This window comes from Pseudarthrobacter sulfonivorans (genome assembly GCF_014712225.1).
Classification (GTDB): domain Bacteria; phylum Actinomycetota; class Actinomycetes; order Actinomycetales; family Micrococcaceae; genus Arthrobacter; species Arthrobacter sulfonivorans.
Map to the genome: position 1 here is coordinate 170,692 of NZ_JACXBW010000002.1, position 224,908 is coordinate 395,599.

General features: G+C 64.7%; 214 protein-coding genes and 5 pseudogenes (2 of these 219 running past the window's edge). 100 read left to right on the forward strand and 119 right to left on the reverse strand.

Annotation, left to right across the window (positions count from 1 at the left end):
* The 5 genes from pdxA (IAQ70_RS23135) to IAQ70_RS03120 form a co-directional block, all read left to right on the forward strand.
* On the forward strand, nt 1–173 hold the 3' portion of the coding sequence (pdxA, locus tag IAQ70_RS23135; protein WP_190987845.1) for a 4-hydroxythreonine-4-phosphate dehydrogenase PdxA. It extends 2,230 nt beyond the left edge of the window; the window shows 173 of its 2,403 coding nt (coding positions 2,231–2,403); its start codon lies beyond the left edge, outside the window; it ends in the stop codon at nt 171–173.
* 64 nt (nt 174–237) lie between these two features.
* On the forward strand, nt 238–1,017 hold the full coding sequence (locus IAQ70_RS03105; protein WP_190987846.1) for a DeoR/GlpR family DNA-binding transcription regulator: 780 nt from the start codon (nt 238–240) through the stop codon (nt 1,015–1,017).
* 256 nt (nt 1,018–1,273) lie between these two features.
* Entirely contained in the window at nt 1,274–1,684 is a 411-nt protein-coding gene (locus tag IAQ70_RS03110) for a cupin domain-containing protein (RefSeq protein ID WP_223858734.1), read from the forward strand.
* Between the two features lie 161 nt (nt 1,685–1,845).
* Nucleotides 1,846–2,205, forward strand: a complete 360-nt coding sequence (locus tag IAQ70_RS03115) for a cupin domain-containing protein (protein WP_190987847.1) — start codon at nt 1,846–1,848, stop codon at nt 2,203–2,205.
* Nucleotides 2,206–2,253: 48 nt separating this feature from the next.
* On the forward strand, nt 2,254–2,631 hold the full coding sequence (locus IAQ70_RS03120) for a cupin domain-containing protein (protein ID WP_190987848.1): 378 nt from the start codon (nt 2,254–2,256) through the stop codon (nt 2,629–2,631).
* 107 nt (nt 2,632–2,738) lie between these two features.
* Here IAQ70_RS03120 and IAQ70_RS03125 read toward each other — a convergent pair whose 3' ends face one another.
* From IAQ70_RS03125 to IAQ70_RS03135, 4 genes and pseudogenes are all read right to left on the reverse strand, one after another.
* Nucleotides 2,739–3,164, reverse strand: coding sequence for a TetR/AcrR family transcriptional regulator (locus IAQ70_RS03125; RefSeq protein ID WP_263406480.1), 426 nt, complete (start codon nt 3,162–3,164; stop codon nt 2,739–2,741).
* Nucleotides 3,165–3,170: 6 nt separating this feature from the next.
* Nucleotides 3,171–3,326, reverse strand: a pseudogene (locus IAQ70_RS23005) (TetR family transcriptional regulator); the annotation flags it as partial.
* Between the two features lie 111 nt (nt 3,327–3,437).
* Entirely contained in the window at nt 3,438–4,835 is a 1,398-nt protein-coding gene (locus IAQ70_RS03130; protein ID WP_190987850.1) for an NAD(P)-binding domain-containing protein, read from the reverse strand.
* Nucleotides 4,836–4,905: 70 nt separating this feature from the next.
* Nucleotides 4,906–5,286, reverse strand: coding sequence for a cupin domain-containing protein (locus IAQ70_RS03135; RefSeq protein ID WP_190987851.1), 381 nt, complete (start codon nt 5,284–5,286; stop codon nt 4,906–4,908).
* 496 nt (nt 5,287–5,782) lie between these two features.
* Here IAQ70_RS03135 and IAQ70_RS03140 point away from each other — a divergent pair, with 496 nt between their 5' ends.
* Together IAQ70_RS03140 and IAQ70_RS03145 are read left to right on the forward strand one after the other, a co-directional pair.
* Entirely contained in the window at nt 5,783–6,190 is a 408-nt protein-coding gene (locus tag IAQ70_RS03140; protein ID WP_223858735.1) for a cupin domain-containing protein, read from the forward strand.
* 443 nt (nt 6,191–6,633) lie between these two features.
* Nucleotides 6,634–8,130, forward strand: a complete 1,497-nt coding sequence (locus tag IAQ70_RS03145) for an APC family permease (protein ID WP_190987852.1) — start codon at nt 6,634–6,636, stop codon at nt 8,128–8,130.
* 148 nt (nt 8,131–8,278) lie between these two features.
* Here IAQ70_RS03145 and IAQ70_RS22580 read toward each other — a convergent pair whose 3' ends face one another.
* Nucleotides 8,279–8,590, reverse strand: coding sequence for an alpha/beta fold hydrolase (locus tag IAQ70_RS22580; RefSeq protein ID WP_223858737.1), 312 nt, complete (start codon nt 8,588–8,590; stop codon nt 8,279–8,281).
* Between the two features lie 299 nt (nt 8,591–8,889).
* Complete coding sequence (locus IAQ70_RS22585) at nt 8,890–9,033, reverse strand: alpha/beta fold hydrolase (protein WP_223858739.1); 144 nt, start codon at nt 9,031–9,033, stop codon at nt 8,890–8,892.
* A gap of 332 nt (nt 9,034–9,365) precedes the next feature.
* On the opposite strand from IAQ70_RS22585, the gene IAQ70_RS03155 reads away from it, so the two are divergent.
* Nucleotides 9,366–9,533 (forward strand): hypothetical protein, encoded by a 168-nt coding sequence (locus IAQ70_RS03155; protein ID WP_190987853.1) that lies wholly within the window; start codon nt 9,366–9,368, stop codon nt 9,531–9,533.
* Nucleotides 9,534–9,612: 79 nt separating this feature from the next.
* Here IAQ70_RS03155 and IAQ70_RS03160 read toward each other — a convergent pair whose 3' ends face one another.
* Entirely contained in the window at nt 9,613–9,750 is a 138-nt protein-coding gene (locus IAQ70_RS03160) for an SDR family oxidoreductase (RefSeq protein WP_190987854.1), read from the reverse strand.
* Between IAQ70_RS03160 and IAQ70_RS03165 the strand changes: the two genes are divergently transcribed.
* Both IAQ70_RS03165 and IAQ70_RS03170 read left to right on the forward strand, forming a co-directional pair.
* Nucleotides 9,749–9,919 (forward strand): hypothetical protein, encoded by a 171-nt coding sequence (locus IAQ70_RS03165; protein WP_223858889.1) that lies wholly within the window; start codon nt 9,749–9,751, stop codon nt 9,917–9,919. The two genes, IAQ70_RS03160 and IAQ70_RS03165, sit on opposite strands and share 2 nt — an antisense overlap.
* Before the next feature lie 189 nt (nt 9,920–10,108).
* Nucleotides 10,109–10,618, forward strand: a complete 510-nt coding sequence (locus tag IAQ70_RS03170; RefSeq protein WP_190987855.1) for a hypothetical protein — start codon at nt 10,109–10,111, stop codon at nt 10,616–10,618.
* A 339-nt stretch (nt 10,619–10,957) separates the two neighbouring features.
* Here the strand turns inward: IAQ70_RS03170 and IAQ70_RS03175 are convergent, their stop codons facing one another.
* The 4 genes from IAQ70_RS03175 to IAQ70_RS03190 form a co-directional block, all read right to left on the reverse strand.
* On the reverse strand, nt 10,958–11,422 hold the full coding sequence (locus tag IAQ70_RS03175; protein WP_190987856.1) for a DUF2087 domain-containing protein: 465 nt from the start codon (nt 11,420–11,422) through the stop codon (nt 10,958–10,960).
* Nucleotides 11,423–11,504: 82 nt separating this feature from the next.
* Complete coding sequence (locus tag IAQ70_RS03180) at nt 11,505–12,179, reverse strand: aspartate/glutamate racemase family protein (protein WP_190987857.1); 675 nt, start codon at nt 12,177–12,179, stop codon at nt 11,505–11,507.
* 77 nt (nt 12,180–12,256) lie between these two features.
* Nucleotides 12,257–13,495: a S8 family serine peptidase gene (locus tag IAQ70_RS03185; protein ID WP_190987858.1), complete on the reverse strand. Its 1,239-nt coding sequence runs from the start codon at nt 13,493–13,495 to the stop codon at nt 12,257–12,259.
* A gap of 118 nt (nt 13,496–13,613) precedes the next feature.
* On the reverse strand, nt 13,614–13,871 hold the full coding sequence (locus IAQ70_RS03190) for a metal-sensitive transcriptional regulator (protein ID WP_190987860.1): 258 nt from the start codon (nt 13,869–13,871) through the stop codon (nt 13,614–13,616).
* A 122-nt stretch (nt 13,872–13,993) separates the two neighbouring features.
* On the opposite strand from IAQ70_RS03190, the gene IAQ70_RS03195 reads away from it, so the two are divergent.
* From IAQ70_RS03195 to IAQ70_RS03205, 3 genes are read left to right on the forward strand one after another with little or no spacing between them, the layout of a single operon-like run.
* Entirely contained in the window at nt 13,994–14,614 is a 621-nt protein-coding gene (locus tag IAQ70_RS03195; RefSeq protein WP_190987861.1) for a rhodanese-like domain-containing protein, read from the forward strand.
* Complete coding sequence (locus tag IAQ70_RS03200; protein ID WP_190987862.1) at nt 14,611–15,510, forward strand: sulfite exporter TauE/SafE family protein; 900 nt, start codon at nt 14,611–14,613, stop codon at nt 15,508–15,510. Before IAQ70_RS03195 ends, IAQ70_RS03200 begins: the two co-directional genes overlap by 4 nt.
* Nucleotides 15,511–15,568: 58 nt before the next feature.
* Nucleotides 15,569–16,981, forward strand: a complete 1,413-nt coding sequence (locus IAQ70_RS03205) for an MBL fold metallo-hydrolase (protein ID WP_190987863.1) — start codon at nt 15,569–15,571, stop codon at nt 16,979–16,981.
* A gap of 92 nt (nt 16,982–17,073) precedes the next feature.
* On the opposite strand, the gene IAQ70_RS03210 is transcribed toward IAQ70_RS03205, so the two are convergent.
* Complete coding sequence (locus IAQ70_RS03210) at nt 17,074–18,864, reverse strand: NAD(P)/FAD-dependent oxidoreductase (protein WP_190987865.1); 1,791 nt, start codon at nt 18,862–18,864, stop codon at nt 17,074–17,076.
* 115 nt (nt 18,865–18,979) lie between these two features.
* Here IAQ70_RS03210 and IAQ70_RS03215 point away from each other — a divergent pair, with 115 nt between their 5' ends.
* On the forward strand, nt 18,980–20,326 hold the full coding sequence (locus IAQ70_RS03215) for a GAF domain-containing protein (protein WP_317983564.1): 1,347 nt from the start codon (nt 18,980–18,982) through the stop codon (nt 20,324–20,326).
* Between the two features lie 7 nt (nt 20,327–20,333).
* Here IAQ70_RS03215 and IAQ70_RS23010 read toward each other — a convergent pair whose 3' ends face one another.
* From IAQ70_RS23010 to IAQ70_RS23140, 3 genes are read right to left on the reverse strand one after another with little or no spacing between them, the layout of a single operon-like run.
* Nucleotides 20,334–20,456 (reverse strand): type II toxin-antitoxin system PemK/MazF family toxin, encoded by a 123-nt coding sequence (locus tag IAQ70_RS23010; protein ID WP_263406474.1) that lies wholly within the window; start codon nt 20,454–20,456, stop codon nt 20,334–20,336.
* A gap of 25 nt (nt 20,457–20,481) precedes the next feature.
* Nucleotides 20,482–20,592 (reverse strand): hypothetical protein, encoded by a 111-nt coding sequence (locus tag IAQ70_RS23015; protein WP_317983573.1) that lies wholly within the window; start codon nt 20,590–20,592, stop codon nt 20,482–20,484.
* Nucleotides 20,553–20,858 carry an antitoxin MazE-like protein gene (locus IAQ70_RS23140; RefSeq protein WP_190987866.1) on the reverse strand — a complete coding sequence of 102 codons (306 nt, stop codon included), beginning with the start codon at nt 20,856–20,858 and terminating at the stop codon, nt 20,553–20,555. The genes IAQ70_RS23015 and IAQ70_RS23140 overlap by 40 nt, the downstream gene beginning before the upstream one ends.
* 235 nt (nt 20,859–21,093) lie before the next feature.
* Here IAQ70_RS23140 and pdxA (IAQ70_RS03230) point away from each other — a divergent pair, with 235 nt between their 5' ends.
* Entirely contained in the window at nt 21,094–22,122 is a 1,029-nt protein-coding gene (pdxA, locus tag IAQ70_RS03230) for a 4-hydroxythreonine-4-phosphate dehydrogenase PdxA (RefSeq protein ID WP_223858743.1), read from the forward strand.
* A 144-nt stretch (nt 22,123–22,266) separates the two neighbouring features.
* Nucleotides 22,267–23,022, forward strand: a complete 756-nt coding sequence (locus IAQ70_RS03235; protein ID WP_190987867.1) for a hypothetical protein — start codon at nt 22,267–22,269, stop codon at nt 23,020–23,022.
* Nucleotides 23,023–23,462: 440 nt separating this feature from the next.
* Here IAQ70_RS03235 and IAQ70_RS03240 read toward each other — a convergent pair whose 3' ends face one another.
* The 3 genes from IAQ70_RS03240 to IAQ70_RS03250 all read right to left on the reverse strand — a co-directional run bounded on the left by IAQ70_RS03240 (nt 23,463) and on the right by IAQ70_RS03250 (nt 32,952).
* Nucleotides 23,463–25,319 (reverse strand): alpha/beta hydrolase family protein, encoded by a 1,857-nt coding sequence (locus IAQ70_RS03240; protein ID WP_190987868.1) that lies wholly within the window; start codon nt 25,317–25,319, stop codon nt 23,463–23,465.
* A gap of 199 nt (nt 25,320–25,518) precedes the next feature.
* A complete protein-coding gene (locus IAQ70_RS03245) occupies nt 25,519–31,971 on the reverse strand; it encodes a DUF3320 domain-containing protein (protein ID WP_190987869.1) in 6,453 nt (2,150 codons plus the stop codon).
* 291 nt (nt 31,972–32,262) lie between these two features.
* Nucleotides 32,263–32,952 carry a DUF6994 family protein gene (locus IAQ70_RS03250; protein ID WP_190987871.1) on the reverse strand — a complete coding sequence of 230 codons (690 nt, stop codon included), beginning with the start codon at nt 32,950–32,952 and terminating at the stop codon, nt 32,263–32,265.
* A gap of 359 nt (nt 32,953–33,311) precedes the next feature.
* On the opposite strand from IAQ70_RS03250, the gene IAQ70_RS22590 reads away from it, so the two are divergent.
* Nucleotides 33,312–33,947 (forward strand): GAF domain-containing protein, encoded by a 636-nt coding sequence (locus IAQ70_RS22590; protein ID WP_223858744.1) that lies wholly within the window; start codon nt 33,312–33,314, stop codon nt 33,945–33,947.
* Nucleotides 33,948–34,398: 451 nt separating this feature from the next.
* A pseudogene (locus IAQ70_RS03260) lies at nt 34,399–34,829 on the forward strand (alkaline phosphatase D family protein); the annotation flags it as partial.
* Between the two features lie 117 nt (nt 34,830–34,946).
* Here the strand turns inward: IAQ70_RS03260 and IAQ70_RS03265 are convergent.
* The gene (locus IAQ70_RS03265; RefSeq protein WP_190987873.1) at nt 34,947–37,220 is read right to left on the reverse strand and encodes a DUF262 domain-containing protein; all 2,274 of its coding nucleotides are present in this window, start codon (nt 37,218–37,220) and stop codon (nt 34,947–34,949) included.
* On the reverse strand, nt 37,217–38,917 hold the full coding sequence (locus tag IAQ70_RS03270) for a DUF262 domain-containing protein (protein ID WP_190987875.1): 1,701 nt from the start codon (nt 38,915–38,917) through the stop codon (nt 37,217–37,219). Before IAQ70_RS03270 ends, IAQ70_RS03265 begins: the two co-directional genes overlap by 4 nt.
* A 563-nt stretch (nt 38,918–39,480) precedes the next feature.
* Between IAQ70_RS03270 and IAQ70_RS22595 the strand changes: the two genes are divergently transcribed.
* Both IAQ70_RS22595 and IAQ70_RS22600 read left to right on the forward strand, forming a co-directional pair.
* Nucleotides 39,481–40,041 (forward strand): sigma-54-dependent transcriptional regulator family protein, encoded by a 561-nt coding sequence (locus IAQ70_RS22595; protein WP_223858746.1) that lies wholly within the window; start codon nt 39,481–39,483, stop codon nt 40,039–40,041.
* Nucleotides 40,042–40,192: 151 nt separating this feature from the next.
* On the forward strand, nt 40,193–40,534 hold the full coding sequence (locus IAQ70_RS22600) for a hypothetical protein (protein ID WP_223858748.1): 342 nt from the start codon (nt 40,193–40,195) through the stop codon (nt 40,532–40,534).
* A 41-nt stretch (nt 40,535–40,575) separates the two neighbouring features.
* Here the strand turns inward: IAQ70_RS22600 and IAQ70_RS03280 are convergent, their stop codons facing one another.
* Nucleotides 40,576–40,953 (reverse strand): VOC family protein, encoded by a 378-nt coding sequence (locus IAQ70_RS03280; RefSeq protein ID WP_190987876.1) that lies wholly within the window; start codon nt 40,951–40,953, stop codon nt 40,576–40,578.
* A gap of 22 nt (nt 40,954–40,975) precedes the next feature.
* Complete coding sequence (locus IAQ70_RS03285; RefSeq protein ID WP_190987877.1) at nt 40,976–41,455, reverse strand: nucleoside deaminase; 480 nt, start codon at nt 41,453–41,455, stop codon at nt 40,976–40,978.
* A 220-nt stretch (nt 41,456–41,675) separates the two neighbouring features.
* On the opposite strand from IAQ70_RS03285, the gene IAQ70_RS03290 reads away from it, so the two are divergent.
* Nucleotides 41,676–42,032 carry a hypothetical protein gene (locus tag IAQ70_RS03290; RefSeq protein ID WP_190987878.1) on the forward strand — a complete coding sequence of 119 codons (357 nt, stop codon included), beginning with the start codon at nt 41,676–41,678 and terminating at the stop codon, nt 42,030–42,032.
* 148 nt (nt 42,033–42,180) lie between these two features.
* On the opposite strand, the gene IAQ70_RS23260 is transcribed toward IAQ70_RS03290, so the two are convergent.
* Nucleotides 42,181–42,384 carry a hypothetical protein gene (locus tag IAQ70_RS23260; RefSeq protein ID WP_190987880.1) on the reverse strand — a complete coding sequence of 68 codons (204 nt, stop codon included), beginning with the start codon at nt 42,382–42,384 and terminating at the stop codon, nt 42,181–42,183.
* 312 nt (nt 42,385–42,696) lie between these two features.
* Between IAQ70_RS23260 and IAQ70_RS03300 the strand changes: the two genes are divergently transcribed.
* Nucleotides 42,697–43,308, forward strand: a complete 612-nt coding sequence (locus IAQ70_RS03300) for a hypothetical protein (protein ID WP_190987882.1) — start codon at nt 42,697–42,699, stop codon at nt 43,306–43,308.
* Between the two features lie 42 nt (nt 43,309–43,350).
* Here IAQ70_RS03300 and IAQ70_RS03305 read toward each other — a convergent pair whose 3' ends face one another.
* The 3 genes from IAQ70_RS03305 to IAQ70_RS03315 all read right to left on the reverse strand — a co-directional run bounded on the left by IAQ70_RS03305 (nt 43,351) and on the right by IAQ70_RS03315 (nt 44,995).
* Nucleotides 43,351–43,728: a VOC family protein gene (locus IAQ70_RS03305; RefSeq protein ID WP_190987884.1), complete on the reverse strand. Its 378-nt coding sequence runs from the start codon at nt 43,726–43,728 to the stop codon at nt 43,351–43,353.
* A 23-nt stretch (nt 43,729–43,751) separates the two neighbouring features.
* Nucleotides 43,752–44,231, reverse strand: coding sequence for a nucleoside deaminase (locus IAQ70_RS03310; RefSeq protein WP_190987886.1), 480 nt, complete (start codon nt 44,229–44,231; stop codon nt 43,752–43,754).
* Nucleotides 44,232–44,767: 536 nt separating this feature from the next.
* The gene (locus IAQ70_RS03315) at nt 44,768–44,995 is read right to left on the reverse strand and encodes a hypothetical protein (protein ID WP_190987887.1); all 228 of its coding nucleotides are present in this window, start codon (nt 44,993–44,995) and stop codon (nt 44,768–44,770) included.
* 62 nt (nt 44,996–45,057) lie between these two features.
* Between IAQ70_RS03315 and IAQ70_RS03320 the strand changes: the two genes are divergently transcribed.
* Nucleotides 45,058–46,329 (forward strand): neprosin family prolyl endopeptidase, encoded by a 1,272-nt coding sequence (locus IAQ70_RS03320; protein ID WP_190987889.1) that lies wholly within the window; start codon nt 45,058–45,060, stop codon nt 46,327–46,329.
* A gap of 486 nt (nt 46,330–46,815) precedes the next feature.
* On the opposite strand, the gene IAQ70_RS03325 is transcribed toward IAQ70_RS03320, so the two are convergent.
* Nucleotides 46,816–48,612, reverse strand: a complete 1,797-nt coding sequence (locus tag IAQ70_RS03325; protein WP_190987891.1) for an NAD(P)-binding domain-containing protein — start codon at nt 48,610–48,612, stop codon at nt 46,816–46,818.
* Nucleotides 48,613–48,694: 82 nt separating this feature from the next.
* Between IAQ70_RS03325 and IAQ70_RS03330 the strand changes: the two genes are divergently transcribed.
* Entirely contained in the window at nt 48,695–50,068 is a 1,374-nt protein-coding gene (locus IAQ70_RS03330) for a GAF domain-containing protein (RefSeq protein WP_317983565.1), read from the forward strand.
* A gap of 295 nt (nt 50,069–50,363) precedes the next feature.
* Here the strand turns inward: IAQ70_RS03330 and IAQ70_RS03335 are convergent.
* From IAQ70_RS03335 to IAQ70_RS03345, 4 genes and pseudogenes are all read right to left on the reverse strand, one after another.
* Nucleotides 50,364–50,797, reverse strand: a pseudogene (locus tag IAQ70_RS03335) (transposase); the annotation flags it as partial.
* Between the two features lie 43 nt (nt 50,798–50,840).
* Entirely contained in the window at nt 50,841–51,260 is a 420-nt protein-coding gene (locus tag IAQ70_RS23265) for a mismatch-specific DNA-glycosylase (RefSeq protein WP_407682554.1), read from the reverse strand.
* Nucleotides 51,247–51,732 (reverse strand): hypothetical protein, encoded by a 486-nt coding sequence (locus IAQ70_RS03340; RefSeq protein WP_190987893.1) that lies wholly within the window; start codon nt 51,730–51,732, stop codon nt 51,247–51,249. The genes IAQ70_RS23265 and IAQ70_RS03340 overlap by 14 nt, the downstream gene beginning before the upstream one ends.
* Before the next feature lie 208 nt (nt 51,733–51,940).
* Nucleotides 51,941–52,459 (reverse strand): hypothetical protein, encoded by a 519-nt coding sequence (locus tag IAQ70_RS03345; RefSeq protein ID WP_190987895.1) that lies wholly within the window; start codon nt 52,457–52,459, stop codon nt 51,941–51,943.
* Between the two features lie 284 nt (nt 52,460–52,743).
* Here IAQ70_RS03345 and IAQ70_RS03350 point away from each other — a divergent pair, with 284 nt between their 5' ends.
* Nucleotides 52,744–54,144: an HNH endonuclease family protein gene (locus tag IAQ70_RS03350; protein WP_317983574.1), complete on the forward strand. Its 1,401-nt coding sequence runs from the start codon at nt 52,744–52,746 to the stop codon at nt 54,142–54,144.
* Nucleotides 54,145–54,686: 542 nt separating this feature from the next.
* A pseudogene (locus IAQ70_RS22610) lies at nt 54,687–54,960 on the forward strand (Y-family DNA polymerase); the annotation flags it as partial.
* A gap of 115 nt (nt 54,961–55,075) precedes the next feature.
* On the opposite strand, the gene IAQ70_RS03360 reads toward IAQ70_RS22610, so the two are convergent.
* Nucleotides 55,076–55,606, reverse strand: a complete 531-nt coding sequence (locus IAQ70_RS03360; RefSeq protein ID WP_190987901.1) for a hypothetical protein — start codon at nt 55,604–55,606, stop codon at nt 55,076–55,078.
* Nucleotides 55,607–55,700: 94 nt separating this feature from the next.
* On the opposite strand from IAQ70_RS03360, the gene IAQ70_RS03365 reads away from it, so the two are divergent.
* The 5 genes from IAQ70_RS03365 to IAQ70_RS03385 all read left to right on the forward strand — a co-directional run bounded on the left by IAQ70_RS03365 (nt 55,701) and on the right by IAQ70_RS03385 (nt 62,152).
* Nucleotides 55,701–56,978 (forward strand): helix-turn-helix domain-containing protein, encoded by a 1,278-nt coding sequence (locus IAQ70_RS03365; RefSeq protein WP_190987903.1) that lies wholly within the window; start codon nt 55,701–55,703, stop codon nt 56,976–56,978.
* 715 nt (nt 56,979–57,693) lie between these two features.
* Nucleotides 57,694–58,074, forward strand: coding sequence for an alkaline phosphatase D family protein (locus IAQ70_RS03370; RefSeq protein WP_190987905.1), 381 nt, complete (start codon nt 57,694–57,696; stop codon nt 58,072–58,074).
* Between the two features lie 23 nt (nt 58,075–58,097).
* A complete protein-coding gene (locus IAQ70_RS03375) occupies nt 58,098–58,469 on the forward strand; it encodes a very short patch repair endonuclease (RefSeq protein WP_317983575.1) in 372 nt (123 codons plus the stop codon).
* Between the two features lie 1,118 nt (nt 58,470–59,587).
* A complete protein-coding gene (locus tag IAQ70_RS03380; protein ID WP_190987908.1) occupies nt 59,588–60,976 on the forward strand; it encodes a DNA cytosine methyltransferase in 1,389 nt (462 codons plus the stop codon).
* Nucleotides 60,977–60,997: 21 nt separating this feature from the next.
* Nucleotides 60,998–62,152 carry an MvaI/BcnI family restriction endonuclease gene (locus IAQ70_RS03385; protein ID WP_190987909.1) on the forward strand — a complete coding sequence of 385 codons (1,155 nt, stop codon included), beginning with the start codon at nt 60,998–61,000 and terminating at the stop codon, nt 62,150–62,152.
* A 238-nt stretch (nt 62,153–62,390) separates the two neighbouring features.
* On the opposite strand, the gene IAQ70_RS23025 is transcribed toward IAQ70_RS03385, so the two are convergent.
* From IAQ70_RS23025 to IAQ70_RS03395, 3 genes are all read right to left on the reverse strand, one after another.
* On the reverse strand, nt 62,391–62,522 hold the full coding sequence (locus tag IAQ70_RS23025) for a hypothetical protein (protein ID WP_263406476.1): 132 nt from the start codon (nt 62,520–62,522) through the stop codon (nt 62,391–62,393).
* 107 nt (nt 62,523–62,629) lie between these two features.
* Complete coding sequence (locus IAQ70_RS23270) at nt 62,630–62,746, reverse strand: transposase (RefSeq protein ID WP_190987910.1); 117 nt, start codon at nt 62,744–62,746, stop codon at nt 62,630–62,632.
* Nucleotides 62,747–62,761: 15 nt separating this feature from the next.
* Nucleotides 62,762–62,971, reverse strand: coding sequence for a hypothetical protein (locus IAQ70_RS03395; protein ID WP_190987911.1), 210 nt, complete (start codon nt 62,969–62,971; stop codon nt 62,762–62,764).
* Nucleotides 62,972–63,361: 390 nt separating this feature from the next.
* Here IAQ70_RS03395 and IAQ70_RS03400 point away from each other — a divergent pair, with 390 nt between their 5' ends.
* A complete protein-coding gene (locus IAQ70_RS03400; RefSeq protein WP_190987912.1) occupies nt 63,362–65,467 on the forward strand; it encodes a hypothetical protein in 2,106 nt (701 codons plus the stop codon).
* A 538-nt stretch (nt 65,468–66,005) separates the two neighbouring features.
* On the opposite strand, the gene IAQ70_RS03405 is transcribed toward IAQ70_RS03400, so the two are convergent.
* The gene (locus IAQ70_RS03405; protein ID WP_190987913.1) at nt 66,006–67,418 is read right to left on the reverse strand and encodes an amino acid permease; all 1,413 of its coding nucleotides are present in this window, start codon (nt 67,416–67,418) and stop codon (nt 66,006–66,008) included.
* Between the two features lie 54 nt (nt 67,419–67,472).
* Complete coding sequence (gene hisC, locus IAQ70_RS03410) at nt 67,473–68,570, reverse strand: histidinol-phosphate transaminase (RefSeq protein ID WP_190987914.1); 1,098 nt, start codon at nt 68,568–68,570, stop codon at nt 67,473–67,475.
* Nucleotides 68,571–68,663: 93 nt separating this feature from the next.
* On the opposite strand from hisC, the gene IAQ70_RS03415 reads away from it, so the two are divergent.
* From IAQ70_RS03415 to IAQ70_RS03435, 5 genes are all read left to right on the forward strand, one after another.
* Nucleotides 68,664–69,167 (forward strand): Lrp/AsnC family transcriptional regulator, encoded by a 504-nt coding sequence (locus IAQ70_RS03415; RefSeq protein WP_190987915.1) that lies wholly within the window; start codon nt 68,664–68,666, stop codon nt 69,165–69,167.
* Between the two features lie 120 nt (nt 69,168–69,287).
* The gene (locus IAQ70_RS03420; protein ID WP_190987916.1) at nt 69,288–70,937 is read left to right on the forward strand and encodes a thiamine pyrophosphate-binding protein; all 1,650 of its coding nucleotides are present in this window, start codon (nt 69,288–69,290) and stop codon (nt 70,935–70,937) included.
* A gap of 46 nt (nt 70,938–70,983) precedes the next feature.
* Nucleotides 70,984–71,232 (forward strand): type II toxin-antitoxin system Phd/YefM family antitoxin, encoded by a 249-nt coding sequence (locus IAQ70_RS03425; protein WP_190987917.1) that lies wholly within the window; start codon nt 70,984–70,986, stop codon nt 71,230–71,232.
* Nucleotides 71,229–71,498, forward strand: a complete 270-nt coding sequence (locus tag IAQ70_RS03430) for a Txe/YoeB family addiction module toxin (RefSeq protein ID WP_190987918.1) — start codon at nt 71,229–71,231, stop codon at nt 71,496–71,498. Before IAQ70_RS03425 ends, IAQ70_RS03430 begins: the two co-directional genes overlap by 4 nt.
* A gap of 200 nt (nt 71,499–71,698) precedes the next feature.
* Nucleotides 71,699–72,376, forward strand: a complete 678-nt coding sequence (locus tag IAQ70_RS03435) for a haloacid dehalogenase type II (RefSeq protein ID WP_190987919.1) — start codon at nt 71,699–71,701, stop codon at nt 72,374–72,376.
* Between the two features lie 136 nt (nt 72,377–72,512).
* Here IAQ70_RS03435 and IAQ70_RS03440 read toward each other — a convergent pair whose 3' ends face one another.
* From IAQ70_RS03440 to IAQ70_RS03475, 8 genes are all read right to left on the reverse strand, one after another.
* On the reverse strand, nt 72,513–72,776 hold the full coding sequence (locus IAQ70_RS03440; RefSeq protein WP_190987920.1) for a hypothetical protein: 264 nt from the start codon (nt 72,774–72,776) through the stop codon (nt 72,513–72,515).
* Between the two features lie 194 nt (nt 72,777–72,970).
* Nucleotides 72,971–74,074 carry an oxidoreductase gene (locus IAQ70_RS03445; protein WP_190987921.1) on the reverse strand — a complete coding sequence of 368 codons (1,104 nt, stop codon included), beginning with the start codon at nt 74,072–74,074 and terminating at the stop codon, nt 72,971–72,973.
* On the reverse strand, nt 74,067–74,459 hold the full coding sequence (locus IAQ70_RS03450) for a hypothetical protein (RefSeq protein ID WP_190987922.1): 393 nt from the start codon (nt 74,457–74,459) through the stop codon (nt 74,067–74,069). The genes IAQ70_RS03445 and IAQ70_RS03450 overlap by 8 nt, the downstream gene beginning before the upstream one ends.
* Before the next feature lie 14 nt (nt 74,460–74,473).
* Nucleotides 74,474–75,235: an SDR family NAD(P)-dependent oxidoreductase gene (locus IAQ70_RS03455; protein WP_223858749.1), complete on the reverse strand. Its 762-nt coding sequence runs from the start codon at nt 75,233–75,235 to the stop codon at nt 74,474–74,476.
* Nucleotides 75,236–75,262: 27 nt separating this feature from the next.
* Nucleotides 75,263–76,030 carry an SDR family NAD(P)-dependent oxidoreductase gene (locus tag IAQ70_RS03460; RefSeq protein ID WP_190987923.1) on the reverse strand — a complete coding sequence of 256 codons (768 nt, stop codon included), beginning with the start codon at nt 76,028–76,030 and terminating at the stop codon, nt 75,263–75,265.
* Nucleotides 76,017–77,408, reverse strand: coding sequence for an MFS transporter (locus IAQ70_RS03465; RefSeq protein WP_190987924.1), 1,392 nt, complete (start codon nt 77,406–77,408; stop codon nt 76,017–76,019). The genes IAQ70_RS03460 and IAQ70_RS03465 overlap by 14 nt, the downstream gene beginning before the upstream one ends.
* Nucleotides 77,405–78,295 carry a polysaccharide deacetylase family protein gene (locus IAQ70_RS03470; protein ID WP_190987925.1) on the reverse strand — a complete coding sequence of 297 codons (891 nt, stop codon included), beginning with the start codon at nt 78,293–78,295 and terminating at the stop codon, nt 77,405–77,407. Before IAQ70_RS03470 ends, IAQ70_RS03465 begins: the two co-directional genes overlap by 4 nt.
* Before the next feature lie 44 nt (nt 78,296–78,339).
* Nucleotides 78,340–79,359 carry an asparaginase gene (locus IAQ70_RS03475; RefSeq protein ID WP_190987926.1) on the reverse strand — a complete coding sequence of 340 codons (1,020 nt, stop codon included), beginning with the start codon at nt 79,357–79,359 and terminating at the stop codon, nt 78,340–78,342.
* Between the two features lie 204 nt (nt 79,360–79,563).
* On the opposite strand from IAQ70_RS03475, the gene IAQ70_RS03480 reads away from it, so the two are divergent.
* Nucleotides 79,564–80,685 carry a LacI family DNA-binding transcriptional regulator gene (locus IAQ70_RS03480; RefSeq protein WP_223858751.1) on the forward strand — a complete coding sequence of 374 codons (1,122 nt, stop codon included), beginning with the start codon at nt 79,564–79,566 and terminating at the stop codon, nt 80,683–80,685.
* Here the strand turns inward: IAQ70_RS03480 and IAQ70_RS03485 are convergent.
* Nucleotides 80,682–80,948: a PucR family transcriptional regulator gene (locus IAQ70_RS03485; protein ID WP_223858753.1), complete on the reverse strand. Its 267-nt coding sequence runs from the start codon at nt 80,946–80,948 to the stop codon at nt 80,682–80,684. The genes IAQ70_RS03480 and IAQ70_RS03485 overlap by 4 nt on opposite strands.
* On the opposite strand from IAQ70_RS03485, the gene IAQ70_RS22615 reads away from it, so the two are divergent.
* From IAQ70_RS22615 to IAQ70_RS23275, 4 genes and pseudogenes are all read left to right on the forward strand, one after another.
* On the forward strand, nt 80,855–81,277 hold the full coding sequence (locus tag IAQ70_RS22615) for a 5-oxoprolinase subunit C family protein (protein WP_223858754.1): 423 nt from the start codon (nt 80,855–80,857) through the stop codon (nt 81,275–81,277). The two genes, IAQ70_RS03485 and IAQ70_RS22615, sit on opposite strands and share 94 nt — an antisense overlap.
* A gap of 186 nt (nt 81,278–81,463) precedes the next feature.
* Complete coding sequence (locus IAQ70_RS03495) at nt 81,464–81,781, forward strand: hypothetical protein (protein ID WP_190987928.1); 318 nt, start codon at nt 81,464–81,466, stop codon at nt 81,779–81,781.
* Nucleotides 81,782–82,156: 375 nt separating this feature from the next.
* Complete coding sequence (locus tag IAQ70_RS03500; RefSeq protein WP_190987929.1) at nt 82,157–83,053, forward strand: ketopantoate reductase family protein; 897 nt, start codon at nt 82,157–82,159, stop codon at nt 83,051–83,053.
* A 129-nt stretch (nt 83,054–83,182) separates the two neighbouring features.
* Nucleotides 83,183–83,445, forward strand: a pseudogene (locus IAQ70_RS23275) (DUF6994 family protein); the annotation flags it as partial.
* 142 nt (nt 83,446–83,587) lie between these two features.
* Here the strand turns inward: IAQ70_RS23275 and IAQ70_RS03510 are convergent.
* Nucleotides 83,588–84,007 carry a hypothetical protein gene (locus IAQ70_RS03510; protein ID WP_407682559.1) on the reverse strand — a complete coding sequence of 140 codons (420 nt, stop codon included), beginning with the start codon at nt 84,005–84,007 and terminating at the stop codon, nt 83,588–83,590.
* Nucleotides 84,008–84,250: 243 nt separating this feature from the next.
* On the opposite strand from IAQ70_RS03510, the gene IAQ70_RS03515 reads away from it, so the two are divergent.
* The 9 genes from IAQ70_RS03515 to IAQ70_RS03555 all read left to right on the forward strand — a co-directional run bounded on the left by IAQ70_RS03515 (nt 84,251) and on the right by IAQ70_RS03555 (nt 95,530).
* Nucleotides 84,251–85,939, forward strand: a complete 1,689-nt coding sequence (locus IAQ70_RS03515; protein ID WP_190987931.1) for an HNH endonuclease signature motif containing protein — start codon at nt 84,251–84,253, stop codon at nt 85,937–85,939.
* Nucleotides 85,940–86,224: 285 nt separating this feature from the next.
* Nucleotides 86,225–87,181, forward strand: coding sequence for a lipid kinase (locus IAQ70_RS03520; protein WP_190987932.1), 957 nt, complete (start codon nt 86,225–86,227; stop codon nt 87,179–87,181).
* Nucleotides 87,182–87,388: 207 nt separating this feature from the next.
* A complete protein-coding gene (locus IAQ70_RS03525; protein WP_190987933.1) occupies nt 87,389–87,751 on the forward strand; it encodes a PadR family transcriptional regulator in 363 nt (120 codons plus the stop codon).
* Nucleotides 87,748–89,241, forward strand: a complete 1,494-nt coding sequence (locus IAQ70_RS03530) for a permease prefix domain 1-containing protein (RefSeq protein WP_223858756.1) — start codon at nt 87,748–87,750, stop codon at nt 89,239–89,241. The genes IAQ70_RS03525 and IAQ70_RS03530 overlap by 4 nt, the downstream gene beginning before the upstream one ends.
* A gap of 130 nt (nt 89,242–89,371) precedes the next feature.
* Nucleotides 89,372–90,373, forward strand: coding sequence for a LacI family DNA-binding transcriptional regulator (locus tag IAQ70_RS03535; protein WP_190987934.1), 1,002 nt, complete (start codon nt 89,372–89,374; stop codon nt 90,371–90,373).
* 121 nt (nt 90,374–90,494) lie between these two features.
* Nucleotides 90,495–91,808 carry an ABC transporter substrate-binding protein gene (locus IAQ70_RS03540; protein WP_190987935.1) on the forward strand — a complete coding sequence of 438 codons (1,314 nt, stop codon included), beginning with the start codon at nt 90,495–90,497 and terminating at the stop codon, nt 91,806–91,808.
* A gap of 82 nt (nt 91,809–91,890) precedes the next feature.
* Nucleotides 91,891–92,988 carry a carbohydrate ABC transporter permease gene (locus IAQ70_RS03545; RefSeq protein WP_223858758.1) on the forward strand — a complete coding sequence of 366 codons (1,098 nt, stop codon included), beginning with the start codon at nt 91,891–91,893 and terminating at the stop codon, nt 92,986–92,988.
* A complete protein-coding gene (locus IAQ70_RS03550; RefSeq protein WP_223858760.1) occupies nt 92,985–93,902 on the forward strand; it encodes a carbohydrate ABC transporter permease in 918 nt (305 codons plus the stop codon). The genes IAQ70_RS03545 and IAQ70_RS03550 overlap by 4 nt, the downstream gene beginning before the upstream one ends.
* Nucleotides 93,899–95,530 (forward strand): alpha-amylase family glycosyl hydrolase, encoded by a 1,632-nt coding sequence (locus IAQ70_RS03555; RefSeq protein WP_190987936.1) that lies wholly within the window; start codon nt 93,899–93,901, stop codon nt 95,528–95,530. The genes IAQ70_RS03550 and IAQ70_RS03555 overlap by 4 nt, the downstream gene beginning before the upstream one ends.
* A gap of 40 nt (nt 95,531–95,570) precedes the next feature.
* On the opposite strand, the gene IAQ70_RS23280 is transcribed toward IAQ70_RS03555, so the two are convergent.
* Together IAQ70_RS23280 and IAQ70_RS03565 are read right to left on the reverse strand one after the other, a co-directional pair.
* Nucleotides 95,571–96,287: an 8-oxoguanine DNA glycosylase OGG fold protein gene (locus IAQ70_RS23280; RefSeq protein WP_343998884.1), complete on the reverse strand. Its 717-nt coding sequence runs from the start codon at nt 96,285–96,287 to the stop codon at nt 95,571–95,573.
* 30 nt (nt 96,288–96,317) lie between these two features.
* Complete coding sequence (locus IAQ70_RS03565; RefSeq protein ID WP_190987938.1) at nt 96,318–96,647, reverse strand: DUF4234 domain-containing protein; 330 nt, start codon at nt 96,645–96,647, stop codon at nt 96,318–96,320.
* Nucleotides 96,648–96,974: 327 nt separating this feature from the next.
* Between IAQ70_RS03565 and IAQ70_RS03570 the strand changes: the two genes are divergently transcribed.
* Nucleotides 96,975–97,463: a hypothetical protein gene (locus IAQ70_RS03570; protein ID WP_190987939.1), complete on the forward strand. Its 489-nt coding sequence runs from the start codon at nt 96,975–96,977 to the stop codon at nt 97,461–97,463.
* 46 nt (nt 97,464–97,509) lie between these two features.
* Here the strand turns inward: IAQ70_RS03570 and IAQ70_RS23145 are convergent, their stop codons facing one another.
* The 10 genes from IAQ70_RS23145 to IAQ70_RS03620 form a co-directional block, all read right to left on the reverse strand.
* Nucleotides 97,510–98,145, reverse strand: a complete 636-nt coding sequence (locus IAQ70_RS23145; RefSeq protein ID WP_190987940.1) for a YbjQ family protein — start codon at nt 98,143–98,145, stop codon at nt 97,510–97,512.
* Between the two features lie 98 nt (nt 98,146–98,243).
* Nucleotides 98,244–99,023: a VWA domain-containing protein gene (locus IAQ70_RS03580; protein WP_190987941.1), complete on the reverse strand. Its 780-nt coding sequence runs from the start codon at nt 99,021–99,023 to the stop codon at nt 98,244–98,246.
* An 89-nt stretch (nt 99,024–99,112) separates the two neighbouring features.
* On the reverse strand, nt 99,113–100,276 hold the full coding sequence (locus IAQ70_RS03585) for a TRAFAC clade GTPase domain-containing protein (protein WP_190987942.1): 1,164 nt from the start codon (nt 100,274–100,276) through the stop codon (nt 99,113–99,115).
* Entirely contained in the window at nt 100,273–101,322 is a 1,050-nt protein-coding gene (locus IAQ70_RS03590) for a hypothetical protein (protein ID WP_190987943.1), read from the reverse strand. The genes IAQ70_RS03585 and IAQ70_RS03590 overlap by 4 nt, the downstream gene beginning before the upstream one ends.
* Nucleotides 101,322–104,090: a GAP1-N2 domain-containing protein gene (locus IAQ70_RS03595; protein WP_190987944.1), complete on the reverse strand. Its 2,769-nt coding sequence runs from the start codon at nt 104,088–104,090 to the stop codon at nt 101,322–101,324. The genes IAQ70_RS03590 and IAQ70_RS03595 overlap by 1 nt, the downstream gene beginning before the upstream one ends.
* Complete coding sequence (locus IAQ70_RS03600) at nt 104,080–106,530, reverse strand: hypothetical protein (protein ID WP_190987945.1); 2,451 nt, start codon at nt 106,528–106,530, stop codon at nt 104,080–104,082. Before IAQ70_RS03600 ends, IAQ70_RS03595 begins: the two co-directional genes overlap by 11 nt.
* Nucleotides 106,531–106,613: 83 nt before the next feature.
* Nucleotides 106,614–109,172, reverse strand: coding sequence for a hypothetical protein (locus IAQ70_RS03605; protein WP_190987946.1), 2,559 nt, complete (start codon nt 109,170–109,172; stop codon nt 106,614–106,616).
* A gap of 118 nt (nt 109,173–109,290) precedes the next feature.
* Nucleotides 109,291–112,845: a tubulin-like doman-containing protein gene (locus tag IAQ70_RS03610; protein ID WP_190987947.1), complete on the reverse strand. Its 3,555-nt coding sequence runs from the start codon at nt 112,843–112,845 to the stop codon at nt 109,291–109,293.
* A 58-nt stretch (nt 112,846–112,903) separates the two neighbouring features.
* The gene (locus IAQ70_RS03615) at nt 112,904–115,660 is read right to left on the reverse strand and encodes a vWA domain-containing protein (protein ID WP_190987948.1); all 2,757 of its coding nucleotides are present in this window, start codon (nt 115,658–115,660) and stop codon (nt 112,904–112,906) included.
* On the reverse strand, nt 115,660–116,082 hold the full coding sequence (locus tag IAQ70_RS03620; RefSeq protein WP_190987949.1) for a hypothetical protein: 423 nt from the start codon (nt 116,080–116,082) through the stop codon (nt 115,660–115,662). Before IAQ70_RS03620 ends, IAQ70_RS03615 begins: the two co-directional genes overlap by 1 nt.
* A gap of 997 nt (nt 116,083–117,079) precedes the next feature.
* On the opposite strand from IAQ70_RS03620, the gene IAQ70_RS03625 reads away from it, so the two are divergent.
* From IAQ70_RS03625 to IAQ70_RS03675, 11 genes are all read left to right on the forward strand, one after another.
* Nucleotides 117,080–118,195, forward strand: coding sequence for a DUF475 domain-containing protein (locus IAQ70_RS03625; RefSeq protein ID WP_190987950.1), 1,116 nt, complete (start codon nt 117,080–117,082; stop codon nt 118,193–118,195).
* 21 nt (nt 118,196–118,216) lie between these two features.
* Nucleotides 118,217–118,807 (forward strand): TerD family protein, encoded by a 591-nt coding sequence (locus IAQ70_RS03630; protein ID WP_190987951.1) that lies wholly within the window; start codon nt 118,217–118,219, stop codon nt 118,805–118,807.
* Between the two features lie 26 nt (nt 118,808–118,833).
* Nucleotides 118,834–119,415, forward strand: coding sequence for a TerD family protein (locus tag IAQ70_RS03635; RefSeq protein WP_190987952.1), 582 nt, complete (start codon nt 118,834–118,836; stop codon nt 119,413–119,415).
* 71 nt (nt 119,416–119,486) lie between these two features.
* The gene (locus tag IAQ70_RS03640) at nt 119,487–120,068 is read left to right on the forward strand and encodes a TerD family protein (protein ID WP_190987953.1); all 582 of its coding nucleotides are present in this window, start codon (nt 119,487–119,489) and stop codon (nt 120,066–120,068) included.
* A 25-nt stretch (nt 120,069–120,093) separates the two neighbouring features.
* Nucleotides 120,094–121,287, forward strand: coding sequence for a toxic anion resistance protein (locus IAQ70_RS03645; RefSeq protein WP_190987954.1), 1,194 nt, complete (start codon nt 120,094–120,096; stop codon nt 121,285–121,287).
* 30 nt (nt 121,288–121,317) lie between these two features.
* Nucleotides 121,318–121,833: a hypothetical protein gene (locus tag IAQ70_RS03650; RefSeq protein WP_190987955.1), complete on the forward strand. Its 516-nt coding sequence runs from the start codon at nt 121,318–121,320 to the stop codon at nt 121,831–121,833.
* Nucleotides 121,834–121,841: 8 nt separating this feature from the next.
* A complete protein-coding gene (locus tag IAQ70_RS03655; protein ID WP_190987956.1) occupies nt 121,842–122,384 on the forward strand; it encodes a TerD family protein in 543 nt (180 codons plus the stop codon).
* A gap of 1 nt (nt 122,385) precedes the next feature.
* A complete protein-coding gene (locus tag IAQ70_RS03660) occupies nt 122,386–123,174 on the forward strand; it encodes a hypothetical protein (protein WP_190987957.1) in 789 nt (262 codons plus the stop codon).
* Nucleotides 123,175–123,202: 28 nt separating this feature from the next.
* Nucleotides 123,203–124,390, forward strand: coding sequence for an HpcH/HpaI aldolase/citrate lyase family protein (locus IAQ70_RS03665; RefSeq protein ID WP_190987958.1), 1,188 nt, complete (start codon nt 123,203–123,205; stop codon nt 124,388–124,390).
* Nucleotides 124,387–126,957 carry a phosphoribosyltransferase domain-containing protein gene (locus tag IAQ70_RS03670; RefSeq protein ID WP_190987959.1) on the forward strand — a complete coding sequence of 857 codons (2,571 nt, stop codon included), beginning with the start codon at nt 124,387–124,389 and terminating at the stop codon, nt 126,955–126,957. Before IAQ70_RS03665 ends, IAQ70_RS03670 begins: the two co-directional genes overlap by 4 nt.
* A complete protein-coding gene (locus tag IAQ70_RS03675) occupies nt 126,954–127,835 on the forward strand; it encodes an HAD family hydrolase (RefSeq protein ID WP_190987960.1) in 882 nt (293 codons plus the stop codon). Before IAQ70_RS03670 ends, IAQ70_RS03675 begins: the two co-directional genes overlap by 4 nt.
* A 316-nt stretch (nt 127,836–128,151) precedes the next feature.
* On the opposite strand, the gene IAQ70_RS03680 is transcribed toward IAQ70_RS03675, so the two are convergent.
* Nucleotides 128,152–128,805: a hypothetical protein gene (locus IAQ70_RS03680; RefSeq protein WP_190987961.1), complete on the reverse strand. Its 654-nt coding sequence runs from the start codon at nt 128,803–128,805 to the stop codon at nt 128,152–128,154.
* Nucleotides 128,806–128,962: 157 nt separating this feature from the next.
* Nucleotides 128,963–129,784: an SDR family oxidoreductase gene (locus IAQ70_RS03685; RefSeq protein ID WP_190987962.1), complete on the reverse strand. Its 822-nt coding sequence runs from the start codon at nt 129,782–129,784 to the stop codon at nt 128,963–128,965.
* Nucleotides 129,785–130,091: 307 nt separating this feature from the next.
* On the opposite strand from IAQ70_RS03685, the gene IAQ70_RS03690 reads away from it, so the two are divergent.
* Both IAQ70_RS03690 and IAQ70_RS03695 read left to right on the forward strand, forming a co-directional pair.
* A complete protein-coding gene (locus IAQ70_RS03690; RefSeq protein ID WP_190987963.1) occupies nt 130,092–130,985 on the forward strand; it encodes a helix-turn-helix transcriptional regulator in 894 nt (297 codons plus the stop codon).
* A gap of 113 nt (nt 130,986–131,098) precedes the next feature.
* Nucleotides 131,099–131,452, forward strand: coding sequence for a hypothetical protein (locus tag IAQ70_RS03695; protein ID WP_190987964.1), 354 nt, complete (start codon nt 131,099–131,101; stop codon nt 131,450–131,452).
* Nucleotides 131,453–131,542: 90 nt separating this feature from the next.
* Here IAQ70_RS03695 and IAQ70_RS03700 read toward each other — a convergent pair whose 3' ends face one another.
* From IAQ70_RS03700 to IAQ70_RS03750, 11 genes are all read right to left on the reverse strand, one after another.
* The gene (locus IAQ70_RS03700; RefSeq protein WP_190987965.1) at nt 131,543–132,955 is read right to left on the reverse strand and encodes an FAD-binding oxidoreductase; all 1,413 of its coding nucleotides are present in this window, start codon (nt 132,953–132,955) and stop codon (nt 131,543–131,545) included.
* A gap of 39 nt (nt 132,956–132,994) precedes the next feature.
* Nucleotides 132,995–133,684, reverse strand: a complete 690-nt coding sequence (locus IAQ70_RS03705; protein WP_190987966.1) for a histidine phosphatase family protein — start codon at nt 133,682–133,684, stop codon at nt 132,995–132,997.
* Complete coding sequence (locus IAQ70_RS03710; protein WP_190987967.1) at nt 133,684–133,950, reverse strand: HPr family phosphocarrier protein; 267 nt, start codon at nt 133,948–133,950, stop codon at nt 133,684–133,686. Before IAQ70_RS03710 ends, IAQ70_RS03705 begins: the two co-directional genes overlap by 1 nt.
* A gap of 39 nt (nt 133,951–133,989) precedes the next feature.
* Nucleotides 133,990–134,820 (reverse strand): PRD domain-containing protein, encoded by an 831-nt coding sequence (locus tag IAQ70_RS03715; protein WP_190987968.1) that lies wholly within the window; start codon nt 134,818–134,820, stop codon nt 133,990–133,992.
* A 35-nt stretch (nt 134,821–134,855) separates the two neighbouring features.
* Nucleotides 134,856–136,307: a glycoside hydrolase family 1 protein gene (locus IAQ70_RS03720; RefSeq protein ID WP_190987969.1), complete on the reverse strand. Its 1,452-nt coding sequence runs from the start codon at nt 136,305–136,307 to the stop codon at nt 134,856–134,858.
* Nucleotides 136,307–138,187 carry a beta-glucoside-specific PTS transporter subunit IIABC gene (locus IAQ70_RS03725; RefSeq protein ID WP_190987970.1) on the reverse strand — a complete coding sequence of 627 codons (1,881 nt, stop codon included), beginning with the start codon at nt 138,185–138,187 and terminating at the stop codon, nt 136,307–136,309. The genes IAQ70_RS03720 and IAQ70_RS03725 overlap by 1 nt, the downstream gene beginning before the upstream one ends.
* 240 nt (nt 138,188–138,427) lie before the next feature.
* On the reverse strand, nt 138,428–138,571 hold the full coding sequence (locus tag IAQ70_RS03730; protein ID WP_190987971.1) for an MFS transporter small subunit: 144 nt from the start codon (nt 138,569–138,571) through the stop codon (nt 138,428–138,430).
* A gap of 1 nt (nt 138,572) precedes the next feature.
* The gene (locus tag IAQ70_RS03735) at nt 138,573–139,964 is read right to left on the reverse strand and encodes an OFA family MFS transporter (protein WP_190987972.1); all 1,392 of its coding nucleotides are present in this window, start codon (nt 139,962–139,964) and stop codon (nt 138,573–138,575) included.
* A gap of 138 nt (nt 139,965–140,102) precedes the next feature.
* Nucleotides 140,103–141,098, reverse strand: a complete 996-nt coding sequence (locus tag IAQ70_RS03740; protein WP_190987973.1) for a prenyltransferase/squalene oxidase repeat-containing protein — start codon at nt 141,096–141,098, stop codon at nt 140,103–140,105.
* 60 nt (nt 141,099–141,158) lie between these two features.
* Nucleotides 141,159–141,665 (reverse strand): GNAT family N-acetyltransferase, encoded by a 507-nt coding sequence (locus IAQ70_RS03745; RefSeq protein WP_190987974.1) that lies wholly within the window; start codon nt 141,663–141,665, stop codon nt 141,159–141,161.
* Between the two features lie 27 nt (nt 141,666–141,692).
* A complete protein-coding gene (locus IAQ70_RS03750) occupies nt 141,693–142,307 on the reverse strand; it encodes an SOUL family heme-binding protein (protein WP_190987975.1) in 615 nt (204 codons plus the stop codon).
* A 106-nt stretch (nt 142,308–142,413) separates the two neighbouring features.
* Here IAQ70_RS03750 and IAQ70_RS03755 point away from each other — a divergent pair, with 106 nt between their 5' ends.
* Nucleotides 142,414–143,166 carry an ArsR/SmtB family transcription factor gene (locus IAQ70_RS03755; protein WP_190987976.1) on the forward strand — a complete coding sequence of 251 codons (753 nt, stop codon included), beginning with the start codon at nt 142,414–142,416 and terminating at the stop codon, nt 143,164–143,166.
* A gap of 93 nt (nt 143,167–143,259) precedes the next feature.
* Here IAQ70_RS03755 and IAQ70_RS03760 read toward each other — a convergent pair whose 3' ends face one another.
* Both IAQ70_RS03760 and IAQ70_RS03765 read right to left on the reverse strand, forming a co-directional pair.
* Nucleotides 143,260–144,333 carry a methyltransferase gene (locus tag IAQ70_RS03760; RefSeq protein WP_190988093.1) on the reverse strand — a complete coding sequence of 358 codons (1,074 nt, stop codon included), beginning with the start codon at nt 144,331–144,333 and terminating at the stop codon, nt 143,260–143,262.
* A 316-nt stretch (nt 144,334–144,649) separates the two neighbouring features.
* Nucleotides 144,650–145,102 carry an OsmC family protein gene (locus tag IAQ70_RS03765; protein WP_190987977.1) on the reverse strand — a complete coding sequence of 151 codons (453 nt, stop codon included), beginning with the start codon at nt 145,100–145,102 and terminating at the stop codon, nt 144,650–144,652.
* Between the two features lie 71 nt (nt 145,103–145,173).
* On the opposite strand from IAQ70_RS03765, the gene IAQ70_RS03770 reads away from it, so the two are divergent.
* The 5 genes from IAQ70_RS03770 to IAQ70_RS03790 all read left to right on the forward strand — a co-directional run bounded on the left by IAQ70_RS03770 (nt 145,174) and on the right by IAQ70_RS03790 (nt 149,807).
* A complete protein-coding gene (locus IAQ70_RS03770; RefSeq protein ID WP_190987978.1) occupies nt 145,174–146,541 on the forward strand; it encodes an APC family permease in 1,368 nt (455 codons plus the stop codon).
* Between the two features lie 243 nt (nt 146,542–146,784).
* Nucleotides 146,785–147,351 (forward strand): NADPH-dependent FMN reductase, encoded by a 567-nt coding sequence (locus tag IAQ70_RS03775; protein ID WP_407682558.1) that lies wholly within the window; start codon nt 146,785–146,787, stop codon nt 147,349–147,351.
* A gap of 104 nt (nt 147,352–147,455) precedes the next feature.
* Entirely contained in the window at nt 147,456–147,923 is a 468-nt protein-coding gene (locus IAQ70_RS03780; protein ID WP_317983567.1) for a MarR family winged helix-turn-helix transcriptional regulator, read from the forward strand.
* Nucleotides 147,924–147,939: 16 nt separating this feature from the next.
* The gene (locus IAQ70_RS03785; protein WP_190987980.1) at nt 147,940–148,962 is read left to right on the forward strand and encodes an LLM class flavin-dependent oxidoreductase; all 1,023 of its coding nucleotides are present in this window, start codon (nt 147,940–147,942) and stop codon (nt 148,960–148,962) included.
* A gap of 83 nt (nt 148,963–149,045) precedes the next feature.
* Nucleotides 149,046–149,807: a short-chain dehydrogenase/reductase gene (locus IAQ70_RS03790; RefSeq protein ID WP_190987981.1), complete on the forward strand. Its 762-nt coding sequence runs from the start codon at nt 149,046–149,048 to the stop codon at nt 149,805–149,807.
* A 135-nt stretch (nt 149,808–149,942) separates the two neighbouring features.
* Here the strand turns inward: IAQ70_RS03790 and IAQ70_RS03795 are convergent, their stop codons facing one another.
* From IAQ70_RS03795 to IAQ70_RS03815, 5 genes are all read right to left on the reverse strand, one after another.
* On the reverse strand, nt 149,943–151,457 hold the full coding sequence (locus IAQ70_RS03795) for an MFS transporter (RefSeq protein WP_190987982.1): 1,515 nt from the start codon (nt 151,455–151,457) through the stop codon (nt 149,943–149,945).
* 188 nt (nt 151,458–151,645) lie between these two features.
* Nucleotides 151,646–152,317, reverse strand: a complete 672-nt coding sequence (locus tag IAQ70_RS03800) for a hypothetical protein (protein ID WP_190987983.1) — start codon at nt 152,315–152,317, stop codon at nt 151,646–151,648.
* An 88-nt stretch (nt 152,318–152,405) separates the two neighbouring features.
* Nucleotides 152,406–153,659 (reverse strand): RNA polymerase sigma factor, encoded by a 1,254-nt coding sequence (locus tag IAQ70_RS03805; RefSeq protein ID WP_190987984.1) that lies wholly within the window; start codon nt 153,657–153,659, stop codon nt 152,406–152,408.
* Nucleotides 153,659–153,991, reverse strand: a complete 333-nt coding sequence (locus IAQ70_RS03810) for a YciI family protein (protein WP_190987985.1) — start codon at nt 153,989–153,991, stop codon at nt 153,659–153,661. Before IAQ70_RS03810 ends, IAQ70_RS03805 begins: the two co-directional genes overlap by 1 nt.
* Before the next feature lie 215 nt (nt 153,992–154,206).
* Nucleotides 154,207–155,079: a pentapeptide repeat-containing protein gene (locus tag IAQ70_RS03815; protein ID WP_190987986.1), complete on the reverse strand. Its 873-nt coding sequence runs from the start codon at nt 155,077–155,079 to the stop codon at nt 154,207–154,209.
* A gap of 436 nt (nt 155,080–155,515) precedes the next feature.
* Here IAQ70_RS03815 and IAQ70_RS03820 point away from each other — a divergent pair, with 436 nt between their 5' ends.
* A complete protein-coding gene (locus tag IAQ70_RS03820; protein WP_190987987.1) occupies nt 155,516–156,190 on the forward strand; it encodes a DUF6308 family protein in 675 nt (224 codons plus the stop codon).
* A gap of 13 nt (nt 156,191–156,203) precedes the next feature.
* Here IAQ70_RS03820 and IAQ70_RS03825 read toward each other — a convergent pair whose 3' ends face one another.
* The 3 genes from IAQ70_RS03825 to IAQ70_RS03835 all read right to left on the reverse strand — a co-directional run bounded on the left by IAQ70_RS03825 (nt 156,204) and on the right by IAQ70_RS03835 (nt 158,988).
* A complete protein-coding gene (locus IAQ70_RS03825; RefSeq protein WP_190987988.1) occupies nt 156,204–157,448 on the reverse strand; it encodes a macrolide family glycosyltransferase in 1,245 nt (414 codons plus the stop codon).
* A 157-nt stretch (nt 157,449–157,605) separates the two neighbouring features.
* Nucleotides 157,606–157,926, reverse strand: coding sequence for a GYD domain-containing protein (locus tag IAQ70_RS03830; protein WP_190987989.1), 321 nt, complete (start codon nt 157,924–157,926; stop codon nt 157,606–157,608).
* A 183-nt stretch (nt 157,927–158,109) separates the two neighbouring features.
* The gene (locus tag IAQ70_RS03835) at nt 158,110–158,988 is read right to left on the reverse strand and encodes a MurR/RpiR family transcriptional regulator (RefSeq protein ID WP_190987990.1); all 879 of its coding nucleotides are present in this window, start codon (nt 158,986–158,988) and stop codon (nt 158,110–158,112) included.
* Nucleotides 158,989–159,096: 108 nt separating this feature from the next.
* Here IAQ70_RS03835 and IAQ70_RS03840 point away from each other — a divergent pair, with 108 nt between their 5' ends.
* The 3 genes from IAQ70_RS03840 to IAQ70_RS03850 are packed head-to-tail and all read left to right on the forward strand — an operon-like array spanning nt 159,097 to nt 162,250.
* Complete coding sequence (locus IAQ70_RS03840; protein ID WP_190987991.1) at nt 159,097–160,491, forward strand: MFS transporter; 1,395 nt, start codon at nt 159,097–159,099, stop codon at nt 160,489–160,491.
* 32 nt (nt 160,492–160,523) lie between these two features.
* The gene (locus IAQ70_RS03845) at nt 160,524–160,985 is read left to right on the forward strand and encodes a GAF domain-containing protein (protein WP_317983568.1); all 462 of its coding nucleotides are present in this window, start codon (nt 160,524–160,526) and stop codon (nt 160,983–160,985) included.
* On the forward strand, nt 160,985–162,250 hold the full coding sequence (locus IAQ70_RS03850; protein WP_190987993.1) for a metal-dependent hydrolase family protein: 1,266 nt from the start codon (nt 160,985–160,987) through the stop codon (nt 162,248–162,250). The genes IAQ70_RS03845 and IAQ70_RS03850 overlap by 1 nt, the downstream gene beginning before the upstream one ends.
* A 98-nt stretch (nt 162,251–162,348) precedes the next feature.
* On the opposite strand, the gene IAQ70_RS03855 is transcribed toward IAQ70_RS03850, so the two are convergent.
* Nucleotides 162,349–163,023 carry an excalibur calcium-binding domain-containing protein gene (locus tag IAQ70_RS03855; RefSeq protein WP_190987994.1) on the reverse strand — a complete coding sequence of 225 codons (675 nt, stop codon included), beginning with the start codon at nt 163,021–163,023 and terminating at the stop codon, nt 162,349–162,351.
* A 45-nt stretch (nt 163,024–163,068) separates the two neighbouring features.
* Nucleotides 163,069–164,439: a GmrSD restriction endonuclease domain-containing protein gene (locus tag IAQ70_RS03860; protein WP_190987995.1), complete on the reverse strand. Its 1,371-nt coding sequence runs from the start codon at nt 164,437–164,439 to the stop codon at nt 163,069–163,071.
* 433 nt (nt 164,440–164,872) lie between these two features.
* Here IAQ70_RS03860 and IAQ70_RS03865 point away from each other — a divergent pair, with 433 nt between their 5' ends.
* Both IAQ70_RS03865 and IAQ70_RS03870 read left to right on the forward strand, forming a co-directional pair.
* The gene (locus tag IAQ70_RS03865) at nt 164,873–166,108 is read left to right on the forward strand and encodes an MFS transporter (protein ID WP_190987996.1); all 1,236 of its coding nucleotides are present in this window, start codon (nt 164,873–164,875) and stop codon (nt 166,106–166,108) included.
* A 78-nt stretch (nt 166,109–166,186) separates the two neighbouring features.
* Nucleotides 166,187–167,083 (forward strand): SAM-dependent methyltransferase, encoded by an 897-nt coding sequence (locus IAQ70_RS03870; protein ID WP_190987997.1) that lies wholly within the window; start codon nt 166,187–166,189, stop codon nt 167,081–167,083.
* Between the two features lie 62 nt (nt 167,084–167,145).
* Here IAQ70_RS03870 and IAQ70_RS03875 read toward each other — a convergent pair whose 3' ends face one another.
* Nucleotides 167,146–167,289, reverse strand: a complete 144-nt coding sequence (locus tag IAQ70_RS03875) for a hypothetical protein (RefSeq protein WP_190987998.1) — start codon at nt 167,287–167,289, stop codon at nt 167,146–167,148.
* Between the two features lie 151 nt (nt 167,290–167,440).
* Here IAQ70_RS03875 and IAQ70_RS03880 point away from each other — a divergent pair, with 151 nt between their 5' ends.
* On the forward strand, nt 167,441–168,256 hold the full coding sequence (locus IAQ70_RS03880; RefSeq protein ID WP_190987999.1) for an alpha/beta fold hydrolase: 816 nt from the start codon (nt 167,441–167,443) through the stop codon (nt 168,254–168,256).
* A 39-nt stretch (nt 168,257–168,295) separates the two neighbouring features.
* Here the strand turns inward: IAQ70_RS03880 and IAQ70_RS03885 are convergent, their stop codons facing one another.
* Nucleotides 168,296–169,753 carry an FAD-dependent monooxygenase gene (locus IAQ70_RS03885; RefSeq protein ID WP_190988000.1) on the reverse strand — a complete coding sequence of 486 codons (1,458 nt, stop codon included), beginning with the start codon at nt 169,751–169,753 and terminating at the stop codon, nt 168,296–168,298.
* Nucleotides 169,754–169,986: 233 nt separating this feature from the next.
* On the opposite strand from IAQ70_RS03885, the gene IAQ70_RS03890 reads away from it, so the two are divergent.
* Both IAQ70_RS03890 and IAQ70_RS03895 read left to right on the forward strand, forming a co-directional pair.
* The gene (locus tag IAQ70_RS03890; protein ID WP_190988001.1) at nt 169,987–170,721 is read left to right on the forward strand and encodes an SDR family NAD(P)-dependent oxidoreductase; all 735 of its coding nucleotides are present in this window, start codon (nt 169,987–169,989) and stop codon (nt 170,719–170,721) included.
* Nucleotides 170,718–171,152, forward strand: coding sequence for a YkvA family protein (locus IAQ70_RS03895; protein ID WP_317983569.1), 435 nt, complete (start codon nt 170,718–170,720; stop codon nt 171,150–171,152). The genes IAQ70_RS03890 and IAQ70_RS03895 overlap by 4 nt, the downstream gene beginning before the upstream one ends.
* A 49-nt stretch (nt 171,153–171,201) precedes the next feature.
* On the opposite strand, the gene IAQ70_RS03900 is transcribed toward IAQ70_RS03895, so the two are convergent.
* From IAQ70_RS03900 to IAQ70_RS03940, 9 genes are all read right to left on the reverse strand, one after another.
* Nucleotides 171,202–171,966: an SGNH/GDSL hydrolase family protein gene (locus IAQ70_RS03900; protein WP_190988002.1), complete on the reverse strand. Its 765-nt coding sequence runs from the start codon at nt 171,964–171,966 to the stop codon at nt 171,202–171,204.
* Between the two features lie 176 nt (nt 171,967–172,142).
* The gene (locus IAQ70_RS03905; protein WP_190988003.1) at nt 172,143–173,132 is read right to left on the reverse strand and encodes a cyclase family protein; all 990 of its coding nucleotides are present in this window, start codon (nt 173,130–173,132) and stop codon (nt 172,143–172,145) included.
* A complete protein-coding gene (locus IAQ70_RS03910) occupies nt 173,129–173,383 on the reverse strand; it encodes a hypothetical protein (RefSeq protein WP_190988004.1) in 255 nt (84 codons plus the stop codon). The genes IAQ70_RS03905 and IAQ70_RS03910 overlap by 4 nt, the downstream gene beginning before the upstream one ends.
* A gap of 10 nt (nt 173,384–173,393) precedes the next feature.
* Nucleotides 173,394–174,731, reverse strand: coding sequence for a TRAP transporter large permease subunit (locus IAQ70_RS03915; protein ID WP_190988005.1), 1,338 nt, complete (start codon nt 174,729–174,731; stop codon nt 173,394–173,396).
* Between the two features lie 79 nt (nt 174,732–174,810).
* Nucleotides 174,811–175,590 carry an NAD(P)-dependent oxidoreductase gene (locus IAQ70_RS03920; RefSeq protein ID WP_190988006.1) on the reverse strand — a complete coding sequence of 260 codons (780 nt, stop codon included), beginning with the start codon at nt 175,588–175,590 and terminating at the stop codon, nt 174,811–174,813.
* A 21-nt stretch (nt 175,591–175,611) separates the two neighbouring features.
* Nucleotides 175,612–176,241, reverse strand: a complete 630-nt coding sequence (locus tag IAQ70_RS03925; RefSeq protein WP_190988007.1) for an RraA family protein — start codon at nt 176,239–176,241, stop codon at nt 175,612–175,614.
* A 30-nt stretch (nt 176,242–176,271) separates the two neighbouring features.
* A complete protein-coding gene (locus IAQ70_RS03930; protein ID WP_190988008.1) occupies nt 176,272–177,276 on the reverse strand; it encodes a tripartite tricarboxylate transporter substrate binding protein in 1,005 nt (334 codons plus the stop codon).
* Between the two features lie 60 nt (nt 177,277–177,336).
* The gene (locus IAQ70_RS03935) at nt 177,337–178,839 is read right to left on the reverse strand and encodes a tripartite tricarboxylate transporter permease (protein WP_190988009.1); all 1,503 of its coding nucleotides are present in this window, start codon (nt 178,837–178,839) and stop codon (nt 177,337–177,339) included.
* 2 nt (nt 178,840–178,841) lie between these two features.
* Nucleotides 178,842–179,345 carry a tripartite tricarboxylate transporter TctB family protein gene (locus tag IAQ70_RS03940; protein WP_190988010.1) on the reverse strand — a complete coding sequence of 168 codons (504 nt, stop codon included), beginning with the start codon at nt 179,343–179,345 and terminating at the stop codon, nt 178,842–178,844.
* Between the two features lie 118 nt (nt 179,346–179,463).
* Between IAQ70_RS03940 and IAQ70_RS03945 the strand changes: the two genes are divergently transcribed.
* Nucleotides 179,464–180,267, forward strand: coding sequence for an IclR family transcriptional regulator (locus tag IAQ70_RS03945; RefSeq protein ID WP_407682555.1), 804 nt, complete (start codon nt 179,464–179,466; stop codon nt 180,265–180,267).
* Nucleotides 180,268–180,375: 108 nt separating this feature from the next.
* Here IAQ70_RS03945 and IAQ70_RS03950 read toward each other — a convergent pair whose 3' ends face one another.
* Nucleotides 180,376–180,474 (reverse strand): SHOCT domain-containing protein, encoded by a 99-nt coding sequence (locus tag IAQ70_RS03950; protein ID WP_190988011.1) that lies wholly within the window; start codon nt 180,472–180,474, stop codon nt 180,376–180,378.
* Nucleotides 180,475–180,901: 427 nt separating this feature from the next.
* Nucleotides 180,902–181,576: a DUF1345 domain-containing protein gene (locus IAQ70_RS03955; RefSeq protein WP_190988012.1), complete on the reverse strand. Its 675-nt coding sequence runs from the start codon at nt 181,574–181,576 to the stop codon at nt 180,902–180,904.
* A 268-nt stretch (nt 181,577–181,844) separates the two neighbouring features.
* Here IAQ70_RS03955 and IAQ70_RS03960 point away from each other — a divergent pair, with 268 nt between their 5' ends.
* Nucleotides 181,845–182,378, forward strand: coding sequence for a hypothetical protein (locus IAQ70_RS03960; protein ID WP_190988013.1), 534 nt, complete (start codon nt 181,845–181,847; stop codon nt 182,376–182,378).
* Nucleotides 182,379–182,383: 5 nt separating this feature from the next.
* Here IAQ70_RS03960 and IAQ70_RS03965 read toward each other — a convergent pair whose 3' ends face one another.
* A complete protein-coding gene (locus tag IAQ70_RS03965) occupies nt 182,384–183,892 on the reverse strand; it encodes an MFS transporter (protein WP_223858764.1) in 1,509 nt (502 codons plus the stop codon).
* A gap of 192 nt (nt 183,893–184,084) precedes the next feature.
* Here IAQ70_RS03965 and IAQ70_RS03970 point away from each other — a divergent pair, with 192 nt between their 5' ends.
* Genes IAQ70_RS03970 through IAQ70_RS03980 form a run of 3 tightly spaced genes read left to right on the forward strand, consistent with a single transcriptional unit; the run spans nt 184,085 to nt 186,861 of the window.
* Nucleotides 184,085–184,966: a helix-turn-helix transcriptional regulator gene (locus IAQ70_RS03970; RefSeq protein WP_190988015.1), complete on the forward strand. Its 882-nt coding sequence runs from the start codon at nt 184,085–184,087 to the stop codon at nt 184,964–184,966.
* A gap of 21 nt (nt 184,967–184,987) precedes the next feature.
* A complete protein-coding gene (locus IAQ70_RS03975) occupies nt 184,988–185,788 on the forward strand; it encodes an SDR family oxidoreductase (protein WP_190988016.1) in 801 nt (266 codons plus the stop codon).
* A gap of 56 nt (nt 185,789–185,844) precedes the next feature.
* Complete coding sequence (locus IAQ70_RS03980; protein ID WP_190988017.1) at nt 185,845–186,861, forward strand: aldo/keto reductase; 1,017 nt, start codon at nt 185,845–185,847, stop codon at nt 186,859–186,861.
* A 41-nt stretch (nt 186,862–186,902) separates the two neighbouring features.
* On the opposite strand, the gene IAQ70_RS03985 is transcribed toward IAQ70_RS03980, so the two are convergent.
* From IAQ70_RS03985 to IAQ70_RS03995, 3 genes are all read right to left on the reverse strand, one after another.
* Nucleotides 186,903–187,241, reverse strand: coding sequence for a cupin domain-containing protein (locus IAQ70_RS03985; RefSeq protein ID WP_190988018.1), 339 nt, complete (start codon nt 187,239–187,241; stop codon nt 186,903–186,905).
* 177 nt (nt 187,242–187,418) lie between these two features.
* The gene (gene fdhA / locus IAQ70_RS03990; protein WP_190988019.1) at nt 187,419–188,630 is read right to left on the reverse strand and encodes a formaldehyde dehydrogenase, glutathione-independent; all 1,212 of its coding nucleotides are present in this window, start codon (nt 188,628–188,630) and stop codon (nt 187,419–187,421) included.
* A gap of 266 nt (nt 188,631–188,896) precedes the next feature.
* Nucleotides 188,897–189,844 (reverse strand): 2-hydroxyacid dehydrogenase, encoded by a 948-nt coding sequence (locus IAQ70_RS03995; protein WP_190988020.1) that lies wholly within the window; start codon nt 189,842–189,844, stop codon nt 188,897–188,899.
* Between the two features lie 219 nt (nt 189,845–190,063).
* Here IAQ70_RS03995 and IAQ70_RS04000 point away from each other — a divergent pair, with 219 nt between their 5' ends.
* Entirely contained in the window at nt 190,064–190,513 is a 450-nt protein-coding gene (locus IAQ70_RS04000; protein ID WP_190988021.1) for an ester cyclase, read from the forward strand.
* Between the two features lie 66 nt (nt 190,514–190,579).
* Here IAQ70_RS04000 and IAQ70_RS04005 read toward each other — a convergent pair whose 3' ends face one another.
* Nucleotides 190,580–191,497 carry an alpha/beta fold hydrolase gene (locus IAQ70_RS04005; protein ID WP_190988022.1) on the reverse strand — a complete coding sequence of 306 codons (918 nt, stop codon included), beginning with the start codon at nt 191,495–191,497 and terminating at the stop codon, nt 190,580–190,582.
* A 13-nt stretch (nt 191,498–191,510) separates the two neighbouring features.
* On the reverse strand, nt 191,511–192,011 hold the full coding sequence (locus IAQ70_RS04010; RefSeq protein WP_190988023.1) for a mycothiol transferase: 501 nt from the start codon (nt 192,009–192,011) through the stop codon (nt 191,511–191,513).
* A gap of 188 nt (nt 192,012–192,199) precedes the next feature.
* On the opposite strand from IAQ70_RS04010, the gene IAQ70_RS04015 reads away from it, so the two are divergent.
* On the forward strand, nt 192,200–192,781 hold the full coding sequence (locus IAQ70_RS04015; RefSeq protein WP_190988024.1) for a dihydrofolate reductase family protein: 582 nt from the start codon (nt 192,200–192,202) through the stop codon (nt 192,779–192,781).
* 191 nt (nt 192,782–192,972) lie between these two features.
* Here IAQ70_RS04015 and IAQ70_RS04020 read toward each other — a convergent pair whose 3' ends face one another.
* Nucleotides 192,973–193,356 (reverse strand): VOC family protein, encoded by a 384-nt coding sequence (locus IAQ70_RS04020; RefSeq protein WP_190988025.1) that lies wholly within the window; start codon nt 193,354–193,356, stop codon nt 192,973–192,975.
* Between the two features lie 274 nt (nt 193,357–193,630).
* Here IAQ70_RS04020 and IAQ70_RS04025 point away from each other — a divergent pair, with 274 nt between their 5' ends.
* Nucleotides 193,631–193,948: a hypothetical protein gene (locus tag IAQ70_RS04025; RefSeq protein ID WP_190988026.1), complete on the forward strand. Its 318-nt coding sequence runs from the start codon at nt 193,631–193,633 to the stop codon at nt 193,946–193,948.
* Here IAQ70_RS04025 and IAQ70_RS04030 read toward each other — a convergent pair.
* From IAQ70_RS04030 to IAQ70_RS04045, 4 genes are all read right to left on the reverse strand, one after another.
* Nucleotides 193,945–194,274 carry a hypothetical protein gene (locus IAQ70_RS04030; protein WP_190988027.1) on the reverse strand — a complete coding sequence of 110 codons (330 nt, stop codon included), beginning with the start codon at nt 194,272–194,274 and terminating at the stop codon, nt 193,945–193,947. The two genes, IAQ70_RS04025 and IAQ70_RS04030, sit on opposite strands and share 4 nt — an antisense overlap.
* A gap of 88 nt (nt 194,275–194,362) precedes the next feature.
* On the reverse strand, nt 194,363–194,830 hold the full coding sequence (locus IAQ70_RS04035; RefSeq protein ID WP_190988028.1) for an SRPBCC family protein: 468 nt from the start codon (nt 194,828–194,830) through the stop codon (nt 194,363–194,365).
* A gap of 104 nt (nt 194,831–194,934) precedes the next feature.
* Entirely contained in the window at nt 194,935–196,314 is a 1,380-nt protein-coding gene (locus IAQ70_RS04040; protein ID WP_190988029.1) for an MFS transporter, read from the reverse strand.
* Nucleotides 196,315–196,390: 76 nt separating this feature from the next.
* Nucleotides 196,391–196,738, reverse strand: a complete 348-nt coding sequence (locus IAQ70_RS04045) for a GNAT family N-acetyltransferase (protein WP_190988030.1) — start codon at nt 196,736–196,738, stop codon at nt 196,391–196,393.
* A 157-nt stretch (nt 196,739–196,895) separates the two neighbouring features.
* Between IAQ70_RS04045 and IAQ70_RS04050 the strand changes: the two genes are divergently transcribed.
* Both IAQ70_RS04050 and IAQ70_RS04055 read left to right on the forward strand, forming a co-directional pair.
* A complete protein-coding gene (locus tag IAQ70_RS04050; protein WP_190988031.1) occupies nt 196,896–197,870 on the forward strand; it encodes an aldo/keto reductase in 975 nt (324 codons plus the stop codon).
* 68 nt (nt 197,871–197,938) lie between these two features.
* Nucleotides 197,939–198,283, forward strand: a complete 345-nt coding sequence (locus IAQ70_RS04055) for a DUF6457 domain-containing protein (protein WP_223858765.1) — start codon at nt 197,939–197,941, stop codon at nt 198,281–198,283.
* Nucleotides 198,284–198,296: 13 nt separating this feature from the next.
* Here IAQ70_RS04055 and IAQ70_RS04060 read toward each other — a convergent pair whose 3' ends face one another.
* The gene (locus IAQ70_RS04060; RefSeq protein ID WP_190988032.1) at nt 198,297–200,624 is read right to left on the reverse strand and encodes an FdhF/YdeP family oxidoreductase; all 2,328 of its coding nucleotides are present in this window, start codon (nt 200,622–200,624) and stop codon (nt 198,297–198,299) included.
* A 232-nt stretch (nt 200,625–200,856) separates the two neighbouring features.
* On the opposite strand from IAQ70_RS04060, the gene IAQ70_RS04065 reads away from it, so the two are divergent.
* The 4 genes from IAQ70_RS04065 to IAQ70_RS04080 all read left to right on the forward strand — a co-directional run bounded on the left by IAQ70_RS04065 (nt 200,857) and on the right by IAQ70_RS04080 (nt 209,078).
* Nucleotides 200,857–202,548 (forward strand): RecQ family ATP-dependent DNA helicase, encoded by a 1,692-nt coding sequence (locus IAQ70_RS04065; protein ID WP_190988033.1) that lies wholly within the window; start codon nt 200,857–200,859, stop codon nt 202,546–202,548.
* 36 nt (nt 202,549–202,584) lie between these two features.
* Nucleotides 202,585–203,781: a TerC family protein gene (locus IAQ70_RS04070; RefSeq protein ID WP_190988034.1), complete on the forward strand. Its 1,197-nt coding sequence runs from the start codon at nt 202,585–202,587 to the stop codon at nt 203,779–203,781.
* Nucleotides 203,782–204,089: 308 nt separating this feature from the next.
* Nucleotides 204,090–207,800, forward strand: a complete 3,711-nt coding sequence (locus IAQ70_RS04075; RefSeq protein WP_317983576.1) for a TM0106 family RecB-like putative nuclease — start codon at nt 204,090–204,092, stop codon at nt 207,798–207,800.
* Between the two features lie 42 nt (nt 207,801–207,842).
* Nucleotides 207,843–209,078 (forward strand): MFS transporter, encoded by a 1,236-nt coding sequence (locus IAQ70_RS04080; RefSeq protein ID WP_317983570.1) that lies wholly within the window; start codon nt 207,843–207,845, stop codon nt 209,076–209,078.
* Here IAQ70_RS04080 and IAQ70_RS04085 read toward each other — a convergent pair.
* The 4 genes from IAQ70_RS04085 to IAQ70_RS04100 form a co-directional block, all read right to left on the reverse strand.
* A complete protein-coding gene (locus IAQ70_RS04085) occupies nt 209,065–209,364 on the reverse strand; it encodes an acylphosphatase (protein ID WP_190988035.1) in 300 nt (99 codons plus the stop codon). The two genes, IAQ70_RS04080 and IAQ70_RS04085, sit on opposite strands and share 14 nt — an antisense overlap.
* Before the next feature lie 5 nt (nt 209,365–209,369).
* Nucleotides 209,370–209,915, reverse strand: a complete 546-nt coding sequence (locus tag IAQ70_RS04090; protein ID WP_190988036.1) for a YceI family protein — start codon at nt 209,913–209,915, stop codon at nt 209,370–209,372.
* Nucleotides 209,916–210,045: 130 nt separating this feature from the next.
* Nucleotides 210,046–210,987, reverse strand: coding sequence for a pullulanase X25 domain-containing protein (locus IAQ70_RS04095; RefSeq protein WP_190988037.1), 942 nt, complete (start codon nt 210,985–210,987; stop codon nt 210,046–210,048).
* A 238-nt stretch (nt 210,988–211,225) separates the two neighbouring features.
* Entirely contained in the window at nt 211,226–212,242 is a 1,017-nt protein-coding gene (locus tag IAQ70_RS04100) for an adenosine deaminase (RefSeq protein WP_223858872.1), read from the reverse strand.
* An 81-nt stretch (nt 212,243–212,323) separates the two neighbouring features.
* Between IAQ70_RS04100 and IAQ70_RS04105 the strand changes: the two genes are divergently transcribed.
* Complete coding sequence (locus IAQ70_RS04105) at nt 212,324–214,885, forward strand: excinuclease ABC subunit UvrA (RefSeq protein WP_190988039.1); 2,562 nt, start codon at nt 212,324–212,326, stop codon at nt 214,883–214,885.
* Between the two features lie 213 nt (nt 214,886–215,098).
* Entirely contained in the window at nt 215,099–215,761 is a 663-nt protein-coding gene (locus IAQ70_RS23150) for a transglycosylase family protein (protein WP_190988040.1), read from the forward strand.
* 130 nt (nt 215,762–215,891) lie between these two features.
* Here IAQ70_RS23150 and IAQ70_RS04115 read toward each other — a convergent pair whose 3' ends face one another.
* A complete protein-coding gene (locus tag IAQ70_RS04115; RefSeq protein ID WP_190988041.1) occupies nt 215,892–216,482 on the reverse strand; it encodes a hypothetical protein in 591 nt (196 codons plus the stop codon).
* A 166-nt stretch (nt 216,483–216,648) separates the two neighbouring features.
* On the opposite strand from IAQ70_RS04115, the gene IAQ70_RS04120 reads away from it, so the two are divergent.
* The 3 genes from IAQ70_RS04120 to IAQ70_RS04130 are packed head-to-tail and all read left to right on the forward strand — an operon-like array spanning nt 216,649 to nt 218,884.
* Entirely contained in the window at nt 216,649–217,575 is a 927-nt protein-coding gene (locus IAQ70_RS04120; protein WP_190988042.1) for an MSMEG_6728 family protein, read from the forward strand.
* Between the two features lie 4 nt (nt 217,576–217,579).
* Nucleotides 217,580–218,440, forward strand: coding sequence for an SDR family oxidoreductase (locus tag IAQ70_RS04125; protein ID WP_190988043.1), 861 nt, complete (start codon nt 217,580–217,582; stop codon nt 218,438–218,440).
* A gap of 60 nt (nt 218,441–218,500) precedes the next feature.
* On the forward strand, nt 218,501–218,884 hold the full coding sequence (locus IAQ70_RS04130; RefSeq protein ID WP_190988044.1) for a DUF1622 domain-containing protein: 384 nt from the start codon (nt 218,501–218,503) through the stop codon (nt 218,882–218,884).
* Between the two features lie 4 nt (nt 218,885–218,888).
* Here IAQ70_RS04130 and IAQ70_RS04135 read toward each other — a convergent pair whose 3' ends face one another.
* Together IAQ70_RS04135 and IAQ70_RS04140 are read right to left on the reverse strand one after the other, a co-directional pair.
* Nucleotides 218,889–219,209 carry a hypothetical protein gene (locus IAQ70_RS04135; RefSeq protein ID WP_190988045.1) on the reverse strand — a complete coding sequence of 107 codons (321 nt, stop codon included), beginning with the start codon at nt 219,207–219,209 and terminating at the stop codon, nt 218,889–218,891.
* A gap of 79 nt (nt 219,210–219,288) precedes the next feature.
* The gene (locus tag IAQ70_RS04140) at nt 219,289–221,739 is read right to left on the reverse strand and encodes a Tex family protein (protein ID WP_190988099.1); all 2,451 of its coding nucleotides are present in this window, start codon (nt 221,737–221,739) and stop codon (nt 219,289–219,291) included.
* Between the two features lie 102 nt (nt 221,740–221,841).
* On the opposite strand from IAQ70_RS04140, the gene IAQ70_RS04145 reads away from it, so the two are divergent.
* Entirely contained in the window at nt 221,842–222,138 is a 297-nt protein-coding gene (locus tag IAQ70_RS04145; protein ID WP_190988100.1) for a hypothetical protein, read from the forward strand.
* A gap of 221 nt (nt 222,139–222,359) precedes the next feature.
* On the opposite strand, the gene IAQ70_RS04150 is transcribed toward IAQ70_RS04145, so the two are convergent.
* The 3 genes from IAQ70_RS04150 to IAQ70_RS04160 all read right to left on the reverse strand — a co-directional run.
* Nucleotides 222,360–223,430: an alkene reductase gene (locus IAQ70_RS04150; protein ID WP_190988046.1), complete on the reverse strand. Its 1,071-nt coding sequence runs from the start codon at nt 223,428–223,430 to the stop codon at nt 222,360–222,362.
* 101 nt (nt 223,431–223,531) lie between these two features.
* A complete protein-coding gene (locus IAQ70_RS22640) occupies nt 223,532–224,317 on the reverse strand; it encodes a PKD domain-containing protein (protein ID WP_317983571.1) in 786 nt (261 codons plus the stop codon).
* A gap of 149 nt (nt 224,318–224,466) precedes the next feature.
* Nucleotides 224,467–224,908: the 3' portion of a DUF6318 family protein gene (locus tag IAQ70_RS04160; protein ID WP_190988047.1), read on the reverse strand. It continues 209 nt past the right edge of the window; 442 of the gene's 651 nt are visible here — the last part of the coding sequence; its start codon lies off the right edge, out of view; the stop codon is at nt 224,467–224,469.

Sequence of the window (224,908 nt, forward strand, 5' to 3'; positions counted from 1 at the left end):
TAGGCATCGAGGCCGGCGTGAACATCACGGTGGGCCTGCCGGTGATCCGCACATCCGTGGACCACGGCACCGCCTTCGACATCGCGGGCAAGGCAATCGCCGATTCGCGGTCCATGGTGGAGGCGCTGCACCAGGCGGCGGAGATGGCCACCCGGCCCGCCGTGGCCGTGTAGCGGCACTGTTTTACCGGGGGCCGGAACTAGCATGGTAACCACGCCCACGCGAAGGAGACCGGGAATGCTGAGCGCAAACGCGCGGCGCGAGGAGATCTACCACCTTGCCGTGACCACCGGCCTGGCCTCCGTGGAGGAACTGTCCGCCCGGTTCGAGGTGACGGCCTCCACCATCCGCCGCGACCTGGCGCTGCTGAACGGGCAGGGCCGGCTGGCCCGCACCTACGGCGGCGCCATGGCCCTGGGCGCGCACCCGGAGGCCTCGCTGCGGCAGCGCACCGGCGAGGCGTTTGAGCAGAAGCATGCGATCGCCCGCTGGGCGGCGTCCGTGATCGTGCCCGGGGAGAACATCCTGCTCGACGCCGGCTCCACCGTCGGTGCCTTGGCCCACGAGCTGCGCGGGTTCGATCGGTTGTCGGTGACCACGCCGGGCATCAACACCATGCAGGAACTGGCCGAGTCCGAGGGCATCGAGGTGGACTGCCTGGGCGGCCGGCTGCGGAGCGTTTCGCAGAGTTTTGTGGGGCCGCTGGCCGAGGCGGCGCTGGAGCGGATGAGCTTTGACCGGGTGTTCCTGGGCGCCGACGCCGTCACCGCCGAGGACGGCATCTGCGAGGCCGACCACGCCCAGACCCGGCTCAAGGAGCTGATGGCCCGGCGCGGGACGGCTGTTTATGTCCTGGCTGACTCGTCGAAGCTCGGGCTGCGGCCTTTTCATGCCTGGGCCCGTTTGGCTTTGCCGTGGACCTTGGTGACGGACGACGGCGCCGATCCCGAGCAGGTGCAGAAGTTCAGGGATGCGGGGGTTGAGGTTGAGGTGGCTGCGGTTTCGTCCGTCGGCTGAGTCCGGCCTGGACAAAGGCGGACACTCCCGCCGAAATAATCACTGAAAACGCACGGCTAACGCGGCCCGCCTCCCGGGCTTTCCAAGGCGGTTTTGAGGGCAACCAAAATCTTCAACACGAACGGTTGACTTGAACATGCGTCCATGTAATTCTTGTCACAGCAAGTGATCCACCTCACGATGAAGCGAAGTGGCTGTACCCATCGGAGCGTGTGTCTTGACGATGATTTCCGGACTCAGAGGAAACGGTGTAGCCATGGGTGCAGTCATAGAGCAGACCCCGGCAGTGACGACGGGCAACGCAATCGATTTTTGTGCGGCGCAGCCCCTGAAGGCCCTGGGCGGCGAATGGGGGCGGCTGCAGTGCCGGTTCATCAATGCCCATCCGGTGGGCGCCTGGGATGACTTTATCCTCTCGGAATGGACGCTGGATTCCCGTGCCTGGGAGGACTTCCACCCGCACAGCGAGACCGCGTTCGTGCTGGAAGGCGAGCTCCACATTGAGAGCCAGGGCAAGACGGTCATCCTGCGGCCGGGCGACTCGGCCCGGGTCAATCCCGGCGGGGTGGGCCGGTACTGGGCACCCGTCTACGCCCGGATGGTCACCATCTACGGACCCAACCCCGAAGGCCTGGAATCCCACTCCTTCCGCTACTCCGAACTCTGAGCACTTAGCTCCGAGCACTGAGCACTGAGCTCTGGGCTCTGAACTCTGGGCTCTGGGCTCTGGGCTCTGGGCTCTGGGCTCTGGGCTCTGGGCTCTGGGCTCCACCAAACCCCGCACAGACCTGCCGGTCCAAACGGCAACCCCTCACGAAAGGCACCACCATGACCGCAACAGCTTCCATCACCGCCAGCCTCATCCGCGACGCGGCCAACATCACGGACCTCGATGACTGGGGCCCCTGCCCCGAAGCCACCGGACCGCAGATGGACACCCGCGGCAACTACCTCTGGAAAGAGGACAACGGAACCGAATCCGGCATCTGGGAATGCACCGCAGGACCTTCCCGCTGGGTTCTGGAAACCAACGAGTTCGTCCACGTGCTCTCAGGCTCCATGACCATCACTGCCGATGGCGGCGAGCCCCAGTTCATCGGCCCCGGCGACACCATCTTTATCCCCCGCGGCTGGAGCGGCAACTGGGAAATCCACGAGACCCTGCGCAAGCTCTACGTCATCTTCTAAGCCACCCGTCAGACCATCACCACATCACCCTCACCCAAAGGAGAAACCATGGAAGCCCTCACAGTAGGAACACTCAGCAAGGCCGGCGCGATCTACAAAGTAGAAAACGGCTACCTCGGACTGCCGTCCATGAACGTCCCCGGCTGCGACGCCGCAATCGCCGACTCCCTCACCCACCCCGAGGGTTCCGTCATGAGCTCCGGGTTCTTCGAGCTCAAAGCCTCCGAACCCTTGGTCTACACCTACAGCTGCGATGAAATGAAAGTCGTGGTCAAGGGCGAGTTCATCCTCACCGACCGTAAAACCGGCGAAGTGACCCGCGCCAAGGAACGCGACGTGCTGTTCTTCCCCAAGGGATCAGAAATCACCTTCGAAACCCCCGACTACGGCCTGGGCTTCTTCACCGCCCACGGCTCCATGTCCTAGGCAAGCCCACAGCAGCCTTGGTTCGTAGCCGCCGCACCAAGGCGGCGGCTACCAACCAAGGGCAACCACGGCAACCAGGGCAGCCGTGGGAAAAAGTCCCCGAGCGCCTAAACGCCGGCTTTGGCCAGGAGGGCATCAACCATCATGAAGAACTGCGTGCTGTAGTCCGCAGCGTTCGGGTCGGTCATGTACTGGAGGGCGGCGCCGTCGTAAATCATCAGGAAGGCCCTCACCAGTCTCGGGAAGCTAATGAGGCACTGCTCCCCGTTGCCCTGGGCGGCGGAGGAAAAAATGCGGCCCAGCTCCACTTCGTAGGCGGGGTAGATCTTCCCGGCCAGCGGGCTGGCGGCGGCGTTGCGTGTGGCCCAGAGGATGAGTTCGATCTCGGCAAGAATGCTGGCCGGTTCCTCCTCCAGTGCGCGCCAGTACCCTTCGGCAAGCTGCTCCACGGCCTTGCGCAGACCCAGGTGAACCGGGACGTCACTGGAGAAGCGGCTCAGGTTCTTCAGCCAGGCCTCGGCGGCCTTGTCCATGAGTTCGTCTTTATCACTAAAGCAATAGTGGGCCGTGGCCAATGGAGCGCGGGCTTCCTTGGCAATGGCCCGCATGGTCACCGATTGAATGCCCTCTCGGCGCATTAGTTCAACGGTGGCAGCAATCAGCTGTTCTTTTCTTTCCCCGGAGGATATCCGCATAACCACTCCCCCTTTCAACGGTTACCGGCGGACCGCCCCAATGGTCCAACGGGTTGTTGGACCATTGGGGCGGCTCGCATCGGGACGGCCGGCGGCCGTTTTGGTTTGCAGTTAGACCGCGGCTGCGGTCTCGGTGAGGATGTCGGGCGTAGTGTCGAGGTCCTGGGAGGGGCCGTTAAGGTACCGCTCCATGGAGTCGTCCATGGCGTTGATCCACCGCGTATGGTGCTTGGTGGCCATGGTGCCGGTGACTACTGAGCGGTGCAGCATGTCGCGGTAGCCCAGGATGTCATCGTGCTTGTGGCGCATCCAGTCCTTGAACAGCTGGCAGACTGCGTCCAGGTCGAAGGGCGGGTAGTCAGTGGAGTCAATGAGTTCCCGCAGGTAGTCGGTCTGGAAGTCCGCTTCGGCGTCGTGGTCAGGCAGCGCGGCCTGGCGTTCGAGCCACAGCTGGATGTCCGCCTCGCGTTCGGCGAGGGACGGGAGCGTGATCTTGCCGGTCATGACGTCGCGGGCGAACCAGGCCTGGGCGTCGAACATGTTGAAGGTGTAGTACTGGTCCTGCGCGCCAAGATAGAAGAGGTTGGTGTTCTGCTGCCAAACCACGCCCTTGTAGAGGTTGCCCGGGTAGAGGACGTTCGGGGATTTCAGGGACAGTTCGCTGGGCAGGTACGGGTACTTGTGCTGGTATCCGGTGCAGAGCACGACGGCGTCAAAGTCGTCATGGGTGCCGTCACTGAAGTAGGCGGTGCTGCCTTCGAAGCGGGTCACCAGCGGGCGTTCGGTGGTGTTTTCCGGCCAGTGGTAGGCCATGGGGGTGCTGCGGAAGCTGAGGGTGATGGATGCCGCGCCCATCTTGTGGGACTGCATGCCGATGTCCTCGGCGGAGTAGCTGCTGCCGATCATGAGCAGCTTCTTGCCGTAGAAGCGCTCGGCCCCGCGGAAATCGTGGGCGTGCATCACTTCGCCGGGGAAGGTTTTGATGCCCTTGAATTCCGGCACGGCAGGGACGTGGAAGTGGCCGGTGGCCACCACCAGTTTGTCGAACACGTGGGTTTCCGTCAGGCCCGTCTTGAGGTCCTCCACCGTCACCGTGAATTCCTGGGTGTCCTGGTTGTAGCTGGTGTGGCGGGCAACGGTGTTGAACCTGACGTACTGGCGGACGTCGGACTTTTCCACGCGGCCCTTGATGTAGTCGAAGAGGACTTCCCGGGGCGGGAAGGAGGAAATCGGGCGGCCGAAGTGCTCATCGAAGGAGTAGTCGGAGAATTCCAGGCACTCCTTGGGCCCGTTGGACCATAGGTGGCGATACATGCTGGAGTGGACCGGCTCACCGTATCCGTCCAGCCCGATCCGCCAGCTGTTGTTCCACTGGCCGCCCCAGTCGTCCTGCTTTTCAAAGCACAGGATCTCGGGGATTTCCGCGCCTTTCTGGCGTGCCGATTCAAAAGCCCGCAGTTGTGCCAGGCCGCTGGGTCCCGCACCGATGATTCCGACTCGTAAAGTCATGCTGCTCTCCTTTTCAAAAATTATGGTTCACCTTGAAAGGCGTAGTGGTTGGGGTTGCGCCGCTGGGTGCTTAGGGTGCGAAGGTGCGGTCGCCGGCGAAGAAGCCCAGGCCGTATTCGGGGGTCTCGAATTTGACGGTGGTGCCCTTCGGGAAGAACAGCACATCGCGTTCCTTGGCGTGTGTTACTTCGCCCGTGGTCTGGTCCGTGAGGATGAATTCACCGGCGATGACCACTTTCATTTCGTCGTACGTGTAGGTGTAAACCAGCGGCTCGGAGGCCTTCAGTTCGAAAAAGCCGGAGCACATGACGGAACCGGCGGGGTTGTGGAGGGAGTCGCCGATTGCGGCTGCCGTGCCGGGCTCGTTCATCGACGGCAGTCCGATGTAGCCGTTTTCCACCTTGTGGATGGAGCCGGCTTTGGTGAGTGTTCCTACGAGGGTGGTTTCCATGGTTTCTCCTTGAATTGGGCACGGATTTTGAAAGGGTAAAAATCTCTTGGGGACTGTTCATGAAGGCATGTACAGGCAGGGGTAATTGCCCTTTTGGCGCGGTAGGGAATGCATTGAAGGGTGGCCTCTGCAACCGGGTTATGGGTCGGGGAGGGATTGCGGTAGAACCGATATTCGTGATTTACAACGGACCAGCTGAGCTCCTCTTTGAGCTCTGCGGTGTGAAGTGAATCACGTTTGCCTGTTCACCGACTTTTACATGAACGGCCGTGCAAGTCAATCGTTCAGAACAATATTTTTGGGATTACTTTTGAGACCGGACGCTCAGGCCCGGAAGGTAAGGGACCTTCTAGATTCCTTGTCATAGACCCTTGACTGGGACGGCCGTCAATGTCAAAGTTTTCAAATCCGTGATTCACATCACGTCGATGTAAGTGATTCTGATTCACCGACATGTTCCGCAAGCAGCTTTTCGACTGAAGAACGGTGAAAGACAATGTCCACAGCCATCCAGGCCCCGTCACTGACGACGGGGGCAGCTCTCGACTTCTGGTCAGCGAAGTCCATGACGGTCATGAAGGACGAATGGCCGCGCCTCCGCTGCCGTTTTATCAACGCAAATCCCGTAGGCCCATGGGAGGATTTCCGGCTCTCCGAATGGGAATTGGAGGCCTGCGGCTGGGAAGATTTCCACCCTCACAGCGAGACGAACTTCGTGGTGGAAGGCGAGCTTTACATCGAGTCCGAGGGCAAGACCGTCACCCTCAGGCCAGGTGACTCCGCACGCGTCAACCCCGGACAACTGGGCCGGTACTGGGCCCCCGTCTATGCCCGGATGGTCACCGTCTACGGCCCCAACCCGGAGGGCGCGGAGTCGCATTCCTTCCGGTACTACGAACTCTAGGTCTCACGCCCCCCTCCCCCGCGTTCGCTGCGAGGCAAGGCGAGTCGTAGAAGATTCGCCGGCATCCCCAGGATTTATCGCCGGCTCAAGCACGCCATCAGAGCTTCCGCATTTCGGCACATCGCGTTCATTCCGGGCGCCAGGCACGATCCCATTCGCCCCTCCATGCTCCGGAATTCCGGTCCAGGCTGAGATCACTGCCCAGATATAAACGCGCCTCAATTCCTATTTTCGGGCAGTAATTCAATGCAATTGCAGACCGCAGTTGCAGGTTTGGCTGAGCCGAAAAACTCTGCTTATACCAACGTTTGACCTGCCCCTCCGCACGCACGGATTGGACGAATTTCGTGTCCGCAGGAGTTTTTCCAAACGTCATAGATATTCAAACTGAGTTATTCAAATTAAATGACCTGACGACACTGAAGTCGTCTAAGGAGAGTGTTATGAGTAAAAATCTTTCGGAGGGTGTTGGCCACCTGGAAAGGTCGATCAACTGGAAACAGGGCTTGGCCATCGCACTGGGCGTCCCCCTGTTGATTCTGCCGTCCCTGGGCTATCTGCCCATGTACATGGCTGCCGCCGCAATCCTGATCTGGGGGCTGTCGGTGATTCAGGGGTTCATCCAGAACGCTGCCTACGCTGAACTGGCCACCACCTTTCCCAAGGCCTCCGGCCTGCCGGGCTTCGCCCAGCATGTGTTCCGCACGGAGAACTACAAAGGGAAGTATGACAAGGGCAAGCTGATCGGCGGCTTCTCCGCCTGGAGCTACTGGTTTGCCTGGAACCCGGTCCTGGCGATCTTCGCCATCCTGGTGGGCGGCTACCTGCATGGATTGTTCCCCGCCCTTGCCGAGACCTTCACCGAGTATCAGCTCTCACTGATTTCGGGCCTGGTGATCTTCGCGGGACTCTTCCTGGTCAACTGGTTCGGCCTGAAGGACGGCGCCATCCTGGGCTACATCCTGGCGGCGGTTTCGCTGATCCCGCTGGTCATCCTGACGGTGGCGCCGTTTGCCACCGGACATGTGGACTTCGCCAACATCACCGGCAACTGGTGGCCCGCCGACTGGACCTGGGACATGCACCACGTCCTGATTCTCTTCGGCATCTTTGCCATTGCGCAGTGGAGCGCCTGCGGCTGGGAAACCGCCGCCATCTACGCCCCCGAATACAAGAACCCGTCCAAGGATGTCCCGAAGGCACTGTTTGCCTGCGGCGCCATCTGCTTCCTCTCGTACGTGCTGGTGCAGGCCGCGGTGATCGGCGTGCTCGGTGTTGACGGTGTGATGGCAGAGCCCGTCTCGCCCCTGATTCCTGTGGCGCAGGCTGTCTTTGGCCAGGCCGGCTCCGTGATCACCATCATCATGCTGATCGCGGCCATGATCCTGATCATCCAGACGGCTTACCTGGGTTCATCCCGCGCCATGCACTCCATGACCACCGAAGGCAACCTGCCCAGGGTCTTCGGCAAAACGAACCGCCACGGGACTCCCTTTGTTGCACTGCTGGTCACCGCGGCGTTCAACATGGCACTGATTTCCATGGGGTCCCTCTCGGCAATTCTCGCGGCCGCCGCCATTGGCTACACCTGCGCCAACGGCATCAGCTTGTTCGCCTACGTCAAAGCCAAGAAGCACCCCGCCTTCGCCACCCTGGAACGGCCCTTCAAGGCCCCCAAGGGCTGGAAGCATGTGGCCCTGACGTTCGGCCTGTTCAATCTTCCGCTGTGCCTGATCGGCGTGGTCTACCTGAACAGCCAGGAAATCGGCTGGACCTCAACCTGGCTCGGCTTCCTCGTCCTCTCGCTCTACATCCCAATTTGGTTCTATTCGCAGCGCGAATCGAACCGTTCGGACACCGAAGTTGTCACTTCCGACTCTTGGGACGACGACCTGGATAACGATCCCCGGGACCTGGAAAGGGTTCCATCACCCAGCTGATCCCGGCTGCACAGGAGGAGCGCCGCCGTCGTAATTAATTACGACGGCGGCGCTCCCGTGCCGGGGCACGTCACCTGTGGCGGCGGGTGAGCAGAGCGGGTATGGGGGCTTCAGCAGCTGAGTCCTTGCCATTGCCGGATCCTGCCAACTATCCGCGCGCCGTCGTGCGCCCATGCTCTTCCTCGAAGAACCGCAGTGCCCTGGCTGCAGTCTGCCCGGGGCGGTGGTCCACGAAGTGCCCCGCACCGGGCAGGGTCTCCGTGGTGATGTTGCGGCCGCGGCCGGGGTGGTGCCCCATCCCCTGCAGCGTTCCGGACGGGTCCGCCGCCCCGACAATCACCAGAGTCCGGACGGAGAAATTCCGTTTGGCGTAGGCGCCGGTGATGATGGCCATAAACGCCGGAACGAGCATTGTGCGGTAGAGGGCCGGCGCCGGCGCTGCCCTTTCAGGCGGTGCCATCGCCGCACGGTAGAACCGATGTCCGCCTCGGTCACCCCGCCGGGTGGGTCGAAAGCCATAAAAAGGTGACGCATCAGCTTCCGGCTCTTGATGAGGCGGGCACCGATACCCGGTGCCGCCAGCCCGAAGACATGCCACAGCTTGGGGAACACCCGCAGCAGCTGGGTGTTTGGCTTGATGTGCACGTCCGGGGCGCCGGTGACAACCAGCGCCTCAACCAGATCGGGCCGTTCCATGGCCAGCAACTGGGCCACCACGGCGCCCCAGTCGTGTGTGAGGAAGCGCGCCCGCGGGATGTTCTATTCGACCATGAGCTGGACAATGTCCTCCACCAGGGTGTGGGCGTCGAAGCCACGCTTTGGTGCAGCGGTCCAGCCGAAGCCGCGCTGGTCCACGGCGATCACCCGGTAGTGCTTGGCCAGGCTGGGGATGGCGCGTGCCATTCCCACCAGTTCTGCGGAAATCCGTGGAGCAGGATCAGCGGCTCCCCGCGCCGGCCTCCGCAATGTGCATCCGCAACCCGCGGACATCGATCCACCGCTGGGTCACACACCCTCAAGGTGTGGCATGGCGGTTCCGTCGACAACGCTGTCTGTCTCGTCCCTGGGTTGGAACGGACGAAGCTTCAGCAATCGCCGCCACTCTGTGGGATCAGATCTCGCAGCCGGGCCAAACAGTTCTGCTTCACTTGATACAAGCGACCAGTGACAAGACTGAGCATTTCCGTCCAGAGGAGATCGCCGAGGCCATCTCGCACCCGAAAGGCACGTCGGGCGTGGCAGGCATACTCGGCGGGATGGGCAAGGCCATCCGTCGCGCAGGCCTTCCGATGTACACCACGCCAAGGGGTAATTCCTGGCACTACATCTGGGACTGGGACGGCGAGCGCTACTCCATGACCCCGGAGGTCGCCCGGCTCTTGCGCGCGGCCTCACGCCACTGACGGCAAGTCTCCCCGCACCTGGACCACGACGGCGGCACCCGGCCGAGGTGCCGCCGTCGCGGTCTTTGAGCGCGCGCCGCTAGGCAGCGGTGTATCCGCCGTCCACGTTGACGATGGATCCTGTCATGGCCGACGACCCGTCCCCCGCGAGGAACAGGAAAACATCGGCGATCTCCTCCGGCCGGAGCAACCGGCCGATGGGCTGCCTGGAGACCATGTGGGAGCGCGTCTCCTCCGGCAACTGCTCCAGCCTGCGGCCGTTCACTGCTTGGGCCTGCTTTGGCGCACCCCTGGACCTGGTGACGGACGACGGCGCAGACCCCGAGCAGGTGCAGAAGTTTAGGGATGCCGGGGTTGAGGTTGAGGTGGCTGCGACAGCGCCTTGACCTACCCTGCTGGCGAGTCCGTTTTCGACGGTTAGGGGCTTGGTACGCGCGTAACCCTAATCTCCGAATGTGGGTAGGGGCTACTCGTGTTGGCACGGCAGCCGCCGCATAAGCTCCAAGTCCTTGCAGTCAGGGACTTGTCCCGTTCCGGGGGAATTTCAGTCAGAAGCTACAACGGAGAGTACTTCAATGAAAAAATGGCCCACTCGCATCACTATGCCCGTTACCGTCGCAGCCGCAGCCGCATTCGCATTCGCCGGAGTGGCCGGCCCTGCCGCCGCCGCACCACCTGTTCCAAATCCCACAGGATCTTTCCTACTTCAGGATGCCTTCGGAAACGACTGTCCGGGCTTCGACGTGACCGCCACACTGACTGGAAAATTTAAGGAAATCCCCCTAAGCGGCAATCGGAAAATTCAAATCGCTCCCGCCACCACGATTACCCTGTCAGCCAACGGCAAGACCTTGAAGTACGTGATTACGGGGGCTACCCATATACAGCTTCTGCCCAACGGCACGGAAGAAGTGAAGTCGACGGGGAGGAACCTGCTAATTGTTCCCGACGTTCCGGGTCAACATGTAGAGGGGCTCTTCCTCACGACCGGCAACGTCAACTACGCCCGGACTACCACTGGAGGGGAAATAAGAACGTTCTCTGGCACAGGTCAAGTGGTGGACGTCTGCGCGTTACTCAAGTAGGGCTCCAACAGTCCGACAAGGCGCTTCCGGCAATACCCGGAAGCGCCTTGTCGCCGTTAAGGCCATGTTGGCCTTAGTCTCCGTGGCCCAACCACAGACTGTCCTCTTGGACCCGCGGTCTGGCATCTTATGCCCGCAGCCCTGAATTCCTGGCGTCTTCCTTCTGCACTAGGGAAACTTCGCTGTCCACACACATTCCGGTACCGCCCTGAAGACTTGGGTCGGCAGCACCCGTAACGGAGTTCCCTTGGTCTCGTCCATATGGACCGAGGACAGTCCGCCAGGCAGGAGCAGTTCAACGCCCTGAGCCAACACAGGTTGTAACCGTGAGCGGCGTTCTCATTCCGGCCGGGAATAGGAAGACCCCGATGCGGTCCTCTCCAGCAGCCCGAAGTCGACAAGGTAGCGGCGCAGCAGCACCACGTCGTCCGTGTAGCTCAGCAGCCGCTCGTTGACCTGCCTCTCGGTGAGGTCCTCCCCCGGCTGGATGGCTTGGTCCACGATCCAGGCCAGGAGCTCGCGCCGGTCCGCCGCACTGGCCGGGTACCTGTCGATCCGGCCCAGGCGCAGGAACCGGTCCACCCCGGTTTTCGGCTGGCGCTTTGGCTGCTGGGACAGGAGAGAGCGGAAGATCGTCTCCGAGGCCTGATAAGCGTTGCTTCCCGCCTTCTCCACCAGCCCGGCCTCCAACAGGATGGTGATTGCCCCGTGACGGCGCTGCTCCTTCGCATCGGACAGGACTCCCGCACCGAGCACAATCTGCGCGTAAGCGGTCCGCGCATCCCGGTTGGCGAGCGCTGCCATCACCCTGCGCCAGTGCGGTCCACTTTGGGCGGCCGGTCCGTTCACTTGCTTCCACCCCTAACTGCTGTTCGGAGCCGCCCCGTCAGCGGGACGGGACGACCGCTGCCACCGCCTCGACGGCGGACCGGGGGCTCGTCACGACGTGGATCGTGAGCCCGGCCAGCAGGGCGGCAGCGGGCTCCATGCTCGCCTGGGCGAGGACGACGACGTCGCAGCGGCTTGAGAGCGCGAGGGCCGCCTCCGCGATGCGGGAGCGGTAGTCCGCCGCATCTCCGCTGAGGAAGGCGTCCCATGCGCCGTCCACGACGCTCACCTCAACGGAAACGTCAGCTCCCGCGTCCGCAGCCTCCTCGGCAAGGACGCGTGCGGTCGGCTCGACGGTGCTGGCGAGCGCCGCGAGGACACCGATCCGCGGGCCGAGGGTGACGGCCCGGCGAAGCATCGGCCGGTCGATCCGGATCACCTTGAGACCCTCTCCTGACAGTTGTTCCGCGATCTCGCCGAGCGTTGAGCAGGTGCAGAGGATGACCTCGCATCCGGCTTCCCGGAGTTCCGAAAGGTGGCCGGCGACGACGGCGCGGACGCGCTCCCCTGTTCCGTCCTGTCTGGCAAGCTCCAGAGCTTCGGGATCCACCCGGTGGACCGTGCGGGCAGAGGACATGAGCTCCCGGGACAGGGCCTCGAACGTAGCCACGTGGACCTGTGCCGTGTGGAAGAAGCCGACCGTGCCGGGAACATCGGGACGGAGTTCGATCATGGGGCCTGACTGTAACAGAGTAGGCCGGCGAAGGCACCGACTTTGACCCGCGGCCGGTACTTCCGCCGTACGTGGAACTACTTGACCGCGTTGAACGCGTTGACGCGGCCATAGGCCCAGTAGGTCCCCTGGCCGGTCTTCTTCTCGGAGGTCGTTTCGACCTTAGCGCGCACTGAAGTGGCTGTGGCACCGGGAGTGGAACTCCAGACCAGCGCGGCCGTGGCAGCGACGATGGCCGAGGACATCGAGGTGCCGTTGCCGACGTCGTATCCCTGGGACCGGTTGTTCGGTTTCTCAAGGGCGAACGGGTGGTTCGGGAACGTGGAGTACACGTTCACTCCGGGCGCTGCGACGTCAACCCAGCTGGCTCCGTAGGTTGAGAATGCTGCTTTGGCGTCTTTGTTGTCTGTCGCGCCGACGGCAATGACTTTGGCATACGCGCCCGGGTAGATCTTGGCCTGGTTACCGCCGTTGCCTGCGGCGGCCACGAGGACCACCCCGTTACTCCATGCATTGTTGACGGCAGTTTCGAGGGTACGTGATGCCGGCACGCCGATGCTCATGTTGATCACCTTGGCCCCGTTGCTGACGGCCCAGTTGATGCCGTTCGCAACGCTCGAGGACGATCCGACTCCGCTGTCGTTGAGGACTTTGCCTGCCAGGATGGTGCAGCCCGGGCACACACCCGCCACGCCCTCCGTATTGTGGGTGGCGGCGATGATGCCTGCCACGTGGGTACCGTGGCCGTAAATGTCTTCATTGGTTGTCGCGCCGCTGAAATTGGCGCGGGCAACAACCTTCGGGTTGATGTCGGGGTTGTCGCTTGCGACACCTGAATCGAGAACAGCAACTTTGATGCCGCTGCCGGTGGTGACGCCCCAGGCCTCGACGGCGTCCACGTCAGCGTCCGGGGTGCCGGCGGCTATCTGTACATCGCCACGCGTGTTGGTAAACGGCTGGCCATCGTTCTGCAGGGAGTACTGGCGGCCGAAGTACGGGTCGGCTGTGGCGGAGGTAGCCGCCTGGTCCGGCTCGGCGTATTCAACCGCAGGGTTGCGGCTCAACGCCTCGATGAGCTGCAGCTCCTTGCCGGCTGGCACCGTGATGAGGTGCGCGCCGGTGTCCCCAACGTCCGTGCCCGCGCCGAGGCCATGCCGGCGCAGCACGCCGGCCGCAGCGCCGCCGTCCCGGAACTTGACCAGGATCTGCCCCGCCACCCGGGATGGATCGGTGGCCGCGTTGCTCACACCCGCCGAGTTGACGCCGCCGAACGCCAACAATGCCGCTGCGAAACCGGCCATCACGATTCGTTTCATGGAGGTCATCCTGCTCCAACGTGCACCAGCTGGAAAGTGCTGCCAGCTGGTTCGCCCTACCTAATCACGTTGGTGCCGGGTTGCAGGCACCAGGGATAACCACGAGCGCGGGGGTCGGTCAGGCGAGGGAAAGGAAGAGCTTTTCGAGTTCTTTTTTGTCCATCGTTGCGTCCTTCTGGACGATGCACTGCTCCAAGCCTGTGGCGATGATGGCGAATCCGGCTCGGTCCAGTGCTTTGGACACGGCCGCGAGCTGGGTGACCACGTCCTTGCAGTCCCTGCCTTCTTCCAGCATTCGGGTGACAGCGGCGAGCTGGCCCTGGGCACGCTTGAGCCGGTTGATCACGGGCGTGAGTTCTGCAGGATTGAGTTCCAAGGGTTTCTCCAACTGTCGGCGGCTTCCGCCCATCATATACCCCCTAGGGTGTTTTGCGTACCCCCGGGGGTATCTGTAATACTCGGTGGGGTATCCACCCCCGTCCCTTCGAGAGGCCAGCAATGACTCCCCTTTCCACAGCCACAGCCACCACCGCCCTCGCTCCCGAGACCCTTCACGACTGGATGGCCGAGCACCAGGACCTCATGGTCATCGATGTGCGCTCCGCCGCCGAGTTCGGGGCCATGCATATCCGGGGCTCCTACAACGTGCCGCTGCCGCTGCTGTCCGAGCACACCGATGAACTCGCTGCCCGTCTTGGCTCCCGCGTGGTCCTGGTCTGCCAGTCCGGCGCCCGCGCCGAGCAGGCACGCCAGCGCCTGGGCACATCCGGGATCGACGTCGGCTACGTCCTGACCGGCGGGGTGCCCGGGTTCGCGGCTGCCGGCGGCGACGTCGTCCGGGGCAAGCCCCGCTGGGACCTGGAGCGCCAGGTCCGCCTCGCCGCAGGCTCCCTGGTGGTCCTGGGCCTGGCCGGCGGCAAGTTCGTCTCCCCGAAGATCCGCATGCTCGCCGGCGCCATCGGCACCGGACTCACCTTCTCCGCAGCCACCAATACCTGCGCCATGGGCCAGGCCCTCTCCGCAATGCCCTGGAACAAGGCCGCCAAGGAACCCACGCGCGAAAGCGCCATCCTTAGCCTTCCGGTCTCGGACGCCAGGGATGAGGTCAGGGTCTCATGACCGCCGCCCTGCTCCTGGTCCTCGCCCTGTCGGTGGTCATCGGGCTCTCGCTCGGCGTCCTGGGCGGCGGCGGATCCATCCTGACCGTCCCCATCCTGGTCTACGTGGCCGGCTTCGAGGCCAAGGAAGCCATCGCCGCCTCGCTCTTCGTCGTCGGCGTCACCTCCGCGGTCAGCGTGCTCAGCCATGCCCGCGGCGGCAGGGTGATGTGGCGGACCGGCCTGATCTTCGGCGCGGCCGGCATGGCAGGCGCGTTCGTGGGCGGACTCCTGGGCGGGCACATCCCGGGCCAGATCCTGCTGATCGCCTTCGCGGTCATGATGGTGGCCACCTCCGTGGCCATGCTCCGCGGCCGCAAGAGGAAGAACGACGACGACGCCAGCCCCGTCATGCGCGAGCTTCCCCTGGGCAGGGTGCTGCTGGACGGCGCCGTCGTCGGGCTTGTCACCGGACTGGTTGGCGCGGGCGGCGGCTTCCTCGTGGTCCCGGCCCTGGCGCTCCTGGGCGGCCTGCCGATGTCCGTCGCGGTGGGCACCTCCCTGGTGGTCATCGCCATGAAGTCTTTCGCAGGGCTGGCCGGATACCTCACCACCGTCCAGCTCGACTGGGGCCTCACCCTCGGCGTGACGTCCGCAGCCATCGCGGGCTCACTCATCGGCGCCAAACTCGCCGGCCGCATCCCGGAAGCCGCCCTGCGCAAGGCCTTCGGCTGGTTCGTCCTGGGCATGGGGACCTTCGTCCTCATCCAGCAGGCCCCGGCAGAGCTGCGGTGGTTCATCGCCGCCAGCGTCGCAGCCCTCACGGCGGCCACGGCCGGAGTCTGCTGGTTCTTCATCAGCTCCTGCCCGCTGCGCACCCGGAGCAGCAACCGGAGCAGCGTCCCCTCACCCGCCTGAGCCGCCCGCCCGCACGCAATACAAAACTTATTCCCCCGCCTTACCGAAGGAGAGCACCATGCTTATTGAGCGCATTTACGATGAAGACCTTGCCCAGGCCAGCTACCTGATCGGCTGCCAGGCCAGGGGGGAAGCCATCGTGGTGGACGGCCGCCGCGACATTGCGGTCTACCAGGAGCTGGCCAGGCAGAACGGCATGAGGATCGTGGCTGTCACCGAAACCCACATCCATGCCGACTACCTCTCCGGCACCCGCGAACTGGCGGCCGCCACCGGGTCCACGATCTACGTCTCCGGCGAGGGCGGCCCGGACTGGCAGTACGAATTCGACGGCGAAAGGCTCTATGACGGCAGCACCATCACCCTGGGCAACATCACCATCACGGCGGTGCACACGCCCGGCCACACCCCGGAGCACCTGTCCTTCCTGGTGACCGACGGCGCGTTCAGCGACCAGCCCGGCTACCTGCTTTCCGGTGACTTCGTCTTCTCCGGCGACCTGGGCCGCCCGGACCTGCTGGACGAGGCAGCAGGCGGCGTCGACACCCGCTTTGAAGGCGCCAAGCAGCTCTTCGCCAGCCTGCGGGACAAGTTCCTGACGCTGCCGGATTACGTCCAGGTGCATCCGGGGCACGGCGCCGGCAGCGCCTGCGGCAAGGCCCTCGGGGCGATCCCGTCCTCCACGGTCGGCTACGAACGCCGCTACGCCTGGTGGGGACCCTACCTCGCCGCCAATGACGAGCAGGGCTTCGTCGCTGAACTCCTCGAGGGCCAGCCCGACGCCCATGCCTACTTCGGCCGGATGAAGCGCGAAAACCGCCAGGGCCCGGCCGTCATGGGCCGCCGTGCGCCCCTGGCGGAACTGGACACCGCGGACGTCGCCCATGATCTGGCGGCGGATAAGGTCACTTTCATCGACACCCGCTCCAACAGTGAAGTCCACCGGGGCACGGTAGCCCGGTCCCTGAACATCCCGGCCGGCAAGTCTGTGGCCAGCTACGGCGCCTGGGTGGTCAACCCGGAAACGGACAACAACCCGCTGGTGCTGCTGACCCGGGACCAGGAGCAGGCCCAGGACATGCGGGACCACCTGGTGCGTGTGGGCATCGATAACGTTGCCGGGTACCTCACCAGCATCGACGGGCTGCCGGCCACCACGCCGAAGCTGATCCGGCCGGAGGAGCTCGAGGGCTTCGACGCGGCCATGGTGCTGGATGTCCGCAACAGGACCGAGCACGCCGCCGGGCACATCCCGGGTTCGCACCAGCTCAGCGGCGGCCGGCTCATGTGGCACCTGGACGAACTTCCCGCCGGCGGCACCATCGTGACCTACTGCCAGTCCGGTGTCCGGAACTCCGTGGCGGCCAGCGCGCTGCGCCGCGCCGGGTACAGCGTCGTCGAACTCGACGGCAGCTACGCCGCCTGGACCGCCTCGCGGAGTGCGAGAGCGTCCGTGGAAAACGCACATTAAGTGAGAGAGCGTTTGGAAGGTGGACGACGGCGGACTGCCGGGGTTGGGTGCGTACCCAACCCCGGCAGTCCTAACCGCCTCACGGTTCAGCGTCAGCGGGTGTGGTGCGTCGGCTGCAGTTCGTAGACCGGCGTCTCCAGGCCCTCCATCCGGGCCTTGAGCTGCAGGGCCAGGTAGGACGAGTAGTGCCGGCTCTGGTGCAGGTTGCCGCCGTGGATCCAGAGGTTGGGCACGTTGGTGGGCTTCCACATGTTGCGCAGCTCCCCTTCCCAGGGGCCCGGGTCCTTCGGGGTGTCTGAGCCGTAGCCCCAGCACTTGCCCACGCGATCAGCCACTTCGGGAGAGACCAGGTCCGCCAGCCAGCCGTTCATGGAGCCGTAGCCGGTGGCGTACACGACCAGGTCAGCCTCCAGCTCGGTTCCGTCACCAAGGACCACGGCGTTTCCGGTGATCTTGGAGACCTCCCCCGAGCGGAGCTGCACCCGGCCGTCGATGATCAGCTGGGAGGCGCCGACGTCGATGTAGTAGCCGGAGCCGCGCCGCAGGTACTTCACGAACAATCCGGAGCCGTCCACGCCGAAGTCCAGGTCGAACCCCGCAGCTTCCAGCTGGGAGTAGAACTCGGCATCCCGCTCGGCCATCGCCTGGTACACCGGCACCTGCGCCTCGGGCAGGATCCGCATGGGCAGGGACGCGAACAGCAGGTCGGCCTTCTCGGTGGTGACGCCGTTGGCCAACGCCTTCTCCGAGTACAGGTCCCCCAGCGCCAGGTCCATCAGGGACTCGCTCCGGGCGATGTGGGTGGAGGATCGCTGCACCATGGTGACCTCGGCGCCGTGCTCCCACAGGTCCGCGCAGATATCGTGCGCGGAGTTGTTGGAGCCGATCACCACGGCCTTCTTCCCGGTCCAGTCCCCGCCGCCCGGGTGCTGCGAGGAATGGCGCTGCTCCCCCAGGAAGGAGCCCGCGCCGTCGAACGCGGGAATGTTCGGGTAGCCGGAGACGCCCAGGGCGAACACGAGCTGCTTGGGCCGCAGGGTCACGGGTGACCCGTCGCGGACTACACGGACCACCCATTCCTGGGTGCCGTCGTCGTACTCGGCGTCCACGCACTCGGTGCCGCCCCAGTAGTTCAGCTCCATGATCCGGGTGTAGTGCTCCAGCCAGTCGCCGATCTTGTCCTTGGCGGCGAAGACGGGCCAGTCGTCGGGGAACTTCAGGTAGGGCATGTGGTCGTACCAGACGGGGTCGTGCAGGTGCAGGGACTTGTAGCGGTTCCGCCAGGAGTCGCCCGGCTTCTGGTTCTTCTCGATGACGAGGGTGGGGACGCCCAGGCGCCGCAGCCGGGCCGCGAGGCCGATGCCGCCCTGCCCGCCGCCGATGATCACCGTGTAGGGCTGCTCCTCGTAGCCGAGCCGCGCCTCGCGTTCCTCCTTCTGTTCCAGCCAGGAGCGGCGGCCCTTGATGATCTGGTGCGCCACGCTCTTCTCGCGGCGGGTCCCCTTCTTCTCCTCGAAGCCCTTCAGCTCCTGCATGGTGGTGAGCAGGGTCCAGCATTTGCCGTTCCGCAGCCGGAGGTGGCCGTAGCCGCGGGCGGCGGCGGTTTCGAAGGTGATCCAGGCTTCTGTGGTGCCGGCGTCGCCGGTGGCGTCCTCGGCGAGCGTCCAGTTGGCGGGCTGCACGTGGTCCAGCGTGGCCTCGAGCATCTGCCGGATGTCCGCCTTGCCTTCGAGCGTTTTCAGGTTCCAGGTGAAGGCCACGAAGTCGCGCCAGTAACTGTCGTCCTCGAAAAGCCCGACGGCGGCGTCCACGTCGCGCCGCTGCAGCGCGGTATCCAATTCGGTCAGCCAGGCCTGCGCGGCTGCGGTGGGTGTTTCGGTCATGTCCACTCCTTTGTGTCTGATGGTCCGTGTGTCTTGTGGTCCCGGCGGCCCCGTCCCGCCGGAATCCCCTGCGCTAAGCCGGTACGGGCGTGAGCTGCATCACCATTGCAACGCAGTGGGGGTTTCAACCGCGTTACACGGCACTGCCGGCAAGGGCGCCGCCGGTGAGGAGGACACTGTTTTGGACTACGGCCTGAGGTTTTCGGACCCGGCAAAGTATTCGCGTGCCCTGCGCCGCGCCCACGAACTGGTCATCTCCGGTGTCCCGCGCCCGGAGATCCCCAACGACCTGGCGGATTTGTGGCGCCGTTCCATGGCCCTGGGCATCAGCCCGGACCAGCACAGCCCGCGGCACCTGCACGAGGCGTCCGACGTCCTGGAGCTCCGCCGGGAGCACCGGCTGCAGCAAGTCATGCCCGCGCTGAACGACCTGCTGGCCGACGATTCCAGTTCCGGCCGGCACCTGCTGGTGCTCACCGACGCCCGCGGCGAGATCCTCTGGCGGGTGGGCAGCCCGGACGTGCTGCGCCGGGCTGACCGGCTGGAGTTCTCCGAAGGGGCCGACTGGTCCGAGGCCGGCATCGGCACCAACGCCATCAGCGAGGCGCTGCTTACAGGTCGGCCGGTGCAGCTGTTCTCCGCCGAGCACCTGGTCCGCACCCACCACGAGTGGGCCTGCACGGCGGCGCCCATCACGGACCCTTTGACCGGTAAGTTGCTGGGCGTGCTGGATGTCTCGGGGCCGCTGGACACCCTCAGCGCGGACACCCTTCGCATGGTGCGGTGCGCGGTCCGCGTGGCGGAAACTCTTCTGGGACCGCCCGACGGCGGGACCTCCTTGGGCGCCTCTTCTCCGGTTCGTGCCTCGCGGGTGCCCGTTCAGCGGCCTTCTGTTGGTGTGGAGTCGCTGGAGCTGCTCGGCGACAAACCTGCCGCGGTGTTTGCTGACGGCAGCCGGGTGTCGCTGACGCTGCGCCGGGCAGAGATCCTGGCGCTGCTCGATTCCCGCGCCCAGGGGTGGAGCGCCGAGGAACTGGCGTATGAGCTTTATGGCGATGCGGGCACTTCGCAGGCCATCCGGACGGAGATGTTCCGGATCCGGTCGATGCTGGGCGGTGCGGTGGAGTCGAACCCCTACCGGCTTGCTGCCGGGCTGGCCGGGCGCTCCGATTCGGGACGGGTGCTGCGGCTGCTGAGAGAGGGGCGGGTGGCCGAGGCGCTGGATGTGTACACCGCTCCCCTGCTAATTAGGTCCGGTGTTCTCGCCGTGCAGTTGCTGCGGGACCCGCTTGATTTGGCTGTCGGTGCGTCCGTGCGGTCGAGTAGGGATGCCGGGCTGATGGTGCGGTGGTTGTCCACGGATATGGGTTCCGGGGATGTTGAGGCGGTGGAAACACTCGGCCGGCTAGTGGGTCGCGGGGACGCGCGCTACCTGTCGTTCCTGGCTTCCTGCGGTGACTGAGCTCGCGTCAGCGCGCCAAGCCGAGAAAGACGGCAAGTGACTGCTCCATAGAAACCATGGTTTCTGAATCGATCCGGCCGACCCGCCGCCCAAGATTGGCGCGGCGCACCGTAGTGAGCTTGTCCACCATGATCTGGCTGACTCGTTCCAACCCCTCAATGACTGGGATCCACTACCAGTCGGAGCAGTGGAGCGTCCGTCAGGGACGAGGTCAGCGGGAGGACCGTCACCGACTCTGACTCGGTAAACAGGTCATCTTGGATGATGAGTGCCGGCCGTGGTTTCTCGGCGTAAGTTCCGCCGGATACCGTCCACAACTCGCCACGGTTCGCTCCGGCCAGTCTTCCGATATCTGTTCGATGAAGTCCTGATCGTCGCCAGCACGGTCGGCAGCGGCCACGGCCTGCGCCTGACGCTGCGCCTCACGCTTGAACTCTTCAGTGCGGGCATCAGGAACCCACATCTGCATCTGCCGGAACCCCCGCTGGCGCATAGCAATGCGGTGGCGGGCGACACTGTCCCTAACACTCATAAGTCAACGTTGCATGTAACGACTGACACTGTCATGGGTGCACCCGTGACGAGGGGCCCTTCTACCGGTCCCATACGCCCTGACAAGAAATCAGGGCGCGGGAGGTTTGGCCGAAAGGTGCTAGACGCGAGAGAGCGTCCAGCTTTACGACGCAATCCGGGAGCGCCGCGGCCAGTCCGCGCAGGCTCCCGCCACCACCCTTCCCAGCAAGACTTCCGAACGATCTGGAGCAGACATGACCACCGAAGCAGCAAGCACAACCGACCAGAAGAGCCTCCCCTACGTGGCCGTCACCATGGGCGACGGCGCCGGGGTGGGGCCGGAGGTGGTGGTGGCCGCCGTGCTGGATCCGCAGAGCAACGCCGAGTGCCGGCCCGTGGTGATCGGGGACGCGCTGCGCCTGCGCCAGGCCGCGGACATCTTAGGTCTAGAGGCGGACATCCAGAGTATTGAGAACGTCGAGGATGCGGTGTTCACGCCGGGCCGGGTGAACGTGATCGACCTGGCGCTGCTGCCGGAGGACCTGGCGTGGGGGCAGCTCTCCCCCGTGGCCGGGCACGCCGCGTACGAGTACATCCGGGTGGCCAGCGAGCTGGCGATGGCCGGGAAGGTGCAGGCCATCTGCACCGCGCCGCTGAACAAGGAGGCGCTGCACTCGGCCGGGCACATCTTCCCCGGGCACACCGAGCTGCTGGCGCACCTGACGGGCACGGAGGAAGTGTCCATGATGCTGTCCACGCCCAAGATCCGGGTGATCCACGTGACCACGCACATCGGGCTGATGGACGCCATCCGCAAGATCAACCCGGACCTGGTGGAGCGCACCATCCGCCGCGGCCACGAGGCGCTGGTCCGGGCGGGCATCCCGAACCCGAAGATCGGCGTCTGCGCCATCAACCCGCACGCCGGCGAGAACGGCCTGTTCGGCCAGGGTGAGGAAGCCGAGAAGATCGAACCCGGCGTGAAGGCGACGAAGGCTGCCGGGATCAACGTTACGGGCCCACTGCCCGCGGACACGCTGTTTTTCCTGGCCGGCCGCGGCGATTACGACCTGGTGGTGGCCATGTACCACGACCAGGGGCACGGCCCGGTGAAGGTGCTGGGCATCGAGGCCGGCGTGAACATCACGGTGGGCCTGCCGGTGATCCGCACATCCGTGGACCACGGCACCGCCTTCGATATTGCCGGCAAGGCGATCGCGGATTCGCGGTCAATGGTGGAGGCGCTGCACCAGGCAGCGGAGATGGCCACGCTCTCTCGATGATCATCGACTAACTTCAACTTATTTTTCCGAATCCTCGTCGCGCAGCAGTCAGAACCGGACGTCCGCGCGTATAGTTCGTTTATCGCTCATGGAACGGTCGAGATTCCCTACCAATTGATTGTCGATTGCCTACAGGATGTTTTCATGGAAGCCACGGACGACCCTCAACCACCGGCAGGTCCCACCCCGCCGATAAGTTCCCTCGGAATCAAAGTCGGCGGAGTCGTTATTAGTGCACTGGCTTTTAATTGGCTTTCCGACCTTTGGTCTCCTACCGCCCCTGTTGTCATCCTGCTTGCGGTGGTCAGTTTGGGGCTCTTGGCCCTAAGTGATTTGAGTAAATTCGAGAACTCGCCCATTCTAAAAAGAATTGGGGCACTTAAACGTGATGGCTATATCGAGCTCACGCTGGCAGCATTAGTGCTGGGCTTTGTCATCGCTCTTATCATGCTCATACCCCTGTTTCCGACGACGCGGCATATGATTGTTTTGCCTGGTGACTTAGGAGACGGGTTTGGCAATTGGTCGGTTTTTTGGAACTACGAGGTCGGGGCCCTGGCAACTGTCGTTCTGATGGTCGCGGTAGCAGCCTACAGAGCCCCAAGCGTCAGCAGGCAGACCGTCTTTCTAACGTCGGCTGTTTACGGCACTACAGTAGCCTTCACTTACTTCCGTCCGGAAAATGACTTCATAGCTACTTTATTCGGCAGTTTATTGGTTGCAGGTATTGCCACAATACTTTTGGTTGCGCTGCCAACAATGTTCCATGTCCTAAAGTCCTTCTGGGCCCTTGATGCACACGGGCGCAATAAAAACCGGAAGGAAAAGGTGACCATTCCTGTTTATCGTGTTGATCGAAATCAGAATCCTTCGGGTGGCGGGAAAGCTTCAGAGGATTAGGGTCGGCAGCCGCACGGGCCGCCCGAAACAGGGAATGTCGTGGAGCCGGACCTGGCGGCGTCCGTGGCCGACCGCAACGACACCGCAGCCAGGGCAACCAGCAAGATCATCAGCGGTCTCGACGTGCAGAACCAGGCCTGACGCGGTTGTCGTGACGGCACTGACGTGGACACCCTCCACACCGAACAGCGCATCGGCGCGCGTGCACCACTGGCCATGGGAACAAGACATAGAGTTAGTCATGGCAGGGTCTCTTTTTGGTTTTGGTTGCTTGGTCGCTACCAATTCAAAGAGGCCCTGACCTCTTTCCCGCCGCACCACGCCGCACCGAAAACCCAGCCCGGCGGCGGTATCCTCAGACCGGCCTGACCACGCTCATCTTCGAAGGGCCCCTTTTGTCCGGCGACGGTCACCGATGATTCTCCCTAGCCCAGGAGTCCCTATTCAAGTTGCAGTTGGGGCTGGCGTGCAGCACTGGCTTGACTCTCCTCAGCGTCCAGGGCGCTTTCTGCAGGATCTTCGATCAGGTCCGGTTCCAGGCCATTCTCGGACAGGTACTTCATCGCCCTTTCAATGGTCTCGAGCTTCTTCTTCAGCTCTTTCAGGCCTTGGGCTGAATCGTCGGAGAACTCATCCAGCCGTTCGTATTCCCGGCGGAACGCAATCTCGTTCCCAGACAGGATGCTCCACAATGAGTAGTCGGGTTCAAGGTTCTGCCGCTGGCGCAGGATGGCGGCGGTCAAGCGGCGCTGTATCACTGCTTCGACGGTTTCGGCTGTAGTGCCCGGGCTCGCGAGGCTGAACGCGATGCCTCCGCCACCGGCCCCAACAAGCGTCCCGGCCGTCAACAATCCACCGATCATCCCGCCGGGGCCAAATCCGGCCAGGGCACTTGTGATGACTGCCGCGCCCGCCACCCCTGGCGCGGCAGCCAGGGCGAGACCGCCGGTGGCCACCACCAGGGCGACCGCGCCGGCGCCCAGCGTCCCCCATTTCTTCCAGTTGATCACCAGCGCTCCACTAAGGACGTCCTGGGCTCTTTTTGCTGCTTCAAAGACGTGGGTGCCATATTGGCTCCCTAGTCCCATCTCCGCGGTGAGTTCCTGCATGGCGCCGAGCCACTTATCGCGTTCAACGCTAATTTCAAATGGCCTGATCACATTTTCGGATGCAAGAACGGTGAGCAGGGTTACCGCGTCTTCTTTGGTCAGGTGGCGGCTCGGCAGCGGCTCGGGCACGAGGGCCTCTGGGTCCGATGGGTCGAAGGCCAACCTGGCAACCTGCGACGGCAGCGGCCTTCCAGCCTCCCTATTCCGCTGGCGGATCTCATTGATAGCACTGGCTTGCACCTGCCGCAAGGCTCCAGCAAACCGGGCTGCCTGCTCGCCTTCCAGCCGTGACTTCAGTAGATGGGCGTATCGCAATGCCACTAAGGCCGTGAGTTCGGATGCGTCCAATTGGATGTCCAGACCGTGATCCGCGCTGACGATCTCGGTCGACTTCGATCCGAAAAGCGCGAACCCTACGGCTTCGGCGACCGCGTCGTGGGAGAGGTATGACTCGGCGTCGTGTACGTGGTGGTTGAACCCGCTCACGATGCGGAAGTCCAGCATCCAGTTGTACATCGACGACAGGCCTCTGTGGGCAGCGACTGGATCGAGCACGTTCCAGAAGTTGGCCCACCAGGCTAAGTTGGCAGGAGGCTCCTGCATGCTCTCGCGCAGTTTTTCGACGTCGAACCGGCCGCTGGCGAGTGGGCTGCCGATGGTGACCATGCCAACTACTTCGAGCCCTGTTGGCAACCGCTGGAGGAGGTCCACAGCGATCAAGGACCCCAGGCTGTGGCCGATAATCACGATCTGACCGGATGGGGGCAGTTTCTTCAGAATTAGATGGAGAACCTGTGCCCGGACATCCGCGTCGCCGAGGTACTTGCGTACTTGCCCGAAGCCCGGGAGGCTGGCCGAGCCGTTGACGACGAATTCGGCGCCGCCCCAGCCATTCCCTCGGTTGTGTCTTCCCAGGCGGAATTCGAGCGCGGCGGTGCGTCGCTCAAAATCCCGGCGGTTCCGTCGAACGCTATCCCTAGCGGGCTGTTTGACGGTAGTTCGAGGGAGCGGCAAGGATTCGTCGCTGCCCCTCAGTGCATGAGCGTACTTTGGTGCGATCACGCGCGCTCGGTCAATTTCTGGGTATCCAAGGCGGGACAATGCGGCGGTGAGTCCGGTCAACCAAGCGCCGTTCCTGTTTCCGTCGCCGACGCCGTGCAGAAAGAGCAGGAAGGGTTCTTGGGACATTGGAGCTCCGATCAAAATTGAGATTGAGTTTGGTAAATCTGTCGCAGCATCTGGGAGGCCGCGTGGTGCGCATCCGTTTGCGGGACGGCATGCGCACCTGCATTCTGAAATTAATTGGCACCGGGCATCGAGGGTAGTACCCCGTAGTCCGAGGGAGTTGGCCCTGACATCTTGCAATGAAACAGCGAGTCCAGTCTGGCTATGTGGCTAGCCGCACCATGTCGCCGCGCAGTTCAAGATGGCCGGTGTCCACTCCATGCTGCAGCCCCTCATTCAGGCGGGCCGTGATGCCAGCAGTCCGGCGCTTCCCGCCGAACGTCTGAATCGTTTCCCGATGCAGCTCACTCACTCCGATGCCGCCTGTCGCACTCACAATATCCACCATCGCATTCCGCAGTTCCACAACGCTGATGTGCTCGGGCTTACGAACGATCTCCGCGTCATTAGACCGGAAGATGCTCCAAGTGCGCCTATCCACCGCGGCATCCCAAACAAATCCATCGTCATCAAAAACGTGGGTCGACGGTTCGACCAGACGAAGCACGGAGTCCGCACGGGGACCGTTGACCTTATTGAGTCCGAATGCAGCACAGACCAGTCTTGCCAATCGGTCCTGATGTACTGGCCCCTCAGCCGCGACAACAACCCCAATGGCATCTCGGACGGCAGCAATCGAACGTCGTGAGTGCAGGCTGTCAAGAACGTCCGTGGTTCCGAACGCCTGCACGGTCCACGGCTGGTAGGTAGCCACTTCGGAGGCAACAGGCACCGACGAGGACAGCCCAGCTGGCTTCCGAATCTCCTCAAACAGCGGCAGCGTTCCGATCGGGTCAGTGACAATTCCAGCGGGCTCCTCAACAGCCTCACCGCCATCAACTCCGGGAAGGTCAACCTCGCGCGGAGCCGGCTCAGCGACAGCCTCTTCCGAAACGTCGCCAGCAGCTTCCCGCAAGGACAGTTCCAGCCGATCGAGTACCGCCTCACTGTCCGCAAGCCATGCCGGCAACCACACCCGCTCCACTGAAGGCCACCGCATCATCCGCGTCAGGACATCCCGGGGCAGCCCGTCCCGGTCACCCGCGGTCCGGCGTGCAGCCCAGGCCGGACCGTCCAGCAGGATGGCCATCAGCTGGCGGGACGGGTCTTCCGCCAGCGCAACACTCAAATCCACCTTGAAATCGGACAATCCCACATCCGAAACAACCACGAACCCGCGGTCCCGCAACGCGTCGGCTATCTCTTCCCGGTGCAGGTCAATGCTGGCGGCGCGGCGCCCATCATAAGGCAAAGCAGCGGTCCCCTGCTCGGCCAGATCAAGGTAGGACCGCAGGTGCTTGATGCCGACGGAGCTGGTTTCCTCGGAGCGCAGGTCGGCCGGGTTGAAGCTGGAGAAAACAATAACTTGCCGGCGTGCACGGGTGACGGCAACGTTGAGGCGGCGTTCACCGCCAGATCGGTTTAGGGGACCAAAGTTCAGCGGCAGGTATCCCTTGTCATTCTTGCTGAACCCCGTCGAGAACAGGATGACGTCCCGCTCATCACCCTGGACGTTCTCGAGGTTCTTGACGAACAGCCCTTCTGCATCGTCGTCAAGAGCAGCGACGATACGCGGATCCTCGGTGTCACGCAGCAGACCTTCGATCAGTGCGCGTTGCTGCAGGTTGAAGGTCACCACTCCTACGGAGGGAGTCCCCGCCGGATCAGCACTGAATCTTTTGCGGATCTCGGCCACCACCGCCGCGGCCTCCACAGGATTGGTACGGAGGACTTTGGATGGTCCCGAGCGGTGGAACTGGCCGTCAACCCGGACAAAGTTCACCCCGTGCCCGCGGACACCCGCATTCGCGGCGCCGTGGGACGGACCCGGGAACGAGGAAAGCTTGCTGTCGTAGTACTGCTGGTTACTGAATGCAATCAGCGATTCGTCCTGGCTCCGGTAGTGCCAGGACAGCCACTGCCGCGGCACCCGCGCTTCCACGCATTCGGAAAGGATCGACTCCATATCCTCCACCACGGAGATCTCGGCGTCGCCGTCGCCGCCAGCGTCGGAGGAAATCTCCGCGAACGACGTCGGCGGCATCTGTTTGCTGTCACCCACCACCACCACTGAGGCACCACGTCCCATCGCACCCACCGCGTCGGCCACCCGGATCTGTGAGGCTTCGTCGAACACCACGATGTCGAACAGGCCGGCCTTGGCAGGGAAGAACCGGGCCACCGAATCCGGGCTGACCAGGGTGCAGGGCATGATCCCCGTGATGAGGTCTGAGTAGTGTTCCATCAGTTTGCGGACGGACATGCCACCCCGCTGCCTGGTCAGTTGCCGTTGCAGCTCGCCCATACGCCCGGAGGTCGACGACGACGAGACCGTCCGGGAACGTAGGACCCCGGCGGCCAGGTTGGTTTTGAGCAGCTCGCGTACCGTTTCCGCTCGGCTGGTGAACCTCTCGATGGTGCGCTCGTGCACGCTGGTGTCAAAGTCGCTCAACCCGGTAGCGATGCGCCGCTCGGACAGCGACCCTTCAGCCAAGCCTCGTTCAAAAGCGGCTGCGGCGTCATCGGCCTCCAGCTCACCGTCGAGGATGGCAATACGCGCGTCCACCAGCCCCGCAGCACGCAGCGGCTCGACATGGCGGACCAGCTCGAGCCACTGCCTCAGCGGCACCGACCCCGCCGTATCCAGCCGCCGCGGCACGGACGTTTCCCACCAGCGGGCCAGGAAGGCCCGCTCACCGGTCCACCTACGCAGGTCAGCGGTACCCACACCCTGGATCTGCAGGAATTCTTCCCAAGCCTGGGAAAGCTCCCGCAGCCAGCCGACAACGTTCTGGTGGACGTCCGGGGCGTCCTTCAGGAACGTGCGGAGCTCGCTCTGAAAGCTCACGACGGCGGGCTCCGGAGACGGCTGCACCGCTTGCGCGGCCCAGCGCAGCCAGGAAATGCGGTGTCGCAGGTCAGCTTGGGCATCGGGCGTCAGCGGGTTCCAGTGCTGGTCCGCAGGAAGCCCGGGCAACGAGCCCCGCGTTGCCCGCAGGCCGGAGACCTCGTGCTGGACAGCTACCAGCTTCTCCAGCAGCGGCACCAGCTCCTTGTGGCGGACTTCAGCTCCGGAAACAAGCACGGGGGACAGTTCGGCGACCACTGCCAGCAACCGCTTCTTGCGTCCCCAGAATCCGGAGGCCGCGGCCTGCTGCGCGCGGCCGAGAATTTCTGGCAGAGGAAGATCCATAGCCCCGGGCGCCACCTGCTCAAGGCCCGGATGCTGGACGGACGCAAAGGCCGTCACCAGCTTCTCCAACTGTTCAGCGTTTACCGACCAGTCGCCGGAGCGGACCACATCCAGGGTCCCCAAGGGAACGTTCCGGTCCTGCAGCAGCGCCGCGAGAGTTTCGAGGTCGGCCGGCGTCTGCGCTGCGTCCAGAACCGACGGAAGTCCGGGGGTTGGCCGCAAGGCGTTCAGCGCCTCGTTGAGGCGACGTCCCAGAGCCAGCAGCTGCTGCTCCTGCTGCTCATCGCCGGCAACGGTGGCAAACCGCCATGGGTGGTCAGGCCCAGGACGGACGGGGTCGGTGAACTCCGGAAGTTCCCGGAACACCTGCCGGATCGAGTTCAGGGTGGAGTCATATAAGGACGCTGTCAGCTCCGGGCTGAGCGGAACCGTCGCCTGATCAGGTTCATAGGTCAGAGCCTTGGTGCGCGCACTGTAGAGGGAAAGCTGCGCGCCGTTCTCTTCATGGACGTTGTTGGCATAGCGGACCAGCCCACGCCGGGCTGAGGCAAGATCGGTGGAGGCAGTCTCAAGCTGCTGCTTATTCGCAGACAGGCTCAGCTCCAGGGCGTGTTTGATCTGCGCCCTGACCACCGCCGGCTTGCTGCCCTTGTCATGCAGGTCAAGGGAGAACGGGCCCATCCCGACGTCGTCGAGCCGCCTCTGGACAACATCGAGTGCCGCCCGCTTCTCCGCGACGAACAGAACCCGTTTGCCGTCAGCAATGGCGCGGGTCAGGAGGTTGGTGATGGTCTGTGACTTTCCGGTGCCCGGAGGGCCTTCCAGGACAAACGTTTGGCCGGCCACTGCAGACGCGACTGCCTCCAACTGCGACGAGTCCGCTGGTATTGGACACTGCGCCGCAAGGGCGTCCAGGTCGACGTCGGGCATGACGGGAATGCTGTCTGAATAGAGTTCCGTGGGGGTGCTGATCAGGTGGTTGAGCAGGCTGTTGGCCGTGAATTCCTTCCAGCTCTCGTCAAGGTCCTTCCACAGCCGGAACTTGGCGAACTGCAACATGGACAGGTCCACGGTGTTTTCCACTCGGAAGGCAAGGCCCTTGGCCGATACGGCGGCCCGGACTGCGGCGAACGCAGCGTCCAGATCGATTCCGGATCCGTCTTCCTCCGGCTCGGCCAGGCCCGGAATCCGCAGGTCGTGGGACTGCGCCAGCTTCTCAAGGAGGCAATAGTTTGGCGTCGACTGGCCAGTTTCATCGAGTGCGACCCGATACAAACCGTTCTTCCCTGCGGAAGTCAGCTTGACGGGGACCAGAACCAGCGGGGACCGGAGAGCCCGGCCATCCAGCTCCCACATCAGGCTACCGAGGGCCAGGTAGAGGTTGTTGGCTCCAGTTTCCTCCAGCTGGGTCTTTGCCTTGTAGGCGAGCCCGCGCATCTTGGCGTTGTAGCCGTCTTCGCTGACCTCGGCAAACACGGACTTTTTGGAGCTAAGCAGGTCCGCAAGTTCGTCCTGGGGAAGGTCCTTGCCGAAGCGGACGCCGCGCTCCTGGTGGATGGCGCTGATCTGGTTGGACGGAAGCAGGCTGACGGCCGTGCCCTTGCTGATGAGGTCCTCGAACGCGCCCATCCATGCCGTAGGCACTGCCAGAGGGAACCTGGCCGTATCAGTGAAGTTGATGAGTCTGTTCCGCAGGCTCAGGTCCAACAGGGCGTTCTTCCACTGGACCACCCGGGGTGGAACATCGGTTGTGGTCCTGGCCGTTCCTCCTCTTGGGGCTGCCTTCTTCGGCAGCTCCGGCGCAGTCTTGGTTTCCGGGACGTAGTTGACCACCGAGTAGGTTCCGGCCTCGGACGCCGTCCGGGCCGGCAGCGGGTAGATGCCATCGAGGCGGGCGCGCCTGATGTCAGTCACGGCGTTGATCTCGTCATTGCCGCTTTCCACATAACGGTTCAGCGGGCTGCTGCGGAGTGCGGCCGCCGAGATCGGCTGACTGCCGGTGAGGAGTGTGGTTTCCACGAGGCCGATGAAGCCCCGCTGTACAAGGCTGACCAACTCGGGCACGTCGTCGGACGCGGCAGTGCTGAGACTGCCTTCTTCCCGCCAGTAGCCGAGGAAGGCGTGGCCATCCACCAGCCAGAGCAGAGGCCTGATGCCGCAGAATTCCAAAGCGGCGGCCAGGACCAGCGTGGTGTCGAGGCACGTGCCAAGACGGTCCTCAAGGACCTGCGCCGGCGTACGGACCTGCTGGCCTTCCAGACCCCAGCTGGCGGGTGGCATGCTGTAGCGGATGTCGCGGGCGCTCATTGCCTGGGCGATGGCGAACACGATCTGGTCAACCCGGTCCCCGTCTTCCAGGTACCCGTCGAAGCTGCCGCTGCCCGTTGTTTGCATGAGGATGTCGGCGGCCTCCGACATAAGCTTGGCAATGCTGGGGTGGTGCGGTTGCACGTACGCGGCCAGGAACTCGTAGGACACGAGTCCACGTCCGGCGATCCACAACTGGGCGGGCAGGAGCGTCAGGTCCGTCTCTGCGCGGCCCAGCTCCGTCACGTGTGCATCGGCGCCCGCCGATTGCACGGTCACCAGGACCTTTCCCATCTGCCGGTCAGCCAGTTCATACATGGTGGCAGCCTGAACTGGGACGTTGAGGTCATCCAGCGTGATGGTCTGCCCCGCGGCCAGGTCCACATACTGCTGGAAGTCGCCGGAGATCCGGCCCGACTGCGCGGAGGCCTCCACATGGACAACGGCACCACGGATTTCCGCCCCACCGTTGGTGATCTTGACCTGCCTGACGAAGCGGAAGCCGTTATGCGCCATCGCGTAGCTCAGTGCATCTGCAGTGGTCACCTCGACCACAACGTGAGGAGCGGATGCCGCCGGTTCACGGATGGCGGGTTCACCCGAAAAACTAGCCTCCGGGAGGTCGGACGGCCCGACGGCGGCCGGCAGAGCCTGCTGGTCTTCTTCCGGTTGTTCCCGGTTCGGAGAAGACCGGTTCTGGTACTCGGTGAGAAGCGCAGTCAACTCGTTGTGTGTGTCGGTCAGGCCGATAATCTTGGCCAGCCGCCCTGCAGTGTCCAGGGTACGAAACGTATCGGAGTCGTCGAAGGACTCGTTGTGTGCCCAAAGGTTGCGTGCCTGGCGCAGCTCGGAGGTGTGGCTGCGCGCATCATGCGGGAGGTTAAAGGGGTAGCCAAGTGACCCCATGGATTCCGTCATAATCCGCAGCTGCAGGCTGAGATCCGTGGGGGCGTAGGTCTGCGCAGTGCGTCCGGCGTTCTCGTCCTTGTGCCGAATGATCTTGGTCCAGGCCACGCCGGGGGCTACACCAGCGAGCACCCCTGTGATGTAAGGCTCAAGGCCAACCGCCAAGGCGTCAAGGGCCCGGCCCACATACTCGCGGTTGGACAGACTCATTAGATTCCCCCATCTACGGCACCGGCATCAGCACCGTCATTCAATCAATGCAACCAATCATGGCATCCGGCGCTGACAATACTGCGTGTTTGCTGGTTCTGGCGCCGCTCAATGATCGGGAAACCTGTAAGTTACGGCCCCGACCAATTGAACCCCGTCGTTTGAGGCCCTTTCGGCCCTTCCGAGGCCGCGGACAAGGAGAAAGAGCGGTGTGGCCGAGGCGGCGAGCTTGGACCGCGGGCGCTTCCGTTCCGCAGGGCCGGTGGGGCTGCGATTAAGCGGACTTCCGGCTTACCGTGCGATCCGCCCTTCAAGTTCTTCGTCGATCCTACGATTGCGTGCGGAGATGAAAGCGTTGCTAAGCCGTAGATACTCGAGGTATTCGTCACTGTCCTTCGGAACGGCCGGTGTGCTGAAGTCGGCGAACGGGTGGAAGAACCGGATGGTCTCGCCGTCATCCTCCACGAGGTCTTCCAACAAAAAGAATTTGACGTACCCGGCGAAATCCCCGAACAGGGCGAAGAATTCCGCATACCTGAGCAGTACTTCTGCGAGGGGGCTCGGCTCACGAAGATAGTGGCGGCGGATGCACTCCAAGGTCAGGTCGAAGCGATCGGCGATCCTGGGGTGGAGTCCGCGTGCACCATTGATCGTCGGTTTCCTGCCGATCCTGTTGCCTGGAAACACAAGAGCGCTTCCGGGGGTGTAGCCAAGGTACTCGGGTAAGTCGTCTTCCGGTATGTCACGGATGACGTTCCAAGCCTTCTTTCGCAGCCTGGTGGTGATGGCGTCGCTGGCGAGGAAGAAAACACCGGACGAGGAGCGGTGCACGAGGTACGCGCGGGGTTCCATTGCCAGGTCGAAGTGCGGGCCGGTGGGCAACTCCTTGCTCCACAGCAGCTGGTGGTACTTCCGCAGGGTGGGGCTGAAGGAGTCAGGGTCCTTGCCGGCCGGAGTGTCGGAGTGGAAATCGAAGGTCATCAGTGTCCCTCGTGCTCGACGCGTGTTTTTAGCGGTTGTGACATGTGCAAGTTCAGGCCGACGAGTGTGTCCATTGTTGAGACCCCCAAATTGTCGTTGAAGCGTAAGTTGCATGAATCCTTTCACGTGATCCCACGCGCGAAGACGGTCTTGATCCAATGCTGCGTCAAAGCTGAGATGAAGTCGCCGCGCTGCCGGCCAGGACGCCGCCGGTGGGGAGGACACTGTTTTGGACTACGGCCTGAGGTTTTCGAACCCGGCGAAGTACTCGTGCCCTGCGCCGCGCCCACGAACTGGTCATCTCCGGTATCCCGCGCCCGGAGATCCCCAACAGCCTGGCGGATTCGTGGCGCCGCTCTATGGCCCTGGGCATCAGCCCGGACCAGCACAGCCCGCGGCACCTGCTGGTGCTCACCGACGCCCGCTGCGAGATCCTGTGGCGGGTGGGCAGCTCGGACGTACTGCGCCGGGCTGACCGGCTGGAGTCCTCCGAAGGGGCCGACTGGTCCGAGGCCGGCATCGGCACCAACGCCATCAGCGAAGCATTGGTCACCGGCCGGCGCGTCCAGCTGTTCTCCGCCGAGCACCTGGTCCGCACCCACCACGAGTGGGCCTGCACTGCGGCGCCTATCACGGACCCTTCGACGGGTAAGTTGCTGGGTGTGCTCGACGTCTCCGGACCGCTGGACACCCTCAGCGCGGACTCGCTGAGGATGGTGCGGTACGCGGTCCGGGTGGCGGAAGCTCTTTTGGGAACGCCCGACGGCGGGACGTCCTTGGGTGCCTCCTCCACCGTTCGTGCGTCCCGGCAGGCCGTCCGCCAGCCCGGCGGTGCGGTTTCGTCGCTGGAGCTGCTAGGAGACAGGCCGGCGGCGGTGTTCCGGGACGGGGAGCAGGGTCCCGCTGACGCTGCGCCGGGCGGAGATCCTGGCGCTGCTGGATTCCCGGTCACAGGGGTGGAGCGCCGAGGAACTGGCCTACGAGCTCTACGGTGATGCAGGCACCCCGCAGGCCATCCGCACCGAGATGTTCCGGGTCCGCTCGATGCTGGGCGATGCCGTGGAGTCGAACCCGTACCGGTTCGTATCGGGTCTGGCGGGACGTTCCGATTCGGGCCGAGTACTGCGGCTGCTGCACGAAGGACGGATGGCCGAGGCGCGGGAGGCTTATCGGGCTCCCCTGCTGAGCCGGTCAGGCGCCTTGGCCGTGCAGCTGCTCCGGGATTAGCTGGGCCTGGCCCTCGGATCGGCGGTACGGTCCAGCGGTGACGCCGGGCTCCTGGTCCGCTGGCTGAGCAATGATCTGGGCTCCACCGATTTTGAGGCAGTGGAAGCACTGGGACGCCTGGTGGGTCGCAGGGATGCACGGTACGTGTCGTTCCGGGCGTCACTAATCGGCGTTTAAGCCTCTCTCCCCCGGTCGTTGCGGCTGTCGAAACCCCAGACTCCGACGACCGACGACGTCTCCAGGGACGGCTGGGACGGCTACGCCCTCCGCCGCCGCATCACCCAGGGCTGGGTGGACGCGGACGTGGGCAACGCCGTGGTCCTCACCGACGACGTGCACCGCAACTGGGCCAAAGACTCAAGGTCGATTACAAGGACCCGGCGTCCCCCGTGGTTGGCTCGGAACTGGTGTGCACCTCCATCACGTCAACCAGCAACGGCAGCGGCTCCGCCACCGACCCGACCATGGCCTGGAACCCGCCCCTGAAGTTCTACAATGACAACCGCGGCTACGTGAACACCCGCATCACGAAGGATGCGGTGACCGCCGACTTCCGCGTCCTGGACTACGTCAGGAAGCCGGGATCGCCCGTCAGCACGAAGGCCTCCTTCGCGATCCAGGACGGGGTTTCGGGGCTGCAGCAGGCCTAACGTTCCGCAAGGACCCTGATTGACAACGATGGGGCAGTCAGCATTTTCTGCTGGCCGCCCCGCCGCTGTTATCCGAACGCATCGAGTCGCGACTCAAGTTCAGCTATGACCTGGTGATCACAGTCCCGCGTCTAGAAGCTGCCGCACAATCTCAGTTCCGATCGCGATGCGGTCAACCGTGTCAATTCCGTCCATCTGCTTGATCTCGATGATGCCGCCCTGGGACACACCAAGCTCGCGCCGGATCGAATAGTACAACTCCGCGAAATCGTTCAGCGCCGGTCCTGACAGTTCGAACCCTGTCGGGACCGAGCGAATCCCGACGCCGCTGCGTGTGAGCCGTAACCGTCGGGGAATCGTCTCGTGTCCGGTGAACCAAGGGTCTTCGACGTTGAGTGGGTTACCGAGATTACGCCAAATGGCCAGGAGGTAGGGGTCCCGGTACCTGCTGTTGAGCGTGCTCGTACCACCGCGGAGCATGCATAGCGAGTAGCCGAGCGCTCCGCTTTCTGAGTAGTAGATTCCCGAGCCGCCCTCACGCATGGCCGAATATTTCACCATGTAGTAGCGCCAGTCGAAGTCGAGCTCCGATTCACGCTGGGCGAGCCATTCGGATTGCACTGCCACTAGGGCTGGCTTCAAATCGTCGCCGTCATCGATGGAATCGAGGAGCCTGGCAAGAGCGGAGCGCGTTGAAGACAGCGCCTCACGGTCTGCGCCGGTAAGCAGTTCGCGCCAAGCATTTTCGAAACGCTTAGAGCCTGTTCCGAATTGAAACTTCCTGTTGTTCGTTGTCCGTTGATACTCGCCAGCTGCCAGAAGCGCGCCAGTGGCCTCGAACCAGGACTCGGGCTCCGATGCTAGGCGATGGAACGCGTCGGACCGAGCATTGAACTTTTCCGGATCAAGCAAGAACGCACCGATCGACCCACGCAGAAGGTGATGATCTTCCAAGCGATGAAGTGCCTCAGTGAGCTCTGGGTGGACGGCCAGGAAGTCGCGCTTCAGCAGTTCATCCTCGACCTGCGCTTTGTTGAAGCTGTCAATTTCGCCGAGGGCGTCGCCGAGCACAACCCGTTCGACGTCCCGGAGCAACCTAGGCATACGGTCGACACGGAGCTCATTCGGGGAAGCCTCTATGAGATTACGCAGGGAGCGGATCCGGGCCGGAATAGCGTCTGTGTCGTTAATGAGATGGTGGAGTACGGCAAAGAGCAGAAGGCCCTGCCCGAACGTAAAGACCCTTGTTCTGCCGCTTGTATCTCCGAAGGTGCGGCAGCAGGCATCGAACAGGTTGATGCGCTGATCTCGGAAGAAGAGCGTAACGCGATCGGCCTCAGCCCCGTCCTGCCGCTCGGTGGTACCCCGGAAGAGCCCGCTGAATACTCCGGCAACGTCGCGGCCGCCCCAGACGTCGAACGCCTTGAACAGGAAGTCCAATGACTCTGCCCGCTTGGGATTTACGGCACCGAACACCCGCTCAGTGCGGTGGCTAAGACGTTCGGGACGCTCACTGACCTCCACGCCAGGATCAAGCCACTCGCACAACTCGGTGATGTAGCCGATGTAGCGCATGAATTCGTCGTCGACGAGGTCGTCGTCGACGACGAATCCCCAGAGTAGGTCTGACCATGTGCCGTCAACCTTTAGCGCAAACTCCTTGGCGCGGTCGGTGGACTCAATAGTTTCCTCAAAGTGGGCCTTGAAGTTCTCGAAGTCAGTCAGAGGCTTCCCGCGGGAGTTCATCTTGATGTAGAGGTCCGCGGTCGAGCCCATGTTAGGCGGTGCGAGCAAAAGGAAGGAAACCGCAGGCTCGATCGGGTCAACGAGCCGGTCCCAGGCCATCTTGGAGTCCACCGTCCGAAACTTCAGGTGGATTGCGTCGAGCATGACGAGCATGGACTGGATGGTCGGATCGTGCCGCCAGACGAAGAGGTACCACGGTTGGTCAATGACCCATGCTGACGGCTGCTCCACCGTGTCTGGCAGCGTGGTCATCACAAGCCGTTCGCAGAATAACCGGGCACTGGGCCGGGTGGCGTACGAGAACTTCGCCCACGCCTCGGTGGAACGAAGCTCCCCCGCTCGCGACGCGAGATACCAGTGCAGCAGAAACAACGTGGTGAGCCGCTGCTGACCGTCGAGAGGCTCCAACACACCTGACTTCACTTCGCCATAGACGAAGTCGAGGTCCACCGGAGCCGGTTTCTCCCCGGCGACGGCTGAGTGCAGAACGTCGATGAACTTCTTTCGGATCTCGTCGACCGCGGCACTTTCGCGGCCTTGCGCATAGTCCCGCTGAATCATCGGGATCTCGATCGCTTGAATCTCTTCCGTTTCGTTGGGCAGGAAGAGGCCGGTGAACGTCGTGGACCTGCTTTGGGCACTCATGCTTCGCTCACTTCTTCCGTCAGATACGCGCCGATTTCACCGCGGAATGCTTCAAGGTAGGCACGACGATCCGAAGCGCCCCAAAAGTGGACCTGCTGTGCACCCTCGTCTGTGTAGTACTTGAGGAACACATTTCGTGTGCATACGGGGATATATGAACCCACGCGGTCTCTTCGAAGTATTTCAAGCCGCTTTACTTCGAAGACCGAGTTACTCAGGGCGCTGTTATCTCGGCTGTCGAGAAGAGCAAGGTTGTCAATGACGTGCACATCGCCCTCAGCGGCCTCATCGCCGGAGGAAAAAATCTCATTGACATCACGCTCCAGCGTCCGAAACATTTCCCGGCTAATCGACGGGATCGCGTGATCGATCCGACGGATGAGGTCGCGACGACGGTCCTCATCGAGCGGCAAACTGACTAACGCGTCACGATGCAATCTGAGCCAGCTCGTCCATTGCTCGCCCGTATTCAGGGCTTCGGCATTCTGGGCGTGGATGTGCTCCAGAGACCATGTGCCGGCCGCGTGCGCACTGAATGAATAGCGCTCCGAGGAATGCTTCATCTTGCGAATTGTTTCGACGTTCATCAAAAGCAGTGCCTGCGACGCCTTTTCCCGTCCCCCCGCGCTCTCGTAGGAGAGCCCGGAAAGTGCTGTATCCGTCAGGGCCAATTTGGTCTTGATCCTGTCGTCGAGCGTGGCTTCGAAGCTGCTCCTGGACTTGCCCCCTGCGGCACCAACGAGTTCGTCAAACGGCGTCCCTGTTGCGACTAAATACCCGACCTTATGGAACACGTTTCGGTCCTCGAACCAGCCGAGGATCAGCGAGTGGAGGTCAATGACTCTGTTCCAGAAAGCCTTGTAGTCTGCATGGATCTCGGCTCGCAGGGCCCCAAACGTGTGGAAGGGCAGACGCTCGCGTCCCCTCGGCCCGCCTGCAAGGGTATCGAGCAGCAGACTTATGTGCGTGGCCTGACTGTTCGCATGACCCGTAACGAACGCCCAGACCTCGGGCGTGCGGAGATCGCGCTCGAATGTGTCCCACTGCGCGGCGATCTCCAGCGACTGATCGGGCTGGCCCGGCGACCCCTTGGCCCGGGTCAGCAGGAGCGCCTTGACCAGTTCAGCATCTGTCAGGGGGATGCGTCCGACATTCAACCTCGTGAACAACTCAGTCGAATTCGTTGCTTCGGGCGCCTCGTACCAGATCACTTTTACGCGACGCGACAGATCGGTGTAGAAATCGATCGCCGCCTGAATCTCGCCGGACCCCAGCGCCTCGAACCACGATCTGATCGTAGAAGCAGCCTTGTGGATGTGAAAGAAGTCGATGTTCTGCTTGCTTCCGGCCTCATCCGGGACCTGCAGGTAATCCTGGCTTCCGACTCGCGTCTCGTACTCAAGCTCGAACCTTGCCCTCGCCGACGGCAAGGACCCACGAATGTCCTGCAGAATCAGGAACAACGTGGTAAGACGCTGTTGGCCGTCTACGAGTTCCCAACGACCGTCGGCCATTCGTTTCACAACGATCGGCTGGAGGTAGTAGGACGACTGCCCCCGGCTCCCGGCAACATCGTCGAGGAGCTGGGTGACCTCGTCTACGCCCCACCGGTACCCGCGCTGGTAGGCCCGGATGAAGAACCTTCCTTCAATATCGCCGACGAACCGTTCTTCGAGCAAACCTGTTGTCTTCCCCATGAACGCAACTGTACTCACCGCCTCCGACATTGAATGCAAATTCCAATAGTGTTTCGGCCGGACTCGGTTTTGGAATTCCGGCGGCGCCGCGCCGCCGCGTTCCAGGCATACTACGAGAGATGCCGCTGAGGGCCTCGTCCGAGCCTGCCGGGCCCGACATGAAGACCTTGAAACGAAAGGCACCCAGAGCAGCGGTGGCTCGGTCATCGTCACGCGCAACGAGCTTGATCATGCCCGACAGCATCCGGGGCTGTGCGTGATAGGAGTATGGTCCGGAATTCGTCTCATCGACGGGATTCGTGGATCCAGAGGGAACGGGCTTCAGAGTTCTTGCCTTAGATCCCGACGACCGGCACCTTCGTCCGCGTGACTTCGATTGGGTGCTTCCCGGCTACCCGCCTTTGACGGCGAGGCGGTCCCCAAGCAGGCTGTGCCGTACTCCCCCCTGAGGTTTTCGGACCCGGCGAAGTACTCGCGAGCTCTGCGCCGCGCCCACGAACTGGTCATCTCCGGCGTCCCCCGCCGGAGATCCCAACAACCTGGCGGATTCGTGGCGCCGCTCCATGGCCCTGGGCATCAGCCCGGACCAACACAGTCCCCGCCACCTGCACGAGGCCGCCGACGTCATGGAGCTGCGGCGGGAGCACCGGCTGCAGCAGGTCATGCCCGCGCTGCACGACCTACTGGCCGACGATTCCAGTTCCGGCTGGCACCTGCTGGTGCTCACCGACGCCCGCGGCGAGATCCTGTGGCGGGTGGGCAGCCCGGACGTGCTGCGGCGCGCGGATCGGCTGGAGTTCTCCGAAGGGGCCGACTGGCCAGAGGCCGGAATCGGCACCAACGCCATCAGCGAAGCGCTGGTCACCGGCCGGCTGCTCGGCGTGCTGGACGTCTCCGGTCCGCTGGACACCATCAGCGCGGACACGCTGCGGATGGTGCGGTGCGCAGTCCGGGTGGCGGAAACGCTGCTGGGAATGAACGACGGCGGCGCCACTTCGGGTGCCTCGGCTCCCGTTCGCGGGTCACGGCGGGCGGTCCGCCGGCCTTCTGTTGGTGTGGTGTCGCTGGAGCTGCTCGGGACAGGCCTGCCGCGGTGTTTGCTGATGGGAGCCGGGTGCCGCTGACGCTGCGTCGGGCCGAGATCCTCGCCCTGCTGGATTCACGCGCCCAGGGCTGGAGCGCTGAGGAACTGGCGTAAGAGCTATACGGCGACGCGGGTACGCCGCAGGCCCTCCGCACGGAGATGTTCGGGTCCGGTCCATGCTGGGCGATGCCGTGGAGTCGAACCCATACCGGTTCGTCGCGGGCCTTTCGGGCTGCTCGGATTCGGGACAGGTGCTGGGGCTGCTGTGCCAGGGGAAGGTGGCCGAGGCGCTGGAGGCCTACGCAGTTCCCCTGCTGAGCAGGTCGGGTGCCTTGGCCGTCCAGTTGCTCCGGGATCAGCTCGACCTGGCCCTCGGATCTGCAGTGCGGTCGAGCGGCGACGCCGGGCTCCTGGTCCGCTGGCTTTCGACGGATATGGGCTCCGCGGATGCTGAAGCAGTCGAGGCGCTGGGCCGCCTCGTGGGACGCGGGGACGCGGGGACGCGCGGTATCTGCCGTTCCGGGCGGGCATGAGCGACACGGGAAGGGACTTGCTGGGTTAGCCCGGCGTCCGGTCAGGGGTCAAGCCGCCTGCGCAGGAGGCAGAACTCGTTGCCTTCAGGGTCGGCCAGGACGTGCCACTGCTCGCTGCCTGTCTGCCCGACGTCGGCCGGGCGGGCCCCAAGGGCAAGCAAGCGTTCCAGCTCCGCGTCCTGGTCCCGGTCCACCGGGTTGACGTCGATGTGCAGCGGCAGGCGTCCGGTCCGCGGGTTGCTGCTCGGGCTCAGGATGATGGTCGGCCTCAGGCCGCCGAACCCGGCGTCCGGCGGCCCGATCTCGATGGCACCGTCCTCGCGGCCCAGCTCGACATATCCGAGGACCCCGCTCCAGAACCCTGCGAGGAGTTCCGGATCCGAGCAGTTGAGGACCAGTTCGCTGATACGGGAGACCATGAACGCCAGTGTACTGCGGGGCCTACTCGGCGATGTCCTCGGCCCAGAGGTCCGGGTTGTCGGACTGGAACGTGCGCATCATGTCGACGGAACGCTGATCATCCAGGACCACCACCTCAACCCCGCGGGTCCGCAGGAACTCCAACTCGCCGTCGAAGGTGCGGGCTTCCCCCACCACCACGCGGGGAATCTTGAACTGGACAATGGTTCCGGCGCACATGGCACACGGGGCGAGGGTGGTGTAGAGCGTGGTGTCCCGGTAACTCTTCTGCCGGCCGGCGGCGCGGAGAGCCGACATCTCTCCGTGCGCAATCGGATCGGCGTTCTGGACCCGCTCGTTGTGCCCGCTGGCAATGACCACGCAGTCCCGGACGAGCGCTGCTCCGATGGGGATGCCGCCCTCCGCCAGGCTCTTCCGGGCGGCCTGATAGGCGGCTTCGAACGCCGGGTGGGCGGTGCGGTCCAGTTCCGGCGCGGCGGATGCGTGCAGCTCGTGGGTCATGGCGCCATTCTCGCACGGACTGCTTCCAGGACGTTGTCGATCGCCACCCCCGAAGGATGAACGGTCGACGGCGGCACTTGCCTCCCGCCGCTGCCTTCCGTCCGTGCCGGGGAACGGCGGATCGGTCCCAAGCCGGTGGTTTTGCCGCTCCCTAACTGGTCCCTACTGAACGTCTTTTGCTGGCCCTTTCAGTCGTACCAAACGGTCGATACGATGAGTCATGACCAGCCAGGACCCATTGGAATTCCTCCGTCAGACACACCAACGCCGCAGCAAGCAGCTACTCGAGCTTGTCGCAGAACGCAGCGACCAACAACTTGAGCTTGCGGCGGAGGTGCTCGATTCTTTTAATGCGATGCATGAGGCAGAGCAGGTCCTCTACCATGCCAGAAGGCGCTACATCGAGTCTTTCAAAAGGGCCACTGGCGGCCAATGGAAGGCGCAGGAACTTCGGGACGCAGGATTTCCGACTCCGAAGGTTTCTGTCCTCAAACGGAGGATGGATTACCGTTACCTCATGACGCCGCCAGCCGACCCCGCCCCTCATGGCGCAAATATGGAGACGCCGACGAACTGACCAGCTAAGGCTCCGAGCCAAGCCCATATGGGCGCACCAGCACCTTCACTGCCGTGTCTTGGCGGTTGATTAGGGTGTCGAAGCCCTGCTCCACTAGGTTCTCCTGTGGGCCGCTCCGGATGATGAACGGATTAAGGGCCACATGGCTCTACCGCACCCTTGTGATCACGGCGTGGTCCCGGATGTAAGCGATGGTGCCGCGCAGGTCGATCTCATTGAGCACCAGCTTCTGCATATCCAGGGTGGCGGGCAGGGCCGGCTGGCCCTCACCTATGCCGGCGCGATGGCGCTGGGCGCGCACCCGGAAGCGTCGCTGCGGCAGCGCACCGGCGAGGCGATTGAGCAGAAGCATGCGATCGCCCGCTGGGCGGCGTCGGTGATCGTGCCCGGGGAGAGCATCCTGTTCGACCAACGCCAGCAGCGAGGCGCTGGTCCCCGGCCGGCCCTGTGCAGCTGTTCTCCGCCGAGCACCTGGTCCGCACCCACCACGAGTGGGCCTGCACGGCGGCGCCCACCGCGGACCCGGCCACGGGCCGGCTGCTGGGCTTGCTCGACGTCTCCGGACCGCTGGACACCCTCAGCGCGGACACGCTGCGGATGGTGCGGTGCGCCGTCCGGGTCGCGGAGGCCCTTTCGGGAACGCCCGACGGCGGGACGTCCTTGAGTGCCTCTTCCCCTGCTCGTGCCTCCCGGCCATCAGTCCGCCGGCCGGTTGCTGCAGGTGGAATCGCTGGAGCTCCTTGGGGACAAGCCGGCCGTAGTGTTCCGGGACGGCAGCCGGGTGCCGCTGACACTGCGCCGGGCGGAAATCCTTGCACTGCTGGACTCACGCGCCCAGGGCTGGAGCGCCGACGAACTGGCGTACGAGCTCTACGGTGATGCGGGCAAGCCGCAGGCCATCCGAACCGAGATGTTCCGGGTCCGCTCCATGCTCGGAGACGCCGTGGAGTCGAACCCTTACCAGTTGGCTGAGGACCTGACCGGATGCTCCGACTCGGCGCGGGTGCTGCGGCTGCTGCGCAAGGCGCAGGTCACCGACGCGCTGGAGGCGTACCGCGCTCCCCTGCTCAGCCGCCCGGGCGCCTTGGCCGTCCAGCTGCTCCGGGACCAGCTGGACCTGGCCGTCGGATCGGCCGTCGCTGCTAGCGGTGACGCCGGGCTCATTATCCGGTGGCTGTCCACGGATGTGGGGTCTGCGGATTTTGAGGCAGTCGAGGCGCTGGGACGGCTGGTGGGACGCGGGGATGCCCGGTATCAGTCGTTCCGGCGGGCATGAGCGACACCGGAGGGGACTTGTTGGTTTAGCCCCTGCGTCCGGTCAGGGGTCAAGCCGCTTGCGCAGGAGGCAGAACTCGTTGCCTTCAGGGTCCGCCAGGACGTGCCACTGCTCGCTGCCTGCCTGCCCGACGTCGGCCGGGCGGGCCCCAAGGGCAAGCAAGCGTTCCAGCTCCGCGTCCTGGTCCCGGTCTACCGGGTTGACGTCGATGTGCAGAGGGAGGCGTCCGGTCTGCGGGTTGCTGCTCGGGCTCAGGATGATGGTCGGCTGCAGGCCGCCGAACCCGGCGTCCGGCGGCCCGATCTCGATGGCACCATCCTCCCGGCCGAGCTCGACATAGCCGAGGACCCCACTCCAGAACCCTGCGAGGAGTTCCGGATCGGAGCAGTTGAGGACCAGTTCGCTGATACGGGAGACCATGAACGCCAGTGTACGACCAGGCCCTACTCGGCGATGTCCTCTGCCCAGAGATCGGGGTTGTCGGACTGGAAGGTGCGCATCATGTCGACGGAACGCTGATCATCCAGGACCACCACCTCAACCCCGCGTGTCCGCAGGAGCTCCAGCTCGCCGTCGAAGGTGCGCGCTTCACCCACCACCACGCGCGGAATCTTGAACTGGACGATGGTTCCGGCGCACATGGCACACGGGGCGAGGGTGGTGTAGAGCGTGGTGTCCCGGTAACTCTTCTGCCGGCCGGCGGCCCGGAGCGCCGACATTTCCCCGTGGGCAATCGGATCGGCGTTCTGGACCCGTTCGTTGTGCCCGCTGGCAATGACCACGCCGTCCCGGGCGAGCGCCGCCCCGATGGGGATCCCGCCCTCGGCCAGGCTCTTCCGGGCGGCCTGATAGGCGGCTTCGAATGCCGGGTGGGCGGTGCGGTCCAGTTCCGGCGCGGCGGATGCGTGCTGCTCGTGGGTCATGGCGCCATTGTCCCACGGACTACTCCCCGGACCGTGTCGATCCGCAGCGCCGAAGGAGGGAAGGACGACGACGGTACTTGCCTCCCGCCGCCGCCTCCCGTACGTGCTGGGGAAGGGACGCTGCTCCCCGTATTTTGAGGGGCCCGGGTCCTATATGCCGCACGGGGTCGAACCCGAACATCCTCGTACCGGTTACGCCAGTCCGGTAAGGCCTTTTGGTATCACCTAGCCCCCTTCGGAACGGCTTCGAACATCCACGCTAACCCGTTGAGGCCAATGAGATGGGAGAGAGGCATGGAATAACGGCCCAGTAACGCCCACCGCCCTAAAGTTCGATTGGAACTCGTAAATGCATATATGCAAATTCGGGCGACCTTGCACTGCAACAAAAAAATTTTCTTCGGTGAGTTTTAGTGCACGGGAAAGCGAACGCGGGAACCGTGAATAACTTGGAGGTCATAGGGCCGTGCTGCAGAGCGACCAAACCCCAATGACCATCACCCAGACGTCAACTAAAGACGTTGCACTAAGGAATCTTATGGTTTTCCGCGAATCGTCCGAGTTCTGTCGATCGCCCCCGCGGCCGCAGAGACGCCAGCGCGTGCGGCCTCCTCCTCAGAGGAATACGTGATTTTCGGGTCTTCGACAAGAGGAGCCCTGCGCTGGGTGTCGGCTGTCTCCGCCGAGTACGACCATTCCCCCGCGGACGTCTGCCTAGTCGTCACGACGAATCGCCGCCCCATATACCTTTCTTCGTGTTCCATGTCGCAATCCTACGACTGGCCATTTCGAACGTGCTTAATCTCGTCAACTGTGAGGAACAAAAATGCCTGACCCGAAAGGAATCCCGTCTCTATCCAATTATCTCGATTCGCTCCAGGCCGCGAAGCACCGCGACTTCTCGCGGATGCCCGAGAGCCGAGTCGCCCACGAGGATGCGTTCGCTGAGATGAAGGCGCATGTCGTCGGGCTCTACGAGAACGTCGATGCGCAGCACAGCTTCGTGGACGAGTCCGGAGCGATCTACGACTGCGTTCCCGTGGAGCAGCAGCCCGCGCTGAGGGGTTCGTCCGAGGGCGTGCCCAAGCCCCCGGATCTGCCGCCGCTCGAGAGCGGCCCCAGAGCGGAGACGGCGGAAGGGGCCGACGAGCGTGTCGACTCCCCTGTGGCCTCACCGCTGGATGCGGCCCGGAAGGATTGGCACGGGAATGTCATGCACTGTCCTGAGGGCACCGTCCCCATTCAGCGCGTCACACTCGAAACACTGACCCGGTTCGAGACGTTGCAGGATTTTTTCGCAAAGGGTCCTCGGGGAGCGGGCCGCCGCCCTCCGCGGGCAGCTGAACCCGCAACCGTTCCGGTGACGCACCGTTGGGCCCATGCCTATCAGAACGTGAACAACGGCGGCGGCCACAGTTATCTGAATATGTGGCAACCGGCCATTGGTGCCAATCAGGTGTTCTCGCTCTCCCAGCACTGGTATGTCGCGGGCAGCGGCGCCAATCTTCAGACGATCGAGTGCGGCTGGCAGGTCTATCCCCAGATGTACGGCGACTCCCGGCCGCATCTGTTCACCTACTGGACGGCCGATAATTACGGGTCTACTGGTTGCTACAACCTGAGCTGCACTGCGTTCGTCCAGACGTCTTCGTCGTTCGCCCCCGCGATGGCCGTCGCTCCCATCAGCATCAAAGGCGGTTCCCAGTACAGCATGGAGCTGGCCTACTGGCACACCGGGGGACGGTGGTGGCTTTATTACAACGGCACGCAAGGGGCCAACGCCATCGGCTACTACCCGGACACCCTCTACCAGGGCGGCGCCCTGACGAATAACGCCACCGAGATCGATTACGGGGGCGAGACCACCGGGACGACAAGTTTCCCGACGATGGGAAGCGGCGACTTCGCCAACCAGAGGTTTCAGCACGCGGCCTACCAGCGGGGCATTGGCTACTGGCCGCCGCAGGGCGGCGCGATGCTGAACGCCAACCTGACTCCCTCGCAGGGCTGGCCTGCCTGCTATACGGCCGACGTTGTGATGTACGGCGCCCCGTGGAACGAGACGATCTGGTTCGGCGGCCCGGGCGGCAACTGCTGACGGCGGGCAGGGCTCTCGACCGGCCGCCATCGAGCCGAAGAAATAAACGAACGAGCAGGCGGCGGGCCGCCCAACTGAGAGAACGTCCGGTAAAAAGGCGCATTAAGTGAAAGAGCGTTGGAGAGGCGGCGGCGGCCTGCCGTGGTTGAGCCTGTCGGGTTTCGACCGGCTCAACCACCGGCAGTCCGGGTGTTAGCGGGTGTGGTGACTGGCCTGTAGCTCGTACACCGGCGTCTCCCAGCGCACCGGCGAAGCGTTCGAGCAGAAGCACGCCATTGCCCGCCGGGGTCAGTGATTGTGCCCGGGGATAATATCCTGCTCGACGCCGACTCCGCCGCCGGTGCCTGGCGCATGAACTGCGTGGCCAGCGGGCCAAAGTGAGAGAGCGTCCGAAGAAAACGTGCATTAAGTGAGAGAGCGTTGAAGGTAAGGGTGGTTGAGCCTGTCGAAACCGGGTTTCGACAGGCTCAACCACCGGGGCCGATGTCAGCGCACGTGATGCGTGGGCTGCAGTTCGTAGACCGGCGTCTCCAGGCCCTCCATCCGGGCCTTGAGCTGCAGGGCCAGGTACGACGAGTAGTGCCGGCTCTGGTGCAGGTTGCCGCCGTGGATCCAGAGGTTGGGGACGTTGGTGGGCTTCCACATGTTGCGCAGCTCCCCTTCCCAGCGGCCCGGGTCCTTCGGGGTGTCCGAGCCGTAGCCCCAGCACTTCCCCACACGGTCAGCCACCTCGGGTGAGACCAGGTCCGCCAGCCAGCCGTTCATGGAGCCGTAGCCGGTGGCGTAGACGATCAGGTCGGCCTCGAGCTCGGTCCCATCGCCAAGGACCACGGCGTTGCCGGTGATCTTGGAAACCTCCCCCGAGCGGAGCTCCACCCTGCCGTCGATGATCAGCTGGGAGGCACCGACGTCGATGTAGTAGCCGGAGCCGCGCCTCAGGTACTTCACGAACAGCCCGGATCCGTCCACGCCGAAGTCCAGGTCGAATCCGGCGGCCTCCAGCTGGGAGTAGAACTCGGCATCGCGCTCAGCCATCGCCTGGTACACCGGCACCTGCGCCTCGGGCAGGATCCGCAGCGGCAGCGAGGCGAACAGCAGGTCGGCCTTCTCGGTGGTCACGCCGGCCACCAAAGCCTTCTCGGAGTACAGGTCGCCCAGCGCCAGGTCCATCAGCGATTCGCTGCGGGCAATGTGGGTGGAGGACCGCTGCACCATGGTGACGTCGGCGCCGTGCTCCCACAGGTCCGCGCAGATATCGTGCGCTGAGTTGTTGGAGCCGATCACCACGGCCTTCTTGCCGCTCCAGTCCCCACCGCCCGGGTGCTCCGACGAATGGCGCTGCTCCCCCAGGAAGGACCCCGCGCCGTCGAACGCTGGAATGTTCGGGTATCCGGAGACGCCGAGGGCGAACACCAGCTGCTTGGGCCGCAGGGTCACCGGCGACCCGTCGCGGACCACACTGACCACCCATTCCTGGGCGCCGTCGTCGAACTCGGCGCCCACGCACTCGGTGCCGCCCCAGTAGTTCAGCTCCATGATCCGGGTGTAGTGCTCCAGCCAGTCGCCGATCTTGTCCTTGGCGGCGAAGACGGGCCAGTCGTCGGGGAACTTCAGGTAGGGCATGTGGTCGTACCAGACGGGGTCGTGCAGGTGCAGGGACTTGTAGCGGTTCCGCCAGGAGTCGCCCGGCTTCTCATTCTTCTCGATGACGAGGGTGGGGACGCCCAGACGCCGCAGCCGGGCCGCGAGGCCGATGCCGCCCTGCCCGCCGCCGATGATGACCGTGTAGGGCTGTTCCTCGTAGCCGAGCCGCGCCTCGCGCTCCTCCTTCTGTTCCAGCCAGGAGCGCCGGCCCTTGATGATTTCGTGCGCCACGCTCTTCTCGCGGCGGGTCCCCTTCTTCTCCTCGAAGCCCTTCAGCTCCTGCATGGTGGTGAGCAGCGTCCAGCATTTGCCGTTCCGCAGCCGGAGGTGGCCGTAGCCGCGGGCGGCAGCCGTTTCGAAGGTGATCCAGGCTTCCGTGCTGCCGTCAGCGCCGGTGGCGTCCTCGGCGAGCGTCCAGTTCGCGGGCCGCACGTGGTCCAGTGTGGCCTCGAGCATCTGCCGGATGTCCGCCTTGCCTTCGAGCGTTTTCAGGTTCCAGGTGAACGCCACGAAATCGCGCCAGTAGCTGTCCTCCTCGAAAAGTTCGACGACGGCGTCCACGTCGCGCCGCTGCAGAGCGGTATCCAGGTCCGTCAGCCAGGCCTGCGCGGCTGCGGTGGGTGTGTCTGTCCTGTCCACTCCTTTGTGTCGTATGGTCCGTGTCTCTGGTGGTCCGGCGGCCCCGTCCCGCCGGAATCCCCTGCGCTAAGCTGGTACGGGCGTGAGCTGCATCACTATTGCATCGCAGTGGGGGTTTCAACCGCGTTACACGGGCACTGCCGGCAAGGACGCCGCTGGTGAGGAGGACACCGTTTTGGACTACGGCCTGAGGTTTTCGGACCCGGCGAAGTACTCGCGTGCCCTGCGCCGCGCCCACGAACTGGTCATCTCCGGTGTCCCGCGCCCGGAGATCCCCAACGACCTGGCGGATTTGTGGCGCCGTTCCATGGCCCTGGGCATCAGCCCGGACCAGCACAGCCCACGGCACCTGCACGACGCCGCCGACGTCCTGGAGTTGCGGCGGGAGCACCGGCTGCAGCAGGTCATGCCGGCGCTTCAGGACCTGCTGGCCGACGACTCCAGTTCCGGCCGGCACCTGCTGGTGCTCACCGACGCCAGTGGCGAGGTCCTGTGGCGGGTCGGCAGCCCGGACGTGCTGCGGCGGGCCGACCGGCTGGAGTTCTCCGAAGGGGCCGACTGGTCCGAGGCCGGGATAGGCACCAACGCCATCAGCGAGGTGCTGGTCAGGGGCCGGCCGGTGCAGCTGTTCTCCGCCGAGCATCTGGTCCGCACCCACCACGAGTGGGCCTGCACGGCGGCGCCCATCACGGATCCTTTGACGGGTGAGTTGCTGGGTGTGCTGGACGTCTCGGGACCGCTGGACACCATCAGCGCCGACACACTGCGGATGGTGCGGTGCGCGGTCAGGGTGGCCGAGGCTCTTTTGGGAACGCCCGACGGCGGGAGGATACCGGGTGCCTCATCTCCCGTTCGGGCATCCCGGCAGCCCGTTCGCCGGCCGGTTGCGGCCGTTGAGTCGCTGCAGCTCCTTGGGGATAGGCCTTCCGCGGTGTTCCGGGGCGGGAGCCGGGTGCCGCTGACGCTGCGCCGGGCGGAGATCCTGGCACTGCTGGATTCACGTTCGCAGGGGTGGTCCGCCGAGGAGCTGGCCTTCGAGCTCTACGGCGACACGGGGACGACGGCTGCCATCCGCACCGAGATGTTCCGGATCCGGTCGATGCTGGGCGATGCCGTGGAGTCGAACCCCTACCGGTTCGTCGCAGGCCTGGCGGGCTGTTCGGATTCGGGGCGTGTGCTGCGGCTGCTGCACGAAGGACAGGTGGCTGATGCGCTGGAGGTTTACCGGGCTCCGCTGCTCAGCCGGTCCGGGGCCCTGGCCGTGCAGCTGCTCCGGGACCAGCTGGACCTGGCCCTCGGATCGGCCGTGCGGTCCAGCCGCGACGCCGGGCTCCTCATCCGCTGGCTGTCCACGGATATGGGCTCCGTGGATTCTGAGGCAGTTGAGGCATTAAAACGACTTGTGGGTCGCGCGGACGCGCGCTATCTGTCGTTCCGGGCTTCCGCCGGAGGTTGAGCCTGGCGCTGGTGCGTTGAGCCTGTCGAAACCCTAGGCGTGGGAGATTGACGACGTCTCCATGTGCGGCTGGGACGACTACCCGCTTCACACCGCCGGATCACGCCCGGCAGCGGCGTCATTGGCCCTCACCTCGGCTGACGGATGCAATCAAGCATGAACGTCCGGATCGAGACCCGCTTGTTGAGGCTGTGGGATGGTGCCGGTGGGTCAGCCGGGAACTAGAGCAAGTAAGACGGATGAAACGATAGCTGGAACGGCGGCATCGTTGGAGCCCAAACGAGATCTAGCTTCCCGCTCTCGTCAGTAGATGCGCATCCGCCCAGTCCCGTTCCGTCACTGGGCTGGCTCTCCACCGGTAATAGCCTTGCTTGCTGAATTTCAACACCCTGCAGGTCACCGCCACGGGAACACCGTCGGCGGCAAGATCTGTGACCAGCGGGTATGTCATTTTGGGTTGATGTCCCTTGCCAGATAGGCAGCAGCCCGGCGCAGAATTTCATTCTCTTGCTCCAACAGGCGGTTGCGCTTCTTCAGCTCCCGCATTTCGGCCGACTCCGCCGCTGCCGGACGGGCCCCCGAATCCTTACGTTCGGCGATGGCAATCCAGCGCTTCAGCGTCGTGACTGAAAGCCCGAAATCCTTTGCAATCTGAGCCAGCGGCGCCTCGCTCTTTCGGGCCACATCTATAACATCCTGGCGGAACTCCGCCCCATAAGCCGTCGGCATGGTCAACATCCTTCCACGAGCACAAGCTCGCTAGGTCAAGGAGTCAACAAAACCGGGGGGAGTCCCCCTCTAAGCTGGTGAACGCCACGAATCGAGGACCGTACTCACCAAGGACGCTGATAAGTCCGGGGACGTCGTACTTCGCATGAAGTCCCTGATCATTTGACTGGCTCATTCCCCGCACCAGATCAGTCACTCCCAGCCCACGCCAAATAAGTTCCCGGTCCCGCTTGGGAGTGAGCAATTCACTGGTGAGGCCACTCTGGTAGAGCAGATTCCAGAAGTCATTGCCCGGACCAGCGTAGTAGTGACCTCGACTCTCAGAATCTTCCGATGCTGCCGTTCCGCAGAGCACCACTGCCAGGCCAGGGGCAAGGATAGATGGAAGTCCACCCCCGCGCCTAGTCTCACTAGTATTCGGCACGTTGTTACGCGCGTCTTCGCGCTGGTCAGCGCACCACATATGAAAAGACCTTTTCGCGCTGCCGCGGTTTGTCGTCTTCGTACCAGCGGATTCGAAGTTGATAGCGGCCCATCTTGGCCAATGCGACGGCGTCGCTAGCTGGTTTCCCAATGTTAACTGGCGAAGCGACTACCGAGTTGAAAGGCATCTCGTCTATGAGGTTGATGTAGGTGTACAGGTTCTCTTTAGGAAGGTCGAGCTTTCCCTTTGGGGATGCCAGCTGTCGCCACTTGCCTGAAGGGCCTTGAACCGAGCACTCCACGCCTTGGACGGAAGCATTGCTGCCACGTACGGCCCATCGGAGGCTAACAACAGGGATCCGCGTATTCCCGATCTTTTCGGTTCCCCGTTTCCAAGTCGGAGGAGTCCAATGCGTGACACTACGTCGCCGCAGCAGCGGAGGTACGCCTAAGGCTGCGGTAATAGCGATGCCGGCAAGTGCCAGCAAGATACCGAGAGTAGTGGGGTCCATGGAACGGAGCCTAGCGCACGACAGCACCCCAGACGGGAGCATGTTAATCCCCACGCCCCGCAGATGCGCAGCAAAGGCTAATAGGCTTCCCGCACACAGATGGACGACGGGACCCAACTGACCGGCTGCACACAATCGCCAGGTCACCACCGATTCTGATCTCACCACCGGGCCCGGCGAATGTGCACAGCCTCCATTCGTTTGTCCCTCACTCCGAGGCTGCTCTTTCCCAGATAGAAACGACTTCGTCTCGGTACGCCTTGCCTTTGGTCACGAAGCGCCCACTTTGCGCCAGTTTGGCGGCGTAGGTGCGAAGCTGAGTAACCTCATCCCATTTGAAACCAGCCGCGAATGCGCCGGCCTCAAGCGTAGGTTCGTTCACGACATAGCCAGCTTCAAGGAGCTTCCGCAGTGCGTCGATGGCGAAATCCTTGCCGTAGCCGTGACTGATACCGTCCGATGAGTTCCAGGAGTTAGCGACGGATTTGAGCGCCTGCTGTACTACGGGATTAAGCGGAGCCGCTACCTCACTGGGGCAGAATCGAAGGCTGTCCTCCGCTGATAGCCAGCCTTCGAACGTTCGGTCCGCATTCCAGAGGATGACTAGTACGCGGTCAGCGTCCTGATAGATAACGCCATCGGCAATCTCCTGCATCTGGGACGGCTCCGGATGGACCAGGAACTTTTTGGGCTGTTCAGTCTCTGTGAAGCGAATGAGCTGGTGCAACTCGCGGGTTGCCTCAGCGTCTCCTTCACCTGTCTCCCGGTCGGGGAGAACTAGCTGAACCTCGCCGCCTCTGCCGAGGAAATCTGCAAAAAGTTTTGCTGAAGCGTCCTGGCCAATAGTCTTTGCTCAGTCAGTTCTGGTGATGTGTGCCCACCGTGTCATGAGAATAGCGTCGCATGCACCACAGACAAATAGCGGTCCAACGTGTGCTCACGAAACGCCGGCATCGGCGATTCGGCTACTGTGGGTGCAGCGAGATGTCGACGATGTGAAGGGTGGCAGCAGTGACGACTGGGGCGAGTGAAATCAGGGTTGACGCGTGGCAGGTTTCCGCATTTGAGCAGGCGCGGTCGTCAGGGACTCTAATCGTCTCACCTGAGTACCAGCGGCGCCCAGTATGGGCACCCAAGGACCAGATGCTGCTAATCGACTCGATCGCTCGGGGTGTCCCCATCGGTGCGATCACGCTGTACGTCGACTCCTCGCAGGGATACGACGTCTACGAAGTCATTGATGGAAAGCAGAGGCTGACTTCGCTCCTGAACTTCCTCGGTGACAAGCTCACGATCAAAACTTCGTACATCGAAAAGGCTGGTCTCGACGACGACGAATTCGACGTTGCGAACGATGAGGTTACGGTTAACTACCACGATCGGCTGTACTCCGACTTGGGGATCCAGTACAAAATGAGGCTGGGGCAGTACCAGATCCCGATTTTCCTTGTGCGGGGCGATCGATCGGCCGCTATTAGATCCTTTGCCCGCATGAACCGAAGCACTTACGCTTTGAAGCCCCAAGAGATCCGAAATGCCTTCTTCACGGGCACCGCTTTCCTCCAAACGGTCATCGACTACATCAACGACCTTGATTTAGCCGCCTTCGGTGAGAGCGGCACGTCGGCGTCTTCGCTTCTCGTCAAGATGGGCGGGATCTCGGCCGGATCGTGGGACCGCATGCAGGACCTACAGCTGATCTCTGAACTGCTGGTCCTGGTGCTCCACGACGTGCAGCACCGACGCGACTCGCTCGACGAGTTCTACGGCCTATACCGGGATCCGAAGGGTGACGCTGCGAAGAAGCTGGCCGAAGGGACCAAGCGGCTCCGCGCAATCCTCCTGCAGATCTGGCAACTGGCCCAAGAGACCAGTCTGCAGGCATACCACTTTCCTTCGTCCTGCGAGCACGACCTCTACGGGTTGGTGGGCGCACTACACGTGCGTGGGCCCCTGAGTAAGCCACAGATGGACAGACTGGGCAAGGAGTTGATTGACGTGGTGTCGGCATTTCGCTCCGAGACCGAAAAGTACGTGGATAAGGTCCGCAAGGGCGAGACTCCTTCGCCTGGGGAATTCGAACCCCTCGTGGAGCAGTACGGTCGTGGGTTCCTGGGCGGGCAGACCAACTCGAAGGCCCGCCGTCAGGAGCGCATAGATGTCTGGGTCGAAGTTATCAACGGCATGGTATCGACGCTCGACGGCAAGTCCGCCTTCACCGAAACACAACGCCGCCTAATCTGGGCGCATTCGGCCGACAAGATTTGTGCTAGGTGCGGCGAGGTTGTCGAATGGGACGAATTCCACGCCGGGCATAAATTGGCCTGGTCGCTGGGCGGGCGGACCGTGGTCGAGAACGGCCAAGCCGAACACGCGGCGTGCAACGTGTCTGCTGGTGCCACCGGCGCGTGACCTTCGGGGCTCGTGAGGCCGTGGGAGGTGCTCCACTCTATAGGGGGCTACGGGCATCAGGACCTTGCGGGGCCCTCCGATTTTTGTGGGCTCGAGGCCGGCCCAAGGTCAGGGTTCGGCGTGAAGCGCTTCTTGGAGGAGCGCGGATGTCGGTGGCGAAGTGGTCTGGGTCGGCCCGGGTCGTGGGGTCGGACAACGGATGTTCTGTTTCAGGATGGTTTGGGCGGAGGCTTGGAACTGGGTCAGGTCTACGAGGTCACGTCCCGAAGAGGGGTGCGCAGTGCACCCACTATCACTATGTGGTGCAACTTTTGATGAATCCGAGCGATCACATGCCCAAGGCCACGACAGAGACTCCTTCCACCGCTGAAGATCTTTGCGAATAATGCAGTAGCCGCTCCCTGCTACACGGACCCGCGCTTCGGCTGTACCTACCGCCTTAGCAGTATCAGAGCTGCCCTCTCCGCCGCGTCGCCCCTTACGGCCGTCCCGTCGCACCCTCAGACGTCGAATAGTGCACTTCCTGATATGCGCACCTACCAGTAGAGCTGCTGGGCCCCTACTCTGCCTGGCTGGAGGTGTACAGCATCGACGAGGCTTTCCTCGGCGTCAAAGGCACGTCGGCCGAACTCCTCGCGCTGGGCCGGGCGATGAAGAGCGGTCCGGCGGAACGTCGGAGTCCCGGTCTGCGTGGGGATCGCCGCCACGAAGACTCTGGCGAAACTGGCGAACAAGTGGGCGAAGAACAACCCCGGCTTCGGCGGGGTCTGCCACTGGGACTCCGTCCCCGCCACCGACCGGGAATCCCTGATGGGCCTCGGCCCGCCACTTGCATTCCGACATGTGAGATTGGTTGCAGCGGTCTCGGGCTCCCAACTGCCCAGCTGGACTCGTCAAGTTCACTGCCTCGTAGCTGCCGAAGTTGTCGCACCTACATGCCCATGTCGGGGTCTGTCTGCGCTGCCTTCTTACGCCTATACCACTGAACCCCCTTGTAGGCGCCATAGCTGGCGCCTACGATTACCACGATGCCGGCAATGACGAGCCACACCTTTTGCGGATCGATCTCGTGCTCGACCATGGCCGCTTCCTTGCTCTTCTGGAATGCTTGGAAGTGCGCCTCCGCCTGGGCCTGCGCGACCTTCCTTGCGGCGCTCAGCGCTTCCTTGCGCACCAAGATGTCCTCGCGCACCTCCGCGAGCCTTTCAGGCGCGGAGTCGAGAACTTCGGTGATGTTGGGAGCAAAGTGCGTCGTCTCCCAGAACCGGTGCGTGAATCCGCCGTATCCATTGTCGTGGACCTGTTGAACCCCGAACTCCTTGCCCTTTGGCGTAAGGCCGTACGCACCTGGTTCGCCGTAGAGGAACCCCTGGTTCTTCAGCAGACAATTGACTTCCACGGCGGTCGCACCGATTTGCTTGCCGATGCCTCGTGCGGATAATCCATGAGCATGGTTGTCCATGAGCTTGGTTCCTTCCTGATCTAGAATGCGTATATACGAGTACACATCTATGTATGAGTTGAACCTATACAAGTATCAGTAAGGTGTCAAAGCTATGGGCAATCGATCCGCAGGCGAAGTCCTTGCCGAGGCGCGCAAGAGCCTTGGCTGGAGTCAAGCAAAGCTCGCCGAAACTCTTGGCTTCAGCACCGTCCTGATTTCGAAGATCGAAAGCGGCGCGCGCGCCCCGTCTGAAGCGTTCATCCAGGCTCTGTCGTCTCATCTGCCCGAGAAGGCGAGGGCCGTCCAGGAAGCTGCAAGCTCCGAGGCGCATTCGGACAAGCGCAAAAGCGCGAGCCTGAAGGTCGTAGACGCGATGAAGCTTGCGAAGAAGAACGGCGAACGAGCCAACCGACTCAAGGCGCGGGCAGAGAACGATAAACACGTGGCCGATGAGATCGCGCAACTTCTCGTCGAGAATGTCAAAGAGTTTGACCGCGAAGTGGTCGATCCATTCTCTCGACTTCTGACACGCGTTGCCGACCTGCCGGAAGATGTGATCGTGCACGCGGACGTTCAGCCCTCGCACGCGAACCGGGAGTTCTCTGACGCACTCAACGACGCGCAGTTGAAGACCAGCAAGAGCATCTTCGCACTGCTGGGCGCCGGCGTTCTCGGGAGTGGCGCCGGTGCAGCGGTTGGAGCCGGAGCTGCAACTGCCACGTACATGACGGTCGCGAGCATCGCTACCGCGTCCACGGGTGCGGCGATCTCAAGCTTGTCTGGTGCTGCCGCCACATCGGCGACTCTCGCCGCAATCGGGGGAGGCAGCTTGGCCGCGGGCGGCTTGGGGATCGCGGGTGGAACCGCGCTGCTCACCGGGCTTGTGGCGTTGCCGGTGATCGCGGCGGTTGCGGGTGCTGTATTGGCGAGTGGCGGACGCATCCTGGAGAAGCAGAAGTTGGTCGAGCAGAAGATCCAACAAGCGGAGACTGACTTTAAGGCGAATGAGGTCATCGTGCGCAGGTTCGTGACTCGCGCGAGGAGGATCAACGAGATCTTGACGGTGGCACTACTCGCTGCGAGCAACCACCGACGCACCATAGAGCGCGCGTTGCCTGATCAAGGCGATGTTTCATGGTCTGAACTTGATCCTTCAAAGCAGGCTTCAGTGCGGCGCGTGGCGGAAATCGTCTTGGCGTGCCTGACGGTGCTCGCGCTGCCAATCGGCATGAACCTGAAGCAGGGCGCACCGAAAGATGCCATTTACGCCGAGATCGTCGATGAGAACTCCGTTCCTCAAATCGCGCCCGAACTGGAAGCGGGCCGCGAGCTTGAACACGAGTTCATCGACTTCGCAATTGAACAGTCCTTCAGCCAAGTCGCCCGATAAAACATTCGCTTGAGCACCGCCCGCTGAGCGTTCCGGCTGAGGGCGGCCGACTCCTTTCTCCTAGCCCGACTCGGTGTCTCGAAACCTCTGCGCCTCGAAACCCTTGGGGTTACGAGACCGGGCGTAGGAGGCTCAAGTTGGATAGCGTCTTTGAACGATATATCGGGCCGGGGTCCTTCGGCGCAGCAGAATGACAAGCCCACGTGGCCCCGAGTTCACTCCCCTGGTCTGGTTACGCGAGGCGACATAAGTCTTGAAGCAATGCCCGGCGCTAACTGAAAAAGTAAGATATTTGACGCCAAGGATTTGCTAGGTGTCGCAGACAGGACGTTACTTCCCAGAACCGGTCGGCATGGATACCAACGCAGCGACACCCTTGTCTAGACTCCCGTGTGCAATTATGGCCCCTAGTGCGCCGATCGGTGGGGGACGCCACCATTGGGGCTCCGGAAAGTTCAGCAACGCAAAGCGGTTCCTGTGTTCTTCGTAGTGCGACTGCCCCATGCATTCACTCCTCCTGCCGTGGAAAGGGTCCGCTCGCTCGCCCCGTCCCACAATAGAGCACGGGGAAACTCATGCTGCTTTGAGCGGAGCAGGTGCCTCCCTCTCAGCCATCGGAGGTGACCGACGCCGCCTTGGACGTTGATCTCGGACGACACCACGGAGCGGTTCCGACAGCGCCGGTCCCGCCGCGTTCCAGGCGTACTACGAGAACATGCCGCTGCGGGCCTGGTCCGCGCCGGCCAGGTTCGACATGAAGATCTACCGCACCATCCAGTGGGGCCAGCTGGCCAACTTCCACATGATGGACACCCGGCAGTACCGCGACGACCAGCTTGCCGGCAACGGCTGGAAGAAAATCGTGGCCGAAGGCCGAAGACCGCACCATCACCGGCGCCGAGCAGGAGAAGTGGCTGCTGGACGGCTTCCGCAACTCCACCAGCGTTGGGACATCCTGGGACAGCAGGTCTTCTTCCCCGAAAGGTCAGGAACCGGGCACCCGAGATCGACGAACTTTAACGCTGACAGTCCGGTGCCGTTCACTATTGGCTATCGACCGGGCGAACCTAAAATAGGAATATGGCTGACTTCATGAGCCCTGAGCGACGAAGCGCCCACATGGCAAAAATACGCTCCAAAGACACAAAACCAGAGCTGATGCTGCGGCGAATGCTACATCGCGCCGGGCTTCGGTACCGCCTCCACGATCGCCGATTGCCCGGAAAACCGGACTTAGTATTCGCCGGGCGCAGGAAGGTCATCTTTGTCAACGGGTGCTTTTGGCATGGCCATGATTGTCCAGTGGGGTCACGCTTACCGAAAAGCAACACGGAGTTCTGGGCAGACAAGCGACGGCGGAATCAGGAACGGGACGGCAGACAGCGCATCCAGTTAGTGGATCAGGGGTGGCGCTATCTCGACGTCTGGGAATGCGAAATCCTAACCGACGCTGACCTCCTCCGCGACGTCAGGCTCTTTTTAGGTCATTGAAGTACGAGCGGGCCGATTTTCGACCGGCCTAGCCACCGAGGATTTTGTGATTCAACTTCCGGCATGCAGGTTTCGAAAGCTATAAGCCGCGACGCTCCGTTCTGGATCGCGAGGGCGGGCGACGGCTGGCGGCTGGCGCACCCAGTCTCGTGACGTAGTTCAGTATCTGAAAGTCGGCGGTGAATGCATCCTTGCGGTGAATCAGTCGCGCACAACGATCACGTCCCCGGCCACGCTTCAGGTCAACGCTTGATCCGGTCATGCTTGAACGCGGGACTGATGACCTATAACGACAACCACGGATACCTGAACACGAAGGTCATCAGCGACGCACCCGGCGGTAGCTTCCGCGCTCTGGCCTACGCCACGGCGCCTGAATGCCCCGTCACCTAGGCACCCCCTTCGCAGTCAAGGACAAGGTTCCGGGCTGATCGATGGCTGGGGTAGAGCACCTTAGAACTTCGCCACCTCTATCGGAGTCTCAGGGAGCGGAGTCACGCCGCGGCCGAGGGCGGTGGGCTCGGCGCATCACTTTGGCTCCACTTTCTGTGGGCGGTAGCAACTTTGCAAGGGCAGGCAACCATTACTCGCGATGTCTTCAGCCGCCACCCTCTCCGGCCATCAGCTGATGGCATTGCAGGCGTCAGGGGGGAGGATGCCCTGTCCCACAGGACCGTTGCAGTCGTCTCTGTCGACGGACGGGACAACTACGCCGCCTTTAAAAGCGCCGTGCACACCGCCGCCCAAGGGGGTCAGCGGCCAAATTGTCATACCCGACCCCAATAATCAACAGTGTGAGGCGGCTACCGAGTCTTCAAAGACCAAAACCGGACTTCGTGGAGGATGGAGGCTAGTGACCTGAACGCGAATCTTTGGACATGTGTAAAATTCTCTTCTCGGGACCCGAGACCCTCTTTGGAGCCATCGGAAAAAGCCCGCGGGGCATTCCAGCGCTCTGGCGTACGCATCGTTGCGGCGAGATCGGCACGGTTGCCCCTTGATTCATGCGGCATGATTAGGTACCTGACTTTTCGCGTGACGACGCTGCCCAGACATCGGGGCTCGGGCCTGAAACAGGCCGCCTGGACATCAGAGTGATGTCCGTCCACAATGGAGGAATGATGAAGTACGTTGACCTGTTTTCCGGCTGTGGGGGTTTATCTCTTGGAATCGAGCGGGCCGGAGGTGAGCTCCTTCTGGCAGTGGAAAAATCCGATATGGCAGCGCGAACTTTTTACCATAACTTCCGTGAGCCTATGTCCGACATCCGGCGTTGGGAAGCCTATGTAGACCAACCACTCGAGCTGCAGGCCAAGCGCGGGGTGGCCGTTTCCGAGCTGAATGGCATATTGGAGAACGAAGGCCTTATGGAGTTCTTCGCCGCAGAAGAATTGGATCTGGTCGTTGGAGGACCTCCCTGCCAAGGCTTCTCGCTGGCAGGGCGCCGAAACCCAGAGGACATACGCAACAAACTCCCCTGGGAATACCTTTCGTTCGTTGAACGGACCCGACCCAAGGCCGTCGTTATCGAAAACGTCGTTGGCATGAGCCACCGTTTCTCGAGCGATGAAGACTCGGCGTTCAGTCAGCTTCAGCAGGCATTGAGAGAGACCACACCCGGTTACGAGGTTCAGGGCGTGGCGGTTAACGCCGTCCATTATGGGGCACCCCAGAATCGCCCACGATTGATGATTATTGGACTACGCCAGGATGTGGCTGACAGGATGTCGATACGGTCGACCGGATCACTCTGGCGATCTTCTTTCCTGTGTTCGCCTGAGGCAGCAACCAAGCCTCCGCTTGCACCGGCGCCCATTGTCGATAAATCGAATGCGCCGACCATTGCGGACGCCATCGCCGACCTGCAATCGGTCCTGCCTCAAGTGAACACCGAAAGGTCACGCATCTTCAGGGAACAGGTTCGGGCTAAGACGCTGTGGGGACTGCCCCCGGCTCCTCCCAGCCAGGACCATCCGGGCAACCAAAGCCCGCGAAAACATGCGGTACGCACGCAAGATCGATTCCGCCTATACCAGTGGATGCGCGACAACTCTGTACCTCCCCGGATACTGTCAGACATCGCACGCGGCCTTTCAACCGATGAAGTCATAAAAATAGTCCGAGGTAAGAACTACCCTGCGGTAGCACCGGACGGAACGGTAATAGCCAGAGACGAGGCCGGAATGTCACGAGAATTATCGCGTCTGTCCACGAAAAAACACTCCCAAAAAGCGCTTCATTGGGATGCTCAGGCTCCCACAGTCGTCACATTGCCGGACGACTACGTTCACCCGAGCGTCCCGAGAATCTTTACCGTCCGCGAGCTGGCACGGTTTCAGGGCTTCCCCGATGACTTCGAGTTTCAGGGTAAAGAAACGACTGGTTCCACCCGCAGGAGGTTCGAAGTACCGCAGTACTCACAAGTCGGAAATGCTGTCTCCCCGTTTTTGTCCCATGCCGTGGGTAAAATGATCGCGGGAATACTGGGAGCGGATGGGCGAAACTAGCAATTGGGGAATATGCAAGCGATGGAGCTCTATTCACAGCAGGAAATTCTCAACATGGGCTTACTGGAAAGAGCGGGAGTAGAGTTCGGCACCTTTCGACCGTCTCGGACGGGTTTGGAAAAGTTCATCTTGGACGCAACAATTCCGTTCCGGCTCTTCCTTCAGGAGGCCGGCGCCCATCAATTCGACCTCCAGCGACCTGGCAGCGAGAACAAGCAGAAGATTCCAGCCGTCCTAATCGACTGGACAGGCCATGCCGTGGAATCCACTGCATCCTTGTACCGTCCCCACACGAAACGAGGGGATCCACGCATGTGGTTCGGGGCCCTGCCAACGATTGCCGAACCGGGTGACCTCATCGTTTGCCTCTGGCATGCAGGGAAACTCTGGATTACCAACGGCTCGCGCGCGGATGCCAGGCTGATGCTGGCTCGCGCCGGAATCCCAGACGTCAAGGCGGAGGCACCCGAATCCGACCCCAGCGTTCTGGAGGATCTCCTCTCGCGGTTGCGGACAATCTCCGCAAAGGGATTTATTCCAGCGCCAGTCAACGGGCCAACAGCTGTCGGCAGACTCCTCGAGTCGGAGCTCGGCATCAAAATGAATTCATCAAAAGAAGCGGACTTTCGCGGCATAGAGCTAAAGTCCGCGAGGTCCGGTGGTCGAAGGGCAACGATGTTCGCCCAGATCCCGGACTGGAATCATAGCCTTTACTCCGGATCAGGGGAGCTACTCGATGCCTTCGGATACGACACGCCGGACGGTCGTGCTCTCTCGTGCACGGTAAGCGCCCGGAAAGCCAACCCGCAGGGCTTATACCTCCAGATAGACCGTGATGCGGATCTCCTTCGCGTCCGGGAGAACGAACTCGACCCCCACGAGGTGGTCCTGTGGAGGTTGGAAACGCTAAGGAACCGCATCGCCCATAAGCATGCCGAAACATTATGGATTGAGGCCGCCGTGCGCCAAGTGCAGGACAAAGAATACTTGTTTTTCCGGGCCGCTCGCCACACGCGAAACCCACATCCAGATGCGCTGACCCCCCTCCTGCGGAAGGGGGCCATAACCATGGATCTACTCATCCGAGAAGATGGCGACCACGGCTATCTGTTCAAGGTTGCACTTGGCGAGTTGGAGTCCCTGTTCGGCTACTCCAAACGCTACCTCCTGTCATGACACCGTCCTGGGCAGTTACGGCTGTGCAGAGACCTCGATTTTTTCCTTCCAGTGCCTGATCCCAACAGTCAGCGGAAGGTCCAGTTGCCTGACCTGAAAATGACGGGTAAGGATGCACCTGCTTGATTCGGTGACAGCAGTGATCGCACCGTCGTAGTACGGCGGTGGGCGTGGGTGATACCGTCTAGGTTCTCGGGGCGGTGGGTATGAGTTGAACGTCGTAGCCAAGTTGGTCGAGTTAGCTGACGGCGTGGCGCTCGGTTGTCCTGCGGTGGGTTCGCTGCACGTGGTCGGAAACTACGTCTTCGAGCACTGTGCCTGTACTGAGCATGTTCCAGATGGGGACGATCACGGAATGCTCGATTGCCAACAATGCCCTCATCGGCCCTCTGTGTGATGTCAGCCGCTTGTAAATTGATTACCACAACGTGCCGTTGGTTCTGACTGCTGCCATGGCGGCTATGCCAACTGCGCCTTTCAGGTGGGTGTTTCCAGGGCGTACCTGGCTGGATTTGAATTGCCGGCGGATTCATTGTGTCTGGGGCAAACTCCTGCCCACGATGCAAGGTGAGCAGCGGTCGGGAACTGGGCCATGTCGGCCCCGGTTCATCAATTGTCGTGAGCAGGTCGATACACCAGGCCAGAGGGGCCATCACGGAATCTGGCGTAGTCGCGGTGCCAACCGGTCAGCTCAACCAGCTCGTTCAGGATCCGGGTCTTCTCTGCACTATCCGCGCCCTTGTAAGCGAGGGCTTTCTTCTTTGTCACAGCCTGCCGCTGAATCATCGTGAGCTTCATAAAAACGAGCATGGCCCGCATCCGCTTCCACCATGTAGAGCCACGCCGCTACGCGGAGGTTTTCAAATGAGGCATCGTATCCGGCTACGCGGAGGTTTTCTATGAGTCAACGCCGAAGGTTGACGCGAGGAAATTCCACTGATAGGTTCCTAGATTACATGAATGGTACTTCGCGGAATGCGGGGATCGACCAGGTCAGTACTCGAAAGCGCACCCACTGATTTATTTGGGTGGCTCGTTGAGGTGACCGAACGCCGACCGCGACGTACTTCTTCCCATGTGCTCCATGACACTTATATGGGTGTCCGAGCCAATATGGGTTACTCGCCTCGGCGGGCTACCCAGAACCCGGAAACCAAAGGGTTTTCGGCGGGATCACAAATCCCGAGCTAGCCCAGAGAGGCTTTTTTCATGTCTGAGAAGAACCGCGCCGCGACAGTCGCACACCACCTCCAGCAGAGCAAGGAAGACACGCAGTTCGCGACGCCCTACCAGCTGGTGAGTTCCACCCTGCGGGCCCAGAACTCCAAAGCCCGGGCCACCGCCGTGGACCTCCTCATGAGCGAGTTTGGCCTCCAGACGTTCGATGCCGAAACGGTCGCCCGTTCGGTGGCGGACCTCAGCCAGCTCAAGGATGCTGCCCGGAACCCACAGAGTCGCCGCTACGGCCAGTTTGAAATTACCTTTATCGAAGTCGACGTGGTCACGTGGAGGATCCTTCCCTCGATCGAGAACATTCGGTTTGAAGGTGACCGCGCTTGGAAGGCCGGCAAGGCCCTCCGATACGTGACCCCTATGTCTGGCCAGCCTGTCCTCGGCCTCAAATCCGGGGACCCTGACTTCGTCGTTCGTTCTCTGCGCGACCAGACCAGGACGATCTGGGAAAAGAACCCCCACTCGCGGTCGATTCCCATGCGCGGAATCGAAACCCCGGGACTTCTCTCAATAACGAGGCTTGCCCTGGGGGACAACGACAAGATCGGTATCCTTGACGCAACCGACGGATTCAGCAGGACCGTAGGCGCACAACGCGGATCGGGGATCGACGTCGACGAGGTCCTATTCGATCTTCAGCGCGACGCCACCGAGAACAAGTTGCGGCTCGAGCTCATTGAGCTTAGGGACTCGGGCGAAGCCGACGTGGACAGCGAGGCCGGCGAGGTCGCGGCGGCGCGCCTCCGGTCAAGTGTCATGCCTCGGGCCCAGATCATTGTCGGATACCGCAAGATTGGTATCGGGCACGATGTCCAGCCGCCCTTCGACGAAGTCCGCCGGTCCCTCGTAGGCCACATCCACCTCGAGCCCCCCTTGACGTTTCTGGATACAACGACAAACGCGTTGAAATCCCGAATCGCCCTCGAAGCCGTGCACACCGAGAACATGCTGCCCGCCGTATCGGGCATTGGTGCGGACAAGCTGCTCAACATCCTTCGGGGTGAAGCCGAAACTGACGTCGCGGACGGACTCCTGCCCAATTCCCTCGGCGGCCTCCACCCTGACGAGATCCTCCTTCTGGCCACCGAAGCGCTTGTCGCGCCCGCGGACCCTAAGCGAGTCAGGGCCGTCAACGCAGCTATCCTTTCCCTTACCGGTAAGAAACCTCTCAAATCGGAACGAGCGGCCCTCGCGGCGGATACCGCAATGCGGGTGAGTCGGCTTTCTCTGAGTCTGGAGCTGGACACTGCCTTTAAAGGGCGTCGGTCGACCATCCAGAGGGTTCTGGCCGCTTCCACGCTCAAGACAGCACGCCTTACCCGCCGTCCGGTCTTGGAAATTCGGGATGAAGCCATCCGAAAATTGAGGGCGCAGAGTGCCAACCTCGAGGATGTCAGCACGGAGGTGTCGCCCGATGCGGCCGAGCTTGGCGTACTAGGATTGTATTGTCTGGTTGAGGGCGTCATGAGCCTCAAGGACGGCCAGGGACAGCCCCTGCTGATCAGGTCGAACTCACGGATCAACGGCGAGTACATGCCTGAACCACAGCAGATCATCGAAAAGATGGTCTCCACGGAACCGGGGTTGCAGCAGCTCGCCCAGGCGATCCTCGACGCCCGGGGCAATCGTGCCCCGCGCCGTCTTCTGGACGGCGAAATCGCCGGAACCAAGGCCGGCGAAGACTGGAAACTGCTGGAGACGGATGACCTGTACCGGTACAAGCTCACCAATTGGTCGGGGAAGATCGATCCCTCGTCAGATCCGTACGTGGCCAGGGACATCTACCGGCGACAGCTTGTCGAAGGGGTTGCCGCGCTGAGGAACATCGCAGACAACCTGAAGCGAATTGAGTCCCCCAACAGCCGTACACTCATCGACGTAGAGGGCCTTGCCCTGGACTCGGAATGGAAGGTCCTGGACGACCTCGCTTACGAGTTGCGCACTTGGAGCCGCACCGCCGCGCAGGCCGGACCAATCGTCCAACCAGCCGCCGAACCCGGTGAAGACGGGCCTGAACACGAGGACGACAGTTTCTCTGACGAGGACGATCTCCTCGACGAGGATGCCCTGTTCCGTTCCTAGCCAATCTCGAGTGGGTTCCCTGGTTCCGCGATCTGGGAACCCACTCTTTCCTCCTCGAGACACAAACGCCAAATCCGAACATGACATGAGCGAAGACAGCGAAGGCGTCTTGTTCCGGTCCCAAAAAAGCGTGTCCCATTCCGTGCAGATCCCTGACGGCCGGCACTGACGGCCGCGGTGTCTCCCCTGAGCGACCGGAGTCTGGCCATCGCCCCCTTCACCTCGTATCGAACAAGGCCACCGCACAAGAATCCTCAAGTTCTTCACCAGCGAGGAACAGGCCAAAAAGCGCCTCGAGCTCTGATCCCACTCACGCGGGCACGCCACCTCTTCAAGGATCCCGCCCTCGTCGCCAAGCGCCCGTTCTTCCCCAGTCTGCTCACCTCGCTGAACGAAGCCCAGCCGCGTCGAAGTCCTGATTTCCAGCTGTCCGCTGGCCAACCTCCGGCGCGGGGACAGCCGTGCGAAGGGAGCGTCCGGCCAGACCGGACGCGGCCTTCGTGGTTGTGAATCGGCAAACAGGTTCAAAGCACCCGATTCAGTCGATGAACACCGGCTCCTTGGCACCATCCGAAGACTCGATAACGGGCGCAACCTTCCCCGAACGGTGGTGAATCCAGTTCGCCACCGCCAGAAGCGCCACGAGTCCGAAGGTGCTCAGGAGCTGGGGACGGGAATCCTCGCCGATGAAGCCCACCGTGAAGATCGCCGCGAGGATGACAAGACCAAACACCGTTAGCCACGGGAAGCCGGGCATCCGCAGGGGTAGCTCCGTCCCGTCGCGGTCGGCGAGGAGGCGCAGCGCGAGCTGGGCGAGGAGTGCGGACGTCCATACCAACAGGCACGTCGAACCCACGATGTTGAGCAGGACGGGAAGGACCTTCTCGGGGAAGGCCAACTCCAGCACCACCGTGACAACGCCGAAGGCGACGCTGGCCAGGACCGCGACCACCGGAACCCGGGCCTTGGACACGGAAGCGAGCAGGCGCGGCGCTTCACCGCGCTCCGCCAAGGAGAACGCCATCCGCGAGGCGCCGTACAGGTTGGCGTTGAGGGCGGAGAGCAGTGCTGCGACGGCTACCAGGGTGATGGCGGTGGCTGCGCCGGGCATGCCGGCGGCGTCCAGCACCGCGGCGAACGGGCTCTTCAGTCCCGCCGAACCCACGGGAACCACGGCGGCGATCACGAAGATAGCGCCGATGTAGAAGACCAGGATGCGCCACAGCACGGTCCGGACTGCCTTCTTCACGCTGCGGGCCGGCTCTGCGGTCTCGGCTGCCGCCACGGAGACGATCTCGGTGCCGCCGAACGCGAACGCCACCACGAAGAGAGCCGTGGCAATGCCGGCGAAACCGCTGGGTGCGAAGCCGGCGCCGGTGAAGTTGGACAGGCCCGGCGACTGCACGCCCGGCAGCCAGCCGAACAGCAGGGCGGCACCCACCAGCAGGAAACCGACGATTGCGGCCACCTTGAGCAGCGCGAACCAGAACTCGAACTCGCCGAAGTTCTTCACACTGGTGAGGTTCACGGCGGTGAGCACCACGATGAACACAAAGGCCATCAGCCACACCGGCAGGGCCGGGAGGATGGTGGCCAGCAGGCCTGCCGCACCGAGGGCTTCGGCCGCGATGACCACCACGAGCTGCAGCCACCAGAGCCAGCCCACGGTGGCACCGGCCACCGGCCCGTAGGCCTTGGCGGTATAAACGGAGAAGGCGCCGCTGTCCGGATTGGCGGCGGCCATCTCGCCGAGGGCCCACATCACCAGGATGATGAGGGTGCCGGCCACGAGGTAGGAGATCAGCACCGCCGGGCCCGCGGCCTGGATGCCGGCGCCGGAGCCGATGAAGAGGCCCGCGCCGATGGCGCTTCCGAGCCCCATCATGGTGAGCTGGCGGGGTTTGAGTGCGGCGCCAAGTGGGCGGGCAGACGTCTTTGTCTGTTGTTCCATGAGGATTCCTCTGGTTGTAGGTGGAACGGATTGGGGTTGAGGGTCAGTCGGTTGTCAGGCTGCGTGGGCTTCCAAAACCCTGAGCACGCGGTCGTTGGAGGCGGGGCCGGCAACGGTTATCCGCACGCCGTCGCCCGGGTAAGCCCGGACCATGATGCCCGCGTGGTCAAAGGCATCCACCAGACTCGCCATGAGCTGGTCGTCGGCACGGATCCACAGGAAGTTGCCCTGACTCACCTGCAGTTTCCAGCCCTGGGCTTCCAGCTGCGCGGCCATCCGGGCACGCTCACGTTTGACGGCGGCGACGCGGGCTTCCATCTCCGCCCCGGCGTCCAGCGATGCGACGGCCGCCTTTTGGGCCAGCGCGCTCACGGAGAAGGGAAGGGCTGTCCGGCGCAATCCCTCAGCAATGTCCGGCGCCGCCACGGCGTATCCCACGCGCAGGCCGGCGAGCCCGTAGGCCTTCGAGAAGGTGCGCAGGATGCAGACGTTCGGGTACTGACGGTAGAGCGCCAGGGAATCGGGGCCGCTGCCCGCTTCAGCGTATTCCACGTAGGCCTCGTCGATCACCACGAGGATGTCGGAACGGACCGCACGCAGGAAGGCCTCGATGCGCTCATGGCTGATCGGCACGCCGGTGGGATTGTTGGGGGTGCAGAGCAGGATCACCTTCGTGCGGGCAGTGACGGCCGCGGCCATGGCCTCGAGGTCGTGGCCCTCAGCGTCGTCCAGCGGGATGCGGACCGGCCGGGCCCCTGCCAGCTCAACCAGGATGGGATAGGCCTCGAAGGAGCGCCACGCGAAGATCACCTCATCCCCGGCGTCGCACAGGCCGGTGATGATCTGCTGGAGGACGCCGACGCTGCCGGGTCCCAACGCCACCTCTCCGGCCGTGACGCCGAGGTGGCGGGCAAGCCGTTCACGGAGTTCGACGGCGGCACTGTCGGGGTAACGGTTCATGGAACCGGCCGCCGCGGCCACCGCAGCCGCAGCAGCGGGCAGGGGCTCGTAGTGGCTTTCGTTGCTGGCCAGGGCTGCGATGTCCAGGCCGGCGCTGCGCCGGCCCGGGACGTAGGGCGGAAGTCCGGCCACCGCGCCACGAAGGGTGGGAAGCGCAGCGTCCGGTGCGGTCAGGATCTGATCACGGGTCATGAGCAACGATCATGATTGTGACCCGGCCCACAATGCAAGATACCCTCAACCCATTGGGACTTCTGCTCAACCTCTACTGTCTATGGTGAAAATATGACCATCCCGAACCCCCGCACCCTGGATTCCCTCGACGGCAGGATCATTCTCGCCCTCGACAAGGATCCCGAAGCCAGCGCCCTGGCACTCTCCCGGACACTCGGCGTCGCACGGAACACGGTCCACGCCCGGCTGGCACGGCTCGAGCGCAGCGGCGCCCTCCGCTCCTTCAGCCGGAGGCTGGATCCTGCCGCGCTGGGCTATGACCTGATGGCCTTCCTCTCCCTGTCCATCAGCCAGACCCGGACAGGTGCGGTGGAAGACGGTCTCGCCGCGATTCCGGAGGTCATCGAGGTGCACGCCACCACCGGGGACGCGGACCTCATGGCCAAGGTGGTGGCTCGCAGCACGGCCGACCTCTACCGCATCACCAACGAGATCCTGGAAATCGAGGGAATCCAGCGGACCAGCACGGCCATTTCCGTGCTGGAACTCATGCCACCCCGCTACGACGGCCTCCTGGCCCGGCTCTCTGCCCAGGAATCCCGCTCCTCCAGCTAAGCACAGGTGACGCGCGCCACAGGTGGTCATATTTTCACTGATACCTGCATCCTCCTGCCAAATATCCCAATCAAACTCTCGCCTCTTGCTTATCTGTGAACCAGCCCACAAGATTCCTGCATGACTACTCTTACCGTCTCCGGCCGCGTGGCGCAGGTTCTCAGCAGCTACCTCAGCGATGTCTTCGGCGTCATGGGCAACGGGAACGTCTACTTCCTGGACGCCGCGGAGAAGCTGGGCCTCCGCTTCTCCGCCGTCCGCCACGAAGGTGCTGCCATCGCCGCGGCCGACGCCTACTACCGGACGTCGGGACGCCTCGCCGCGGGCACCACCACCTACGGCCCCGGCTACACCAATGCACTCACCGCCCTCGCCGAGGCGGTCCAGGCGCAGATTCCCGTCGTGCTGGTCACCGGGGACGCCCCGAGCAGCGGCGCCCGGCCCCAGGACGTGGACCAGACGGCCATCGCCGCGGGCCTCGGCGCGGCCACCTTCACCGTCACCCGCGACGCCGCGGGCTCCGTCACCCGGCAGGCGGTGGAGTACGCGCTCACTAAGCGCACCGCCGTCGTGCTTGCCATCCCCTACGACCTCGCGGCACTCGAGGCAGACGATGAAGAACTTCCGTCGCCGCTGGCACCTCAGGTAACGGACGACGTCGACGCCGGCCTTGGGCAGGTAGCCCGCCTGCTCGCCGGGGCGAAGCGGCCGCTGATCCTCGCCGGCCGCGGAGCGCACCTCGCCGGAGCCGGCCCGGAGCTCCGCGAGCTCGCCGACCGCCTCGGCGCACTGACCGCCGGAACCGCCCTGGCGCTCAACCTCCTCAAAGGCGAGGGGTACCTGGGCGTCGCGGGCGGTTTCGGCACCGACACCGCGGCCGGGCTCATGGGCGAGGCCGACGTGGTCCTCGTGGCCGGGGCGAGCCTGAGCCCCTTCACCATGCGGTTCGGGCACCTGCTCGGCCCGGACACCACCGTCATCCAGATCGATACCGCCCTGCAGCCGACCAACCCCCGGGTGGACACCTTCCTCAGCGCGGACGTGAAGTCCGCTGCGGGACAGATCCTGAGGATGCTGGACGGCGGACCGTCGGGCAACGCCTGGCGCGCGGAAGCCCGCAAACGCCTGGCCGAAGGACCGGCCCACCACCCAGGGTCCCACGAGACCCCGGACGGCCGGCTGGACCCGCGCGCCCTGGCCACAGCCCTGGACGCCGTGCTGCCGGAGCGCCGCACGGTGGTCCAGGACGGCGGGCACTTCCTCGGCTGGGCCCCGATGTACTGGCGGATCCCGCGGCCCCAGGACCTGGTGATGGTGGGGACGGCGTTCCAGAGCATCGGGCTGGGCCTCGCCAGCGCCGTCGGGGCAGCCCGTGCGGTGGAGGACGGCCGCACCCTGGTGCTGGCCTCGGGCGACGGCGGTTTCCTGATGGGCCTGTCCGACCTGGAATCGCTCATTGGCACGGCGAGGAGCGCCGTCGTCGTGATCTACAACGACGCCGCCTACGGAGCCGAAATCCACCAGTACGGCTCCCAGGGCCTGACCGAAAAGCCCATGCTGATCCCCGAGGTGGACTTCAGCGGCGTCGCCCGGGCATTGGGGGCTGAGTCCGCGATCATCCGTTCGCTGGCGGACCTTGCTGCGCTCACGGCGTGGATCGACGCAGGCGGCAAGGGAACGTTCGTGGCCGACTGCCGGATCACGTCGAGCGTGCGGGCCCCGTGGCTGAGCGAGTGGATGGAGGCCAAGCAGGCCAAACAACCAGCCTGACCACAGGTCCGACTGGTACCATATCCAGTACAACAAGGAGGAAGACATGGCAATCACTACCAGCGAGGCACGGCGGGATCTCTTCGGCCTCATCGAACGCGTCAACCTCGATCACACCGAAATCGAGATCACGTCTAAGCGCGGATCCGCAGTCCTCATGTCCAAGGAAGAGTACGACGCCCTGGTGGAGACCTCCCATCTGCTGCGGTCGCCCAAGAACGCCCAGCGATTGCTGTCATCCCTTGCTGCCGTCCGGGATGGCCAAGTCACCGAGCACGAGCTTACCGATCCGTGACCGCCGGCCGCAGGCTGGCATGGACCGCCGAAGGGTGGGAGGACTACCTCTACTGGCAGACCCAGGACCGCAAGACACTCAAGCGGATCAACACCCTCATCGAAGACACACTGCGCGATGATCCCTTCGACGGCATCGGAAAGCCGGAGGCCCTGAAGCACGCGCTGGCCGGAGCATGGTCCAGGCGCATCGGCCAGGAACACAGACTCGTCTACCTGGCGGATGACCCGTACGTGACCATCCTGCAGGCCCGCTACCACTACTAACGGCTGGTCCCCGAAGCGCCAGCGATGTGGGACCTCGCCTGGTCTTGATGGTGCGGGACGGCGAATGGATGCAGGCCAACCAGGCGGTGAAGGCTGCTGTGACGGGCTAGGATCCCGGAAGCAGTTGGCCCTGTCGCTTTGCACGTCGGTTCGGGCACAATGGCGGAGGCGGATCCCACCGCAAGCCCGGGAGAAAAACAATGGCTGGAAAACCTGCAGCAATCGTCTTTGACGTAAACGAGACGTTGTCCGACATGTCCCCGCTCGCGGGCCGGTTTGCCGAGGTGGGTGCTCCTCCCCTCCTGGCAAAGGTGTGGTTCGCGAGCCTGCTGCGCGACGGCTTCGCCCTCACTGCCGCCGGAGACAAACAGGCTTTTGCGCATATCGGGGCTGAGGTTCTGCGCGGGCTTCTTCCTGCACGTGATCTCAGCATGGAGGTGGAGGAAGCCGTGGAACACATCATGGCCGGCCTGGCCGGGCTGAAACTGCACCCGGACGTCCCCGGCGGCGTACGGGCGCTGAAGAACGCCGGCTACCGGCTGGCCACATTGACCAACGGCTCCACCGAAACCGCGGAGACGCTCTTCACGGACGGCGGGATCATGGACCACTTTGATGTGCTGCTATCCGTGGAGGACGCACCTGCCTGGAAACCAGCCCCGGCCTCCTACCACTACGCAAGCGGCGTCCTGGGAGTTCCGGCCGAACAGCTGCTGCTGGTGGCGGTACACCCTTGGGACATTCACGGTGCTGCACGGGCAGGCTTGCGTACCGCCTGGCTCAACCGCAGGGGAGGACTGTTCCCCGCGTATTTTTCGAAGCCTGATTACACCGCCGCCAGTCTCGAAGACCTGTCCGGCGTCCTGGCAGTTGGATAAGCAACAGCCTCAGCAGATTGCTGCCGCACCAATGCCTTCCGATGGCACGAAAAAGGAGGCCGACGGCGACACCAAGTGTCCGCCGTCGGCCTCCTTTAATGCCCTCGCGGTACTTTCCCCCGCAGGGCGCCGGACCCTAGGCCGCCGTTGGAAGCGTTACGTAGCTGCCCTCGATGACGCTGGCGGCAACAACAGGAGTGCCGCCTGCTGTGACATAGCTGCCACGCGTGGCTGCTCGCAGGTTTCGGGCGCCCGCGACCGTGACATAGCTGCCCTCGACGCCGACGGGCACGGTGCCGGCGGGGAAAGTCACGTAGCTGCCGCCGCGCACCGCCGCGTCAGCGTCAGTGGTATTACGGGCGGTTTCGGCGGTAGTTGGGCGATCGGTCAGCAAAGTCATGGTTCTCCTTGGAGTGTCAGGATGAGGGCCGTACGGTTTCTTGTGCCGCTCAAGCAGGAGGGCGGATGCGTTGTGTCGCGTGCCCCGCTGGCCCGGGTATGTTCACCGGTGCGGTACTCAAGGGCTACGGCGGCCTGTAACTAACTTTACAGGCTTATCCTGAGCTACTCAAAATAACGTGGGAAGGCTCACTTCTAGGTGGGATCCTCCAGTTCCCAGTCCTTGACATCCGCCAGAGGGGCGAAGACGGCAGGGTCGAGGTCCCCGAACTCCAGGTTGTTGCGGACAAGGTGCGGCCAGTTCCGGTTGGCCAGGGCGGCTTTGCCGAGCGCAATGACGTCCGCTGAGCCCTCTGCCAGCATGGACACGGCAGTGTCCGGATCGTCGAGCTTGCCGTTCGCGATCACGGGCACGCCCGAATACTGCCTGGCCAGCGCAGCGAGGGTTTCCTCTGCATCCGCGAACGCCGGCTCGGTGGCGCGGTATTCGGTGGTGTGGACAAAATCGATTCCCGTAGCGCCCAGCGTCGCGAAGATGACCTCGGCTTCTTCCACTCCTCCGCTCCACTTGTGGTCAGTGTCGCTGACCTTGGACTGGGAGATGCGGATCCCCACCGTCATGCCCGGCCCAACGGCGTCCCGGACGTCGCGGCAGATCTCAGCGGCGAAGCGCACCCTGTTTTTCGGTGAGCCGCCGTAGTGGTCGTCGCGCTGGTTCAGGTAGTCCGTGAGGAACTGGTCCAGCAGGTACCCGTTGGCACCGTGGATCTCCACGCCGTCGAAACCGGCCTGCTGTGCGTGCAGCGCGGCCGTGACGAAGCCATCCCGGACCTCTTTCATCTGGGCCGTGGAGATCTCCGAAGGAACGGGATACGGACCTTCCCCGCGGTAGAACCCCAGCTGCTCCCCCCTGGGCGCCACCGCCGATGGTCCCACTGAGGAGTCCACAAACCGGTTTCCCTGGCTCTGCGCGCCCGCATGCATCAGCTGGGCGAAGATCTTCGAGTCCGCCGCGTGGACGCCGTCGACGACTTTCGCCCAGGACCGGGCCTGCTCCTCGGTCGCGATGCCCGGCTGGTGGTGGTAGCCCTGGCTGTGGGCAGTGTCCGGATAGATGCCTTCCGTGATCAGCAATCCGAAGCCTCCACGCGCGAACGTCCGGTAGTAGGAAGCCATTCTTTCCGTGGCATGCCCGTCCTCGGTTGCACTGATCCTTGTCATGGGAGCCAGCGCAACCCGGTTGTCCAGCTCGGTGGAACCGATCCGGATGGGTGACCAGAGCGGGGTGTAATCAGTCATGAACATCTCCTTGTGAGTTATTGGGTGCAGCCGGGTCCGGCCACACTCCGTCCGGCAGCATCCCAGCCGCCCGCGCGGGCAGGCCCGCATTGGCTGGATCAGCGGCGTACGCCTGCCGGCGGCTGCGCAGGCGGTCGAGGACCGGCGCGTCAGTGAAGCAGCCGAGTACGGCGGACCACAGTTCTTCAAGGGTCTGGCACTGCATGGAGGCCCCGGAGGGACCTGTCATCATCCAGCCGTCCTTGAGTGCAGTCACCTTGGGGGCTCCCGGGATGCCCGTGCAGACCGCGTTAATCGTGGCGGCCACGATCAGGTGTTGCCGCATGGTCCGCACCGGTCCCAGGGCAGGGTCGGCAACGGTAATCCTGCCGCAGGCACCGCACATGTCGTTCCCTTTCCTTACGGCATGACATCGCCGGAATTGGGCCCCAGCGTCTGTCCCACAAACAGGTTTCCGCCCGGGTCGCTGGCCAGCAGCACGGCGGCAGGTGCCACTTCCGCCGGCGTCCCGAAGCGCCCCAGCGGCAGCTCGGCGCGTTTCGCGGCCTTCCAGGTTTCCGAGATGCCCTCCACCAGGGGCGTCTCAATGGGACCCGGGGCGATGCAGTTGACCAGGACATTGTCCGCCGCCGTTTCCAGGGCAAGTGCCTTGGAAAGCCCAACCACGCCGGCCTTGGCAGCACTGTAATGCGTCAGCCCCACGCCGCCCTTGATGGCCAGCTGGGAGGCGATGTTGATGATGCGGCCCCACTTCCGCTGCCGCATCTCCCCCACCACCTCCCGGCAGCACAGGAACACACCGGTCAGGTCCACCGTGAGGGTCTCGTTCCACATGGCCAGGGACATGTCCTCCAGCGGGGACTCCGTCAGCAGGCCCGCGCTGTTGACCAGGACGTCGATGGCGCCCAGCCTGTCCCGGGCCTCGGCGAAGGCGGCCCGCACGCTGGCTTCATCCGCAACGTCCACGCGGATGGTGGCGTCCCCTGCGGCCCGGTCCAGCACGGCCACCCGGTCCCCGTTGGCCAGGAAGGCCTCGGCGATGGCCTTGCCAATCCCACTGGAACCACCGGTGACGACCACCCCGCGGCCGTTCCCGGCCGGAGGGTTCCCGGCCGGAGCGTTCCCGGAGGCCTGGTCAGCCACATGAGTTGATGTGTTCATGGTGTCCTTTCCTTCTCGAGCGCGACGTCAGGCGCGCATCTTCACGGTGAGGCCGCCGTCAACCACCAGCGCCTGCCCCGTGATGTAGCGGGAGTCATCGGAGGTGAGGAACCCGATCACGCTGGCCACCTCGTCCGGTGTTCCCACCCGGCCCCAGGGAATATCCTTCCCGGCCCGCTGCAGCCCCTCCGGCCCCAGGGAATTCACCGGGTCCAGGGACTGCGGGGTCTCGATCAAGCCCGGAATCACCGCGTTGGCGCGGATCTGCCGCGGGCCGAGTTCCACGGCCACGCTGCGGACCAGGCCCAGGACGCCGGCCTTGGCGGCGGCATAGTGGGCGTGTTCCTCCCAGCCGTATACCCCGCCGGCGATGGACGAGACCGCAACCAATGCGCCGCCGTCGGTCATTCTCGCCGCGCCGGCACGCAGCGTGCGCAGCACGCCGGTGAGGTCCACGTTGAGCATGTCGTGCCAGCGCTCGTCCGTCATCTCCCCCAGCGGGGAGTTCCGGAGGATCCCGGCGTTGGCGATGGCGTAGTTCAGCCTGCCGTACTCGTCCACGGCACGTTGGGCGAGGGCGTCCACGGAAGCGGTGGTCCGGACGTCCACTTCGTGGATCACCCCCTCGCCGTTGGCTTCCTTGACCAAGCGGAGGGTTTCCTCCGGGTCGTGCGGGTCACCGGGAAACGTGCCGATCACCGACACCACTCCCCGCCGGGCGTAATGAACGGCGAGGGCGCGTCCGATGCCGCTGGCCGCGCCGGTGATGATGGCAACTTTGTTATGGGACGTCATGGGGGTGGTCCTCCAGGAGAGCTTCGACAGGCGGCTTGGCGGCGATCATCACGAGTCCGGACACCAGGGTGCCGAGGGCACCCACCCACAGGGCAGCGCTGCCGGTGCCGCTCCCAGCCGCGATGGCCGTGAAGATGGCGCCGCCGAGGATGGTCCCGGGCTGGCTCATGGCACCGATGAAGGCGGTTCCGGTAGCGCGGCAGCTCACCGGGTAGCACTCTGCCATGAAGTACTGGATCGCTGCGTACGGGCCCACCAGGAAGAACAGCCCGGCGCCGTAGGTGAGGATGATCATGAACGGGTCGGTGGCGATAGGGCTGAGCATGATCGCGAAGGAAATGCCGGAGAGGATCCAGCCGCCAATGATGGTGCGTTTGCGGCCGATCTTGTCACCGAGCCAGCCGTGGAAGACGTAGCCGAAGTACGCCAGCAGGTTGATGATGATCAGCATCCAGAAGGCATCGGAGAGTTCCACGCCCTTGGCGTTCTTGAGCACCGAGCTGCCCAGGACGCTGAAGATGGTGATGCCGAAGAAGTTCACGATCCACGCAAAAGAGAACACGATGGTGTTCCGGCGCAGATGCGGCTCCCAGATCCGCTTGAGCGGAGCTGCCGAGGAATGCTCGACGCCGTACGCGTGGGCCAGCGAATGTGCGTCCTCTGTTTTCCCGCCCTTTTCAAGCTCAGTCAGCTTGTGGTGCAGTTCGAACTGGGGTGTTTCCTTGAGCTTCCTGGCGATCACCCACACGATGACGGCGGCTGGAACGGTGGCCATCAGGTACAGGGCGCGCCAGCCCAGGGAGGGCAGGAAGGCCAGGGCCAGTGCGCTGGCCAGCAGGAACCCCAGCGGCCAGCCGCCCTGGATGAAGGAGTAGTGGAAGCCGGGGCGCTTGCGCTTGTCCGCCACTTCCGTGACCTGGTAGACCTCGTTCATGTAGGTGGCGTTCACGGCTTGTTCGGAGAAGCCGAGCCCGCCGAAGGAGCGGATCACCACCAGCACCGCGTTGCTGAAGAATGGGATACCCGTGGGAATCAGCGCGGTCAGGCCGGAGACGACGGCGGTTCCCCCGATGGTGGTCATCATCCCCTTGCGGCGCCCCAGCCGGTCGATGACAGGCCCGATGCCGAAACACACGATGGCGGTGCCGACGGCGATCCAGGTGTTGATGGCGTAGGCCTCGGGGGCTGTCCAGCCGAACTCCTCCTGCATGGCCGGCAGCAGGGTGCCGAACAGCCCGTAGTCGAAGACGGCCACGGTCCAGGCCAGCAGGGCAAGGACGGTGGCGGTGGTGGTGTGGCGCTTGGAAAAGACCGGGAAGCGGCGCTTCTCATCCGGGCGGGGCTGCGACAGGTCGACAGCCGGTTCTTGGATTGTCATGACTTGTTGTCCTTACGGGGGCTGCGGGAAAGGAAGGAGTCGGCGATCTGGTCGAAGGTCAGCCAGCTGACACCCTCATGGGAGTTGATGTGTTCGATCAGGCGCTCGAGCATGAGCAGCACCTGGGGTCGGCCGGAGACGTCCGGGTGGATGGTCATGGTGAAAACGGCCTGGTCCATTTCGCGGTAGACCCAGTCGAACTGGTCGCGCCACATCTGTTCGACGTCGCGGGGATTGACGAACCCGTGCGAGTTCGGCGCTGCCTTGATGAACATCATGGGAGGCAGGTCATCGAGGTACCAGTTGGCCGGGATTTCCACCAGGTCGGTTTCCTGCCCGCGCACCAGCGGTTCCATCCATGTTTCGGCGTCCTTCGTGTAGTCGATCTTTTTCCACGAGTCCCCGACGCGGACGTAGTACGGCTCGAAGTCGCGGTGCATCAGGGAGTGGTCGTACTTGATGCCCCGTTCAAGGAGGATTTCGTTGGTGACGGGCGAGAACTCCCACCACGGGGCCACGTAGCCGGTGGGCCGGCGCCCGGAAACCTTCTCGATCAGTTCGATCGAGCGGTCCAGGATGGCCGTCTCCTGTTCTCGGGTCATGGCGATCGGGTTTTCGTGTGAGTACCCGTGGACGCCGATCTCGTGTCCGGCATCCACAATCATCTGCGTCAGTTCGGGGAAGGTCTCGATCGAGTGGCCCGGTACGAACCAGGTTGCCGGGAGGTTGTATTTCTGGAACAGCCGGATCAGCCGGGGTCCCCCGACTTCGCCGCTGAACAGGCCCCGGGAGATGTCACACGGGGAGTCCTCGCCTCCATAGGAGCCGAGCATGCCCGCCACTGCGTCAACGTCCACGCCGAAGGCGACTTGAATGTCCTTTGCCATTAGATTTTCCTTTCAGTTCGTATCAACCGGGGTGTTCTTGGGTGTCAGGTGGAAGGTTCAGGAGGCCTCCCACGTTGGGCGAAGATCTCGGCGATCCGCTCCCGGTCGAGGTTGAGCCTGAGCAGGAGGCTGAGCAGAATCAGCGACTGTGATGGCCGCAGGTGACCCGATCCGATGGCCCCGGCCGCGCGGAGGTCCTCACCGCCACCGCCGGCCCCATAGATCGGGACCACGGGTCCGGCGTCCACGCGGGTGCTGGTGACCACCACGACGCCGGCTGCCACCGCGGCGGAGACCTCGGAGCAGAGGCTGGCGTTGGCGTTGCCGCTTCCGGTACCTTGCAGGACGATGCCCGCCGCTCCCGCTTCAAGGGCGGCGTGCATCAGGGTGGAGTCGGCGCCGGGATAGGCGGCAACGAGATCCACCCGCAGGGAGCCGCTGCCGGGCCGGGGCAAGGGCAGGGCGTCAAGCCTGCTGCCACTGCCCGCCATTGCAACTTCTCCTTGGGCTGATACTTGGCCAAGTACCCCGAAATCGGGGTTAGCAAAGGCATTGAGCCGAACAGTTTCGCTTTTCCGGACGCCGGCGGCAGGGAAGATGGTGCCCGCGAAGTGCACCATGACGCCTCTTCCTCTGCCTTCCTTCGATCCCGCTACGGCGATGGCGCGGGCCAGGTTGTCCGGCCCGTCGGGATCTTCGGAGTCGGCGGCGCGTTGCGAGCCGGTGAAAACAACCGGCCGCTGGTCGCTGTGGGTCAGGTCGGCGAGGTAGGCGGTCTCCTCCATGGTGTCCGTCCCGTGGGTCACCACCACGCCCAGGACGGTGGGGTCCTTGAGTACTTCCTTGATGGTGGTGCAGATCCTGAGCATGTCCTCGAAGGTCAGGAGGTAGGACCCCTTCTGGAACACGTCCAGCACCCGGACGGGATGGGAGACGCGCGAACCGAGGGCTTTGAACACCTGCTCGCCGGTATCGGAGGCAACTGCGCCACCGGCGACGGAAGAACGCGACGAAATGGTGCCTCCCGTGGCCAGCAGCACGATGTGGGAGTCGGTGACGGTCATTTCAGCTCCGGGGGTTCGCTCTGCGGTCCCAAACCCAATCGATTGGGTAAGGTGCCGCGGAAGGGGCGTCACATAGGAAAAAAGGGGTCCGGCGCCAGTGGTTGCTGGTGCCGGGAGGGGTTTCGGGCTCATCTACCCAAACGTTTGGGTAACGTTGAAGAATGACTATAGGATGTGAAGCGGGTCACGTCAAGGGTCGCCCGTATGGCCCTGAAGCAGAGTTGGGCGGCGGACCTGGGCTACAGTGACCCCGGTGGGCAGGAGATGGACATGAAAGAAAAGGCCGACGGCGGCCGAACGGTCACGCTGAAGGATTTGGCCCGGGAGCTGGGCGTCCATCCGTCGACCGTCTCCAGGGTCCTGCATTCCGGCTCTGACGTGGCCAAGGGAGCCGCCTCGGCTGCCACCGCCGAGCGCGTCCGTGAACTGGCCAGCAAGCTCGGGTACTCCCCCGATCCGCAGGCCGCCAGCCTTCGCACCCGGCGGACCAAACTGCTCGGCGTCATCGTCCCCCGGCTTTCGGACCTGGTCCTGGCCATCATGTACGAGGGCATCGACGAGGCCTCAGCCGAGGTGGGGTACTCCGCGTTTGTGATGAACTCGCGCGATGATCCCGAAGAACAGCGGCGGAAGATCGACCTCATGCTGGCGCGCCGGGTGGACGGCCTGATTATTGGCGACGCCCACCTTGACGGCGGCCTCCTGCAGGAACTGACGGACCGGAAGGTCCCGTTCGTGCTGATGAACCGCCGGGTGCCGGGCTACCCGTCCGCCACCTGCGACGACGTGGTCGGCGGCGAACTCGTAGCCAGCCACCTGTGGGAGATGGGCCACCGGCAGGTGGCGGTGATTGCCGGCGAGCCGTACGCAAGCACCGCCGTCGACCGCACTGCCGGCTTCCTGGACCGCTGGCGTTCCCTTGGCGGGACCATTTCCGACGATGACGTGGTGTGGTCCAGCTTCGATACGGCAGGCGGCCGGGAGGCGGGGGAAAAGATCCTCGCCAGCGGCAAACCGCGTCCCACCGCCATCTTCGCCGTCAACGATTTCGCCGCCATCGGAGCGATGGGAGCCTTGCGCTCCCACGGCCTCACCGTTGGACGGGACGTGGCCGTGGTGGGCTACAACGACACCTCCCTGGCGGCCGAACTTCCCATTCCGCTGACCTCGGTCCACTCCCCCATGGCGGACATTGGACGGACGGCAGTGCAGCTCATCCAGGCCGTGCTCCGGGGCGAAAAACCGGAACCTGCACGGTTGGAGCCCACCCTGTACGTGCGGGAAAGCAGCGCCGCCAGGGCCCCGGCGGAGGTGTCCGCCACCTAGGTCCCGGCGGCTACGATCCGCAACGCCAGCAGGCAGGTGGCGCGGACTTCGCCGTCGTCCAGGTCAAGCCGCAGAAGCTCCTCGATCTTGCGCAACCGGTACGTCAGGGTGTTGCGGTGGATGAAGAGCTCCCTGCAGGTCTCGCGGGTGTTTCCGCTGTGCCGCAGGTATGCCTCAAGCGTTTCGCGCATGCCCGTTCCGCCGTCGGACATCAACGGGGCCAGGAGGCGCCGCGCCATCGCCACCAGTCCGGGTCCGGGCAAGCCCTCCACCACGCCGGCAAGGTCTGCGACGGGCGCCTGATGGAGACCGTTGTGCCCCCTCCAACATTGTGGACGCAGGCTACGCCGTGGGGTCCATCCAGATCCCCGGCGGCACCCAGCCGATAATCCTGCACCGTGATGCCGTCTCGGGCGGCGGCTACGCGATGGTGGGCACGGTGATCAGCGCCGACATGGACCTGGTTGCCAGGGCGGCCCCCGGAACGGCAACCCGGTTTGTGGCTGTCAGCCTGGCCGATGCCCTGGATGCCCGCCGGGACCATGCTGAACGCCGGAACAAGGCGTGGGCGGCACTGGGCGCCAGCCGCTGACAGGTAGAGGCGGGTCCCAACATCCCGGACCCGCCCACCACCGCCAGGCCTCCAGCCGCCGCCGGAACATCGGGAGGACTCCCGCACCCGGTCCGCCGCCCGACTAGGGCATTTCTCCCCTGTACGCCGTCCGACGCCGGGACTAGTCTCAGCCGCATCAACGTCCACTGCTGTCGAGGAGCCGTCATGGCCGGGTTTGTGCAGATCATCGAATTCAAGACCTCCCGTATCAAGGAGATCGAAGAACTGGGCCGTCCCTCAAGAACCGAGGGGAGCGCTCCGGCCACGTTCCGCCGCATTGTTGCCACGGCGGACAGGGACCACCCCGGGACCTATTTCACCATCGTCGACTTCGAGTCCTTTGACTCGGCAATGGAGAACTCCGGCCGGCCGGAAACGTCCGAATTCGCTGCCAAGATGGCGGCACTGTGCGACGGACCCGTGATCTTCCGCAATCTGGATGTCATGTGGGAGGACACCGGAGACAGCGCGGACAACGGCTAGCCAGCTTCAGCAGGCCACCTGACGGGGGCGCCGCGTCCACCCCGCACCGCACCGCCACCGGGAAGGTCAGGATAATTATGCATCCGGTCGGCGCCCACCTGGAACCCGGGGAAATTCTGGTGGTCCCTTCCGCTGATCCGGGCTGGACGTCTCTTCTCATGACGGCAAGCGCGGTGCTCAGGAGCTGGGGCGAGAATACTCGCCGATGAAGCCCGTCCTAAAGATCGCCGCGAGGATGAGGAGTGGGCGCCACGGGTGTAAGGGTCCTGCTGAAACAGCCTAGCCTTGGTACATCGAACTCAAAGCCTCATCAGCTGTTTCCTGGGTCCTGCCCGCGGTAAACAATTTCGAAAACCACCCGAAAGGTATGCACCCATGCGGTTACTCGTCGTCGGAGCCGGAGCCACAGGCGGGGCGTTCGGTACGCTCCTGCAGGAGGCGGGGCGGGACGTCACGTATCTGGTGCGGCCGCGCAAGCAGGCGGCTCTTCGCCGCAACGGGTTGCGCTTCGTTTCCCCCACCGCTGACCGTACGAATGCGGTGCAGACCATCACCGCCCAGGACGGGTCAGAGGCCTTCGATCTGATCCTCGTCACGGTCAAAGCCACCGCGTTCGAGGGCGTCCTCGGCGAGATTGGCGCTTTCGTGGGGCCTGGCACCAGCATCATTCCCATCCTCAACGGCATGGCCCATGTGGACCGGCTTGAGCAGCAGTACCCGGGACAGGTGCTGGGCGGCCTGGCCCGGATCGTCGCCACTCTTGACGGCGATGTGGTCCGCCAGCAGGTGCCCCTCACTTCCTTCACGGTGGGCGGGCTGAACGGAAACCCCGTCCCTTCGGAGGTTTCTGAGGCTCTGGACGTGCCCGGCGTCGACTTCTCGGTGGTGGACGACATATTGGGCGCACTGTGGGATAAATGGGCCTTCATCGCTGCCGCGGGAATCGTCAATTGCCTGTTCCGTGCGCCGGTTGGACGGATCCTCGAGGCTGGCGGGGAGCCCAGGATTCTGGAGGCCATCAGCGAAACCGAAGCGGTGGCCGCCGCGGCAGGACATCCCGTTTCCGACGCCGCTCATGCACAAGCAGTCGGCATACTCACCGAACCGGGATCGGTATTCACTTCCTCCCTGTACCGGGACCTCACCGAAGGGCTCCCCTCGGAAGCCGAGCACATCCTTGGCGACCTCGAGCGCAGGGCCCGCAGCCTCAACGTCCCAATGCCACTGCTGGACCTCACCCTCATCCAGATCAGGGCCGGCCTCCCGGCCTGAACCCTTCGGCGCCATTGCCCGCTTCGTTCCTAGCGTCGCTCACGAAAGCGTAAGGGAGAGATCCGGAATCAGGCGGAAACTGGCCGTCAGGGCTATACGATCGGCGGGATGATGGTCTTCCCAGGAAACATGATCAACGGCAAGCAGACGATTAATCAGCGCAAGGGAACTCATCCACTCATCGCCGACCGGTTCGATCTGACACTCGAGTGCATCCGACGGCACTATCTCCGCCAAGACAGTCCACTCGGAGACACAATTGAGCTGTATTCCGACTTCTTCAACCTGTTTGTCGACTTCCGGGGCACGTTAACTTCTTTCTGCTTCAGGACCTCGTCACAAACGACTACGGCGCAGTCCGGTTCTTCCCTCCATTCACCGAAGTTCCGGCCTCGCTCCCTGAGTATGAGTTTTACACGCAGGCCAGCCTTGAATTGGTAGCTGCCCGGATGCGCGGATCGCTGCCTTCTGCGCTAGCCCGCACCAATGCTGACTCCGGCACTCACGCAAGTGCCGCCGTCGTACGTCCCTGCGTCACATCACCGTCGGATTCCCGGCCGGCCCTTGTGCTCCGCCCGCGCGATCTCGAAGCTGCTCGAACGGCATCGAGTCCACGTCCAGCAGCGGGTTGCTGTCCTGGGTCTCCACCAGCTTCCGGGCCGCTTCCTCCGACTCCACACTCGGCATGGACCCGGGCAGGTGCGGCCGGCCGATTCGGGAAGGAAGTAGAGGCCCACGGCGGCAATCGCGGCCACGGCCATGGGGTAGTACGCAATCATCATGTCGTCGCCGGTCAGCTCGATGAAGGACGATGATGAACGGGGCCGTACCGCCGAAGATGGCCACCGCCAGGTTGTAGGCGATCCCCATGGCGGTATAGCGGTGCTCGGTGGGAAACAGCGCCGGCAGCGCCGAGGCCAGGTTCGGGACCGAGAACGCCCACCGGGAGGGCAATGAGGGCCAGCCCCAGCAGCATTGCCGGGACGCTGCCCGCCGCTATCGCCAGGGACGCGGGAACCGCGAGCACCACCGTGCTGGCGGCCTGATGTCAGACCCCCAGCTCATGATGTTCTTATGGGCACTGACGGAACGGGCAGCGGGGTCGAGCGGGCGCTGCGTCCTGCCGAGTCTGCTGCTTTGGCCGGGCCGTCAATGGCTGCCGGCCAAATTGTCGTACCCCCGCTGGATGATGTTCGTATGGGAACCAGTGCGGGGACGGGGGCAGGTATGGAGGCTATTTATGCCACCGTTGCTGCTCTCGCCGCGCTCGATGCCGATGACGCTGCCCTCGCCTCCGCCGGCGCTTCGGCTGTGGCCGGGGACGGTGTGGATGTGCTGGCGCGGGCGTACGAAATTCGGCTGGAACGGATGGGGCTGGAAAAGAAGCTGGAGGCCCAGGCCGCAGCCCGGAAGGCCAGGTCCGTAGCCGAAGCCATGGACCTGCAACACGCGATGATCCCACCAGACGCAACCCTGCACGAGCGGACCTACACCGAGATGTCCACGGTTGAAGAAATCGGCGGGATCCTGACCATCGGTTCCGGGGCCGCGTCCTCGTTCGTGGATCAGTCCCGGCAGCTGTGTGCATTGCCGCCGGTCATGGACGCCCTCGCCACAGGCGGCCTCTCCTGGCAGCAGGCACGGATCTTCGCCGACGAGACCGAGGCTTTGGACCATCCCGCCGCGGCCGCTTTGGTGGAGCACTTCCTCGACCCAGACGCCCCTAACCAGGCGAGGGGTTGCCCCGCGCCGGAACTGGTGCCGGCCCGGTTGCGGGCCAGGCTACGGGGCTGGCGGGAACGACACCACCCGGAATCGATCGAAAAGCGCCACCGCAAGGGCGTGGCGGATCGGCGCGTGGAATTCACGCCGGACCGTGACGGGATGGCCTGGATTGCTGCCTACCTGCCCGCCGACCAAGCGCTGGCGATTTTGAACGACCTCACTGCCACCGCCAGAAGCCTCCAAGGCCCCAACGAACCCCGCACCCTCACCCAACTCAAGTCCGACGACTTCGCCAGACGCCTCCTCACCAACAGGACAGCCGCCGCCACCATCCCCGCCACCGTCTCCCTCCAAGGCGACGGCGATGCGCAGGAGAACCCGCTTGGCCTGGCCACTCTGGTCGGCTCCGATGAGCCCATGACAGGGTTCTACAGCTTCGATACCGTCGCAAACAGTGACCGCCCGGACCAGGCTGAACCGGTGTTGAGCGGAACCACCACGGATCCGGATGCAGGCAAGGTCCCCACGCCCCGCGCCGAGGTTCTCGTCACCGTCCCGTACTTCGCACTCCTGGGCCTCACCGACGAACCCGCAGAGCTAGACGGTTACGGGCCCATTCCCGCCTCCATGGCCCGTCAGCTCCTTGCCGGCGGCGCCGAATCCTTCCGCAGGGTCCTGCTCGACCCCAGCGACGGAACACCCCTGGAAATCGGTCGCACCAGTTATCGACTCACCAAGGCGATGAGAAAAGCGTTGCAGCTGCGGGACGGCAAGTGCGTCTTCCCCGGCTGCAACAACAACTCCTTCGACAACGACACCGACCACCTACAGGCGTGGCAACACGGCGGAACCACCGGAATCAGCAACCTCGCACAGCTCTGCCCAAAACATCACCGCCTGAAACACAACAGCGGATGGACACCAACTGCCTCAACCAGAGATGAACCGCCCGGCTGGACATCACCCACCGGCCGCCACTACCAAGCCGAACAACCCGACCGCGAACCACCCCAATGGCCGCCGGGAGTCCTCCCGCCCCAAATCAGTCCCTCGGAAATCGACCCGCCCAAATTCAGTGGGTCGGAAATAAGTCCACCGGAAAATGGTTCATCCCAGGTCAGTCCGCTGGAAGGGCTGCTGCTCCAGCTTTTGTCCGGATGATGGGCCACATCTTCAAGGTGCTCTAACCACGTACTGAGGCGCGGGTTTTGAGGACATGCGCGAGGGCGGTGGAGCACGCTTGCCTGCCGGATGAACGGTCACCCAAGGGAGAGGCGGGCATGTAACCACCCGTTCAGGCGGCGTTGGTCCTGGTCCGACGGCGGTTCGCCCGCCGTGGCCGGTGGCTCCCCGCCAGGTTCCTTCGGCTGGAACTCACGCGCCGCCGTCGTACGCTTTAGCCGGCGCCATAGGAAACCCACAGGTCCGCCGCCTACGATGGCCCACATGAAAGCTGCCCGGGACGCCCGCTCTGCCGCCGTGCTGATTAACGCCGGATCACGCCGCGGCGCGGCCCACGAACTAGCCGTGGACACGATGCGCAAGGCAGGCGTGCCCATCTCCGCCGTGCACCCCGTGCTGTCGGGTGCGGACCTGGCAGGGACGCTTGACCGGGTGCTTGCCGACGGGCACGACCTGGTGGTTGTCGGCGGCGGCGACGGGACGGTGTCCTACGCCGCCGGTCGGGTTGTCGGCACCAACATGGTGCTCGGCGTTCTGCCGCTGGGCACCGCCAACGACTTCGCCCGCACGCTGGAGATACCGAACAATCTTGCCAAGGCGTGCGCTGCCGTCGCGGAAGGCAAGGTGGTGGACATCGACCTCGGCCGGGCCAACGGTGAGCCATTCCTCAACGTCGCGTCCGTGGGCTTGTCGGTGGCTGTTACCGAGGCACTGAGCCCCCGCCTGAAGCGGTACATCGGGCCCTTGGCGTACAGCATCGCGACGCTGCGGGCCTACGCCCGGCACAAGCCGTTTCGGGCCCGTCTCGAGTTCCCGGACGGGGACCACGAGCCGCTGGAGCTCGGGGACCTGCTTCAGGTGGCCGTCGGCAACGGGCGGCACTACGGCGGCGGCAACACGGTCTCCCCCACCGCAGGGATCGATGACCATCTCCTTGACATCTACGCCATCCTGGCCGGCCCGCTCCGGGAGCATGTGAGCATCGCACGGCTGCTCAAGGACGGCAGCTTCATCGAGCACGACCGGGTGTACCACCTGACCAGCCGGCATGTCCGGCTGGTCACCGAGCCGCCGCTGCCGGTGAACCTCGACGGCGAGATCGCCACCACCACGCCGGCCGACTTCACCATCCAGCGCAACGCCGTCCACGTCGTGGTGCCCCAAAGCAGCACCAGCGCATTGTTCGACGGACCGGGCGCCGCGAACTGGCCGCCAATTTGAGAACTGTTTACACGTGCGTAAGGGCTTACACGTGCGTAACGGCGCTTTCGAAAGGGACATCTCACCGATCGTCATCTCCTCGCAATCGCTCGGGCGCAATGTTCGCCTTTCAGGTCAACAGCAACTTTTTCTGGATGTTCAATCGAGCATGCGATACCTAGATCTACTAGGGTTCAATACCTTACAGTTCTAGGTATAGGAGGCGCCATGCGCATCGATAAGGATCTGGTTGCCGCTTCGGCAACCCCGCTGGTGCTGGGGATACTGTCGGAGGGCGATCTGTACGGCTACGCGATCCTTAAGCGCGTGGGCGAGCTTTCGGGCGGTGGCATGCAATGGACCGACGGCATGCTCTACCCGCTGCTTCACCGGCTGGAACGGCTCGGCTACGTGTCGTCGTCGTGGGGCACCTCGGAGGCCGGGCGTCGGCGCAAGCATTACGCAATCACGCTGGCGGGCCGGGACGCACTCGCCGACCGGCAGGAGCAGTGGTCCGTCGTCGCCGCGGCACTGCGCCAGGTATGGCAGACGGCCCAGCAACCGCCCGCCCCGGCCGCGGGATGGGCATGATGCAACCGCACGCGGACCTGGAGGCCCAGATCGGCCAGTGGCGCGGGTATGTCCAGCGTCGCCAGGCGATCTCCGTCGCCGACATCGACGAACTGGAGGACCATCTGCGCGAGCAGATCGCGGACCGCAAGGCGACCGGGCTCGACGACGAGGAAGCCTTCCTCGTTGCGATCAAGCGACTGGGCAGCCTGGACGCCGTCTCGCGCGAGTTTGCCCGCGAGCACTCCGACCGGCTGTGGAAGCAACTCGTGCTCGTCCCGGAAGCTTCCGATCACGCCGATGCGCCACAGTGGCGCAAGCTGGCGGTGGTCCTAGCGTTCGCCGTCGGGGCTGGCATTGCGGTCAAGGCCGGGCTGTTCTTGCTCGACGACGGTGCGGCCCAGGCGCGCAACGTCGGCCTGCTGGTCTTCCCGTTCCTCGCCGGTTATCTCGGGTGGACCCGCAAGCTCACCCTGCGGGTGGTGGCGATGCTGGTGGTCCCCTTCGCCGCGCTGGCAACCGTAGTCAACCTCTACCCGTTCGCCTCCGGCGGTTCCACCGAGCTGCTCGCCATCCTGCACACCCCGGTGGTCCTGTGGCTGCTGGCCGGGGTGGCTTACGCCGGAGGGAGCTGGCGTTCCGACGGCCGGCGCATGGACTTCGCCCGGTTCACGGGTGAGCTAGCGATCTACTTCACACTCCTGGCCTTGGGCGGCGCCGTCCTGGTGGGGCTCACGTCCGCGGCCATGCAGGTGGTGGGCGTCGATCTTAAACCGATCCTGGCGGAGTGGATCCTGCCGGTCGCCATGCCGGGTGCCTTCGTCATCGCCGCGTGGCTCGTCGAGGCCAAGCAAAACGTCGTCGAGAACATCGCCCCCGTCCTCACCCGCCTGTTCACGCCCCTGACCATCGTCATGCTGCTAACCCTCCTGGGCGTGTTCGCGGCCGCCGGCGGAATCGTTGACGTCAGCCGGGACCTGCTCATCCTCATGGACGCGATCCTCGTGCTGGTGCTGTGCCTGCTCCTCTACTCGATTTCCGCCCGCGACCCGCTCGCTGCGCCCGGACTGGCTGATGCCCTGCAGTTAGTGCTCGTCGCCGCGGCCCTTACGGTGAACGCGGTCATGCTGACCGCGATGCTGAGCCGTATCGCCGAATTCGGCTTCAGTCCCAACAAAATCGCCGCCCTCGGCCTGAACCCCTGCTGCTGGTGCACCTGCTCAGGGCAGCCTGGCTCGGCGTCGGATTCCTGCGCCGGCGGCGTCCGTTCTTACAGCTTGAGCGCTGGCAGACGACGTACCTACCCGTCTACGGCGCATGGGCCGCCATCGTGGTTGTGGTCTTCCCGCCAGTCTTCGGCTTCTCCTGACAGCAGGGCGGAGTTACGGCATCATCCCCGGCTACCCCGCCTGGGCTCCCTCATGGTTTCCCGCTCCAGTCCTGATGTTCACCCGAAACCGGCCTCCACAGGACGTGGGGCCGGTTTCGTGCTCCCGCGCAACGCGTCCTGAAGGCGTTGTTTCCGAAACACGCACGCCTCCGGCACGACTCCCCTTACTGTTGACGAGGCAAGTCACGTAACCGTTTACGTAAACCGTTTGCGTACCTGCCGTCAGACCGCAGTAGAGCCAAGGAGAACCAGTGGTAACCATCAGGGACGTCGCCGTGCACGCCGGCGTATCCCCCGCCACCGTCTCCCGCGTGGTCAACGGGCTGGTGGGCTACTCGGACGAGACCCGCGAGCGCGTGGAGGAGGCGGTCCGGAAGCTCAGCTACGAAACCGACTCCCTGGCACGGGGCCTGAAGACCCGGCAGACCTCAGTCATCGGGCTCCTCGCGCCCATGGTGTCCGATGCACTCGCCTCGCAGGTGATGCAGGGCGTCGAGGAGGAGGCCCAGGAGCGCGGCTACGCCGTGATGCTGGGCCGCACCGGCGCCAAGTCCGCCTATATCGCCAGCTACCTGCGGACCCTGCGCACCTACCGGGCGGCAGGCGTCATCCTGGTCTCCGCGGTCATCAAACCCGAGATCCGGCAGCTGCTGGGACCCACCGTCCCGGTGATCTCCGTGGCCATCAGCGACAAGTCCGGCTCACCCAGCGTGGCCATCGACGACGAGAAAGCAGCCTACGACGCAACCCGTCATTTGCTGAAACTCGGCCACCGCCGCATCGGGCTCCTCACCGGCGACCCCGAGTCCATCTTCGTTGCCCAACCCCGGCAGCGCGGCTACCTCAAGGCCATGGCCGAGGACAGGTGTGAACCCGTCACCGCCACCGGCAACTTCTTCTACGAAAGCGGCGCCCCGGGCCTGGACCACCTGCTGCAGCAGGACCCTGGACTTACCGCCGTCTTCGCCGTCAGCGACGAGATGGCCGCCGCCGTGGTGAACGAACTGCAGAAACGCGGCCGCCGGGTCCCGGAAGACGTCTCCGTCCTCGGCTTCGACAACACCTCCACCGCGCTGCACGTCCACCCGGCCCTGAGCACCATGGCCCAGCCGCTGGAGGAAATGGGCCGGATGGCGGTCAAGAAACTCCTCCGCTCCCGCGACCTCGGGCCGCGGATCATGCCCCACAAGCTCATCGAACGGGGCTCCACCGCCCCGCCGCCCGCCGTCTCCCGGCCTGCCCAACAGACCTAACCCCAACACAGCCACCACCCCAAGGCAACGCCCGGCACTTCCTGGTGCCGCCGTCGTCGTGATCCCCTGCGCCCTAAACCAACCACCACACCTCGCAAGAACCCCACTGAAGGAGCAACACATGAGGCAGCGTCGCCACACCTGGCAGACACTTTTCACCACCACCGCACTGGTGACGGCAGCCGCCGTCGGCCTCACCGCGTGCGGCGGAACCGCCACCGAGCCGAAGGCCGCCCAGAGCGCGGCGGCGTTCGAAGGCAAAGGCCCCATCAACTACGTCTCCAACCGCGATGCCTCCGGCGCCGCGAACAAGACCATCGAGGAGTGGAATGCCGCGCACCCGGAGGAGAAGGTCACGTTCATCGAACTGCCCGACTCCGCGGACCAGCAGCGCCAGCAGCTCATCCAGAACGCCCAGATCAAGTCGGACACCTTCAGCGTGCTGAACCTGGACGTGGTGTGGACCTCCGAGTTCGCCGCCAACAAGTGGATCATGCCGCTGCCCAAGGACGCCGTCCCCACGGACAAGATGATCCCCGCCACCGTCAACGCCGCAACGTACCGCGACTCCCTGGTGGGCGCCCCCTACTACACCGACGGCGCCCTGTTCTACTTCCGCTCCGACCTGCTCACGGCCGCCGGCATCGCCGCCCCGCCCAAGACCTGGGACGAGATGAAGGCAGCCTGCACCAAGATCCTGGCCCTCCCCGAAGCCGCCGGCATGTCCTGCTACACCGGCCAGTTCGACAAGAACGAGGCCCTCACCGTCAACTTCTCCGAGGCCGTGGCCTCTGCCGGCGGCACGGTGGTGGATGCCGAAGGCAAGCCCACCGTCAACACCGCCGAAGCCAAGAAGGGACTGAACCTGCTGGTGGACGGCTTCAAGGACGGGCTCTTCCCGTCCGACGCCATCACCTACCTCGAAGAGCAGGGCCGCCGCGCGTTCCAGGACGGCAAACTCGTCTTTATGCGCAACTGGCCGTTCCTGCACGCCTCCCTGAGCGCCACGGACGGCTCCAGCAAGGTGGCCGGCAAGTTCGACATCACCTCCATCCCCGGCACCGACGGCCCCGGCGTCTCCACCCTGGGCGGCCGCAGCCTGGCCGTCTCCCCGTTCACCCCGAACAAGGCCACGGCGCTGGAGTTCGTCAAGTTCTTCACCAGCGAGGAGCAGGCCCAGAAGCGCCTCGCGCTCAGCTCCCGCGCCCCGGTCTACGCCTCCCTGTTCGCGGATCCCGCCGTCGTCGCCAAGCGCCCGTTCTTCCCCACCCTGCTGACTTCCCTGAACAACGCCCAGCCGCGCCCGAAGGTGGTCCAGTACGGCGCCACCACCAAGGCCATCCAGGAAGAGGCCTACGCCGCCATCACCGGCGCCAAGGACACGGACACCGCCCTGAACGACATGCAGGCCAAGCTCACCGAGCTGTCCAAGTAACCCGCAGTCCGGACCACTTGCCTGGCCGGCCGGTCCTACCACGGCCGGCCAGGCACACTGCAACTCCAGTTAGGTACCCAGCATGACCTCCACCGTCCCGTCCCCCGGCGCGCAGACCGGCACACTCCAGCGAACCACCCCGCCCCGGCCAGCCACGCCGCGCCAATCAACCACACGGCGCAAACGCGGCAACCGCTCCCCCGGCGAAGGCCGCATGGCCGCGATGCTGCTCTCCCCCACCATCCTGGTACTGGCCCTGGTCATCATGTACCCGCTGCTGTCCGCGGTGCACCAGTCCCTGTTCCGCGCCGAATCCGGCCTGGACGCGGACGGCTTCGTCTCCGAGGTGGAATCCTTCGTGGGCCTGGCCAACTACGCCGATCTCTTTGTGGGCGAATCCGGCCGGCGCTTCCTGAACGCGTTCGCGAACACCACCTTCTTCACGGTCACCACGGTGTTCCTCGAAACCGTCCTGGGCCTCTGCATGGCCCTGGCCATGAACCGCGCCTTCCGCGGCCGGTCCTTCCTGCGCGCCAGCATCCTGGTCCCCTGGGCCGTGCCCACCGCCGTCTCCGGCCTGCTGTGGCGCTGGATTTTCCAGTCCGACGGCATCGCCAACAACCTGCTCGGCAGCGAAGTCCTCTGGACCGCCGAAGGCAACGCCTCCAAGCTCGCCGTCATCATCGCCGAAGTCTGGAAGACCGCCCCGTTCATCGGGCTTCTTGTCCTCGCCGGCATGCAGATCATCCCCGCCGAAGTCTACGAAGCCGCCAAGATCGACGGCGCCGGCTGGTGGCGGCAGCTCGGCTCCATCACCCTGCCGCTGGTCAAGCCCACGCTCCTGGTGGCCGTGCTGTTCCGCATGCTCGACGCGCTGCGCATGTTCGACCTTCCCTTCGTCCTGGTGGGCCCCGGCAAGGAATCGGTGGAAACCCTCTCCATGCTGGCCTGGGACGAATCCAACCAGCTCCGCTACGGCTCCGCCTCCGCGTTCGCCGTGGTCCTCTTCCTGTACGTCGCCGTCGTCGCCATCGTGTTCGTGAAGGTGCTCGGGGCGGACGTCACCGGCGCCAAGGAACTGAAGCTGATGTCCAAGAAATCACGCACCAAGGCAACCCGCACGCGGGATATCGCTGACCGGGAAATCGCTGAACAGAAGAAGGCCGAGGCCACCCGATGACCATCTCCGACCTCCGCAACGCCGCCGCGGATTCCGGCGCACCGTCGGCTCCAACCGCCGCAGCCGCTGCGGCCGGCCAGCCGAAGGCCAAGCGCACCTGGCGCTCCTACTCCGTCTACGCCGGTCTGGCACTGATCTTCGCCTACTGCCTGGCGCCGTTCTACTGGATGATCGTCTCCAGCCTCCGCCGCACCGCCGACATTTTCGACAACACCCTCCTGCCCGCGCCGTTCTCCCTGGAGAACTACGTCAAGGTGTTCGACGGCTCCACCATGTTCGGCCAGGCGCTCCTCAACAGCCTGATCGTCGCCGGGACCACGACGGTGTTCGCCCTGGTCCTCGGCGTCTTCGCCGCGTACGCCATCTCCCGGCTGAACTTCCGCTTCAAGTCGGTGATCCTGGGCGTTATTATTGCCACGTCCATGTTCCCCGGCATCTCGGTGGTGGTGCCGCTGCTGCGCCTCTTCACGGACATCGGCTGGATCAACACCTACCAGGCGATGATCGTGCCCAACCTGTCCTTCGCCATCCCGCTGGCCGTCTGGAACCTCACCACGTTCATGAAGCAGCTCCCGTTCGACCTCGAGGAAGCCGCCATGATCGACGGCTGCACCAAGTGGCAGGCGTTCCGCAAGGTCCTGCTGCCGCTGGCCGCGCCCGGCGTGTTCACCACCGCGATCCTGACCTTCATCCACAGCTGGAACGAGTTCATCATCGCGCTGTCCATGATCAACAACCCCGCCGTCCAGACCGCCACCGTGGCCATCTCCAAGTTCACCGGCGCCACCGAATTCCAGGCACCCTTCGGTGAGCAGATGGCCGCCGGCGTGATCGTCACGGTCCCGCTGGTGATCATGGTGCTGGTCTTCCAGCGCCGCATCGTGGAAGGCCTCACCGCGGGAGCCGGCAAATGACGCACGACGGCGGCGCCCCCGCCGCGGGCACCGTCACCGGGCAGTGGTGGGACTCCGCCGTGATCTACCAGGTGTATCCGCGCTCCTTCGCGGACGGGAACGGCGACGGCGTGGGCGACCTCGCCGGGCTCGCCGCACGGCTGCCCTACATCGCCTCGCTTGGGGTGGACGGGATCTGGATGACCCCGTTCCAGCCCTCGCCGCAGGTGGACCAGGGCTACGACGTCAGCGACTACTGCGGCGTGGACCCGCTGTTCGGCACCATGGCGGAGTTCGACGCCCTCCTGGAGCTCGCCCACTCGCTGGGCCTGCGGATCCTGCTCGACGTGGTCCCCAACCACTGCTCCTCGGCCCACCCCCTCTTCCAGCAGGCCCTCGCTGCCGGGCCCGGCTCGCCGGAACGGGAGCTGTTCCACTTTGTTGAGGGCCGGAGCTCCGGCCCTGATTCGGTGAGCGACCTGCCGCCGAACAACTGGCAGAGCGTTTTCGGCGGCCGGGCCTGGTCCCGCGCCACCCCGGAATCCGACACGGACACCCAGTGGTACCTGCACCTCTTCTCCCCCGGGCAGCCGGACTGGAACTGGCGGAACCCTGCGGTGGGCGACTACTTCGAAGGCGTGCTCCGCTTCTGGTTCGACAAGGGCGTGGACGGCCTCCGGATCGACGTCGCGCATGCCCTCTTCAAGGCGGACGGCCTGCCGGACGCTCCGTCGGCCACCGCCGTAGTGGACGGCCTGCGGTCCAACCCGCTGGTCTCGGACCAGGAGGACGTGCACGAGGTGTACCGGCGCTGGCGGACCCTCGCCGAGAAATACCAGCCGCACCGCCTGCTGGTGGGCGAGGTCAACCTGGAACCGGCCCGCGCCGCCCGCTACACCCGCGCCGACGAAATGCACCAGGCGTTCGCCTTCGCGTTCGTAAAGCTCGGCTGGGACCCTGCGGCGTGGGCATCCGTGGGGACGGAATTGGAGGCCGCGCGGCAGCTCCATGGCGCGGCGCCCAGCTGGGCGCTGGAGAACCACGACATTGTCCGCTCCGTGACGCGGTTTGGCGGCGGGGATCTTGGCGCCCGCCGCGCGCGGGCCGCGGTTTTGGCGCTGCTCGGCCTGCCCGGCGCCGCCTACATCTACCAGGGCCAGGAGCTTGGCCTGCCCGAAGTGGATGTCCCGGTGGACGCCCGCGTGGATCCCATGTGGGCCCGCGGCGGCATCACCCGCGACGGCGCCCGCGTCCCGATCCCGTGGACCGCGTCTCCTCCGTTGCACCATGGATTCTCTTCGGTGCCGTCGGCGGCGGCCCCGTGGCTGCCGCAGCCTGCCGGCTGGGGTTCTTACGCGGTCGAAACCCAGCAGCAGGACCCCGGTTCCATGCTCGCGCTGGTGAGTGCCGCCGTCGGACTCCGCCGCCGGCTCTGGGATGAGGGCGTGTTCACCGCGGACGACGGCGGCAGTTGGCGTGTGGAGGACGGGAACCTGCTGGTCTGCCAACGCAGCCCCAGGTTCCTGGTTGCGGTGGCGATGGGAACCGAGCCGGTGCGGCTGCCCGCCGGGACCGTGCTGGCCACGGCTGCGCCGCTGGAAACGGAGGGCTGGCTGCAGCCGGATAACGCTGCGTGGGTGCTGCGGTGACGTAGCACGGAGGGGTCGGAGGCTTCCGGGTACGTAGGCCTCAGACCAACCGCCCGCTCGTCTCGAAGGCCCACCGCTCTACTTCATCAGCCCCGACTTTTCGACCGAGCTCATCAGACGCGACTGTTGCCCACGTCTGTAGGACGCCCACGGCAGCCTCGTAGGTCGCCACCGGGTAGCCGTACTTGTAGTAGAACCGCCTGTCATCGGTGCAGGACGTCGCCTTCAGTGTGGCTAGGACTCGTTCATCCACAATCAAGCACGGATGGTCGGGATTGCCAGCCCCGGCGAAGTACAGGAGCTTGGTGAAGAAAGCCGGGCCCACATACTTGAGCGCGTTCGTGTTGCGCGGACCACGCATGGACAAATATCCCTGGCGTGCTGATTCCGATGCCTCCCGAATTGCTATGCGGAGGATCTTTTCGGCACGCGCCCTGTCTTGGTAGACGGCCTGAATGCGGCGGAGATTTAGGCGGTGCCGCGTTCCAGTTCCCCATGCAATCACAGGCCATAGAAACTGCAACGGGTCGGCTTCAGGGCCAGGGGCGAGTCTGAAGAGCTCGCCTCGGCTGATTGATGCCTTCCCCCGCACCGCTAGCGAACCGTCATCGAGAGTACCCGTAACAGAATGACTCGCTGTTTCAGGTTGTCGATTCCACCAGTCCAAATTAACAAGGACTCGGTGGTTGTCTATCGTTTCGTTGCGGGTTCTTGTGCGGAGCCATTCGATGAGCTGCACTGGCACGCTAAATGTCATGCGAGGCTTTTCCCTTTTGTCCCGTTCAATTCAGACAGACACCGGCGTGGGGAGCGGAGCCGGGGAAACTTTCCGGTTGAACTCGTGCTGCACAATAGCCGAGCCGATGGAACCCAAGAGGAGCATCATCCAAAAGGCTGCGTGGCGTCCCAGCGCCCGGCCCGTGAAAACCTCGACGCCTACGGAGTACTTCCAGAGCCAGATGATATTAGCGATCGGCACAATCAGCAGCCATGCGGTGGGGATTGCGGTGCCGTTCTTATTCATCTCATTCTTTGTTTTTACGCTCCATACCAAGGAGTAGATGCCGAACGTGACGAGAGGCAAAAGTAGCGGTGCTGCAATGCTGCGGTATTTCATGATGCTCCTATTGAGTGAGTTCTTGGACCTCGGAGTATCACTTAGCGCGCCATTGGCGGTCGTCGATTATCCCCCAATGAAAATATCCCGGCCAACTGGCGTCTTGCTCAACTTGTGTAAATCTTGAGGGAATCCTCGGCGGGGCGTCACATTTCTGAGTTGCAACGACTTCCGGCGCAGACTGTGGAAGAGGCCAGTTCCACGGGGAACCCACAAGTGAAGAGCCTGCCCATTCTTTCCTTTTCAAGCTCGCTTTCCTTTTCAAGCTCGCTGGCCCTGAGCCCTTCTGCCCTCACAGATTGTCGGCGCCAGGTGGGATAATGCGGCATGGCAAGTAAACGTCGTCGCTCAAGAAGCGCAGGCGCCGGCGCCGCCGCCGCCGGGTGTGGCCCCTTCGGCTTCTTCCTCGCTCTCGTCGTGATCGGGCTCCTCATCAAGTTCTGGTGGGTTCTCCTGATCGTTCTCGGTGTGGTTGGGCTGACCGTGGCAATCGTCCGCTTCGCCAGGACCCCGAACCGTCCGGCCACGGCGCGCTCGCCCAAGTCGGCCCGTCCACTCGAGCACCCACCGGTCATGACCCCGCGCAACCCACCCCTCGTCAGTGAAGATCTCACTGTCCAGATACGCGCCGCCAAACAAGCCCGCCACATACGGGACATGCAGGAGTGGGACTACGAGTGGATCCGGCTGACCTATCCGGAGAAGAGCAGCCGGGTTGTCAGTGAAATCGCCAACGCCCATTTCGCGCGGGGGCGGTCGATCGGCGTCAACTATGACCTCACCGACCCCCGGCTCAGAGGCCCCAAACCTCACTAGCCTCCAGCGAAGCTACAGAGGAAAGTCCTCTACGCGAAACGGCCCGCTACACCAAAGCAGCGGGTTCGTTTTTCTCGATCACTACAGCGTTGCCGTTCGCGGTCACTGCAAACAAAAATGGCAGATACAGCGTCCCGCCCGAACTACTCGCAGTCTCGGGGTCCATGGTCAGGTAATCGAAATCCACTCCGATCACAGCGTTGCATCCGAGTGCGTAAGCTGCTTCTTTCAATTCCGCTAGAGCATTTCGCCTGATTTGCGATAGTCCCGACAGCAGGTCTGCGCCGACGTCCTTGCTCCCGCGCCCAAGCCAGCCATGCGTTGGGCGGTCCATCGATACTGCATCGTCGCCAGAGATATAGCCTGAGTACTTGGTGATGGTGTAGCCCTCAAAGTTGAAACCGGAGCTAATAAGCATGACCGCCATGGCCTGCTGTTTCGCTAGCTCAGCCTGTTTCGCCTTGATCTGCTCTACCGATCGGCGCTCCTGCTCCCCGGCGTTCCGTGCTTTCTCTTGGGCCAGGTGCTGTTTATAATTGCCAACCATCTCGTCCGCGTTGACGCCGTCGTCAACGCTAAGGCCAGTCATCCCGGACTTGTACTGCAAACCAGACTGTTTCAACCACTGGTCGAAAGCAGCGGCGTCAAGTTGGTAGTTCTTCGCGATTTCTCTGGTTTTCACGTAATTCTCTCTCGTAGATGCTTCTGGGTGTTCTGATTATCGGGTTCGACATCGTGATCAAGCTTCATAGTGACCGACCATCGCGCGCTGTGGAAGCGCTATTTGATAAGGCCCAAGGAGCGGACCTGCCTTATCCAGCCTGGGAATTCCTCCAGCAATTTCTCGAAGAGCGCCGAGTCGCCGATCGCGTCCACGTCACCGATGGGCTCGTAGTTGGCGTTATCCACAAAGCGCTCCTGGAGCGTGTCCAGCTGCTCAAGGAATTCCATCGGCTGCTCGCCGATGGACAGGAACTTCCAAAAAATGGGGGCAGTGGATACCTCGGTCAGGGCCTGAATGGCAGCCTTCTTGTTGTCCGGACTGCCATCAGTAAGGAACAGGGTGTAGACGGGCATGTCCGCAGGCTTGGACGCCGGTGCCCCGCTCTGCGCAGGCTGTGCCTTGCGGAGTCCGAAGAATCCCTTCTTGGGCGGGGCCGGCGGCGCCGGCGGCGCGAAGCCGAAATGGTTCCGAATGGTCAGGAAGGCATCGGAGTAGTTGGTGCTGCCCATCCGCCGTCCCCTGGTCAATCGGTCGACGGAACCGGCAAAGTCAGTAATGCTGATCTCGCCCAGGTAAGCGGCCGTGGAGTCAAAGACGAAGAAGTCGATGGACCCGTCGTCGTCGAACTGCGTCGCCAGGGCGAGCGTTTTTTCGACCAGCCGCTGCATGGCACCGGACCTGTAGACGTCGTACATGGACCCGGAGTAGTCCAGGGCTACGGCCACCTTGGCCTTCTGGCCGTTCAGCCCGGACAGGTCGACCACCTCGATGGCGGTCTTGGCCAGTGAAAGAAGCCCCGGCGCCTGGGCGCTGATCTTGTCGAGAGAAAGTCCCATTGCTACGTCCTTGTCGGTAAGTTGTGCTGTCGTGGGCTGACGATCGTCGGATGAAGCTGCCATAACTTTTTGGCGGCCCCTCAATGCACTCAGATTGCTCCCGTAAGGCTCAAGACCCATTTGGCGGGATCCAGGGAGCGGAACGGGGCTATCCCGCGCGGGTGGACGGATTCCCCGCGAGGGGCCTCCCCGAGCGCGGACACGGCGAAGAAACGGTAAGGGATCGGCTGCCCGCTGTGGGGATTCTCAAGGCTCAGAACGAGTCGGCCCGCGTTGAGCCTATGCAGCAGGCTCCGGACTTCCTCATGCAGGAGCTCGCCGTCGTCTTCCTGGTATTGGGCGCTCTCCAGGCTGGGGTCCCGGAGGAATGCAGCGCCGGAGTTGGACATGATGGACTGCCAGTCAATGTCCTCGACTTTCCGCAGCTCATGCATGGCATCGAATTTGGAGAGGATGACTGCCAACCGGGGTGTGGCACCGCCGATGATGTTCATCAGGTTGCCCAGCACTGCGTGCGGATCACCGCCCAATTGACTCTGGGTGGGAACCAGGTCCTGCAACTTGGCCCGGATCTCGGGAACCGCCATCGGGTCAAACATAAAAAAGACGGCGTCGGCGTTGGCCAGGAATTGCAGCGGCACTGTATCCGCAGGAGGTCTCTCCATGTCTTCGCCCGCCACATCACGGATCACAAGAAACCTCCGGACCCCGTTCAGGATGCCGAGACTGAAAATCAAAGGTTCGCGCTGGTAGGAGCTGTCCGTGATGGCACTCGGCGTCGGCGGCATCAGACCGCGCGACTCGTACAGGGGTTTCTCGTAAATCTCCGTGTAGTTCTCGCGCGTGCGGGCGTCCGCGAATTGAACGGTGCTGCCCAGCTTGGCCATTAGCTGGTCCAGCTGCTTCACCAGGACGGCAATGTAGAGGGATTTGCCGGTGGCACGGGACCCGTTCATTGCCACGCAGGTGGCGTGACCGTCGCGCCAGCCGGGCAGCAACCCGTGATGGCACCGTACACAGGCCTCCTGGACCGGTTGCTTACACTCGGGGCAGCCTGTGGGTACTTCGGGTGCCCAGCTCTTGCCGGCGTTGGCGGGGCGCAGCCGGTAGATCAGCTGTCCGCTTTCAACTTTCTTACCGGCATAGCGCCCAGCAACATCATCAGGCTGGGTGGGGCAGCGTCCGGACCGGCAGATCCACAGGTATCCATCATCGGGGAGGTGCTGGAAGCAACCAGGGCAACGGGTGGTCACGGCGTAACCCCTTCCAAGAGCTCCGAACGTGTGCTGAGGCAAGGCTGGAGCAATGATTTCACCAGACCACGCAGGGCGTGCGGTTCGCTCAGCAAGCGGCTTTCAAGGTCTTCGCCTGCACGGACAGGTTCCACGACGGTATGGGAAACCGATGTGCCGCCGAGGAGCTGCCAGGCCGATGGCGCCATCACCGAAATGATGTGCCGCACTTCGCCCGGCTCCGCCAACCTCTCCAGATCACGGATGTCTGCGGGCAAAGTGTCCGTCAGCAAATACACGATCGTGGCCGCCTCAGGCCGGAGGTTCTCAAGCCGGGGAAAGGTGGAACGGAAACTGCTGGACGGGACCAAAACCTGATGTGTGGCGACGATATCCGCGGGAAGGGACGCCAAGTCGCTCATCGGGACAGGGTTGACAGAACCGTTGACGACGGCGGCGCGCACCGGATTGCCGCCCGCTATCACCTGAGCGACTCCGGTCAGCACCTGCGCCATGGCGCTTACGGAACCTTCCTGCACAAGGTTCACCGCGGATCCTGATCCGTCCACTGCCAACAGCATGTTGAAGGCAGCGGCGTCATCCAACCACTGGAGCCCCAGGACTTCCCGCGTTGCCACGCGGGCGGCATTGCCAAGCTGGCCCAGATCCGCGTCCTCCTGGTGATGTGCCACCCGGAGACTCAGGCTCTCCCCGATGCGTTCCACGGAGATCAGGTCTTTCCGGTCCAGTCCGGAGACATCAATCGGCACCAGCACGGCCTGCTGCGGGTCCAAGGATGCCCTCTCCTCGACGGACACGGCTAAGTGCAGCACGGTGGGTGACGGAAACCGGGTGTGGCCCACTGGGACCACTGAAACCACGGTGAGCTGCTCAACCGCCGGCAGGATGATCCCGTCCGGCGGACGGACCACCGATTCCAGCGGGCGGCCTTTCTGCGCGACTTCAAGCCGTGCCTGGGCCGATTCGCCCTCAACACGCAAGGTCACCCGGAGCGGGCGGACGCGAAGCTGAACTTCACTCGTGCCTTCCAAGATGTAGGTGGGCATCATCGATCCTTTCTCATTGCGGACATAAACCCGCCGAAACGCGCGGGTTTGGCAGGGTCCGGCTCGGTGGGTCCGGCTTCCTGGCGGAGCTTTTTCCACCATTCCCGGGAAAATTTCTGGCGCTCCTCGTAAACCTTTTCCACAAGGCGTTCGGAGGCAGTATTGAAAGTCTGGTTCCAGTTTTTCGTCAGGATCGAGTCGCACATCGATTGCGGATCTGTCCGGCCCGTTCTGACGGCATGGCGGACGGGCACTTCGAGCAGCCGGAGTCGCTCGGTGCCTGCAAATACGGTCACGTCGGACAGGAAGTGGCCCTGCACGTCCTCGCGGCCCGGATAACCTGGCGTCGTCACGATCGCGAGGCGGGTCAATTCCTCGATTTCCGTTTGGCCCAGCACTCGGGAATCCACCGAGTCGTGAAGAAAATCGCAAACCCCGTCAGCCTGAACGGCAACATAAGAGGCGACCAGGTTCTGGACTTCACGGTGCAGCTCGACGCGGTGCCGCGGATTGGCGACGGCGATCACTGCAGCCTTGAGCACCAGGGCCGTCAGATCCACCTGTTCCAGGCGGCCCCGCACGGCGGTCACAGCCTGCACTGCCGTGCCCAGGATCCACTCTGCCTGAGCCTGCACCTCGCCCGGATGGTCCACTGCCCACAGTTGCGTGGCCATGAGCCGCAGTCTGGCAAATGGCACCTCCGGGGAGTCCGGGGCAGTGATTCCACGGTCCAGGACAGCGCCGATCAGCCCGGCCAGCGCGTCGGACCATTCCTCCGTCAACAACGCGTTGGAGAAGAATCCGGGGAACAATTCGCCGGGGAACCTTTGTTCGAGAAACAGCAGTTCCGACGCACGCCATGGCGGTTCGGGCACAAATATCTGGGTCAGAACAGAATCGGCTACGACCTCGATTTGTTCGGGTTCCATGACGCCGGCTGCGGCCACAGCCCGTGCTCCGTCAACCTGACCCCGGCCGTTCCGGCAGAGCCAGATTGCGTGCTCCACCGCTACAGGAGGTACTACGGAGCGCTCATCCGAGAGCACGTTGGGGATCGCCGAGGCCGGGAGTGCACCAAATAACCAGTCACAGAAGGCGGGAGGCATCCTGTTACCGGCCGGCGCGGACCGGAACCTCACACTGTTTTCGACGGCCGCCAGTACTTTCTGTCGCAGCGGGTCGGCCACAAGAGCCCCGGCGTCGGACACAAATGCTTGTGCCCTGTCGTCGTCATCGACAACCTGGAAGAGTGTTCGCTCGAGGATCTCGGCGATGGAATCGTCAAGGGATTCGCCGGAGCCGTCCTCCGCGTCAGCGAGTCCGGCGCGGTGGATGAAATCCAATGCCCTGATGGCCGTCGTGGGAAGGTCTGGGGACCCGTCATCGGTGAGCTTCCGCTGCAGCGTCAGGATCGCCGACCGCGCGGCCCGCCGCACTTCCGGTGTGCTGTACTCCGCGCGGTAATCCGGCGGTAGCGGAATCGCGCCCGGTTTCCCCAACCACTCACCGTCCTCAAGCGAGCGCTGCAGATAGGCCTGCATGAGAACCTGCCGCATCAGTTTGGACGCACCGCCCTGCTCAAGCTCTGCCCAGGCCTCGCCGGCGGAGGCGCCGCTGCTCCGCTTCATGGTGTCCCCGGCAAGCTGCATCAGCTCGTCATCCCCGGCCAATGAATCTGGCGAGTGGCGCACGATGACGGCCGCTGCTTCGGCCTCATAGTCGCCGAAGATGTCCGGCAGGCGCAGGGCTGCCATCGCCAGCGCCCAGCTGGGCTCCTGACCGGTAGCGCCTACCCGGTCCGCGACGTCATCCATCATGGACGTGGCGGCGGAAAAGGTTGTCCGATCCACCAACGCCGCTTGGGCGATGGCGGACCAGTGGGTCGGCACAATAAGGGAACCCGATTGGGTTTGATGTGGCCGGCCGCCCACTTCGCCAAGGTCCGGTACTTCGTGTTCGTCCAGAATGGTGAACACGGAATGCTGTGGGAGGGCGTCTGCGTCGGCACGTGGAACACCGACCAGATGCACGCCCCGTTCGAAAACGGCCTCGAGTCCTGCAGCCCGCTCGTAGACGGAAAAATTCATCCGCCGGACCCAGTCGGCGGGCGCCAGCCTGCTCACGGCCGCGATCCACAGGGCGGCTGTCTCCGCGGAGTCGGTAACCAACACCACACCTGGGCCGTCGTTCAGCGCGGCAGATACTGCGTCCAGCAGGGCACTGAGTAAGCCGACCCGCCATTCGCTTTGGTCGAAGAGGAAGTCGAGAACATCCTCCCTGCCCAAGGCTGCCCCGAACGATGGACTGGTGTCGTCGCTGACCACCGCCTCGCGCACTTGCTCCGGTCCAAAGGGACACAACAAACCAGGGGAACGCCAGATCTCGATCGGCCGGATGGCCGGGGCAGGCTGCGCCGTGGCCCGATCCAGGAGTACGTGGCTGAAGACGTTGCCGGGCCTTCCGGTGGAGTCCCGCCCCGCCATGGTGCTGTGCCAGTAGGCGCCCCGGCCGCGGCCATCGTTGATGTACGTTAGCCGGCGGGGCATGGCCTGAAGCTCCGCCGCATTGGGAAATGCACCCAGGTGAATGTCGGAGTCGAACCTTGTGACTATCCGCTGCCGCAGCGCCTCGATCTCGCCGTCGCTGAGGTCTCCGGCCGTGCTGGTTACCTGCCAGCCGCCGGCCCCGTTCTGCGGGTCGAAGGATGCATAGGTCAGTTGTCCCCACCGGGGCGTGGCATCTGGCGGACCTGTCCGGTTATCGGCCACCAAAGAACCTCTTACCCATACCCGGCGTACCGGAGAAGCGGAGGGACGCGACGGGCGGGTCAAGAAGCGCCACATGCCGCAAGACATCCACCGGAAGATCGGCGAACAGACGTAGGAAGCCACCCTCAGGATTGACCTCCGATGCCCAGGACCCGGCGTCGGTTTTCCACGGAACGGGCCCGTCGGGCCCGGAACCGCCGGGCGTGAACCGGCGCGCAGGAGTCGTGGCCACATCAATGGCCGGCACCATGTTCAGCGCCGTCCCGTCCCGGCTGGTCAGCGGCAGCCGGTCGGGGTGGTAGACGAGCACGAAGGCCGGCATGGACTGAACTGCTTCCGAGGTCTGCACAATGACGGAAACACCCGTCACCTTCCCCAGGAAGCTTTTCGCTTCCACGACCTGGTAGTTCAGCCGCAGAATATGCGGGTAGTTGACGGTTGTTATTGCCCCGGACACCCTCGCGCCAGCCTCGAAACTTACCGGCACCAGATGCAGGTCGCACCCAGTGGATGGCAGCGGCTGGGTGAATTGCAGTCCACCGCGGCGCCGGTAATCGGGTTGCGAAATTTCCATTGCCTGGCTGTTGAGCGACAGTTCCGGATCCTGGCCGGTGGGGCCCATGTAGACCATGACGGAATCCGCCCCGTCGGGCCACTCGAAGCTGAGGATCTGGCTGTTGACGCGCTCCACGATCCTCGGGTTGCGGACCTTCTCATTACGGGACTTGAAAATGGCAGTGCCCACATGCGCCATTCCCTCCAGCAGGGTCACCGGTGTGAAGTACGCGCGGGTCCAGCCGGAAGGCCACGGGATGCTGAGCATGGTGGCGGTGCCATCGACGACCTCCACGGGGTTGGAGAGCCGTGTTTCGGGCATCAGTCCGCTGATCCGCAGCGAATCCTCGGATAGTGGTTCCAGCTCCAGGCCGGCCTGCGGAGGCTGTTCGGTCCGGTAGACCACTACCGTGCCTCCGGCTGGACTGCTCCAGCGCAGGTCGAAGAGCGAGGATTCGTTGTCCCCTGTCATCGCAATGCACATGTCGGTGACCGGTTCCAGCACCGCGCTAAGGCGGATGGTGCAGGCCGTGGGGCTGGAAAGCCGGATGTCACCGCCCAGGGCAGCTTCTGCGCACACCTGGTAGAGGTAGGCCTTGCCCCGCTCCGCTTCGGCATCGACGAAGCCGCCGAGGTTTGTCGAGTCCTGCAGTATGCGGTATCGCTGATCGCCGCCGCCGGTGGCAGCGCGTTCGAGCGGGATCCGGAAGATTTGGACTTTCTGCGTTCCGGGCAGCGCAGTCCACCTGCCAACGACGCGCCCCTCATCCTCCCGGATTTCGACATTCCCGAGTTCCCCCACGTAACCGCCTCCGGCGTACAACGTTGGCTGGGCTGCCATGGCCTCGGCTATGCTCGGTCCCTCGTTCAGCCACACCTGCAAGTAGCGCGTCGCAGTGGTAAAGGGGCGTTCGTCCATGGCCTCCGCAGCGGTTGTGACCGCCACCAGGTCCGCCTGATCCGGCGCATAGGGCTCATGTTCGTCGCCGGCGACCAGCCGATAGATCGTCACCGGGCTGGTTGACTGCGCCGGCGTCCACGAGTACGTCCGGTGGCCTTGCGAATCCCTGCGCGCCTCCACGTGGACCTGAGCGGGTGTCTGGGGGCCATAGTCGTATGCCGCGAAGCCGGCCGGATCAAGGCCCACAGTGGACGGAGCCGTGGGGGTGGGGGCTTTGTCAGCAACCGGGGCTTTGGTTGGCGCCGGCGCGGCGGCGCGCATTGGAGCTGTTTGAGCAGCGGCGGGTTGGGGTGTGGCGGCTCTTGGGTGTGCGCTTGGGGCGGGATCACGGGGAGCGGGCTTCGGCCGACTTGCAGCTTCGACCGTCTCACCTGCGGAGTGAAGCCCGGTCAGGACACTGGCCATCTCCCCTGCATATTTCGCGACGGCGGGCGGGAACGCGGAGCGGATCTCCACCTCCGTCGTCTGCCCTGAGTTGACCAGCAAACGAAGCTGGGCTTCCTTGAGGTTGCTGGGAGACAGACGCTTCTCTGCGATGGCCTTGTTGCGCCAGGTTTTCAAGGCCAGGAAGGCGGGATCCGCTGCAGGAGACGCTGCCGGGAGCGCCGCACCGCCCGTCGCAGGCGCCGGCTTCGGGCTCCTTGCCGCCGCAACCCTGACGGCACCCGGTCCGGGTTCATCGAATTCCATGCCCAGCTGCAGATGGGGATCGGCAATATTGAAAGCAAGCTGCTTGAGAAGTTCCTTGAGGGCATCCCGCCATGGGCCCACCAAGGCCTGGTCGAGACCCGGGGTGTCGGTTTTCTTGTGCTCGGCGATGACGGACAGATCCTCCTCCGCCGGCGGAACATATCCCCTCGCGGACACCATGTCCGCCCACAGCTTCAGCGCCGAGAGCCGGGTCTGGTACTTCTGATCTCTCATCTTTGCCTCTTCGTTCACTGTCTTTGACTTACGATCCGACCTTGGCGTCCGGCCGAGGAAGGGTATGCAGCCTTGCCCTGGTATCAGAAGGTGGGACCCTCGGGCATCATGAAGCTGTCGGGGCTGTCATCTTCCGATGCAGCCCCGGGTTCGTGCCCCGGCCACGGATTCCGGTCGTCCTGGCGGGCAACCAGGAACTCGTGCTGCGGGATCCCGCCGCTGAGCTGGATCAGCCCGGCGTGCCGGGCCAATCCGGTTTGAGAGCCGAAGGGCACGCTGTGCTCGACGACGGCACGTCCTGCATTCCGGGCAACGTCGGTCAGCACCGCGCCATCAAAATGATCCAGCCGTCCGGTGTCCGGAGCGCGGTCCACACCGGACATAAAGGCGTCCAATGACGTTTGCACGACCGCCGAATCGCGAACTTCGCTCACAGTCGACACCAGGCCTGAGGAGATGGCGGACCGTGGGCCTGTGATGTCTTTGAGGACCCCTGCCCAGATGTCCCGGCCTGGGGAGGAATCGGTGCCGGCCGCGTCCAGCGCGCCAATCCAGAGGCGCAGCAGCGACAGCTCGCCATCCCCGGACTGGCGGTAGATTGCCTCGGGATGAGCTGTCAGCTCGTACCCCCGCGGCCCAATGAGGTCTCCGGCAGTGGCCTTTGCACGCTCCCACGGTTTGGTCAGCCATCCGACGGCGAAGATGTCGTGCCGCAGTTGGGCGGCAGCAGCCGCGACGGCCGGGGGCTGCACCAACGCCGCACCAACTTTGACGTTCAGTGGGAGGCCGTGGACAAACTTTGCCTTGGTCCGGGCTTCATCATCGCTCCGGCCGAACGGCTCAGCCAGGACGGTGCCGATGATGCGGGACCATGCCAGGAACTGGCTGTAGGCGCCGCTCAGCCTGTGCAAGTCGCGGAGCGCGTGCCTCAGGTTCCTGCGCGAAATCTCGTCATCACTGAGTAGCTGGCTTCGTGCATTCATCAGTTGGAAGAGTTCCCGCTGCCCGTTCATGAAAATCACCAGCGTGACAATCAACCAGACCACCGCGAGGCCTGCACAGATGCCAAGGCCGTCCCAAAGCTGCAAGTTCTCCCGGGCCACCAGCACTCCGGTGACAAGGAGCCCGAGCAGCAGCCCGCCCAACAGAATCTTCATCCACAAGGCCAATTTTTTCTGTCGCGTTAACACGCCAGCGAGCATGTCGTCGGCACTGGCCGCCCTTCGGATCTGGTTCAGCAGTTGCTGAACCTCGCTTCTGACGGAGTTCAGGCTCTGGCCGATCCTGGTTCCCACCCGGACCGCATAGCTTTCCTCCGAGACAAGCTTCCAGCGTCGCAATGCTTCCAGTGCCGTGCTTGCGGGGATCCCCAGGTTGGCATCCCCCGCTGCGCGCTGCAGGCGCTCCTCCATACTGAGGATGCCCAAAACATCGTATGGCTCTAGCGAATCAAGCTCGATGACGGCCGCAAGGTGCGACGGGATATCCGAGAACCCGGACCCGGGGCCGGGAACGGAAGCACTGGCGTGCCGGAGTACGGCACGCTGCGTCCCAACCTGAACCGGTGGCAAGGCAGTGACACGTTCACCGGCATCGACGAGCGTCAGCGCCCCGTCCGCAAAATCCTGCCAGAACGAGGCCAGATCGGCAGGGGCACGGTGCTCCCGAGCCATCCCGGCGTCGTCCAGTAGTTTGTCAAGAGTGGCGGCAGCGTCCCGGACATCCAACCAGGAGACCGGCAATCCATCCCTGCCGACGCCGTCCACAATTACGGCGTACTGCGAAGGCGCGGAGCCGAAAACGAGTCCATGCACAGCGGCCGCAGCTTCCGATTTCACCCGGGTGGCCACGCGCTGCGCCCAGCTACGGGGCGCGTTTTTCAATGCTGCCCAAATAAACCCGAACATCATCTTAAAGGCCGCCCAGGGACCGATAGCGGTGACCGGTTGCGGGGCGGCATGTTCCCGATCTCCGTGCAAAGAGCGTCCGTGCTTTTCCCACAACTGGTCCGCCATGACCCTTGCGGCCAGTCCGGAGTCCTCGACGTAAATGGCTGACGTGCCGAAGTACGTGGGCAGCGGCACGCCGTTATCAAGCGAGAGCACGTGGTGGCGAAGCTCGGCCCCGACCGCCGTTGTATCCAAGGTCCGGTAGAAGGCGCGGACTAGCCTGGCGCTCTCTCCGGGCAGCGGGGCCTCCCCGTCCAGCAGTGAGTCCGAGCTGCCGGCCCAGAGACCGAGGACGCCGGCGCAGGTGGCCGCAGCATGCACGCCCCAGTCAAAGGGGTCGTTCGTGGCGTAAAGCTGGTGGTGGCCCAGTCCCGGGCCGGCCGCTTCCTCGGGACTCAGCACGAGGTTGTGCCAGCCTCCTTGGGCCAGCCCGTCCAGAACCGCCGTTTCACCGCTTCGCGCCACGACGGCACGAACCCTGACCACTGGGCGGCCACCGAACGAGGACTCCAGCATTTCGGCAATGCGCTGGCTGACGGCAGAGTCGACCTGCTCGTGTCCGGCAATCCCGGGCACGAGCACGCACAGCCGGAGCAGGTCGTAGCTGCCGGTCCCCGCCAGGCTTTGCAGGCTGATGGCCTGCAGGTCTCCGTCAGCCACGAGGAGACCATTGACGCTGGTGCGAGAAACCATGTCCGGCTCAATCCAGATAAAGCTGTCAATCAGACCAAGCCCCGACCAGTCGGTGAGAGCTTCGCGAACCCCGGCGGTGATTCCGCGGGGGGCCACAAAAACTGTCAACGCCGCCATCTCAGAAGGCTCCCATTGCAGGGAGGGCCAAGGGGTCATCATCGTCAGCCGGTTCCGGCGCCAGGGCAGAATGTTTACCAGGTTGGAGTGCCCGCTGGTGGGCGGTCTCCAAGTGGGCCAGCAAGTCACCCAGCACCACATAAATGTCCTCCGCCACATCCCTGAAGAGGGGCGTCGCGCTCGCCGCCCGACGGGTATTGATCTGCGAAAAGGACCCGCCGCCCGCCGCCTTGAGGCGACCCGGCGGCATGAAGTGCTCGCTGGCAAGTGATCTGATGGTCTGGAGCCACTCCTTGGTGAGCTCATGGCGTTCAGTCATGGTGCTCTCCCTCACGACACCCGGGATGCGGCTGGGACTCCCGGACTCGGTCTGCCCGGAGCCGAGCCATCGCGTCAGGGTCTGAAGTGCCGTCACTTCGAACAGGCCTGCCGCAGGTTCCTCGGGGCTCGCATCGTACAGCTCCCGGAGGAGGCGGTATGGGCGGAGCGAAGAGAGTACGGGCGCCTGATGTGCCCGTGCCACTGCCAGCAGAATTGACTCCAGAACTGCCGGCAGCCAGTCGAAGGACTTGGCCAGGAACTGCCTTGGCGGCGTCAGCAACGGGTTGGGAAAAGGGATCCACCGGCCGTCCGTTTGATCCCAGATCTCCACGGCTTCGTCGTAGGGCAACTCCGGTAGGCGGAGCTGACCCGTTATTTGGCCAACGAACCAGCCTCCCACCATCGCCCGGCGCTCACTCTCGCCCATAGGCAGCGAGGCAGTTAGTGGGCGTGACCGCCGCTGGCTCCAAAAACCTTTGCGCTCCGGTAGCGACGTTCCATCCCACTGCTGCGCCACGGGTGACAGGACGGAATCGAAGACAAGGGGTGAGTAGTTTCGGTAGGACCCGAAGATGTCGATTCGCTGAACGCGGGTGTCCGCAGTGAGGGACCGCTGCAAAATGGCTGCCGTTTCAGCGGCGATGTTCGGATTTGCCTCAATTTCTGACAGGAGCGCCTGGCTCACGTCGTCGAGCTCGCCGAACGGGATGGAGGAGAACTTGAATCTGTAGGCCACCGAGGTTCCGTGCAGCTGCTGGACCACGTCGGGATTGACGCTGATCAGAGGAACAGCGCGGTTGACCGCTTCGGTGAATTTAGCGATGACATCCGCTTGCCGCTGCGGAATGTCGGACTGGTTGGCATCCACTCCGCGCACGTAATCGCGCAGCGACAGGGAGCAGAACTTGTCGAATGCCTCGCCTGGCCGTCCAACAAAGGCACGCGACCGCTTGAGCAGTTCCTTCGGCGAGGTGTGAAGCATGAAGCGTGCTCGCGACGGGGTCACCGGCGCCTGGCTGTATGGATCCCGGTTGAACTCGCCCGGCTGCCAGCTGGCGGTGACTTCCAAGAGACCTCCAGGCGCCTGGTGCCCACCTGCCACGGGCCACAGGCCGCTGATGACCTGGCCACCCAGAAGCTGCCGCGCATCGTTGAATCCCCTTACTCCTGCAGCTCCACCACCCGTCTGCGCCACGTCCGACTCGTATTGGACCGCAAAAGTCTTGGATTCGGTGATGAGGATTTCGTTGTCCGCAACATCAAAGCGCTGCGGAACCGAGAGGTTCTCATCGGAGGGCCAGGCTGAGTACTGGTCCGTGGCCACGTTGGCAAGGCCCACAGCAGTGGGCCGGGCCGCCGCCGCCTGATCGAGGATGCTAAGCCCTTCCGAGAGCGCTTCCCGCATCGGCCCCAGTACGTCCGAAATGAAAGCGGTCAGGACTGTAGCGGCAGTTCCCGCGGCCTGTGAGTACAGCAGGTCCGTTGTCTGGCCACGGAGTGTGCCCATCAGCCGGTCCACCACCGACGGCCCATTCTCAATGACCTTCATCCGGCCAAGCTCGCCCTCGATGTTCTGCGGAACAGCACCGACGTTGGGCTGGGCCAGACCGGCCATCCCCTTCAACGTCACGATGAGCTGTTCCCGCAGGAGGGTCTCGAGACGCTCCACAACGGCCCGGGCATAGGGCAATCCAAACTGCGCCACGGCGTTCTCAATCAACGCAGTAAAGCGCGTCAGCAGGACGCCTTTGTAGGAGTAGCCCCACTGGTAGGCCGATTCCACTGTCCCATTGGTCAGGGCGGGTTTGCGTTCCAGCAGCCTCTGGCGAAGGGTATCCAGCCACTGTGCCGCTTGAATTCCGGCGGCCGGAGGAACGAACGGGACGATCTGCTCGTCAGTGATGGCGGAGGCCAGCAGGCTCACGTCCGCACGGCTGAAAGCCGTCTCGGTGAACCATGCCATAACCTCCTGCCGCCTGAGCGGACCGTCGGCCGCTACCGGCAGGCCCATCGCCGTCGATATGTTGCTCCACTGGCTGGACACCAAGGCGGTGACCTGCGCCACCGATGAGGCGCTGTTGCCGGGTTGGATATGTCCTGTCCGCAGCCGGTCCACGGCAGTCCGGGCCAGGCGCTGCGCCGCGTATTCGCGGTACCTGTCACGGCCCATGCTCAGGCTGGCGAAGCCGAACGCGCCCCATGGGAGTTCGTTCGGTTCGACGCCCCAGCCGAAGTAGTCCCGCACCGCAGCCTTGTCTCCGGAATTGTTGCCCAGATCGAAGGACACGAATTCCGCAGCGGCCTTGCCGCTAAGCATCAGGGCGGCAAGCCCGCGTCCGAGGCCCCGGTACACAGCATCCTGTGTGCCGTCTCCGAACATGGTCCGGTTGACCCCGGCGAACCGTCCCACCGGGAATACCCGTGCAAAGGGCTTTTCACCCGTGACACCGTTCCCGTGTCCCAGCGCCGCGAGCGTGGCCAGGTCATGGTCCTGGGCGGCCTTGGTCTGCGCCGCTACGATTTCACCCAGCATTGCGAGCGCGTTGGCCCGGACTCCCCCGCGGGCGTCGGAAGGCAATCCATCAAAGACATCCGCGGCCAGCATGAAGACACCCACCAAGGAAGGCGAAACACCTGGCACCAAGGACAGCAGCCGGCACACATCAAGGGCCATGGATGCTCCCGCGCCGCCGGCCATCGATGAGACGACCAGGATGATGGGCGGTTCGGCGGCATTGAACTTACCCAGTCCCGGGACGGACAGCTGAGCCATTTCGCTGTTTGTTTCAACCATGTTGAGCCGCTGGAAAGCGCGCTCCAGGCCGTGCCGGACCTCACCCGCCTTGCTGAGCGTGATCATTCGCCCGACCGCCCGCATTTGACCAGCCCCGCTGTGAATGGGAACGGTGATCTGAGCCGGATCACGTGGGGCCCACGTGCCGATCTGGCCCAAGGCTTTGGCATTGCTCAGTGTCTGGGTCAGCGCATTGTCCATCACGGTGTAGCTTCCGCCTGACGGGCCCGTCGCAATGTATCCACCGCCCTGTTGGGAGACGTTGCCGACGCCGGCAATGCGTGTATCGGGTGCAACCGGTACGTCGATGTGGACAAACTGCCACCCCGCCGGGATGCCGGTGACCCCGTGGGCTGACAGCTCGGAACTGAGTTGATCCATCATGAAGGCAAGGGTGGAACCACCGGAACCACCGCAGCCCACTACTAGGAATTTCCGCATTGTTACTGCCTGCCTGTTCTGATCGTGGTGGCTGTCGTGGGCTTAGTGTTCGGCGATATCACGAGTGCGGAGTCCCCCAGGGGCTGAACCCGCTGGGTTCCCCGCCCGCGGCAGGGGTCCGCGTGGTGGCGCCCGGTTGCCCCGGTTGCATCCGCCCGTCGGCGGGCTCCCACGGCGAGGTAAAAGTGGGCGAGGGAGACGCTAAGGGCTGACCGGAGGCCGGGCGTCCACGTCGGTCATCTTCCAGCTTCGAGGCCTTGTCGTTCAAACGCGCCAGCAGATCGGGCAAGCGGCGATTTATATCACCTTCGAGATCCCTTTTCTGGGCAGCCTCCGCCGTTCCGTTAATCAGAACGAGGACGTGGCAGGTGGATGGGTCGGCTCCCACGTCGCGGAGAACTGCCCAGTGGTTATGCACGGCCAGCGGGAGCCGGGCGTTGACACCGCCGCTGTCAGTTCCGGGGGGTACTGATCCCGCCGCAAATCGGCCCGGTGCCAGGACGCTGACATAGCCGCTCCCGAACGGTGACCAACCGGAGCGCGCCTTCAGTTCCAGCCCCTTGATCATCAGCGATCGAGAGCCCGAGGTCTTCATGGGCACAAGCTCGGTGAGGTCTGTCGGACGGAGTGAAAAGGGCCGGCCGTCCCGCTGCACTTGCTGGTTCAGTACGGTGACCGGGATAAGTTCTGCGGACAGCGCGATTCCGGGGATCTTGGACACAAACCATTTGGCAGCATAGAGAAACAGGAGCGGGATTCCCGGTCCAAGGATCAGTGCCACCAAGAGCGCCAGCAGGAAATTGGTGCTGTTGAGCGGCTTGGCCATGCTGGCGGTGAAGTCGACGTTTACCGGCATTGCCTTGCCCGGCTCGCCGTCCGGCGCGATCATCAGCGCGACGCGACCGTTAACTGAGCCGTTCCCGGCCTGCTCGGCTTTGAACGTCAAGGGAAGTGAGGTGAGGTCCTTCACGTTCAGGCAGTTCTCGGCAGAGTTCGCCGAGCCCAAAGTGACCGCGATGGCACCCACATCCGCCGGTGCCGCGAGGATCTCGGGCCGCTGGTCCGCGACCTGCCAAACACAGCCAACACCAGAGACCGGCAGTGACGCGGAAAGCTCCTTGTTACCCTCGCTCTGACCGAAATCAACTTTGCTGGCCAGCACTGGGAACTCGGCTGGCGGCAACAGCGCCAACGGCACTGATACCAGTGCCGGCTCCAAAGGGGTGCCGGGCACGGGCGTGCCGTCCGCCGTCGTAGTCGCTGCGGTGGTGATGGAAAGCTCCAAGATCAATTCGGCGGCTCCCACCGGATATCCGGCAAGGTCCAGTGACACGGGGTTGGCAATCGCACCCTTGCCCAAGGCGGCAGCGACCACGGAAGACTTGCCCTGGCCACTAACGAGCGTCGCAGTCAGCTGCACGTCTCCGAGCAGGGAGGCTGCGTCAACATGCTTGCCGGCGGCATCCACGAGACCCAGGCGTACGTCCGGAATGGTCTCCCCCACATGCAGGGATGTTGCGGCGGGGTTCAGCCATGCCGGCTTGAGGCTCCCGGCAATGTGGATGCTGGACTTTGAGGTCCTCCCCCCGGACTGGCCACTGGGATCTGTGAAGGCGAGCTGCCAGAGTCCGCTCCAACCAGCCTTGGACGAACCTTCCGTCATCGAAACAGTCAGCGATTTATCGGACAGCCACGTGTACGTCAGCGTGTTGTCATCGGACATCAGCGATGCCGGGCTGCCGATGTTGCTCTTGGGCAGACTGATGACCTGCCCGGCTGGATTCAGCAGGGATGCCGCGAGATTGGTGCCGTCGGCGGTGGCCAGCACCCGGACGCCCGGCGTCGACTGATCCAGGACGAAACGGTGGGCCTTGTCGATGCAGACCGAAACCTGGCAGATGCCAGCGTCCTGCGTGATGGGACGGCTGCCCGGTGACGAGATACCGTCGAACGCGAGCAGAAGGCCATCAATGTCCGTGGCGAGATGGAATTCGCCGGGCACCGGATCAATCAACTTGCCGCAGGCTGCTGCGTCGCTGCCGGCTGCTCCTGTTGCCACGGATTCCATGAATAAGAAGTCGCCGGAACTCTCGGCGCTGCCCTGCAACCCGATGCCAAAGAGGGCCACCTGCGAGGAACGGAGCTGATCAGCCACGCCGCCGGGGCGGCAGATGTCCGTCATGGCTGCTGTTCGGACACTCTCCGCCGCCTCGGCGCTAGTTAGCTGGGTGTCGGGCGCGAACGGCTTGGCGGCACCATAGGCGTCCTTTTCGGCGTCGTTCGTCCGAATGGTGTAGTTGATGCCGCCATCGGTGAACCAGACAACGGCCTGGCAGCTCTCCTTTTCCGTCCGTGCCGCGGCCCTGGCCGCCAGGTCCTTGCGTGCGCCATCCAAGGCTGTCCAGTAGTCCGTCTCCATGCCGTTCACTCGGTCCTTGAGCGAACTTACCGTTGACTGCAGCAGCGGCAGTGTCCCGTCATTGAGCGGTGTCCAGGGCTGGATCTGCGTGTAGCTGTTGGCGAAGACGCTGATGGCAATGTTGACTTCGGCACTGGATTCGGAGGCGAAGCCGCCTAGCTGTGTCACGAGGTAGGACGCCGAAGTGACACGGGCGTAGTCCGGGTCGGTCCGGTTCAGGCTGGAGGACTCGTCGACCAGCAATAGCATGTCCGTCACACCGCCGCCGGCAATGCAGGCCCGGAAACCGTCCACTTGGGTCATTGGCTTTTCGGCTGCGGCGCCTACCCCAGCAGTCACGGCTGCGAGGGGGATGCTCAGTGCAAGGCCGGCGAGTACTGCCACTAAACGCCGCATCAGAGCCGCCCTACCCAGTTGGCAATGTTCAAGGCGCTTATCACGACGGCTGCGAGGCTCAAGACAAGTGCCAGCCGGTAAATCCACGGCACCATCGCGTCCGCGGAATACAGCGTGTGAGTCCGGGCACGGGTATCTCGAAGCGAGAAGAAGGCGATCAGCGCGATGGCGATCGGGCCGCCCACCAGCCATGCCGAGATTGCGAGTGCTGGTGTTGCACCGAAGCCAGCGGCCACTACCAGCGACACAACTGCGCAGGCAATGGCACCGGCGAGCCAGATCACGGGTGCCTTGGCCGGCGCACCTCGGTGGGGAGCCAGGTTCACTGCAGTCTCGTGACTACCGAAGGCGAAGGAGACATCTGCCGCGTTGCCTGCGGCCGGGGACAGCGGCTGCGTCTCCGTCAGGGAACGCGAAGACACAGGCTCCGGTCCGGACGAGTTGTATTTGCTGAAATCAAATGGATTACTGCCGTTAGACAAACTTCTTACACCCCAATAATCCATCGACGAAAACCCAGAAGCACTCCAACATGCCCGCGACTTTGCGGACAACGTCGATGCAGCAGGGGAAAGGTTTCGCCCGCTAGCGCTAATACTAGGGGCTCACATGCCAGTATCACAACGATGTCAAAATGTCGTCGGATGGGGCCTTTGCCAGGTATAGGAGACCGGGTGCCTGGGCGCTGATCCCGCTGGGCGAATGTGCCATTACTGGTCCTATTTGTTGGGTGTCACAAGCCATGTCATGAGGTCAAATTTGGGCGAATAAAGGCCGTCATTGAGCCTTCGGGCTATGGCTCTCTCGCCGGATGTGCGCGTATACGAGCGCAGCAGCCTCGCTATCCGCCCTCGAATAGCGGATAAGCGCCCGGATAGCGCCGTAGAGACCGAACGCTATCGCGCCCCAGAAAACAAAATAAGATCCGCCTGATCTAGTCGCGGCTGACAGTGTTCCAAGGGTAACTACCAGCCCTGCAGCGAAGATGGCACCGTTAATAAGCGCAGAATTACGTGCTTTCCGCCTCATCAGGTCACCCATATCTTGGACCATCCGTTCGAGTTCCGACATCTCATTCCCCCTGTTTGCGTTTGACGTTTTCAGCACTTGGGCGCAACTTCGGCATGCCGTCCGGGTCACGGTGTTGAGCGGCGTCGTGGCACGCTGTGGCATCCCAGATGGCGGGAGGCGGCGAAGGCCACGTCGACTGGTAACGAGTTAATGAGTCCCTCCTCAAGATTCCGTCAAGATGAGGCGAATTTCTGCGAAGTATGGCCGCAGCGCCTTTTGTGGACTGTTCAAGTGACGAGGTGCGGCTAAGATGATCGGACGAGTCAGGGGGAGACTTACTCCTGGTAGCACGTCGAGGTCATGCCGTTTGCTCACGGCAGGGCCCGCTTTACAGGAGTTGGATGCACAGTGTTCTTCAAAACTTTTGGGTGGTCCTTTGGGATAACTCTTGCCGCCTTGGTGATTGCCTTCCTATACGGCGGGCCTCAGGCCCTCATCCTGTGCCTCATACTCGGCATTCTGGAAATCAGCCTCAGCTTCGATAACGCCGTGGTCAACGCTCGCATTTTGGAGCGCATGAACGCCTTCTGGCAGAAAATGTTCCTGTCAGTGGGCATCATCATCGCGGTCTTCGGCATGCGCATCCTGTTCCCCCTTCTGATCGTGGGCGTGACCGCCAATCTGAATCCCGTCGAGGCAATTGACCTTGCCCTGCAAAAGGGTGATCCCAATACCCCGGGGACGTACGGTTACCTGCTGCACGAAGCCCACCCTCAGATCGCTGCGTTCGGCGGCCTGTTCCTTCTGATGCTTTTCCTTGACTTCATGTTCGAGGACCGGGACATCAAGTGGATCAAATTCCTTGAGATTCCCATGGCCAAAATTGGCAAGCTTGATGGTGCTTCGTTGGTGGTGGGACTTGTTGCTCTGGTACTCGCCGGAAGCATGTCAGGAGAACACCAGGGCATTGTCCTTCTCTCCGGGCTCTTGGGCATCATCACCTACCTCCTGGTCAACGGCCTGGGCAACCTCTTCGACGTGGACCACGACGGCGACATTGACTTCGACGACGCCGCAACCACCGTCCACGCCGGCCCGAGCGCCCCGGCCAAGCTGGCCGGCAAGGCCGCCTTTATGCTCTTCCTCTACCTTGAAGTCATCGATGCGTCCTTCTCCTTCGACGGCGTCATCGGCGCCTTCGCCATCACCTCGGACCCCATCATCATCGCCTTAGGCCTGGGCCTGATCGGTGCCATGTTCGTGCGGTCCCTGACCGTCTACCTCGTCCGGCAGGGCACCCTTGACGAGTACGAATACCTCGACCACGGCGCGCACTGGGCCATCGGCGCCCTCGCCGTCATCCTGCTCCTGACCATCTCGGTTTCCATCAACGAGGTCATCACCGGACTCATCGGCGTCGTCTTCATCGTTGCCGCCTTCACGGCGTCCATCCTGCGCAACAAGAAAAAGGCCAAGGCCGCCGAGGGAACCGAACCCGCCGAACTTTCCACAGTTGCCAAGTAACCACAGAACAGGAGCATGACAATGGGGTTAAGTCTGACCAAAGGCCAGTCGCTGTCGCTGACCAAGCAAAACGGTGAGTCGCTCACCAAAATCCGGCTGGGACTGGGCTGGGACTCCGCTGTCCCCGCCAAGCGCGGCTTCTTCGGCGGCACCAAGACCGTCGAGATCGACCTTGACGCGTCGGCCATCCTCTTTGATGCCAACAAGCAGCCGCTGGACTCGGTGTTCTTCAATAACCTGAAGAGCAAGGACGGATCCATCAAGCACACCGGTGACAACCTCACCGGCGCAGGCGACGGCGACGACGAATCCATCACGGTCGATCTGGGCTCCGTCGCGCCGAACGTGGCGCACATCGTCTTCGTCATTACCAGCTATAGCCAGCAGACCTTCGACATGGTGGAGAACGCCTTCTGCCGCGTCATCGACGAATCCGTCGCCTCCGCCCCTGAGGTCGCCAAATACCAGCTCACGGAATCCGGCCGCCATACTGCAATGATCATGGCGAAGCTCTCCCGGGGCGCTGGCGGCTGGAGCTTCCAGGCCATCGGTACGCCGGCGAACGGCAAGACCGCCCACGACGTTGTACGCCCCGCCGCTTCTGTCCTCTAGCAGAAATCAAACCCTAAGGAGATCAATTGGCAAGTCTTACCCTCAGCAAGGGAAGTAACCTCTCCCTAAGCAAAGCCGACCCCGGACTCCGCAAGGCCATGATCGGCCTCGGATGGGAGCCCCGGACGACGGCGGGACAACAGTTTGATCTGGATGCCTCCGCCCTGCTCCTCACCGCGGCCGGAAAAGTCCGCTCCAATGATGACTTCATCTTCTACAACCAGTTGGCTTCCAAAGACGGCGCCGTGGTCCACCAGGGCGATAACCGGACCGGCGAGGGCGAGGGCGACGACGAGCAGGTCCTGATCGACCTCGCATCGGTATCGCCGGAGATCGAGAAAATCGTCATCGTCGTTTCCATCGACCAGGCCGCCGCGCGCGGCCAGAACTTCGGCCAGGTGCGGGACGCCTTCTGCCGGGTGGTGAACGAGGACACCGATTCGGAGATCGTACGGTACGACCTCACCGAAGACGCGGCGTCCGAAACGTGCATGATTTTCGCCGAAATCTACCGCCACAACGGTGACTGGAAGTTCCGGGCCGTGGGCCAGGGCTACGCCACAGGCCTGCACGGCATCGCCTCCGACTTCGGCATCGTCCTCGACTAAACAGCCTGCCCGCCGCCGCCCCAACGCGGCGGCGGACAGCACCACCCCTACCAACTTGAAGGAGCAGGAGAATGGCCGGACTTACCCTGACCAAGGGCAGTAACCTCTCGCTGACGAAGTCAGCCCCGGGGCTGACGAAGGTGCACGTCGGACTGGGCTGGGACCCGCGCACCACCACGGGAGACGCCTTCGACCTCGACGCCTCGGCGCTGCTGCTGGGCGAAGACGGAAAGGTCCGCTCCTCCGCGGACTTCATCTTCTACAACCAGCCGTCCACGCCGGACGGCACTGTAGTGCACAAAGGCGACAACCGCTCAGGTGACGGCGACGGCGATGACGAAACTGTCGCCGTCGACCTCTCCACCCTGGCAGCGGACGTCTCCCGGATCGTCTTCGTTGTCTCGATCGACCAGGCCGATGAACGGCGCCAGAACTTCGGCCAGGTCCGCGCGGCCTACTGCCGGGTCGTGAATCAGGAAACCGACACCGAAATCGTCCGCTACGACCTCAGCGAAGACGCCGCCCCGGAAACCTGCATGATCTTCTCAGAGCTGTACCGCCACAATGGCGAGTGGAAGTTCAAGGCTGTGGGACAGGGGTACGCATCAGGCCTCGCCGGTGTTGCCGCTGACTACGGCGTTCAGCTCGGCTAGCACGCTCAACGACAAGGATCCCCACATGAGCATTCAACTGACACCGCCGGACGCTTCCGACTCAGCCTTGCTGTTGAAGGCGCCGGATGCCCCGGAAATCGTAAACGAAGATGCAGCTCCCGGCATGGTCCCGGTTCCACCCGAACGCCAGACCGAGATCAACGCCCAGGCCCGGGCGTTCATCGCGGAAGTCGCTCAGATGAACCCGCACAGCCCCGAATACACGTCCAAAATCGACGGCATCAACCGGCTCGCCGGCGAACAGCTGGTGGCATCCTCGAACACGTCCAGCCGCCTGCTCGAGCGATCCTCGACGTCCCTGGCCGGCGCCAAGAAATCCGGGAGCAACGCCCAGGTTCAGGTCGCTTCCACGTTGGGCGAGCTTCGATCAACTGTCGAGGACCTGACCCCCAACGGCGCGGACCTCAGTGTGGGACGCAAGATTCTGGGCATCATCCCGGGCGGCAACAAGCTCGCCAAGTACTTCCAAAAGTACGAATCGGCGCAGACACAGCTGGACAAGATCATCAAGTCCCTGATGTCCGGCCAGGACGAATTGCTCAAGGACAACGCCAGCCTCGCCCAGGAGAAGACCAATCTCTGGGAAACGATGCAGGGCCTGAGCGAGTACGCCGTCTTCGCCAAAGCCCTGGACGCGGCCACCGCCGACAAGATCAGCTCCATGAAGCTGTCCGGCCAGATCGAGGAAGCGAACAAGCTCGACTCCGACGTGCTGTTCCCCATCCGGCAGCGCCACCAGGACATCCTGACCCAGCTGGCCGTGTCGGTGCAGGGCTACCTGGCCATCGACATGATCCGCAAGAACAACACCGAGCTCATCAAGGGCGTGGAACGGGCCAGGACCACCACCATCTCCGCTCTGCGGACGGCCGTGATCGTGGCACAGGCCCTGGCCAACCAGAAGATGGTCTTGGACCAGATCGATGCGATCAACACCACCACCAACAACATGATCCTCAAGACCAGCGAAATGCTGAAGGATCAGACTGGCCGCATCCACCAGCAGGCTGCGAGCTCCGGGGTGAGCGTCGAGACGCTCCAGAAGGCCTTCGATAACGTCTTCCAGACGATGGATGCGATCGATACTTTCCGGTCCCAGGCCAACAAGAACATGGAGGGCACCGTCCGCGCCCTCGAAACCGGTCTCGAGCGCGCCAAGCCCTACCTGGAGCGCGTCCGCCAGCAAGAAGGCAACTAGTGCCGGCACCACGAAAGGCCCAGCCGCGGCATGGTCGGTAAGTTCCTGGGGTCCCTGTTCGGCGCCGCTGCTGCCCGCAGCTCCGACGCCGACCAGGGGCCCGCGCCCGTGCTCGACCAGAACACCGTGGACCTGGGTGCCAGTGGTGTGGCGCTCGACGCCCTCCGCCTCGAAATCCGGCAGGCAGGCAGCGGGGTGCCCACCCTGATCTACTCGCAGTTCCGGCAAATCGATGACCTCCTCGCGCCTTTGGTGGCCCACATGCAACAGACCGGCGCCTCCACTGAGCAGGTGGTCCTCGCCGGCGCGATCATCAGCGACTACCTGCCCACGTCCCTGAGGACCTACCTGATGCTGCCCAAATCCGCCCGCGTGCACGGTTCCCGCGAAACGACTAGCCTGCTGGCGCAACTGGCAACCCTGCATTCCACAGTCCTGAACCTGAACCAGCAGGTCCGCAGCGGCGCCGCGACCGAACTGGCCATTCACGGGAGGTTCCTCCAGGACAAGTTCGATCTGGGCAGCCTCCATTTGGAAGGACAGTAGTGGCGTCAATGATCCCTGGCAGCAACGCTGCCCTGACTGCCGAGAACCCCGGCCTTCGTAAAGTACTGGTGGCATTCGGATGGACCATCACCCAAAGCCTCGGACCCCAGGCCGAGCTTGTCCCGATGGCCATCATGTGCGGCCAGGACGGGCTGGCCCTCTCCGACGACCATCTGGTCTTCTTCAACCAGCTGGCGACCCCCGAGGGCAGCATGGAATTCGTCGGGGCGGACGACCAGGAGCAAATCGACGTCGACCTGGCCGCCGTGCCGGAGGATGTGCGGAAAATCGCCTTCGTTGTCTACGTGGATCCCGATCTGCGCGGGCCGGGGAACTTCGGCGCCGTCAAGAACGCCTACGTGCGGTTGGCGGACGAAACCCACCGCGAACTCCTTAGGTTCGATATTCCGTCGGGAAATCAGATGCAGGTCAAGGCCATGCTGTTCGGGGAACTCTACCGGCACAGCGGCGGCTGGAAGTTCCGGGCCATCGGCCAGGGCTACCAGAACGGGCTTGCCGGTGTGGCAGCCGACTACAAGCTGGCGCTCTGACATGGACCATCACGCGCGACGCCCGCGCCCCGACATCACCTACCTTTCCCGCCGCATCCGGCCGACAAGTACCCCCACCGGACCCGAACCCGGCCGCATCCCCGCAGCCCGCACGGACGTATCACTGAGCCCCGCGCCGTCGTCGGGCCTCAGCCTGGAGCGCCCGACAGCCAGTTCAGTGGGCCTCAGCCTGGAACGCCCCCGGGCGGGCACCGGCGGACCCGGCACCGGCGACAGAGGATCCCGCCCAACCCTGCTGGCACCCGTCCGTGACTCCGCACGGCTTTTCAGCGCACCGGGCTTCACGGACACTCGCCAGCTGTCGGAGGACGCGCCCATCGTGCGGCTCAATGCACGGCAGTCCGGCATCGGGACGCTGCTGGTCCACGGCGCGCGGTCGACAGCCTGGGAGGACATCGACCAGGTGACAGGCGCTGAAAACGTCCACGGTGAGACAGCCGGCGTTGCCAGCCCGACCGCCGGAAACAGAAAACTGGTGGCCTTCCACGACGGGTCCGCTGCCGTTACACTCAGACACGTCCAACGGTTCCGGCGCGCGATCTTCATCGCGCAGGACGAGCCGCTGGTTGTCAGTCTCTTTGGGGAAGCCGCACTGGCCGTTTCCCCCAAGACCCCGGACGGCAAGAGTGCGGTCCTGTATATCTCCCGCATCGACAGCCTCCTTGAGCTTCGGGCGGACTACGTCGAGGCCGCTGACGACCAAGCCATCTGGGCTGGCTTCGGCTTCACCATGACCACTCCGACACACGTGCACACTGGCCGCCGCTAGCATATTCTGCGCCACATTTTGGGGATAAATGCGACATTTTAAATCTTTGAGCCAGCCCGAACGTGACCGGCTCTTTCTCCTGCCGCCCGAAGAACTATCGCGGAACTCCCACCCTGGCCTGCTCGCCGTCGCCCTCGGCGCGACGCTCTACTCGCCGGCGAACCGGCCGGGCCTGGCGAAGGGGGTGCTCAAGCAGGCGGAACGCGGCTGCATCAGCTTCGTCCTGTGTTTGGAGGACTCCGTGGCGGACGATGACGTAGCGGGTGCCGAAACAAGCCTCCTCGAGGCGCTGGCTGAACTCGCTGCCCAGCCCGGTGGCGTGGCGCTCCCGCTCGTGTTCATCAGGTGCCGGACCGCCGAACAACTCCTCGACGTCGGCCGGCGGGCGGGGTCCGCACTCGACGTCGTGGCGGGCTTCGTGCTGCCCAAATTCGAGAACGAAACCGGCCGGGGACAGGCCTTTTTCGCGGCGCTGCGCCAGCTGAACCGTGAGGCCGGCCGGACTGAGCCTGGGCCCAACCCGCCGCCGCTCCTGGCGATGCCCATCATCGAGGACCCCGTGACGACGCATGTGGAGACCAGGACGGCCGCCTTGCACAACGCACTGGCCGTGGTCAACGCCAACCGGGACCTGGTCCTGTGCATCCGCATTGGTGCCACGGACATGTCCGGCGCCTTCGGGCTCCGCCGGTCACGGGACCTGACCATCTATCACGTCAATGTGGTGGCCAACGTGATTGGCGACGTTGTAAACGTCTTCGGCCGGACAGGCAGCAGCTGGGTCATCACCGGACCCGTCTGGGAGCACTTCTCCAACAAGGAGCGCGTCCTGCGCCCCCTCCTGCGGGCCACGCCGTTCAGCAACGTCAATGAGGATGCCCTGCGGCAGCGTTTGCTGCTGGAAAACCTCGACGGGCTGATCCGCGAAATCGAACTCGATCAGGCCAACGGCCTGCTGGGCAAAACCGTCATCCACCCGAGCCATGTCCCTGTGGTGCATTCGATGTCGGTTGTCAGCCACGAGGAGTACCTGGATGCCGCCGACATCGCCGCCGGCCTTTCCGGCGGAGTCCAGGCCTCGTCCTATGGAAACAAGATGAACGAGCACAAGCCGCACCGTTCGTGGGCTGAACGAACCCTGTTGCGGGCCCGGGCCTTCGGAGTGGCAAACCCCGGAATAAGTTTTGCAGAGCTCCTGGAAGCGAGTATGAAATGACCGTCGCCGAATCCCTCCATGCGGATCCCGCCGCAGAATTCGCTGAGTGGGGATTCACCGTCGCGCCCGGCGCCCTGCCCAGCCTCTTGCCGGTCACACAGCTGGTGGACCTGGCCCTGCGCCGAAACCCCAAGCGCGCGCATCTTCTGGTCTCACGGGTACTGGCAAAACACGTGCCCACCGAGCCGGGAATCGCGGAGGCGGCGGGCCTGTTGTTGGGGCTGCTGGTGCGCGGCGCCCTCGGCCCCCTGGACAGGGCACTCATCACCGACGCCGCGTCCCGGTTCGAGGCACTGCTGACCGGGGATCCGGCCGCATCGGGCCGGGCCGCATCCGACCGGGCCGCGGCGATCGCTGACCTCTGCAGGGATCTGCGCGGCCAACCAGCCTGTCCGGACGTCGCCACCATCGGCTATGCCGAAACCGCAACGGGGTTGGGCCAGCTCGTGGCCGATTCCCTGGGCTCCTATTACATCCACTCCACCCGCCACGCAGTGGCCGGCATGGATGCGGTACGCCCGTACGCGGCCTTCGAAGAGTCCCACTCCCATGCCACCTCGCACCAGCTGTTCCCCACCCGGCATTCATCCCTCCGCGGCGCCAACACCGTCGTCCTGGTTGACGATGAGCTCAGCACCGGCGCAACCATCATCAACACCATCACGGCCCTCCACCAGGCGTCCGCCCACCAGCATTACGTTGTTGCTTCACTGATTGACCTGCGGCCGGAGCCGGACAGAACAAAGCTGGACAACCTGGCGGCCGAGCTGGCCTGCAGGATCACCGTGGTCAGCCTTGCCACCGGCGCGATCGATTTGCCTGACGATCTGCCGGCCAAGGCAGCCTCACTTGTGGGCCAGTTCGCGTCCCCGGATGTCCTCACCCCCAAACGCGGAGAGGTGTCCGTCCTCGATCTCACCGTGCGCGTTTGCGCCATTCGAAGTGCCCGGTTCGGCAACGGCACCCGTCCCGGGCCGGGTGCCATTCCTGACCGCATTGCAGACGAACTGGCCGCGGTTGTGGCGCCCGCAGGCAGCCTGCTGATCCTGGCCACCGAGGAGTTCATGGCACTGCCGCTGGCAACGGCGTCCTCCCTGCAGGTAAGGCTGCCCGGGGTTACGGTCCGCTATTCCACCAGTACCCGCTCCCCCATCGCCGTCATTGACCGCGAGGGGTATCCGGTCCGGTCGGCAGTGACGTTCAACAGCCATGATGCAACCACCGATGGTCCCGGTCAGCGCTTTGCCTATAACTTCAACCACGCCGGGCAGCGGTTTGACCAGGTGGTGGTCATGGCCGAACCGGGCACGCCAGAAGCTGCCTTGACGGGCCCCGGAAGCATCGCCGAGGCGGTGTCCGAAACGGGTGCGAGCGTGCAGGTGGTGCTGCTGGGCGCGGAGCGGCCGTTCCCGACACCGGGTCAGGGGCCCTCCTTTGGTTCGTACCAGGCAGGCGAAGTGCAGTGGTTGATCAAGGACCTCAGCTTTGCTGAGCTGGAAGCCCCTACCGCTGAACGGGAGGCTGCGATCCAGTCGGGCCGGGCCAATTACGCAGAATCCCTGCCGGAGGAATATGAGCCCTCGCGTGAGTACCAGGACCTGTACAACGATGCTTTGTCCAGGTCGGCGGCACGGGTGGCTCACGCCGTCGGCACGGTAACCGAACAGGTGCTGGCACTCCGGGATGGCTCGCCGGTCCTCGTATCCCTGGCACGGGCGGGCACACCGGTCGGAATCCTGATGAAGCGCTGGGCCAAGCAGGTGCACGGCGTCGACCTCCCCCATTACACGGCGAGCATCGTGCGGGGCGTCGGCATCGACCAGACAGCCCTGAGCCACCTCGCCAGCCACTACGCACCGGAACGGATCATGTTCGTGGACGGCTGGACCGGCAAAGGCGCCATCGCCCGTGAACTGAGGACGGCGGTTGAGGACTTTGCGCGCACCGACGGGGCACGGTTCAGCCCGGAACTGGCAGTACTGGCCGACCCGGGGCACTGTACGGAAATATTCGGCACCAGGGACGATTTCCTGATTCCCTCGGCGTGCCTGAACTCGACTGTATCCGGGCTGGTGTCACGCACCGTCTTCAACCGGGACCTCATCTTCCCCGACGATTTCCATGGGGCAAAGTATTACCGGCACCTGGCGGCAGAGGACGTTTCTGCAGCCTTCCTTGACGCTGTGTCCCGGCGGTTCGTCGAGGTACAGGACAGCGTTCTTACGACGGCGGCAGGAGCCGTGCCGGACGATGCCGGCTCCCGCGTGGCGGACTGGTCAGGGTGGGCCGCCGTCGACCGGATCAGCCAGGAATACGGGATCAACAACACAAATCTCGTGAAACCCGGGGTGGGTGAAACGACACGGGTCCTGCTGCGCCGCGTCCCCTGGAAGATTCTGGTGCGGTCAACCTCCAAGGAAGACGTGCAGCACGTGCTCCTGTTGGCCAGGCTCCGCGGCGTGGAGGTGGTCTACGTGGAAGACCTCCCGTATACGTGTGTCGGCCTGATCCATCCCCTGCACCGTCCCGGGCCAACGGGCACTGAAAAGAAGGCGGCAGCACTATGACCACACTGGCCAGCGGAATTGACCTCCCTGAATCCCCGACCATCGGCAACGCCTCGGTGATGGTGGCATGCGATCTTGACCGGACACTCATCTACTCGGCCAATTCCATGGCCCTGCAGTGTGCCGACAGTTCTGCTCCCTCGCTGGTGGTGGCAGAGGTTTATGAGGGAGCGCCGTTGTCCTTCATGACACGCGCAGCCTGGAACGTCCTTGAACGGCTCGTGCACCATGCCGTCTTCGTTCCGGTCACCACACGCACGGTGCAGCAGTTCCGGCGCGTGAATATCCCCGGCCGGGACAGGGGCTACGCGGTAACAACGAACGGGGCAGTCCTCCTGCACGACGGAGTCCCTGATCCGGCGTGGTCGAAATTCATCCACGACTCTGTCGAGGCCAACTGCGCACCCTTGCAGGAAGTACACGAACGCCTCCTTGGCCCGGCCAGGCCGCCGGCAATTCTGCGGGGCCGCGTAGCTGAAGACACCTTCGTGTACAGCATCGTCAACCGTGAAGAACTATCCGCCGACTATCTGGAAGAACTGCGGGAGTGGTGCCAGGAGCGCGGCTGGACCACGTCGCTCCAGGGCAGGAAGCTGTATTGCGTCCCTTCACCTGTCACCAAGGAGGCGGCCTTGGCGGAGATCCGACGCCGGCAGCCCGTCGATGTCCTATTGGCGGCCGGCGATTCAAGGCTGGACGCCGGTATGTTGCGGCTTGCCGACGTCGCCACCAGGCCAGCCCATGGTGAGCTCCATCAGGACGGGTTCCAACGTGCAAATCTCAGCGTGACTTCCGCAACCGGAATCATGGCCGGCGAGGAGATCCTTCACTTCGCCGCAGCGCACCTCCCTGCGCTGCAGAGGGCTCTGGAAAACTGACCGGACGCTCTCTCACTTAATGCCCATTAATTCCAATCCCTCTCTCACTCTCTTTAGAAAAGTGAGAGAGCGCTGGTCAAAAACCCGCGTTAATTGATAGAGCGTCGGGCGCCGAACCGCCGCCGTGGATGCATCAGCCCCCGTGAACCGGACGCGCGGATCGGGTTGTCCCTCCCACAACAGCTGCTCACCTTGGCGGAGAAGGGGAAGAATGCGGCTTCGTGGGTCGCTCATGCCCGAAGTCTTGCAGAGCCCCTGCCCCACGGGAACGGGCAGCACTGCCGAAACATCGGGACCGGGATTCTCCATAAAGCTCTTATTCGAGTCTGGACAGGCTCAACAGGGCCCGCCGGACAGGCGGCACCAGCCAGGCAACAGTGGCAACCGCTATGACACCGCCGGCAATGAGTACCACCGGCACGGCGTCAAACGGTTCCGCGCCGCCCGTCTGGGTTGCAGCGGAGGTGACAACCGCTGATGGCGACGCCGCCGGCGACGGTACGGTGACCGCCGTCGGGCCCGCCGAAGCACTGGGAACTGCCGCTGCCCCCGGCACTCCCGCGGCCGCAGGCTCGGCGGGCATGACTTCCTCCGCAGCAGCGGGGGCCTCCGCGGCCGGGGCGTAGTATCCGTCCGTTTGCGGCGGGACGTAGGCGGGAGCCGGCACCGGTGCGGGCTGCGGGGCTGCCGGTACCGGTGCAGGCTGCACCGGCACGGGCTGGACCGAACCCGGCTGGACGGGAACAGGCTGGATCCAGGGCTGCTCCACGGTGGGGACCGGAGGAGTGGGAACATAGGTGGGTTCCACCGGCGCCGGTTCGGGTTCCACCGGGACCTTGCCGTCGTTCGGGTCGTAGCAGTACCGGATGCCGTCGGACATCCAGCACACATACTCGGCATATGCCGGGGCGGGTGCCAGAAGCATCGCGCCTCCGGCCATCAGCGCCACCGCGGCTGCGCGCCGCAACATCATCAATTCCACAATAGTTTCCCCCAAAACAGTGGCCGGCCAGCGGCGATGCTCCGATCCTACCGCCACAATCCGGGCAGGCTCAGCCGCGACTGAGAACGCCGTGGAGCAAACCTAGGACCTCGCTCAGCATGGGTAAGGGAAGTGTGGCCGTTCGTTAGAGCTGTCCGGCCCGCATGGCTGCGATGACGCCGCCATCCATGAGGAGGTCCGAGCCGGTGATGAAGGCGCCTTCGGGACCGAGGAGGAACGCCGCAGTGGTAGCCACTTCGGCTGGGGTGCCCATTCGCCCGGCGGCTGAGGTCCGGATCATAGAGCGGTAGCCTTCGGCGAACGGTCCGGACATCTCGTCCTGGGCGAGCGGGGTCGAGATGATGCCGGGGCTCAGGGAGTTGATGCGTGCCCCGCGCTCACCCCAGGTGGTGGCTGCCGCCTGGACCCGCAGGGCGTTGGCGCGCTTGGCGAGGGTGTAGGCGGCACCGGAGTCGCCTACTTTCTCGGCGGCGAGGAAGGGCAGGTTCAGAAGTTCTGCCGTCGGAGTGAACGCCAGTGCGTGTTCGACCTCCCGGGGGTAGCCGTCGCCCATGTGGCCGGCCATGCTGGAGATGACGATGCCCGAGCCGCCTGCGGCGATGACCCGCCCGAATTCTTCGAGGACGTACGCGGTGCCGAGAAGGTCAACGTTCAGCACCCGGTCTGTGGTTGCCTGGACCGGGGAAACCCCGGCGGCGAGGACGACGCGGGTGACGTCTCCCAGCGATGCGGCGGCCTGGGCCAAGGCGGTGACGGCGTCGTGGTTGGAGATGTCGATCGGGTGGGTGGAGACCTCGTAGCCTTCGCCGCGGAGCTGATCGGCGACGGTGTTCATGGTTTCCTCGCTGTAGTCAGCGAGGAGGACCTTTCGGCCGATGCCGGCCGCGCGGCCGATCGCTACTCCGATGCTGCCTGAGCCGACGATGACTGCTACTTCTGCTGCCATGGGGGTTTCCTTAACTTTCGTTTGGTTTTGGGTTGTCGTTAGAAGGTTCGTGCCGGGGAGTGGTTGGCTTTCCACACACCGCCGATGCGGACACATACCCGTGCACGGCGGCCTGATCCATTAGATAAGTCAGCCATTCAGGGTTCTCCAAGAAGTCTTGGTGGCGGGGAGGGACGGGATGAGAAAGCGCTTCTGCGTCCCTCCGTTATCCAGTCAACCGCCCTGCCCGAATCCGAGGTAGTGGCTGGTGTTCCATGTAATAGCAGTACCTCCCACCAGCCACTTGTTCGCGCGTACCGTGGAAAAGGTGAGCAACAACAGTGACGTGAGCGAATTCCTGAAATCGCGCCGTGCCCGGATCACCCCTGAAATGGCAGGACTGCCCGTGTACGGGGGCCTGCGCAGGGTGCCCGGGCTCCGCCGCGAGGAACTCGCAGCAGTGTCCGGGATGAGCATTGACTACTACAACAGGCTCGAGCGCGGAAACCTCACCGGCGTTTCCGACAGCATCCTCGAATCCCTCGCACGTGCCCTCAAACTCGACGACGCCGAACGCACCTACCTCTTCGACCTCGCCCGCGCATCAAACCTCAAGCGGCCCCGGCAACGCCGGCGCAGCCCGCAGAAACTCAACCCCGGCATCCAGCACCTTCTGGACGGCATGACCGGAATCCCGGCCTTCGTCCAGAACGGCCGGCTCGATGTCCTCGGCATGAACGACCTGGCCCGTGCGCTGTACCACCCCAACGGCGACGAGCCGGAGCGGCCCCGGAACTTCGCGCGCTTCGTCTTCCTGGACGCCGGTTCCCGTGAGCAGGTACCCGACTGGGAATCAACGGCCCAGGACGTCGTGGCCATCCTTCGGCAGGAGGCCGCCCGCGATCCCCACAACCGTGAGCTCACCGACCTTATCGGAGAGCTTTCCACCAGGAGCGAGGACTTCCGGACCATGTGGGCCGCGCAAAACGTCCGGCTCCACAGCACAGGGGTGAAGCCCTTCCACCACCCCGTCGTCGGCGACTTCGAACTGGCCTTTCAGGCCATGCAACTGCCCGGCGATGAAGGCCTCACGCTCATCGCCTACAGTGCCGAACCGGGCACCCCGGGCCACGACGCACTCAACCTGCTCGCCACCTGGAACGCCACGGTCCGCAGTGAAACGCGACTCAAGACGACGGACCGGTCTGCGCGCCGCGCCTGAAGAGCCCCTTGAACAGGATGGTCCGGCACAAGGAGGACCTGCACCCTGCCGTCGCTTCCTGGCTGGCTTATAGACTGCTGTGGCATGCGTCCCTCGATTATTAGGAGAAGCTCGTGAATTACAGCGGAAGCCCGTCCGAAAAGTCAGTAGCAGCCGGTGACCTTGACCGCAGCCATATCGGTCAGAGTGTGAGCTTTCAGGCGAACGACTTCACGGTTGTCTTTGGAACCATCGCCGGTATCGCCCGGACGGACGCCCAGGTGTACGTGTCCCTCCAAGGAGTCGGCGGCGGCACCCACCTGAAGGACGAGTACGACCTGCCTGTCGGTCACAACGTCTATCTGCAGATGGACCCGTTGAGCAGTGCAGGGAAGTCCCTTTCGGAAGTGGAACGGATGCTCAAGGAGAAGTTTGACGAGATCAAAAACAACCTCCGGGACCGGGATCAGAAGTCTGATTCCCAGTAATTAGCCCTTGCACAGGAGGAACTCCGCAGCGCTCCGCTGCGGAGTTCCTCTTTGCCAGAGCTTCTAGATCGCCGGCCGCGGCAGAAGAGCCTAGTGCCTCATCATGTGCGGAAATCCCTTGCCCGGGTTGAGCAGTCCCTGCGGGTCGAGCGCGTCTTTGACGGCCTGGTGCATGCCAATCACCCGCGGTTCCAGTTCGGCGGCGGCGCCCGGCAGCTTGAGCAGGCCCACACCGTGTTCCCCGGTGACGGTGCCGCCCAGGGCCCGGCAGTCCTCGACGATTTCGTCGAAGGCGGCCTTCGCCCGGGCCTTCGCCGGCAGGTCACCCTCGGGGGCAATGATGAGCGGATGCAGGTTTCCGTCACCGGCATGGGCAATATTGGCAATGACAAGATCATGCTTCGCGGCCGAGGCCTGAATCCGGGACAGCATCTCCGGAACAGCTGACCGCGGCACACACACGTCCTCGGTCAGGACCGGTCCGAGGCGTTCGAGTGCCGGGTAGGCCATGCGCCGGGCCAGGAACAGCCGGCCAACCTCTTCCGGGTCAACCGCCTGCTCAACGTTCACTCCCCCGGAGGCTGTGAAGATTGCTGCCACGCGGTCCGACGACTCGCGGCCCGCCTCCCCCGGTTCATCCACCTTGGCCAGCAGCAGGACGTGCGCGTCCCCCGGCAGGCCGAGCTTCAGCCAGTCGTCCACCGCCCGCAAACAGGTCCGGTCGATCAGTTCGAGGGCGGCCGGAATGATCCCCTCCGACGAGATGGCAGCGACGGCGGCACCCGCGGCTGTCAACGATGGGAAGTATCCGATGATGCCCTGCTCCACCCGGCCCGCCAGCGGCAGAAGCTTAACGATCACTTCGGTGATGATGCCCAGCGTTCCTTCAGACCCCACCATCAGCCCGGTCAGGTCATACCCTGTGACACCCTTCGCGGTCCGGCGGCCAAGGTGGACAATCTCCCCGTCGGCGAGGACCACGGTCAGGCCCAGCACGTAATCGCGGGTCACGCCATATTTCACGCAGCAGATGCCGCCGGCGTTGGTGGCGGCGTTACCGCCGATGGTGGAGATGCCCGAACTGGCCGGATCCGGCGGGTACCAGAGGCCGACGGCGGCCGCAGCCTCCCGCAGGGCATCGTTGATAACGCCGGCCTGTGCCACCGCGTAGCGCTCATCAACGTTGATCTCCACAACGTCTGTCATGAGCTCGAGTGAGAGGACGATGCAGTGGCGCACGGCGTTGGCTCCGCCGGAAAGCCCCGTCCCGGAGCCCCGGGGAACAATGCGGATCCCGTGCTCACGCGCATAATTCACGACGGCGGCGACTTCCGCCGTCGTGCTCGCCAGGACTACCGCGAGCGGTGCTTCAAAAGGTGCCCACTCGGCGTCGTCGTGGCTGTATTTCCGGAGGGAAGGGTCATCGGTGAGGACCTTCCCTCCAGGCGCCAACGCACCCAGGTCGCGGGAGAGGATGTCCGGCAGCACCGCGGGCTCAATCATGTGCAGTTCCTTTGCAGTTCGACTTTGCGTCTGTTCCTGTCAGCCTGTCGCCTGGGCACAGGAGTCGTCCGTCTCTCCGACCCTAACGGAACCGTCCTGCCACGTGACGGTGACCAGCCCGCAGTTGGGGAACCCGCCCGGCAGGATGTGGTCTGGCGCGATCCGGCGGAGCAGGGTTCCCAGGACCACACCATGCGTGACCACCAGGACGTCGCCGGCACCGGTTGCGGCGGCCTGTTCAGCTGCCGCCAGCAGGACCCCCAGTCCCCTCGTCAGCCGGACGCGCACCTGCTCGGCTGTTTCTGCCCGGCGGCTCGGATCATGCTTGTGGACCGAGTCGATAACGGTGTCATACCCTCTGGCCGTCATGCGGGGCCAGTCCGGAGAGGCCGGAACGTAGCTATAGCCGTGATCCCGGAAGACCGGCCCCCAGAGGGACGCGTTGGGCTGTCCCTCCCACCCGCCGAAATGCCACTCCCGCAGCTCCGGCATCTCCGTAACGGCCAGGTGCGGGTGTCCGGCGAGTGCTGCCGCGGCCGTGGTGCGGGTCCGGGTGAGATCGCTCGTAAAAGCCGCGGCCAGCGGAACATCCCGCAGCCGCTCTCCGAGGGCGGCGGCCTGGCGCTCGCCCCGCTCGGTGAGCGGGGAATCGCACCAGCCCTGCAATTGCCCGTTGACATTGAACAGTGTTTCCGCGTGACGGACTAAATGGATGCGGGCGTCCGGCATCAGACTTTGTCGAGGTCCGAGGCAAGCAGCGCGGTGATCTCGTCGGCCACGCGTTCGTCGTCGGACCCCTCCACGGTGATGACCACCTCGTCGCCGTGCCCAATTCCCAGGCTCAGCACGGACAGGAGGCTGTCCGCATCCACCGTGCGGCCCTTTGCCGTGAGGGTGACGTCGTGGCCGGAGCTGCTGGCGGCGTTTGCCAGGATCGAGGCCGGGCGGGCGTGCAGCCCAACGGAGGAAGCGATGGACGTGGTGCGTTGTGCCAAGGGAAGGCCTTTCAAATTGGTGATGTAAAGCAAGATGTCTTATTCGGGTGCAGCACGGGCGATGTGGAGGGCAAGGAACGCGACTTCCTCGTTGGGCAGCAGGACTCCGTGCTTGCCCTGGACGAAGTCCCGCACCCGCTCGGCCGAGGCGACGGCACGCGGGTAACGCTTGCTCAGGCTGTGGAACAGGAAATCATCCTCGCTGCGCAGGAGCCGGTCGGTGAAGAACCTCTCCACCAGATACTGCAGGTGTGCGATGAACCGCGCCGAGTGGAGGTCCTCGCGGTTGAGCTGGATGGCGGCGGTGTGGGAGACGATGGTGGTGATTTCCCGGATGAGCTGGACGACGCGCAGGGAATCGACACCTTCCCTGCCCACCTCGGCGTTGGCGAGATGGAAAGCGATGTTGGCTGCTTCGTCGTCCGGGAGGGTCACGCCCAGCCGTTCCTGCATCGCGGCGAGCGCCCTGAGACCGACCGCGTAGTGCTGGGGATAGACGGTCCGCATCTCCCACGCCAGGCGGTTGACGATCTTGAGGCCACGCCGCTGCCGGTCGACGGCGAAGTGCAGGTGGTCTGTCAGCGCCAGGTAGATGTGCGGGTCAAGATCCAGGCCCTCGGTCTTGGCGTCGTCCACAATGCTGCGGGTGAGGTCGACGAACTCGGCCGGAATCTGGGCCAGCAGCTCCACCAGGTTGCGTTGGTCCGCGTCGTCGAGGGCAACGAAAACCCGTTCACCCTCAGACGCCGCGATCTGAGCTCCGGCTTTTTGTCCGTAGCCGATGCCTTTTCCCAGCAGGACGCGTTCCACACCGCGGCTGTCCTCCACGAGCACAACGCTGGAGTTGAGCACCTTCTTAATGGTGTGCACTCGAAGGTCCTCCAGCGTCGTGCTTGACTCCGCAATCAGGCAAGGTCGGCGCCGTTGGACGCGATGACCTTCTGGTACCAGTAGAAGGAGTCTTTCCGCAGCCGTTCCTGGGTTCCATGCCCAAGGTCGTCCTGATCCACATAGATGAAACCGTACCGCTTGGAGATCTGGGAGCTGGAGGCGGAGATCAAATCGATCGGTGCCCAGCTCACGTAGCCCTTGAGGTCCACGCCCTCTTCCACGGCCTGGATCATCTGCTCGAAGTGCGCGCGGAAATAGTCGATGCGGTAAGGATCGTGGATCTTGCGGTCTTCGGTGAGCTCGTCGCGCATGCCGAGGCCGTTCTCCACGATGAACAGCGGTTTGCCGTACCGGTCGTAGAGGTCAATGAGCGCGATCCGCAATCCGACGGGGTCGATCTGCCAGCCCCACTCGCTGGAGGGCAGGAAGGGGTTTTTGACGCCGAGGACAGTGTTTCCGGGGGTCCGCTCGGCGTCGGGCCGCACCGACTCGGTCATGGACATGTAGTAGCTGAAGGAGATGAAGTCCACCGGGTGTTCCCGGAGCAGCTCCACGTCGCCTTCCTCGAACGGAATCTTCACGCCACGCTGCTCCAGCGCCCGGAGGGCCAGCCGCGGGTATTCGCCGGCGGCCTGCACGTCTGTGCACAGGTACAGCAGCCGTTCCTTGGCCTGGGTGGCCGCGACGTCGTCCGGGTGGCACGTATTCGGATACGTGGTGAGCATCGTGAGCATGCACCCCATCTGCGCATCCGGGGAGATCTCCCGCAGCATCCGGGTCACTGATGCGGAGGCCACGAACTGGTGATGCAGCGCTGTGTAGCACGCCTGCTCCAGGTCACCCTCAACGAGCTCTTCGATGATGCCGCCCGAGGTGAACGGGTGCCGGATGATTCCGTCGATCTCGTTGAAAGTCAGCCACATCTTAACGAGGTGGCCGAAGCGTTCGAAGCAGGTCTTCGCGAACCGTTCGAACAGTTCAATGGTGCGGCGCTCCACCCAGCCGTTGTGCTTAAGTGCCAGGGCCATGGGCGGGTCGTAGTGCGAGAGCGTCACGAGGGGCTCGATGTTCAGCCGGCGCATCTCCGTGAACAGTGCTTCGTAGTAGGCGATGCCTTCTTCGAGGGGCTCGAGTTCTTCGCCGGTGGGGTACAGCCTGGTCCACGCGATGGACACCCGCAGGGTGGTGAATCCCATCTCGGCGAACAGCGCAAGGTCTCCGGGGTAGCGGTGGTAGAAGTCGATGCCCCGGCGCTTGGGGTAGTACTCGACGTCGTCATCCTCCAGCGCCGCCTTGATGCCGGCAACGGTGTAGGCGTGGTGGAGCGCGTACTCCCGGGGGTCGGCGTTCGGCTTGTAGGAGGACACGTCCGAGACAGCCGGTCCGCGGCCGCCCTCGCGCCACGCGCCTTCGACCTGGTTGGCGGCAAGGGCGCCGCCCCATCGGAATCCTGTGGGAAGCGTCATCAGACGAGCTCCTTCTCTTTAGCCTTGGTTGTCAGGAGTTTCTGGCCGGCCTTCACGCGGCCTGAGTCCTCCACGGTGACGTTGTAGTCTTTCGAATTCACAATGAGGACCGGGGTGGTGGTGTCGTAGCCGGCGGTGGTGATTGCCTCCAGGTCGACATCGAGCAGCAGCGTCCCCACGTCCACGCGGTCCCCTACGGCGATGTGGGCGGTGAACGGTGCCCCGTCCAGCTGGACGGTGTCGATGCCAACGTGGATGAGGATTTCGACGCCGTCATCACCGCGGATGCCGATGGCGTGCTTGGAGTCCATCAGCACCGTCACGGTTCCGGCGATCGGGGAACGGACGGTGCCGTCGGTGGGACGGATCGCCACGCCCTCCCCGATGATGCCGGCCGAGAAAACGGAGTCATCAACGTCCGCGAGCGGCACGATGACGCCCGTCATGGGGCTGGCCAGGTGCCCGGAACCTTCAGCGGGTTCTTTGACGGCGTGGCTGTCGCCGAGCACACGGAGCGTTCCGGAATCGGAGTCGCGCCAGAGGATCGCGGCGAGGGTGAAGGACACGATCAGTGCGATACCCAGGCCGATCAAAGCATTGATGAAGTTCCAGGGGTTGGCAGCCTCAACGAACATCGAGATGCTGCCCACGCCCGGGCCGACCACCGCGAAGCCGGAGACCTGGGTGAGCCCGAGGTAGGCACCCGCTGACATGCTGCCGATGATGACGGAGATCAGGACCTTGCGGTTCTGCAGCGTGACACCGTAGAGCGCGGGCTCGGTGATGCCGAAGAGCGCGGAGACGCCGGCAGAAAGGGCCGTGGCGCGAAGCGTGGTGCTTTTCGTCCGGAGGGCAACTGCGAAGGTGGCGCCTGCCTCACTGAGGTTATGGGCCAAGGACGCGACCAGGTAGAAGGATTCCTTGCCGGCACTGGCCATTGTGGCGATGGTCGGCGGGATGAAGGCCTTGTGCATGCCGACGGAGATGATCAGCGGGAGGACGCCGGCGAGCAGCATCACGGCCACCCAGCCAAAGGTGCCGTACAAGGCGATCAGGGCAGCGGTCAGCAGGACGCCCAGCTGGTAGCCCAGGGGCCCCAGCAGGAAAATGGTGGCCGGAACCACGATGATGATGCACATCAGGGAAACGAAGAACACCCGGATGGGGCCCGGAGTGATCCGGGTGAAGAAGCGCTCCACGACGCTCAGCAGCAGGACCGCCAGGATGGACGGGAAGACCTGTGCGTTGTAGGGCACTGCCGGAACGGCGAGTCCAAAGAGGTCCACGCCACCTTCCCGCGTGGCAAGGGCCGTGAAGGCGGGAAAGACCAGGACGCCCACGATGCCGAGGGCGAGCGGCCGGTTCACATCGAGCTTTTTCGCTGTTGTGTATGCGACCAGCAGCGGGAGGAAACCGAAGATGGCGTCGGGGATGGCCGAGAGGACCTTGAAGTCATCGCTGGTTGGGCTCATCCAGCCCACGGCGGCGGCAAGGACCAGCAGGGATTTGAAGATGCCCGCACCGGCGATGGCCGGAATGATCGGAGTGAAGACGCTGACGATGAAGTCCATCACGGTGGATCCGGCGTGCTTCCACGACAGGGGACGGCGTTCCTGCGGAGCGCCTGTTCCCGTTTGGCCGCCGCGCAGCTTCTCGACGGCATCGAACACCTCAGCAACTTTGCTGCCGACGATGACCTGCGTCTGCGGCCCCTTGACGACGCCGATCACGCCGGGGATAGCTTTCAGGGCTGCCTCGTCCGCCTTGCTGTCGTCCGCCAGGGCGAACCTCAGCCGGGTCGAGCAATGCTGCAGCTTCGACACGTTACCGGCCCCGCCAACGTGTTCCAGGATCGCCTTCGCGTTCTCCTGAGTACTCATGGATCCTCCTTTGGATTCAAGGGACAAACACGCTCCGATGCGCTTCCGGGCACAAAAAAAGGACCCGACTCTGCTCTACGAGCTTTGAGTCGGATCCTGCCTGCACTACCAGTCACATGTCCTTCAGGAAGGGTAGCGGCATTGCTGCAACAGCGTCAAGCCGACGGCGAGACTCACCTAGATCGGCCGGCCGCCGTCGTGAATTACGACGGCGGCCGGCCGCACTTTGGGCCACGCGGCTCAGCCGAACAGCGCCACCACCCGCGTCAGGGTTTCGTAGACCCCGTAGGCCAGCGGCACGCCGACGAGGGCCCAGGCCACGGCCAGTCTTCCGGTGGACGCTTTCACAGGCGCGTGCGCGCCGGGGGTGTGTGCTGTGCTCATCTCAGGCCTCCATGGCAGGTTCGTACCGACCGCGTTCGGGGCGGGGTTCGTGGAATCGTGCCTCGACCGGCTTGACCAGCAGGTTGGCCACGAAGCCGACCACCAGCAGCCCCACCATAGTCAACAGCGCCGGCTGGTAGGACGCGGCGTCCAGCTGCCCGGGTTTGCCTTGGGCGTCCAGGAAGGCGTTGACGATCAGCGGCCCGGCGATACCGGCAGCAGACCAGGCGGTCAGGAGCCGGCCGTGGATGGCGCCCACCTGGAAGGTCCCGAAGAGGTCCCGCAGGTAGGCCGGGACCGTGGCGAAGCCGCCGCCGTAGAAGGAGATGATGATGAACGCCAGCGCCACGTACAGGAACGTTGTGGTGGAACCGGCCAGTGCCAGCACCGTATAGAGCACCGCGCCGACGCCGAGGTACACCATGTAGATACGCTTGCGGCCGGTGACGTCGGAGGTGGCGGACCAGGCGAAGCGGCCGGACATATTGCCGATCGAAAGCAGCCCCACGAAGCCGGAGGCGACGGCGGCACTGACCAGGGACACGCCGTCGGACTGGCGGAAGAAGTCCTGGATCATCGGCGCGGCCTGCTCCAGGATGCCGATGCCGGCGGTGACGTTGCAGAAGAGGGCGATCCAGACAAGCCAGAACTGCCTGGTTTTGATGGCGTTTTTGGCGGAGACGTTGTCCGTGGTGACCAGCGGGGCAGTCTTGACCTTGGCGGGATCGAACCCCGCGGGCTTCCAGCCCTCGGCCGGGACCCGGATGGTGAAGGCACCGAAGAGCATGTACACGAGGTAGACGACGGCGAGGGTCAGGAAGAGCTTCCCCACCGCATCGCCGCTGGCCACCCAGCCCTGGGCACCGGAGTTGGGATCGTACATCTTCAGCAGCGCGGTGGAGACGGGGCTGGCGATGAGCGCGCCGCCGCCGAAGCCCATGATGGCCATACCGGTGGCCAGGCCCGGCCGGTCCGGGAACCACTTGATCAGGGTGGACACCGGCGAGATGTAGCCGATGCCCAGGCCGATGCCACCCACAAAGCCGTAGCCGAGGTACACCAGCCACAGCTGGCTGGTGAAGATGCCGAGCGAGCCGATGAGGAAGCCGCTGGCCCAGAACACGGCAGAGGTGAACATTGCTTTGCGCGGGCCGTTCGTGTCCACCCAGGTGCCCATGATCGCGGCCGAGAGGCCCAGCATCACAATGGCGATGGAGAAGATCACACCAATCTCGGTCAGGCTGGCCCCAAAATGCTTGACCAGGGCCGTCTTGTAGACGCTCGTGGCGTAGGCCTGGCCGATGCAGAGGTGGACGGCGAGCGCCGCGGGCGGCACCAGCCAGCGATTGAATCCCGGCGGGGCAACAGTTCGTTCACGGTCCAGCCAGCCCATATTTGCTCCTCTTGCCTGTTCGAAGACATCGGTGTCCAGCGATCTGGAGGCGGAAAACCCTTGACGGGCGAACGCCTCCGGCAATCATGATGCAAATACTAAGCAAACGTACGATTCATGCGGTGAGCGGCGGCAGATTCACGGCAAACGGTCGCTTTGCGGCACGGCGCTGTCCCACCAGTCCAGCACCCGGGTCCCGTGGAAGGTGAGCCACCTGGACGGTTCACCGGGGGCAGCATCCACTTCGAACCAGACACGGCCGGGGTGGCGCCGCTCCTGCAGCCACCTCCCGTCCGCCTCCCGGCCGGACTGCACCACCGCGATAGCCGCTGCCAGCCGCGGATCCGGGGCGCCGCCGTCGTGCAGTGCCGCGGCCCGGAAGTAGTCCGCCGCGTTGAGCGCGCTGTAGAACCAGCGGAACGGGTACACAAACCGGGCCACCCACGGGCCCACGAGCTCCCCCGTCGACAGCGTGTACAGCAACTGGCGCCGCAGCAGGTACTCCTCGCCGGAGGTCCGGGCGGCACGCAGCTCACTGCTGCCACCGGTGGCGGCCTCGTAGTAGAGCAGTCCGTTCAGCACGTTGAGCGTGGAATGGAACGAAGAACGGCCGGACCCCTCCACCCACTCACAGTTCCAGCCGCCGTCGGCCAACTGATGGTCCAGGAACCACTGCGCGAGGCCGGTCACCTCCGCTCCCAGCCACACCCCGTTGGCCAGCGTGAAGGCGTTGATGCAGCAGTCCACCTCGCCGCCCCAGTAGGGCAGGTCCTCATACTCCCAGCGGCTGTTCGCGGCGAGGAGCCCGGCGGTCCCGGTGAGGGCGGCGGCGTCCAGTCCCCAGTCGCGGAGGGCATTTAGGGACCAGGTGGTGGCGGTGTACGGCTGGCCTGCGCCGTCCGCGACTTCCGGGCCCTCGAAATCGAAGTCCTTGGGGAAGTACGCCCCGCCTGCCCACTGGCCGTCGGGGTCCTGCAGTGCGAGCAACCGGGCTCCGAACCCCTCGGTGGCAACGCGGGCACGCGTCGCCTCCCAGACCTCCGGCGGCTCGCCGGCAAGGTCGCGCTGGACCTGCCAGCGCAGCGCGGGGTCGGAGTCAAGCATCCAGTCGAGAAGGGCGGGATCCACGGCCATAGCGGGGAGACTAGCACGGGGCTGGCCCCGAACCATCCTGACGATCGACGGCGGCCCCGCCTAGCGCGGGCTCCGGGCTGGCCGGACCATCCGGAGCTGCGGCAGTTCTTCCCACTCCGGCGGCAGCAGGCTCCTCGCCCCATCAGGGCGGAAGCCGTGCTTGCGGTAGAACGCCTGCGCCCGGGGATTGTCATGGAGCACCCACAGATAGGCGGGTGAATCGCCGACGGCGGCACTCATCAGTGCCGCGCCGAGTCCCGTTCCGTGGGTGTGCCGGAGCGTAAAGATCGAATAGAGTTCCAGCTCCTCGGGCCCGGGATCATCCCGGCCCGGGCCGGCGTCCGCCAATCCCACAATGTGGCTGTTGCCGTCCACGGCAATGATCCGCGGGTCGGCAGCTGCGAGGTGGGGACGCCGCCGTTCCACGCGTTCGGGGATGCTGGCCCTTCGGCCGCGGAAGAACTCCGGGGAGAGCAAGTGCCCGTAGCTCTCTTCGTGGGCGATTGTATGAAAGAGCACCACGGCCATCGCGTCCTCGGGCGTGGCCTGACGCAGCTGATAATCCATCCGGTCAGCCTAAGCTTTCGGTGCCACCTAGGCAGGTGTTGCGCCGGGCGTTTCCGGAACCTTGGATGGTTCCTCCACGTCCTGGATGACCTCGTTGTGCCGCAGGAACCACGGCTTGAACGGCGGGTCAAAACGGGCAAACCGTGGCGGCCCCACGGCCGTCAGCCCTACGATCTTGAGCGCCGCCTGGAGCCCTTCGTTTCGGCGTGCAAAGGCCGCCCCGGTGCCGCTGCCCGAGAAGCGGACGACGGCGGCAAGCGAACCCGGAACTGCCCGGATCCCGACGTCCGGGTTGGTCGGAACAGGAGCAGTTTCCGCCGTCGTGCCGGCGGGGAGCACAAAGGCGATCACAAACTCAGCCGGCGCATCGCTGCCCGGCAACGGGCCGCTCTGGACCACCGGCGCGGTCATCGCCAGCTTTTCTGAAGGTCCACTTTCCTGGATGACTGGAGCAGTCATCGCCAGCTTCTGCCGGGCGGTGTTGCTGCCGCTGATGTAGTTAAACAGATGCCGGAAGGCGGCGTAGCCGGCCCGGTTAAACATCGCATTGACGTGCACCTCGGCGACCACGTGCCCGGGATAACGGCGCAACTCGAAGTGCGGATAACTGTGAACCAACTCGTAGGGCTGCTGTTCCGTCATGGCTTCAGACCCTACGCCCGTCCGGCGCGGGCGGCCAGAGACCCGCACCTCTTTCGCTTCGAAAGACCCCTAGACATGTGACTAATTAGTCACCTATTCTGGAGGTGTGGACGCCGTATTCAAGGCCCTCGCAGACCCCACCCGCCGGGACCTGCTCGATGAGCTGTTCCGGGAGGACGGGCAGACCCTCCATGCACTCGAGGCCCGCTTCGAGATGACACGCTACGGGGTCATGAAGCACCTCAAGCTGCTCGAGGATGCCGGCCTGGTGGTGACCCGCCGTCGGGGCCGCGAGAAACTCCACTTCCTGAATCCGGTGCCCATCCGGCTGATCCACGACCGCTGGGTGAGCAAATACGCCGAACCATGGGCCGCTGGCCTCAGCGACCTCAAAACCAGATTGGAAAGTCCCATGGAAAAGATCTTCGAAATCTACATCAAGACCACCCCGGAACGGCTCTGGGAAGCCATCACCGACAGCGAGATCCGCAGCAAATACCAGTTCGGAAACTCCATCGAATCCGACTGGACCCCGGGCGGGCGGTTCGAGATGGGCAACCCCAAAGCCGGGGCGCTGCTGGGCGAAGGCGAAAACCTCGAAGTCGACCCTCCGCGCAAGCTCGTCCAGACCATGACCGCGCTCTGGGGCGAGGACGTCAAGGCTGAGGGCACCTCCCGCATTACCTGGGAGATTGAACCGGTGGGCGACTCCTGCCACCTCACCGTCACCCACGACCAGCTCCGCGAAGGCGCCAACGAACAGCTCTACGGCGGCTGGCCCATGATCCTCTCCGGCCTGAAGACCTGGCTGGAAACGGGCGAGAAGCTCACCACCCCCGGCTCCCTCATGTACACCTAGGGCGAGGTGCGGCACCCAACCCGAGTGCCGCCGTCGTACTGCCCTGCGCGGGTGCTCGTCAAGTGCCCTTCGGCCACGCCCTATTGCCCCGGACTACCGGGGAACCAGCCGCCACAGGGACGTGACCTCGGCCGCGCGCGCCCCGAACAGAGGATCGTTGCGGTCCGACGCCTTCGGATGCGTGGGCTTGGTGTCGAGCCGTTCCATTACCTTCAGCCCGGCCGCCTCGATGGCGGCCAGCAGATCCTCACGCGACCGCAGGCCAAGGTGCTCGGCCAGGTCGGAGAGGACAAGCCAGCCCTCACCGCCCGGCTCCAGATGGTCGGGGAGTTCGGTCAGGAAGCGGAACAGCATCCTGCTCCCGGGGTCGTAGACGGCGCTGTCCAGGCTGGAGTGCGGCGTGGCCGGAATCCAGGGCGGGTTGCACACGATAAGCGGTGCCCGTCCGGGCGGGAACATGTCGGTCAGGACGGCCTCGGCACGGTCCTGGACACCGAGGTTCCGGAAATTCTCCGCGGCGCAGGCGATGGCACGCGGTTCGTTGTCCGTCGCGACCACGCGGCGGACGCCACGGCGTGCCAGGACGGCAGCGAGCACCCCGGTGCCGGTCCCGACGTCGAACGCCAGCGTGTCAGAGGGCAGCGCAGCGGCGGCCACAAGATCCACATACTCGCTCCGGGTGGGGAAGAACGTGCCATAGTGCGGGTGGATGCGGGCCTGCAGGGCATCGACGTAGACGCCGTTCCGCCGCCACTCGTGGGCGCCAATGGCCCCGACAAGCTCATGCAGGGACACCACCGACGATTCGCCGATGTCACCGTATGCTTCAGCGGCGGCCTCCCGGATATCCGGTGCGCGGCGCAGCGGCACCACCGGGCCCGGATCAAGAGGAATCAGTACCAGGCCGAGGATGCGTGCACGGTGCGAGCGGGACTGGCGGTGCCGGTAGAACTGATCGGCCGGAGTTCCTGCGCTCTTCTTTCCGGCACCCAGCCGCCGGTCCAGGGCGTTGAGGATCTGCCGTGCGTTGTGGAAGTCACCGTGCCAGAGCATCGCGATCCCCTGTGACGCCATCCGGTTCGCATCATCAGCCGTGAGGGAGTCGTCGACCACCTCCACGCGCGTCGGCGCCGGCCTGCCGTTCGCCGAACGCCAGCGCGCGGCCATGCTCTCACCGGCCTGGACCCAGGTCACGACGGCGGGCCCGTCCACCGCAGCTGTGCGCGAGGGTTTGAGGACCGGCGTCGGGATTCCCGCGGGAACTGGCGTGTCAGTACTGATAAGGGATCCATTCCAAGAGATTGGGGGCCGATCGGAGACTGACGATTGCGGCGGCGATTCGACGACGGCCAAGGCTACGGCCCAGGATTCCAGCCCGTCATCCGGCGCGAACCGAGCTTGGTCGATGCCGCTGGAGCCCTTGAACCTACCTTGTCAGGATACAGGGGTAGGGATCCGATTCCGGAGTCCGTCCGGGGGCCCGTCAGCCCTCTGTGTCACCGACCGCGACGTGGACCTCGTGCGAGACGGCAGTGCCGTGCTCCACTGTCCGTGACACCGTGCAGTACTTCTCGTGGGAGAGGTCCACCAGCCGTTCCACGATGCCGGCGGCCTTCTGCCCCTCCGCCGTGTCGGGAAATGCCAGGTTGAAGGACAGATGCAGCCCGTCCAACCGGTTGGCGCCGTCCTCCACCACTTTGTGGCCGGTTGCCGAGACCTGGAACCGCGTGGGCTCGGCGCTCCGTGCCGTCACCGTGTCCACGTCGATGGCCGAACATCCGGCGATCGCCGCCAGCAGCAGCTCTACAGGGCTCAGCAGCCCTTCACCGTGGCCGAATTCAAGTTCTGCGCCGGCAGCATTGCGCACCACGTAACGGGCCGTGGCCGTCCGGGTCAGCTCGACGGAACGCAGCGTGGGGTTGTCGTTTTCACTCATTGGACCATGATGCCACCGGCAGGCACGGCGCTTCCGTGCGCTGTGTGCCGGCGGGGTGCAGAATGATCCCCATGGACGTGCAGGCATCGGCCCCGGGCACGGGAAAACTGCGGCGCAGCATCACACTGGGCCAGCTCATCTTCTTCGGGCTGGTCTTCATCGGGCCCGCCGCCGCTGTGGGGATCTTCGGCACCCTGGATGCCAAATCGTCGGGCGCCGTCGCAACGGTCTACGTCGTTGCCACCCTGGTCATGGCGTTCACCGCTCTCAGCTATATGCGCATGTCCCGGGAGGTGCCGCGGGCCGGTTCGGTATTTGCGTACGCGGGAAAGGGCATCGGCCCGCGGGCCGGCTACGTGTCCGGCTGGATGATCCTGCTGGACTACCTGCTCATTCCCTCCGTCGCCTACATGTTCACGGGGATCGCCCTCAACTCTTTGTTCCCGGCCGTCCCCATCTGGGCGTTCGTGGCGGCCGCGGTCCTGGCCACGACCGCCCTCAACCTCGCGGGGGTGCAGCTCGCGTCCAGGGTGATCACCGGCGTCGTCCTCTTGGAGGTGCTGGTCTTGTTGGTGGTGCTGGTTTGCGGCGCCTGGGTCCTGGCGACCCACGGCGCCACGCGGCCTTGGCCGAGCCCCTTCACGGGAGTGGGCGGATTCTCCACCACCGCCGTGCTGGCGGCCGTCTCCGTGGCCGTCCTGTCCTTCCTTGGCTTCGACGCGCTGGCCACCTTCGCGGAGGAGGCCAAGGGCAGCGTCCGGATGGTTGGCCGGGCAACGATGCTGTGCCTGGTCATCGCCGGCGTCCTGTTCGTGGCGCAAAGCTACGTTGGCGCGTTGCTCTCCCCCACCACCCCGGCGGAGCTTGCCGCCGACCCCGGGCTCGAAGGCGCCGCCTACTACAACGCCGTCGGGACCAGCATCGGGCCGTGGCTGCACTGGCTGCTGGCCCTGTCCAAGGCGGCCGGCGCCGCGTTCGCCGCCATGGTGGGGCAAGGCGCGGGCAGCCGAATCATCATGGACATGGCCCGCGAACGCCGGCTACCCGGCGGGCTGGCGAAAGTCTCGGTGCGGACCGGGGTGCCGGTGCGCAGCATCATGCTCACCGCGTCCGGAAACATCATTGTGGCTGTGTGGGCGGCAACCCGCGGCGACGGCCTGGACATCCTCAGCTCGGCCGTCAACGTCGGGGCCCTGACGGCGTTCATCCTGCTGCACGCGTCGGTGATCGGCTACTTCCTAATCAAGAAGCTCGGCGCCGGTCCTGGAAACTGGTTCCTTCATGGAGCAGTTCCCGCCGTCGGCGCAGCCTTGCTGGTAGTGGTACTGGCGTCCGCCACCCCCATTGCCCTGGCAGCGGGACTTGTTTGGTTTGTTCTGGGGCTCGGGGTGGCCGCGATCATGTACCGGCGGCGGACCGGCGCTGAATCCGGTGCCTAACGGACCGGAGGGCTGCTTCCTGAACGTCAGGGTGTTTTGTTGACACATCATCAAAAAACCTTCTAGAATCATTGAAACATCAACCATCCCGAACGGTGAGGCGCCATGTCCTGGTTCAAAATTTTTTCCCGCAAATCCAAGGCGAGTCACTCCGCTGCGTCGGTAGCCCCGAGCGTTAGTGCCGCAGCCACCAACGCTCCCTTGGTGGTTGCCCCTGAGGTTTCCGCGGCCGCCGATCCTCTGGTGGAGAATGCCCTTCCCAAGATTGCCATCATCACAGGCGCCAGCCGGCCGGGCAGCGTGAACAAGTCCGTCGCCGAGTGGGTTCTGGCCCAGGTTGCGGACCGCACGGATGCAGACGTCGAGCTTGTGGACATTGCCGACTTCAATCTTCCCCTGCTGGACGAGGCCTATCCCGCCGCGTACCAGAACTACCAGAACCCGGCCACCAAGGCCTGGTCGGCCCGGGTCAGCGAGTTCGACGGCTTTATTTTCGTGGTGCACGAGTACAACCACACTGCAGGCCCGGTGCTCACCAACGCCTTGTCGTACCTGAACGCTGAGTTCAACAACAAGGCCGCGGGCTTCGTGTCCTACGGCTCCGCGGGCGGCGCCCGCGCCGTCGAGCACTTGCGCGAGATCCTCTCTGAACTCCAGGTTGCCCACGTGCGCAACCAGGTGATGTTCTCCCTGTTCAATGACTTCGAGAACTTCTCCGAGTTCAAGCCGACCGAGCAGAACGCCGGCACCCTGGCCCCGATGGTTGACCAGTTGGTCTCGTGGGCCAAAGGCTTCGCTACCATCCGCTAAGACACCCCCGCACTGCTGCCAAGTTCACCTCGCTGTTGGGGTGTCACCGGATATGTTGACGCTCAACAATATGACGCCAACTTGAACTATCAACGGGAGAAGTTGTGACGGAGAACACGCAATGGCTGGATGAGCGCGAGGCCGGAGTCTGGCGCGGATTCCTTGAGGCGTCGCAGCAGCTGGTGGCCTCCATGGACCGCCAGCTGGTGCGGGAGTCGCAGCTCTCCGGGGCCGAATTTGCGGTACTTGTCCCACTCTCGGAGCACGCGGACGGCGTGGTTCGTGCCCGCGATCTGGGCAAGTCCCTCGGCTGGGACCGCAGCCGCCTGTCCCACCTGCTCAAGCGGATGGAAGCGAGGGGCCTGCTGGAACGGAAGAACTGTTCCTCCGATGCCCGGGGCCTGGACGTGGAGATTACCCCGGACGGCCGGACTGCCATAGAGCAGGCGGCCCCGGGTCATTTGGAGTTCGTCCGCACCCACTTCTTCGATCGGCTCACCCGCGACGAACAGGATGCCCTGGCTTCGGCGAGCCGGAAAATCATTGCCACGCTTAAGCCCGAATGCGACTAGTACTACAGTTTCCGGTGTGAAGAACATCGGATTCCTTTCCTTCGGCCATTGGACCGACCACCCGGAGTCTGGCACGCGCAACGCGTCTGACGCGCTGCTGCAGGCGATCGACCTCGCCGTCGCCGCCGAGGAGCTGGGTGCGGACGGTGCTTATTTCCGGGTCCACCACTTCGCGCAGCAATACGCCTCCCCGTTCCCGCTGCTCGCTGCGATCGGAGCACGCACAAGCCGCATTGAGATCGGTACCGGCGTGATCGACATGCGCTACGAGAACCCGCTCTACATGGCGGAGGACGCCGGCGCGGCCGACCTGATCTCGGGCGGCCGACTGCAGCTGGGCATCAGCAGGGGTTCACCCGAGCAGGTCATCGACGGGTGGCGCCACTTCGGCTTTGTCCCCGCCGAGGGCGAGTCGGACGCCGATATGGGCCGCAGGCACACCGAGCGTCTGCTTGAGGTGCTCACCGGCGAGGGTTTCGCGGCACCGAACCCCCGCCCGATGTTCCCGAACCCTCCGGGCCTGCTGCGCGTGGAGCCGCACTCAGAGGGCCTGCGCGATCGCATCTGGTGGGGTTCCGGTTCAAACGCCACGGCCATCTGGGCGGCGAAGCTTGGCATGAACCTGCAGAGCTCCACGCTCAAGGATGACGAGAGCGGTAAGCCGTTCCATGTCCAGCAGGCTGAGCAGATCGACCTGTACCGGCAGGCCTGGAAGGAGGCGGGGCACGAGCGGGAGCCGCGTGTCTCGGTCAGCCGCAGCATCTTCGCACTGACGGACGAGCGCGACTGGCAATACTTCGGCCGCGACCGCTACAGCTCCGACCAGGTGGGCAACATTGACGAGAAAACGCGCGCGGTTTTTGGCCGCTCCTACGCGGGTGCCCCGGACGAGCTGGCCGCGAAGCTGGCCGAGGACGAGGCGATCGCCACGGCAGACACCCTGCTGCTCACGGTCCCGAACCAGCTCGGCGTCGACTACAACGCCCACGTCATCGAGTCGATCCTGAAGCATGTGGCGCCACAGCTCGGCTGGCGCTGACCGCGGCCCGAGGCGCCGCGGCAGCCGCCGTCGTACTCCCCCGCCACAGGCGCCAACCACCAACCAGAGGAACCACGCACACGATGGATCTACACCTGCAGGGAAAGACAGCCCTGATCACCGGCGCTTCACAGGGGATCGGCCGGGAAACAGCCCTGGTGCTGGCGGAGGAGGGCTGCAACCTTGTCCTGGTCAGCCGCGACGCCCATCGCCTGAACGACCTCGCCGAGACCATCCGCTCACAGCACGGCGTCTCTGTCAGTGTCGTGGCTGCAGACCTGTCCTCGACTGTCGAAGTGGAACGTGTGGCCGCCAGCGTGGACGGCATCGACGTGCTCGTGAACAATGCCGGCGCCATTCCGCCCGGAACCCTGCAGGAGATTGACGACCGCCAGTGGCGGGACGCCTGGGACCTCAAGGTCTTCGGCTATATCAACCTGACCCGCTCCCTGTACGCAAACCTCAAGGCGCGGCAGGGCGTCGTCGTGAACATCATCGGCGCCGGCGGCGAGTCCTTCAACCCGGGCTACATCGCCGGGGCTGCGGGCAACGCGGGCCTCATGGCCTTCACCCGCGCCCTCGGAAAGTCAGCCGCCGGGGACCGGATGCGGGTGGTCGGCATCAATCCCGGGCCCGTGTCCACGGCCCGGAATGAAACGATGCTCCGGAACAGGGCCCAGGCGGACTTCGGTGACGAGAACCGGTGGGCGGAACTCAACGCGGCACTGCCCTACGGACGGTCCGCCACCCCTGGGGAAATCGCCAGCGCCGTCGCGTTCCTGGCATCCTCCCGGTCCGGCTACACCAACGGAACCATCCTGACCATCGACGGCGGCCCCGCCTAGCGAAAGCTCCGGACGGGCCGGACAAAAAAGCCGCCACAGAGATTGGGGGGTCGATCGGAGACTGACGATTTCAGCGGCGATTCGACGACGTCCAAGGCTACGGCAGAGGACATTGTCAGGCTACAGGTGCACGCCTCACCGCTCCCCCGCCCTGCGTTCGGGTTCCGAGTGCGCCGCCTTGGCGGCCTCATAGCCGGTGCCGAAGGGCAGCGTGGCCATGTCCAGCATGGGGTTATCGTCCTGGGTTGCCACGAGTTCGCGGGCGGCTTCCTCCGAGTCCACGCTGGGCATGGACCCGGGCAGGTGCTTCCGCGCGGATTCGGGCAGGAAGTAGATGGTGACGGCGGCGATCGCCGAGGTGGCCATGAGGTAGTACGCGGGCATCAGGTCGTTGCCCGTCAGCTGGATCAGGCTCGCAATAATGAACGGGGTGGTGCCGCCGAAAATGGCCACGGCGAAGTTGTAGGTGATGCCCATGGCACCGTAGCGGTGGGCCGTGGGGAACAGTGCCGGCAGCGCCGAGGCGAGATTGGCAACGTAGAACGTGACAGGGAAGGCCACCAGGGCCAGTCCGGTGATGGTGGCCGGGATGGTTCCGATGGAGATCAGAATGAACGCGGGGAGCGACAGAACCACCGTGCTGGTGGCACCGATCCACAGCACGGGGCGCCGGCCAATGCGGTCCGAGAGATGACCGGTCAGTGGAATGCACAGGGACATGACCACCAGGACCGGGATGGTCAGGAGGGTTCCGTGGATCTCGTCGTATCCCTTGTTGGTGGTCAGATAGGTGGGCATGTACGACGTGAGGGCGTAGCCCACAGTATTGGCCGCGGCCACGAGGATCATGGCCAGCACTATCCTCTGCCAGTAGGCCTTGAAAATAGCCACCGGGCCCATGGGGCCGAGCACCTCTCCCGTTTCGGGGTGCCTGGCGATTTGTGCCTCCGCCTCGAGTGTTGCCTGAAACGCGGGCGATTCCTCGATTTTCATCCGGAAATAGATGGCGATGATGCCGAGGGGCCCGGCGATCAGGAACGGAATGCGCCAGCCCCAGGCCTCCATCCCGGCCTGGCCCAGGGTCAACTGGAGGACCGACACCAGACCGGCACCCAGGGCAAAGCCCAGGTAGCTGCCCATGTCCAGGAAGCTGGCGAAAAAGCCGCGGCGGTGGTCCGGGGAGTGTTCACAGACGAAGGTCGTGGCGCCGGCGTACTCTCCGCCGGTGGAAAAGCCCTGCACCAGCTTGGTGACCACCAGCAGCACGGCGGCCCAGATGCCCAGCACCGTGTACCCCGGGAGCAGACCGACGGCGAAGGTCGCCGCGGCCATGAGCATCAGGGTCATGGCCAGGACCTTCTGGCGGCCGATCTTGTCGCCTAGCCAGCCGAAAAAGACACCGCCCAGGGGGCGGGCGATAAACGTTGCTCCGAAGGTTCCCAGCAGGAAGAGGTTCTGCACGGCTTTGTCTGCTTCGGGCAGGAACACGGGCCCCATGGTGGTGATCAGATAACCGAACACCCCCACGTCGTACCATTCCATGGTGTTGCCCACGATCGTCCCGCCGAGCGCTTTCCTGAGGGTCCGGTGGTTAACAACATTGACGTCTGAAACACGGAGCCGGCGTTTTTTGAGTGGTTGCTGGGTCATGCTTGCCCCACCGCCAAACGGAAGTGGCCCATCAGCTGGCACACAGACACTTTGGTTCCTCCGATGGAGGTCATTTGTGCTACTCCGACCATTTTGGCACCGGCGCCCGGGCACAGCAATGACGTCCGGTGATTCTCCGGGGAAAGTGCGACGGCGGCACCCATCCCGGGTGCCGCCGTCGTACTCCCCTACTCCGGGGAGTGCGGTGCGTTCAGTTCGCCGGCAATCTTCACTTCCAGCGCCGCTAGCGTGGCCTCGGGCAGGACGATGAGACCGTCCAGTTCCCGCCGGGCGCGCTTGTACGCGGTTTGCCGTTCGGCAGGAGTCGCGGCATTGTCGGCGGCGATGTTGAGCAGCTTCCTGGCCGTCGACAGGCGCTGGCGTTCCAGCTCCGTGAAGTTGTGGTCCTTGATCCGCATGGCTTCGCGCTCCGCGACGTCGAATGCCAGCTCAAAGCCGTGAACCGCTGTCCGGTACTCGGCCAGCCCGGCCGCCGTCGTAATGTCGGCGGGGGCGGCAGGCCGCAAACCGTCCGCCGCTTTCTTCGCCCGGAGAAACGCGACAGTGAGAGGTTCCCGAACATCCGTCATGACCGGGAAGTCGATCAGTTTCCCGACGTCGAGCTCGTAGTCCAGCCACCGCCGGTTCACGGCATCGTGTGCTGCCATCAGTGCGGCGACCTGGGCCTGGCTGGCGTGTTCCGCCTGCACTGCCTGGTTCTTGAGCTTGTACAGCTCCATGCGGCGGCGGTGCCGGCGTTCGCTGGCCTTGGACCACGACCTTGCCCACCCTCCGGCGATTCCGCTGAGGGGGAAGGCGAGCCACCAGTAGTGGCGAAGGAAGTCAAAGAATTGGTCCACGGACTCATCCTCCCACCGGCCCCGGCGGACCCCAAGGGGAGAGCCGCCGTCGTACTCCCCGCGACAGTGGCGGTTGATCCTGGCCGGCTCAACCTGCCAGTTCGTTCAGGCGGGTCCGGAGGTAGCGCCGTTCGGTTTCATTGTCGGTCAGGATCAGTGCCTCCTCGAAGGCGACCCGGGCTTCGCCCGGACGGCCCAGCCGGGTCAGGAAGTCGGCTCGTGCGGCGGCCAGATAAGGGTAGCGGGCCAGCTGGGGCTCGGCTCCGAGCGCGTCCAGCCCGGCCAGTCCTTCCGCCGGGCCCACGGCGAAGCCGAGTGCTATGGCCCGGTTGAGTTGAATAACGGGAGAGGGCCACGTCTCCATCAGCACGTCGTAGAGCCCCAGGATCTCCTGCCAGTCAGTGCCTGACCACGACTCGCTCTCGTCATGGACGGCCGCGATTGCCGCCATGACTGCGAAGCGGCCCGGCGGCCGCGCATGTAACGCCTCGCGCAGGAGCGCCACCCCCTCCCCGATGGCCTGCCGGTTCCATTTGGACCGGTCCTGGTCCTCCATCAGCACGAGTTCACGGTGCTCATCGAGCCGGGCTTCCCTTCGTGCGTCAGTGAGCACCACGAGCGCCAGGAGTCCGGCGACGTCGCGGTCGGCGGGAAGCAGGACCCGGAGCATCCTAGCCAGCTCAAGGCCGCGTTCCGCGAGATCACGGCGCATCAGGTCCGCTCCTGACGGGGCACTGTGCCCGGTGGTGTACACGAGGTAGACGACGGACAGCACGCCGTCGACGCGCTCGTGCAGCTCGGACGCCGACGGCACACGGTACGGGATGTGCGCGGCCGCTATCTTCTTCTTCGCCCGCGTGATCCGCGCCGCCATCGTGGCCTCGGGCAGCAGAAACGCCCGCGCCACATCCGCCGTGGACAGGCCACAGAGGAGCCGAAGCGTCAGGGCGACCTGGGCGTCCAACGCCAGGGCAGGATGGCAGCAGGTGAAGATCAGCCGGAGCCGGTCATCGGGAATGTCTTCCGGGTCCCGGTCCGGCTCATCGTCTATGTACACCTCCGGGTCGAGAAGCTTGGGGAGCGCGCGCTGCGCGGTCGCGGCCCGGCGACGCATGTCCAGGGCCCGCCGGCGCGCGGTCACGGTGAGCCACGCGCCAGGGTTCTTGGGAATGCCGCGCGGACCCCACGTGGACAATGCACTGGCGTACGCGTCCTGGACGGCTTCCTCGGCGGTGTCGATATCACCGCTGACACGGACGGTGGCCGCCAGCACGAAGGCCCACTCCCTGCGGTGCGCATCGGCAACCGCGGCAGCAACCTCCGAGCTGGCGGGCCGCGGCATCAGCTGACCATTCGCACGGGCCGGACCTCTACCCCGATGCCGGCGGGAACCTCCTTGGCGATCTCCAGCGCCTCATCAAGGTCTGAGGCCTCGATCAGGTAGTAGCCGCCCAGCGTTTCCTTCGACTCGGCGAAAGGACCGTCCGTCACCGAGAACCCGCCGGCTCCGTCGCGGCGGATGGACGTCGCCGTCGAGGGCGGCTGCAGTGCGGCACCGTTGAGCAGGAACGCGCCACGGCGCTGCTGGAACTCCTGGTAGGGGGCGCTCATGGACTCGCCCTCGGATTGTTTCGCCGCTTCATCCTGGAAGATCAGGACCAGGTACTTTGACATTTTCGTACTCCTTCGTGGTAACTCTGCTTTGGGCTTTCACTGCATCGACGCCGAAGACCTCGCCGTCACCAGGGCCGTTAATACTGGCCCTTACTCATACGACGCCCGCCGGAAGCTTAGATCGACAACTACGACCAGAATTCCAAAAAAGGCCACACCATGCCAAGGTTTTCTGCGGGACCCGCGGGAACGCAGCTGCCCGCCACCCCACGCGCTCATTCCCGGTGCCAGTGCGGGGGCATCACCAGATCCGCGGGCAGCCGGGTTGCGCGGCTGCCGGTGGCGGCGTTGAGCTGCGGCTGCGTCAGATACAGGGACGCCGACAGGTCGGCGCCCCCAAGCCGCGCGTCCCGGAGGTCCGCGCCGAGCAGGTCCGCACCCGAGAAGTCACTGTCGCGCAGATCAGCCGCAATCAGGTAAGCCCCTCTGAGGTCCGCCCCGCACAGCCGGCGGCCCCTGAGATTGACGCCCATGAGGTCCGCTCCGGGCCCCAGCCCGGCATCCAGGTGATCACCGCCCGCGGCAAAGTAGGACGCCCGGACTTCCGCGCTGACTTCCATCAGCGTTGACCTCACCTGGGCGTGAAGATCCTGGACGTCCAGCGCGAGCAGTTGCTGCAGCCCGCCGTCGACCGCCCGCCCGATGGTGGCGCCAAGTTCCATGGCACGGTGGGCGACGTCGGGATCGAACGTCCGACGCCGGGCCTCGGCCAGGTACCAGAGCATCTCGTGCAGCTGCCGCACGGCTTTGAACGCGGCAAACATCTGGTCTTTGGCGCCAGGGTCCTCCCGCCAGCTCGTCCCGCCGAAGAGCCCCTGGGACACTTTTTGGCCGGCGCCGAAGCAGTCAAAGACCGTGCAGCCGCGGAAGCCCCTCGGGCGCAGGCTGGTGTGGATGGTGCAGGAGAAGTCGGGGGCAAGGTTCTGGCAGGGCGCGCCTGCGGGTTTGTCGAGCGCAAAGTCCGCGGACCGTGAGAACCCGAAGGCTGTGCAGCAGAGGGCAAAGCAGTTGCCGCAGTCAGGGCGCAGGGACTGCCGGTCAAGGGCAGGCGACAAGGGTGCGGAGGGGTTGGCTGAATTCGTTTGCATGTGATCTTCCAGTGGTGAATTCGGGATGGAGGCCGGGGATCGGGGAACTCCAAAGGGAGCTCCCCTCGCGGGCCCACAGCATCACGGCCCTCGGCGGAGCGAATTGGAATCGCTGAAGGGTTCTGGGTCACAGAGAAGAATAAGAAGTCACTGGCCTCAGATTACTCTCCTATCCGTCGCGCCGTGGAAGCGGCCTGCGGCTGAGAGCACATCGGGGGGCGTAGGTTTCCGTTAATTACGACGGCGGCACTCGACTTCGTATTCTGTCCCACCGCTACCGGCGGCGGGGCGCGGAACTGAAGCCCCGCCGTCGTCATTCCCCGACCGCGCCCGCCGCATTCACTTTGTACGGATAGACTTCCGGAGATTTCCGGGTCCGCTGACGAGTTGCAGTCTGTATCACCGGCCCGGCGGCGGGCACAACTATGGGGGACAAATGGCAATTCCTGACATTCTGGATGAAGACCATATCGACACCGCGGCCAAACTGCTCGGCACCTACTACCGTCGAACAACTGCCGGCGTTCCCGCGTACACGGGCAGCATGTACAACTGCTGGGGCGGCGGTGGAGATGCGCCGCGTGACGTGAACCGGGTGACGTCCGACGACCTGATCGCCGTCTCCTTCCTTTCCGTTGACGTCCCCGGCGAAGCCGCCTTTGGCATCCTGGAAACTCAAGCAGCGCTGATTTCGGATCTCCTCGCGCAGATTCCGGCCGACCTCGACATGGCGGATGTGCAGGCAGACGAGTTCGACAAAGTACTCGGCGAGGCCAGCCCCGCGCGTCAGCTTTGGCACGTCCTCCGGGGACGGGACACCGGCCGCCGGGGCATGTGCGTGACGCGAACCAGCAAACTGATGGCCCGAAAACGCCCGCTGCTGGTCCCGGTCTATGATTCCGCCGTCGGGCACCTGATGAGCCTCGACCTGGGTTCGGTGGGTCAGTGGAAGCGCTGGCACACCGATCTCACCGACGGCACCGGCCTTCCCCAGCGGCTCCAGCAGATCCGCCGGGTCTCACGGATTACGGATCCGATCTCCGATCTCCGCGTCATGGACATCGTGCTCTGGATGTACGGGACGGGCACTGCGACCGGCGAACGGCAGTAGCGCGGGTCAGGGGTTACCCGGAGACGGGTTCCGGCGCGGACATGAAGTGTTCGATGGCGTCAACTGCCGCAGCGGCTCCCCCGGCCGACCGGACGCGCTGGCCCATGGTCTCCAGGTTGCGCCGGATCTCCTGGTCGTTGCTGACGTCGGCGATGACCGTGCGGATCAGCTCTGGTGAAAGCGCCTCGGCGGGGAGGCGGCGGCCCAGTCCCAGGTCCTGGACGCGGCGTGCGTTGGCTTCCTGTTCCGGCTGCAGCGGAAAGGCAACTATGGGAACCTCGAAGTACAGCGCCTCCATGGTGGAATTCATGCCCGTATGCGAGAGGAACACGTCGGCGTGGCGCAGGACATCGATCTGCGGGAAGGAGGGGCGGACTTCAACGTTGTCCGGTATCTCCCCCAGCTCGGAGACATTCATGCGGTCGCCGATGGCCATGGCCACCTGCCAGTCGGTGCCGGCGAATGCTTCCAGGCACATCCGGAAGAAGTCCGGGCGGTCGTTTAACGGGGTGGTTCCCAGCGAAATGAAGACCAGGGGCCTGTCCTGCGCGCGGGGCTGCCAAAGCTCCTCGGTGGTTCGTTGGCCGGGGCTGGGTCCAACAAAGTGAAAGCTGGCGTCAAAGGTTTCACCCGCGGGTTGGAATTCCCGTGGGATGAAGCAGATGCTCAATGAAGCCGGCGGTCCCTCCATGAAGGTGAAATCCTCCAGGCCCTGTTCGGCCGCGAAGTCAGTGATGAGCCGGCGCACCTGTTTCCAGGCCTTGAGCATTTCGGCCGGTGCCCGGGCCGGCATCAGCTCCCGCATCGAGAAGTGTTCGTTGGTGGCGTACGTCGGCTGCAGGGCGATGTCAGGCAGGGCAAGCTTCATGGCGGCCATCTTCCCGGCCAGGGTCATGGCGTCATAACACACCGCGTCCGGCGGGTCGGCGGTCAGCCGGGTGAGCAGGGCCGGGAATTCGATCCTCGCCCTCTCCAGCAGCCGCTCCAGCAGACCGGACATCATCCCTGCTCCGAGTCCCGCCAGCATCCCCATCCGGGGAGAGGCAGCCGGGTCAGCTGGCGTCTTGATGCGGGGAAGCATCGCCGCGAGGTCCTCCCCGCTCTCAAAGAAGACGGCGCCGGCGGACTCAACCGCCTTCGCGTACGGGGCGGACGTTGCATAGGTGACCCGGTGGCCCCGACGGACAAGCTCGGCCACGACCGGCAACGTCGGGTTCACGTGACCCGCGGCCGGCAGACACACAAAAGCAAAATGCATGACGCTGTCCCTCCAGAAATCTCGGTGGGCGGCATCCGGACGCCGGTTACCGCCAAACTCCACAGGCCCCGCCGCACCCGGAGCCACCGAACGGCGGTAACTGACGCGCCGCCGTCGTAATGTCCGACGGCGGCCGCTGACCGGAGCCCCGCTGCGCCTACTGCCCCGGCGCCCGGTAGGACGGCGTCTTCTTGGCCGCCTCGTCAATGTCCTCGGGTGTCATCAGCGGCTTCAGGCGCACGTCCACGGTGCCGGTGGAATTGATCATCAGCGAAAGGGCTGCCGCACCCGCCTGCTCCGGCACATCAAAAACGCCGAGGACGTCAATGTCCCCGAAGGCGTAGTAGAAACACTCCAGCGATCCCCCGACCGAGCTGAGCGCCTCCTCCAGCGCCTCACGCCGTTTGGTGCCGCCTTCGCGCATGAGTCCCGTGATTCCGTCGCCCACATAATTCGCTTCAAACAGATACTTGGTCATGGTTTTTCCTGTCCCGTGCTGTCCAGGACGCGGCATCCCAGCATGTGCCTGACCCCCGGTGAGGGCGGGTCCTGGCCGGTCCCCCGCGTGGGGCCGTGGCCATAGCGTAGGCCCACTTCCTGGCGGTGACAACAGCTTCCGCAAAGCGTCACAAGGCTGCCAGGACCAGCACGCCGCCTGCAATTAGGAGCTTGAACGGGGATGCATGATCCGCATCTGGTCCCAAGTCCGTTCGGACGCGGCGATGTTCCTGTTTGATCGCTCCCGGTCCAGGGAAGCGAGTTCGACGGCGATCGCCTGGACCGCGGCGACGGCACCCGTGAGCGAGGGGAAAAAGCCCGCGCCCTCGGTGGGAACGACTATCCGCTGCTCGGCGTGCTCGGCCACGGGAGAGCCGGCGCTGTCCGTGATCGAAGCGATGGTTGCGCCCACGTTGTGGGCGATCTCCATGGCGCGCACGGTGCTGTCGTAAACCCTCCACAGGCTGATCACGATCACCAGGTCCTCGGAGGTCACCCGCGCCAGGGTGTTCGTCAGGGCGGCGACATCAGCGTCGAGCAGCCGGACGTTGTAGCCTGCAATGACCGCATTGTGCTCCAATGCCTTGCCCGGGATCGCGTAGCTTCCGGCGGCAACAATCAGGGTCTGCCGTGCCCCGGCGATTGCTTCGGCGATGGAGCGGACAGTAGCTGGATCGAGTGTGCGCTCCAGATGGGCCAAGTTGGCCCGGTCCGTGGAAACGGCGGCCTGGGCAGGGCTGCTGACGTGGCCGTTGTGCTCAGCCGCGACTTCGAGGGCGCTCAGCGACGCCAGAAACCTTGAACGGAGCTCAAACTGGAAATCGGACCAGCCCTTGAATTCCAGTGCCTGCGCGGTTCTGGTCACGGTGGAAGCGTTCGACGACGCCGCTGCCGCGATGTCGCTGACTGAACCGTAGGAGGCGAGGCGGGGCTGTGACCGGAGGATGCCGATGACCTGCATCTGCCTGGCCGCCAGTTTCCGGCCCTGGACACGGCTGTCCAGCCATTCGGTCACCGAGGAGGAGTTAATTTCTTGTTTCACCTATTGACCTGCCTCACACTCTGGCCTTAACTTCGATACATCGCATCTGCACAGACTTGTGCATATTCCTCAAAATGTACAACTTGGCCCACTTCGGCAGGAAACACCATGTCCCTCACCGCACGCCTGGACCGCCTGGCTCTCAGTCGTCCACACTACAAGCTTCTCCTCATCGGAGGCCTCGGCTACTCGTTCGACGGCATGGACGGGGCAGTGGTCGCCTTCCTCCTCCCGCGGATCCAGGAACTGTGGGGCCTCAGCAACGCAAGCCTCGGCCTGGTGGGCTCCGCCGCCCCGTTCGGCTTCTTCTTCGGCGCCATCCTCTCCGGCTATTTGGGCGACCGCTTCGGCCGCAAGAAGGTCATGCTCTGGGCGCTTGCTTTCTACTGCCTCATGTCCGTGGTGGCGGCCATGGCCCCCAACTTTGAGATCTTCCTGATTGCACGGATCTTCGCAGGCCTGGGCGCCGGCGCCGAGAGCGTCATCATTGCGCCGTTCCTGTCCGAGTTCATTCCCCCCAAGCGCCGTGGCTGGTTCATTGGAACCCTGGCCGGCTTCTTCTCCTTCGGCTTCGTTGGCGCGGCACTGATCGGGCGCTTTATTGTTCCGATGGGTGAGGACGGCTGGCGCTGGGCCCAGGTTGTCACGGCCATCCCGATTCTCCTCCTGCTGTGGTGGCGTCGAAGCCTGCCTGAATCCCCCCGCTTCCTCATCAGCCGTGGCCGCATCGCTGAAGCAACGCAGGTGGTGGAGCGCTTTGAGGAGAGCGTGGTGAAGGCAACCGGCAAGCAACTCACTCCGCTCACCGTCGGGAACGAAGAGATCATCAAGCACGAGCAGAAGATCACCATCTGGAACGCCCTCAAGTTCATGTGGTCCCGGGCCATGCGCCGCCGGACTGCTGTCATCTGGCTGATCTGGTTCGTGATCACGTTCTCTTACTACGGCTTCTTCTCCTGGATCCCCACACTGCTGGTGGGCCGTGGCATTACCGTCACCAAGAGCTTCGAGTACTCGATCATCATTTACCTCGCGCAGATTCCCGGCTATTTCTCCGCAGCCTGGCTCAACGACCGGATCGATCGGAAGAACACCATCGCCCTGTACCTGGCCGGATCGGCGCTGAGTGCGTTTTGGTTGAGCCAGTCCAACGACTCCGGGATGATTCTGGTGGCCGCGGCAACGTTGTCCTTCTTCCTGAACGGCACCTACGCCGGTGTCTACGCGTACACGCCCGAACTGTTCCCCACCTGGATGCGCGCCACAGGCGTCGGTCTGGCCAGTGCCGTGGGCCGCATCGGCAGCATCCTGGCACCGTCCATCATCGGCATCTTCTCGGTGGCCCTTGGCTTCGGCGGCGTGTTCGTCATGACCACGGTGGTCCTGACCATCGGCGTCCTGGGTGTCGTCATCTTCGGCGCATCCACGGCGGGCAAATCCCTGGAGGACATCAATGCCCGTGCCGAGCATGATCCGGCACCTGCAGGATCGGGACAAAAATGAGCGGAATAAAGGATTCCATGAAGGCGGACTCAGTGTTTCAGCAGACTTTCGAGGAGATGCGGCGGGATCCCGGCGTCGTCCTCTTCACAGCCCTGCAGTGGATCCCCGAGCGGTCCAGTCTTCGGCGGCTCTTCACCAGCCACCCGGAAGAATACCCCGTGGGCGGCGAGAAGACCGTTGAGATCTCCCCCGGGTGGCTGGGAACAGTCATTGAAGACAAGAAACCGTTCCTGGCCCGAGACCTGAACGCGCTGCGTGAAGTCTTCGCCGATTCCGAACTGATCCAGCGGCTCGGCTGCGGTGCGGTCATCAACGTTCCCGTCCTCGACGACGGCCGCAACGTTGTCGGCGTCCTTGCCATGCTGGACGCCGAAGGCCGCTACACCCAACACAGTGTGGAAACCGCCGTCGACGTCGTCAACCGGAACCTGGCAGGCCTGACCGCAGCCTTTGCCGCCCACCCCACCGAAGTCCCCGGGAAGGACACAATTTGATGAACACCGCGTCCAACACCCAGGCCCCCACTGACGGGGTGGCCGGCAGCGCTCCCCTGGTGATCCGCAACGCCAGCGTCCTGGACGTCGAGGCGGGCACCTACTCAATTGCCGACGTCGTCAGTGTTGACGGAAAGATCAGCAGCATCGGTCCTGATGCCGAGGCGCCCTCCGGAGCCCGCGTGATCGATGGCACCGGCAAGTTCGTCATTCCGGGGCTCATCGATTGCCACGTTCATGTGGTCGCCTCCAGTGCCGACTTCCGGTCGCTGACCTGGACACCGGCCTCGTATGTCTACGCGCAGACGGCACGGATCATGGGCCAGATGCTGCGCCGCGGCTTCACCACTGTCCGGGACCTCTCCGGGGCTGACTTTGGCCTGGCGATGGCACAGCAGGAAGGTCTGCTGGAAGGGCCCAAGATCCACTTTTGCGGACACGCGCTCAGCCAGACCGGAGGCCATGGCGACATGCGGCTCCCGGGCGAGGACCATGAGCCCAACGGCCGTGGATGCTGTGGAATCGGCCGCGTGGCTGATGGCGTGGACGCTGTCCGGGCCGCCGCGCGGGATGAACTGCGCAAAGGCGCCCACCACATCAAGATCATGGCCTCCGGTGGAGTTTCCTCACCTACTGACCGGATCGACTCCACTCAGTATTCGATGGAAGAGATGCGTGCCGCCGTGGAGGAGGCCGGGGCCGCCAACCGCTACGTCGCCGCCCACGCCTACACTGCGCGTGCCATCAACCGTGCTCTGGAGGCCGGCGTCCGGTCAATCGAGCACGGCAACCTGCTCGACGACGAGAGCCTCCGGCTGTTCCTCGAAAAGGACGCCTTCCTGGTCCCCACACTTGTGACCTATTGGGCGCTCAAGGAGGAGGGCAGGAGCTTCGGCCTCACGGAGGAAATGTGGGCCAAGGTGGATTCAGTGCTCACCAGTGGCCTCGAAGCAATCGCCCGCGCGCACGAAGCCGGCGTCAAAATGGCCTTCGGCACTGACCTTCTGGGCGGCATGCACCGCCACCAGAACGAACAGTTCCGTCTTTTGGGGAAGGTCCAGCCGGCCATCGCCGCCATCCGCTCGGCAACCACGACGGCGGCCCTGCTCCTGGGGCGCGAAGGCGAGATCGGCGTCGTGGCACCGGGAGCTGACGCCGACATGCTGGTGCTGTCCGCGGACCCGCTTGCCGATATCGCGGTGCTGGCCGACATTGCCGACCATCTGGACGTTTTGATCCAGAACGGGCGGGTGGTCAGCCCCTGACGCGGATGCGCTGAAGTTCGCGGATGCGCTGAATGACGTCGCAAAGTAAAAGCCGTGGATACCTCCGAAAAGGTATCCACGGCTTTCACATCTGTGACCTATTTCTCGCAGGCGACGCCGTCGCGATCGCGGTCAAGGCTGGTGCTGTAGCCGGCCTGCCCTGCATACAGCGGCGCGGCACCAGCAGCTTTCACGGCAGCGCAATTGGCGTAGAAAACGGCGGCTGGCGCCTTGACGGCCGGCGCTGGTGCAGGTGCAGGTGCAGCTGGAGCCGGTGCAGGTGCAGGTGCAGGTGCAGGTGCTACCGGAGCTGGCTTCGCAGCCTGCGCCGCCGCCTGATCAGCTGCGGCCTTATCTGCCGCCGCCTTGTCTGCCGCAGCCTTTGCTGCAGCAGCTGCCTCTGCTGCAGCCTTGTCGGCGGCAGCTTTGTCGGTGGCAGCCTTCTCAGCCGCAATCTTCTCAAGGCTCTTGACGCCAAGCTTCACGGTGGAACCCTTTGCCGCGGACGCGCCTTCGGAGGGGTCCTGGGACATTACCTGCCAGTTCTTCTTGGACATGATCGTCTTGCCGTCGATGATGTCCACGGCCTCGACCTTGAACCCAAGATCTTCCAGTTGATCCGTGGCCTTGTCCAGAGTCAGGCCGACCACGCCTGGAACCGCGATAGCCTCAACCACTGCAGCAGCGGGAGTCGGCTGCACTGCCTTCTGCGCGCCACCGCATCCGGTCAGCATGAGGCCGGCGAGCACAACTAATGTCACAGTCTTTTTCATATTTCCCCCTTGGAAAGTTTGGAACATTGGAGTGATGGAACTGGTCTAGCTTTCGCAGGCCACGCCGTCGTTGTCGCGGTCCAACGCAGCCCGGTAGCCGGCCTGCCCGGCACGGATCGGTGCGGCGCCGGCGGCCTTGGCCGCCGCGCAGTTAGCGAAGTAAACGGCGGCCGGTGCCGGCGCGGGAATGGCCGGTGCTACCGGCGCGGGAGCAACCGGCGCCGCCGGAGCGGGGGCCGGAGCCGCGGGGGCTGGTGCCACCGGGGCCGCAGCGGGAGCCACCGGGGCCGGTACAGGCGCCGCCGCGGCCACAGGTGCCTGCTCGTTCGTTGGTGCCAGCTGGCCGGCGCAGTCAGCCAGGATCCTGGCCATCGCGTCGTGCTCCGCCTGGGTGACCCACAGGCTGTACGTTGCCTTCACCGAAATCTGCCGCGCCACGTATTCGCACCGGAAGCCCTTGTTCGGCGGCAACCAGGTGGCGGCGTCGCCGTCGCTCTTTTTCATGTTGGTAGGACCGTCCGTGGACTGCAGGTTCAGCGGGTCGTTGGCGAAGGCCGCCCGCTGCTCTGTGGTCAGCTGCTGCGCGCCTTTTTGCCAGGCGTCGCTGAGGGCCACAACGTGGTCGATCTGCACGGCGCTGCTGGTGGCACTCCCCCGCAGGAAGCTGATGGTGGTGCCTGTGTAAGGGTCCGCGAGCGTTCCGGACTGAACCTTGCAGGGCACGCTGTTGGTGTACGTGATCGCCGTCAGGTCGCGCTTGAGCATGTCGTTCCGGGTATCGCAGCCGTTCCGGTCCACGTCCAGCCACGCCTGCCCGAACAGAGCACGGTCATAACCGGTCTTCGGCGCCCGGCCCTTGATGGGAAGGGCGCCCAGCAGGTCGGTCGCTTTGGTGGCGAAGGCGGGCTGCGCCTTCGGAGCCGCTGCGCTGACGCCGTTCCCCAGGGCGTTTGGGGTGTCAGGATCGAGCGGGGTGTCCGCCGCCAGGGCGGTGGGAGCGGACGACGGCGTCGCCGACGTTTCCGAGGCGGCGCTCGCCGTGGCGGTTGCCGGTGAGGCATCCCAGTCCGAAGAGGCTGCCTGAAGGTCGTCCGCGTTGGTCCGCGGCAACGCCACGGCACCCGTGAAGAACAGCGCAAATGAAACCGCCAGGGCGATGGCCCCTGCCTTCCGCTTCGCCGGAAGCCACGCCCACGAACGGCGTCCCGTGACCATGACATAAAGGCTGGTCAGCCCCGCCGAGATACCCAGGAAAACCAGCGCACCGCCGAAACCTCCAACGAAGGCACCAATAATCACGAAGAGGGCTGTAATGCCGCCGACGATCAAGGTGGAAGCGCGCGGCCTGCGTGGCGGGTTTGGGCCGGGCCCGGGAGCAGACGGCGCTGACCCGAAAAGGGTCTGGTAGTTCGACAATTCTTATTCCCCAATAGTTAGGGCTCGACGTTGAGCCCGACCTTTTTCTCTTGAAACTTCACGTAAATGCTGAGCCTATTTCTTCGTGGGTCCGGGAAACCGAAATTGCGTCGAACCTCGGACAACCTTGATGGAGTCTTGAGCCGATCTTGATCGACACGCTGCCAGAACCGAGCGTTTCTGACGCATTAGCAATCCATGCGACTCATAGAGGGCGCTTTCCACCACGGGTCTGCTCCATCCCGGCCGAAAACGGAGAGCGGAGGACAACAGCGTTGCCAGGCCGCGCGCCGCCGTCCTAATTCACCACCGCGGCACCTGTTTGCGCAAAGGGGGCACTGGCTATACCCCTATAAGCGCAACCTTCCTCGCCGGCGGGCGAACGGGTGCAATGGATACAGGACATCTTCCACTGCACCCATAAGGAGTTCGCATGCGCGGGCAGACAACAATCGAGGACGGCGTGACGGCCGTCCATCCCAAGACCGGTAAGGACCGACGGCGGCCCCCGCTTCCGCTGGCGGTCTACGTGCTGGCGCTGGGCACGTTCCTGATGCTCACCAGCGAGTTCGTGGTGGCCGGCATCCTGCCGCTGATCGCGGGTGACATGCACGTGAGCGTCGCCCAGGCCGGATCGCTGATCACGGTCTTCGCGATCGGCATGGTGGTGGGCGCGCCGCTGATGGCGATGCTGACGATGCGCCTGTCCAAGCAGCTGACGCTGGTCCTGGCGCTCATCGTGTTCGTTGTCGCCCATGTTGTGGTGGCACTTGGCCAGGACTTCACGCTGCTGCTGGTGGCCCGGTTCGTCAGCGCGCTCGCCACCGGCGCGTTCTGGACCGTCTCGGCCGTGGTGGCCACCCGCGCCGCCGGCCCGTCCTCGGGTGCCCGGGCAGTGGGGGTAGTGGGCGCCGGCGGCGCCCTGGCCACCGTCCTCGGCGTGCCCCTTGGGGCGTTCGTCGCGCAGCTGGTCGGCTGGCGCGGAACTTTCTGGGCACTCGCGGCCGCCGCCGTGCTGGCCACCGTCCTCGTGGCCCGCCTCATTCCGCACGACGCCCCGGGCGCGCACCCCACGTCCATCCGTGCCGAACTGGCCGGCCTGCGCTCGGGCCGGCTGTGGCTGGCGCTGGCCGCCTGCGCCACCACGTGCGGCGGCGTGCTCGCCGCCTACTCCTACATCGCCCCGATCCTCATCGACCAAGCCGGCGTGACCGCGTCCCAGGTCCCGCTGGTGCTCACCGGATTCGGCATCGGCTCGGTCATCGGCACCCTCCTCGCCGGCCGCTTCGGCGACGCCCACCCCGGCCCGATCACCATCATCACCCCCGCCGTGACCACGGTCCTCCTGCTGGCCATCAGCCTGGTGTCCGGTTCGCCGTGGCTGACCAGCGCCTTGGTGGTCCTGCTGGGCGTGTTCGGCCTCAGCGCCAACAGCGTGCTGATTCACCTTGCCGTCCGCTTCGCCGGGAAAGCCGCAACCCTCGGCTCCGCCCTCAGCGTCTCAGCATTCAACGCCGGCACCGCCGTGGGCACCGCCCTCGCCGGCGCTGCCCTGGTCTCCCCGCTCGGGACCACCGGGCCCGGCCTGGTCGGCACCATGATTGCCGCGTTGACCCTGGTTCCCACCACTGCACTCGCCTTAGCCGGCCGCCGGCGGGCACGAGTCTGAGTCTTGGCCCGTCGTCGTCACCAAGTAAGGCATTAGGCTCCCCTGTGAGAAGAAGTACGACGGCGGGAGGAACCACGCGTGGATGACCTTGAGGATCAGGGGCTGCCGCTGACGGCGCTTGCCATCGCTGCGGGCCGGGCGGTGGAAACCTCCCGGCCGGACGGCCTCGTGGCGGATCCGTTTGCGCTGGCTCTGGTGGAAGCGGCCCGGTCCCACGTGGACTTTCCCACCTCCTGGCCGGCGGATCCCACAGCCGCATCCCCGCTGCAGCGGCCCCTCCTGCTGGCATCGATTTACATCGCGGTGCGGACCCGGTTCATCGACGACTTCCTCAGGTCAGGGCCGCCAACGCCGCAGACCGTGCTGCTGGGCGCAGGACTGGACACCCGCGCCTACCGGCTCCCCTGGGCCGGCGGCTCACGGGTCTTCGAAATCGACCACGCGAACGTTCTGGAGTTCAAAGCCGGCGTGCTGGGCCGGCTTTCCGCCGAGCCGCGGTGCGAGCTCAGCACGGTGGCCACGGACCTGTCCCGTCCCTGGCGCGAGCCGCTCCTATCGGCCGGTTTTGATCCGCACCAGCCCACCTCCTGGATCCTGGAGGGCCTGCTGCCCTACCTCGATGCCGCAGCCCAGCTGTCGGTGCTGAAGGAAGTGGCGGCCCTGTCCGCGCCGGGTTCCCGGGCCGTGATTGAGCGGGCCGTGCCGCTGCCCAAGACCGACGAGGTGGAAGCCAAGCTGCGGGACTTCAGCCTGCAGACGGGCCTGTCCATGAGTGAGGTCCTGGCGCGGGCTGATCCGCCGGATCCGGCGGACCTGCTCACGTCAGCGGGCTGGCTTTGCAGCGGGTATTCGGTTCAGGAGCTGTGCGCCGCCTACAACCGCGCACTGTCCCTAGACGCCCCGGGACTGCCCGCACCCTCGCAGGAGCCTGCGTCCGGGCAGTCCCGGGGCGGTTTCGTCACCGCCCTGCGCTGACGCGACCGCCGCCACCCGGCGCAAGCGCCGCCGTCGTACTTTCTGCGTCCCCGCCCGCGGTGTCAGGACACGCGGCGGAATTCCCCTGACGGGAGCTGGACATGGAAAGGCAGTACCAGCTGGATGTGGGTGTCGCCGATGGGTTCGTCGAGCAGCTCGTTGATGGAGGTCTGCCCCTCCAACTCGCTGCACCGGTCCTTGCCCATGAATCGACCCTATGCGGGCAGGGCCGGAGTGAATCGCAGGACACGGTGAGAGGCTGGGCTCTTCCTCCGGCGCCATGGCTTGCGGCCGCCGCTGGGTGGCATGATGGGCGCATGAGCCGAGTCACGTGCGGTCTGACCATAACCTGAAGCCATGTGCTCCGAAGTCAGGATTCTCCGGCTCCGCACAGGCATCTCGGTTCCGTGTCTGGTCCACGGTGACTCCGGCGCCAGCCCGGTGCTGCTGTTGCACGCCTGGGGCGAATCCCGCGGCAGCTTTGACCGCCTGATACCCGGCCTGAAGGGCTTCAGGATCTACGCGCCGGACCTCCGCGGGCAGGGCGAGGCGGACAAACCCCCGGGCGGCTATTCGCTGGCGGAACAGGCGGAGGACGCCGCGTCGATCCTCGACGCCCTCACCGTGCCGAGGGCCGCCGTCGTCGGTTCCTCCAGTGGCGGCTACGTTGCCCAGCAGCTCGCTGTTGACCATCCCGAAAAGGTGGCGGCGCTGGTGCTGGTGGGTGCTCCCCTGAGCCTTCACGGCCGGGCCGACTTCGCCGACGCGGTGGATCAGCTTACCGACCCTCTGGACGAGGCCTGGGTGCGTGATTCGCTGGCCTGGTTTCCGCTGCTGCACGAGGTTCCGTCATCGTTTATCGACGACCGCGTGCGGGACGGCCTCAGGATGCCCGCCCACGCGTGGCGAAACATCCTGAGCGGCCTGGCTGAAGCCACCCCGCCCACGGAATCGGGCACTATCCACGCACCCACTTTGCTCCTGTGGGGTGAACAGGACAGCTTGCTGCCACGAAGTGCCCAGGAAACGCTGGCGTCCCGCATCCGCGGCGGCGTGCTGAAGGTCTCTCCCGGGGTGGGGCACCTGGTGCTGTGGGAATGCCCGGACCAAGTGGCGGCGGATACGACGGCGTTCCTCGCGTCCCTGGCTGACGCCCGGACTACGATCGTGTGATGCCTGTGGAGGGTGGCACGGTTCCGGGTTCGCCGGCCATCAGTTCCGCGCCGGCCCGAACCAGTTGGCCAGCGCTTCCTCCAGCCCGGTAGGGGTCCCGTCTCCCGTCCACGCCACATGCCCGTCGGGCCGGATCAGCACGGCCGCAGGAGCGCTGACTGCACCGATCACCGGAAGCTCCCACCCGCCGTCGTACGTTGCATCCACCAACTGCACCCGGTCCGCCCAGGCCCCGGGATCGATGCTGCCCGGCTCTCCGAGGTTGAGCAGCACCGCACGGGCATGGTGCAGGAGGCTGAACACGCGCAACGGACCGTCGGCGGTGACGACGTCGAGATCGGGCATGCGGCGCCCGAGCAGCGGGTGCCCCTCGCCGAAGTCGTAGCGGACGTCCAGACCGGAAATGAGCCCGGCCACCTGCTTCCGGGCCTCATCGATGGTCAGCAGGCCGGCCACGGTGTCTGCCAATGCTCCGACGCGCGGGTCGGCCTTTTGCATGACCGCCTGCGCCATCGTGTGCTTCAGTGCGCGCGCCCCGGCGGGATGCCGCTCGGCGTGATAGCTGTCCAGCAGGCTGTCCGGGGCGGTGCCCTTGACCACCTGGGCGAGCTTCCAGCCGAGGTTCACGGCGTCCTGAATGCCGAGCCCGATCCCCTGCCCTCCCGACGGGGAATGGATGTGCGCGGCGTCCCCGGCCAGCAGCACCCGGCCGCTGCGGTAGGCCGCGGCCTGCCGCGTGGCGTCCGAGAAGCGCGAGATCCACGTCGGGGAGTGGACCCCGAAGTCGGTGTTGTAGATGTCGGTCAGCGCCTTGCTGAGGTCGGCCAGGGCGGGCTCGGTGGCCGGTCCCAGCTGCTTCTCGGTCACCACCACCCGCGTGGTCCGTCCGTCCTCCATCAGGTGCAGCCCGTGGACGCCGACCTCGTCGATGCGCATGCCCACAGGCGTCTCATCGGTCACCTCCACCTCGGCGATCAGGCTGCTCCTGGTCGCGTCCCAGCCGGGGAACCCGATGCCGGCAGCCTTGCGGACACCGCTCCGCCCGCCGTCGGCGCCCACCAGGTACTGTGCGCGCATGTGTTCCCCGTCGCTGAGGTGCACGTCCACGTCACTGCCGTCCTGGGAGAAGCCGGCCACCTCGAGCCCCCGGTGGACGGGCACGCCCAGCTCCTCGATCCAGCCGGCGAGGATCCGTTCAATATGGTTCTGCCACAGGCCGAGCGTGTACGGGTGCCGGGTGGGAAAGTCGCTCACGTCCAGCTTCGTGGTCCCGAAGAACGCTGCCTGGACGGGCGTCCCCTCGGCGAGGAACCGGTCCGCAATCCCGCGCTGATCCAGGATTTCGATGGTCCGCGAGTGGAACCCGCCCGCCCGCGAGCCCACCAGCTCCGGCGTCCGGCGGCGCTCCACGATCGCCGCCTCCACCCCCGCCAGCGCCAGCTCACCGGCCAGCATCATCCCGGTGGGACCGCCGCCGGCAACGATCACATCAACCATCGAAGAATCCGTCCAGCGAGACCGGCGTCAGGATGATCTTGCGCATTCGGGCACCTCCGGTGGCGGCGAAACGCGGCAGGGCCGCCGTCGTATCTCCCAGTGAAGCACCTCCGCATCAGGTGCGACAGTGCCCCTCCCCGACCCGCCCACGAAAACCCTGGTTGTGCCGGGCGCTCAGGTGCCTCGCGCAGAACGTACTGTGAGAGTATCTGGGCGCAGAAAAGGGAGGACTAATGGCGCGCATCTTCATCACCGGCTCCACCGACGGACTCGGACTGGCCACGGCGCAGTCCCTCCTGGACGGTGGCCACCATGTCATCGTGCATGCACGCAGCGCCGGACGGCTGGGCGCACTGCAGGAGCTCGCTGACCGCGGCGCGGCGACCGTGGTCGGCGACTTGTCGGACACTGCGCAAACCAGGGACATCGCGGACCAGGTGAACCGGAGCGGCCCTGTGGACGCCGTCATCCACAACGCTGGCGTGCTGAGCGGTCCCGATATTTTTCAGGTCAACGTCGCGGCGCCTTACCTTTTGACAGTCCTCATTCACCGCCCACGCCGGCTGATCTACCTCAGCAGCGGGATGCACCGCGGCGGCCACGCGGGCAGCTTCCGCGACGGAGCCGGCGCCGGCGGTGCGCCCCGGGTGTCCTATTCGGACAGCAAGCTTTACGTCACCGCCCTCGCGGCGGCAGTCGCCCGGTTATGGCCTGAGGTTCTCAGCAACGCCGTGGATCCGGGCTGGGTGCCGACCAAGATGGGCGGCCCCGGCGCTCCGGACGATCTCCGACTCGGGCACGTTACCCAGGAGTGGCTGGCCACCAGCGATGACCCCGAGGCACTGACCAGCGGCGGCTATTGGCACCACCAGCGCCGGGACAAGGCGCATCCTGCCGCTCTGGACCAACACCTGCAGGACGAGCTCCTCGACTATCTGGCCCGTCTCACGGGAGAACGACTGACGTGAACGCTCAGTGGTGGGAAATTATTCTGGGTGCCTTTGCCGGGCTGGGTGCCGTTTACGCCATGCTTCTGCTGGCTTTGTGGGCCTACGCTCGGCGTCACCCAGAGACAGTGGGGACGCGTGATGCGTTGCGGCTGCTGCCGGACGTGCTGCGCGTTCTCAGACGCCTGGCCGCGGATACATCCGTATCGCGCGGCGTGCGAATCAAGTTGTTCCTTCTGCTGGGATATTTGGCCTTCCCGATCGACCTGGTCCCGGACTTCCTGCCGCTGATCGGCTACGCCGATGACGTGATCATCATGGCCTTGGTTCTTCGCTCCGTGATTCGCTCCGCGGGTCCGGACGCCTTAAGGCGTCATTGGCCTGGAAGTCCCGCCGGGCTTACCGTCGTCGAACGCCTCGCGGGCCTTCCGGCACCCCGTCACTTGACGTAGCGGCCACAGGCCTGTTCCATCGTGGGCAGGCTTTTCGTGGTGCGGACGTTCAGTCCTGCACGGCAGCGGACAGAATTTGCTCCATCTTCTCTTGCAGGAACTCCTGCCCCTCAGCGCTCGGGTGTTCACCGTCCGGTCCCAGCAGGACGTCGGCGCGTCCGCTGAACCACTGCTCGGCTATGGGATCGACGAAATTCACGCCCATGGACTGCGCCGCCGAGGCCTCGACGTCTCGTACGTCGGCTAACCCCGGATCTGTCTCCTCGCTGCCGGACGGCGGGCCGACCGCCACCAGAACCGCGTCGGGGGCCAGGGACGAGGCGGCGGCGAAGGTCAGGACAGCAGCGTCCCGGAGTTCCTCCGGCCCGGCCCCCGTATCGTTGTCGGACCCGAAAAAAACAACCACGTCCGTGTGGGGGCTGACTGCTGCCTGGACTTCCATGGCGAACGTGTCCCCGTCATCACCGGCAACCAGGTAGCCGCTGCCGTTCTCTGCCGCATTGGTGACCTGCACCGTCTGCTGGTTGGACAGGTGTGCCGACTGAAGAAGCTCTGGCCACGCCTGCTCCGGCGAGGTTCCCAGCCCCGTGCTCAGGGAGTCCCCGATCACGACAACCCTGACCGTGGTGTCGGCGGGCCCTGAAGCCGGTCCGCTCGTTTCGACTGCGACCTGTGCGGTGCCCGTTGAGATTGGTTGAGCGGGCCCGGCCTGCCCCTGAGCGCTGGCAGTGGTGCATGCGCTGGTCACAAGAAGGAGCATCGCAGCACCGGATGCCTTCATCACGGCGAGGACGCGCGGCGACGACCCCTTCATCCACCCCTCCAAGATCCCGGCGGTCAGGAAAACTAACGCAATCCGTGAAATATCCATGTTAACCCGACTGCCTGAAGGTAGCCGATCCACGGTCGGAAATCCCTTGCATGCGGGATGCCGAAGTTCAGCCCGGGGTGGTCAGGACGAGTTGCTGTCCGCGAGGCCAAGGCGCCCGATCAAATCAGAGCCGTGGCATTCGCGGGTGACCCGGTGCCGCCGGTGATGTTCAGCGGTTTGACGGTGATGAAGGCATCCCACCGGCCGGCGCTGCGCATGTGGCGGGCAAGCGGGCCAAGCCGCCACAGCTCACCCAGGGGCATGCCGAGTTTGGCGAGCAGTTGCTGGTGCATCATGCCGTGGTCGTTGGGTGCGGAACCCAGGTAGGGGCTCGCGGGCACGGCGGGCAGGCACTCGAAGGCAAAGTTGTCGGCAGCAAGAAGGGCCAGGCGGTGGTCCCACGCCCAGGCAACAAAGCCCTCCGACTGGGCAATCCCAGTGGCCCGGCGGCTATCGCGGATCCTATGCTTTTCCTCCGGCCCCAGGCCCAGGAACCATTCGCACCAGCCGGTGTGAAGCATGAGGATGTCCCCGTGCCGGAGGCTGAGGGACTGCGCGGTGATTGCTGCTTCGATCAGGTCGAGGCCGAGGGGCTCACCTGCGGCATGGTCAATGGGGGCGCCCTGGCCGGTGCGGAATCCTTCAAGGTCCACCAGCACTCCTCTGCCAACAATGGGAAGGTCTGCCCATTCCTGGATGCCGAGATCCGGCGTGCCTTCGGTGATCCGTTCGTCAGGGGTGCCGTTGTAGAAGCCGACGTCGTCCGCCCGGCGGTGCCGCAGCCCGTCGATCTGGGTGGATCCCTGAAGGTAGTACCCGTCAAGGTAGTCGTCCCGGTGCGCCGGGTGCGAAGAGTAGATGGTGTGCCGCGGAGCTCCGCGCTTGAGCGACATTCCGGGGTCGAAAGCATCGGCCGGATAGTCCAGCCCAAGGGCCGTGCCGGTTCTGATGCAGTTCTTGGCTTCCAGCACCGCGCCCTCTGTGATGAACGACGGCGTTCCGCGGGTTGGTTCCGGAAACAAGCCCCAGGAGGTCCCCGCCAGAGCGCCCTCCCTTTCCAGCAGGGCTGCGAAGGATGGATATGTTGCGTCCCGGCCAAGAGAGGTCACCGCGCCCCTGCTTTCTGTGGCTGCTCCTGGTTCTGATGCCGCCTGTAGCTCAGCAGGAAACCCGCAACCGCGCAGGCGGAGGCGGCAATGCACATCGGCGTTTTGACCGCTTCGTTGAGGAGTTCCAGCCAGCCCCCCTGGCCTGCGATCAAAGCCACGGCCTGGCCGATGACGAACAGCACTCCGCCCAGGAGGAGTGCTGCCAGGGTCAGGACGAAGATGAATTCAATGGCCCTTCGGATCTTATGCATGTGGTGTTCCTTAGATGGGCAGGATGCCGAGAATGATCAGGACGCCGATGCCGAGCAGCGGCAACGCGTAGTGGGTAAGCAGCCGGGCGAACGTCTTAATCGGATCTACGTCCGCGATGCCGCAGGCGACGTACAACGGAGCCCCTCCCGGCGGGACTGCGGCCTCGCAGGATGAGAAGACCAGGACGGCCACGGCCGCGGTGGTTGCCGGTACTCCGGCGGCGACAAGCGTAGCGACACCCACGGTTCCGACGGCGGCCATGGTCGCGGTCGCGGACAGGGGCGCGGCCACCGCAATGACGATCAGGCCGATCAGGATCGCCAGGAGCCAGAGGGGCAGGTTCATCCCGTTCAACAGTGCGGTCATCTGCTTCGGCAAACCGGTTGCGGCCAGCGCGTTGGCTCCTGCAAAGGCGAAGACCACTGTGATGCCGACGATGCCGAAACGGGGTGCGGAACTCTGCAGGAGCGCCCACCAGGCCCGTCCGCCGCGGGGGAGCTTGCTTCGGCCCAGCAGGATGCCGGTGATGATCAGGACCACCGGGATCCAGATGATGACGCTGACGGATTTGGTGATGTCCCCGCCGGTCCAGTCCGACAGCGCCCTGGCGGTGGCGCCGGTGGTCATGACCAGCGGAATGGCCACCACGATGAACAGCAGCAGGGTGGCCCAGCCGCGGCCGAACGCTGAACCCACAGAGAGACGGTGTGCGGCGTCCAGCGGTGTCATCCCGCTTCTGCGGACCAGCAGCCAGGTAACGATGAGCCGGTGCAGGAAGCACCACAAACCACCGAACAGCAGCGGCAGGACGAGCGCATTGATGTCCAGCAGTGGCCCCACTGTGGCGGACCCGACGAGGACAAACATCGAAGCGCTGAACGGAAAAGTGATTCCCATGCCCGCATTGCCGGCCACAAGTGTTGCCGCAGAGGGCTTGTCCAGCCGGGACTTTTCCATCCAGGGGATGGTGACCGACCCGACCGTCGCCGCGATGGCGGCTTGGTTGTGGACTACCCCGCCCAGGCCCGCCGACGCCACGGTGGACACCCATGCCGGTCCGCCTTTGACTCCGCCGATAAGGGCGTTGAGGAGGTCGATCAGCCGGTCGAGCACGCCCGTCTTGTCCAGCAGGTATCCCATGAAAACGAACGCCATGGTTGCGTAGACGATTTCGTCGGTGATGGCCGAGTACAGTGCCGTCCACCCGATCTGGCCTGCTGCGGCACCGGTGAACGGGAGCACAACCAGGAATCCGAGGATCATGGCCTCCCCCACGCTGCGCTTGATCAGGGTGGTCCACAGCAGGATGACGGTCAGGTAGGCCCCAAGTGCCCAAATGCCGATCATGCTGCTGCTCCTGATGGCGGAGTGCCGGTGGTGTGGTTAGTCATGTGCTTCCTGTTCATGATTGTGCCCCAGTGTTGGGTCAGCGCAAGGCCGGCGCAGTTTCCTGCGCCATGCGGGCGAGGGCGGCGGCCGATGCGGTGGTCATCTCGGCCGGGACTCCGAGGTCGGAGAGGTAGCTCGCGGTGTCCTGCATTTCCTTGGAACGGCGGACTGCGTGCTTGGCCGTGCCGGTAAGGAACCTGTCGATGACTGCCTGGCCGTCGCCGGCCAGCTGGCCTGCGATCTGGGACCGGATCCACTCTTCGAGACCGGCCGCCTTACCCGCCGTGACGGCCTCGACGACGACGGAGGCGAGGCCCTTCATCAGGACGCTGCGCAGGAGCTTGTGTGCCATGGCCGCACCGGGTTCCCCCTCCGCAATCTCGACCTCCACACCCAACGGGGCCAGCAGATCGGCAACTGCCTGTGCCCCTGGCCCGCTCACCATCAGGGGAGTCTTCTCCCCCAGCGCGGAGACGGGGCCGAGGATCGCGACGTCGGCGAAGTCGGCTTTGGTGGGAAGCTGGCCGAGCTGGTTCATGACGCCCGGCGAGGAAGAGGTGAAGTCTGCATAGCAGCTGCCCTGCTCCAAGACCGGAAGGCATTCCTGCGCGACGCTCCGCGCTGCGGCGGCTCCTGTCATGACCAGGACGATGTCAGTCCCGGCGCAGGCCTCGGCTGCGGTGGCTGCACGGGTGACGCCGGCAGGAGTGGACGGGGCAACGGGGTCAAACCCGGTGACCTGGTGGCCGGCTTCGATGAGTGCCGAAGCGTAAGTGGCTCCGGCCTCGCCGAGGCCTATGACGGTGCACGCTGTCATGATTTTCTCTGTCTTTCTTGCTTAGTGGCGGGCAGCGACGATGGCTTGCCGGCGGCTGGTTTCGTCCGTGAACACTGCTTCCGCAGCGTCGGCTACGGCGGCCGCCTGTTCGCGGGGAATGACCACGACACCGTCCGAGTCGCCGATGATCACGTCGCCCGGAAGAACAGGCACGCCGCCGAAGGCGAGCGGCGTTCCCAGCCGGAAGGGTCCGTTCTTGTAAGGCCCCGCGGGTGTAGTAGCCCGGGCAAAGACGGGCATGCCGATTTCAGCCAGCGCCTCGGCGTCGCGCGCTGCCCCGTCCAATGCGAAACCGGCAATGCCGAGGTTGATGGCGCGCTCGCCGATGAGTTCCCCGAGAAGGGCGCGCGACTCATCCCCGCCGCCGGCGACAACAATGACGTCTCCGGGCCGGGCGTGCTCGAGCGCCTTATGGATGCCCTGGTTGTCCCCGGGACGTGTCCACACGGTGAAGGCGGGCCCGGCCAGCCGGGCTCCGGGCCAGATCGCCTGGATCGCGGAGTGCGCCACGCCGAGGCGGTCCACGGCATCGCCGATGTTGGCCGCGGGGAGCTTGGCGAGCCGCTCCACGACATCCCTGTCAGGGCGGGGAAAGTCGGCGTCGGTGGTGGCAAGTGCTGGGGTTGTCATGGTTTTTTCTTCCGTCGGGTAGCGGGATGGTTAGTCTTTTTTCTGGACCAGCGGGAGGACCTTCTTGAAGTCCTCTTCCTGTCCGGCCCAGAACTGCTTGTAGTCATCGCCGGAGAGGTAGCTGGTCTGCAGTCCAAGGGCGCTCATCTTTTCCTTGACCGTGGGGTCTTCGATGGCTTTCTGGATGGCGGCTTCGAGTTTCTTGGTGACGGCTTCGGGCAGCCCGGCCGGGGCGGAGTAGCCGCGGGCGGTGCCGGCTTCGAGGTCGTAGCCTGATTCCTTGAACGTGGGGACCTCCGGGAGTGAGGGTGCCCGCTCGGACGTCATGACGCCCAGGACGCGTGCCTTGCCCTGCTTGGTCAGGTCGGTCACGTCACTGACGTTGGCGACGAGGATATCCACGTGCTTGCCGAGGAACGCGGTGGTGGCCTGGGAAGCGCCTTCGGAGAAGTGGACCGGGGCGAATTCAGCGCCGGTGCCTTCCTGGATCTGCGCCAGGGCGAAGTGTTCGCCGGTCTGCAGCCCCGTGGTGCTGGCCGTCATGGACTTCGGGTTGGCTTTGGCCGCGTCCAGGAGGTCCTTCAGCGTCTTGTAGGGGCTGTCGGGCTGCACAGCGATGACAGTGGGGTCGATTACCTGGCGGCCGAGCGGCTGGAAGGTGTCGCGGGTGTACTTAGCGCCGCGGGCGGGATCCAGGGGTGAGACGACGACCGACGGCGAACCGGTAGCGCCGATGGTGTATCCATCGGGCTTGGCGCTGGTCAGCTGGGTGTAGCCGATTTGGCCGCCGGCGCCCGGCTTGTTGATGACTTCGACGTTGGTGCCGAGTTCCTTTTCCAGAATGGGCTGCATCAGCCGGGCAGCCGTGTCCACCGCGCCGCCCGAGGAGAAGGCGACGACCAGGTCGATGGATTTGCCCTTCTTCGGGAAATCGTCAGCGGAGGCGGTTTTGGCTCCGGCGTTGGCGCCACAGCCGGTAAGGGCGATCAGGGTTGCGGCTGCGAGGGCGGTGCCGATGCGTGAACGGGTTTTCATGGTTCTTCTCCTTTGAAGAGATACGTGGGGTGCGGTTGGTCGGGTGGGTGGGCAGGAGGGTCAGGCTTCGGGGTCCTCGGTGAGGGCCTTGGGTTTGCGGACCTTAAGCAGGGGGCTGCAGATGATCAGCACTCCCAGACCGATGAGGACTGCCGAGATGGGACGGCTGGTGAAAATGCTGAAGTCGCCCTGGGAAATCTCAAGCGACTCGCGCAATGAACGCTCCATCAGCGGCCCGAGTACCAGGGTGAGGACCATCGGTGCGAGCGGGATGTCCAGGTTCCTCAGGGCGAGACCAAGCAGACCAAAGCCGATCATCACGAAAACGTCGAAGACGTCGAAGTTGATGGTGTAGGCACCAATGACCATGAACAGCAGGATCAGGGCGGTCAGGATAGGGGTGGGGACGCGCAGGATGGAGGTCCAGAGGCCGACAAGGGGGACGTTGAGCAGCAGCAGAAGCACGTTGCCGATGAAGAGGCTGGCGATGATGGCCCAGGCGATGTCGGAATGCTCGGTGAACAGGGCGGGCCCGGGAGTAAGGCCCTGCTGGAGGAATGCGCCCATCAGCACTGCGATGGTGGGGGACGCCGGGATGCCGAGCGTGAACAGCGGAATCAGGGCCGCGTTGGCATGGGCGTTGTTTGCCGTTTCCGGACCTGCCACGCCTTCCACCGCGCCCTTGCCCAGTTCATTGCGGAAGCGGGAGAACTTCTTTTCCGCGGCGTAGGACAGCAGGGAGGATACCGATCCGGTCATGCCGGGGATGAGGCCCAAGCCGAAGCCGACACCGGTGCCGCGTGCCATGGCCGGGGCGCTGCGGCGCCATTCAGTACGTGACGGGAGCAGCGAGCGCATGCCGGGGGCGTGCACCAGGGGCGTCTTCGAGTTCTTGCGGTAGGAGAGGATCTCGGAGAGCCCGAACACACCGACGATGACGGCCACGAAACTGACGCCGTCCAGGAGCCGGTCCATCCCAAAGGTGAAGCGCGGTGCCCCGGCGACGGGGTCGATGCCGACCATGGAGATGAGCAGGCCCAGTGCTCCGGAGATGAGGGCTTTGACCATGGATTTTCCGGCCAGGGCAACAAGCAGGGAGATACCGACGACCATCAGGGCGAAGAACTCCGGCGGCCCGACGAGCAGTCCCAGTTCACCCAGCGGTTTGGCGGCCGCGACCAGGCCGATGGTGGCGACGGTTCCGCCAACGAAGGATCCGACGGCTGCCAGGGTCAGTGCGGCCCCGGCCCGGCCGAGCTTGGTCATCGCGTAGCCGTCGATGGTGGTGATGGCAGAGGATGCCTCCCCGGGGGTGTTCAACAGGACGCTGGTAATCGTTCCGCCGTACTGGGTGCCATAGAAGATGGCGCACAGCATGATGATTGAGCCGGTTGGATCCAGATTCAAGGTGAGCGGGATAAGCAGGGCGACGCCGGCTACAGGTCCGACGCCGGGAAGCACACCGATGATGGTGCCGAGGAGGCAGCCCAGGAAGGCAAAAATCAGGTTCTGCCAGGTCATAGCGGCGGCGAAGCCGCCGAGCAGTTCGTTGAGGGTGTCCACGTTCAGAATCCGATCAGGTTCAACGGTGTAAATGCCGAGACGGGAAGCGCAACGTTCAGGCCATAGTTGAAGGCATAGAACGCGCCGACGCTTCCGGCGAGGGCGATGATCAGCGAGGACAGCCAGGTGCGCTGCCCGCGCAGTTTCAGGTGGTACAGCAGGAACAGGAACATGCTCAGCTGGAAGCCCAGCAGGTCCATGAGCAACGCGAGGACAACTAGGCTGACCACCACGCTGATCACAACGCCCCTGTCGATGCCTTCGGCCGCCGCACTGGGCCGGCGCAGCTCCTGGACAAGCCAGAGTGCCGACATGCTCACCAGCACTCCGCCCATCGCAAAGGGGAAGAGTCCGGGGCCGGGACCGAGGCTGGTCCAGAGGCCCAGGGAGGCCGAGCTGACCAGCACATACAGGCCGACGGCGGTAAACGCGCCGATGCCCGTCAGCACGGAAGGAGCCACTCGTGCGGCACTTTCCGGTTTCGTCATGAGTGACTCCGTTGTCATCGGGTTCCTTACTGGGTTCCGTATTTCATTTCATAGAATGAAACTATGTTGCGTACAGAGAAATAGTGACAGCAGACACATCCACTGTCAAGCGCGTGGAGTTACATAGAATGAAAGGATGACGACGGTGACCTCCACACACTCGGGCAGTTCCGCGGAAGACGGCCCGAAGGCCTCGAACATGCGCTCGCTCTCGAGGGCCATGGAGGTATTCGCTGAGCTCCAACGCGCGGAGCGCCCCCAGCGGCTCAGCGATCTGGCCAGGACCTGCGGCATGAGCCTGCCGACGACGCTGAGGATCCTCCGCGTGCTCCAGGACTTCGGCATGGTCAGCCAGACGGACAAGTCCTACCGGATCGGACCGGCGGTCCTGCCCGCCGCCCGCAGCTTCCTGGAGAACGACCCCCTCGTCGTCTCCGCCCGTCCCGTCCTGCAGCAGGTCGCCTCGCAGACCGGGCTTACCGCGTCGCTGTATACCCGCCTTGGATTTGAGCGCATCCTGGTGGCCCGCGTCGACGGCGAAGCTCCGCTGCGCTACGACCTCCCGCTCGGCAAGCGGCTGCCCCTCACACTCGGCGCGGCGGGCAAGATCCTGCTTGCATCGGCGTCCGACGACGAGCTCCGGCAAGCGGTGTCCGCGGCGATCGCGGCCGGCCAGGAGGACGCCGGCTTAACCGCCGAAGTCCTGCGGTCCCGGCTGCCGGAGCCCGGCGCCGATTACGCCTACTCTGCGGATGAGCGGGCCACAGGAGTCTTGTCTGTGGCCGTCGCGGTGCCGAACAGGGCGGGGCGGCCGAGTGAGTCCATCTCCCTCACGAGCCCCGTGGAGGCAGCAAGCGAAGCCACGCTGAAAGCCGGGATCCCTGAGCTTCGACGCGCGGCCGGGCGGCTTTCAGAGCTCCTCGAAGGATCCGTCTACTAGCTCAGGGCTCGCCGCCGAATTCCACCGTGGGCAGCAGCGACAAGCCCGCCGCAGAAGGTTCTCCTGTCGGGACGAGGTTGATGGGCAATCGCAGGAACTGCTGAATTATCAGTATCCAAGAGTGCGGATCTTGGCGGCGCTGAATTCGTCGTCAGAGAGTGCGCCCTTCGCATGGAGCTCTGCGAGGAGAGCCAGTTCTGCCGCCACGGACCTTCTGCCCCGCATGTTGCCAAGCACTGCTCGATGGCCCGCGCGGGCCTCGGTCCGTGCTGGTTCCGGCATCCGCCCCGGCGGTGAGCTTTTGACGGCAATCGCGATGAGCAGGGTAATCGCAAGGACGCCTAACGCGATTCCCAAGGGGGCTCGAAATGGCTCTGTTGCATTTGCCAGGACTGAAATTACCGCTCCAGATGCAACTGCACCCGACCCAGCTACCCGAAGCCACCCCCGGGTGAAGCTGAACGCGAACAGGTATCCGCCGGGCTCTGTAGAAGCCGCATGCTGGTTCATCTGCCGAGGATAGCCCTGCGAACAGGCATTGAACATCCCTCGGAGGTTTGGCTGCCGTCGGCACGCGTAAGGCGGTCATTTCAGCCCCGGCGTCTGCCTGCGTAGTCCGTCCCGCATTCGCTGTCTAGTGGATCAGGCCGGCGACGAGGTTGATGGTGGTGGCCAGAACGATAGTTCCCAGCAGATAGGACAGCAGCGCCTGGCGCAGCACGGTGGCGCGTACCGCTTCTGTCTTAAGGTCTGTGTCCGAGACCTGGAAGGTCATGCCGACCGTGAAAGCCAGGTAAGCGAAGTCCAGGTAGCGCGGTAGCTTGTCCTCGTTGAAGTCCACACCGGCCCTGTCCCGGTAGTAGAGGGAGGCATAGCGAAGGGTGAAGAGCGTATGGACCAGGAACCAGGACAACGCCACACTCCCCAGAGCCATCGAGATGATGGCCGCCTTCGTGCCCCCTTCGGCATTGGAGGCGTCCAGCAGAATGAGGGCCACCCCGGCGAAACTCGCCACCGTGGCACTCAAAACGAGTGCATCGGAGGCGCCCCTTCCCGGATCTTCGCGCCGCGCGTGGGCCGCCGTGGCTTCCGCCTGCAGCCGCCCGACGACGGCCCACACCCAGATGAGATAGGTCAGTGACGCCGCCGCCCAGCCCATCGCTGGCGCGTACGCCCAGGAGTTCAACAAGGCCCCCACGACCAGAGCCGTACCCAGGCCCACAATGACCATCACCACGACCCGCAGGCGCGAACGATGGACCGGCCTGTTGAAACGCCACTCCGGGCCGGCCCTGTCAGGTGCATTCATAGGTCGATCATCCCATTCAGTCATAGAACAAACAGCGGCTGGCGGCCACGCCCCCTACTACCCGCCCGTAGCGTAGCGCCGCGTTTTGCCGGAGGAGCATACTGGAAACGCCGCTCAAGTCGATGGACGATTACCTGTCCGGGCGGCTCGTTCACCGGCAGTTCCCGGGGAAAACGGCCGGCATCTCAACGAAGGTGGAAGACTCTCTTTCCACGCTTCGTATCCTTTGGACAGAAAATATTGGTCTCAGAGGGGTAGAAGATCAACAATGAATCGCACCAAGACGAGGCTACTGTCGATGGCCGCCGCCACAGTCCTAGCCATGGGACTTGCTCCCGGAATTGCGGTCGCCCATGGCGGACCCGGGCACGGGGACTCGGACCACAGCGCCGACTGGCGGAACAATGACGATCAGCGCCGACTGGTCAGGATCCTGCGCCACGTGACCGACGACTATCGCTGGCTGGAGAACGCGGAGGCTGACGGCTACCAGAAAATTACCGAGTGCATCGAGCATCCCGGCGGGGCCATGGGCTTCCACTACGCGAAGCAGGAACTGATCGATGACAAGACCCGGGCCCGAAAGCCTGAAGTTCTCGTGTACATGCCGAATGAGGACGGGCGGTACAAGCTGGTAGCCGCTGAGTTCATATCGACCGCGGCCGAGCGGCCTTCGCTTGCCGGCCTCGACTTCGAGGACGGGCCGTTCCCCGGCTCCTACGCGCTCCATGCGTGGGTATGGCGGGACAACCCGGACGGCATGTTCGCGGCCTACAATCCGGACCTGAGCTGCCCGAAGTAGCACCACTAGCGGTGGTCGGGCCTGTCGAGACCCTCAACGCTAACCCGCACCCTGCAGTAAGCAGCCGGACGCTCCTGCAATTCGTGTTCAGGAGCGTCCTCGCGGGCCTCCCCTCGCCTTCTGGAGTCGCGGCGCGCCATGCGTTCCGCGGGGACGATCAGCACCAGTGCCGCGAGCAGGGCGGCGGCCAGCATGATCGATCCGCCGGCATAGGCGACGGCGACGCTCCCGGCGAGTGATCCCGCGTTGGCTGAGGCCGCCACCAGGACACCGACGCCCAGGGCACTGCCGAGCTGGTGCGAGGTGTTCACCAGACCGGAGGCGGCTCCGGCGTCGCGGGTGCTCACGCCTGCGATGCCCGCGGCGGTGAGCGGGGCGAATCCGAGGCCTTGACCGACGCCGATCAGCACCAGCGGCAGCGCGACCCCGGTGAGGTACGGGGTGGACGCCGTGATGGTGCTGAGCCAGGTCATGCCCGCCAGCGTCAGGGCGAGCCCGGCAGCCAAAAGGGATGCATTGCCGAATCGGTGCGTGAGCCGTGGGACAGCCAGTGCAACGAAGAAATTCACCACCGTCATGGGGAAGAAAGCAACGCCGGCCTGCAAGGGGTTGTAGCCGTAGACCCCTTGCAGGAACTGGGTGGTGAAGAAGAAGAAACCGATCATGGTGCCGGCAAACAGCAGCCGGGCCGCGTAGGCGCCGGCCCGTTCCCGGCTGGCGAACAGGTGCAGCGGCATGATGGGCTGCTCGACCCTCCGCTCGTTGAGCACCAGCAGGCTGAGGAGTACAAGGGCTGCGGCCAGGGCGGTGATCGTTTCAGGTGCCGCCCAGCCGGCCTCGACCGAGTGGACGATGGCGAAGACCAGGGCGCCCATGCCCAGAGTCGAGGCCACCGCACCGAACACGTCGAAGCGGCCGGACGAGCGCGGGGTCTCAGGGATGTATTTGACCGCGGCAAAGATCATGGCAACGCCGATGGGCACGTTGACGAAGAAGCCCGCCCGCCACGAAACCCATTCCGCGAGCGCGCCGCCGACCACCAGGCCCAGGCTGGCACCGATGCCGGCAACAGCGCCATAGGCGCCCACCGCGCGGGTGCGTTCCCGGCCGGCGGCGAACGTCGCCGTCAGCAACGACAGCGAGGAGGGCGCGACGACGGCGGCTCCGATTCCCTGAAGTGCCCGGGCAGCAACCAGCCACCAGTCGCTGGGGGCGACTCCGATCAGGAGGGACGCGAAGGCGAACAACGCCAGGCCCGCGATGAACACCCGGCGCCGGCCCAGGACGTCCCCGAGACGGGCGCCGAGCAGCAACAGCCCGCCGAACACCAGCGTGTACGCGTTCTGGACCCACGACAATCCGGTCGGTGACAGGCCGAGCTCGGCCTGAAGGCTGGGCAGGCCGGTGAAGATGATCGAGTTGTCCAGGATGATCATGAAGTAGCCCACGAGGATGATCGCCAGGATCGCCGTGGGGCGGACGTTGGTGGGCGGCGAGGCTGTGGTGGTGTTCAAGGTTGTCCTTCTCATTGGCGGATCGCCGGCAGTTGTCCACATGCCTGCGTATCCACTTCACCACTGAGGGAGAAACCGCGGGAGTGGCCCCTGTTCCAGGTACGGGCAGACCACCCTTCAGCAGGCGGCCGGCCTGAAGGGGTGTACTGTCAGGCCCTCCCACCCGCCGGGGGTCGGCCGTAGCCTGAGAGCATGGACAGCCGAAATGATGTGAGTGAATTCCTGCGATCCCGCCGGGCCAAGGTAACGCCTGAACAGGTGAACCTGATTGTCGGCAGCAACCGGCGGGTGCCGGGTCTCCGGCGGGAAGAAGTGGCCACCCTGGCGTCGGTCAGTGTGGACTACTATGCCCGCCTGGAACGCGGCAATCTCACCGGCGTCTCTGATGAAGTGCTCGAATCCATCGCGCACGCCCTCAGGCTTGACGAAGCCGAGACCGCGCACCTCTTTGCGCTCGCCCGCGCCGCCCGGCCCGGGCCGGCCCGCCGGAAGCGCGCAGCCAAAGAGCAGGAGCTGCGGCCCAGCCTGCAACGGTTCATGGATGCCATCACCGGCGCCCCCACCTGGGTGCGCAACGAACGCATGGACTTCGTCGCGGCCAATCCGCTGGGCCGCGCCCTCTACGCCCCCGTCCTTGCGGACCGCGTTCAGCCCGCGAACACCGCGCGTTTTCTGTTCCTCAACCCTGAAGCGCCCACGTTCTTCCCGGACTGGGAACAGAACGCCAACGACGTCGTCGCCACCCTGCGCGGCTACGCCGGCCGGCAGCCGCACGACCGCAGTCTCTCGGACCTGATCGGTGAGCTCGCAACCCGGAGCGAGGAATTCCGCACCCGCTGGGCCGCCCACAACGTCCGGTTCCACCGAACCGGTCTTAAGCGCATCCACCACCCCGTCGTCGGGGACCTCGAGCTCAGCTATGAGGCGATGGAACTGCCGGCCAATCCTGGCTGGACAATGTTCGCCTACACGGCCGAGCCCGGCTCAGCCAGCGACGAACGCCTGAGCCTGCTCGCCAGCTGGGCGGCAACCACCGCCAGCGAACTCCCCGCCACCGCCTCGACTGAGCGCTGACATCCTCCGAGAAAGAGCACCATGGCACAGAACTTGAAAAAACCCCGCACCGTGCTCGTTGTCGGTGCGACCGGAAGCGTCGGCCGCCACGTCGTGGCGGAGGCAGTACGTCAGGGTTACACGACGCGGGCCCTCGTGCGGGACGCCGCGCGCGCAGGCCGGCTCGACGCTGCCGCTGAGAAAGCAGTGGGCGACCTGACCCGGGCCGAGACGCTGGCCGACGCCGTCGCTGACGTTGATGCCGTCGTCTTCACCCAAGGCTCCGCGTACGGCGATGCCGCGGCAGCGGAAGCGGTGGACTATGGCGCCGTAAAAAACGTGCTCGAGGCACTCGGTGGCCGGCGCGTGCGCATTGCACTCATGACAGCCATCGGGGTGACCCGGCGCGGCGGGACCCACGACTGGAAGCGGCGCAGCGAACGCCTGGTCCGGGCCAGCGGCAATGCCTACATCATCGTCCGCCCCGGCTGGTTCGACTACAACGATGACGACCAGTTGGTGATCACACTGCTGCAGGGCGATACCCGCCACGCCGGAAGTCCGGCGGACGGCGCCATCGCCCGTCACCAGATCGCCCGGGTTCTGGTCGACAGCCTCGCCTCAGACGCATCCGATCACCTGACGTTCGAACTTGTCGCCGAGCACGGACCCGCTCAGGATGACCTGGACCCCGTCTTCGGTGCCTTGGACAAGGATCCGGTGGGTTCGCCCGACGGAGTACGGGACCAAGCGAACATGCCGGCCGAAGCTGAACCGGACCGCGTACGTAAAGATCTCCGAGCGGCGGGCGCAGATCACCGGGCAGCAAATCACCAGGCATAGCAACCGATACCCGGTTCAGCGCCCGCACGGACAGCACGCAACAGACAGGGAGAATCATGGAATACCGCCTCTTGGGACGGACCGGAGTCGAAGTCAGCCCGCTGTGCCTGGGCACGATGATGTTCGGCGCCTGGGGCAACAAGGACGTTGACGACTCGATCCGCATCATCCACCGTGCAATGGACGCCGGCATCAACTTCATCGACACGGCCGATGTCTACTCGGCAGGTGAATCGGAAGAGATCGTTGGAAAGGCCCTGAGGGGCCGGCGCGACGACGTCGTGCTCGCCACCAAGTTCTTCATGCCGATGGGAAAAGAACCCAACCGCAGCGGCGGCTCCCGGAAGTGGATCATGCAGGCGGTGGAGAACTCACTCCGGCGCCTCGGCACCGACTACATCGACCTGTACCAGGTACACCGTCCCAGCGCGGTGATGGACGTCGAGGAGACCCTGGGCGCCCTCACGGACCTGGTCCGCCAAGGCAAGGTCCGGTACATTGGATCCTCCTCGTACTCCGGCAGCCAAATCGTCGAAGCGCAGGTCGCCTCCCGTGAGCGCAACCTCGCCCGGTTCGTCACCGAACAGCCGCCGTACTCAATCCTTGTCCGCGGCATCGAACAGGACGTGCTGCCCACCACAGAACGCCATGGCATGGGCACCCTGACCTACAGCCCCCTGGCCGGCGGATGGCTCTCCGGCAAGTGGCGCAAGGACACCGCACCGACCCCCACCTCGGCGGCACGCCCGAAGGCCCGCTTCGACATGACGAGCGGCGCCAACCAGCAGAAGCTCGAGGTTGTCGATGCACTGGCGCGTGTCGCGGAGGAAGCTGGAATCAGCCTCATTGACCTCGCCCTCGGCTTTGTGATCAACCACCCGGGGGTCACCTCCGCGATCATCGGGCCCCGCACGATGGATCAGCTCGAGTCCCAGCTGCCCGCGGCCGACGTGAAGCTGTCAGTCGAGGTTCTCGACCGGATCGACGGCCTGGTTGCCCCCGGGCTGACGCTGAATCCCGACGACAACAGCTACGGCGCCAACGAACTGACTGCCGCGGCACGCCGCCGCTGACGCCGCGGCAGGGTCAGGTAGTTTGGGCCGGCAAACCCGAATCAGGGACGGTCGGTCTTGACCACCGTGAACAGCACCGCCGAGTCCTCGTCTGCCTCAAGGCTGTGCAGCCCGTCCGGCACGATCAGGAGATCCCCCGCCTTACCCTGCCAGGACTCGGCTCCGGCCCGGAGCCTGACCGACCCTTTGATGACGTAGACCGTGGCCTCGCCGGGGTTCTGGTGTTCGCTGAGCTGCGTGCCCGCGCGAAACGCCATGACCGTCTGCCGGAGCCTCTTTTCATGCCCGCCGTAAGCAGTGTCGGCGGCGCGTCCGCTCGAGGCCGCCACGGCGGCTGTGATCTGCTGGCGGGCCAGGGCCTCTATCGATATCTTCTGCATGAGGACACCGTACCCACAATGCACTCCCCCCGTCGCGGGGCCGCATAAAAAGTCAAGGAACCCAGCCCGGTTGTCGGCAGCAGCTCACTTGCCTGCCGACGTCGAAGAGCCGTGGGCACCTTCGAAAGAGAAGGTGCCCACGGCGTTCGTCATGACTTGATGCAGGGGCCTTTCGCCTTAGCTGAGATAGCCGTTCGGGTTGAGGACGTACTTCGTGGCTGCACCGGCGTCGAATTCGGCATAGCCCCTCGGAGCGTCTTCAAGGCTGATCGCCTTCGCGTTGACGTTCTTGGCGATGTTCACCTTGTCGTTCAGGATGGCCATCATCAGCTGGCGGTTGTACTTCATCACCGGGCACTGGCCGGTAGTGAAGCTGAGCGACTTCGCCCAGCCCGTGCCGAGGCTCAGGCTGAGGGAACCGGTCTTGGCAGCCTCGTCGATTCCGCCCGGATCGCCGGTGACGTACAGCCCCGGAATGCCCAGGGCGCCGCCGGCCGCGGTGATCTCCATCAGCGAGTTCAGCACCGTGGCGGGTGCTTCCTTCGCGTCGTGGCCGTGGCCGCGCGCCTCGAAGCCCACGGCATCGACGCCGCAGTCCACCTCCGGTACACCCAGGATCTGCTCGATCTGCTCCGCCGGGCCGCCCTTGGTGAGGTCGACCGTTTCGCAGCCAAAGCTGCGCGCCCTCGCCAGCCGGTCCTCGTTGAGGTCCCCCACAATCACGACGGCGGCACCGAGCAAATGCGCGCTCGTGGCCGCTGCGAGGCCAACCGGACCCGCGCCGGCCACATACACCGTGGAACCGACGCCCACCCCGGCGGAAACCGCCCCGTGGAAGCCGGTGGGGAAAATGTCCGACAGCATGGTCAGGTCCATCATCTTCTCCAGGGCCTGGTCCTTGTCCGGGAACTTCAGCAGGTTCCAGTCCGCGTAGGGAACCAGGACGTAGTTGGCCTGGCCACCGACCCAGCCGCCCATGTCCACGTATCCATAGGCACTGCCCGGCCGGTCCGGATTCACGTTCAGGCAGATGCCCGTTTTACGTTCCTTGCAGTTCCGGCACCGGCCGCAGGAGATGTTGAACGGCACCGAACAGATGTCCCCCACTTTGATGAACTCGACGCCGGGCCCCACTTCAACCACCTCGCCCGTGATCTCGTGCCCGAGCACCAGGTTGGCCGGCGCCGTGGTGCGCCCGCGGACCATGTGCTGGTCAGAACCGCAGATGTTAGTGGCCACGGTCCTCAGGATGACCCCGTGCGGTACGGCACGCCCGACGTTCGCCGGGTTGACGCCCGGACCGTCCTTGAGTTCGAAGGTTGGATAGTCGATGTCGATCACCTCGACCTTGCCGGGCTCCTTGTAGGCAACGGCTTTGTTCCCTGTCATCATGCTCTCCTCTTGTCAGCGCAGCGCTCCCGGTAGGGGCGCGGCGGATCATAAAGTGTTGCGATGGACCTCCGGGTGCAGGGGCTGCCCACGTCCTGAGCAGCTGGATGTCTTCCTGCCGTCGGAGGTCTGGCCAGTCTAGGCATGCCCCTCAGAAAGGGCCATAGCCCGCGCCCCCTTTCTCCTCCCCCGCTACGGGTGCGCCACCCTTGAGGGGTTCTTCGGTCTGGAGAAGCCGCCGGATGATCTGACCTCCGCAGCGCCCGTTAGCGCCCGGCGCCTCCGCCCAGCACCACGTTCACGGGTTCCTTGCCAGCCTGCAGCAGCCCGATCTGCTTGCGGATGAGCCGCGCCATCCGGGGCAGCATGGCCGTGCTGGCGCCGCCAACGTGAGGCGTGATCAGCACGCCCGGCACGGTCCACAAGGGATGGTCCTGCGGCAACGGTTCCGGGTCCGTTACGTCCAGGGCAGCCCGCAGCCGGCCCGTTGACGTCTCCCGGAGCAGGGCGTCCGTGTCCGCCACCGGACCGCGTGCGATGTTCACCAGCAGCGCACCGTCCGGCATTGCCGCCAGGAACTTGCCATCCACCAGGTGCCGGGTCTGCTCGTCCAGGGGAACGCTGACCACCACGATGTCGTGCAGCGGCAGTTGCTCGTACAGGGAATCAATCCCGTAAATTTTGCCGCCTTCATCGTCCCGGGCCCGGCTGGCAAGCCGCGTCACCTCAGTTTCGAACGGCAGCAGCCGGGCCTCAATGGCCTTCCCCACTCCTCCATAGCCCACCAGGAGCACCCGCCGGTCCGCCAGGCTGGGGCGCTGCCCGTGGTCCCAGGTTCCCGTCGCCGCATTCCGCGCAAACTCCGCGATCCCCCGCTGGCTGGCGATGATCATGCCCACCGCAAGTTCCGCCGTCGATGTCTCATGCACTCCCGCAGCGTTGGCAAAACGGCACCCGGCGGGAAGAACCGCCGCGACGCCGTCGTACCCAATCGCCTGGCTCTGCACCAGCCCCACTTCGATGCCGGCGAGCGCCGTGAGTGCGTCCGGCTTCCCCATGTAGGGCGGCACCACCAGGTCGAACTGGTCCGCCGGCGCATCGCCGGTCAGGTCCCACAGGAACAGTTCGACGGCGGCGGGCGGCTCCACCGCGTCCGCCAGCTCCTGGCTGGGCAGGCTCACCCGTAGGTTCCGTATCGCAATCAAACCGGACATGCGGGCTCCTTCTCTCGACTCCCTGACAGTTAACCAGCTTTGCCTCCGGCAGCGGCTGATTCTGCACCGTCATTCGGGCAACCCGCCGCGAGGGTAGACCCGTTCGTTGACACTCCCTGGCGGCGGGCATGTACTTGAATTGGCGCCTCATCCAGGAGCCAAAACCACGAAGCGGCCCACGCTTCCGTGCGGCCGCCCGAGTAGAAATGGAGGTCGAAAATGGGACAGGCACGCGAGGTCATGGACCGCGCAACAGATGCCATGAATGCACGCGACAAAGAGGCGCTGGCGGCGTGCTACGCCGACGACGCCGTGGCCTTTACCCCCGACGAGGGCGAGATCACCGGGCGCGACCGGGTCACCGGCTACCTTTTCCAGCTCTGGGACGCCATGCCGGACCTCAGCTATGAGTCCAGGGAAAAATACGAAACCGGCAACGTGGCGATCGATGAAGGCGTCGTCACCGGCACCAACACCGGGGCGATGAAGATGGCCACCGGAGAGACCTTGCAGCCCACGGGAAAGAAGGTGACGGTCCGAAGTTGCGACATCATCCATGTCGAAGCAGGAGTCATCAAAACCCACCACTTCTACTTCGACCAGCTGGATTTCATGGGGCAGCTCGGACTGCTTCCTGAATCAATGACAAGGCACATGTCCAGCCACTGAAGGACGCTGGAACCGGCTGGCGGGCACCGGCGGCGTTGCCCGCCAGCCGCCGCTCGTCGTCGAATATCACTCACGCGCGCCGGGGGTCACCCAGCCCGCCTTGGCCAGCCAGTCGGTCAGGATCGGCAGAACCACAGCGCTGTGCATCGCACCCATATGGTCAAAGCCCGGCAGGATCCGGACGTCCCACCCTGCCTCGGCGAGCGCACCCTGATGCCTTGCCAGCGGCTCCCCGATGGCCACCCGCACGCCTCCCCAAACCGGTTTGTAGTCGATGTGATCCTCGGCGCCGGCGAATGCGAGGCAATGCAGGTCTGCCGGGAGCCGGCGCGGCGCAGGCTCGTCCGCCCCCAGCCGGTCACTCCACAGCACAGCGCCGCCGTCGTCGAAGTCTTGCAGTGTTTCGTACAGGGTGACGAACTGCTGGGTCTGCGCCTCGGTGGTCTGTACCGACGCCGAGTCCCAGTCGCCCGGCTCCGGTTCCGGCAAGGGGCCTGCCGGTTCGGCGGCTGCCTGCATGGAGAAGGCGTGCGCTGCCCGCGTGACGGCGAGCATGCTCCGGTACGGACCTTCCACCGGTGGGAAGCCGCCCATGGCCAGCGCCCGGAGCCGGTCAGTGCGGAGTGCGAGCTGCAGGCCGCTGAGGGCCAGCCAGGAGTAGCCGTAGTAGGCAAAACGGTCCACGGCGGCGGCATCGGCAATGGCCAGGAAATCCTTCGTGAGGTTCTCCGGGGTGAGGGTCTGCGGCGCCGGATTGGCCATCCGGTGTGCTTCGTAATCGGCTGCAATCACGCGGTTGGCGCGGGCCAGCCCGTTGACGAGGTTTGGGCCGAGGTCCGGGTCTGCTCCCCACTGGCGCAGCGTCTCCGCCTCCGCCGCTGTGTGGGTCGCCAGGCTCACGGGCAGCAGGATGGCGGGACCGTCACCTTGGATGGTGACGGTGATGATGGAGCCGTCGTGGAGTACGGCTTCGGCATGAGCCATGGGCTCCCCTTCCCTAAGCCTTCAGACCCTTTGCATAGGCGGCCTGGCCTACGTGCTGGAGGCAGTCGGCAATGGTGCTGACCAACCGAACGCCGAGGGTGACCGGCGGGTCCCAGCGCTTGTCAACGATCCGATCCAGGTCCTGGTCGGTGAGCGTGTTTACAAACTCCACCGTCTGACGGTGGACGGCGTTGTAGTACTCCAGCAGCAGTTCAGGCGCCGCCTGCACGGCGTCGACCTGGTGGCTGGAGTGACCGTAACCCGTGTCGCGCTCTGTCAGGGGCAGACCGAAACGGCCGGCGAAGTCCTGCGACGTCCACACCTGGTCCAAGCCTGCGGCAGAGGCTACTTGCGCGTCCGCCACCCGGCCGAGGTGCCAGATCAGCCATGCGATCGAGTTCCCGGTTCCCGCCGGCCGCCGGGCCAGGGACCCGTCGTCGAGCCCTTCAAGCGTGGCCTCCACGTTTTCCCGGACCCGGCCGAAGGCGTCCAGCAGCACTTCGTTGGATTTCATCAGGTCTCCCTCAATCCGACATTCCCGCTAAGCCCCCATGCTTACACGCGCGCGCCACCTGCGGATAGACGGGGTGCGTCCCATGCCGGGACAGCCTTGACGCCGTGCACGCCGAAGGCCAGCATGTGAATCGCGGTGGCTCCCTCCCCGCTCCCCCAATCGGGCCGGCCAGCCTGAAAGGAATTGGCATGAGAAAAGTGACCGTCACCAACAACATCTCGCTGGACGGCGTGATGCAGGCACCAGGCCGTCCGGACGAGGATACCCGCGGAGGCTTCCAGCGCGGTGGCTGGGCGCTGCCCTACAACGACCCCGTCATGGGACGCGTGATGGGAGAGGGGATGGCGCACACTGGTGCCCTGTTGCTGGGACGGCGCACCTACGAGGACTTCGCTGGCTACTGGCCGCACCAAAAGGACAATCCCTTCACCGAGGTCCTGGACAACGTCCCAAAGTACGTTGCCTCGAGAACGTTGACCGAACCCCTGACCTGGCAGAACTCAACGCTGCTCCACGGGGACGCCGCCGAGGCAGTGGCCGCCCTCAAGAGCGAGCCAGGGCCCGACATCGCCATTCTGGGCAGCGGGGAGCTGATCCAGTCGCTGAGGCGCCGCAACCTGATCGACGAATACGTGTTGCTGATCCACCCGCTGCTCCTCGGTTCCGGGCGGCGCCTCTTCCCGGACGGCGGCCCATCGTCGGAGCTTCGGCTCACCAGCAGTGTGATCACCAGCACCGGCGTGGTCATCGCGACCTACCAGGCAGCCTGAGTGGCGCCGGCACTGGATCCCAGCCCGCCTCTTTCGGCCGGGGCGTTGGCGCCCACGGGTGCCCTAAGCCCTGCCGCCTGCCTTCGGTGTCTCGGCCGAACGGGCTAGGGCGGTTTCCCACCCGGCGCCGAACGGGCCGCCCCGTGCTAGCGGCAGGGGCGGCCCGTGGCTGGCGTTCTCAGGTCCGGCGGCTACTTCGCGCGCTGGGAGAGGACGAGAATGTTTCCTTCACTGTCCAGGAACCACGCGGCCTTCCCCCAGTCATTGGTGGCCACGCCGTTCTCCGTCTTCAACCCGGGCATGTCGTAGTCCTCAAAAACCACGCCGCGGCCGCGCAGTTCCTCCATCTCCCGCTCCAGATTGTCTGTTTCCCAGCCCATCTGGGTGTTCTTGGCTGACCCGGCATTCTCGGTCTCGTAGACGAGGAAGCTCGTTCCCTTTCCGCCGCTGAACAGCAAGCTGCCGTCCCCAGAGACGTCGGAGGACTCCAGTCCCAGCTTGTCCCGATAGAATTCCTTCGCCCTGTTGAGGTCCTTCGCGGGAAGGACAGCCATGATCTCTGAATCGTTGAGCATGATGAATTCCTTTGTGCATTGTTTCTGCATGATGGCGATGACCCCTGGGGTGCCGTCCCGGGACGTCTCTGTCCGGGGCCGCGTGGCCGCCCGTCCGCCAAGTGCTCAAACGGCCACCTGGGACTCTGCCACGCCCCGCCAGCCATCATTGGCGCGAGGGTCCCCGAAGGTTATGTGGCCATTATCGAACGAACCGGGACAGACCGAAATACCCTAGTTTGAGCCGCCCCCTTTGCAGGGGTGTAGCGGTAGAGCGGAGCGGGATAATGAAACCATGAGCAACCAGGACCCGGACCTCTGGGAGGAATTCGACAAGGTCAAGCCCGCCCGCCCGGACAGCGTGCCCGGCCGTCCAGGCGGCGAACCGGCGGGCTTCGGCTTCAGCACGGGCGTGCGCAGCGCGAAGGTCGCCCTCGGATTCGCCGTGTACGCGCTGGCGCTCGGAACCACGCTGGTGCTCACCGGCACGGTCGTTTTCATCGCCCAACGCCAGTGGCTGCTGCTGGGACTGATGGTCCTCATCGAAGCAGTGTTCGTCTACGGATTCATCCGGCTGGCGCGCCAGGCGCGCAACCGGCGTTCCGCCCGCTAGGACCTTGCTGCGCGGATCGCCCCACGGACCGCGGCGCCGAGGACGGCGATCACCGGGACCAGACAGACCAAGGTGACAACGGTGTTGGGCCGGAACTCCGCGCGGCCGCCGGCGTTCCCGTAGACACCAAGGGGCAGCACCACGCCACCGCCACCGCCGCCGCCGCCGGAGGCCCCGTCCCCGGCCTCGCCCCCGCCGCCGAACCCGAACGACACCAGGGCCACGGGGACGATTTCTTCCCCGCCGACATTGACGGGCTGGCCGTATGCCCTGGCTACGCCGACGTTCTTGAAGGTCTCCACAAAGGACGCAAAAGAATTGGACATGGCACCACCATAGGCGCGTGGTGCCCCGATCGCCACGGGTGAGCGCCCGAGCAGATCCTCGACAGCTAGAACCGGAAACGGCCCAGGGTCAGGCTTTGCCGGCTGTCGCGGCCGTGGACAGCGCCGCCAGCCCGCGCTCGAAATCGCCGCCCACCATCTTGTCCATGTTCACAACCAGGGCAAAAACCTTCGCCAGCCCTTTGTTCTCGCCGGTCATCCGCCACGTGACCCGGGTGCCGCCGTCGGCCGGTGCAAACGTGAACGAGGTGGGGTTCACTGCTTTGAACGGCTTCGTGAATTCGAGCCGCACCTTGATGCTCCCGGGAAAGTCCGACTCAACAATCTCCATGTTGCCGCTGCCGGCTTTGCGGTTGCCGCTCCAGGCGTAGCGGGCTCCGACGCCGGCATCGTTGCCCGCGTACGAACGGTCCATTTCCGGGTCGACGTTCTCCCAGGGCGACCATTTTGTCCACTCAAGAAAGCTGTTTACCAGCGGAAAAATCTCTTCCGGCGAGGCAGGAATGAAGGCGCTGCGGGTGACTTCGTAGGATGACATGCGGCCATCATAAGCGGGCAGGGGCGGGAATCCGCCAGACCCCGGCCGGACAATCCATGTTGTGTTCATTACCCGTTAACGCCGCCCGGGAGCTACTGCAATTGTTAGTCCGCGCGTTCCCGCCACATCAACGTCACGGCGAAGGCCGCCGCCGTGAGGATCAGCATGGTTACGGTCATCAGTCCCCAGCTTTGCTGGTCCACGCCGTCGGCTGCGAACACGCCGATCAGGACGGTGGCCGTGATGGCACCCAGGTAGCGGCACGTCTGGAAGATTCCGGCAGCAACGCCGCGTTCCTGCGGCCGGGTGGAGACGAACATGCCCTGGTTCGAAGCGATGCTCACGGCCCCGAACGGAACACCCATGAGGGCAGTAAGAACCAGGACCAACGGCATGGCCAGTGACTGGGTGAGGAGCCACATGAGGGCGGCCACCGCGGCAAGAAGTACGACGCCGGCAATCAGCACCCGCCGCACGCCGAACCTTCCCATCGCCCGGACTGCCCAGGGAGTGGCTACGACGGATGCGGCGGCCAGCGGCAGCATCAGCAGACCTACCAGGCCTGGTTCGTAGCCGCCTGACTCCTGCAGCAGCTGGGGCAGGCCGAAGAACGCAAAATAGTAGACGCTGTTGAACACGGCGAAGCCCACGTACACCAGCATCAGTGGCCGGTTCCTGCCGAGGAGCCGCAGGTCAAGGAACGGCGGGCTGAAACGCAGTTCACGCCAGGCAAACAGCGCCGCCGTCACGGCACCGGCGCCCAACAGCAGCCACCGGTACCCCGGCGCCACGTCGAGCAGAGCCATCATCACCAGCAGCAGGGAACTGACGAAGCCCAGGATTCCCGGGATATCCGAATCCCGCACCAGCGCGGCGAAGCTGCCGCGTTCCCGGGCCGCGTCGGCAGGAGCGGCCCGCCGTACGATCAGCAGCGCCGCCAACGCCAACGGCACGTTAATGAGGAACAGCGCCTCCCAGCCGACGAAGCCCACCAGCAGGCCACCGATGACCGGGCCCACGGCCGCCGCGGACGTGTTGGCCATCTGGATGTGCCCCAAGGGCCGGGAGGATCTGAGGCCGGCCGGCTGGGCGGTGCCGGACTGATGGACCATAACGCCCACCATCACCACCGCACTGGGGTAAGCCGCGGCGGTGCCCAACGCCATCACGGCCCGGGCCACACACAGCAGCGCGAAGTTCGGCGAAAAGGGCGCCAGGGCACAGGTCACGGCCACGAGTCCCATGCCGAGCGAAAACATCCGCCGCGGCCCGAACCTGTCCGCGAGCTTGCCCATCAGCGGCTGGCCGGCAGCGGAGCTGAGGTAGAAGGAGGTGATCACCCACGTGACCGTGGCGACGTCGAGCCCGAAGTCCGCGCGCAGCACCACCAGGGCGACAGCGATCATGGAGGAGTTCAGCGGGTTCAGCGCCGTGCCCAGGCTGAGGCCGGCGACAGCCAGCCGGGTCCGGGGTTGGTTGCTCACGGAAACAGTCTGCTCCACCAGCTGCTGGAAGCGCGATTTGATGACGGGCGCCGGACGGTCTCAGCCGGGAAGGACGTCAGGCCCGGGCAGCCAGTACTTTGTCCAGGAACTGCAGATGCGCGGGCGTGATGGCCACGGCACTTGCCTCATATTCCGGGTGCCTGGCGATGTAGCTCTTGATGAAAGGGCAGACCGGGACGATCCGCAGGCCCGCTGCCACTGTCTCATCCAGCGCCACTTGAGCCAGCCTGCCTGCCAGTCCCTGCCCCTCGTATTCCTCAGTGACCGTTGTGTGATAAAAAATCCGCTGCGACGGGACCTCGCCGTCGTACGCCTTGTACCAGGCCTTCCCAACCACTTTTCCGGTATCCCGGACCTCGAACCGCTCCCGGTCCGGATTGTTGCTGATGGTGATGTCGCTCAAGGGGATTCTCCTTCGCTGCTGGCTTTCCTCAACCCTAACGCCGCTGCGGGAACCTGTTGTGACCCCTGACGCAACGTGCCTATAGTGGCCTACGGTGCACCATCCGGCTTGCGGAAAGGCAGGCCGTTGAGCCAGTTCCGCCGCAAAGGAGAACCGCATGGAAAACCGCACGCTTGGATCGCTCACCGTTTCCGCCCTGGGTCTGGGCTGCATGGGCATGAGCGAGTTCTACGGAACCGGCGACGAGCAGGAATCGATCGCCACCATCCACGCCTTCCTTGACGCCGGCGGGACCCTGCTGGACACCGCGGACATGTACGGGCCCTTCACGAATGAAAAGCTGGTGGGCGGTGCCATCGCAGGCCGGCGGTCTGACGTCGTCCTGGCCACGAAGTTCGGCAACGAACGCCGTGAGGACGGCTCCTGGGTGGGCATCAACGGCCATCCTGACTACGTCCGCGCCGCCTGCGATGCCAGCCTCCGGCGCCTGGGCGTGGACCACATCGACCTGTACTACCAGCACCGCGTGGATAAAACCGTCCCCATCGAGGACACCGTGGGGGCCATGGCCGGGCTGGTCGAAGCAGGGAAGGTCCGCCATCTGGGCCTGTCCGAAGCGTCGGCGGAGACCATCCGACGAGCCCACGCCGTGCATCCGATCACCGCGCTGCAGACCGAGTACTCACTGTGGGAACGCGAACCTGAAACCAAAGTCTTTCCGGTGCTCGAGGAGCTGGGGATCGGTTTTGTGCCCTACAGCCCGCTGGGCCGCGGCTTCCTGACCGGCCAGATCCGCTCCGCTGACGACTTCGCCGCCGATGACTTCCGCCGGCACTCACCCCGGTTCCAGGGCGAAAACCTTGCCCGCAACCTGCAGCTCGTGGACCGGGTGAAAGAACTGGCCGGCCAGAAACAATGCACCCCCGCCCAGCTCGCCCTCGCCTGGCTGCTGGCCCAGGGCCGGCACATCGCCCCGATCCCCGGCACCAAAAGGCGCGAACGGCTCGCCGAGAACCTGGGCGCAGTGGGCGTCGAGCTCACCGCGGAGGACCTCCAGCTGCTCGATGAACTGGCGCCTGCCGGGGCCACCGCAGGGGCCCGCTACCCCAACATGGCCACCATCGACACCTGAGAGCCGCCGGCGCCCACGAACCCGTCCCACTACCCGCCCCACCTACCCGCCCCACGAAGGAGACCACCATGGCCCAGAACGACGACGAAGCCCGGATTTTGGAGCAGTGGACCCACAAGCTGACCCAGGCCTTGCAGATCCTGGACCTGAAGGTGGACCAGGAGCTGATCCTTGAGCTGGCCCGGAAATCCGCAGATTCCGTGACGCACGCAGCAGCCCCGATCACCGCGTTCCTGGTGGGCTACGCCGCCGCGCTCGAGGCCGGCACGGGAAGCGCCGGTTCCAAGGCAGCCTCGACGGCGTCCATCACCAAAGCGGCCGACGTCGCGTTCAGCCTCTGTGCGGACGCCCGCCAGCAGGCGAATCCCCAGCCGGAACCCGGCGCTCAAGGCTGGACGCACAGCGCGCAGTAGCTCCTTCGGTGGCTCAGCCTGCGGCCACGGCCTCCGGCGCGTGTGCCTTGGCTGGCTCCAGCCGAACGATCACGGCCTTGGACACGGGCGTCTGGCTGCCTTCAGCCACGCTGTCCAGCGGAACAAGGACGTTGGCTTCGGGGTAATACGCGGCCGCACAGCCCGCTGCGGTGGGGTACGAGACCACCCGGTAGTTGTGCAGCACCCGCTCCACGTTGTCCTGGTACACGCCGTGGATGTCCACGCGCTGCCCGTCGCTGAGCCCCAGCCCGGCCAGGTCCTCCGGGCTGACGAACACCACCTCGCGGCCCTTCCGGATACCGCGGTAGCGGTCGTTGTTGCCATAGATGGTGGTGTTGAACTGGTCGTGGGAACGCATGGTCTGCAGGATCAGCGTGCCGGCCGGCCGTTCAACGTGTTCGAGCTGGTTGACCGTCAGCATGGCCTTCCCCATCGGGGTTTCGAATGTGCGCGAGTCCCGGGGACCGTTCGGCAGCACGAAGCCGCCCTTCTGCCGGATCTTCCCGTTGTAGTCCTCGCACCCGGGGACCACGCGGGAAATGTGGTCGCGGATGAGGTCGTAGTTTTTCTCGAACCCGGCCCAGTCAGCGTTGACCCGGTCACCCACCACCTTCTGGGCGAGCCTGCTGATGATGGCCACCTCGGACAGCAGCCCGGGTGCCACCGGCGGGACGGCGCCGTGTGAGCCGTGGACAGCGCAGACGGTGTCCTCCACGGACACAAACTGCGGCCCCGATTCCTGCAGGTCAATCTCGGTGCGGCCCATAGTGGGCAGAATCAGCGCCTCGGCACCGGTCACGGTGTGCGAGCGGTTGAGCTTGGTGGAGATCTGAACGGACATCTCGGTGTTTTCCATCGCAGCTATGGCTGTCTGCGTGTCCGACATGGCCCCCACGAAGTTGCCGCCCATCCCGACGAAGACCTTGATCCCGCCGTCGCGCATTTGCCTGATGGTTTCAACGGCGTCTACACCGTGTTCACGCGGCGGATCGAAGCTGAATTCCTTGCCCAGCGCGTCCAGGAACGACGGCGGCATCTGCTCCCAGATGCCCATGGTCCGGTCACCCTGGACGTTGCTGTGCCCGCGGATGGGCGAGGCGCCGGCGCCCGGCTTGCCGATGTTGCCGCGGAGCAGCAGGAGGTTGATGATCTCCTTGATGGTGGGCACGGCCTTTTTGTGCTGCGTAATGCCCATGGCCCAGGTGATGATCACTTTCTCGGCCTTCAGGTAGCGCTCCGCCAGTTCATCGATTTCCTCGGTCCGCAGCCCGGTGGCCTCGAGGACGGCTGCCTCGTCCAGTTCGGCGAGGTGCGCCTTCAGCTCCTCCAGCCCGTGGCAGTGCTCCGCCAGGAAGGCATGGTCCAGCACGGTGCCGGGATTCCTGGCTTCGGCGTCGAGCACGCGCTTGGAGACAGCCTGGAGGAGTGCCATGTCGCCGCCGAGCCGGATCTGCAGGAACTGATCCGCAATCTGGGTTCCGTGGCCGATGATGCCCTTGACCTTTTGCGGATTCTTGTAGCGGCGCAGCCCGGCCTCCGGCAGCGGGTTGATCGCCACAATCTCGCCGCCGGCCTCCTTGGTCTCTTCCAGGGCGGTGAGCATCCGCGGGTGGTTGGTGCCCGGGTTCTGGCCCATGATGATGATCAGGTCCGCCTTGGCGTAGTCGTCGTAGGAGACGGTGGCTTTGCCGATCCCGATGGTCTGCCCCATGGCCCAGCCCGAGGATTCGTGGCACATGTTGGAGCAGTCCGGCAGGTTGTTGGTGCCGTACGCCCGGACGAACAACTGGTACAGGAAGGCGGCCTCGTTCGAGGTCCGGCCGCTGGTGTAGAAGGTGGCCTGGTCCGGGCTGGGCAGGGACTTCAGCTTGTCCGCGAGGATGGTGAACGCCCGGTCCCAACTGACTGGCCGGTAGTGGTCCTCACCCGCGGCCTTGTGGACCGGCGTGGTGAGGCGCCCCTGCATCCCCAGCCAATACTCGGAGCGTTCCCGGAGTTCGCTCACCGGGTGTTCGGTCCAGAATTCGGGGCCGACCAGCACCGGGGTGGCCTCCCAGGTGACCGCCTTGGCACCGTTTTCACAGAATTCAAAGGTCTTGCGGTGGTCCGGGTCGGGCCATGCGCAGCTCATGCAGTCGAAGCCGTCCTTCTGGTTCAACGCCAGCAGGGTCTTCCCGGCCCGGCCCGCGCCCATGTGCTTCAGGGCCGGCTCCATGGAGTGGTAGACGCCGGGGACGCCGGCGGCCCAGGACTTGGGGTGGCCGGTGACCTCGATATCAGCCTCGTTGACCTCTTCAACCTTCGGGTTTTTACGCGCCACGCTGCACTCTCCTTAGTCGAACTGACACCGTCAACACGAAAATACTCAGAATGGTACGGGTCTCTTCCACACTTGTTCAGGGCGTCCCGGAAGTCAAGGAAAGGAGCCGCCCGGCCGCGCGCAGGGAGGGGGTGTTTCAGACGGCGGACGACGGCGGGAGGCCACCTCGCGTAGGCTTGTCACCACGGCTGAAGCAAGCGGCCGCAGGACCCACCACCCCGGAGCTGCCTTCATGCCCGAGAAACCTGCGCTGAGCGCGCTTGCCTCCTCCGCTTTCTCCCTCCCTCAGCTCCGCGACGGCCAGCTCGCGGGCATGTCAGCCCTGGCGGACGGCCGTGATGTCCTTGCCGTGATGCCCACCGGCTACGGCAAGTCCGCGATCTACCAGGTGGCCGCGGTCCACCTCCACCGGGAGACCGGGCACCCCGCCGTCGTGGTTTCACCGTTGATCGCGCTCCAGGAGGACCAGATCGCAGGCCTCACCGAGGCACTGGGCGAGGGCGCCGCCGTCGCGATCAACTCCGCCCACAGCGACGCGGAAGTGGAGGACGCCTGGCAAAAAGTGGAGTCGGGCATGGCCGCTTTCCTCTTCCTGGCGCCGGAGCAGCTGGCGAAGAAGAGAACCGTGGAGCGCGTCGCCGCTGCCCGCCCGGCCCTGTTTGTGGTGGATGAAGCCCACTGTGTCTCCTCCTGGGGACACGATTTCCGCCCCGATTACCTCACCCTGGGCACCGTCAGGGAACAGCTCGGCAACCCGCCCGTGGCAGCGCTGACGGCCACAGCCTCCCCACCGGTGCGGGAGGAGATCGCGGAACGGCTGGGCATGAAGGACCCGCTCGTCCTGGTTCACGGCTTCGACCGGCCCAACATCATGCTCGATGTGGTCAGGCATCACGAGGAGAAGGAAAAACGCCGCGCCGTGGTGGAGCAGGTGTTTGCCTTCGTCGACAGTAACAGCACAGGCACCGGCACGCGCCAACACGGCCTGCTGTACACCGCCACCCGCAAGGACACCGAGAAGTACGCCGCGAAACTGGTCGGGCAGGGACTTCGCGCCGAGGCGTACCACGCAGGCCGCTCCGCCGCGGACCGCGAACGCGTCCTCGAACTGTTTATGGACGACCGGCTGGATGTGGTGGTGGCAACCACGGCGTTCGGGATGGGCATCGACAAGCCCAACGTTCGGTTTGTGATCCACGCCGACATTCCCGAATCACTGGACGCCTACTACCAGGAGCTGGGCCGGTCCGGGCGGGACGGGGAGCCTGCGTCTGCCGTTCTGCACTACCGGGCCGAGGACCTGGGACTTCGGAAGTTCTTCGGCACCCACCGTCCGGACCCGGAGGCCCTGCTTGCCGTACTCAAGGCCCTCCGCACGGCGGACGGACCTGTCTTCGCCTCGTCACTGGCCGAGCTGACCGGCTTCAGGCCGCGCCGCATGACGGGCCTCCTGAACCAGCTGCAGGAGGCGGGTGCGGTGAGCTCCGGCAAGCGCGGCGTCCGGCTCATCTCCACAGCCAAGCCGGCCGCACTGGTGCAGCGCGCCGTCGAACTGGCTGAAGCGCGGCAGCGCGTGGACGAATCGCGCCTCCAGATGATGCGCGGCTACGCCGAAACGGATGGTTGCCGGCGCCAGGTCCTGCTGGGGTATTTCGGCGAGGACCTCCCGGAGCCGTGCGGCAACTGCGATTCCTGCACCGAGGGGGCGTCGCAGCCGCAGGCTGGAAATAACGACGGCGGCGCTGCCCGCGATGTCGCAGATCTTCCCTTCCCGGTCCAGTCCTCCGTGACCCACAAGAAGTGGGGAGCCGGGCTGGTGATGCGTTATGAGGATGACGTGATCACTGTCCTGTTTGAGCGGGAAGGCTACAAAACGCTCTCCCGCGAGGCCGTCACGAAACGAAAACTCCTGAAGCCCGCTTAGGTACGCTGGAGGAAGACTCCGACGAAAGGCCCCAACGTGGAAGTTTCCTCCCTTGTCTGGACCCTGACCATCGCGGGAATCGTTGGCCTGCTGGCTTTCGATTTCTTTTTCCATGTGCGGAAGGCCCACACGCCCTCGCTGAAGGAGTCGGCCATCTGGTCCTCCATCTACGTGGGCATCGCCCTGATCTTCGGCCTCGGTGTGCTGATGTTTGGCGGTACCACCATGGGCACCGAATACTTCGCCGGCTACGTCACGGAGAAGGCCCTGTCCGTGGACAACCTGTTCGTCTTCCTGATCATCATGGCCAGCTTCAAGGTGCCCCGCGCGGACCAGCAAAAGGTGCTGCTGTTCGGCATTGTCTTCTCACTGATCGCCCGCACGGCCTTCATCTTCCTCGGCGCAGCCCTGATCAACAGCTTCGCCTGGGTGTTCTACATCTTCGGCCTGATCCTGCTCATCACCGCCGGGAACCTGCTCAAACCGGATAGCCACGACGATGACAGCGAAGGCCTGGTGGTCCGGCTCGCCAAACGTTTCCTCCCGGCGTCGGCACACTACGACGGCGACAAGCTGTTCACCATGGAGAACGGCAAGCGTGTCCTGACCCCGATGCTCCTGGTGATGGTGGCGATTGGCGGCACCGACCTCCTGTTTGCGTTGGACTCCATCCCGGCCATCTTCGGGCTGACGCAAAACGTTTTCATCGTCTTTACCGCCACCGCGTTCTCGCTGATGGGCCTGCGCCAGCTGTTCTTCCTGATTGACGGACTCCTGGACCGGCTCATCTTCCTGTCCTACGGCCTGGCGGCAATTCTGGGCTTCATCGGCGTCAAGCTCATCCTGCACGCCTTGCACGAAAACAACCTGCCCTTCATCAACGACGGTGAGCCGGTCAACGTGGTGGAAGTCAGCACCGGCGTCTCCCTGACGGTGATCCTGGGAGTCCTGGGGGTCACCATCCTGGCCTCCATCTTCAGCCCCAAGGGCAAGGCTAAGAACGCGGTGTCCGGCGCCAGGCGGCACGCTGTTGAGTACCTTGACCTGAACTACGAAACGGACATCCTGGAGCGGGACCGGATTTTCGCGAAGATGGTCCGTGAGGAAGACCAGATCCGGAAGTTGCCGGAGAAGTACAAGCGGCTGGTCCGCAACGAAACCGAGTTCATGGACCTCCTCCGCAGCGCCCACGCCGAGCATGACAAAGCCCAGGTCCGCGCCGCGGACTCCTAAATCAGCCCGCCTTAAGCAATGCGCTAAAGCAACGCGCCTTAAAGCAACGCGCCTTAAACGTGGGGTCACTCAATGCCCTTCGGGAGGCCTCGGAGGGGCATTGAGTGGACCCCGCGTTGTCAGTCCCTGTTGATAGATTCAAATCATGGCCGGTGGAGCTTTCCTCCGGACAGGGAAATCAATGGGGAGGCCCAGTGTTTCTGCTCGATCCTGCCAGTGCCGTTCCAGTCGTCAGCGGTCCAGGCGTCAGCGTTCCAGGCGTCAGCGTTCCAGGCGTCAGCGTTCATCGGGGCGCGGCGCAGGACCTGGTGTTCTCCGCCAGCGATCTTGTTGCCGCCAGCGAGTGCGAATACCGTACGCTCCGCATCCTGGATGAGAAGCTGGGCCGCTCCCCCAAAGCGCAGTTTCCCGAGGATGAGATGCAGCGCCGGGCCGGGAAACTCGGTGACCGGCACGAGGAAAAGGTGCTGGCCGGCCTCATCCAGCAGTACGGCACCTGGGATGCCGGCCGCGGTGCCGGGGTCTACTCCATTGACCGCGGCGACAACACACGCGCGGATCTTCTGGCCAAACAGGCCGAAACCGAGCTTGCCCTCCGGGCCGGGGCGGACGTCGTCTTCCAGGCCACCTTCTTCGACGGCGAGTTCCTGGGCTACGCGGACTTCATCGTCAATGAGGCCGCCGGCACCGGCAACCCCGGCCGCTACGAAGTGTGGGACACCAAGCTTGCCCGGCATGCCAAGGTGGGGGCACTTCTGCAACTGGCAGCGTACGGCGACCAACTCATCGGCATGGGCCTGGAACCCTCGCCCCGGGTAACCCTGGTCCTGGGTGCCGTGGTGGCCGGCGACTACGTCCGGAGCCACCACTCCCTGCCTGACCTGCTGCCCGTCTTCCGCGAGCGCCGCGACCGCTTCCGCGACCTGACCGCCGCCCACCGGGAGCAGGATTCGGCGGTGCAGTGGCAGCAAACCGGCATCAGCTACTGCGGCCGGTGCAACTACTGCGCCGAGCAGGTCCAGGCCCACCGCGACCTCCTCATGGTGGGCGGCATGACCACGGTTCGGCGCAAGAAGCTCATTGCCGAGGGCATCACCACGATCGACGCACTGGCCGACCTCCCTCCGGGAAAGGCCTCAGGTTCGGTGGTGCGGCTCCGCGACCAGGCACGGATGCAGCTGGGCCGGGACCTGCCGGACGGTTCCCGCACCTTCACCAAGGACGGCGAAGACCACACCGTCGCATTCAAGGTCCTCCCGGAGAATGCCTTGGCCGGCATTCCGGCGCCCAGCCCCGGCGACATCTTCTTCGACTTCGAGGGCGATCCGCTGTGGCAGGACCCCGCCACCAGCCAGTGGGGCCTGGAGTACCTCTTCGGCGTGGTCGAGGCACCCTCCGCTCCGGCAGGAGACAGCCCGGCAAATGACAGGCAGGAAGGCAGACCAGCTGCCAGGCGGGATGACGCCGCAGGCAACCCCGTGTTCCGGCCCTTCTGGGCGCATTCCCGTTCCGGGGAACGGCAGGCCTTCCTGGACTTCCTGGCGTACGTGGAAGAGCGCCGTGCGCGGTTTCCGGACATGCACGTCTACCACTACGCCGCCTACGAGAAATCGGCCCTCCGGAACCTGTCCGTGCGGCATCTGGCGGGCGAGGACATCGTGGACAACTGGCTCCGCGAAGGGGTGCTCGTGGATCTCTACGCCACGGCCCGGCATTCGCTCAGGATCTCCGAGCCGTCCTACTCCATCAAAAAGCTTGAGCCGTTGTACATGGGGGACAACCTTCGCTCCGGAGACGTGAAGGACGCAGGCGCTTCCGTGGTGGCCTACGCCGCCTACTGCGCGGCCCGGGACGGCGGCGACGCCGCGGAAGCTGCGAAGATCCTCGCCTCGATCTCCGACTACAACGAGTACGACTGCCTCTCCACTCTCCGCCTGCGGGACTGGCTGCTGGAACTGCGGGACTCTGCTCCTGCTCACGATCCGGGCCACACCGCCGCGGGCCCGGGAACAGGGCAAACGCACGACGGCGGCGCACCGGCCCCGCTCCGGCCCGAAGTTCAAGAACCGCAGCCCACACCCGGCGAGCTCAGGCTCCAGGAGTATTTGGCGGGCCTCCCGGACACCCGGCCCTGGACGAACGACGAACGCGCCATTGCGATGGTGGCCGCGGCCACCGGGTACCACCGGCGGGAAAGGAAGCAGTTCTGGTGGGAACACTTCGACCGCACCGAAGCCGAGATCGACCTCTGGTCCGATCACCGCAACGTGTTTGTGGTGGACACAGCGGAGGTGGTGGCCGAGTGGGCGCTGGCCAAGCCCACGGTGCGGATGCGCACGCGCACGCTCAGGCTGACCGGAACCATGAGCGAGGGCTCCGACTTCAAGCCGGGCAGCACCTGGTGCCGGCTCTATGATTCCCCGCTCCCCGACGGCTTGGAGGATACGTCCGGAACCAGCGGCCGGGGCTTCACCTTCGGCACCCTCGTGACAGCAGTGGAAGACCACCCCCGGATAGCCGGCCAGAGCATCATCACCATCGAGGAGAAGGAAACCGGCAAGGTCCCGGCGTACCCGCACATCCCGGTGGCCCTCACCGAGGACCAGCCGGTCCGCACCGCCAGCATCGAAGCCGCGCTGGCGGAACTCGCGGAGGAGGTGGGGGCCGCTGTTCCGTCGCTCCCCAAGCATCCTGGCGTGGACATCCTGCGCAAGCTTCCGCCGCGCTTCCGTTCACTCCCCGGCCCCGCCCCTGTCGGAGACGGCAGCCCCGAAGCCGACGGCGCCGGCGCGCCGGATTACGTCGGTGCGATCACTGCCTCGCTGCTGGATATCGATCATTCGTACCTCGCCGTGCAGGGCCCGCCCGGGACGGGCAAAACATATGTGGGCTCCCACGTCATTGCCAGGCTGGTGGCCCGGGGCTGGAAAATCGGTGTGGTGGGGCAGTCGCATGCGGTAGTGGAAAACATGCTGTGCACCGCCATCGAATCCGCCGGGGTGGATCCCGCCCGCGTGGCCAAGAAGATCGTCACCGAACACGCGGTGCCCTGGCGCCAGACGAAGGACGACGACGTCGCGGCCCTCCTCGCCTCCCCCGGCGGCGCGCTGATTGGCGGCACCGCCTGGACCCTCACCGGCAAATCAGTCCCCGCCGGATCGCTGGACCTGCTGGTGATTGACGAGGCCGGGCAGTTCTCGCTGGCCAACACCCTGGCCGTGGCCCGCTCCGCCAAACGCCTCCTGCTCCTGGGCGATCCGCAGCAGCTGCCGCAGGTCACCCAGGGCTCACACCCCGAGCCGGTGGACGAGTCGGCCCTGGGCTGGCTCGCCGCCGGTCATGCCACCCTGCCGGAAAATTTGGGCTACTTCCTGGCCGACAGCTGGCGCATGCATCCCGATCTGTGCCGCGCCGTGTCCGTGCTCAGCTATGACGGCAAGCTCGAAGCGGCGCCCGCTGCTTCGCTGCGGAGCCTGGCAGAGCTGCCGGCCGGCGTCGAAACCGCGTTCGTGGCGCACAGCGGGAACACCACGTCCTCCCCGGAAGAGGCAGCCGAAGTGGTCAGGCAGGCGCAGCGGCACATCGGGCTGAAGTGGATTCCGGGAGGGGACAAACCCGCCCGGCCGCTGACTGCCGAGGACATCCTGGTGGTGGCCGCCTACAACGCCCAGGTCCAGCTGATCCGGCACGAACTGCAGCTGGCGGGCCTGTCCGGCGTCCGGGTGGGCACGGTGGACAAGTTCCAGGGCCAGGAGGCGCCGGTTGTGGTGGTCTCCATGGCCTGCTCCGCGGTGGCTGAGGCACCGCGGGGGGCCGAGTTCCTGCTGAACCGGAACCGGATCAACGTGGCCGTGTCGCGGGGGCAATGGCGTGCGGTGATAGTGCGTTCGCCCGAGCTCACCAACTACATGCCGTCCAAACCCGCTGTACTCGAGGAGCTCGGCGCCTTCATTGGCCTCGGCCCGGGCCGCCGGCGCCCAGGCGGCCATCAACGCGCAGGACGCCACCAACGCGGGTAACCCTCAACGCTCAGGCAGCCGTCAACAGGGTAAATTCAGTGGGTGACATCCCAGACCAACAAACTGCCTGTCGGCGCCCTGACCGTCCTTGCTGCCATCGGCTTCACGGCCATCACCACCGAGCTCCTGCCGTCAGGCCTGCTGCCCCAGATCAGCGCTGACTTCAAGGTTTCGGAGGCAACGGCCGGCTACCTGACGGCGGGCTACGCGGCCATCATCGTCATCACCGTCATCCCGTTGTCCATGGCCCTGGCGCGGATTCCGCGGCACTTCCTGCTCATCGCCCTGATCCTGACCTTCGCCGCGAGCAACGCCCTGGTGGCGGTGGTCTCCGACTTCGGCGCCGCCATGGGTTCGCGGGTGGTGGGCGGCATCGCCCACGGCCTACTGTGGTCCGCGATGGCCCCGTTTGTGGCCCGGATTGTCCCCGCCCACCAAGTGGGCAAGGCCCTGGCCATCGTCTTCAGCGGCAACAGTTTGGGCCTGGCCATTGGCGCCCCGGTGGGTACCGCTCTCGGCAACCTCCTCGGCTGGCGCTCGGCTTTCGTGGTCCTGGCTGCCTCCGGCGTGCTGCTGGCCCTCCTGGCCGGGTGGCTGCTTCCACCGGTTCGGCGCATCCCTGATGCTCCGCGCCCGTCGCTCCGGAAGGCGATCGGCCAGCCCGGGGTGAAAACCATTGCCGTCGGGTGGCCGCTGATGCTGATGGCACACTTCGCGCTGTTCACCTACATTGCCCCGTTCCTGCGCGAGGTCCGGCTCCCCGATTTCAGCATTCCGCTGTCCATCAGCATCCTGGGCGTGGCCGGTCTGGTGGGCATCTGGATCGCCGGCATCACCGTGGATTCAAAGCCGCGGCGCTGGCACCTCATCACCGTTGCCGGCGTTGTGGCCGCGCTGCTGCTGCTGCCCCTGGTGGGAACCGCCCTGCCAGGTTTTGCGCTGGGCGGCGCGGCCGTCCAAGACCTCGCACTGCCGGCAGCCTTGCTCCTCATGTTCGTGTGGGGCATAGGCATCGGCGCCATGGGAATCTACAACCAGTCCGCCATCCTCCGGGCGGGCGGTGAATACCGGGACGCCGCCAACGGCCTGACCGTGCTGACCATCCAGGTGGGCATCACCATCGGAGCGATGTTCGGCGCCGCCGCCCTGACCGTGGCCGGACCTGTCCTGATCCCTGTCGCAGCGGCCATCCCTGCAGCCATCGCGTTTGTGCTGATCCTGGCCGGCAGGCGCCACGCCTACCCGCCGGGCCCGCGGGAACGCGTCAGCGGGCCCTGAAGTCCCGGAAGGACCCGTCGGCGGCCGAGATGGCCTCTTCCACCCGTTCCACGCGCCCGGGGGCGTTCTCGGACCTCAGCCAGTCCAGGAGCTGGTGCACCTGCTCCTGCGGCCCTTCGGCAACCACCGACACGGAACCGTCGTCGAGGTTCTTCACCACGCCCCTGAGCGCAAGCTCGTCAGCCTTGCCCATGGTCCAGAAACGGAATCCGACTCCCTGCACCACGCCGAAGACGCGGGCAGAGAGCCGGATATCACCGCCCCGCTGGGGGCTTCCAGTGGTCATGGCACTCAGGCCTGCTTGACCAGCGCAGCGTCGACGTTGATCTTGACTTTGTCGCTGACCAGCAGGCCGCCGGCTTCCAGCGCCGCGTTCCAGGTCAGGCCGAATTCCTTGCGGCTGATGTCTGTTTCAGCGGAGAAACCCGCGCGGGTGGCACCGAACGGGTCAACAGCAACCCCCGTGAATTCGACTTCCAACTCCACCGGCTTGGTGATGCCGCGGATGGTGAGATCGCCGGTGAGCGTGTAGTCCTCGCCGTCGCCTTCCACCGAGGTGGCGCGGAACGTCATCTCCGGGAATTCCTCCACGTCGAAGAAGTCCGGGCCCTTGACGTGCCCGTCGCGGTTGGCGTCGCCGGATTCGAAGCTGGCGGTTTTGACCGTGGCGTGAAGTGAAGAATCGGCCAGGGATTCGCCAACGCGGGCTTCCGCCGAGGCATCCGTGAAGCGGCCGCGGACCTTGCTGATGCCTGCGTGGCGGACCGTGAAGCCGATTTCGCTATGGGACATGTCCAGGTTCCAGACGCCTGGTGTCAGGCCTGAGGGAAGGGTCACTTTTGCATCTCCTTGTGCTGGGAAAAAGTGTGGGAACCGGCTGGTACAGCCGGTTCCCACACTGCTTCACTCAGGACATTTTGTCCAGAGAATGCGCCGCCCGGACCACCGCGGGCAGCAGTTACCGCTATCAGTTGTTGATGGTGATGTCCCGCGTGCGGTGGTTGTAGCGGATGGTGACAGTGCCGCCGTCGTGGTGCAGTTCGTGGTTGGGACCGTCGAACGTGCCGAACGCGCCGTAGTTCTCGTCCCATGAGCGGTTCAGCGCAATCTTGAACGTGTAGTGGCCGGCAGGCAGTTCGGTGCTCTTCGTCCATAGCTGCGAGCTGAAGTCGAAGTCCATCTGCGACTCGTCATACTGCGGCGCCCAGTTCTCCGGGGCACCCAGGAAGGTGTTGAAATCGCCGGCCACGGCCACGGCTTCGGGCTGCGGGAAGGTTTCCTCATCCGGGCCTTCAAGCGGCTCCGACGCAGCGCCGTCAGCCGTGGCCTTCGTGGCGGGCGCCTTGCGCGAACGCACGGCCTTGACCACCGGCTCCACGGCTTCCTCGATCAGCTTCGCGGCCTTGCCCACAGCCTCGGCAGCCTTCTTGGTTGGGGCCTTCCGGGCGGGCGCCTTCTTCGCGGGGGCCTCAGCGGCCACTGCCTTCGCGCCGGAGGTCTTGCTGGCGGCCGCCACCTTGGCGGGAGCCTTCTGGACGGCGGGAGCGGCGGGAACCGGGGTGTCGGCCGGGACGGGAGTCCCGGCGTCGAGCGCTGCCGCGAAGGCATCCGCATCCGCGAAGGCGACCGTGGCGCGCATGCCGTCCTCACTGATGGTCCAGCCGGAACGGCCCTTGACCAGCCAGCCGGCCTTGACCAGCTTGGCCGTGGCGGAGGTGAGGGTCTTGTGGCCGCGGGGAATGCCGCCGCTGAGCAGCGCGGCTTCATGTTCGGTGAAGGGCACGCGGGCGGTGGCTTCCGCCAGGACCTCACCGGCGTTGCGCGCCTCGCCGTTCCACGTGCCCTCCGTCAGGACATCCAGCACGGTCTTGAGTCGAAGGTAAGTGTTTTCTGCGGTGGACTTGGCCATGATTCCCCTTAGTGAAGCGATCTGTCTTAAGGCATCTTGCCAAGACCGTATTAAATCGCACGACTTGAAATGGTTAACTCTGCGTGTCGTGACCGACTATGACGTCGATTACAGCGGAACTGAGGCAAGAGTCTCGGCTAATGGGCTGTTTTCTCAACCCTTGACCGCTCTTCCGGGAACCGCCGCCCACTTCCCAGACGCGCGCGAATCCCAGTTTAGCGACCACTTCGGGCCATAGCTACCCGCCGTTCAACTCGTCAAGAAGCTCGGCCTTCCGCTCCTCGGAGGCGAACGACGAGTGGATGGAGTTGGCTGCGAGCCGGGACCTGTCGAACTCAGAGAGTTCAAACACTGCCTGCAGCTGGGCGAAGTTGTCATCCACGTAGCCGCCGAAATAGGCCGGATCGTCCGAGTTGACGGAAACATTGAGCCCGGCGGCGAGCATTGCCGGCAGTGGATGGTCCGCCAGAGTGTCCACGGCCCGGAGCCGGACGTTGGACAGCGGGCAGACCGTCAGCGGAATCCGCTCGTCCACGAGGCGTTCCACCAGGTCCTGATCCTCCATGCAGCGGATGCCGTGGTCGATGCGCTCCACGCCCAGGACGTCCAGCGCTTCGATGATGTACGACGCCGGTCCCTCCTCGCCCGCGTGCGCGGTGAGCCGCAGACCCGCTTCGCGGGCTTTCGTGAACAGCCGCTCAAATTTGGCTGGCGGGTTGCCCACTTCGGCCGAGTCCAGGCCGATGGCTGCGATGGGCGCGTTCATGGCCAGCAGGCCGTCCAGGACCTCCAGCGCCGATTCCTCGGAAAGGTCGCGGAGGAACGCTGCGATCAGCAGGGTGGAAATTCCGTAGTCCTCCACCGACGTGGCCAGGGCCGAGGCCACACCGTTAACGCAGGTTTCCAGGCTGACGCCGCGGGAGATGTGGGCCTGCGGGTCCATCATGATCTCGGCATGCCGGACGCCGGCAGCGGCGGCCCGGGCCAGGTAGGCGCGGGTCATGTCGGCGAAGTCCTGCTCAGTCCGCAGCACGGCCATGTTGGCGTAGTACAGGTTCAGGAACGACTGCAGGTCGCTGAATTCATACAGCGCCCGCAACTCTTCAAGGCCTGAATAGGGAAGTGCCATGCCGTTGCGCTCCGCCAGCTCAAAGATCAGCTCGGGCTGCAGCGTGCCCTCAATGTGCAGGTGCAGTTCCGCAAGAGGCAGGAGTTGCGGCGCTTCTTCGGTCTCGGGCACCTCAAATTCCGGCATCGGGTCGGCGGCAGCATCCGGGTAATTGTCCATCGGCTCAGGATATCGCCCGCCCGCCGCTTCACGGCTAGAGTCGAACCAATGCGGAACCTTCAGCAGGCTGACGATCCTATCCTTCACACTTCCGGCCACCTCGCCGACGGCTTCGTCCGGGTCCGGGGAGCCCGCGAGAATAACCTGCGGAACGTGGACGTGGATGTTCCCCGCGACTCCATCGTGGCCTTCACAGGCGTCTCCGGCTCAGGAAAGTCATCACTGGCATTCGGGACCATCTACGCCGAAGCCCAGCGCCGCTACTTCGAATCCGTAGCCCCCTACGCACGCCGCCTCATCCAACAGGGCCACAATCCCAAGGTGGAGATGATCTCCGGGCTCCCGCCCGCCGTCGCGCTTCAACAGCGCCGCGGCGCACCGAGCAGCCGTTCCACCGTGGGGACGGTGACCACGCTGTCCAATTCGCTGCGCATGCTGTTCTCGAGGGCGGGAACCTATCCGCAGGGGGCGGCCCAACTGGACTCCGACGCCTTCTCACCGAACACTGCGGCGGGCGCCTGCCAGGAATGCCACGGGCTGGGAGTGGCCCACACGGTCAGCGAGAATTCCCTGGTGCCGGACACCGGCCTGACCATCCGTGACGGTGCCATCGCCGCGTGGCCGGGCGCCTGGCAGGGCAAGAACCTTCGCGACATCCTCAGCCACCTCGGCTACGACGTGGATGTCCCCTGGCGGAAGCTGCCCAAGAAGCAGCGCGACTGGATCCTCTTCACGGAGGAGCAGCCCGTCGTCGAAGTCACGCCCGAACGGGACCGTGTTGCCAAGCCGTACAAGGGCCGGTTCTGGAGCGCCAAAAGCTACGTCCTTCACACCCTGGCGGACTCGCAGAGCGCTGCCATGCGCGAGCGCGTGCTGGCGTTCATGGAATCCGGGCCCTGCCCCCGCTGCGGCGGAACCGGGCTTCGGCCCGAGGCTCTCGCGGTGTCCTTCGCCGGCAGGAACATCGCCGAACTCAACGCCGCACCCATGGTGGAACTTGCCGAGATCATCCGCCCCACGGCCGGCCTCAAGGACGCCGGAACCGCGTCCCGCCGGCAGTCGTCCGGGGAGGAGAACGAGGTGGCCGTCGCCATCACCGCCGACCTCCTGCACCGCATCACGGTGCTGCTGGACCTGGGCCTCGGCTACCTCGCCCTGGGCCGCTCCACCCCCACCCTCTCCCCCGGCGAAATGCAGCGGCTGAGGATCGCCACCCAACTCCGGTCCGGACTGTTCGGTGTGATCTACGTGCTGGACGAACCCTCCGCAGGCCTTCACCCGGCCGACGCCGAGCCGCTGCTGGCCGTCCTTGACCAGCTCAAGGAGTCAGGCAACTCGGTCTTCGTGGTGGAACACAACATGGATGTGGTCCGCCGGGCCGACTGGCTGGTGGACGTTGGGCCGCGCGCCGGGGAAGGCGGCGGCGAGGTTCTCTACAGCGGGCCCGTCGCCGGCCTGGCTGCCGTTGCGGAGTCGGTCACCCGCCCGTTCCTGTTCGACGACGGCGCTTCCGGCGGCGCGTCCGGCGCACGTTTGCCGGCCGCGCGCGGGGACGCCCGCGAACCCGACGGCTGGCTGGAACTGACCGGAATCAGCCAGCACAACCTCAAGGACCTTGATGCCCGTTTCCCGGTGGGCGTCCTGACGGCAGTCACAGGCGTGTCCGGCTCGGGCAAGTCGACCCTGGTCAGCCGTGTCCTCGCCGACGTGGTGGGTTCCAGCATGCGGAACCATCCGGCGGCGGAGACCGAACCGGACGAGGCAGATCCCGCAGCACCGTTGACGGTGGGGACGGTCAGCGGGACGGACCGGATCGACAGGCTGGTTACCGTGGACCAGAAACCCATTGGACGGACGCCACGCTCCAACCTGGCCACCTACACCGGGCTGTTTGACGCCGTGCGCAAGGAGTTCGCCGCCACGGACCAGGCCCGGGCACGCGGATTCGGCGCCGGCCGGTTCTCCTTCAATGTGGCCGGCGGCCGCTGCGAGACGTGCCAGGGCGAGGGTTTCGTCGCGGTGGAACTGCTCTTCCTTCCCGGCAGCTACGGCCCGTGCCCTGAGTGCGGCGGTTCACGCTACAACCCGGAAACCCTTGAAGTGACGTACCGCGGCAAGAACGTGGCCGAGGTCCTGCGCCTGACGGTTGACGCCGCTGCCGGGTTCCTGGCCGACATTCCCGCGGCGGCCCGCAGCCTCAAGAGTCTCCGTGATGTGGGCCTGGGCTACCTCCGGCTCGGCCAGCCCGCCACCGAACTGTCCGGCGGCGAAGCCCAGCGCATCAAGCTCGCCACCGAACTCCAGCGGGCCCGGCGCGGACACACGCTCTACCTTCTGGACGAGCCGACCACCGGACTGCACCCCGCCGACGTCCAACTGCTGATGACCCAGCTCCATGGCCTGGTGGACAGCGGGAACACCGTGGTGGTGGTGGAACACGAGATGGACGTGGTGGCTGGCGCCGACTGGGTCATCGACCTTGGCCCCTCGGGTGGCGATGCGGGCGGAAGGATCGTCGCTGCCGGTACCGCGGCCGCCGTCGCACGTTCCAGCCAAGGCCGCACCGCGCCCTACTTGGCAGCAGCGCTCCGCCAGCAAGCCACCAGCTGATCACCAGAAATCATTTCGGTTTGATAACGGCCGCTGGATGTCCTAGCGTGAAATGCAAGCCCGACATGCGGGTGAAATGAATGCCCGGTGCTGCCTCCACCAGAACTGCCCGGCCGGCAGACACCGAAAATTGACCTCTATTTGTCAGGGGCGGGCAGTGGCGCGATAACCTCCGGGGACGGACCGAGCGCCGGTGGCCTTCAGGAGCATCACATGAAAAACACCACCATCCGTACTGCCGCGCGCCGCGGAGTCACCGTTGCCGCCATCTCAGCGGCCGGACTTGCACTGTCCGCCACAGGGGCCAACGCGGCCACCGACGGCGGAACCTGGGACGCCTTGGCCCAATGTGAGAGCGGCGGGAACTGGGCCACGAACACCGGCAACGGTTACTCCGGCGGCCTGCAGTTCACCGACAGCACCTGGGCGGCCCACGGCGGCACCGGGTCCGCGGCCGCCGCCAGCCGCGAGCAGCAGATCGCCGTGGCCGAACAGGTCCAGGCCTCGCAGGGCTGGGGAGCCTGGCCGGCCTGCGCTGCCCAGCTTGGCCTGAGCGGCGGGGGCGGGGCGACGGCGGCCGCACCGCAGAGCGTGCCGGTCCAGAGCGCACCAGTCACCCAGGCTCCGGTGACCCAGGCCCCCGTCACCCAGGGCGATGTTCAGGCTCCTGCAGATGATGTAACGGCACCGCAGCACGCCGCCCCTCCGGCACTGAGCGGCGAGACCTACACGCTGGAAGCGGGCGACACCCTCAGCATCGTTGCCAGCAAGCTTGGCATCGAGGGCGGTTGGGAGAAGCTGGCGGACGCCAACCTGGACACCATCGCGAACCCGAACCTTGTGTTCGCCGGGCAGGTCATCCAGCTCCCCGCTTAGCGGCCACCCGTTCCCGGGACCCCTTTCCCCCGCCCCGGGAACGGCCAAGCAGCAAAACAACGACGCCGGAGCGCCCCGCTTAGGGGAGCTCCGGCGTCGTCCGTTGTCCAGTTGTTTGGCTGCTTGGCGGCTAGGCGGCCGTCGGGATCTCCCGCACGATCCGCACTTTCCAGGCGCCGGCGTCGCTGGTGTCCAGCAGCGCCACCGTGCCGTGGGCTACGTTCAGTGCCACGCGCTTTGCAGCAAGCAGTTCGAGGTAGAGGTGCTCGTTCATGCGGCTGGGAGTGTCGATGATGTACTTCACGGCGTCGCGGACTTTGCGGTAGTTGGCGCTCTTCTCGCGGTGCAGGTGAAGTTCCAGCAGCTGGCGCTGGCGAACTTTGGGTTCGTGCTTGTTGAGCCAGGAAACGGCCAAGTGGACGGCGACCACGAGGGTGAGGGAGACGGCATAGATCCACATGCCGCTCGTCAGCAGGAACAGAGGCAAATTGCCGATGGCTACGAGCGCAATCACCACTCGCAGCGCAACGATGCGGCGAAGAGTCAGGGCTACGGAGGCTATGGCGGCGCGGAAGCCGTGCTGCTCTTTCCGCGCTTCGGCCGGGTCGAGGGTAAATTCATCAAGGATCAGGATGCCCTTGGCCTCCGGGCCCAACATTTGCCCGAACTTGGGCTTGAAATGCGACGATGGACCGGGGGTCGTTTCAAGTGAAATTGTCATGGGGGGCTTCCTGGACGGTGGGGCGTTTCGGTGATCTTAGTGGGTAACGGCGCCCGATGTATGCACTGGTCCACCATGTGAACACCACGGGCCGGCCGCCGGGGCGCTCCGTGTGGCGGCGGGCACTGCAATTGGCACATAGGCCGCGTGCCGTCAGACTGAAGGGATGCAAACCTTCCTTCCGTACCCCGATTTCCGGCAGAGCGCCGCAGCACTGGACACCGCCCGGCTTGGCAAACAGCGTGTCGAGGCGCTGCAGACCCTCCGGGCTCTGGTGATTCCCGAGTACGGCTGGCAGACCCACCCCGCCGTCCGCATGTGGATGGGCCACGTGCCGGCCCTGACCATGTACGGCCTGGCGATGGTGGACGAATGGACCACCCGCGGCCATGCAGACAACACGCGCGCCAACATCACCGAGTTCGCGCCCCAGGCAGCCCACCCGGACTATGCCGCCAAGATTCCCATGCCGGAGTGGCTTGGGAACCCTGACTTCCACCTGAGCCACCGTGCGAAACTGCTCCGCAAGGAACCGAAGTTCTACAAGTCGGTGTTCCTGGACGCCGATTTGGATATCGACTACATCTGGCCGGAGCCCAAGCACGAATTCCTTCCGGCCGACCCCGAGGACGACTTCCTGTGGATCCTCCGCGACGCGCACACCGACGTTGATCCGGAGAAGCTGGATACCGTGGCGCTACCGCCGGTCCGGCGTGCCAACGCCGGCGCTGCTGTCCCGGCGGCCGACGGTTACTCCCCCGTTTACCTTGATGACGGGTCGCGCCGCCCCTCCAAGCAGCCGCGCAAACTGCCTCCCAAGCTCGTCAAGAAGCCCACGCGGAAGCGCCAGGCGCAGGAGGAAGCATTCGCCACGCTGCCCGGCAAAACCACCGTTGCCGTGTCGTTCGAGGACGGTCGCAAGTTCGCCGTGGGACAGGTCCTTGGCCGGCCCATTACGCTTGACGACGGCCGTTTCGGCCGCAACTTCAGCGTCACCGAAGTGATCGACCGGTCCACGTTCGATTACCCCGCACTGCTGCAGGATCCGCGCGTGTTCTTCCGGGTTCCCGCTCCTTCGGTTCTCGCCCCCTGATCGCGTGACAATTCTCCTGGCCGGCTGCGGCGACTTGGGAACTGAGGCCGGGCTGCGGTTCGCCGCCGCAGGGCACAGGGTGGTGGGCTGGCGCCGTTCGCCGGAAAAGCTGCCGGCGGCGATCGAAGGCGTGGCGGCTGACGTGGGCGGCACCGACCTGCCGCCTATCCCGGCGGATGCTACCGCCGTCGTCGTCGCTGTTGCCGCCGATTCCCCCACGGAAAAGGCGTACCGGGCCGCGTACGTGGACGGGTTAACGCACGTCCTCGACGCTTTGGAGCGCGACGGCGTTACGCCCAGGCGGGTGCTTTTTGTGTCCTCCACCGCGGTTTATGGGGACGCTGCCGGCGGCTGGGTTGATGAGAGTACGACGGCGGCGCCTGGGGGATTCTCCGGGCGCGTCCTCCGCGAGGCTGAGGAACTCCTGCTTTCGCGGCTGCGCGGCACCGCTTCGGCACCTGTGGTGCTGCGGCTCGGCGGGATCTACGGTCCGGGGCGGACGCGCCTGATTGACCAGGTCCGCAACGGCACCGCCGTGATTCCCGACGAGCCTCGGTTCACCAACCGAATCCACCGGGACGACGCTGCTGCCGCGATCGTGCATTTGGCTTCGATGGCCGCCAACCCCGCACCGGTTTATGTTGGCGTGGACGACGATCCGGCAGACCTGGGGGACGTCCTGCGGTTCCTTGCCGGCGAGATGGGGTATCCCGAACCGTTGGCCGGGCCGGCCGGCGAGGCCCGCGGCGGCAACAAACGCTGCAGCAACGCGCTGCTCCGCTCCACGGGTTTCAAGTTCGCCTATCCAACCTTCCGTGGGGGCTACCGGGAGGTCCTGGCGAGAACTGGGGTCCGCCACCCGTAGGCTGCTGTCCTAAGGCGCCTCTTCCACGGGGTGACAGGCACGTTACAGACGAGGAGCAGGGTGGATTTCCAGCAGATCATCGAGGCCGTGGGCAAATTCATGGACTTGGCCGGGGTATCCGTGATGGTTATCGGCGCTGTTGTGTCCATTCCTATGGCCCTGCGCGGCTACCAGCCGCGAAAGCTGCCACCCGGGACCGAGAAGCTGACTGTGTATCGCGCTTACCGGCAGCTGTTGGGGAGGTCCATCCTGCTGGGCCTTGAGCTCCTGGTGGCCGCCGACATCATCCGCACAGTGGCCGTGACGCCCACCTTCGAGAGCGTCGGGGTGTTGGCGATCATCGTCCTGATCCGTACGTTCCTGAGCTTCTCGCTGGAACTGGAAATCACCGGACGCTGGCCGTGGCAGAAGGAAACCGGGCAGCCGGCGGCCGCTCAGGCCTGAGGCCTCAGGCGTCCGTCCAGCCGCTCCCCTCAGAGAACGTGGCCACGAGGTTTCCCACTCCGGTCTGGACGGAGTTGGACGGGTCAAAGTACAGCCTGCCCTCAGCTGCCCGGCTATGAAGGATGAGCTGCTCCGCCTCGAGTTTGGCTTCGGGCACGGTGGCGCCGATGATCCCGGTCCGGGCCGGCAGTTCCGGGGTGTGGACGATCTCGGCGCCGCTCTCGGACAGGGGGATAGTAGTCCCCGTGTTGATCTCGTCGTGGGGAAAGGCAAACTCGGCGTCGTCGGCGGCGGCAGGGATGGTGTACTCCAGGAAATAGGTCATGGAGCCACCTTTGCAGAAACCAGGCACGCCCGAAAGCCGGGCATTGGTTCCAGCCAAACGCAGGGCGGCCCGAAAGGAACTACTTTCCCAGGCCGGCCTTGCGCAACGCCTCAGCCATAGCCGTGTTCAGCGGCGCCGCTTTTGGCGCTGCGGTCGGCGTTGCCTTCGGTGTTTTCTTCGGCGCAGCGGGCCGTCCGGACGCATTGGCTCCGGCATTGACCCGTTCCTGACGGCGGGCCTCGGGCCGCCCAGCGGTCGGGCGCCCGCCTGAAGGCGACGGCTCGTCGTCGAGCCTTAGCGTCAGGGAAATCCGCTTCCGCTCCGGATCGGCCTCCAGCACTTTTACGCGCACAACCTGCCCCGACTTGACCACCTCGCGCGGGTCCGAGACGAACCGGTTGGCCAGCGCGGACACGTGCACCAGGCCGTCCTGGTGCACTCCCACATCAACAAACGCACCGAACGCGGCGACGTTGGTCACCGTCCCTTCGAGCACCATGCCCGGCTTGAGGTCGGAGATCTTTTCGATGCCTTCCGAGAACGTCGCCGCGGCAAAGGCAGGGCGCGGGTCGCGTCCCGGCTTGTCCAGCTCGGCCAGGATGTCCTGGACGGTGGGCAGGCCAAATGTCCCGTCAACGAAGGCCCGCGGGTCCAGGGACGACGCCGGGGCCGAACCGGCCGCAACCAGGATCTTCCGGGCCACCGCGTACGCCTCGGGGTGCACGCTCGAAGCGTCCAGCGGTTCCGCTCCCCCGGTGATCCGCAGGAAGCCGGCGCATTGCTCGAACGCCTTGGCCCCCAGCCGGGGCACCTTCTTCAGTTCACTGCGCTTGGCGAACGGCCCGTGTTCGTTCCGGTACGCCACAATGTTCTCGCTCAGCAACGGCCCGACGCCGGCCACGCGGCTCAGGAGCGCGGGCGAAGCAGTGTTCACGTCCACGCCCACCGCGTTCACACAGTCTTCCACCACGGCGTCCAGGCTGCGGTCCAGCTTCGACGCCGTGACGTCGTGCTGGTACTGGCCAACGCCGATGGATTTGGGATCAATCTTCACCAGTTCGGCGAGCGGGTCCTGCAGCCGCCGCGCGATGGAAACTGCCCCGCGTAGGGAGACATCCATGCCGGGAAGCTCTGCGGCGGCCAGGGCCGATGCCGAATACACCGACGCCCCTGCCTCGGAAACCACGAGTTTCCGGGGTTTCTTGTCCGCGGCAGGCAGCAGCTTGATCAGTTCCGCGGCAAGCTTGTCGGTCTCGCGGGACGCTGTGCCGTTGCCAATGGCCACCAGCTCAACGTCGTGTTTCCGCGCCAGGGCCGCCAAGGTGGCGAGCGCCTCGTCCCATTTCCGGGCCGGCGCGTGCGGGTACACCGTGTCCGTGGCCACGACTTTGCCGGTGCCGTCCACAACGGCCACCTTCACGCCGGTCCGCAGCCCCGGGTCCAGGCCCAGTGTGGCGCGGTTGCCTGCGGGCGCCGCCAGCAGGACGTCGCGCAGGTTGGCGGCAAACACCCTAACCGCCTCGTCCTCGGCGGCGGTGAACATGCGGCCGCGAAGATCGGAGGTCAGCCTGGCGAGCACCCGCGAGCGCCAGGCAATCTCCGCGGTCTGCATCAACCAGGCGTCAGCGGGACGGCCGCGGTCTGCCACTCCGAGACACCTCGCCACCGCAGCCTCATAGCGCGCACGGGCAGCGGCGAGGGCGGCATCGTTATTCGGATCAGCTTCGGCGAGATCCAGTTCCAGGACGCCGTCCTTCTCGCCACGCAGCAGGGCGAGGACGCGATGCGAGGGCATCCCCGACGGAACCTGGGTGAACTCAAAGTAGTCGGCGAACTTCTGCCCTTCGGACTCCTTGCCCTTCTTCACCCGCGACACCATCCGCCCCTGGCTCCAGAGCCGCTCGCGCAGGTTCGCGGCAAGGTCCGGGTCCTGTGCCGCGCGTTCCACGAGGATGGAACGCGCACCGGCCAGCGCTGTTGCGGCGTCGCCGATGGAGTGGTCGGCGTTCAGATACCTGGCTGCCTCGCGTTCGGGGTCCAGGTCGGGCCGCTTGAGCAGCGCGTCGGCGAGCGGCTCAAGGCCGGCTTCGCGGGCGATCTGCGCCTTGGTGCGCCGCTTCGACTTGAACGGAAGGTAGATGTCCTCCAGCCGGGACTTGGTGTCCGCGGCCATGATCGCAGTCTGCAGCTGCGCGGTCAGCTGGCCCTGCGCGGCGATCGCCTCCAGGACAGTACGACGGCGGTCCTCGAGTTCGCGGAGGTAGCGCAGGCGCTCGTCGAGCTCACGGAGCTGGGTGTCATCGAGCGTCCCGGTGGCTTCCTTGCGGTAGCGGGCGACGAACGGGACGGTGGACCCGCCGTCGAGCAGTTCCACGGCGGCTTTCACCTGCCAGGTCTTCACGCCGAGCTCAGCAGCGATCTGGGCGTGGATGGCGCTGTCCGAGGTGTGGGCGGACGCGGGTGCGGACGGGGCATGCGGAAGTTGGGTGGTCACCACAACATTTTGCCCTACGGGCCCGGCCGCCTCCATCCGGGGCCGGGGGACGCCGCTGGCCGGGTATTCCACTGCGGGCCGCGAAGTGCTGTAGTGGATATGCAGTCACAGGGAATTACTCTCGAGGAAGAGGCCACCATGCGGGAACTGCTCATCGTCTTTCAGGATGGATTCGACGAGGCCAACATCACCGTCATGGTCAACGGCAAGGAGGTCCGTCGCGATATTGGCGTATCAACCAACCCGCTCATCGGCGAAGCGTTCGAAACATCAGTTGAACTGCCGGCCAAAGGTGCACAGGTCGGCGTGGAGGTCACCAACCGCGGCCTGAAGGCCATTGCCAAAGTCAGCGGGAAGCCAAAAAGCCTGCTCGTATCCATCCAGGACGACAAACTTGTGATGCGTGAAGGAACCGGCCGGGAAGCGTTTATGTAAGGACCCTAGAAATAGTCTATTCGCTGGAGTATTCTGGCCGTACCGCTCAGATTTTGCGAGCCTGAGCGGGCAGACTTTTCTCCAAAAAGAGCCAACAAGCCGTCGGATGGCTTTTTGGCGCGGGCGCCCGGGACAGCACACCGAGCAGCCAACGACGGCGGCACCCAATGGTGGGTGCCGCCGTCGTCGTTAATTCAGTGGTCATGACCACTCATTTGCCGCTAGCCCGAGTGCACAGGGTAATCCGTGTAGCCCACCGAGCTGTCTGCGTAGAACGTGGAGGGGTCCGGTTCGTTCAAAGGAAGGTTTTCCTTCCACCGACGTGCGAGGTCCGGGTTGGCGATGGCGGGGCGGCCCACCACCACAGCATCAGCGTGGCCGTCGGCCACCAGAGCGGCCGCTTCCTCGCGGGTGGTCACGGTGCCGAAGCCCGAGTTCACGAGGAACGTGCCGTTGAAGCGCGCCCGGAGATCCTGCACCAACTCACTGGTGGGCTCACGGTGGAGGACGCTGAGGTAGGCGAGATTCAGCGGTGCGATGCTGTCCACCAGAACCTCGTAGGTGGCGCGGACATCTGCAGCGTCTGCTTCAATGGCGCCTTGGACATTGTGCTCGGGTGAGATGCGGATGCCGACGCGCTGGGCGCCCACTGCCGCCGCCACCGCGTTGACCGTCTCGATCACGAAGCGGGCGCGGTTTTCCGGCGACCCGCCGTAGCTGTCCGTGCGGACGTTGGAGCTTGGCGCGAGGAATTCGTGGAGGAGGTAGCCGTTGGCTGAGTGCAGCTCCACGCCGTCGAAGCCGGCGTCGATGGCATTGAGGGAGGCCGTCACGATTTCCTGCATCACCACGGGCAGCTCGTCACCGGTCAAGGCATGCGGCACCGGGAATGGCTTCTTGCCAGACGGGGTGCGGACTTCGCCGTCGATGGCCACGGCGCTCGGAGCCACAATGGTGTGGCCACCGGTGATGTCCTCGTGGGACACCCGCCCGCCGTGCATCACCTGGGCGAACATCCGGCCGCCTTCGGCATGAACGGCGTCGGTCACTTTTTTCCAGCCGGCGATCTGCTGGTCGGTGACAAGTCCGGGCTGGCCCGCGTAGGAACGGCCGGCCGGACTCGGATAGGTGCCCTCGCTGACGATGAGGCCGAGGGACGCGCGCTGACGGTAATGCTCCACGAGCAACGGACCGGGAATACCTTCCTGGCCCGCGCGAAGACGGGTCAGGGGCGCCATCACCAGGCGGTTGGACAGTTCGAGCTCACCAAGAGTCAACGGGGAAAACAGCACAGGCAGTTCCTTTCGCAGTGAATTAGTTCTGCTGTGCCCAACTGGGTAGCGACTGCATCTATTCCGGCCGAGAGGACCGTCACACCGGGCTGCGGGAGTGGCTACTGCGATGACGGTACGCCGGGGCAGCCCTGCCCCCGGGGGTTCACGTTGCAGTCGTCGGCGTAGTTTCGGGTGATGGAACGCCAGACGCTGACGGCTTGCGAGGGCGCGCTGAACTGGCCCTGGCCGGGGATGGGCAGCGGCGGTCCATCGTTCACGGAGTAGGTGCCCTGGAATGAAGTGGTGAGGACCACTTGGAAGTCGCCTGTTTGCGCATACACGTGGCTGGTCCGCGTCTTCTCGCCCCAGCGCTCCTGCGGCAACGGGCCGCCCATCGAAGGCTGGGGGCCGAACACGGTGCCGTCGCCGTAGTTCCAGGTGTACTGGACCGGCGTGGCAACGACATGAACTTTCTGCCCGAACATCGTCACGTCGAACTGCTGCTCCTGTGCGTCTGCATAAAAGTTCGTTTCAGCGCCACGGAGCGTGTGCGGACTCGGCTGCGCGACGAGAGTGCCGGCGTTTATCGGTAGGCTCTCGAACTGCCGCTGGATATCGGCCGCGATTCGCGGCAGGAGGTCTTCAGGCTGGGCATCGTAGAGACAGGTGGGGCCGGAATGGATAGACCACACAGCGCCGGGAACGCCTCTGGGCATGGAATACCAGATGACCGGTATACCTTCTTGGCCGTCCGGACCGTTCGTGCACTCGATCTGCCTCCGAAGGCAGACTGAGTCGAAGTCACCCCCGCCTAGGTGGCATTGGAGCTCGTACTTGTAGTTGTTCGGATCTGACGGCGTCTGGTCCGCGGAACCAGGCCTGAGCTCACCAGTGATTGCGTCCACGATCCAATTGTCCGCGCCCACCGCAAGCCCTTTGTCTTCATATCCAATGACGATGGGCGGCTCCTCAGCGCTCGCATTTGTGGGGAAAATTGCAATAAGGAGCAAGGACATACATAGGGTTGCTATGCGACCAGTCTTGGCGTCCATGGTTACCTGATTAGGCCCAAATCAGACATAATCCAACCCGATGCGCCAAAAGTCGCATCCGTGCGGCTTCCGGTATTCGTGGCCTTGGTGGGATCTTGGTAGAGACTTCCGTCGGGCTTTCTGATTTCAACTGCCTCTTGGAGGACCTGAACTGTAGCGTATGACGGCTTACCGGATACGACTTCAGCGGATACCGCAGGCGTCTCGATCTTCCCTCCCGATATCCAGCGGCCGTCGCTCCATGCGGCCGTCACACCTTCTTTCAGCCCCGCACAAAAGACACAACTCGGTCCGCTTAACTCGCCTAACTTTTGAGTGTCCCCGGTCTCGTAGGCGTAGCTTAGGGTCGCGTACCAGTAAGCAACGAACGCCTCCAGCCCCTCCTTCGTCTCCGTCTTCGCCACCTCCGGAAGGACCGGCACCGGCACGTTCTGGGCACGGCCG

Bases quoted from the DNA above. Each gene is read 5' to 3' on its own strand.
- IAQ70_RS03210 (WP_190987865.1), bottom strand. From the start codon at position 18,864: ATGACCGAAACACCCACCGCAGCCGCGCAGGCCTGGCTGACCGAATTG.
- IAQ70_RS03405 (WP_190987913.1), bottom strand. From the start codon at position 67,418: ATGGAACAACAGACAAAGACGTCTGCCCGCCCACTTGGCGCCGCACTC.
- IAQ70_RS03515 (WP_190987931.1), top strand. From the start codon at position 84,251: ATGGGAACCAGTGCGGGGACGGGGGCAGGTATGGAGGCTATTTATGCC.
- IAQ70_RS03770 (WP_190987978.1), top strand. From the start codon at position 145,174: ATGGACGTGCAGGCATCGGCCCCGGGCACGGGAAAACTGCGGCGCAGC.
- IAQ70_RS03120 (WP_190987848.1), top strand. From the start codon at position 2,254: ATGGAAGCCCTCACAGTAGGAACACTCAGCAAGGCCGGCGCGATCTAC.
- IAQ70_RS03420 (WP_190987916.1), top strand. From the start codon at position 69,288: ATGACTACTCTTACCGTCTCCGGCCGCGTGGCGCAGGTTCTCAGCAGC.
- IAQ70_RS03915 (WP_190988005.1), bottom strand. From the start codon at position 174,731: ATGATCGGCATTTGGGCACTTGGGGCCTACCTGACCGTCATCCTGCTG.
- IAQ70_RS03565 (WP_190987938.1), bottom strand. From the start codon at position 96,647: ATGAAATACCGCAGCATTGCAGCACCGCTACTTTTGCCTCTCGTCACG.
- IAQ70_RS03130 (WP_190987850.1), bottom strand. From the start codon at position 4,835: ATGACTTTACGAGTCGGAATCATCGGTGCGGGACCCAGCGGCCTGGCA.
- IAQ70_RS23140 (WP_190987866.1), bottom strand. From the start codon at position 20,858: ATGAGTGTTAGGGACAGTGTCGCCCGCCACCGCATTGCTATGCGCCAG.
- IAQ70_RS23150 (WP_190988040.1), top strand. From the start codon at position 215,099: ATGAAAAACACCACCATCCGTACTGCCGCGCGCCGCGGAGTCACCGTT.
- IAQ70_RS03145 (WP_190987852.1), top strand. From the start codon at position 6,634: ATGAGTAAAAATCTTTCGGAGGGTGTTGGCCACCTGGAAAGGTCGATC.
- IAQ70_RS03165 (WP_223858889.1), top strand. From the start codon at position 9,749: ATGTGGGAGCGCGTCTCCTCCGGCAACTGCTCCAGCCTGCGGCCGTTC.
- IAQ70_RS04145 (WP_190988100.1), top strand. From the start codon at position 221,842: ATGCGGGAACTGCTCATCGTCTTTCAGGATGGATTCGACGAGGCCAAC.
- IAQ70_RS03685 (WP_190987962.1), bottom strand. From the start codon at position 129,784: ATGGCAGCAGAAGTAGCAGTCATCGTCGGCTCAGGCAGCATCGGAGTA.
- IAQ70_RS03475 (WP_190987926.1), bottom strand. From the start codon at position 79,359: ATGACCGTCACCGACTCCCACATCGTGCTGCTGGCCACGGGAGGCACC.
- IAQ70_RS03315 (WP_190987887.1), bottom strand. From the start codon at position 44,995: ATGGAACACGAAGAAAGGTATATGGGGCGGCGATTCGTCGTGACGACT.
- IAQ70_RS03580 (WP_190987941.1), bottom strand. From the start codon at position 99,023: ATGGGACTTTCTCTCGACAAGATCAGCGCCCAGGCGCCGGGGCTTCTT.
- IAQ70_RS03175 (WP_190987856.1), bottom strand. From the start codon at position 11,422: ATGGCAGCGCTCGCCAACCGGGATGCGCGGACCGCTTACGCGCAGATT.
- IAQ70_RS03610 (WP_190987947.1), bottom strand. From the start codon at position 112,845: ATGCGGAAATTCCTAGTAGTGGGCTGCGGTGGTTCCGGTGGTTCCACC.
- IAQ70_RS03750 (WP_190987975.1), bottom strand. From the start codon at position 142,307: ATGACGGAACAGCAGCCCTACGAGTTGGTTCACAGTTATCCGCACTTC.
- IAQ70_RS03700 (WP_190987965.1), bottom strand. From the start codon at position 132,955: ATGATTGAGCCCGCGGTGCTGCCGGACATCCTCTCCCGCGACCTGGGT.
- IAQ70_RS03375 (WP_317983575.1), top strand. From the start codon at position 58,098: ATGGCAAAAATACGCTCCAAAGACACAAAACCAGAGCTGATGCTGCGG.
- IAQ70_RS03455 (WP_223858749.1), bottom strand. From the start codon at position 75,235: ATGAACACATCAACTCATGTGGCTGACCAGGCCTCCGGGAACGCTCCG.
- IAQ70_RS03875 (WP_190987998.1), bottom strand. From the start codon at position 167,289: ATGGGCAAGGACCGGTGCAGCGAGTTGGAGGGGCAGACCTCCATCAAC.
- IAQ70_RS03200 (WP_190987862.1), top strand. From the start codon at position 14,611: ATGACCGCCGCCCTGCTCCTGGTCCTCGCCCTGTCGGTGGTCATCGGG.
- IAQ70_RS03980 (WP_190988017.1), top strand. From the start codon at position 185,845: ATGGAATACCGCCTCTTGGGACGGACCGGAGTCGAAGTCAGCCCGCTG.
- IAQ70_RS03655 (WP_190987956.1), top strand. From the start codon at position 121,842: ATGATCCCTGGCAGCAACGCTGCCCTGACTGCCGAGAACCCCGGCCTT.
- IAQ70_RS23280 (WP_343998884.1), bottom strand. From the start codon at position 96,287: ATGACATTTAGCGTGCCAGTGCAGCTCATCGAATGGCTCCGCACAAGA.
- IAQ70_RS03720 (WP_190987969.1), bottom strand. From the start codon at position 136,307: ATGACGCTTCCCACAGGATTCCGATGGGGCGGCGCCCTTGCCGCCAAC.
- IAQ70_RS03160 (WP_190987854.1), bottom strand. From the start codon at position 9,750: ATGGTCTCCAGGCAGCCCATCGGCCGGTTGCTCCGGCCGGAGGAGATC.
- IAQ70_RS03995 (WP_190988020.1), bottom strand. From the start codon at position 189,844: ATGTCCGGTTTGATTGCGATACGGAACCTACGGGTGAGCCTGCCCAGC.
- IAQ70_RS03470 (WP_190987925.1), bottom strand. From the start codon at position 78,295: ATGGCAAAGGACATTCAAGTCGCCTTCGGCGTGGACGTTGACGCAGTG.
- IAQ70_RS04035 (WP_190988028.1), bottom strand. From the start codon at position 194,830: ATGTCATCCTACGAAGTCACCCGCAGCGCCTTCATTCCTGCCTCGCCG.
- IAQ70_RS03730 (WP_190987971.1), bottom strand. From the start codon at position 138,571: ATGAGCACAGCACACACCCCCGGCGCGCACGCGCCTGTGAAAGCGTCC.
- IAQ70_RS03425 (WP_190987917.1), top strand. From the start codon at position 70,984: ATGGCAATCACTACCAGCGAGGCACGGCGGGATCTCTTCGGCCTCATC.
- IAQ70_RS04005 (WP_190988022.1), bottom strand. From the start codon at position 191,497: ATGGCTCATGCCGAAGCCGTACTCCACGACGGCTCCATCATCACCGTC.
- IAQ70_RS03205 (WP_190987863.1), top strand. From the start codon at position 15,569: ATGCTTATTGAGCGCATTTACGATGAAGACCTTGCCCAGGCCAGCTAC.
- IAQ70_RS03970 (WP_190988015.1), top strand. From the start codon at position 184,085: ATGGACAGCCGAAATGATGTGAGTGAATTCCTGCGATCCCGCCGGGCC.
- IAQ70_RS22595 (WP_223858746.1), top strand. From the start codon at position 39,481: ATGGCCCTGGGCATCAGCCCGGACCAACACAGTCCCCGCCACCTGCAC.
- IAQ70_RS03310 (WP_190987886.1), bottom strand. From the start codon at position 44,231: ATGACCCACGAGCAGCACGCATCCGCCGCGCCGGAACTGGACCGCACC.
- IAQ70_RS03445 (WP_190987921.1), bottom strand. From the start codon at position 74,074: ATGACTGATTACACCCCGCTCTGGTCACCCATCCGGATCGGTTCCACC.
- IAQ70_RS03705 (WP_190987966.1), bottom strand. From the start codon at position 133,684: ATGCCGGACGCCCGCATCCATTTAGTCCGTCACGCGGAAACACTGTTC.
- IAQ70_RS03865 (WP_190987996.1), top strand. From the start codon at position 164,873: ATGCGCGGGCAGACAACAATCGAGGACGGCGTGACGGCCGTCCATCCC.
- IAQ70_RS03235 (WP_190987867.1), top strand. From the start codon at position 22,267: ATGGAAGCCACGGACGACCCTCAACCACCGGCAGGTCCCACCCCGCCG.
- IAQ70_RS03385 (WP_190987909.1), top strand. From the start codon at position 60,998: ATGGAGCTCTATTCACAGCAGGAAATTCTCAACATGGGCTTACTGGAA.
- IAQ70_RS03825 (WP_190987988.1), bottom strand. From the start codon at position 157,448: ATGCATTTTGCTTTTGTGTGTCTGCCGGCCGCGGGTCACGTGAACCCG.
- IAQ70_RS04000 (WP_190988021.1), top strand. From the start codon at position 190,064: ATGGGACAGGCACGCGAGGTCATGGACCGCGCAACAGATGCCATGAAT.
- IAQ70_RS03740 (WP_190987973.1), bottom strand. From the start codon at position 141,098: ATGGCCGTGGATCCCGCCCTTCTCGACTGGATGCTTGACTCCGACCCC.
- IAQ70_RS03170 (WP_190987855.1), top strand. From the start codon at position 10,109: ATGAAAAAATGGCCCACTCGCATCACTATGCCCGTTACCGTCGCAGCC.
- IAQ70_RS03820 (WP_190987987.1), top strand. From the start codon at position 155,516: ATGGCAATTCCTGACATTCTGGATGAAGACCATATCGACACCGCGGCC.
- IAQ70_RS03460 (WP_190987923.1), bottom strand. From the start codon at position 76,030: ATGACGTCCCATAACAAAGTTGCCATCATCACCGGCGCGGCCAGCGGC.
- IAQ70_RS03380 (WP_190987908.1), top strand. From the start codon at position 59,588: ATGATGAAGTACGTTGACCTGTTTTCCGGCTGTGGGGGTTTATCTCTT.
- IAQ70_RS03920 (WP_190988006.1), bottom strand. From the start codon at position 175,590: ATGACAGCGTGCACCGTCATAGGCCTCGGCGAGGCCGGAGCCACTTAC.
- IAQ70_RS03440 (WP_190987920.1), bottom strand. From the start codon at position 72,776: ATGACTTTGCTGACCGATCGCCCAACTACCGCCGAAACCGCCCGTAAT.
- IAQ70_RS03885 (WP_190988000.1), bottom strand. From the start codon at position 169,753: ATGGTTGATGTGATCGTTGCCGGCGGCGGTCCCACCGGGATGATGCTG.
- IAQ70_RS03850 (WP_190987993.1), top strand. From the start codon at position 160,985: ATGAACACCGCGTCCAACACCCAGGCCCCCACTGACGGGGTGGCCGGC.
- IAQ70_RS03450 (WP_190987922.1), bottom strand. From the start codon at position 74,459: ATGTGCGGTGCCTGCGGCAGGATTACCGTTGCCGACCCTGCCCTGGGA.
- IAQ70_RS03240 (WP_190987868.1), bottom strand. From the start codon at position 25,319: ATGTCCCAAGAACCCTTCCTGCTCTTTCTGCACGGCGTCGGCGACGGA.
- IAQ70_RS03840 (WP_190987991.1), top strand. From the start codon at position 159,097: ATGTCCCTCACCGCACGCCTGGACCGCCTGGCTCTCAGTCGTCCACAC.
- IAQ70_RS23270 (WP_190987910.1), bottom strand. From the start codon at position 62,746: ATGGCCCAGTTCCCGACCGCTGCTCACCTTGCATCGTGGGCAGGAGTT.
- IAQ70_RS03340 (WP_190987893.1), bottom strand. From the start codon at position 51,732: ATGGACCCCACTACTCTCGGTATCTTGCTGGCACTTGCCGGCATCGCT.
- IAQ70_RS04100 (WP_223858872.1), bottom strand. From the start codon at position 212,242: ATGCCGGAATTTGAGGTGCCCGAGACCGAAGAAGCGCCGCAACTCCTG.
- IAQ70_RS03545 (WP_223858758.1), top strand. From the start codon at position 91,891: ATGACCTCCACCGTCCCGTCCCCCGGCGCGCAGACCGGCACACTCCAG.
- IAQ70_RS03930 (WP_190988008.1), bottom strand. From the start codon at position 177,276: ATGAAAACCCGTTCACGCATCGGCACCGCCCTCGCAGCCGCAACCCTG.
- fdhA (WP_190988019.1), bottom strand. From the start codon at position 188,630: ATGACAGGGAACAAAGCCGTTGCCTACAAGGAGCCCGGCAAGGTCGAG.
- IAQ70_RS04015 (WP_190988024.1), top strand. From the start codon at position 192,200: ATGAGAAAAGTGACCGTCACCAACAACATCTCGCTGGACGGCGTGATG.
- IAQ70_RS03650 (WP_190987955.1), top strand. From the start codon at position 121,318: ATGGTCGGTAAGTTCCTGGGGTCCCTGTTCGGCGCCGCTGCTGCCCGC.
- IAQ70_RS03890 (WP_190988001.1), top strand. From the start codon at position 169,987: ATGGCGCGCATCTTCATCACCGGCTCCACCGACGGACTCGGACTGGCC.
- IAQ70_RS22590 (WP_223858744.1), top strand. From the start codon at position 33,312: ATGGCCCTGGGCATCAGCCCGGACCAGCACAGCCCGCGGCACCTGCTG.
- IAQ70_RS03290 (WP_190987878.1), top strand. From the start codon at position 41,676: ATGACCAGCCAGGACCCATTGGAATTCCTCCGTCAGACACACCAACGC.
- IAQ70_RS03590 (WP_190987943.1), bottom strand. From the start codon at position 101,322: ATGCCCACCTACATCTTGGAAGGCACGAGTGAAGTTCAGCTTCGCGTC.
- IAQ70_RS03945 (WP_407682555.1), top strand. From the start codon at position 179,464: ATGACGACGGTGACCTCCACACACTCGGGCAGTTCCGCGGAAGACGGC.
- IAQ70_RS03435 (WP_190987919.1), top strand. From the start codon at position 71,699: ATGGCTGGAAAACCTGCAGCAATCGTCTTTGACGTAAACGAGACGTTG.
- IAQ70_RS03660 (WP_190987957.1), top strand. From the start codon at position 122,386: ATGGACCATCACGCGCGACGCCCGCGCCCCGACATCACCTACCTTTCC.
- IAQ70_RS04065 (WP_190988033.1), top strand. From the start codon at position 200,857: ATGCCCGAGAAACCTGCGCTGAGCGCGCTTGCCTCCTCCGCTTTCTCC.
- IAQ70_RS03605 (WP_190987946.1), bottom strand. From the start codon at position 109,172: ATGGTTTCTCGCACCAGCGTCAATGGTCTCCTCGTGGCTGACGGAGAC.
- IAQ70_RS03270 (WP_190987875.1), bottom strand. From the start codon at position 38,917: ATGGGGAAGACAACAGGTTTGCTCGAAGAACGGTTCGTCGGCGATATT.
- IAQ70_RS04030 (WP_190988027.1), bottom strand. From the start codon at position 194,274: ATGTCCAATTCTTTTGCGTCCTTTGTGGAGACCTTCAAGAACGTCGGC.
- IAQ70_RS03555 (WP_190987936.1), top strand. From the start codon at position 93,899: ATGACGCACGACGGCGGCGCCCCCGCCGCGGGCACCGTCACCGGGCAG.
- IAQ70_RS22585 (WP_223858739.1), bottom strand. From the start codon at position 9,033: ATGGCACGCGCCATCCCCAGCCTGGCCAAGCACTACCGGGTGATCGCC.
- IAQ70_RS03495 (WP_190987928.1), top strand. From the start codon at position 81,464: ATGGCCGGGTTTGTGCAGATCATCGAATTCAAGACCTCCCGTATCAAG.
- IAQ70_RS03570 (WP_190987939.1), top strand. From the start codon at position 96,975: ATGGCAAGTAAACGTCGTCGCTCAAGAAGCGCAGGCGCCGGCGCCGCC.
- IAQ70_RS03550 (WP_223858760.1), top strand. From the start codon at position 92,985: ATGACCATCTCCGACCTCCGCAACGCCGCCGCGGATTCCGGCGCACCG.
- IAQ70_RS03795 (WP_190987982.1), bottom strand. From the start codon at position 151,457: ATGACCCAGCAACCACTCAAAAAACGCCGGCTCCGTGTTTCAGACGTC.
- IAQ70_RS03180 (WP_190987857.1), bottom strand. From the start codon at position 12,179: ATGATCGAACTCCGTCCCGATGTTCCCGGCACGGTCGGCTTCTTCCAC.
- IAQ70_RS03940 (WP_190988010.1), bottom strand. From the start codon at position 179,345: ATGACAACGGAGTCACTCATGACGAAACCGGAAAGTGCCGCACGAGTG.
- IAQ70_RS03975 (WP_190988016.1), top strand. From the start codon at position 184,988: ATGGCACAGAACTTGAAAAAACCCCGCACCGTGCTCGTTGTCGGTGCG.
- IAQ70_RS03790 (WP_190987981.1), top strand. From the start codon at position 149,046: ATGGATCTACACCTGCAGGGAAAGACAGCCCTGATCACCGGCGCTTCA.
- IAQ70_RS03960 (WP_190988013.1), top strand. From the start codon at position 181,845: ATGAATCGCACCAAGACGAGGCTACTGTCGATGGCCGCCGCCACAGTC.
- IAQ70_RS03665 (WP_190987958.1), top strand. From the start codon at position 123,203: ATGCGACATTTTAAATCTTTGAGCCAGCCCGAACGTGACCGGCTCTTT.
- IAQ70_RS03525 (WP_190987933.1), top strand. From the start codon at position 87,389: ATGCGCATCGATAAGGATCTGGTTGCCGCTTCGGCAACCCCGCTGGTG.
- IAQ70_RS03105 (WP_190987846.1), top strand. From the start codon at position 238: ATGCTGAGCGCAAACGCGCGGCGCGAGGAGATCTACCACCTTGCCGTG.
- IAQ70_RS04020 (WP_190988025.1), bottom strand. From the start codon at position 193,356: ATGCTCAACGATTCAGAGATCATGGCTGTCCTTCCCGCGAAGGACCTC.
- IAQ70_RS04085 (WP_190988035.1), bottom strand. From the start codon at position 209,364: ATGACCACTGGAAGCCCCCAGCGGGGCGGTGATATCCGGCTCTCTGCC.
- IAQ70_RS03805 (WP_190987984.1), bottom strand. From the start codon at position 153,659: ATGCCGCGGCCCGCCAGCTCGGAGGTTGCTGCCGCGGTTGCCGATGCG.
- IAQ70_RS03185 (WP_190987858.1), bottom strand. From the start codon at position 13,495: ATGAAACGAATCGTGATGGCCGGTTTCGCAGCGGCATTGTTGGCGTTC.
- IAQ70_RS03630 (WP_190987951.1), top strand. From the start codon at position 118,217: ATGGGGTTAAGTCTGACCAAAGGCCAGTCGCTGTCGCTGACCAAGCAA.
- IAQ70_RS03810 (WP_190987985.1), bottom strand. From the start codon at position 153,991: ATGTCAAAGTACCTGGTCCTGATCTTCCAGGATGAAGCGGCGAAACAA.
- IAQ70_RS03640 (WP_190987953.1), top strand. From the start codon at position 119,487: ATGGCCGGACTTACCCTGACCAAGGGCAGTAACCTCTCGCTGACGAAG.
- IAQ70_RS03900 (WP_190988002.1), bottom strand. From the start codon at position 171,966: ATGAAGGGGTCGTCGCCGCGCGTCCTCGCCGTGATGAAGGCATCCGGT.
- IAQ70_RS03370 (WP_190987905.1), top strand. From the start codon at position 57,694: ATGCCGCTGCGGGCCTGGTCCGCGCCGGCCAGGTTCGACATGAAGATC.
- IAQ70_RS03265 (WP_190987873.1), bottom strand. From the start codon at position 37,220: ATGAGTGCCCAAAGCAGGTCCACGACGTTCACCGGCCTCTTCCTGCCC.
- IAQ70_RS03520 (WP_190987932.1), top strand. From the start codon at position 86,225: ATGAAAGCTGCCCGGGACGCCCGCTCTGCCGCCGTGCTGATTAACGCC.
- IAQ70_RS04135 (WP_190988045.1), bottom strand. From the start codon at position 219,209: ATGACCTATTTCCTGGAGTACACCATCCCTGCCGCCGCCGACGACGCC.
- IAQ70_RS03365 (WP_190987903.1), top strand. From the start codon at position 55,701: ATGGGCAATCGATCCGCAGGCGAAGTCCTTGCCGAGGCGCGCAAGAGC.
- IAQ70_RS03855 (WP_190987994.1), bottom strand. From the start codon at position 163,023: ATGAAAAAGACTGTGACATTAGTTGTGCTCGCCGGCCTCATGCTGACC.
- IAQ70_RS03955 (WP_190988012.1), bottom strand. From the start codon at position 181,576: ATGAATGCACCTGACAGGGCCGGCCCGGAGTGGCGTTTCAACAGGCCG.
- IAQ70_RS03480 (WP_223858751.1), top strand. From the start codon at position 79,564: ATGGCCCTGAAGCAGAGTTGGGCGGCGGACCTGGGCTACAGTGACCCC.
- IAQ70_RS03140 (WP_223858735.1), top strand. From the start codon at position 5,783: ATGTCCACAGCCATCCAGGCCCCGTCACTGACGACGGGGGCAGCTCTC.
- IAQ70_RS04010 (WP_190988023.1), bottom strand. From the start codon at position 192,011: ATGAAATCCAACGAAGTGCTGCTGGACGCCTTCGGCCGGGTCCGGGAA.
- IAQ70_RS04105 (WP_190988039.1), top strand. From the start codon at position 212,324: ATGCGGAACCTTCAGCAGGCTGACGATCCTATCCTTCACACTTCCGGC.
- IAQ70_RS03250 (WP_190987871.1), bottom strand. From the start codon at position 32,952: ATGACCTTCGATTTCCACTCCGACACTCCGGCCGGCAAGGACCCTGAC.
- IAQ70_RS03615 (WP_190987948.1), bottom strand. From the start codon at position 115,660: ATGCGGCGTTTAGTGGCAGTACTCGCCGGCCTTGCACTGAGCATCCCC.
- IAQ70_RS23260 (WP_190987880.1), bottom strand. From the start codon at position 42,384: ATGCTTCTGCTCAATCGCCTCGCCGGTGCGCTGCCGCAGCGACGCTTC.
- IAQ70_RS23265 (WP_407682554.1), bottom strand. From the start codon at position 51,260: ATGTGGTGCGCTGACCAGCGCGAAGACGCGCGTAACAACGTGCCGAAT.
- IAQ70_RS03645 (WP_190987954.1), top strand. From the start codon at position 120,094: ATGAGCATTCAACTGACACCGCCGGACGCTTCCGACTCAGCCTTGCTG.
- IAQ70_RS23010 (WP_263406474.1), bottom strand. From the start codon at position 20,456: ATGGTGGACAAGCTCACTACGGTGCGCCGCGCCAATCTTGGGCGGCGG.
- IAQ70_RS03110 (WP_223858734.1), top strand. From the start codon at position 1,274: ATGGGTGCAGTCATAGAGCAGACCCCGGCAGTGACGACGGGCAACGCA.
- IAQ70_RS03125 (WP_263406480.1), bottom strand. From the start codon at position 3,164: ATGGACAAGGCCGCCGAGGCCTGGCTGAAGAACCTGAGCCGCTTCTCC.
- IAQ70_RS03910 (WP_190988004.1), bottom strand. From the start codon at position 173,383: ATGCATAAGATCCGAAGGGCCATTGAATTCATCTTCGTCCTGACCCTG.
- IAQ70_RS03115 (WP_190987847.1), top strand. From the start codon at position 1,846: ATGACCGCAACAGCTTCCATCACCGCCAGCCTCATCCGCGACGCGGCC.
- IAQ70_RS03680 (WP_190987961.1), bottom strand. From the start codon at position 128,805: ATGTTGCGGCGCGCAGCCGCGGTGGCGCTGATGGCCGGAGGCGCGATG.
- IAQ70_RS03675 (WP_190987960.1), top strand. From the start codon at position 126,954: ATGACCACACTGGCCAGCGGAATTGACCTCCCTGAATCCCCGACCATC.
- IAQ70_RS04055 (WP_223858765.1), top strand. From the start codon at position 197,939: ATGGCCCAGAACGACGACGAAGCCCGGATTTTGGAGCAGTGGACCCAC.
- pdxA (WP_223858743.1), top strand. From the start codon at position 21,094: ATGACCACCGAAGCAGCAAGCACAACCGACCAGAAGAGCCTCCCCTAC.
- IAQ70_RS03830 (WP_190987989.1), bottom strand. From the start codon at position 157,926: ATGACCAAGTATCTGTTTGAAGCGAATTATGTGGGCGACGGAATCACG.
- IAQ70_RS03135 (WP_190987851.1), bottom strand. From the start codon at position 5,286: ATGGAAACCACCCTCGTAGGAACACTCACCAAAGCCGGCTCCATCCAC.
- IAQ70_RS03880 (WP_190987999.1), top strand. From the start codon at position 167,441: ATGTGCTCCGAAGTCAGGATTCTCCGGCTCCGCACAGGCATCTCGGTT.
- IAQ70_RS03465 (WP_190987924.1), bottom strand. From the start codon at position 77,408: ATGACAATCCAAGAACCGGCTGTCGACCTGTCGCAGCCCCGCCCGGAT.
- IAQ70_RS04140 (WP_190988099.1), bottom strand. From the start codon at position 221,739: ATGGAGGCGGCCGGGCCCGTAGGGCAAAATGTTGTGGTGACCACCCAA.
- IAQ70_RS03745 (WP_190987974.1), bottom strand. From the start codon at position 141,665: ATGGATTATCAGCTGCGTCAGGCCACGCCCGAGGACGCGATGGCCGTG.
- IAQ70_RS03400 (WP_190987912.1), top strand. From the start codon at position 63,362: ATGTCTGAGAAGAACCGCGCCGCGACAGTCGCACACCACCTCCAGCAG.
- IAQ70_RS03670 (WP_190987959.1), top strand. From the start codon at position 124,387: ATGACCGTCGCCGAATCCCTCCATGCGGATCCCGCCGCAGAATTCGCT.
- IAQ70_RS03735 (WP_190987972.1), bottom strand. From the start codon at position 139,964: ATGGGCTGGCTGGACCGTGAACGAACTGTTGCCCCGCCGGGATTCAAT.
- IAQ70_RS03815 (WP_190987986.1), bottom strand. From the start codon at position 155,079: ATGCAAACGAATTCAGCCAACCCCTCCGCACCCTTGTCGCCTGCCCTT.
- IAQ70_RS04025 (WP_190988026.1), top strand. From the start codon at position 193,631: ATGAGCAACCAGGACCCGGACCTCTGGGAGGAATTCGACAAGGTCAAG.
- IAQ70_RS03925 (WP_190988007.1), bottom strand. From the start codon at position 176,241: ATGACAACCCCAGCACTTGCCACCACCGACGCCGACTTTCCCCGCCCT.
- IAQ70_RS03530 (WP_223858756.1), top strand. From the start codon at position 87,748: ATGATGCAACCGCACGCGGACCTGGAGGCCCAGATCGGCCAGTGGCGC.
- IAQ70_RS03360 (WP_190987901.1), bottom strand. From the start codon at position 55,606: ATGGACAACCATGCTCATGGATTATCCGCACGAGGCATCGGCAAGCAA.
- IAQ70_RS04095 (WP_190988037.1), bottom strand. From the start codon at position 210,987: ATGGCCAAGTCCACCGCAGAAAACACTTACCTTCGACTCAAGACCGTG.
- IAQ70_RS03540 (WP_190987935.1), top strand. From the start codon at position 90,495: ATGAGGCAGCGTCGCCACACCTGGCAGACACTTTTCACCACCACCGCA.
- IAQ70_RS03285 (WP_190987877.1), bottom strand. From the start codon at position 41,455: ATGACCCACGAGCTGCACGCATCCGCCGCGCCGGAACTGGACCGCACC.
- IAQ70_RS03725 (WP_190987970.1), bottom strand. From the start codon at position 138,187: ATGAGTACTCAGGAGAACGCGAAGGCGATCCTGGAACACGTTGGCGGG.
- IAQ70_RS03395 (WP_190987911.1), bottom strand. From the start codon at position 62,971: ATGCGGGCCATGCTCGTTTTTATGAAGCTCACGATGATTCAGCGGCAG.
- IAQ70_RS22580 (WP_223858737.1), bottom strand. From the start codon at position 8,590: ATGGCACCGCCTGAAAGGGCAGCGCCGGCGCCGGCCCTCTACCGCACA.
- IAQ70_RS03195 (WP_190987861.1), top strand. From the start codon at position 13,994: ATGACTCCCCTTTCCACAGCCACAGCCACCACCGCCCTCGCTCCCGAG.
- IAQ70_RS03415 (WP_190987915.1), top strand. From the start codon at position 68,664: ATGACCATCCCGAACCCCCGCACCCTGGATTCCCTCGACGGCAGGATC.
- IAQ70_RS03320 (WP_190987889.1), top strand. From the start codon at position 45,058: ATGCCTGACCCGAAAGGAATCCCGTCTCTATCCAATTATCTCGATTCG.
- IAQ70_RS03985 (WP_190988018.1), bottom strand. From the start codon at position 187,241: ATGCAGAAGATATCGATAGAGGCCCTGGCCCGCCAGCAGATCACAGCC.
- hisC (WP_190987914.1), bottom strand. From the start codon at position 68,570: ATGACCCGTGATCAGATCCTGACCGCACCGGACGCTGCGCTTCCCACC.
- IAQ70_RS22615 (WP_223858754.1), top strand. From the start codon at position 80,855: ATGCCTCAAGCGTTTCGCGCATGCCCGTTCCGCCGTCGGACATCAACG.
- IAQ70_RS03765 (WP_190987977.1), bottom strand. From the start codon at position 145,102: ATGAGTGAAAACGACAACCCCACGCTGCGTTCCGTCGAGCTGACCCGG.
- IAQ70_RS04120 (WP_190988042.1), top strand. From the start codon at position 216,649: ATGCAAACCTTCCTTCCGTACCCCGATTTCCGGCAGAGCGCCGCAGCA.
- IAQ70_RS03280 (WP_190987876.1), bottom strand. From the start codon at position 40,953: ATGGTCTCCCGTATCAGCGAACTGGTCCTCAACTGCTCGGATCCGGAA.
- IAQ70_RS04115 (WP_190988041.1), bottom strand. From the start codon at position 216,482: ATGACAATTTCACTTGAAACGACCCCCGGTCCATCGTCGCATTTCAAG.
- IAQ70_RS04050 (WP_190988031.1), top strand. From the start codon at position 196,896: ATGGAAAACCGCACGCTTGGATCGCTCACCGTTTCCGCCCTGGGTCTG.
- IAQ70_RS03500 (WP_190987929.1), top strand. From the start codon at position 82,157: ATGCGGTTACTCGTCGTCGGAGCCGGAGCCACAGGCGGGGCGTTCGGT.
- IAQ70_RS03600 (WP_190987945.1), bottom strand. From the start codon at position 106,530: ATGAGAGATCAGAAGTACCAGACCCGGCTCTCGGCGCTGAAGCTGTGG.
- IAQ70_RS03305 (WP_190987884.1), bottom strand. From the start codon at position 43,728: ATGGTCTCCCGTATCAGCGAACTGGTCCTCAACTGCTCCGATCCGGAA.
- IAQ70_RS03760 (WP_190988093.1), bottom strand. From the start codon at position 144,333: ATGGCCGCGCGCTGGCGTTCGGCGAACGGCAGGCCGGCGCCGACGCGC.
- IAQ70_RS03245 (WP_190987869.1), bottom strand. From the start codon at position 31,971: ATGAGTCTGTCCAACCGCGAGTATGTGGGCCGGGCCCTTGACGCCTTG.